Source organism: Shewanella mangrovisoli, assembly GCF_019457635.1.
Classification (GTDB): Bacteria; Pseudomonadota; Gammaproteobacteria; order Enterobacterales; family Shewanellaceae; genus Shewanella; species Shewanella mangrovisoli.
The window spans coordinates 576,714-807,399 of the sequence record NZ_CP080412.1 but is presented as its reverse complement, the minus strand read 5'-3'; the positions used below and the strand labels follow the sequence as shown (position 1 = coordinate 807,399).

Sequence of the window (230,686 nt, the reverse complement as noted above, 5' to 3'; positions counted from 1 at the left end):
CACTTAAGGTCACCCAATTGATGGCTTTATTGCTTAACGTCACCACGCCCAGTTGGATCTCGACATTGTTTTTGCCCGCAGCCGGATAACGCTGCTCGGTAAGCTTAATGCCATCGGCGTAGATTTCATTGCGAGTAACTAACTCAACGCCCGACTCATCGATACGGGTAAAGGCGATGGCCGACTCATCGGGCGCCCACCAGTAACCTGTCATGCGATCCATTTCTTCCTGGGCGACAAATTCCGCCATGGCATTTTTAATCGCGCCGCCACCGTCAGTGGTCATGGCCTCAAGCTTTTTAGTCGCTAAATTGAGCACATACAGATTTTGGTCCCGCACGAAGGACACAAAATTACCCTTGGGCGATAGGCGCGCATCGGTGGCAAAGCCCTCGCCTATCGGCAGTTGGCTAACGCTGTTATCCGCTAAGGAGAAGTAATACAGATTACCCGAGGCAGGGATCAACAGCGCCTTGCTATCGTCCGCCCAGAAATATTCCATAATGCCTTCGCCATAAATACGTTGGCGCTCGCGGCGGGCCTTTTCTTCATCGGATAACTCATTGCTCGCCAGCTTATCGGCGTTCAGCAACAGACTAGATTTGCCCGTCTTCACATCCATCTGCCAGAGATCGTAAAAGTTTTGGTTGTCTTTACGTCCCGCAAGGTAGGTCACCCTTTGACCATCGGGGGATAATTTTAATCCACGGGGGCTGGTGCCCGCTAAGGCAGGCGACGCATTCATGCGCTCGATAGTCAGCGGCGTTGTGCCGCCCTCAAGCGCGTAGGCGGGGGTCAATATCGCGCTAGAAACCATGGCCAGTTGACTCGCTATCAGTAGGGATGAGGCGCCCAATGTCACCGAGCGCAGGGAAGAAGCTAACCCATTTTTAGTCATTATTATTCCTTGGAAGCATATTCGCCTTAAGGTGGCGATCAAAAACTGCCGTCATTGTGCCAAGGCAAAGCCTAAATAAAAAGCGCAGGCAATATGCAGATACAAATTAGCTGGCGAACTCCTGCGGTTAGCTCAATTTTCAAGATAACCCACTCAGTCTGACACAAAGGGATAACCCTCTTGGCTTAAATTGATTAAAACCCACAGCAACATCGCTGAAATTGTCGACTAACTGAGTTATTATTCGCGGCAAATAATGAAATTGACCTCAATGTTGAACCCCTAAAGGACCTAACATGCAGACTCTTGCCCAGCACTTAACCTCAAAGGCAGTGAACGAATCCCTCTCGCAACTGATTTTGACCTTAGCCGACACCTCCAAAGCCATCAGTCATGCCGTGCGCCACGGTGCCTTAGCTGGTGTGTTAGGCGCGACCGAACAGGAAAACGTGCAAGGTGAAACCCAGAAAAAACTGGATATCATCACCAACGATATGCTCAAAGATGCATTAAAAGCCGACGGTACAGTGCGCGGCTTAGCCTCAGAGGAAGAAGATCATGTGGTTGAAGTCAGCGCCAATGGTCAATATCTGGTATGTTTCGACCCCTTAGATGGTTCATCGAATATCGATATCAACTCGCTAGTCGGCACGATTTTCTCTGTTTTACCTGCACCACAGGGTGAGTTAACTGAAACAAGCTTTTTGCAATCTGGCCGCAATCAGTTAGCAGCAGGTTATGTGCTCTACGGCCCATCAACCATGCTCGCGCTCACCACAGGCCAAGGCGTGCAACTCTTTACCCTGCACCCAGAAACTAACGAATTTTTACTGACCAACGCGGCCATGAGCATCAGCCCTGACACCCAAGAATTCGCCATTAACATGTCGAACCAACGTTTTTGGGAAGCGCCAATGCAGACCTATATCGCCGATTTACTGCTAGGCAAAATTGGCCCGCGCGAAAAATCCTTCAACATGCGCTGGATTGCCGCCATGGTGGGTGACGTGCACCGCGTACTTTCTCGCGGCGGTATTTTTACTTATCCAACCGACAATAAAGATCCGAAAAAGCCATACAAGCTGCGTTTAATGTACGAAGCCAACCCAATGGCCTTATTAGTCGAGCAAGCTGGTGGTAAAGCCTCTACGGGTTATGAGACCATTTTGGATATTCAACCGACACAAATTCACCAACGCGTGGCGGTTATCCTTGGTAGCGCCAATGAAGTGGACGCTTGCCTAAGCTACCATGGTATCGATTACAGCGAAGAACCAAGTCTGGACTAAGCCGAATCGCTTAGGTTTTGATTTTTATTATAAAAGCCACTGACCACAGTGGCTTTTTTGTTGTCGCAGAATGCGACATTCATTTTAAAATGCGGCCTAACTGCCGAGGTGAATCAAAGTCGTGGGTCTTCAACCCTCTGCCTGATATTCGTGCTGTTTAGCACAATGCTATATTTATTGCGGCCTGACGGCCGAGATAAATCAAGATCGTGGGGTTTCACCCCACACCCGACCAAGGAGGACTGCTCGTCCTATCCTCCTTGGATGCTCCAAGACGCCCCAACGGAGTTGAAAGCCCCTTGGGCATTAAGCGTTCTTATGCTATCGCGTCAGACGCTCGTCCCTGATTCGACTGACGCTATCTCGGCATCCATGCCTCGCCCACGCAACGAACGCAAATGCCCTGCGGCAACTCCGAGGGGATGATGAACTCCTGTAACTTCTGTGTTGGCTGTAAATCTCCAAAGATTTGCACTTTCCCATCATTGATCAACGTTAACCTTTAGCGATTTTTATCTTTATCTTTCAATGGCACAGTGGGTATTATGAAACCGATTATTATCAAGTTATGAATGGACGCTGTTGATAAATGATTCTGAAAACTAAAACACTGCAAAATACCCAAACACCACAAACGATTGCGGGTCAAAAACAAGAACAGGACGTTGCCTTCTATCTACGCCGCGCTTTCAAAGATCATCCCGAAGTACTCGTTATCAATGATTTTCGATTCACCTTTAACGGTGAAACAGCTCAAATTGATCACTTAATTATTTATCCCTACGGCTTTGTTTTAATTGAGTCTAAAAGCATAAAAGGTCATGTAGATGTAAACCAACATGGCGAATGGACTCGCAGTCACGGCAATAACTGGTTTGGTATGCCATCACCAATCAAACAGGTTGAACTACAACAATCGCTGCTTAAAGAAATGCTAAAACAGCATAGAAGTGAAATTCTCGGTAAGTTACTCGGGATAAAACAGCAAGGTTTCGGTATGCGTTGCTGGGATCATTTATGCGCGGTCTCAAGCGATGCGGTCATCAACAGAGAAACTATGCCTGCGGCAGTTTCAGAGCAGTTAGTTAAGACAGAGTTTTTAGTCGAGAAGCTTGAAAAGATCATGAATCTTAAAAGCAAATTCTTCCGAATTATTAATGTGAGTGATACCCGCCCAGACTTTAATCAAGAAGAACTGAATTCAATCGCTAAGTTCTTAATCGATCGTCATATAGACCCATCTCAAGCTACGACCGAAATAACGTCCGTACAAACACCACAAGTCAAAGAACCTGTTGCCTCCTTTGCCGTTAACAAAGTGGCGGAAGCGAAAAACCCAGCAATAGCACAAACCACAACTAACAGCATCCTTCGCTGCAAACATTGTGGAGAATCAACAAACTACACCCCGATGTACGGTAAGTTTGGTTACTACATAAAATGCAATCAATGCACTAAAAACACGCCAATGAAACAAGCATGCCCACAGTGCAAAAGCACGCAAACAAGAGTAATGAAGGCAAAAGAGACCTATACACTTCGATGCCAGGATTGTTTACACGTTATCAAAATAGCATAAAGTTATTGAGTGACATTTTTTATACAACTAAATAAAAAGGAATGAAAATGATTGAATATAATGATGATATAGAAATGGCTGAAACATTATTGGAAGACTCCGAAGATTCTAGTGAAACTCCACCATCAGACATTGTAGCCTTCAATGAACTTCGCTCTTGTGCTGATTTAGTGAGAATGTACGAAGCTAAACAATTAGTTATAAAACCTGATTTCCAAAGAGATGTTGTCTGGACAGCACCTTCACAAACAAGATTTATTGATTCATTGGTTAAACAGTTGCCAATACCAAGTATGTGTTTAAGCCTTGACTATAAAACAGAAAAGCGTCAAATGATTGATGGCTTACAAAGAATATCGAGCATAATTAAATTTCTAAATGATGATGACTGGCGCTTATCAAACTTAGAGGATATTGATGCCAGAATATCTGGAAAAACAGCTGAATACATTAAGCAAAAGCATCCTGACATATACAGCAGGATTCAAAATTTAACAATACCAATAACAGTATTAAGATGTGATTACTCTAAAAAAAGTCATCAAAACTATTTATTTACAATTTTTCACAGACTTAATACTGGAGGTAACAAACTAAGCAATCAAGAAATTCGAAATTGCATTTACTCAGGGAGTTTCAATAAACTTTTAAAAGAAATTGTATCAGAAAAAGATGTACGTTTATTATTTAACCTTGAAGAAGGAAAGTCTTATCGATTTAGTTATGAAGAACTTTTTCTAAGAGTATTCACATTCACTGAAATGATTAATAGTTACAATGGAAAACTTGCTAAGTTCTTGAATACATACATGTCAATAAAAAGAGACATTAGTGATGAAGAATATCAAGATAAGCTAACTAAAATGATGATGGCTATAAACATATTTTACCATAAAATACAATCAGGTAGAGCATTACCAAAGCTTAGTAAGGCAACATTGGAGGCGACCCTAGTTGGTATGTATTTGAATATAGAGAATCTAATTTTAGAACCAGAAGAAAAACTAAAAGAAAGATTTAGCATTTTAAGAAACGATTCAAACTTTTCAGTTATAAACTTGAGCGAAGGTATAGCTGCAACAGAAAAGGTCAAATCGAGAATACTTAAAGGCATAGAGATTTTTTCATAAAATGATAATAAAAAAACATATTCAGATTACATTATGCGACTTAAATAACAAGTATAACAATGCATTATCAACTAATCAAAATGATGCTATCTACTTTTCAAAGCTTGCTTTATTAGAATATTGTGGATGGATTGAAGAATGCTTCGACATAGTAGTAAGACGGGCTTCAAAAGGAAAGTTAAAAACCGTTGAATTTGAAAGATTAATAACTGAAGTAATAGATAATAATTATGGATTTCAGTACAAACAGCATTTAAGAAGCATGTTAATTAAAACTATTGGATTAGATAAGACTGAAAAAATTGAACTAAATTTAAACAAGAATGGTGATATAACTGTTTTTACTAGTGAGTTATCAGCAATTAAAAAAGATAGAAACAGTGCTGCACATACATGGGTTAAAGGAGCAACTAAAAGCTATCCAGCACCTTCGATCACTTTAGGAAGATTACAAAAAGTCTATCCAATAATAAAAAAATTATATTCGGAAGTCTGTAAGCTTTAAATTGTAGAATTGAAAAGGTGGGATAAGTACAAATATTTAAGACTAACAGCTAACACAGAGGCAACAGAAGTTCCCCCCTCCCCTCGGAGTTGCCGCAGGGCGAATAGACAAATTGCGTGAGTCTCGCCATGGATGGCGAGCTAGCTTTCGCAGGTGCAGGGATGCATCCTTCGGAAGCGATAGCAAATTTGTCGATGAGCACAAGGGGCTTTCAACTCCGTTGGGGGCGGCAAGGGAGATCCAAAAGGGAATTGCTGTTGATCCCCTCTTGGTCGGGTGTGGGGTGAAGCCCCACGACTTTCTCGGCCGTAAGGCCGCAAAACCGACTGACAACTAACTGGCAACACAAAGATTTTGCTGAATCTTCCAACGACGTTCCATGAGTGGAATCGAAAACCCATAACATACCACCACAATCAAAGGTTGAAGCTGAAAACTCAACTCAGGCCATAACAGAAAGGCAGCCACGCAAGCCACAGTGCGCACAATCGCATGTACAATCGCCACCTTTTGCGCCGCTAACACGCCGAAAACCAACCACATTAATCCTGTTTGTACTGCAAGGGCGAAGGGCAAGGCTAAATAGTTTTCCATAAAAAAGGGAATACTGATGCTAAAGGTTAAAAAGCTCATCCCCACCGCAGCCAGAAACACAGTCTCAAACCAATTACGATCAGCGCTTTTCTTGAAGGAGATATTCTCACCGGTGAGACGCGAGACTCCCATAGCAAGATAGACAATAGAACCCGTGCCGATAAATGTTACCATCACCATTTGCGATGCTGGAAGCATAAAACTCAAGATAAACAATAGTCCCCAGACCATCATGCCAGATAAGGGCATAGCTAAAGCACGTTTTTGGCGGTATTCGATAAGTTGTTGATCCAGTGATTGATATTGCATGATTAAGCCTCCTTGTTGGTATGGTTTAAGTATCTCTGCATCCGCTAAATCACGGCAGTGTGAGTTGTCAGCAGTTACGGATGACAAATGTCATCAATGGCAAATTTCTTAGGAAAATGAGAAGGAAGAATGGCACTGGCATAACTCTTTTGGGATTAGCAGCCAACAGCGAACCCACAGGAGTTCACCTCCCCTCGGAGTTGCCGTAGGGCATTTACGTTCGTTGCGTGAGCGAGGCATGGATGCCGAGATAGCGTCAGTCGAATCAGGGACGAGCGTCTGACGCGGTAGCATAAGGACGCTAAATGCCCAAGGGGCTTTCAACTCCGTTGGGGACGCCGGGGGATATCCAAAAGGGGAACAGGCGTTTTTCCCTTTTTGGTCGGGTGTGGGTTGAAGACCCACGACTTTGATTCACCTCGGCCGTAAGGCCGCAATGACTAATATACCCACAGCGATAACTTTGCCCATTCAAACGCCAAACAAACCAGCACGATTATCGGGTGTGGGATGAAACCCCACTAACCTAACTGACTTAGGCTGTAAGGCCGCAAAACCAAATCAGCTAAGCCCGCAACTTGGGCTTAGTTGCATATACCTCACGCCTTTGCGATTGGCCGATAGCGCGGTGTTAACCCAGTATGTTATTGTTTTGGTTTCATAGATTCGATTATCAAGCTTTAACCACTAAGGGTTCACTCTATATGGAACAAATATTTGAAAGGCTAATGTACGCATCACGCTGGATTATGGCGCCCATCTACTTGGGGCTGAGTCTAGTGTTGTTGGGTTTAGGCATTAAATTCTTCCAAGAGATCTTCCATATTTTGCCGATTATTTTTGAGATGACCGAAGTCGATCTAGTGCTGGTCACCCTGTCCTTGATTGATATCACCCTAGTAGGCGGTCTGATTGTGATGGTGATGTTTTCTGGCTATGAGAATTTTGTCTCACAGCTAGATGTCGGTGAAGACAGTGAGAAGCTCGCTTGGTTGGGTAAATTGGATTCGGGTTCACTGAAAAACAAAGTGGCTGCATCCATTGTGGCGATTTCGTCTATCCACCTGCTAAAAATCTTTATGGATGTGAAGAATATCGATAACGACAAAATCATGTGGTACTTGCTTATCCATATCACCTTTGTGCTGTCGGCCTTTGCCATGGGCTACTTGGATAAACTGACACGTAAGTAATGCGGCATCGCCCGTAGGCGCCTGCGCTGTTTAAGTATCTGTGCTGTCTAAGTATCAGTGCTGTTTAAATGTGAATGCTAAGCGGCATTAACTCAACCAGTACCAAACAATAGCCGATGACCTAAGTTCAAAACAAGCCACTGATAATAGTGGCTTTTTTATTTTCTGAATAAAAACTGTGCCTCGTACTTTGGTATTAATTTAAGCTGAGCTACATAACCTCATGTTTAAATTGAAATTATTGCTTGAGATAATAGCCCGAGTCTTAACCTAAACGGCGCTTGATACCAAAGGCTAAGCTTTTGAATCAAATTCAAGACTAAATAGCCCAAAAGGGTTATTCAAACGTGTCAAAATTCTTTATAATCGCCAACATTTTGACAAAGAGCTACACATCATCATCGGTATTCGTCCGCACAATTAACAAGGTAGTAAAGTGAAAACACAGTTACTGGCCCTCATGCTTGTTAGTCATTTAGGCTACGCATATGCCAAGGAAGATTTAGCCACAACCTTAGATATCGCAGAGCCCGCCCCTAAGAGCCATAGCATCGACTTTATCGATAAAGGCCTCAAGCTGAGCTTAAGCTGCTCCATAGGCGAAACCCAACCCATTTTAAACGTGACTATGGGCGAATCCTTTGCATTTGGTAGCGATCCGAGCGTGTTGATAATTCGCAGCGACAAGCAGCACAGTGTGAAATTTCGCGGCACCGCGACCTTGATGAACTTTACCAGTCTGCCAAAGGCGGATGACGATCTGTGGCAGGCGTTGGCTGAGCTGCAAACCCAAGAATTAAGCCTTGAGGCGGTTTCGTTTCGCTCAAGCAAATATACTAGCTCAACCTTAGTGGCCGTGGGATTTAGTGAAGCGGTCAGCCAGCTAAAACAGCAGTGTAGTAAGTAAGGCAATGATACAAAAAAGCCACTGTTATCAGTGGCTTTTTTAGTTATGCGATTTAAGACTCGCTATCGGCCAGCTCGACTTGATGGGCCTTTTCGGTTTGATCGACTATGGTCAATACCGCCGTATCCCCCACCACGTTGCAAGAGGTCAGCACCATGTCGATGATGCGATCCAGTGCGGCCACAATCGCAAAGGCTTCAATCGGCAAGCCCATTTGATGGATTAACACCCCGATCATCACCATGCCGCCACCGGGTACACCACCCGCGCCAACAGATAACAAAAAGATACTAAACAGCAGCGATGGCAGCTGCTCGCTGGTGATTGGCATACCGAAGGCATTGGCAACAAAGAAAATCGCAATCGTGATATAAATCGCCACACCGCCCATATTCATGGTCGCCCCGAGCGGCACACCAAAGCCTGCCACGGCGCGGTTAACCCCAAGCTTTTCCGTTAGGGTGCGCATAGTCACAGGAATCGTGGCATTAGAGCTGGCGGTAGACAGGGAAAACAGCACTTGCTCTTGGGTTTTCTCGCGAAAGCTCTTGGCCGAAATCGGTGTGAAGAACCCTACTGCCAGCGGATAGACCACAAAAATCCACAGTAATAACAGCGCCAGAATGATCACGACATATTCGAGCACACTGATAAATACCGCCGCATCTAAGGTGGCGCCTAACTTAAACATCAGCGCAAACACGCCATAAGGCGCAAGACTCATCACCACAGAAATCAGTTTCATCATGATTTTATTGGCGGTTTGAAAACCTTGTACCGCGCCAGCCACATGCTCGCCGAGGGATTTAATCACCCCGCCCAACATCAGTGCCATAAAGATCACTTGCAGCATATTGCCCGACATAAAAGCCGCCACCGGGTTGCGCGGCACTATATCAATCAGCAGCGCCATCAAGCTGGGGAGTTCGGTCGCGGTAATGGCCACACCATCGGTGCTGCTCATATCGACGCCTTTACCTGGGTCGAGCAATAGCACCACTAACAGGGCGGTTGAGATAGCGACCAGGGTATTAACGATGTAAAAGCCGAAGGTTTTGCCGCCAAGGCGGCCAAAGCTTTTTAAGTCCTGCAGCTCACACACGCCACAAACGATACTGACAAACACTAGAGGCACGACCAACATCATGATCATATTGACGAACATAGTGCCGACGCCGCCAGCCAGTTCGACTAAATTGCCAGAAAAAAAGCCAATATCGTTTAGAAAATATTGCACTAAGGTGCCAAGAATGAGTCCCGCAAACAGACCGATAAAGATCCGTGTCGAAAGTGATTTAATCATGCTTATGGTTTCCCCAAATAGCTCATCTTTTATTCTTCATCTTCCTTGATGAGCAAAATCGCCATTCCCTTTTCGGTTCAGGCGGGGATAGTGAAACATGCTGGCAGTAAATTCAATGAATAAATTTACTTATTTCATTTTCAATTAAGCCAAACCCATCACAAAAAATTTGTATTTATCTGATTTTTATTAAAAATAAAATTATCGGTTAATAATCACGCTATAAAGATGCAAGTTAAAAAATCAAAATTTAAACAGTATTTAAACCAAATAAACACAATTAATCGATTAAGCCTGAATAACGCTAGATTTAAAATCCAAATAAACAGCTTAATTAGAATTAAAAACTATAAATTGTGATATTTACAGAGAGATGGGGAAGGATAACGACTAACAATATGCCAGTAGCACTAGCTCGAGCCGATGAGCCAGCAGGTGCTGCTGTTTAATGCTAATGCGCTGCTGAGTTAACCAAAGGCTTAATTGCCGCCAATTTTTTAAGTCGGCAGAAGGTAAAGATTAAACTGACGAGACTTATTGAGGTGAAACACTTAGGAATTAAAATGCATGACGAGCGACTAGACGATGGCCAGAACGGCTATTCCATATTTTCCAGTGTATTTGCTTGCACTTTTGCTTGTACTGCTACTCGGGTAAATGACTCGCCCATTAGGGATTGAGACTAAATGTAACCCTTGGAGAGCGGTTAAGATAAACACTCTCCAAGAGTTGCAATTGCAGCTTGCCTAGGCGAGCCATAATTCCACATCGCGGATAATAAAGTTACCACTGTAGATGGGGTGCGGTTCGCCTAAGGGCTCCAGCTCGAAGTAAGCCTTATGCTCATCGGGTAAACCTTCGTAGCCACCAATCACTTGATAAATCCAGCTTTCGGCATCCCAAGGTAGGGCTTTTTCGGCTAAGTAATCGAGCGCCGACTGGCGTAAGCCCGACTCAATCACGTCGACAAAGTAAGTGTCGACCGCTTGCTTGAGTGGATTATCAGGAATATCAAAGTCTTCATTCTGCGTCAGCGGCACGGCCACATCCTGCTCGCGCACAGTCTCGACTATGCCCTGACGGCTAATCGCCTTGATATGGGCGACGATATTCATCAGCTCAAACTCTTGGCTGGCGTTATGCACATCCACAGACGCTGGGGCCAATAACACTTCGGCGCGATTGAAAAGACTCGGGATTTCCTTGTGGGACACATGGTCCGCAGGGCGATAATCCGGATGCAAATCTGTGTATAGCAACCAGCCCTTAAGCAAGCGGGTACGGCCGCGAATTTGCCTAAAGCGGCCGAGGAGTTCCAGCAACCTGCCCTGTACCACACTGAGTTCCTGGGCGCAGTCGCTCATGGTTTCCTGCAAGGTGGTTACCAGCAACTTACGCAGCTCACGGATATCACCGGCGATTTCACCTAATTCGCTGAACTGGAACATCTCCAAGCCATTGAGTAATTCAGATACTTGGCTCTGGGCAAGTTCGTTTTCACGGATCTTAGCATTAATGGTGCCGACATAACCGAACTCGTTGTTGATGCGCCCCCACAACACGCGGATGGAGTAGCGTAAACTATCGGCAAAGCTATATACATGCTCACTTAAATCAGACAGATACGCCTCGGCGGCGCTGTAATCTGAGCTGTGGCGCGCTTCTTTATAGTGGTCGGCCAAGGTCTTAATGGTGGCGAGCGCCGAGCCGACGTTGGAGTCGATTTGGCGATTGCGCTCATCACTTAAGCCCTCTTCGAGCAAGGCACGCACCGAGCGTTTAAGGCGCAACTCTTGGTCTGGCTCTGGGCGCCATAAAATCCCCGCCTGCTTGAGTTTTTCAACCACGGCGGGGTCATGGCTCTCTTCCTTAAGCGAACCGGCCAGATAGGCATCCATAATGATGTCAGCATGGCGACCTAACTGCTTGAGTAGCTTAACCCCAGCCTGATGTAAGTTACTGCTCATCATGGCCTCCTTGGTTGATGCTATGCGTTATCGTCCAAGGCATCATAGTAAATCCCGCTGCGTCGCCGTTTCCGCCTGAGCTTCTAGGCTTAGGCCTTCGGTTTCGTCGATAAAGCGGATCACTTCGTACAGGTAATCCAGCTTGCCGGTGGCGATATAAATCTGTTTTTCAACGTTGGGGCGCACCAGATAACCAAGCTCCACTAAGCGTTTGAACACTAACTTAATTTGTGCATCGCTATTGGTACTGGTTGAACCGAATAAACGGTATTGGCTGAGTTTGGCCAACTGCTCACGAAACGCGGGGGTATCTTCAATTCGGCTTTGCAGCTCGGTTAATCGCACTGGCGCGCCTTCGCTTAAGGGGGCATCTTGACCACTGGCTTCCTGCACTAATACCAGCCACTCCACCATAGGGATAAGTGCCTGACAAATATCCTTAAACTGCGATGAAATCACCTTGCGTTCGCTTTCGCCTAACTGCAAATAACCGCAGAAAAACACATCGCCCTCGGCGGCCGAAGCCACGGTGCGATTGATTTGATTCAGATAAGCCTCGACTCGCTCGCGGGTACTGTTATTTTTCAATGCGCGCCAGCCATCTTCATTGGTGGTGCGGCAAATAAACTCACCTTTTAGCAAGAGTTCGATAATGGCGCCCGTGCCGACTAATACGGTTTGGTTTGACTCATTCATGGCAGCACTCATTAGATGGCCTCCTTGCTCAGGCGTTTACTCAACATATCGGCAATCGGATTGGCTTTGGGCTTCACCACCTGCAACTTCTTGGTTTGTTTATTGATAATGTAACGGTTCTCGAATAGGTTCAGCACTTCTGACTCAGGGTTCGGGAAGGCGCCTAACACGCTGATATTGTTGTTACCACAGGCATCGAAAATCTTCTTCACGTTGGTGTGGTGCAGCGTGCCCAGCTCGTCGATCGGCCAGTGAATGGTCACATCGGCACGGCCACGTAGCAAGCGCGTGAATGCCAACAGGAACTTACACAAGATCAGATAAGCCATACCGTGGCTGGAGGATTCGTTCAGCTGTCTGTCGGTGCGGATAATCAGGTCGCTATTGCCCTCTTTGAGACGCAGCTCGATTTCCAGCAACTTAGCAATGCCGCCAGTTAAGGCCGCGCGACCAATAATGTCTAAGGCGCGGCGCATGCTGTTGGTGTATTCCTCATCGGGCAGACCATTAAAGCCGTCGGCCTTCCACTGTTTAAAGGCTTTAACGAACTGTTCAAGCTCAGGCCAAAACTCTAATTCACTGATCTTAGAGCGAATACGGACCGCAGACTCGGATACGCCATCGAGGAATAACTCCTCGCCCACTTCGCGGGTAATACGTGCACTCTGGGAGGCGATGCGACGATCGATATCGGCAAGCACATCGTAGAAGGCGGTTAAGTCGACTCCGAAGATCCGCCCCTGTTCACGCAGCGCCATAATCGATTGCGGCACAATCACATTGAGTAACTGTTCTAGCTGTGGCACTAGCTTGCGGTAATCCAGCAGGCGAATACCTTTGTCGTTAATAAAGCTCGACTCTTCGCGGGCACGCTCCCAAGTCTCGGCTAAACCTGAGCCTGACTTGCTGGCAATCACAGAGTCGAAATGCTCCACATATTGCTTAACCGAGCCCATCAAATAATCGCGTTTTAGCAGTAAGTCTTCGCCCTGACGCAAACGCTCACCGAGGCTACCCTGAGCTTCTTCATTGTTGGCGGGCAGTTTCAGCTCGGCCAACTTACGCATCACGGCGCGCAGTTTGGTTAAGTTTTCAGAGGCTTCAATCTGCGCCGCATCCGAGGCCTTACGGTCGGTCTCGAGTTGTTGACGGCGGGTCTTCACCTCTTGAGTCTTAGCTTTAAGCTGCTGATCGATTTCCGAGGCGGCACGTTTCACATCGCTCAATTGGGTCTGCAACTTAGGCTTACGCAGCAACCAAGTGTGTTGATACCAATCGTCGAAGCGCAGTACTTCGCTGCGGCGCTGCTCGGCGCGGCTGATTTTGGTTTCAAGCTCACGGATTTGTTGCTTGAGTTTAAGGATATTGTCCTCATCCACACCGCGGGATTTAAGCTCGTTTTTGTACCAGGTTTCGCAGGCTTTCTGCTCGGCCTTAGCGCTTTCGCGGCGAGCGTCGATGGTGGCCTTGATTTGCCCGAGTTGATTGTCGAGCGCGCCAATCACTTCCTGCCAGTAGGCTTGTTTTTCCATCCGCGCTTCGAGCGCCTGCTCTTTTTGCTCTTCGAGCCAGAGCTGGTGTTGATGCTTAAGCTGCTTCAACTCGCCATCGAGTTGAGTTAAGCGCTGCTGGGCAAAGGCTTTACGCTCGGCCAGCGCCTTGTTGATCTTGTCCTGCTCACTGCGTTTTTCATCGAACAGACGACGTAAATCATCGCGGCTATTCTTGTAAGCCGTGCGGGCAAAGGTCAGTTCACGGCTGAGTTTATCCAGCTCGCCGTTAATCGCCACCAGCTGAGATTCGGCCTCGGCCTGTAATTCCTGCGCGCTTTGCAGTGCTTCTTCGGCCTTGCTTAAACGAATGCGCAGTTCCTGCTCGGAGGCGGCATATTCAGGCACATCAATGGCTTTAAGATCCAAATGCACCCCAAACAGGGTGTCGCTCGTCCCCGTCACGCTCGGATGCAAATCGGTGCGATGCAGTAACTCGGGCGCAATCACTTTACCCAGACTCTGCTCCCAACCTTGGGCTTCCTTACGCAGGAATTCGAGCAAGGTATGGGACTGCGGGAACAGCATATGGTGCAGTTCATCGAGCGCGGTTTGGCGCTCGTTAACCCGCAGGCTAGCGATACGTAGGGCTTCGTTGGCTTGCTCGCGTTTGGCGCGCAGCTTACGCTCATCGTTACTTAAACGTTCAACCTTAGCATTGCAGCTTTCTTGCTCTTCGTCGGCGCGGTGAATGCGCTCGTCGAAAATTGCGAGGCTTAACTTTTCTTCCTCGGTGTAGGTCACGCCATCGACACGTAATTTAAGCTCGGCGGCATTGAGTTTGAATTGATATTCCTGCTCGCTAAAGCTCGCCTTACCCGCATCCATTTGGCTACGCCATTGGGCTTCGAGGGCATCAAGATCGGCTCTTGCCACTTCACGCTGTTTGTCGCGCGCTTCACGTTGTTTATCCTGATCCGCGTGTAAGCCTTCGAGCTCGCGGTTTAACTGCTCGCCAATTTTGCTGCGGCGGGCATTGTAAGCCGCTTCAATATCTTGGTGTTTTTCGGTTTGTAATTTATGGCGCTCGCTTAAGTTTTCCATGTCCGCGCGCCAGTTTGGCAGCATGTCCAGGTCGGCCTTGGCTTGCTCGATATTGGCATCTAAAAAGGCGCCGTGCTGATCTTCAATCGCATCTAGCTCGTACTCGCACTTAGCCACGTCGCCCTTGGCGGCGGATAGGTCGAGGTTAAGCTCGTCACGCACTTCTTTCCATTCGTCGTCCAACATTCGAAGCTTTAAATTCAGCTCCTTAGATAGGGTTTGTTGGATCTCTAAACGATCGGCCTCTAGGCTTTCGTCGTTGCGATAACCACGGGACAGGCTCGAGAGACGCATTTCTGCGCTGAGCAATTGGTTAAATTCCTGCTCGAGCTTTTCAAACTCGGGGCGGATCACTTCAAAGCCTTGAATTAATTGACTCTCGCGGATCCACGCCTCGACGCGTTGCGGATTGAGGCGTGAACTAGGTGGATTAACCCCGTCTTCTTCCAAAATGGCGGCAATCATGGATTTGACCGTTTCCATTTTGCCTTCTTTGGAGTGCACCGCCTTGGCGAGTTTTTCGATATGGCGCAGTGAATGCTCACCTTCACACAGGGCGAATTGGTGCGCATAGGCTCGCAGTTCGCTGCGGTTGCTGCCCGTGCTTAACAGAGTGCGATCGTTTTGAATAATCGCGCGGTATTCGCGGGTATTCAGCAGGTTAGTGGTGGCTACGCCTTGGCGTTTTAATTCGCGCCCCAGTTCTGCCATGGTGTGGCATAAAATGGTGTCACCATTTTGGGTTTTAATGTAATCGCTTAACTCGAAACCTTTGCCGATAAAACGGTAGTTCACCCCTTTACCATCGCCCGCCGACGCCAGCACGGCTTGGTAGAGCAAGCCATCGGCCTTTTGATATTCGTAAATGATGTAGCTTGAATCGTGTGGCAAGTACCAACGCTCGAAACTGTCACGGGTTGAAGGCACCACGCGGCTAGGATATTCGCCATAAAATACAGGCACTAAACGTTGTAGAGTGGTTTTACCCGAGGCGTTAGTACCACAAATATTGGTATGGCCATTGAGGGCGAGTTCCACAACGCCCGGAAGGTGCGTATCAATCAGCACAATACGAATCAAGCTTGGCATTTCATTCCTTATCCAAACGGGGTCAAAGCTAACCCAGATAAATCGAGCCCAAATCGAGACCATGACTCAAGATTAAACGCCGAGGCGCACAACCTAAGCTCAACACAATAAAGGGGCGGTCAGTCTCAATGGACAAAAGCATGTGACGGGTAATCATCCTTGCGAAATCATCTTTGCGAAAATTGCGAGGTAAAGTCCCATTTTGTGCCCCTAAAATAAGGCAAATAGGGGGCATAAGCAATCGAGCACCGGAGTCTTTCACCTTCGCAAAACAAGTCTGCTCAATGTTACCTCAATTCCCATCCATTTAACGGTTAACAAAACGTCAGTAGATCACAATTGGGTATAAAAGCTCAGGGGAAAAAGGCCAATGTCGGCGCTCCGAGCCGATATAGAGGCATTAGCGGCCGTTAACATTTTCAGCAACTGTCAACTTGGGTAAAACAGTGAAATACTCGGGATCAAAGCCGAACCAAAATCACATTTCATTCACTAATCACTGCAAGCGTTAACAATAAAACCCAGCTAAGTGAGTAGCCCAAATGACAAAAAATACCCGCCCATCTTCAGCGCTTAAAACGGCGCTAAACACCACGATAGACAACGCCCCGCGCCGCACCTTACTCAAAGCCATTGGCTGGACATTGGTCGCGAGTCCCTTGGTCGGCTTAGTCGGCTGCGGTTCGGAGTCCGAAGAAAGTACCAACGACAGTAGCAATAGCAACACTGATACCGGCTCAGGTGCCGATGTGACGACCCCGAGCGATTGGGCCAGTGGTGGCACCGCCAGCATGACGGTCAACTTCCCCGACACCAGCCTCTTCACCGCCAGTGGTGCCTGTGCCTTGGCATTAACCCAATCGGCGGTGGAAGGGCCTTGCTATTTCCAAGTCGATAATCGGGATGATATTTCGGATGCCGAATCGGGTTTGCCTATGCAGATTTGCTTTCAAGTGATTGATAAAGATTGCAATCCATTGAGCGGATTAGAGGTGGAAGTCTGGCATTGTAATGTCGCTGGCGTTTACTCAGGCGACACCAGTGGCAGTGCGGATAAGAGTCGCTTTAACAGTGGCTATTGCACCGGAAATTCGAGTAAGGCGCTGCAATCCCAGTGGTTTAGGGGCACCCAAGTGACCGACAGCGAGGGGCGAGTTAACTTTAAATCCTGCTTTCCGGGCTGGTACTCGGGGCGCACTATCCATGTGCACTTTCGGATACGAAACAACAATAACGACCAGTTGGTCTCCCAACTGGGCTTTAGCGAGAGTTTGACGACCGAGATTTGCACCAGCCATCCCGAATATCTGACCCGTGGCCAGCAAGATACCAGCCTGAGTCGCGACAATATTTTTGGTAGCAATTACAGCGCGTTTCTATTTAATACCAGCCAAAATGACGATGGCTCACTCCTAGCGTGGCGCACACTCCAGTTGAATTAATCGAGTTGAAAGAACTCATTCGATATGCATGATTGAGCATGATAGAAAAGCGCATCTTTCGATGCGCTTTTTCCTATTAAATCTTTGGTTGCAAAGGCTTGGTTGTAAAGGCTTGGCGGCAAGCTGAGGCTTCTCGCGCCATTAATCAGAGTCCAAGACCTTTAAATGTTCGGCGATGCGGCCATAGATTAAGATCATCTCGGCGAGCGAGCCAACCTGCATGCCCCGCATGAGATTGGAACGGTGAATTTCGACCGTGCGCATAGCGATGCACAGCGTATCGGCAATCTCCTGATTTTTATAACCTTTGGCGATGAGGTTAAGGATTTCCCGCTCACGCGGCGTAAGCGCCAGATAGGTTTTTACATATTGATTATCTTGATAATGCGCCTTGGCATGTTCTAGCGCTTTAACGACCGCGTCGGCGAGCTTAGCGCCATCGGCGGGCTTTTGGAAAAAATCCACCGCCCCGAGTTTTAGCGCCTCCACTGCCATGGGCACATCGCCGTGTCCAGTAAGATAAATCACCGCCAGCGGACTATTGTATTGCACTAATTGCGCATGTAATTGCGGCCCACTGAGGCCCGGCATACGCACATCGACTAAGGCGCAGCCCGGTTCACTCAAGTCGATGGCGGCAAAAAATGCCTCGGCACTATCAAAATCGTGGATATTCAGGCTATAGCTTTCGAGCATAAACCGCAGCGAGCGGCGCACCGACTCATCGTCATCGATTAAATACACGGGCAATTGTTGGCTCATGCTGGTGCTCCCTCAAGCTTACGGGGTAAGGAAACCTGTGCTTGGCAGCCGCCACCTAGGGCAGTTTCGAGGCTAAAGCGGCCACCATGACTCTCGGCAATATCACGGCAGATCACCAGTCCCAGCCCTAACCCCTCAGACTTAGTCGAATAAAAGGCCTGCATCAGCAGATTGGCATCCTCGGTCAGCCCAGTACCATTGTCTGTGACCGTGAGCAGTATCTTACGGTCCTGATACCTAAGGTCGATATCGATAGTGGGCAGATAGTTTTTTGCCGCATCGACCTCGCTCTGCTGACGCAGCACACAGGCATCGGCGGCATTTTTCAATAGGTTGAGCAGTAGCTGCTGCATGCCGACTTCGTCCAAGGGCAAAGGATAGGCTTCGCCGCTAATATTGGTGGAAAGCAGGATCTGATGCTGCTCCAGCTCATAGGCGAGCAGCGGCGCAGTGTCGTTCACAAGCTGGTGCAAATATAAGGGTTGTTTGGAGACCGACCGTTTTTTCAATAAATTACGCAAACGGCTGATAATGCTGTCGGCGCGACTGACCTCTTGCTGAATCAAATTCAGCACAGCTTGTAATTCTTCAGGACTCGTCCCACGCTGCAAACGCACCTCGGCGCCATGGCAGTAATGGCCAATCGCCGCCAGCGGTTGATTGAGTTCATGGGATAGACTCGCCCCTAACTCCCCGGCAATCGCGATGCGCTGGGCATGCTCCAACAGGGCGCGGTTTTCACTGAGTTGTCGCTGGGTGTTTATCAACTCGCGGCCACGGCGGCTAAAGCGATATTCGAGCCAGAAATGGTACACGTTGAGCAGCACTAAAATCGCCAACGCTAGCCAAGCCCAATGCTGATGCAGCTTCACCCATTGCCATGCTCGCTGCCACCACGGAGTTTGTAGGGGATGCATATCGAGATCTTTAAGCAGTTGATCAATCGCGAGTTGGCTCACGGCCGTGGTCCAACCCGCAGATTCGGCGGCTCTCGCGGCGGGACTGTCCTCGGGTAAGGCCAGTAGTGCTTGAGTCACCTGCTTGGCTAAGGTTTGTGTCGCACGATTGGTCTTAGCCATCGACCAGTTGGGATAGAGTCGACTCGACACTTGGCAATGGAACCCAACGGGCGCCTGATTATCGAGTACCCGATAATCCTTTATGTTGATCAAGCCTTCAGCCTGCATTTGCTCAAGCTGGCAGACGGGCACAATCGCCGCATCTAGGCCTAGAGCTTTGACGCTTAGTGCTTTACCGCTTGGTGCATCTGTACCACTAAGCTCATTTGTCCCCCCCAGATGAGCTGTAGCGCCGAGCTGATAAACCAGGTTATCGAGCGGAAAGCCTAAGGGAACAATTTCCCCAGCCAAATCAGGTAAATCTATGCCCTTTAGCTGCGCCTCGTAGACCATAGTGAGATAACCACCGAAGGCATTTTTGGAGACAATACCAAGGCGCTTGCCCTTGAGATCCTGCAAGGTTTGATAGGGTGAGTCGGCCCTGACCACCAGCGCCGAGCCCACCTGCATGGCCGCGCCATTGTTGATTGGGCTTCGTAGGGTGGCGAGCCAAGACAGGGAATACTGCCGCGCTAACATCACCGACTGCCCGGGGTTAGTGATTACAAAATCGAGGCCCTCGGTTTCGACCCCTTTGGCTAGCTCTTCGAGGCTTAAGGGATGCAACCTAAAGTAACTATTGGGAATCTGTGACTCAAGCCAGCCCATCAGCGGTTGCCAACGATTGATGGTGCCCTTATAGCCTCGAATGGCCAATACGCCCACATCGACTACTTGATAGTTAGCACCAGCTTCATCCATCAGCTCTCCCGCGGGCGCAACCGTTAATGCACCTAGCTCAGTAGCTTGAGCAGCCGAAACTTCAGCCATGACTGAGAGACTCAGCAGGCTAAATAAGACGATGACGAATGTGAATCCCGTTCGCCAACTCTTGATTGATACGATAGTTGATACGACAACACTCAACACTGTGCCCATACTCCTTAGCCCTAGGATGAGATCCATTTTGTTGCTAAATCATAAACCCTAATTTTTGAGAGGTCATTCTAACTGATATTTGTTGCGCTAGATCAAGTCCCTATCGGATATGTGGAAAACCACTATAGAGATGCCACCCCGCCTTTTACAGAATGCGCCTAACGCTAAACCTTAAGTCTTTCGACCCGTTTTATCTGTAAGAGTGAAGGAAATTCCTATGGACAAGAGTAAACGTCAGTTTCTCGGAAAAATGGCCAGTGTGAGTGTCGGCGCCGCACTCATTCCCGTCGTGCAAGTGCAAGCCCAACTGGCTCAAACTGCAGCTACGGGCAAACGCTACGGCATGGTGATTGACCTGCGCCGCTGCGTCGGCTGTCAGGCCTGCACCGTGGCGTGCACCTTCGAAAACCTGCCGCCCTTGGGGCAATTTCGTACCACAGTGCAGCAATATGAAGTGTCGCAACAGGATGCAGCCACGCCACCCGCATTTTTGATGTTGCCAAGACTGTGTAATCACTGCGAAAACCCGCCTTGCATCCCGATTTGCCCCACGGGTGCGACCTTCCAACGCCCAGATGGCATTGTGGTCGTCAACAACGAATGGTGCGTCGGCTGCGGATACTGTGTGCAGGCTTGCCCCTACGATGCGCGCTTTATCAACCATGACACCAACACCGCCGATAAATGCACCTTCTGCGCCCACAGGCTCGAAGCAGGACTCTTACCCGCCTGTGTCGAAACCTGTGTCGGCGAAGCGAGGGTGATTGGCGATCTGAACGATCCTCACAGCCACATCAGCCAACTACTCAAAGCGAATCAAGCGGATATCAAGGTACTCAAGCCCGATGCCAATACGGCACCTAGAGTGTTTTACATCGGCATGAACAGCGCCTTTGAACATAGGATCAGCGGCCAAGCCCCCGTTCGCACCCTACTGACAGACACTGGCGAGGAGATCCACCATGATCATTAAAGAAATCTTTACCCCAGATATCGCCATCACTTGGCTACCTTGGGCAGTGCAATACTTCTTTTTAATGGGTTTGGCCTACGCCAGTGTGTGGGTGGCGACCATTCATTTATTTAGTGCAAAACAAACCGACGCCAGATTGCTCAAGCTCTGCGCCTGCTTGATGCTCACCGCAGGTATAGTCGCGCCGATTGCACTGCTTGCAGACCTTCACCAACCGCTGCGGGCATGGCATTTCTATGCCCAAATCAGACCGCATTCGTGGATGTGGTACGGCGCCTTTTTACTGCCGATATTTTCTGGCACGAGTCTAGTGTTTGCTTGGTTATTACTGCGGCCTTACCTACCTCAGGCGCAGTCTTCTCTTACAAGTTCGGCTGAAGACGCGGATTGGTTAAACCGTATCGGCCAATGGCTTAGATTCGGTAATTGGAGCAGCGACAAGTTGTTAAAACCCATTGCGCTCATCGCTACATTGAGTGCGTGTTCCATTGCGCTTTATACCGGAATGGAGACCATGGCGATCAAAGCGCGGCCGCTCTGGCATACCTATTGGTTACCGCCATTGATGGCGACCAGTGCCCTGCTCGCCGCCTGCGGCACACTCGCCCTACTCAATCGCATTTTGCACGGTTATCAAGCAAGTACCCAAGACAGGTTGCTGCAATGGGTCAGGGCAAGCTTTGGTCTCTTCGCCCTGTGTCTTATCGGCTGGGCCTTATTCGATAACAGCTCGGCGCACGAAGCGGCGCTGTTATTAGACACCAGCCCAAGCTGGCAACTGGCCGCCATTTGGGTATTGGTTACCCTCGCCCTTCTGGCCTTGGTATTAGCAGTGCGCCGCCTCCCCTCGGTATTGATGTTAGTCGTCAGTTTAACGGCGGTGCATCTGGCATGGGGATTTCGCTGGATTGTACTTATCCAAGCGCAAACCGACCCTAAATACGGCGCGGGCACTTATTTCTATCAACTGCCATGGGGGCCAGAGGGACTATTAGGTATCGCGGGCACCTTCGGCCTGTGGCTCGCACTGATGGTGTTAGTGTCTGAATTTATTCGCTATCAACCCAGCTCAACTAAGTTGGCCTCTTGAGACACAGCATCGTCCATATCAAGAGAAGTTACCGCATTAAGGAGTCCGTAATGGATAAGAGTAAACGTCGTTTTATCAAAGGCGCTGCTGTGACGGGTGGCGTGGGATTATTTGCCGCAGGTTACAGCCATACCTTAGCGCAAATGGGCAAAGGTGTGGTGAATTGCAGTTCGGGAAAAAACACCCAAAATCCCATCCATGGCAATTCACTAGCCCCTGAATATAAAGTAGATTTAACCTCAGGCCAGCTGATTGGCAACGATGACCAACGGATCGCCAATACCATGTGTCTCGGCTGCTGGACCAAGTGCGGCGTGCGCGCCCGTATCGACAATAAGACAGATAAAATCCTCCGCATCAGCGGCAATCCCTATCATCCGCTCTCGGCGCGGGAACATATTGACTTCGATACCCCGATCAAAACCGCCTTAGTCGGCTTAAGTGCCTATAAAGAGCAGGGCTTACAGGGGCGCTCAACCGCCTGCGCCCGTGGCAATGCCATGTTAGAACAATTAGATAGTCCCTATCGCGTCACCCAATGCCTTAAACGGGTCGGGCCGCGTGGCAGTGGGCAATGGCAAAGCATCAGTTTCGAGCAACTGCTGAGCGAGGTCGTCGATGGCGGTGACTTATTTGGCGAGGGGCATGTCGAAGGCTTAAGGGCAATTCGCGATATCAGCACGCCACTCGATGCCAATAATCCTGAATATGGCCCCAAGGCCAACCAATTATTGGTGTCGAACGCCTCGGATGAAGGCCGAGATGTCATTATTAAACGTTTTACCTTCAATAGCTTCGGCACGCGAAATTTTGCCAACCACGGCGCCTATTGCGGCTTTACTTATCGCGCAGGGGCGGGTGCCCTGCTCGACGATTTAAAGAAATACGCTCACCTTAAACCCGATTGGGACAATAGCGAGTTTCTGCTGTTTATCGGTACCTCGCCACAGCAGTCGGGCAACCCTTTTAAACGCCAAGCGCGGCAATTGGCCAACGCTCGGGTCGACGGGCGGGAATTCAGTTATGTGGTGGTGTCGCCCATGCTGCCCAACGCCTCGAACCAACCCTGTGCAGGTAACAATACTTGGCTGCCGATCCGCCCTGCAACCGACTCCGCCCTCGCCATGGGCATGCTGCGCTGGATTATCGATAACCAGCGCTACGCCAGTGCGTTTTTAACCGCACCCAATGCCGAAGCGGCGAAAGCGGCGGGTTATCGCGGGTTTAGTAATGCCAGCTTCTTAATCATCAGCACGCCAAATCACCCCAGATACGGCCAATACTTGTATGCCAGCGATCTCGGTCTCCCCTTCGAAGGCAAAGCCTATGGCGAGCAAGACTCTCCACTGGTTGTCGATGCCGCTACTGGGCAAATCCTACCGGCAGGACAATGCGCCAAGGCACAACTTGCGGTTGAGCAAAGCGTGAATACGCCAAAGGGCGAGCTGAGCGTGAAATCCAGTTTTCAGCTGCTTAGTGAAGCCGCGCGCAGCGTCGAGATGGCCGACTACGCCAAGGAGTGTGATATCAGCGAGGCGCAAATTGCCGCACTCGCCCACAAGTTTACTAGCCATGGCACTAAGGCGGCGGTGATTTCCCACGGCGGCACTATGAGTGCTAACGGTTTTTACAGCGCATGGGCGATCATGATGCTCAACGCTATGATAGGTAACCTAAATCTTAAGGGCGGCGCGATAGCTAAGGGCGGCACTTTCCCCGTCTTTGGTGCGGGCCCAAGGTACAATTTGCAGGACTTTGACGGCATGGTCGAACCTAAGGGCGTATTCCTTTCCCGCTCTAAGTTCCCCTACGAAAAAACCTCTGAGTACCGCCGAAAAGTCGAGGCGGGAGAATCACCCTATCCGTCAAAGGAGCCTTGGTTCCCCATCTCATCGCCCTTACTGGGCGAACATTTAACCGCGGCGGTGCATGGTTATCCTTATCGACTCAAGGCGTGGATCAACCATATGGGTAACCCGATTTATGGTCAAGCGGGCCTCGGCGAAGCCATTGGTGAACAATTAAAAGATCCCAAAGTCTTACCGCTATTTATCAGCATCGACAGCTTTATCAATGAGACCTCGGCGCTGTCGGACTACATAGTCCCCGACACCTTAACCTATGAATCTTGGGGCTGGAGCGCCGCGTGGCACGGCACGCTCACTAAAGAGGCTACGGGGCGCTGGCCGATTGTCGAACCTAGGGTCGCCAAAACCGCCGACGGCGATGTGATTTGTATGGAATCTTTCCTTAGCCAAGTGGCGATAAAACTCAATCTGCCCGGCTTCGGTGACAATGCGGTCAAGGCCGCCGATGGCAGTCTGCATCCTCTGAGTCGTGCGGCGGACTTCTCGCTCTACGGCGCGGCAAACGTGGCCTACCTAGGTAAACCCGTTGCCGATATCAATGCCGAGGATATGTACTTCAGTGGGGTTGGGCGCATTCAAGCGGAACTGAATGCCAGACTCAAACCCGAAGAAGTCAAAAAAGTCAGTTACTTATTTGCCCGTGGCGGCCGCTTTGAGAATATCAGCGCGGGTCGCGACGAGGCGGGCAACCCTAGCAAGGTTTGGCCAAAACCCTTAATGCTGTGGAACCCAGAGGTGGGCAGTCGGCGCAACAGTTTAAGTGGTGAATATATGAGTGGCTGTCCACGACGTTATCACCCAGCGCTCGCCGACGGCACGCCCTTGGAGCAAGCATTCGATAAGTCACAGTGGCCGCTGCTGATCAGCAGTTATAAGTCGCATACCATGAGTTCGATGAGCATAGGTTCGGATCGTTTACGCCAAGTGCACCCCAATAATCCGGTGCGCATCAATGAGCAAACTGCCAAGCGCTTTGGCATTAAAACCGGTGATACGGTTAAGATCAGCACACCTAATGGCAGCGTGGTGGCTTTAGTGGAATGTGTGGCGGGCGTGCATCCCGACTGCATTGCCATCGAGCACGGCTATGGCCATAAGGAGTTAGGCGCACGGGACATAGTTATCGATGACAAAATAATCGCCGCCAATCAGCTGATCCGCGTCGGAATCAATATGAACGACTTGAATCTGTTCGATCCAAGCCGCCATGGTCGCTATCCGCTGGTGGACTGGGCCAGCGGCGCATCGGCGCGGCAAGGACTGCCCGCCAAGATAGAGAAAATCGCTTAACCTAGGCTCGCCATCCAAGGCGCTTGCAGCGGCGCCTTGGATAAATAACCCGCCTTTGAAGCGCGACACATGTCGCTCTTTTTTATCCTCAGCGTGATCTTATTTTGACGATAATTGGTATCTATCTCACAGCATTAAGTTTCGTTGAAAAGCCACTTACGCGTAAAATCATGGCTATATTTACACTATGCCTAAATCAGCAGCTTAGGCACTCAACGCCGTTTTTGAGTTAACCCACTCATCAGGAGTATTCAGTGTTTAATTCTTCACTACGTAAAGACCTAGCAGAAAGCGAAATAAAGCGCAGGGAAGCCGAAGCCGTTGTCGATTCAATCAAGGCGAGTATCGCAACGATTGAGTTTACTCCCGATGGCATCATCCTCGACGCGAATCCGCTGTTTTTAAAGGCTGTAGGCTACTCACTGGACGAAATTGTCGGTAAACACCACAAATTATTTTGTGCCGCAGACTATGTAAACTCCTCTGAGTATCAACAGTTTTGGCGCGAGTTAAAGCAAGGACAGGCGAAGGAAGGCAAATTCCCCCGCGTGCATAAGAATGGCCAAGAGATCTGGCTTAGGGCGACCTATTTCCCCATCAAGCTGGATGGCAAAATCACTAAGATCATGAAAACCGCAGCGGTGATCACTGAGGATAAATACCAACTGGATGCTCAGGCGGCACTGTTTACCGCCCTGCAAAAATCCCAGGCGATTATCGAGTTCAGCCCCGAGGGTAATGTCCTCAATGCCAATGCCAACTTCCTCAGAACCATGGGGTATAGCAAGGAGCAACTGCAGGGCAAGCATCACCGTCTGTTCTGCTTCGATAACTTCTATCAGGATAATCCGCATTTTTGGGATGACCTACGACGCGGGCAATACAAGAAAGGCCTATTCCAACGTAAAAATGCCTACGGGGATTCGATTTGGCTTGAGGCCGTCTACAACCCCGTGATGGATGATCACGGCAAAGTGGTGAAGGTGATCAAGTTTGCCAGTGACATTACCCAAAGGATCATCAAGAGTCATGCGATTCGGGATGCGGCCAATATCGCCCATGCCACCTCGCAGAGCACGGTGGAACAGGCTAACCGCGGCGTGCAATTGCTCGACGCGACGGTAAACACCTCTAATGCTATTGCGGCGCAGACCCACAAAACCACTGAGTCTATGGTGAAGCTCAACGAGCAATCCCAAAGTATTCAAGCGATTGTGGCAACCATCAGTGCGATTGCCGATCAAACCAATCTACTGGCCCTCAATGCCGCCATCGAAGCCGCCCGCGCGGGCGAACAAGGTCGAGGCTTTGCCGTGGTGGCCGATGAGGTACGCCAATTAGCGGCGAGAACCAGTAAATCGACTGGCGAAATTGCTGCCGTGGTTGATAAGAACAGCCAACTGACGGCCAGTGCCACCAGCATGATGAACGAGGTTGAGCGCATCGCCGAGGAAGGCAAACAGCAATTAGCGGAAGTCACCGCCGTGATGGGTGATATTCGCACCGGCGCAGAGAATGTCGCCGAGACAGTCTCGCAACTGTCTATTGATTAACCTATTTTGGCTAAGCGTTAATGGATAAGCGAGAGGCTTAACCTATGGCTAAACAGAAAGGCAGAGTTGATATGTGAAGTGGGAAAACGGCTGGAGAGCGAGGTTAGCAAGTTAAGTTAAATAACCTAGCTAAACCCTTGGGATAACAGGCTTTAAAGCTGTTGTTATCCCATGTGGTTTGAATTGAGTCACATCCCGTTATCGGCGCCTTAGTTTTCCCTTGGCGCCATACTTACCGAATCACTCAGGTCTGACTCAAAATAGTTCTGACTCGAAATAAGCCTTACTCGAGATAGGTCTGACTCAAAATACCGCTTAAAAATCAGTTTTGCGCCCTTCATAGGCGGCGCACATTTGCTGCATTTGCGCCTCTTCGTAGGGGCGCAGGCCGCTCATGACTAAGGTTTTAATCCCAGTGCCGACTAAGGTATCGCCGCTATGCAGCTCGAAGTGCAGTGTCACATCACCACGCTTGCCATCAATCTTAAGCTCTTGTTGTACTAGCGATAATTTTACTTCCACAAAGTCGAGACTGGTTAAGTCGAATGACATGCTCTCGTAGATCACTAAGGGGCGCTCGGGATTGATCATCACTTGATGCTGTTTCATCAAAGGCACCAAGATATCGATAAAATTGTGCCCCGAAAACGCCACATAATTGCGAATAAAGGATTCGGTTTGCGCGTCACAGCGACTCACATCGCCCTCACGACTGACCTGCAAATAGGTTTTCTCGCGGTTATCGCAAATCGAAAAACTGTCGTTCACCTGCTCGGGAAATTGCAGCTCGACGCCATCACCGACCATGCCAGCAAAGGTAAACTTCATGTTCTGGCTTAAACCGTATTGGGTTAAGACGAGGGCAAACAGCAAGTCACCGGGCACACAAAAGCGCTTAGCACCCACATCGTGAATAGGGTTAAAGTCTTGGGCGATTTTCTTGGCGAAGTCACTGGCTTGTTGTGCAGATACAGAAATTGATTGATTTTGCTTAGAAAAATACGGCGATAGGAACATATAAACTCGATCTTAACTGGCTCAATATTGGGCGAATAACAAAGGTGCAACGAGTCTACCTCAGTTTCGGCATTTCACTCACCCGATGACTTATCCTCTTAAGGTAACGAACAAAGTAACATCTGACTCACATTTGTAAAGATAAAGAATTTTAAGTTGGTTTTAAGTTAATAAAACTAAGCTCCGCGGCCGCAAACGAGAACAATTCCTGTTTGCAAAAAAAATAAAGACAAACACCATGTCCGATTCGGAGAGCCCAATGACCCAACTTAGCCCAATGCGCCTTAGCTTATTGGCCTGCGCATTAACTACCGCCTTCAATGCACAAGCCAATTCGCCTACCCAAGCCCCCGCAAAAATAGAACAGATCAGTATTTTCGGCAGTAAAAATCCCCTCGATACCACGCCTGGTAGCGCCCATCAAATTACCGAAGCCGAATTAGAAACCTTTAAATATTCCGATATTATGCGCACCTTGGCCTCTGTGCCCGGTGTTTATATTCAAGAAGAAGATGGTTATGGTCTGCGCCCAAATATTGGTATGCGTGGCACTGGGCAAAATCGTTCTGAAAAGATTACCGTGATGGAAGATGGTGTTCTCGCCGCTCCCGCCCCCTATGCCTCCCCTGCGGCTTACTACTTCCCCACTTCAGGCAGAATGCAATCGGTTGAAATACTTAAGGGAAGCTCAACGGTAAAATATGGCCCCCGCACCACAGGTGGCGTGATTAACATGCTGTCTCGGCAAATTCCTCAAGAGGCATTAGCCGGCAAAATTGATCTTGCCTTAGGCCAAGATGGCTTCGGTAAATTACACACCTATGCGGGTGGACAAGGCGAGCGGATTGGCGCAGTGGCCGAGATTTATCGCTATCAAGCCGACGGATTTAGGGAGATAAACACGGTCGGCGGCGACACTGGCTTTACTAAAAATGATGCCTTAGCCAAGGTCAGAGTTAACACCGACAGCACGGCTGCATACCAGCAATCCCTTGAACTTAAATTGAAATTTGCTGATGAGACCTCTAACGAAACCTATATGGGTCTGACCGATGCGGATTATCAGGCCTCACCCTATCGTCGCTATTCTGCCTCGCAAAAAGATCAGATGACCACAGAGCATAAGCAAGTACAGCTCAACCATATTATCGATTTTAGCGACACGCTAAGCCTTAGCAGCATTGGCTATTACAATGATTTTCATCGAAATTGGTATAAAGCCGACAAGGTTGGTGGTGAATCATTAAGTGGCAAAGGGATCCAAAATGCTGCCGACTTTGACGCGGGTCTGCTCTCTGAGCTTGAGGTCAATGTCAAAGCCAATAATCGCAGTTACCTCGCCCAAGGCATACAAACGGAACTCAATTGGTTACTCGGGGATCACGACCTCGCCTTTGGTCTTCGCTACCATGTAGATGAAATGGACAGATACCAATGGGCCGACAGTTATGCAATGGATGCCAACAGTGTCATGTTACGCACTAAGAGTGGTGTCCCGGGCACCGACTCTAACCGTGTCGATAGCGCCACGGCATTTGCGGCCTATATGCAGGATAAAATCAGCCTAGACGCGCTCACCATTACCGCCGGCCTGCGTTGGGAAGATGTCGAAACCCAACGCCGCGATTGGGGTAAGAAGAACCCGGGCCGCGAGGGGAATCCCGATAAACAGGTTGAAAGCCAGTTCAATGCGCTACTGCCTTCGTTATCAGCAACTTACCAGATTAATGAGCAAGTATTACTTCTGGCTGGGGTACAGAAAGGCTTCTCGCCCGCCGCGCCCGGCAATGCTAAGGGGCAAGAAGAACAGAGCTGGAACTATGAGGCTGGCATTCGCTACCATCAAGATGCATTTAATGCTGAGTTAATCGGTTTCTATAGCGATTACAGTAACATGCACGGTAACTGCACGGCGGCGCAGGGTTGTGATGACACTAAACTCGACAACCAGTACAACGCAGGCGAAGTGGAAGTCAAAGGCCTCGAACTCAGCCTCGCCCACGAGTTTAACCGCTCAGGAGCGATGAGTTTTCCAGTCAAACTCGCCTACACCTACACGGATGCCGAGTTTGGCAATAGTTTCGAATCTGAGTTTGAAACTTGGGATAAAGTTGAAGCGGGTTACAAGTTAACCTATCTACCTGAAAACCAATTGTATATTTCAGCAGGCGTGCAATCGCAAAACTGGCAAATCACAGTGGCGGCGCGTTATACCGATGAGATGCGAACAAAAGCAGGAGCAGGCGCCATTCCCGCAGATGAAGTGATTGAGGCTAAAACCTTAGTGGACTTATCGGCGCGTTACTTTGTCACTCACAGTCAGGAAGTGTACTTAACCGTAGACAACCTCTTAGATGAAACCTATATGACGACGCGAGTACACGGCTCTATTTTTGCCGGAAAGCCTCAAACGGTCACACTCGGTTACAGCTATAAATTTTAATCTCTCGTAAAACGAACAAGGGCAAACACAGTTTGCCCTTGTAAATCATCTATCAACAACCACAGCGACTAAACTCGCTTAAATTCGCGCTTTAACTGAAAACTCTCGTCAGTCACCAGTTGTTCTAACACCTCAACCCGCTCGCGCAGTTTATCAAGCTCAATGCGTAACAGTTGGTTTTCGGCCTGCAGCTTATTACTGACCGAATTGCCGCGCTCGCGGATCTTCATAATTGCGACTGTATATCCGCCGACGATGGCAAAAATAGGGATAAGTAATGCAAGCGTTGCTGCGTTCATAACGGGTCCTTTTCGAATTTGTCTCTTAATCCAGTATGTGCAACATAACCTAAATGCACCAGTGACAAAAGTCATGAGTTGCCACCCAAGCAGTTGAGCGATTCTTTACGAAGTCCCGCGCTACTCCTTATCGAAACTATCCACCACAATCGCCCCCATAGAGGCTGGCATGGTAATCACGATAATCCGTTTAATGGAGGTCAGAGGGTCGTCAATAAAGGGCAATTTATCGAGGCAAAGGAGCACCAAACTCACCACACAGGCGCTAATCAGATAGGCCATAACAATCCGAAAAATAAATACTGGCAGACGGTAACGAATATTCTGTTGGAACACACTCTGGTAAGTAAATACCCCGAGGAACAGTAACGACAAGCTAAACAACATCAACAGATTCAGCAGCGGCAAGGTCTCCCCGAGTTGCCACGCCTCCTCCGAAAACCCAATAGGCACGGCGAGCGCAAAGGCGCCGACACACACTTGAATCGCATCTTCAGTGTTAAAACGGTAGGTATCAAAGTTAAAGCTCATCGCGCCTCCAGGTGATTTCACGGCAAATCATCATCGCACATCGAATAAGCAAATCTAACCCCGTAAAAATTTACCGATTGATGCAACTTCAATTGCGTTTTTAATGCGCAGGCTAACACCTTAAAGGTCGCGATAGCATGGCAGCCAAAAGCTGCCTTGAGGTGGACTGTGGTCTCGCTAATCGCCATGGTTCTCCTGTTTAGCATCGATGTCGCCTGTTTGTTTTGAAGGAAGATGAGTAACTCGTTTGGGGACGAAAGCGATTAATCTTTTTATCTATTTATGGAGTTTATTGTCATTGTTTCCCCAGTGACTCGCCGTGAATATATCCCTATAGGCTCGACGGCGACATCCATGTCGCCAACGGTCACTGGTGCCCCAATGCCAATTTTTACTCCCCATTTTCGATACGTACGTAAAAGAAAAGGGACATTTTCGAGTTAAAACCTTAACTCTAACGAGTCTGTTTTAGATAAAAATATCTATGGAGATAACGCCCACCACAAACGCGAGCAACTTGTTGCGAGTCGAGCTGCAAAGCGGCGTTTGATGGCGTTTGTTATGCATTTTTCAATAGCCTTTCTGCCAGCGCTTTGGGTAAACACCTTTAAAAGAGATATTTATAAACTCGTCTTTACTAATGAGTCCATTTTGGTACTTAATTCCGTAGTAAATGAAAGCTGATAAAACACAAAATATGTACACACAGAGAATAAGCGTTAAGAGGCAGCTTGCGAACATAAAAACAACTATCGTTTGATCATACTGCCGGATAGGGACATCAGTGGCTATACCAAAGAACGATGAAATATATTGGAAAAGGTAAAACGCTAATACTCCACCAAGTATGCAACCGAAACCGCCAACTCTCGCTGATTCAGCGTAGAAATGAGGTTGTAAGTTTAACTGACTTTTAATTGCCCGAATCACTATGTGATTACCCCAAAATGCATAACGTTTAAGCTAAGGGGCTGGCTTTAGCCAGTCCCAGTGAGCGAAGCGAACGATTTGAGCGCATAGTTAGACGTCATGCTACTCAAGGTAGTTACAGACTGGGCACCGCCACTTTCCGAGGCTGAAACCTTTTGGCAGCTTACTAAGGTATATTGCCTTTGCTTTTGTTGTGCAGTTTGGACATGTAGGTTTGGTTGGGTCAATGGTAACGCCTGCAATGAAATTTGAGTTTCCAGACTTGCAGTGTTCCTTCCATTTTGTAAGTGCACCATCGAAAGATGTATTCATGCACCAAGTTGGGGATTTTAGATCGACGCTGTGGAGGAATGCATTCATGACGCCTCGATCAAACACGCCTCTTGATACTGTTGTATGGTGAACAACTAGCAGTGGTAGCCCTTTCGAATATGCCAAAGCAGCTTCTATATGATTCCATTCGGTGCCCAAAGTTAATTCATTCTCAAGCGAGGATTCTTTGATGCTTCCTCCTGTAATTTGTATTTGAGGATAACCAAGAACGATTGCACCTTGGCATTCGTCCATAATCGCAATTACTTCATCAAGAGGTGCTTTACTTGGGTAGTCACTTGAGCCTAGCGTTCTAGGTGTTATTCCCATATGCGCTAGAGATTTCAAGAACGTGTCTAGGCCTGCCTCAAAATCAGAGGAAACCCAAGTAGGTCTGCTTACGAATATGTGCACGGTTTCCTCCATGACATCTAACGCCGCAATTAGCGGCAAATTTGGAGTGGATTGTTTTGTGCTAGCGTAGCGTTAAAGCGCAAAACGAGCCACGGAAAATTTGTCCAGCACCAGCTTGCTGGTGCGAGCTAAATTGCCTTGTTAGAGCTGCACTCCATACTTGTTTCGTAGGACGATGAGTTATAGCCGCAATGCTGCTCCATTAATTGTAAAAACTCTTTCATTTTTATAAGTGAAACGTTGGCCTCTTCACAGCTGGGGGCAGCATGCATTTGCATAAAGTACAGCTCCATTTTGTTTCCATTTTTTGGCATTACCGAGAACAAATACTTACCGCTTTCATTGCTAGATATTGATAGTTGGTTTTCGTTACTAGGCTCAGCCTTAAGATTGATAGAGGCAATATTGTCATATACACAATCCCAACTCCCTTCATACGCTGGCTTTACCGGTAGGCGCAAACCGTGGAGCGTATCGCACCCAGAAATTAACATTAGCGTGAAAAGTAGTACGTATTTCATAGGTGCTCTAACGCCCGGTTAACCGCGCAAATGTTTGATGGCTGCTTTTTTGCGGCCCTTTGCAAAAAAGGTGACAGCAAATATTTGTCCGGTTGAGCCGTTTGTTATGTGATTTCATACCGCTTTAACGACCTAAACTCTTTAACATTAGACGGCCATAAAATAACCTTATAAAAATCGTCAGCTGGCTCCCATTCAACAGTTATTGAATCGAGCCCCTTAGCCAGAGATAACACAGCATAATTACCTTTAGGCAGTTCGATACGCTTTGCATCAGGCAAATAATCTGTACAACCAAAAACAGCACACTTACCCGAAGGAAAGCTTACAAAGCCCAAAGATGCATGATCCCATAATTGCAAATCCACTTTTGGCTCATTATCGACTATCTCAAGTTCGAATTTAACATCGACATTCCGATAAGTACCGACAGCAACCGTATTCTTTGCTATTGCTAGTTTTATATCTAGCGCATCATCCGTCCATATTTCCGACGTATCATCGTCAGCTTCATCATCCATGAGATAAAGCTGAAAATAGTCTGCAAAAATATCAAATTGATGAATGGTCATAATTTCCTTTTGCTCACATAACATTTGATTAGTGTGCATGCGCGTTTACCTCGTTGGACCAGTGAAAACGCGCACGGTTAACTATCTGTATGCAAAGAATTTATCAGCTTTCTGCCAAATACACCATCTGGAAAAACGCGCATGCGCGTTTTCCAAACCTATTAACTAAAATTCAGTTACTATATTCACCTGATTTTATAGAGCTTTAATTATTGCGGATAGAATTAGTGCGCACTGATTTTATCTGAAAATCACACCAAAACACCTAAATTTAAATACGACTGTATGCCCATACATTGTTAGCCGATTTCTGGTAAGGCCAAACATAGGCAAATAGATAAGAATATGTATGGCAGCAGGAGAGGGAATTTTAGATTGAGCTAACGAACCGAAACACGGAATGGGGCAAAAACGCGTTAGTTTTTACTCTAAGTCGTTGGCTTTAGCTTTAGACTTTTATGGATAACATCCACACTTAGGGGTAAGTACATGGGCCGTATTCGCCCAGCGGCCCCATATTTTGTCCCTGCGTTCGAAGGGAGCGATTAGATCAGATTGTTAGCTTTTCGCGGGTCCCAAATAATCAAACAAGCGGTTCCTTTGCTCTTTATTTAACGCGTAGTAACTAAACTCTATATGTTCGCCGTTAGCCTCTAATAGTTGTATTTGCTTTGGATACTGCGAAGTAACTTTATAGCCACAATATGAAGCTCTATTTATCTGCTGGACTTCACCATAGGTCGAAACAAGCATTTTCTGGTCGTCTATTGTGATTGAAAATGAATCAATTTTTGATTTACCAGTGTTGAAGAGGAGTAACCATACGGGAATGAGAATATTCACAGCTAGAAAAACAATAAACATCAGTAAAAAAGTATATTGGTCACTTTTTGAACCAACTATGGTGAGTAATCCTAATTGTGGGAGGAGTAGTGACAACGCAGTCTTATAAAGTCTGTCGAGAATGCTCTGCAAATTTGTTTGTTTTAAATCCATTTACACATACCAGAAGCTAACGTCTTATTCGTGCATTTGCGCGTTTATCCCGTGAGAACACAGGAAACGCGCACGGTTAACTATTTTTTGAAAATAAGCGTTTAGATTGGTGTTTAGATGCAGCTTAATGCGTCGATAGGTCAGCTTATTGACTCAATTAACGCAACCTGTTTAAGTGCGATACAACACCTTCACCACATGCCAGCCAAATTTGGTTTTAACGAGATGTGGCACTAATAACTCACCAGAAAAAGCGACTTTATCGAACTGCGGCACCATTTGCCCACGCTTGAATTCACCGAGATCACCGCCCTTTTTCGCCGACGGACATGAGGAATAGCGCTTGGCTAACGCGCCAAAATTCGCGCCTTTATTCAATTGCTTAATAATATCTTCCGCCTGCTCTTTGTGTTTAACAAGGATATGCACTGCGGCTGCGGTTTTATACATCTGGTACTCTCTTTTATCAAAGACAGCGGTGCCATCTTGCCGCACCGCCGTTATCGCTTTACCTATCAAGAATAAGTATTACTGACCTAAAATCTTCTGCCACCACTGCAACGGCTCGCCGCAGTTTTTCGCAGGGTTATAGGTGCCACGCAGGGCGGGTAATGCTTCGGTATTGCGGCATCCCGCCTCCTTAGCTTCACCGGTATCACGGTCAAAATAACCTTGGATCACGCCCGTTGGCGGAATCGAGCGCAGCCCAATAGGTGGACGTTCCTTCAAGAAGGCCTGATACACCGCCATGGCACCACTGCTACCGTAAAGAGTCGTCTTACCGTTATCGTCGCGTCCGACCCAAATCGCCGCGACGTTACGCTCGTCAAAACCGGCGAACCAAGAGTCGCGACTATCGTTACTGGTACCGGTTTTACCCGCTAGTGCAACGCCTGGGAAGGCATTACCTAAACGCGTTGCCGTACCCGAGCGCACCACTTGCTGCATAGCATATTGCACCAGGAAATCAGTATCTGGCGCGATAGCTTGCTCCTTCGGTGAGCGGGTCACAGGTAATGGCTGATTGTGACTGTCGAGCACCGCCGTCACTGTTGTGAGTTTACGATAGGCACCATAATCGGCCAGCGTCTGATAAACCTGCGCCACCATTAGAGGCGAGCCATTCACGGCGCCCAGTAGCATAGACGGATATTCGTTAAGTGGCTCTTGCCAGCCCGACTTAGCCAGCGTAGTTGCCACCGCATCCACACCCACGGCAATCCCTAGGTTCACCGTAGGTACGTTCATCGACTTTTTAAGCGCCGTTAATAACGAGACTTGACCGCTAAACTTCTTATCGAAGTTCTGCGGTGACCAGGTTTTGCCCTGCTCATTCTTTAGGGTAATAGGCTGATCTTTAAGTGGCGAAGCCAAGGTGAATTGGCTATTCGGCGCCAATGCGGTCGCATATACAAATGGCTTGATGAGCGAGCCTATAGGTCTGCGGATCTCAACCGCGCGGTTATAGCCGTCAAAGCCTGGCGTCTTATCGCCCACCATAGCCGCGATACCGCCAGTGTATTTATCGGTGACCACCATACCAATCTGCAATGACTTATTGCCTTTATCTAAGCTCTTAAAGGTTTGAGTCACGGCGATTTCGGCGACTTCCTGCGCCATTGGATCGAGTGTGGTGTAAATCTTCACCCCAGATTGTTTTAATAATTCGTCACCATAGCGCTCGTTAAGCTCTTGTTTAACCAAGGCATAAAACGCAGGTAGCTTTTGATGCACTGGTTTATTGGCATTACGCAAGCCTAAGGGCGACTCTACCGCAACCTTGTATTGCGCGGTAGTCAGCTCACCCGACTCCATCAAGAGACGCAGCACTAAATCGCGACGCTCTTGGCTGCGCTCAGGATAACGCCAAGGGTTGTAATAGGAAGGTCCCTTAATCGCGGCCACTAAAAACGCTTGCTGCGCCGTGGTTAGCTCGCCGATCGGACGACCAAAATAGAACTGTGAAGCCAAGCCCATCCCATGCACGGCGCGAGATTTATCTTGCCCCATATACACTTCGTTGAGGTAGGCCTCGAGGATTTCTTCCTTGCTGTAACGAAAATCGATAATCACCGCCATTAAGGCTTCGCGAATTTTACGCAGCAAAGAGCGCTCGCTGGAGAGGAAGAAGTTTTTCGCCAACTGCTGGGTCAGTGTCGAGCCGCCCTGTACAGTACGACCCGCGCTGATATTCACAAAAGCCGCGCGCAGAATCGCGAAGGGATTGACCCCATGATGCTCGTAAAAACTGCGGTCTTCCACCAGCAGCAAGGCTTTTACGATCGCCTTGGGCATTTCTTCTGTGGGGACAAACAATCTGTCTTCGCCATCACCCGCTATAATGCGGTCGAGCAAGACGGGTTCTAAATGGAACACCGCCAACTGGCGCTTATCTGACATACGCGCAATCGAGCTGATCCCATCGCTGTCGAAGCTAATCATCACCCGTTGCTCAGCTTGATCGCCCTCGGGATGTAAGAAGGGGCGACGCCATAATTCGATTTTGGTGCTGGATGCCGAAAACTCACCCACTTCGCGGGGATTGGCGACCTTGCGATAACCTAAGAGTTTGAGTTCGGCCATTAACTGTGGATGACTCACGGCAGCGCCGGGATATAAGGCCATCGAGCGACTAAATACCTGCGCGGGTAAGTGCCATTTTTGCCCCTCAAACTTGCGGGCAATAATTTGATCGAGGTAAATACTGTAGAAAGTCACAACGGCTAGCCCGATTAAGGCGAGCTTCCAAGTGAGCGACCAAATTTGCCCAAACAGGCCACGGCTGCGCTTCGCTTTCGCTTTTTTTGTCGTCTTAGTTGTCATATCTACTTCATCATTTATGCGTTAACGGCATCAGTCACAGGCACAACACTGAGGTTGTAAATCAAAGCAGTCTAAAGGCTATGACTGAGATAAACCTAAGGTTTTCTTCTTGGTAAATTTTGTGGGCTGGGTATTGGCAGGATCGTCCGGCCACAGGTGTTTAGGATAACGCCCACGCATTTCTTTTTTCACTTCCACATAGGGCCCTTGCCAAAAACTGGCGAGATCCGCCGTCAGCGCCAAGGGGCGCTGCGCCGGTGACAGCAATTCCATCGTCACCTTAAGCTTGCCTTGGGCCAGTAGCGGGCAGTCTGCCATGCCAAAGGTTTCTTGCAAACGTACCCGCAGCAAGGCTCGCCCCGAGGCATCGTACAATATCGGCGCCGAAGTCCCCGTGGCTAACGGCCATGAGGTGGGCAACAGTGCATCGAGCGCCTGTTGCTGTGACCAAGTTAATTGGTTTACCAGCAAACTAAAGCAATCGAGTTTTTGTAATTGCGGCAGATTATTCACATTTTCAAGGTAGGGCGCCAGCCATGTTTCAAGGTTTGCCAGCAGTGCGGTATCGCTCATCTCCGGCCAATCGGCATTCGGATCTAAATCATTCGCTAACTTTAACCTCGCTTGAAACTGCGCTAAGTTATCGTGCCAATTGAGGATTTGTAACCCCTGCTGGCGAATGTAACTCAGTAATGCCGCTACAATTTGGCCGCGATTCGGATTAGCAATCGTCTCGGATTTCAGCAATATCTGCCCGACTTTCATTTGACGTTCAGCCACAGCGCGGCCTTTAGTTTCATCCCAGCCACATTGGTCATGGCGCTCCACCAGCTCGGCCAATTCCTTATCGAACAGACTTGGCGATAATGGACTGGCGAGATAAATCCGCCCGGCATTCTTGCCTTCGGTTTCTTGAAAATCCGCCACCACCAGCCAAGGCGTTTGCGCTAAAGCATCTTCGGCGCTAAGCACCACACCCGTACCATTAGCCAATTGATAGCCCTCAACGCCACGGGATTTGGCAATGCGGTCGGGATAAGCCAGCGCCAACAGCAAACCGACATCCTGATGATGGGCATGGGAGGCGATGGCTACTAAATCGGCCTGAGAGAATTGCTTATCGAGCGCCAGCTTTTTAAGCCATTGTTTGGCCTGCTGCCCCGCACTGCCTTGGGTGGCAAAGTGCAGGTAATTCATGATATCGGCGCCTTTTCGTGGCAATCCCCGCGCCTCTAAAATCCCCGCCAGTAAACAGGCTAAGACTGCCAGTTGATGTTCATCGCGGGATTTGGCCACTAATAACATATGGGCGAGGCGCGGATGGCACCCCAGCTCATAGGCCGCTTTGCCATGCGCAGTCAGCTTGTTTTGTTCATCGACCATGCCTAAACGCTGAAGCAATTGCCAAGCTAATGCCTCGTTCACTGTCGGCGGCACAGTCAATAACAGTAAGTCGCTGAAGGATTTCGCGCCCCAGTAAGCACAGTCATGAGCCATGGCGACTAAGTCGGCTTGGCTGATTTCGGGCTCATCGGCCTTGAGCAGACGCTGATGCTCCTCTTGGCCCCATAAACGGATACACTCGCCCGCCGCCAAACGCCCCGCACGGCCTGCACGCTGGGTTGCCGAGGCTTGGCTGATGCGCTTAAGGCTTAAACGCGTGACGCCGGTTTTAGGATTAAAGCTGGCTTGGCGTTTATAACCGCTGTCGATAACTAGGCCAATGCCTTCGATAGTCAGGCTAGACTCGGCCACGTTGGTGGAAAGCACTATCTTGCGCCTGCTGCTGTCGGCCTTTATCGCCTTATCCTGTTCCTGCGCCGATAGCTCGCCATAGAGTGGGCACACGGCTACGCGACTGCTATCGAGGCGCTCTTCTAGATACTGCGCCACTCTAAGGATTTCAGCCTTACCTGGCAAAAACACCAAAATATCCTGCGGACCGTTATCACTGAGTGACGTTGCGGCATCGAGCACAACGCGGCTTAAATGATCGAGCCAATGCTGCTGCCCTGCAACCGGGCGATAGCGAATTTCGACCGGGAAACTGCGTCCCTCACTCTGTAGCAGTACGGCATCGGGCATCAACTCGGCTAATGAGAGGCCAGATAAGGTTGCCGACATGGCGAGGATTTTTAAGTCATCCCGCAGTGAACTTTGCACTTCGAGCGCCAAGGCTAAACCCAGATCTGTGGTCAAATGCCGCTCGTGGATCTCGTCGAAAATGATCATCTCGATGCCTGTTAATTCAGGATCTTGCTGGATCATTCGAGTTAAAACCCCTTCGGTGACAATCTCAAGCCGAGTCTCACCGCTAACCTTTGACTCGCCGCGCACGCGATAACCTACCTCTTGCCCCACCGTCTGTTGCCGACAACTGGCAATAAATTGCGCCACGCTACGGGCAGCCACACGCCTAGGTTCCAGCATTAAAATCCGCCCCGAAATCTCAGGCCAATCCAGCATGGCTAAGGGCAATGCAGTCGATTTACCCGCACCCGTTGGCGCTTCGAGGATCACTTGCGCATGTTTCGCAAAGGCATCGCGCAGGGATGGCAATAAGGAATGAATGGGTAGATTGTTCAATGCAACAGTATCAACAGGGAAAAATGATGGGGCAGTTTAACATAGGCCTCAGGCAGTGTCCCTCCTGAGGCCTTAGCTTTGACACGTCGCAGTTTGGCATTGCCTTGCTAAAAATAGCATCGCCCCGACAGCAAGGCTCTCGGGGCGGCAATAGTACAAATAAGCCCAGTTAGAACTGATAGGTCAGCTTAGCCCACAAATTACGGCCCGGCTCGTTGACCCTAAACATGGCCTCACTGCCGGGCAAATCGTTCCCCGTGCCAGCCTTACTCACATGCTCGGCGTAGGTTGCATCAAACAGGTTTTCGATACCCAAAATTAAGGATAAATCCTTGTTGTATGACCAAGATGCATTAAGCGCCAGTGTACCAAAACCGCTGCTCGGGCCTAAATCTTGGCCCACGATGTTGCCATGGCCTAAGGTGTAACGATCCTGTGATGCAACCAGCCGCCACTGCGCCGCCATTGTCCAAGCTTGCCATTGATAGTTAATGGTTAATCTGGCCTCTAACGGCGATATTTGCCCAAGCGCGACCTTGTCGGTGTCGTTTTCACCATGGGTATAACTTACGGTGAGTTGGCTAGACCATTGCTCATTTAGCGCATAATCTAGGCTGGCCTCACCACCGTAGAGACTAGCATCGATATTACGGGCAAGGGTGGTTGAGCCGCTGGAATCAATCAGAATATAGTCCGCAATCTCACCATAGAAGAGTGACACCGAAGCCTCGACAGGCCCCTGATAAATCCAACCTATATCGAACTGATTGGTGGTTTCCGCTTTAAGGTCAAAGGCTTTTTGTGCGGGGTTATCGGCGCTAGCCTTCATAATCTCCCAGTAATCCGGCATCCGCTGCGCCGAGCCAAAGCCTGCGTAGTATTGATGCTGCGCGGTTTGAAACTCATAACGCAGGTATCCACTGAAGAGGGTATCGTCCCGCTCACCCTGCTGAGCAATCAAAAGCTCGCTATTCCAATCGTCAAGCCTCAATCCTGCGTGCAAACTACTGCGCCCAAACTCACCCTCTTCAAAACGATAGCGCGACTCGGCAAACAGACCATAGTTTTGATAGCGCATATCCTCTTTAAAAGGTTTATTGAGTAAGTCGTTTAGCCCGACATCACCCGCAGCCATGCTGCGGCCATCGTGTTTGCTCGACATATAATCCAGCCCAAGAGTGACATCCAGAGCATCGAGTGGCGCTAACTCAAACCACAAATGGCCACCGTCGGTCATCCGCCGCACATTGGCGCCCGAATTAACCCCTTCATCGAACCTATCCATAATGTGGTCGTTTTTATTGCTAAAGGCTTGTAACTCGACTGCGGCCAACCAGCTCGACTCAAACTCGTGTTGTAGCAGTAACGCCGCATCACGGTTATCGATTTGACGTGCCTTGTTTAACCTGTCGGCATATTCGGCTTCGCCGCTCGATTCACCATAGGCCAACTCAAGAACCGTGCGCTCTGTCGGTGTCCACCCCAAGGCGAGGTTCGCGTTTTGACGATCGTAACTCGATTGCACTTTATTGCCATTACCGTCTTCATAATGGTCACTACTGGATTGATTCATATCGAAATCAAGATAGTAATTCTTGTCTCCGGCACTCAGCTCCACCATGGCATCTCGTCTATCGAAACTGCCGCCCGTCGCGCTGGCTCGTCCTTCAAGATCCGCTTGGTTAAAGCGATGGCGGTTTTTCTCAAACAAAATCGTGCCCGCGCTGCCGACGGGACCGTACTTCACGGTTTGCGGCCCTTTGATCACAGTTATCTGATCGTAGCTTTCGGGATAAATATAGTTTGTCGGTGGGTCCATACGCCCACCACAGGCGCCATACACATGCTGACCATCATCGACTATGTTTAAACGCGAACCGCCCAGCCCCCGAAACATAGGATCGCCACCTGAGCCGCCTTTGCGAGTGATATTAAATCCGGGGATAGAACGTAAAAATCCCGAGCCATCGTAGGCCGGCAATGGCAAACGGTTCTGTTTCGGATCGCTCACAAGATGAACGGGCTGGCGCATTACATCGCCGGAAACCCGCAGATAATCCTGACATTTTTTATCTTCACCACAATCGCTCGCCTCAGCAGACCAAGCCAATTGAGGTACAGCGGTGCCGAGCACTCCCGCTAAAATAACGGCTAATTTGATAGGTTGATACAGCACGATATTCCCCTACATATTGTTTTTAATGATTTTTGTGGGGGTATTGTTGTTACTCGCGAAGGAAGCGCAATCAAAACTCGGCTGGGCGCGACAATCTGTCGCAGCCCAAATTGCGTGGGGTCACAATCGGATTAATATTGATAAATTAATCACTTATAGATTAAGAGTTGCGGATTTTAAAAAATTGCCTATCGAAAATATGACTAATCCAGCATCCAAGGCCTAGCGAGTCCTGAGGTCAGGCTCAGCAGCGGCGCGGGCTTATTGATGGCATAGCCCTGCGCATAATCCACGCCTAAGCTTTTCAACTTTAATGCGATTTCTTTTGATTCAACAAACTCTGCCACCACATCGAAGCCCATATCTTGCCCTAACTGACAAATGGCTTTGATGATGGCTTGGTCAGCCTCATCCTCGCACAGGTTAATCACGAACTGACCATCAATTTTGACATAATCCACGTTCAAGCGTTTAAGGTAGGCAAAGCTTGAGAAGCCCGCGCCAAAGTCATCCAGCGCCAGTTGGCAGTTTAACGGCCGCAGCACTTCAATCAGTTTAGTGGCTTGATCTAATTGGCTCACTGCTGCGGTTTCGGTGATCTCGATGCAGAGCTTGTCCACCAGCTCAGGTTCGGTCATCAAGCGCATTTCGAGCCAATTCATAAACTCGCTGTCACCTAACGAGGTCGCCGACAGGTTGACCGAGACCAACTCCAGCTGTTGCCAAATATCCAAATGGCTACTGCCCCACTTCAGCAGATTATCTATCACCCATAAGTCGACCTTAGCCGCCAAGTTGTAACGCTCCGCCGCAGGGAGAAAGATCGCCGGAGAAACAATAGTGCCATTGGCCTGCACCATCCGCAGCAGCACCTCTAAATGCAGGCCGGACTCTTCGCGATTGAGCGGGGCAATGCTTTGGAAATAAAGCTCAAATTGATTGAGTGCGAGGGCGCTGACGATATCGACCGACGCCATCATCTCAGTATAGAGGCGAGTCATTTTAGGATCTTTGGCACTATACAAGTGCCAGCCGTTGCGGCCCTTATCCTTCGCAAGACGACAGGCCGCATCGGCCTGACTCATTACCGTATAAATATCCGTTGCGGACTTTTCGAGCTTAGCGATCCCCATGCTGACACTGACATTGTGGCAACGGTTTTCCCAAATAAACTCGTGGGTTGCTAACTGAGTGCAGATCCGATTCGCGATATGCTGCGCCGAATCCACATTGCAATAATGCATTAAAATCCCAAACTCATCGCCGCCCAAGCGCGCGACAATATCGCCCTTACGCACCAGTTGTTTAAGACGTAATGCTAACTGACACAATAGCTTATCACCGGCCTGATGGCCGCTCACATTATTGATCACCTGAAACTGGTCTACATCGATAAAGGCCACGCAGGTGGGCATATCATCTTTGGTTTGCAGCAGGTTTTCGAGCAAGGCCTCAAAATGCAGCCGATTAGGCAACCCAGTCAAGGCATCATAATTCGCATGGAAGGACAGCTCATCGGCGAGGCGATATTTTTCACTGACATCTTCGGCAATCATCACTAGGGTGTCTTTATTGCCGTGGATTTGGCTAAAGCTCAGCCTCAGCCAATCTAGCTGTTGATTCGATTTTAGGGGTAACTCACACCAGGCTTGCCCCAATACGCCTTCGCGCACCATGTGCAGCGTGTCGGTGAGCATGGCATGCTCCTCTTCGCGCACCATGCTAAATAAATCGTATCCATGCTGCACAGGCAGGGTTTGCAACGCCACTTTGTTCAGCATGGTCAGTTGGTTCTGTTTATCGAGCAAGGCGCAGGCTAAAGGCAGCTGATTAAAGACTTCGCGGTATCTGTGCTCACTGGCCAGCATATCGTGGGCGATACGGGTGAGTTCCATCGCCGAACCAATCATCACCGCCGCATGTTGAAATTCCTGAATAAACTCCTCGCTCCACTCGCAGCATTCGGAGCAATTGACCGCGCCGAGGGCAATACGGGTTTCGCCAAATACCACAGGCGGTAACACCAATAGGCTTTTAACGTTCCAATCCCGCAGTAATGCCCGCTCCGCTTGGGCCTCCGCAGGCAAGGTATCGACATCGGGCAGATTCAGCAGCGTAGGAGTTCTGACCAAGGAGCGAAAAAACGGCATACGCGCCAATGGCCAGACTCGCGTCTGTTGGCCCTGACTAAATTGCGGTTTTAAGTACAAATTGCGGGTACGCAGATGATCTAAGGCTAAACTGCCCGTCAGCACAAATACCCCATCACAGTGGAGTTGTAATGTGATAGCTTCTAAGGCTTGATCAACATTTTGCTCTAGGGTTTCTAGTGGCGTTTCGCTAAAAATCGTCACTAATGCCTGTTGGAGTGGATTTGCTAAACCATCTGACATGAAAAGGGATTTCCTTACCTACAAGTCCATTTAAGGTATTATTTCTACACTTCCCGCGATGAATCTCAAGTCGTCTAAAGTCTATCATTAACCATTACAGCGGGAATTTCTGTAATACCAAACAAAAGCATAGCTTATGTTTGGCGTTTGAGTAGGTGATGGGGATAAACAGGTGTTACAACGACTCTTCCTTGGATTTGCCCCCACGAGCATACAGCGGCAACAACTGCTGCAATTACAGCAAAGCTTAAGGTCGCAGTTAGCGCCTAATGCCAAAGCTGTGACGCAAAACAATTTGCACTTAACCCTCGCCTTTTTAGGGCTCGCCAATCCAACTCAAGTGGCACTGTTGCTCGACAGCGTCGAGAAGCTGGCTAAACCCCAATTTAGCGTCACGCTGGATAGCATCGCCGTGTGGCCTAAGGCGCAGGTCTGTTGTTTAAAGGGCGATAGCATAAGTCCTGAGTTGGCTTTACTCGCATCCCAAGCGCAAGATTTAGCACAGAAGTTGCAATTACATCTCAGTGAGCATCCATTTCGGCCCCATATCAGCTTGTTTAGAAAGGCAAAACCGTCAGGCATCTTGGCGAGTGAGCTAACGCTCAAGGAGTTCGTACAGCAGAAAGTCATCCAAGCTTCGATGCTTGAACTCACGCTAGCACCCGAGCAGCTGCATTTGTATCTTTCCACCAATGGCGGACGCGGCGTGGAATATCAGATCTTACATTCTTGGCCGCTCGCATAAGCCCAATCCGCTCACGCGAATAAGCATTGCGCCAGAAGCAATCCGCAAAAATAATCCGTAAAAGCAATCCATAAAAACAATCAGCCCGAGCATGGCTCGGGCTGATAACAATACAAGCAACCACAGACGAAGTTAATCGAGTAAACGCAAAGTCTCACGGTAGGCGCGCTTTTGCTCATAGCTGTGCAGGCGCTGCTGAAACTCATCGGTCTTGGTGGCTTCGGCCGTCATCTTTAAGGCGGCTATCGCTTTTTGCTGGGTCGATACCGCGGCGCCAAAATCACCGACTTCGGCATAGGCGGCCGCCAAGTTATCAAGGTTAGTAGGGTCGTTCTCGTTCACTTTCAGCAGCTGCAAGGATAACTCGAGCGCTTTATTACCGTCGCGATATTCGGCTTCGGGGCAAGTCGCTAAAATCCACGCCACATTGCCAAGGGCAATATCATCCCCAACGCGAGTAAATTGCTCTACGGCTTTACCGCAGTTACGCGCAATGCCATCGCCACCCGAGGCATAAATAAAGCCTAACCGGAACTGCGCCCAGCGATTACCGCGCTCCCCCATGTCCTTATACCAACGTTCGGCCACAGCTAAGTCACGCTTCACTAATTGCCCTTCAAAGGAGAGATCAGCTAAGGTTTGCTGCGCCTTTTCGTGTTGCTGTTCGGCGGCAAGGGTCATCCAATGTAATCCGGTCGGCACTTCTTGCTGTACGTAACGTCCAGAGAGAAACATCAACCCCAGTAAAAATTGCGCGTCGGCATCGCCCTGCTCTGCCTGCACTTGAATGTGCACAAATTTACTCGCCGCAACTTCATTGGCTGGTTGTGGAATAGAAAATGCGTGCGCGGCAGCACTCATCCCTAGGGATAAAGTGAATCCGGCGCCTAAAACCCATTGTCTGTATTTCACCTGGTAACCTCTTTACGAAAAACAACCGCGCCCTCAAGTTAGCCTGAATTATTCCCATAAGTCGAGCCTAAATCGGCGTAATCGAACCTATATTAAATAGAAATAACCCTTAAGGGGCCGCAATTATCCCATTCCTTTGATTCATTAGTCGCAATTGAGGTTATTTTCTTCGCAAAAAACCTTAAAAGCCTTTATAAGATGTGATTAACTCTACAGAGTTAAGTGAATCCAGTGAGTTTGGCACCGATTTAGTTGACTAATATCACTAAAGTAGCAAAATAAGCTCTAATTTTAGGTGGTTAATTGCATTTATTCACTCATTCTAAACTAAGAGGTGTATCAAGTTTTTATGAGTGTAATTGACGTAAAATGCTTATTTAGAATATTCTTACTTTCGTTTTAATCAATCGAGGAACATCGACATGGCTCTGATTGGTAAGCCAAAACCGGACCCAACTTTGGAATGGTTTTTATCACACTGTCACATTCATAAGTATCCCGCTAAAAGCACCTTGATCCATGCTGGTGAAGACTCTGATACCCTTTATTACATCGTAAAAGGTTCTGTAGCGGTATTGATTAAAGATGAAGAAGGTAAGGAGATGATCCTTTCTTATCTTAATCAAGGCGACTTTATCGGTGAGTTAGGATTGTTCGAAGAACAAGCTGAACGTACTGCTTGGGTTCGTGCGAAACAAGCATGTGAAATTGCTGAAATCTCTTATAAGAAGTTCAAGCAATTAATCCAAGTTAACCCCGAAATTCTGATGAAGCTATCGGCTCAAATGGCGTATCGCCTACAAAGCACTAGCCAGAAAGTGGGTAATTTAGCGTTCCTCGATGTGGCTGGCCGTATTGCCCAGACATTGTTGCACTTAGCTAAGCAACCCGATGCCATGACTCACCCAGACGGCATGCAAATTAAGATCACTCGCCAAGAAATTGGTCAGATCGTCGGTTGCTCCCGCGAAACTGTGGGTCGTATCTTAAAGATGCTTGAAGAGCAGAATTTGATCCAAGCACACGGTAAAACCATTGTGGTATATGGTACCCGTTAAGATAGACTTCAGCTTGATTTAAGCCTGTTTCATTAAAGTGGCCTAGCATAAAATCTAGGCCATTTTTTATTGGGGAGCATAAATGAAACGGCTGTTTTTTATCTGTTTTTTCAGTCTGTTTACGCTGGTGCATCCAACAATAATTCACGCCGAACCGATTGAATTAGAACATTATCAAGCCAAGGCTTTAGTCAATTCCGGGCAAATTTTATCCCTCAATGGCACCCTTGCCGTGGTGAATCAATTTTGCCAAGGCGAACTAATTGACGCCCATCTCTATCAAGAAGATCATAAATGGCGCTATGATTTACAAATCAAAGTGCAACGCGGCCAAATAGTGAATCTGAGTATTGATGCCACCAATGGTCAGCTCGAACACTCCACCGCACTACCGAGCGAATGTCGAAAACATGAAACTGCTACTCGTTGAAGATAATCCGATGTTGGTCTCCGAACTGGAGAAACAACTCAAACAGGCTGGCTACGTTACCGATATTACTGACAAAGCAGTTGAAGCCGATTACCTCGTTAAAGAAACCCAATACGACTGCGTGATCTTAGACATTGGCCTCCCCGACGGCAATGGACTGGAATTACTCGAAGGTTGGCGTAACCAAGGCATTAGCACACCGGTTATCATGCTGACCGCCCGCAGCCAATGGCATGAAAAGGTCGAAGGCTTTAATGCCGGCGCCGATGATTATTTAGGTAAACCCTTCCATGCTCAGGAATTATTAGCGCGTATCCAGGCGCTTATCCACCGCGCGCATGGCCGATTAAATAATCCGAGTAAACAGTTGAGCTATGGTGGCGTCACCTTAGATGAAGCCGAGCAGACTGTAAGCGTTGGCGAGCATTTGTATGAGTTGACCGCCATGGAGTTCAGGCTGTTAAAAATCTTCCTCATGTCGCCTAAGAAACTGTTATCTAAGGCACAACTGACGGACAAGCTCTATCAGTTTGACGATGAGAAAGAGAGTAACGTGGTTGAAGTTTACGTGACTCACCTGCGTAAAAAACTCGGCAAAACCGCGATTGAAACCCGCCGCGGCCAAGGTTATATCTTCCACGGCCTGACTGTATGATCTCCATTCGCACTAAGCTCAGTTTATGGTTAACGGGCTTATTAGTGTTAGGCACAGTGATTGGACTCATATTGTTTGAGTCCATGCTGCGCCAAGCGTTTCACGACTCCATTATCAACCGCTTAGAAGAAGATCTTGAGCACATCATGTTGGCGACCCATATCAACAATGGGGAGATCCATATCGATCAGAGCCAACTGTCGAGCTTCTATCGCCCTGCCTATTCGGGGCGTTATTTCCAGCTCAACCTGCCCAATGAAGTGATCCGCTCCCGCTCCCTATGGGACATGCAGCTCGATATCGAACCTTTAGCGCCAAACCAGACCCGCGTATGGCAAGCAAAAGGGCCGAAAAACAATGATATGCAGCTATTATCCCTAGGGTTAAACTCCAGCAGCGCCAATGTCACCGCGACACTTACAGTAGCGCAGGATTTGAGTATCGGCCGGCGCGTGTTTAGTGAGGTCTATGGCACTAAGCTTGGGATTAACCTCGCCATGTTGGTGGCTATGATCGCGGGGATCTTCTTGATCCTGCGTCAATCCTTTAAACCAGTAAAACAGATCCAACATGCGCTCTCCCGCCTACAAGAAGGCGAGATTAACGCCTTAGAGCTGAATAACATTCCGCCCGAAGTGCAACCACTGGCGAAGACCTACAATGAGTTATTGGAATACACCGCCAAGCAAATTGAGCGTAGTCGCAACAACTTAGGCAACTTAAGCCATGGGCTAAAAACCCCACTGGCGGTGATGCAACAACAGGTTGAAGCCTTGGGGCTTAAAGATCCCGATACCGCCATGGCGCTGCAACAGCAGCTCGACGCTATCCATAAAATGGTCGAACGTAAACTTGCTGCGGCGCGGATCACCGGTGATATGTTACCTGCCGCCCAGTTAGTGGTACCGAGGGATCTTCACAGCCTCGCCAATACCCTCAACAAAGTGCATAGAAGCAAAAGCATCGACTGCAACTTTGAGCTTGACCCTAGTATCCAGCGCCTGCCCATCCATAGGGAAGATGGTATGGAGCTCTTAGGGAATCTGCTCGATAACGCCTTTAAATGGGCGAGCAGCCAAGTCACGGTTAAACTGTGGAAGGAACAGAACAAGCTCTGCCTCAGCATAGATGATGATGGTCCAGGTGTTGCAGACGACGAACTCGATAAACTCACCCAAAGGGGTACGCGACTCGATGAATCTGTGATGGGCCATGGTCTAGGGTTATCGATAGTGAAAGAAATTGCCGAGCAATACGGCATTGAGCTTAAGTTTAAGCACAGCAGCCACTTATCAGGCCTCAGTATTGAACTGGTCTTTAGCTAACGAGTGCTTAGCGAACGAGTGTTAAGCTAACTATTTGCTCTGAGTGTTGCTCTAGTGCTACTAATAAAAACGCCATCTATCGATGGCGTTTTTGTTTAAGATGAGTCAACAACTACCTTAATTCATTAGGCCTTTTTCGCGTTTGTGCTCTCAAAAATCTTATCGGCTGATGCGGCCACGAAACCCGTGTACAGCTCACCATTCGCCTTGGGATAACGCAGGGCAAATTCATAGAAGCAGCTTGGAATCTCAACCGTTGCATCGCTAAATGCCACAGCGATTTTATCGGCCATGGTCGATGATTGCTCCAGTAACACCTCTGGCGAACCTTTGATCTCACCACCTGCACTATTCAGCACAAAGCCCGCTTGCTTAAGCGCATCGTTCACAGACTCTAATGTCTCGAAGCCCTCGAGGTGATTGATAGAGACTGTAAAATGATTAGCCCGGTAGCCAAAGGCCGCCACCCAAGCCGCATATTCGCTCTCTTCGAGCAGCGCCTCATAGGTCTTAGCATCCAGTGACCAATGGCGACCCGAATAGATAAAGTTATCCGCTTTTGTCGCCTCTTCATCCACTTGGGCAATCAAACCTTGGATGGTGCTTTGCAGTGATGGGCTAAATTCTTCCACCAATAACTCAGAAATAAACACCTTTGGCTGAGTCGCATCAGGGTGCTCAAAATGCTTAGCCACCAGTTTTTTCTGTTCAAACTTATAATCACCACAAGCCACATAACCTAAAGAGGTAAAGTGCTCGGCCAATACGGCTAAATTCACCTTAGCGATGTTAAAAGTACGCAGGGCGATATGGTCGTTGATAATTGGCTTGCCGTGACCGAGTAGCTCGTGCACCTTGGCCGCAGATGGGGTCATTTGAATATAGTCTTGCCAGAGGGCGGCAAATAACGCATTGATATCTGTGTGCATAAAAACTCCTTTTATTGTGCTGCGACTATAGTGCGTATTGTTTTGCCGCTCGCACTCAATGTAACGACCCTAGCCACTTGCTGCACAACGGCGCTCAGTAGCAGCCCAAGTAACGTTACTGCTTGTGATGAAAAAGGAAGAACCTAGGTTCTTCCTCAATGATGTCACTCTAAACTTAACCCTGGACTTAAACTTGCGGGTAAACTCACTGCATCCGCCTCAACGGAGGCAACGGGGTAAGCACAGTAGTCGGCGGCATAAAATGCACTCGCCCTGTGGTTACCCGAAGCGCCTACGCCACCAAAGGGGGCTGCGCCAGAAGCACCAGTGATCTGCTTGTTCCAGTTCACAATACCGGCACGAATGCGGGCGAGGAAATACTCATAATCATCACGGCTATCGGCCAAGATACCCGCAGACAAACCATAACGGGTTTGGTTAGCAAGCCTAATCGCCTGATCAAAATCGTTGTAGCGCACTAATTGCAGCAATGGTCCGAAGTATTCTTCATCGGGTAACTCGCCCACCGCAGTCACATCGATAAGCCCGGGTGAGACTAAGCCGGTGCCCGCTTGCAGGTGAGTGAGTTCAACCAGCGACACACCGCCTAAGTTCTGCAAGTTAGCCTGCGCCGCAACCATACCTTTCGCTGCGCCTTCGGAAATCATTGAGCCCATAAATGGCTGTGGCTGCGCGTTCCAAGGACCAACTTTAATCTGCTTCACCGCTTCAACCAGCTTGGCGACTAAGGCATCGCCCTGCTCGCCTTGCTCAACATAGAGCCTGCGGGCGCAGGTACAACGTTGGCCAGATGAAATATAGGCCGATTGCAGAATATCGTGCACCGCCGCTTTAATATCGGCGACGCCTTTAATAATCAGCGGGTTATTACCGCCCATTTCTAAGGCGAGGATCTTACCCGGATGACCCGCATATTGCTGATGCAACAGATGACCGGTGCGAGAGCTGCCGGTAAAGAACAGGCCGTCGAGTTGTGGGTGCGACGCCAGCGCCTTACCCGTGTCGACTTCACCTTGCACTAAGTTGATAACACCAGCGGGCAGACCCGCCTTTTCCCATAGAGAGACCATTAATTCAGCCACTTTAGGCGTCAATTCTGAAGGTTTAAACACCACGGTATTGCCCGCGAGCAGCGCTGGCACTATATGACCATTGGGTAAATGCCCAGGGAAGTTATAAGGCCCAAAAACAGCAACCACACCGTGGGGTTTATGGCGCAGTACCGCGCGCCCTGCTGGCGTATCATTGGCCTCTGTGCCAGTACGCTTATTGTAAGCCGTTGCCGACAGGCCAATCTTACCAATCATGGCCGCCGCTTCTGTCGCCGTTTCCCATTGAGGTTTACCGGTTTCCTGAGCGATCGTTTCGGCTAATTCGGCTTTGTTCGCTTCGAGTTGGCTGCGATAGGCTTCAACAATCTTTAAACGCGCATCAAAACCTAACATAAACCAATCGAACTGAGCTTCACGGGCGGCATCAACGGCGGCGTTGACTTGCTCGGCCGTTGCCGTTTGACCACGCCAAATGATTTCGCCATTTGCTGGGTTGCTAGAGGCCACATCATGACCCTTGCCAGCTTGCCACTGGCCTTTAATAAAATGTGTCATTTGCTATTCCTACATTGCCAAAATACGGATTTGATCGCCTTTTGCGAGTAACAAACCCTCGGCGAGTTCTGGACTAATTACCACCTGCTCAGTTTTGTCATCGACAGCAAGACAAGCAGAGGTCGCACGGTAATTGGCTAATTGAGTGTTAGAGACAATAAATTGCTTATCGGATTCAGGCATTTCACCAATATCCACGGTCAGCAGACGGCTTTCACGCACGGCGCGGATATCTGAGAGACGGCATTCCACCGTTGGACCGCCATCGAAAATATCCACATAACCACGGCATCTAAAGCCTTCGGCCTGCAGCAAACTCAAGGCAGGACGCGTATTGGTGTGCACTTCGCCAATCACTTTTTGCGCTTCTTCGGGCAGCAGGCAAACATACACTGGGTTACGGGGCATCATCTCCGCCATAAAGGCTTTTTTGCCTAGTCCCGACAGGTAATCCGCCTGAATAAAATCAATGCCTAAGAAGTTTTTCTGTAACCAGCAGTAGAAGGGAGAATTGCCAGCGGTGTCGCTCACGCCACGCATTTCGGCAATCACTGTCTCACCAAAGCGTTTAGCGTGCTGTGCCAAAAACAGAAAACGGCTGCGGGACAACATCCGGCCATTGTTCCCTTTGCGATAACCTTCGCGCAAAAACAGGGTACAAAGCTCGGCGGCGCCAGTGTAATCGTGGCACAGGGTTAAGGTTTCCACCTCGTTGCGAACTTCGATTTGCTCAGAATGGTAGACCTCGGTCCCGAGGCGATAGTGGTAGAAGGCATCTTCCATACCTACGGCGGCTTCGATGGCACAGGTACCGACCACTTCGCGGGTCGCGGTATCCTCAAGCACCATCAAATAGCCTTCATCGAAGGGCTTATCAATCACCTTAACGAATGAGGCTTCTGCGCGGGCAATTTTATGCCTCAGCAAATCGGCATTGACTGGCAATGAGGTAAAGCCATGGCCAGATTCTTCGGCGATTTGATATAGAGATTCAAAATCGCCTGCCTGAATAGGACGTATGATTAACATCTTAGTGTCTCCTCACTTAAGCTTGCTGTGCAACAAGGCGCCTATCTTGAAAAAGACAGGATGGATGCACGCAAGTATTCCCTGACAAAAAAGGAGTGCGAATAATATTCAGCACTCCTTTGGTCGCTTAGGCAGCAGCGATGCTCGCCACAGCACGCTCAAAACGTGCCAGGCCTTCTGCAATATCTGCCTCAGGGATCACCAGTGAAGGAGCAAAACGTACCACGTTAGCACCCGCCATCAGGCTCATTAAGCCTTCCGCAACAGACGCTACTAAAAAGTCACGTGAACGACCTTGGTACTGTTCGTTTAGAACCGCCCCTAACAGCAAGCCTTTACCGCGAATTTCAGAGAAAACATGATATTTTTCATTAATTTTGTTCAGACCATCGCGCAATAACTGCTCGCGATGTTTCACACCGTTCAAGACTTCTGGTGTGTTAACCACGTCTAATACTGCGTTACCGATAGCGCAAGCTAATGGGTTACCACCATAAGTAGAACCGTGAGTACCCACTTTCAGGTGCTCAGCAATTTCAGCGGTAGTCAACATAGCAGCGATAGGGAAACCGCCGCCTAGCGCTTTAGCCGTGGTCAGAATATCCGGCACTATGTCGGTGCCCATGTAAGCGTAGAGTTCACCAGTACGACCAACACCGGTTTGTACTTCGTCGAAAATCACCAGTGCATTGTGCTTGTCGGCCAGTTCGCGAACCGCTTTTAAGAATGCAGGATCGGCATCGATAATACCGCCCTCACCTTGCAGTGGCTCAAGCATAATGGCACAGGTTTTATCCGATACGGCCGCTTCTAATGCCGCAACATCGTTATAAGGTAAGTGGGTGATGCTTTGTGGTTTTGGACCAAAACCATCTGAATAAGCCGCTTGACCGCCAACGCTCACGGTGAAGAAAGTACGACCGTGGAAGGCTTTATCGAAGGCGATGATTTCATCTTTCTCTGCGCCGAATTTTTCTAAGGCGTAACGACGGGCCAATTTCAGTGCCGCTTCGTTCGCTTCGGCGCCAGAGTTAGCAAAATACACACGCTCAGCAAAAGTGCTGTTAACCAACTTAGTCGCAAGTTCAAGCGCTGGCTCGTTGGTCATCACGTTAGACAGGTGCCATAATTTTTCGCCTTGCGTTTTTAAGGCATTCACTAAGGCGGGATGACAGTGACCTAAGCAATTTACCGCGATACCGCCGGCAAAATCGATAAACTCGTTACCCTCTTGATCCCATACTCGGCTTCCTTCGCCACGTACAGGGATCACGGCAGCAGGCGCATAGTTAGGCACCATAACCGCATCAAACTGGGCACGATTCAACTTCATATCAACGCTCATTCTTCTTCATCCTTTGTTTAAATGTAACGGCCTCGGGAGCCGTCTGAGTCCCCAACGTATCTTTATCTTGAGTTAGTGATACAGGGTATGCTTGTGTCTATTAATAGCCATTATTAGCGAAATTGTGATCAAAATACCAGTTTTTCACAAACAACATTCGCCATGCTTTGGGTCAAAGTGCATAAAGATTGTAGTTTAGGAACTATACAAGCGTTTACGCCAGAGGCCTTTAGCATATTTAGTCAGAAAAAAAGTTATTTACCCCTATTTTTGCTAGCTATTCACTGAATATGAATAACTACACAATTTTAACGAATCAGCTGTGAAAGCACAAAATTTGCAATTTGTTCCCTCGCCTCAAGCGCTTCTGGCAACAGATGGAACAAAGGAAAAACATGGGGCATGTTGTGATAAAAACGCGATTCGACCGCGCCACCACAGGCCTTAATTTGCATAACCAGTCGTTCTGAGTCCTGTAAAAGCAACTCGCGCGTACCGGCAATCACTAAGAGTGGCGGCAAGTCAGCCAAGTTCCCCTGTAAAGGTGACACCCGTTCAGACATGGGATTCGCCCCAGCAAGATACGCGCCGCGCAGCCGCAAAAGCGACTCAATGGTAAAGAACGGGTCATCCGCGCCTAAAATCAGCTCGGTATCGCCGGTAATCGCTAAATCGAGTGCGGGTGACAACAACACACAGGCTTTAGGCATGGGCAGATGGCGCTTTTTCAGTTCGAGCAACAGACTTAAGGCTAAATTGCCGCCGGCAGAATCACCCATTAGCACCAGATTATCGCTGCCTTTCAACTCAATTAAGTGCAGATAAGCCTCAAGCACATCGTCACAGGGCGCGGGATACGGATGCTCCGGCGCTAAGCGATAATCCGGGATAAACGCATCGAGGCGACAACGCTCACTGATATCGGCCACCAGTCTTGCGTGGGCATGGGGAGTTTTAAAACAAAATCCGCCGCCACGAATGTAAAACAGATTACCCAAACGCGGCGTGTCATTGAGCAGCACATAATGCAACAGGGTGGAATGTTGTAAGGGAATCGAGGCGGTAACGAGTTTTTCGGGCCACGGCAGCCAGCGCTTATCCAGCTCTAATAAGCGTTGCCGCACTTGATTTAGGGGGAGTTTGGCCTTACCACGGCTGATAGAGGGACGCGCCACATAGGATAAAATAGTATTTAATACAGATGCTTGCCAGCTTGGCATTTCTCGTCCTCCACATCAGTGCCGCAATTGGACACCGATGGGAACGGCGTGCAGATCACAGCAGATCCAACTTCCGATAATTCTGTGCTTTTAGGCGCAGTACTTCCTGTTCGCTCAACTCGTAATAATCGAACATCAGACGTCTCTCCTGAGGTTCGATTTGGCGCATCTCTTCAAGTAACAGCACCTTAGCATAACAATTCGCCCGTGCCACTAATGCGGCCGGCATCGAGAGTTCGCGGTAAGTTAAGGTTTGGTCTAGTTCCTTTAACAACAGGGTTAAGGGGCTATGCTCAAATTTCAGTAACTCTAATAGCTGCCAATTGAGTTTGTGCCCGTGAGCCAGCACTTGCTCAAATACCGCCTTAGCCGGAAACTCAGTGGCAATCACCGCATCATACACTTCTTTATCGCGACTCGAGCTAGCCTCGCGGATCCAATTGCCCCAAGTTTTATCGAATAAACGTGCACTGAGACTCAGCACAACCGAGGTGCCTAACTGATTCAATAATGCGCCACTATAAACTAGGGCTGAGTCAGTATTATGAAGCTGCGCTAACGCATTCGCAGCTATTCCGCTAACGATGCTGTAGCGCCACAACTTACGGGTGGTCCAGAGTAACTTAGCGTTGCCACTTGGTAGCCAATTACGTAGGCAAAAGTAAGGAATAATAGTACGCAGGTTTTCGATGCCAATGTAATTCATCACTAATTTGATATCAGTGACGCGCACATCGGAACTCTGCGGGCGGCGCGCCCGAAATGCCGGACTATTGACCATATTGGTTAAATCGCGGCATAACCAGCTTAAATTACTGATTAAAGGTTTTAACCGGGTCGCATCGAGGTTTTTTGCCAGCAACAGCTCGAGTAACAGGATCTGTGACTCGTTAATATCCGACTTTGCCAGCACTAACTCTGGGGATGCCAGTTGATGCTCAATGGCATTATTGACCGTTTCGATGAGTTGCTTGGAAATGGCCTCAAAGACTTCACGGGCCTGAATTTGTTTGAGTAGCCGCGACAGAATCGCCTCTCGCTCGACATCGAGTTTATTGGCATCGGCCTCAAGCTCTCGGTCTAAATCATCCAATAAGGTTGGGCCGGCCTTTTGCTTACCGAGGATCAGTTGCTGATAGAGCCTATGTTCTATCTCTATAATTTTGCCGGGTCTAACGCCGCCCGCTACCGATATCGCCACAGTTTATCTTTCCTATTTCGCCCGTGCTAAGTGGCGCGCATACGCTAAAATCGTTAAAAACATGACAATTTCAGCATATAGGTTACATCTTGGCAATAAGCAAACGGGTGACTATTTTACAGCCCTGATTAGATTCACAGCCGCCGAAATCCGCGCAACAAAAAAGGCCTCATATTGAGGCCTTCATATTATCGCGCAATTTACTTAAGCTCTTGTTCAAACAGCTTATAAATACGGCGATATTCGTCCAACCAGCTCGATGGCTGACGGAAGCCGTGGGGCTCGACCGGATAAATCGCGGTTTCGAACATAGGCTTTTCCAGCTCGATAAGGTGCTGCACCATACGCACGCTATCTTGGAAGAACACGTTGTCATCCATCACGCCACTCATGATCAGTAATGGCTTAGTCAGACCTTGGGCGTGCTCGATGGGCGAGCTACGCTCGTAGGCGATAGGGTCAACATCCGGTGTGTTTAAGATGTTGGAGGTGTATGGCGCGTTGTAATGCGCCCAATCCGCCACAGGGCGCAATGCAGCGCCTGCTTGGAATAACTCAGGCTCAGTAAACAAGGACATAAAGGTTAAGAAGCCGCCGTAAGAACCACCATAGGTACCGACACGCTTAATATCCACGTTGGCATTTTGGCCCATCCAAGTCACGCCGTCTTTTAAGTCTTCGACCTCAGGGTGACCCATGTTGCGATAAATCGCCGTACGCCAGTCGCGACCATAGCCTTTAGAACCACGGTAATCCATGTCCATCACCACATAACCCTGCTGGGTCAGTAGGTTGTGGAACATAAACTCACGGAAGTAACCACTGAAACCATAATCGGCATTCTGTAAGTAGCCCGCACCATGGTTAAAGATAACGGCGGGGTATTTCTCAGCGCGTGATTTGTCATAACCCTGCGGCAAATAAACCCGCGCATATACTTGGCCAGCGCCATGGTTTGAAGGAACTGCAACCACTTCAGGCGCTTGCCATGGATATTGCTTAAAGGCATCGCTGGTGTATGACGTGAGCTGTTTTAACTCACCGCCAATCGGCTGAACATACAGCTCATTCGGCTCTGTACGGCGAGACGCATTCAGCAGCAACTTAGTGCCATCGGGGCTTAAGCTGTAATCTAAGTTACCGTCCCACTGGGTTAATTGCTCATTTTTGCCCGAAGCGATATTCACACGATGAACATTGTAAATGCCAGGGTGGCTTTGGTTAGCCTTGTAGTAGATGTAGTTTGCATCGGGCGATAGAGTAATATCGCTCACCACAAACTTACCTTGAGTCAAGGCGCGGGGCTTTTCGCCACGGGCCTTGATATAAAGCTGGGAATAGCCTGTTTCTTCAGAGAGATAGTAAAGTGTGTCTGTTCCAGGTAACCAACCAAATTGGTTATAGTCGTAGTTCACCCAAGCATCATCATGGAGGCGGTGCTCGGTGATAAACTTGCCCTTTGCCAGATCGACACTGGCAATCCAGCGATCTTTGTTATCGGTCGCTTCGACCATCACCGCCAGCTTGTCCTCAGACTCATGCCATTGAATCGCACTTTGAGTCCAGCCCCAATCCTGCATCAGCTGGATTTTACGAGGTGCCTTAGTACTTTGATACGACTCACCTTTTGCCTTGGCGTTTTCACTCTTCACCTTAGCTAAAACGTCCTCATCGAAACCTGTTAGGCCTTCGATAGTCACATCAATCTGTTTATGCTCATTTAGATCAAGTACCACAAAGCGTTGCCCCGATGGCGTATCTTCTGCAACACGGGCGCGGACTGGCACAGGGTCGATATAGCCTTCGCTACCGAGGTAGTTTGGCATGATGTCGTGTTCACTGCTGCCGGTGTAGTTTTTATCGGTTAAGGCCACAAACAGATAGCGACCGTCTGGTGACAAACTCAGCTCAGACACCACCTCAGCATCACCGAGATACCAAGTGTTAGCGGCGAGGGTCGGATCGCTCTTTTGCAGTTCGTTCTTAAACTGTTCTTTGGCTTTGGCATTTTCTTGCTGCAACGCCACATATTGAATGAGTCTGTGCTGCTGTTTGGCCAAGTAGCTGCTCGGCTCTTTCACACCCTCCGGCGCTTTCACCATTTTGATTTCAGCCAACTGTTCCACTAATCCACTGTCTTGATGGATTTGAAAAACATTATCCCCTTGCCAATAGGCGATATCGCCATTATTAAGGTAACGCAGGCCACTGATGGCAGTGCGCTGACGGGTAAGCTGGGTGATTTTGCCAGAGCTTAAATGCTTAACAAAAATATTGCCTTGATAGAGATACGCCTTGTTGGCCTTAGCATTGTCTAACACACCAAATTGTTGGTCCGCCGCGTGTAGTTTATCGATGGCCAGTTCAACGGCGCGGCTGTCATTAATGCCCTGCTGATAATAATTCCGTAGCGGCGATGCGCTAGGTTGGCGGGCAAAGAAAACGCTCTGGCTGTCATCACTCCAGTAGGCTTCCTTAGCGAAAATCCCCATCCAATCGGGGTTCGCCATAATTTGATTCAGCGTAAGAGGTTGTGAAACTTGGGGAGGCTGAGCTAAAGGGACTTGATAAGCCTGTGGTGTGGTCGCGGGAGTCGCCGTTTCAGTTGAGGTGGCGGCGCAACTCGTCAATACCGCAACGGCTAACGCACTTAAACCCAAATTTCGCATTACGCAGTTCATTCGTCCTTCCTTTTATTGTTATCGCAACCCTAGCAACACTATGGAGTAGACTCCAACGCGAGTGGGCAAGCGTCGTTTTGCGGCAGTTATATCACACTTGGGCGACATATTTGCTTAAAAGGAGGAGAAATCTTGTAACAAAGATTAGAGCTGAATGGATCTTTTCGATTAAGCTAGAGCCGATTGCGACAAGAAATTTGCCAATAATTCATGGCCTTGCTCGGTCAAAATCGACTCGGGGTGAAATTGCACGCCAAAGAGTGGCAGCAGCTGATGGCTCATGGCCATGATTTCGCGACCATGGGTTGGGTCGTCAAACCAAGCGTCCAGCACAAATCCCTCAGGGATAGCATCGACCAGCAGTGAATGGTAGCGGGTTACAGTTAATGGCTGATTTAACCCTTTAAATAGGCGCTCGCCTGTATGAGTAATCGCACTGACTTTACCATGCATCACCCGCTGCGCTCGCACAACCTTGGCACCAAACACCTGCGCCATGGCTTGATGCCCTAAACACACACCGAGGATAGGTAAACGATCGGCAAAATGCTCAATCGCCGCGAGGGAAATCCCCGCCTCATTGGGCGAACAGGGGCCAGGAGATATGACTAAATGGCTCGGTGCCAGCGCCTCGATTTCCGCTAAGCTGATTTCATCATTGCGTTTAATCACGATATCTTGCCCTAACTGCTGAAAATACTGCACTAAGTTAAAGGTGAAAGAGTCGTAATTGTCGATCATTAGCAACATACAAAATCCATTGGCTCAAATGGTAAGTCGATGCACTCCACGGCTGAAATGCGGCGCAAATGCTACCACAGGCCTTTGCGCGGATTAAACCTTTATCCAATAAAAAAGCCAGTCGATAGACTGGCTTTCAAGAGTATAGAACAGGGTGTAATTAACCTATTTAACTAAGGTTAAATGACTGCGACGCTTAGGCGGCTCATCCGTAGGCTCGGTTGGCTTCTCGTTTGTCTCAATAACAGACAAAGTCGATTCGGCTTCCTCTTCGACTAAGTACGCATCTTCAATATCGAAGACAGTCCCTGCGCCATTTTCACGGGCGTAAATGGCCACAATAGAGGCCATTGGCAATAATACCTGTTGAGGTACACCACCAAAACGCGCATTGAACTCCACAAATTCATTACCAATTTGCAAATTGCCCACCGCGCTGGCCGCGATATTTAATACGATCTGGCCATCCTTCACGTACTGCTGTGGTACTTGGGTGCCTTTCACAAAGGCATCCACGACAACGTGAGGCGTTAATTGGTTGTCCATCAACCAATCGTAGTAAGCCCTGAGTAAATAAGGACGATTTGGAGTCAACGCTTTCATTACATTCCCATGCGCATTTCGCGTTCAGCTTCAGTCAACGAAGCTTTAAATGATTCACGCTCGAAAATACGTGTCATGTAGGCTTTGATGTCTTTCGCTACGCGGCTGTCTAACTCGATACCTAATACAGGTAAACGCCATAATAATGGGCCGAGGTAGCAATCCGCTAAACCGAATTCTTCGCTCATAAAGTAAGGCATTTCACCAAATACTGGCGCGATTGAAAGTAAACTTTCAGTCAGTTCTTTACGGGCCGCTTCGGCGCGGTCGCCTTTGCGAATACGGTCTACGAGTGAGTACCAGTCAGTATCGATGCGGTGCATCATCAAACGGCTTTGGCCGCGAGATACTGGGTAAACTGGCATCAACGGCGGATGAGGGAAACGCTCATCCAAGTATTCCATGATGATACGTGATTCATACAGAACGAGTTCACGATCTAATAAGGTTGGCACTGAGTTATAAGGATTTACTTCAAGTAAATCTTCAGGCATTTCGTTTGGGTCGACCTGTAAAACATCAACAGTAACCCCTTTCTCAGCTAACACGATACGCACTTGATGGCTATACAGATCATCAGCACCTGAAAACAGTGTCATGACAGAGCGTTTGTTGGCAGCAACAGCCATTGATACCCTCCAGAGTCGAAATAAAACAAAAGTAAACGAGGGGCAAAGCCCCCCGTTTACACTATGCGGATACTATATTTTACCCGTTATTGGTGCCTAGTGTACATCTTTCCAGTACTCTTTCTTCAAGAGGTAGGCCACAATAAAGAAGATAAACAGGAATCCAAGTACCCACCAACCTAAAGCTTGACGCTCTAACTTAACAGGTTCAGCCGAATAGACTAAGAAGCCAGTGATATCACGAACTGCTTGGTCGTACTCTTCTGCATTTAACTTACCACCAGAGACCACAATAGTGCCATCTTCTTGCTTAACAGGTGTGCCTTGCAGTTCTTCAAGAACGTGTGGCATACCCACTGATGGGAAGACAGTGTTGTTTACGCCGAATGGACGGCTTGGGTCTTTGTAGAAGCCCTTGAGATATGAATACACCCAATCTTCGCCACGAACACGTGCGACTAAGGTTAAGTCTGGTGGTGTAGCACCGAACCACTTAGCAGCATCTTTGTGTGGAATTGCGTTTTGCATCAGCTCACCGATTTTGGCATCGGTAAACATGTACTTGCTACGCATATCATCGGCTGAAATACCGATATCGTTCGCCACACGCTCATAGCGTTGATACTGAGTGCTGTGACAACCAGAGCAATAGTGTTGGAACATGTCCAGACCACGCTCTAAAGAAGCCTTATCATGCAGATCAACATTGGCTTTTTCTAAATGTACATTGTGTCCACTCGCGGCCATCGCCAGCGTCGGGAGCAATGTAACTAATGCAATCAGTAATTTTTTCATTAGTGTGTCAACCTCGCTGGAACAGGCTTAGTTTTCTCATTTTTGCTGTATAACCACAGTAATAAGAAGTAGCCGAAATACGTCACAGTGAAGATACGTGCAACAATAGTCAGCTCTGGTGTTGCAGGTACAGCGCCTAAGTAACCTAAGACGATGAACGATACAGCGAACTGAGCGATGTTCAACTTGTGCAGCGTGCTGCGGTAGCGAATTGACTTCACTTTACAACGGTCTAACCAAGGCAATACGAACAGCACTGCAATCGACAGACCCATCATTACCACACCGCCCAATTTATCGGGAACAGCACGTAAGATGGCGTAGAACGGAGTGAAGTACCATACAGGCGCAATGTGCTCTGGTGTCTTCATTGGGTTAGCCGCTTCAAAGTTTGGCTTCTCAAGGAAGTAACCGCCGCCTTCAGGGATGAAGAACAGCACGTAACAGAACACGATCAAGAAGCCCGCAACACCCATAATGTCTTTAACTGTGTAGTATGGGTGGAATGGAATACCATCAACTGGCCAGCCATTCTCGTCTTTGTTCTTCTTGATTTCGATACCGTCTGGGTTGTTTGAACCCACTTCGTGCAGGGCGATTAAGTGTAAGAACACTAAAACCACTAACACTAATGGCAGTGCGATAACGTGCAGAGCGAAGAAACGGTTCAGTGTCGCGCCAGAGATCACGTAGTCACCACGGATCCACAGGGTTAAGTCATCACCGATAACAGGGATAGCACCGAACAGAGAAATAATTACCTGCGCGCCCCAGTAAGACATTTGTCCCCATGGTAGCAAGTAACCCATAAAGGCTTCAGCCATCAGCACGAGGAAAATCAACATACCAAATAGCCACAGCAGTTCTCTAGGTTTTTGATATGAACCGTAAATCAGACCACGGAACATATGTAAGTAGATCACCACGAAGAATGCAGACGCACCCGTTGAGTGCATATAACGCAATAACCAGCCGTACTCTACGTCACGCATGATGTATTCAACAGAGGCGAACGCACCTTCTGCTGTTGGTACATAGTTCATGGTCAACCAGATACCCGTCAGTAATTGGTTAACCAATACCAACATGGCTAATGAACCGAAGAAGTACCAGAAGTTAAAGTTAGTTGGCGTCGCATACTGACCCACGTGACGGTTATAAGTCGCCGTCATTGGGATACGCGCATCGATCCAATTAATTAAATTCTTAACCATTACGCCACTCCTTTATCTACACCGATGATAACGGTGCCATCATCAACGTATTGATGTGGAGGGATAACTAGGTTCAATGGAGCTGGAACGCCTTGGAATACGCGGCCCGCCATATCGAACTTAGAACCATGACATGGACAGAAGAAACCAGAAGTCACGCCTTGAACTTGCTCACCAAATGAATCTGGTAAATAAGTTGGTGAACATCCTAGGTGGGTACAAATACCGACGGCAATAAAATACTCTGGCTTAATAGAACGCAGAGGATTTGTTGCATATTCAGGTTGTTGCATTTCTGCAGACGCTGGATCTCTTAGCTTATCGTCGTGTGTTGGCAGTTCATTAATCACTGCTTCTGTGCGACGGACAACCCATACAGGTTTTCCACGCCATTCAACACGGATCAGCTGACCTGGCTCAATTTTACTGATATTTACTTCTACCGGCGCACCTGCAGCTTTCGCCTTGGCACTCGGATTCCATGACTTGATGAAAGGAACCGCTACAGCGACGGCACCAGCACCACCTACTACGGCGGTTGCGGCTGTCAGGAATCTGCGACGTCCGGTATCGACTGGCGCATTGCTCATCCACTTATCTCCCAGAGGGTGTTGGAATTTTTGTTTTTCAAAGACTTTCTGCCACCTAGTTATCACCATGGGCAAAAATCGAAGTTTGAAGCGGGGCTCATTATAGCTAAAAATTAGAAGCAGATCATAGTGAAAACACTCAACTAAGTTAGGGAGATTGCGTGTTTTTAAAAAAAATGGACAAAAAAAGCACAGCTATTAAGCGATTTTAATCGTTTTGATATACTTTTTGAGCAAATGGACTGTGAGGTCGGCATAATCCATGCATCGCTAATATAACTCCAGCTCCCATTTTGTAACTTTACATTTTCCTGCAGATAAAAAAATGGGCCCTGTTGTCAGGACCCATTCAATACACTATTGATTGCTTACTTCTTAGGTGAAGTGCTCTTCATATATTTGAAGAACTCGCTATCTGGTTCTAACACCATGACATCAGAGTTGCCGGAGAAACTCGCACGGTAAGCATCTAAGCTACGTAAGAAGCTGAAGAACTCAGGATCTTTACTGTAAGCATCAGAATAAATCTTCGCGGCTTGCGCATCACCTTCACCGCGGATGGTTAAGGCTTTACGCTCGGCTTCGGCAATCTTCACGGTCACGTTGGCATCAATGGTCGCACGAATAATTTCAGACTGCTCTTTACCCTGTGCTCTATGCTCTTTAGCAACCGCTTGACGCTCGGCACGCATACGTTGGTAAATACTGTTACTCACGTTTGCAGGTAGGTTGATTTGCTTCACACGCACGTCAACCACTTCAATACCTAAGTCTTTAGCGCTTTCAGAGGCGTTTTCTAACGCATCATTTTGCAGCTCATCGCGTTTACCAGAAACGATTTCCTTGATAGTGCGGCGACCAAACTCGGTACGTAAATCGTTGTTGATCTTACGTTGTAGTAAGGTCTCAGCATTCGACTTAATACCACCGTTAGTGGAGAGGTAGTATTTTTCGAAGTCGAAAATACGCCACTTCACATAGGAGTCGACCATCAAATCTTTTTTCTCAGAGGTGACGAAACGATCCGCTGCACCATCTAAGGTTTGGATACGCGCATCGAGTAACTTCACTTTATCGATCACTGGCACTTTAAAGTGTATGCCTGGGCCGAAAACGCGGGTCACTGGTTTGCCGTCAACTTTGTCTTTAACGATTTCACCGAAACGCGCCACAATCGCACGCTCGCCTTCGTTAACGACCATCACAGATGACAGACCTATGCCTAATACGATGGCAATCAGAACAATACTTAATCTACCCATGGATTACTCCCTCCCTTGGCGAGCACGGTCCTCGCGAGAAGGGCGTCCACTCAAAGGCTCACCAATGCGAGTCGTTGACATAGATGAAGAATTGACGTTCTGCTGAGCCTTATGCTCAACCTCTGGCGTAGTCACAGGCTTCTCTTTCATTAACTTGTCTAAAGGCAAATACATTAAATTGCCATTGTTCTTCGCGTCGATCAGTACCTTGTTGGTATCTGTCATCACCTGTTGCATTGCATCGAGATACAAACGCTTACGGGTCACTTCAGGCGCCGCTTGGTACTCAGGCAACAGTAACTCGAAACGAGCCACTTTACCGCGAGCTTCAAGAATTTCACGCTCTTTATAGGCATTCGCTTGTTGCGCCATACGCTCAACTTCACCGCGCGCTTTTGGCTCAACTTCGCGAGCATAAGCTTCGGCTTCACGGATAAAGCGTTGTTCGTCTTCTTGCGCCGCAATCGCATCGTCGAAAGCATCTTTCACTTCTTCAGGTGGACGCGCTGGCAAAAAGTTAACGTCAACAATGGCTAAGCCTAATTTGTACGGTTCAATGATGCGCTCGAGTTCTTTCCAAGTGTCGCGACGAATCGCATCACGACCCGTGGTCAGAATATCGTCCATCTTGTTGTGGCCGATAACATAACGCAGCGCACTGTCTGTTGCTTCGCGTAAGCTGGCATTCGCATCAACGGCACTGAACAGGTAAGAGTACGCATCTAGAATACGATACTGCACGTCCAACTCGACCTTCACGACGTTTTCATCTGAGGTCAACATGCTGCCAGAAGCAGGAATGGAGCGAACAGATTGCACATCAACGGGATAAATCTGGTCTATAAACGTAGCCTTCCAATGCAGACCAGGTCCCACCTCACCAATGTGCTGACCAAAACGCAGCGCAACACCACGCTCAGCTTCTTTAATGGTGTAAAAACCCGAGAGTCCCCAAACAACAAAAGCGATGGCAAGAATGATGATTAAGCTGAACGAACTAAAGCTCTGGCCTGATGAGCCATTGCCTTTGCCGCCAAAGCGTTTTGAAAGATTACGAAAAACCTCATCAAGGTCTGGTGGTCCTTTGTCGTTACCACCTTTATTTCCCCAAGGATCATTACCCTTGTTACCGGGCTCGTTCCAAGCCATTTAGCACTCCATAAGTGGATGAAATAAATTAGATTATTAACAAACAGCCTTTTCTGTCGACGGATCGAAGATAAAGGTTTCTAACTCACCCTGACTCTGTTTAGCTAATCGGCGCCAATCGGCATCCGATAAACGAACAGACAAAATACAGTTCCCCAGATCGTCGTACTCTTTCTGCTGTATCGCATCCAGTCGATAAAACTGGCCAAGATAATGTCCAGCAGTAGCCGGAATCTTAAGTGTAAACTCATGAATGACTTCACCAATCAACTCGGTGATTGCCTTCAGGAGCAGATCAAATCCCAAACGTTTTTGTGCCGAAAGCCAGACGCGCACGGGCTTACCGTGTTCATCGTATTCGATGCGCGGCGTGACATCCTCAAGCAGGTCGATTTTATTACAAACGACCAACTGCATCACCTCGGCTGCATCGATATCTTCGAGCACGTTTTGCACCTGCTCGAAGTTATCCGCCATATTTTCATCAGCACAATCAACAATATGCAGCAATAAATCCGCTTGACGCGTTTCCTGCAATGTTGCCTTGAACGCGGCAACCAGATCGTGTGGTAAATGGCGAATAAAACCTACAGTGTCCGCTAAAATCACGGCACCGTCGGGCAGATCTAACTTTCTCAATGTGGGGTCGAGTGTGGCAAATAGCTGGTCGGCTGCATAAACATCAGATGAGGTTAAGGCATTAAACAGCGTTGACTTGCCCGCGTTGGTATAACCCACTAATGAGACTGTTGGCATGTCACTACGCTTACGGGCGCGGCGACTTTGCTCACGTTGTTTATCAACACGCTCTAAGCGTTTATTGATATTTTTAATACGGCCCCTGAGCAAACGTCTATCGGTTTCGAGCTGGGTTTCACCCGGGCCACGTAAACCGATACCGCCTTTTTGGCGCTCAAGGTGAGTCCAACCACGCACAAGACGCGTCGACATGTGGCGCAATTGCGCTAGCTCCACCTGTAACTTACCTTCATGGGTCCGAGCACGTTGAGCGAAAATATCCAAGATCAGCGTGGTTCGGTCCAATACTCGGCACTGACACACCTGTTCAAGGTTTCGCTCTTGAGCAGGACTCAAGGCGTGATTGAAAATAACCACATTCGCCTCGGTCGCAGCCACTAATGCAGCTAACTCCTCGGCTTTACCAGAACCAATAAAAAACTTACGGTCTGGTGAGCGTCGACTTCCAGTAATGACCCCGACTGAGCGTGCTCCAGCTGACTCGACTAATAGCTGTAACTCGACTAAGTCTTCCCGGCGTTCCTCATCGGAAAAGTCGATATGGACAAGAACCGCTGTTTCTCCCGCCTCATAACGATCAAACAAGAAGCAAACTCCTCAATTAAAACTTATTCGCCACTTGGCATATCGTCTTGCGCGCCATAACCGCCCTGGGCATTTTGATGGCCAGCAACGTTAAATGGACGAGCAGGTACTACGGTAGAAATAGCGTGTTTGTAAACCATTTGGCTCACTGTGTTTTTCAACAGAATGACAAACTGATCAAACGACTCTACCTGTCCTTGGAGTTTAATGCCGTTTACCAAGTAAATTGATACAGGAACGCGCTCGCGGCGTAGTGCGTTCAAAAATGGGTCTTGTAAAGATTGCCCCTTAGCCATTTTATTATTTCCTTTTTAATTTATATAAAAATAAATCGTTATCAGTGAAGTTTTTTGTTTAGTTTTAGTATTATACAGCAAGGGCTAATAAGCTAGCGGCATTGACGCATAAGTGTAACTAAATTCCCCTCAGCACCACTTTCAAGCCAATTCAACTCTGGCCAACTACGCAACCATGTTAATTGACGCTTGGCTAATTGCCTAGTAGCGGCAACGGCTTTTTCGACCATAGTATCATAGTCAAATTCACCATCGAGATACTGCCAACATTGTCGATATCCCACGCAACGCATTGAGGGCAAATCTAAATGTAGGTCACCTCTCGCTTTCAGCTGGGCGACTTCATCAATAAAACCTTGCTCTAACATTATCCGAAAACGCTGCCCGATTAACTCATGCAGCACTTTGCGCTCACGGGGCGCAATGGCAAATTGCACCACACCGTAGGGTAAAGGAGCCGACTTGGTTTGAGTTAACTCGGTCAGACTCTTACCGCTTATTCTATATACTTCTATCGCTCTTGAAAGCCTTTGTGGATCATTAGGATGAATTCTTTCTGCCGATACGGGATCTATCTCCCTTAATTGCTCGTGCAGTGCTTCCCATCCGTTTGCGTCCGCTTCGGCTTGAATATCGGCCCGAATCGCCTCATCGGCACTCGGTAGCGGCGATAATCCTTCTAAAAGCGCCTTAAAGTACATCATGGTCCCGCCCACTAATACGGGGGTCTTTCCCATGCTAATAATCTGTTCAATCTCGCGCAGCGCATCGGCTCTAAAATCGGCGGCGGAGTAACTCTCTGCCGGATCGCGGATGTCGATCAGTCGATGTGGACCCCGCGCTAATTCCTCGGCAGAGGGCTTAGCACTGCCAATGTCCATGCCGCGATAGATCAATGCTGAATCAACCGAGATAATCTCGCAATTATGCTTTTCGGCTAATTCGAGTGCTAAAGCGGTTTTTCCGGACGCAGTTGGTCCCATCAAAAAAACCACTTTTGGCTGTAATTCTTTATTCAATTGCTTGCTCTTCTAGCCACGATTGCCAAGGTAAGGATACTGCTTTATCGGCAATTTGCTGTCTTTTCTCTTCAGTTAACTGACAATAGGCTGCCCAAATATCCGCAGCCGAGGTAAATCCAGTTAAACTCTGCTCTGCCAGCCACACTGCCAATGCATTAGGTGCTGGCGCTTCAAAACGTAGCGATTGCAACCACTCGGGGATCACCTTCGCTAACTGGCTATCCCTGAGATATGGGGGCACTTTTTTAATTATCAACTGCTGATAGCGAATTGTTAGCTCTAATCCTAATTGCCGGATAAGTGTTTCATGTTCTTCGAGTAATGCAGGCCAATCGGTATCGGCGGCAATCGATACTGGCATCAATAAGGGCTGACCTATCAAGCCGGTTGCCAGCTTTGTTTCTATCTCATGACTACGTGTCGCTAACGCCACAGATTGAATCGGCAACAGACTCAAGTTTTGCCCTTGCGCTAATACCCAATATTGACCATTGAGTATGGAGGGCATTGCAAGCACGGGTTGATATGGCTTGTCCTGCACGCTATAGGATGGCGTCTGCAACAATTCTCCGTAACTGGCGATAGCCGCCTTAGAAGGAAGCTCGGCTCGGGCACGACTTTCCCCTGCAGAACCACTGCGTGACTCCCGCGGAACGGCCATACTGCCGTAAGCATTGCTCTGCACGCCAGCGCAAGGACGCGCGCTGGCATTATTCCGAGTACGCTCACCTAGCTGCGAATCCCGTGACATCTCGGCACGAGAAGTATCTGCACGTGAAGCTTCATCCCAAGTTGAATGAGTTTTAGATTCAGGCGATTGCAGCTCGAAGGCATGATGCTCAGTTTGTGTCTGCGCGCCAGATTCAGAGAGAGAAATCTCATCCTTAACCTGTGGCGAACTCGACTCAAAAGGACGCTCAAAACCCAGCTCACCCGCTTCTTCGAGCGCCGATTGCAGTGCTTGCAAAATATAATCATGCACATAACGGCTCTGATGAAAGCGCACTTCGTGTTTCGCTGGATGCACGTTCACATCCACCTGATGGGGATCGATATCCAGCATCAACACATAACCCGGCTGTTCGACCTCGGCTTTTTGGGCAAATGCTTGGCGCACCGCATGATTAACTAAACGATCGCGCACTAAGCGGCCATTCACATAAAAGTAATGGGTGTCGGTTAACACCGTTGACCAAGGCGACTGTAAATAACCACTTAAACGCAGGTCATCGTGCTGGCATTCAACCCGCAACGCCTCATCGGCAAATTGGCGCCCAGCAACCTGAGTCAATCGCTGCAAATACTGCGGCTCATTCATCGCCGGACGATAGTTGCGTACGGTTTTACCATTGTGAGTCAAGGTAAAGTGGATATCCCCGCGCACTAATGCAATGCGTTTTAACCATTCATCGATATGGGTAAATTCGGTTTTATCGCTTTTTAGAAAACGTCTGCGAGCAGGCGTATTAAAAAACAGATCGACAACTTCAATAGTTGAACCAACAGGATGCGCGGCCGGCATGACCTTAACCGCCATATCGACGCCTTCAGCATAAGCCTGCCACGCTTCCGTTTGCTCGGCCGTGCGCGAGGTCAAGGTTAAGCGGGATACTGAACTGATACTCGCCAATGCCTCACCACGAAAACCAAAACTAAGAATCGCTTCAAGGTCGTCAAGGGAATGTAATTTCGAGGTAGCATGACGCGACAAGGCCAAGGCCAGCTCATCCTTTGGGATCCCCGAACCATTGTCGCGGATCTTAATCAGCTTGCTGCCGCCCTTATCGATTTCGATATCGATACGCGTCGCCCCAGCATCTAGGCTGTTCTCGACAAGCTCCTTCACCACAGAAGCAGGCCGTTCAACCACCTCTCCGGCGGCGATTTGGTTGGCTAATTGCGGCGGAAGGATCTGGATCCCCATAGACTTCATCCTATTAACTCTCAGGAATAACGAGTGTTTGCCCGAGTTGTACCACATCCGTCTTCATACCATTGGCGCGCTTAATGCTAGCCATAGGCACTTGATAACGCTGAGCAATCGCCGAAAGTGACTCGCCGCGGCTCACCTTGTGCTTGATATTTCCCGAGGAGGATTTCGCGCTCGAGCTGGCCGTAGTGCCACCGCTATTACGCTTCGCGAGCAAGGTATCTGCCGGCGGGTTATTGTGAAAATAACGGCTAACGCCTTTATAGATAGCGGTTGCGATACTTTCCTGATGGCGACTGCTATTAAGTAATCTTTCTTCCTTCGGATTCGAGATAAATCCTGTCTCCACCAGAATGGAGGGAATATCGGGGGATTTTAATACCGCAAGGCTCGCAGACTCGGGGCGACTCTTATGCAGCTCAGTCACTGAACCGAGATCCTTGAGAATATCCCCAGCAACAGAGTGACCTATTGCCATCGAACTGTTCATGGACATGTCGAGCAGAGTCATTGCAAGGTACTGTTCATTATCGGTATTTTGGATAATTTCCCCAGCACCACCCAAGAGTTCTGAGTGTTTCTCTTTTTGCTCCAACCAACGACCAATTTCACTATTCGCGCGGCGCATCGATAATACCCACACAGACGCCCCCTTTGGCTGGGGCGAGGTAAAGGCATCGGCATGGATAGAAATCAGTAAATCGGCCTTACTGTTACGGGCGAGCTCAGAGCGCTTGTTCAAATTCACAAAGTAATCGCCGGTACGGATCATCACGGCGCGCATACCCGGCGTGTCGTTGATCTTACTGGCCACTCTTTTGGCTATCTCTAGCGCGACTTTTTTCTCGTAAACACCTGATGGGCCAATAGAACCAGGATCGTCACCACCGTGGCCCGCATCAATCGCCACCACAATATCACGGGAGGATTGCGCCGATTGAGTAACCGTTTTAACTGGGGTTGAACTCACCACAGCTGTCGCCGTGGTTAAGGTTTTATCCTCGAGATCCACCACCAGACGATTGCCATAGGGCGCCGTTTCGGGAAGAGAAAACAGGTTAGCATTTAATGGCTTAACCAGATCGATCACCAAACGTAAATCACCTTTAGTGGGTGATTTGCTGACGCGAACCCCTTTAACCAATTTACTGTTGTTATCGATATTTTTCAGGCTCAGTTTTGTCGACGCCTTTTTAAGGTCGACCACCAAACGATTGGGCCCATCGAGGGAAAAATAAGTGTAATTAGGCGCTTCGCTCAAATCGAACACCACCCGGGTCGACTCGGGGGCAGCCCAAATACGCACGCCCTCAAGCTGGTTAGCAGCATGGGCCGCCACAGCAAAAAAAGCGCACAGAAAAAGAGTAATAGTCTGAAAGTAATGCTTATTTTTAGTCATCTTTGTTTTTATTTTATTGCGGCTAATAGCTTTTTACCTGATTCTGTTAAGGCTCGAATTTGGATTTCACGTCCTTGGTTAACATAATTTAAATGCAGGTGAATATCGGCATCGGGCAAGAGTCCATGACCTTTGTCGGGCCATTCCACAATGCACAGACTGCTATCGGTAAAGTAATCACGGATCCCCATGAACTCGAGTTCTTCAGGATCGTTTAAACGATACAAATCAAAATGATAAACTTCGACACCGTCTAGCTCATAAGGTTCAACTAAAGTGTAGGTTGGGCTCTTTACCGCTCCTTTATGCCCTAATCCTTGGATTAACCCGCGGCTCAGAGTGGTTTTACCCGCCCCTAAATCCCCCGTCAAATACAGAGTCAAAGGCGCTTGAATATGGCGGGCCAATTTTTGCCCAACCGCAATAGTCTCGTCTTCGTTATTTAATTGAAAGGTTAACTCTGTCATTTCCGCTTTATCACTGCTGTTATGGATGGAGGAGGCAACTTAAGCGCGGGAATGTCCTGCGCTTAAGTTTTACAGCGCCTAGAGTAAATCACTATTTACTAATTGGCGAATAAAAGGCATCAAATCGCTGGCTAACATGCCCCGTTCACCCTGCACTGCAGCCAGATCCGCCGCGCAGCCATGAACGACAACCCCAACAACGGTCGCCTGCATGTTATCCATTCCTTGAGCCATAAGTGCGCCTATAATACCAGATAACACATCGCCGCACCCACCACTCGCAAGCCCAGGATTTCCAACAGGTGCCACGACCATCTGTTTTCCATCAAAAATGACTGTACCCGCACCTTTGAGCAGCACCACACCACCATATTTTTGCTGCAGAGCACGCACGGCAGCAAATCTATCCTGCTCAATGTCGGCGACACTGCATCCCAAGAGCCGCGCAGCTTCCCCGGGATGAGGCGTGAGTACCCAGTTAGTTTGCCTGCGCGGTTCTTGACTGAGCAGATTCAGAGCATCGGCATCGAGCACACAGGGTTTATCACTTAAGCCCGCGGCTTTAAACAAGTTATAACCCCAGTCGTGTTTTCCTAAACCTGGGCCAAGTACCACCACTTGTGCCCAACCTAGGCGCAGATAGACTTCCATATCGACCAGTTCACAGCCCCAAAACATCAATTCGGGGCGCGAGACGTTTACTGTCAGTTGATGTTCAGGCCTGCTGATCACAGTCACCAATCCGGCGCCCGCACGTAAACAGGCTTCACTGGCTAGGCGAATGGCTCCTGCCATACCAAAATCACCACCTATCAGCGTTACCTTGCCCGATTGCCCCTTGTGGCTGTCCCGTGCTCTTGCGGCAAAATGGCTTTTTAACATTTCACCGCCGACTCGCGTTGCACTCTCAACATCGAAAAAAGGCGTTAATCCCAGATCGGCAAAGGTCAAATGGCCGCAGTGGTGTCTCGCCTTACTGGTCAAAAGCCCCTGCTTTAACCCTCCAAAGCACAGAGTGACATCCGCCATCACGGCGACGTGAAGGGCTACGCCGGTATCGGCAACAATCCCCGAAGGCAGATCTAAACTCAGCACCCAAGCGTCACTCTGATTGATCGCACAGATTAGTGCGATCAATTCCTCACGCACGGCGCCCTTAACTCCCGTGCCCAGTAGCCCATCGATAATGATCGGCGCCTGCTGTATCGCTTCGATATTGGGGGAATCGATAACACCGCCCTGGTTAAGATAGGCAGAAAGTGCTTGCTCAAATTCTGCTGTACCTTGGGTCTTGAGCAAGTAAACCTTGACCTGATGCCCTGCTTCTAAGGCTAGGCGCGCGCAAACTAGCGCATCGGCGCCATTATTGCCGCTACCCGCTAATACCAGTAAAGGCATTCCTTCAAGCTGAGGATACAGTTCACGCTGTTGGATGAAGCACTCAAATGCCGCCCGTCCAGCACGTTCAACTAATTGATATAAAGTGGTTTCCCCTTCTGAAACAGCGAGCAATTCGGCGGTTCTCACCTGCTGCTGCGTATAAAGCGCTGTGGGTAAACTCGATAAATCTTGTGCCATAGAGGATCTCCTGCGCGACAAATAATCAAAAGGACTGCTCACCTAACACACCCTGTTATTGGTGAGAACCAAGCATTACAAGGTCAAATCAACCAATGAGATCAAGAAAGTAGCAAAAACCGTCCCAAAAAATTATGACGTAAATCAGTTGCCATGCAAAAAGCATCCAAAGTGAAAAATACTCATCCGGTAAAGACAACAAAGCCAGCATTGCGCTGGCTTTGAAAGGTCATTCGACATCTGATTAGATATCATCCATCCGAATCGTGCTATGCACTAGACGTTGCTGCTGAGTTTTCTCCACTCGAATCAGGCCCTCTAGTGCGGTACGAGCATCTTCGGCAGTCGTTGAGTTAACGGTTTTTTCCAATAAGCCAATTAGTCTATTTTCTAAATCGAGGTGCAGATTCAGAACATCATCTTCAGTCATATTGGCGGGCAACATGGTGTCTTGGCAGCGCTTGGTAAAGTCTTCAAATACAAAGTCTTTATACCAAGTATCTAATACTCTAACCGGCGCCTCATCCATATAATCACGCAATTTTTCAGCCACATGTTTTTGGTGAGACTCAAAATATTCCAGCATCATCTTCACGCGGGCAGAATCGGCCTGATTGTTCAGTCGGCCATAGAGTTGCGCCATATCTAAGCGGCAGTTCGCCACATACTCAAGTAAATCACGCAATTGTTGAATACGCATATAATGCACTCCAGTGTTAAGCCAACTACTTGGCGCTATTAACTTTGTCTGGATTCATTATGTAAGTAAAAGCGTTGCGAATATTTGAACAAGGTCATAATTTAACTTTCGCAACGCCACCTAATTTAGGAAATCTTGAAGAAACAAGGCGCAGATCACGCATTAACCTTGCTGTTTTATTTTTTACAAAATAGAAAACATCAGCGATAACAGCCGCAGAGCAGGCAAATCCTGCAGCACTTGACCGCATTAGCATTAAAAATAACCGTGCAAACAAAGATTAATAAATTACAGCGATGAAGTGCTAAAAAAGCGCTTCGAACAATCAAGAACGAAACAGTCATACTAAGTAGGCAGAAGAGCAAAATAGCGCTACGTAAGTTGTGATATATCAGTTAGAAATGGAGAAAATTTAATGGGGAGGCTTACGAGAAAAAATTGGAGCGACATATCGGGTTCGAACCGATGACCTATACCTTGGCAAGGTATCGCTCTACCAACTGAGCTAATGTCGCATAATTTTTGTATTTAATGACTTGGTGAATCACTAAATTTGTATTTGGAGCGACATATCGGGTTCGAACCGATGACCTATACCTTGGCAAGGTATCGCTCTACCAACTGAGCTAATGTCGCATTTACGTTTTAAGACTGTAACCGTCTGAAATTGGAGCGACATATCGGGTTCGAACCGATGACCTATACCTTGGCAAGGTATCGCTCTACCAACTGAGCTAATGTCGCATAATTTTGTATTTAATGACTTGGTGAATCACTAAATTTGTATTTGGAGCGACATATCGGGTTCGAACCGATGACCTATACCTTGGCAAGGTATCGCTCTACCAACTGAGCTAATGTCGCAATCACTAAATCACTTATATGAGCAGCACTTCGTGTCCGCATCAAAAAGTTGAGGCCGCATTATATGAAAAATTTATGCGGCTGCAACCCCTTCTTGCAGATTTATCTGCTGATCGGTCAAATTTTAAATACTTTGCTGCGGTAATACTGTAATTCCGCGATCGACTCTTGGATATCTTGCAGCGCTTGGTGAGTATTTTGCTTTTTGAAACCCGCCATGGTTTCTGGGCTCCAACGCTTCACTAACTCTTTTACCGTGCTCACGTCGAGATTGCGGTAATGGAAGTAGTCCTCCAGTTCACGCATATAACGATTTAAGAAGCGACGGTCCTGACCCACGCTGTTACCGCACATAGGTGAAGCGCCCTTAGGCACATATTGCTCTAAAAATGCGATGGTTTGTGCAACCGCTTGTGCTTCATTCACTTGGCTAGCACGCACTCTATCTATCAGACCCGATTCACCGTGGTGTTTTTGGTTCCAATCATCCATGGCCGCCAGCACATCATCCGATTGATGAATAGCAATCACAGGCCCCTGACCGATAATATTGAGTTCTTGGTCTGTTACTAAGGTAGCAATTTCAATGACTCTATCGACATCGGGTTCTAACCCTGTCATTTCGAGATCGATCCAAATGAGATTATTCGCGTCCGCCGCCATAATTCAGCCTTATCATGTCAGTTAGCCTAAATTCAGGCTTTTTTATTCAAGAGCGTGTATCATACTGCTTTTTTCAGACACAAAAAATCATCTAATTGACGAAGACAAATCAGTGAGTAAAAAGAAACCCCTAAGCCAAGGCCAATTACGCCGTATGCGCGCCAATCACGAGAAACGCCTCAATCGTGACCATGGTGATAAAAATGCGCCTGAGTTACAGGATAGCTCACTCGGCCCAGAACAGAGCGGAACCGTGATCTCCCGCTTTGGCCAACATGCCGATATTGAAACCGAAGATGGCCAAATCGTGCGCTGCAATATTCGCCGCACCATTAAGAGCTTAGTCACCGGCGATAAAGTGATTGTACGCCTCGCCATTGAAACCCAAGCCAACAGTGGCATTGCCGGCATTGTTGAAGCGGTACACCCAAGACGCTCTTCCCTCTCGCGTCCCGACTTATACGATGGCGTGAAAATTATCGCCTCGAATATCGACCAAATTTTGATTGTGTCTTCGGTATTGCCTAGCTTTACCACCCAGATTATCGACCGCTACTTAGTGGCAGCCGAAGACACGGATATTCCACCGATCATCATTTTGAATAAAATTGATCTGCTAACGCCAGAAGAAACCCCCGCCATCGAAGCCGCCTTAAAGCGCTACGAAGCCATCGGTTATCCCGTGTATAAGGTCAGCAGTAAATTAGGCGAAGGCTTAGATACCATTAAAGCCCTGCTGAAAGATAAAGTGAGCGTATTTGCCGGTCAGTCTGGTGTAGGTAAATCTTCACTGGTCAATGCCTTACTGCCCGAAGCCGAATTACTGGTGGGCGATGTCTCCGACAACTCGGGGCTGGGTCAACACACGACCACCACGGCTAAGTTGCTGCATTTACCCAGCGGTGGTGATTTAATCGATTCCCCCGGTGTGCGCGAATTTGCCCTCTGGCACTTACCCGCCCAACGTGTCGGTTGGTGTTTTATCGAATTTAGAGACTTTTTAGGTGGCTGCAAATTCCGCGATTGTAAGCATGGCGATGACCCTGGCTGCGCCTTAAAAGCCGCCGTCGATGCGGGTAAAATTAGCGAAGATCGCTTTAATAACTACCATCGAATTATCGCAAGTCTAGATGAGCAGCGCCATGCACGGCATTTTCGTGCCCAAAGCGATGAATAACTAACGCCATCGTTTCGCATAAAATTAACGTAAAACAAGTCTCAACCTAAGTTGAGCAACATAAAGGAAAGGAACATAAATTGGATAAAGTTAAAATTGCGCTGCAGTACATGCTGCCAAAGCACCTGTTATCTCGCTTAGTCGGTAAACTTGCCGCTTCCGAAGCTGGCGCATTAACGACTGCCGCGATTAAATGGTTTATCAAACAATATAAAATCGATATGAGCGAAGCGGCTCAGAGCGAACCCGAAGCCTATAAAAGCTTCAACGACTTTTTTACCCGTGCACTTAAGCCTGGTATTCGCCCAATTAATACTGCGGCCAACATCATGGTGCACCCGGTTGATGGTGCCGTTAGCCAACTCGGCCCCATCAAGGATGGTCGTATTTTCCAAGCTAAAGGCCATCACTATTCTTCACTCACCCTACTGGGCGACCAAGCCGAAGATGCTAAACGCTTCGAAGGTGGGGATTTTGCGACCATTTATCTGGCTCCCAAGGATTATCACCGCATCCATATGCCGATTAAGGGCACATTGTCGAAGATGACCTATGTGCCGGGTGAACTGTTTTCCGTTAACCCCTTAACGGCGCGCCATGTGCCAGGCCTATTTGCTCGCAACGAACGTGTTGTAGCAATTTTTGAAACCGAACTTGGCCCGCTAGCTATGGTATTAGTAGGTGCGACCATTGTGGCCAGTATTGAAACCGTGTGGGCAGGCACTATTACGCCGCCAACGGGTAAGCAAGTGTTCACATGGGAATACCCAACAGTAGGTCCAGACGCCATTACCTTAGATAAAGGCGAAGAAATGGGCCGCTTCAAGCTTGGCAGTACCGTCGTCATGCTGTTTGCCAAAGATGCTATCGACACCTTCGCCGAAGGCGTTGAGCCCGAGGCCGTAACGCGTATGGGTCAAGCCTTTGCTAATCTGAAAAATCAGGCGTCAGCCGACTAACTACGGCGACCCAATTGAGCCAGACCGCTAAACCTTCGGGATTAATCGAATTACACTTAGCTGTGCTGATGTTTGGCGGCACAGCTTTGTTTTCAAAGTTAATCCCCTTAAGCGCACTCGATATCACCTTTTTACGATGTGTGGTCGCGGCCTTGGTGTTGGCATTACTCATCAAATTCCGCGGTAAATACTTAAGCCTTGCCAGCAAACAGGATTATCTGGTGGCTATCGGCTTAGGCGTGATAGTCAGCTTACACTGGGTTACCTACTTTGCCGCGATGCAACTCTCATCGGTCGCCATCGGCATGATTGCCTTCTTCACCTACCCGGTGATGACAGTCATTGCCGAGCCGTTATTAACAGGCAATAAAATCAAGCTGATGGATATTATCAGCGGTGTTTTAGTGCTGATAGGCGTGGTGCTATTGATCCCCGAAGCCAATCTTGGCAACGATACAACCCTAGGGATTGCGGTCGGAATTGTCTCGGCGATGTTATTTACCGCCCGCAACCTGCTGCAAAAACGCTATTTTTCTCAATATAGCGGCCCCCACGCCATGTTTTATCAGACCTTAGTGGCGGCAGTATTTCTTATGCCTTGGCATCAAACCGAGTTACGGACTATCTCCCTCGAGACCTGGGGCTTGATAGTGCTGCTCGGAGTGGTGTTTACCGCCGCGCCCCATGCGTTATTCACCTCGGCATTACGCCAATTAAGCGCTAAAACCGTCGGGTTAGTCTCCTGCCTACAACCCTTCTACGGAGCCATGTTGGCATTAGTGATCTTAGGCGAAGCGTTGAATCTCAACACCCTGATAGGCGGAACCATCATAGTCGCCACCGCCATCTTCGAAACCCATCAATCGCACCAGTCACAACGGCGAAAAAAGAACGCTTGAAACATACCAATCTTGGCCTAAGTTGGCTAAGATGAGTGCGTCTTTCGCCCCTAATTGCTTTTGCTTATATGCCACGTATTTTATTGTTCGTTATTGCTTTTTTGTCTTTTTCTCTCCATGCCAATTCGCCACTGCAATTGGACAAGCGCCTTGGCCTAAACAACCAAAATCAGCAACAAAATATTAGCATTGACGATCAAATTGTTGAGCTTAAAAACAACATCGACAGACTGGCAGCGAATGCGAGCAGTTTTCAGCAGGCGCAGCTGGATTTTGAAGAAAACAAAAAAGTCATCGACCACGGTTTAAAAGAGGCCGCTAAGCCCTTAAAGCTGGATAAAACCACAGATCTAAACCAGCAAGCCTCGATGGCTTATTTACGGCTGTCGGAATTAAAAGAGAGCGAAACCGCCCTCGGCAATCAAGTCAGCGAACTGTTACAGCGCCACAATCTGCTGCCCTCCGTCATCGCCAACGCTAGGCAGAATGTGCTGCAAAATAAGAAAACCGAATTAGCCCCGCTGGATACGCCTGCCGGCGAGTTACAGCAAACACAGCGAGTTTTCTTCGAGCAAAGCCTAGCCACCAATGAGGCCGAGCTTGCCAGCAGCCAAAAGCGCATCGAACTCACCCAGCTCCAGTTACAATTGGTTCGCCAACAATTAAGCCAGCAAGAAGCCTTTATTGAAACCATCAATAAGGCGATGAATAAACAGCGTCAGCAACAAACCGATGCAACCTTGGCGAAGAATTTAGTCGATACCGCCAAGGTCGTGGATCCAGTGACCCGCAATATTGCCGACACTAACCAGATCTACGGCCAAAAACTCCAAACCTTAACCTTGCAAATCAACAACGTGGTTGAGCAGCAAGAACAGGCCGAGCTGCAATATCAATCCCAAGCCAAACAGCTGGCGAATATCCAAGAGCAAATCACTTGGGTCAAAATGAACTCCGCCTTTGGCGAGCGTTTTTTGCAGATGTTGCAATCTCTGCCTAAGCCGCCAAATCATGAGAAGCTGCAAACGCTGATCGCCGATGCTCGCCTCGATAGATATCACCTCGAGCAACAACAGGCACTTAACGAGCAAGAGTTAGAACAGACCAACCTCTACAACGAAGGGCAGATTAAACTACTGCGCTCACAACAGGCGCTGCTGACGCAGTTGATGCAGAGTTATGACCAATATTTGAGTGAACTCGGCAAACTCAAAGTCAATTATCAGCAACTTAGTCAGCAGCATCTGACCTTAAAAAATACCCTCAACGAGCACCTGTTTTGGGTGCCCAACGCCGCGAGCATCAATAAACTCTGGCTCACCGACTTGCAGCGTAGCGCCCTGTGGTTAGTGCAAGAGGCGCAGTGGGGACAATTGGGTAAAGCCTGGCAGGAGCAGAATGACTACTGGTCATGGTGGATAATTCTATTGGTGCTCTGCTTAGTGATCCAAGATTTAATCCGGCCTAAGTTCAAACGCTTACTCACCCACTATGTCACCTACGTGGGTAATGTGACGCAGGATAAATTTATCTACACCTTTAAATCCTTAGTCCTCAGCCTAGGCTATGCCCTGATTAAACCGCTCCCCATAGTGGCGGCAGGGTGGATTTTCTATCAATCCGAACGTAACTTTGTGCAGGCCGTCGGCATGGGGATTTTAGCGATAGGATTAGTTTACCTATTGTATCGCTTGATATTTATCCTCGCCCTCGACAAAGGGGTCTTAGTCGGCCACTTCAAACGCCCCTCAAAACTCATCCAAGCAGGTCAGCTCAGGCTCAAACACTTTGTGTTTGTCGCCAGCCCCCTGCTCGGCATTATGGGCTTTACCGAAGTCCTCGACGCATCCCTTATCCGCAATAGTATTGGCCGCGGCGCATTTATCTGTTTTTGCGTGGTGTTATTCTTGTTATACAAGGATATCTTGGTGCTAAGCCGCCAGAATAGCGACACCCAGAAAGACGGCAAAAACAAACGCCTTATTCAAAAAATGCTCTGGGCATTGCTGATTTCAGTCCCACTGCTGAGTGCCGTACTGGCCTTTAGGGGTTACTACTTCACCGCCTTCCAAATGTTGTTGCAGTTACAACTGTCCATCGTATTGGGATTAAGTTTCCTGCTGCTTTATCAGTTAATTAAACGTTGGATGCTCATCGAGCGCCGCCGCATCGCCTTCGATCGCGCCAAGGCCAAACGGGCAGAAAGGCTAGCGCTGCGGGAAAAGGGCGAGACTCACCACGTCTCTAGCGATGGCCTAGATACCTACGAAGAGCCGGTCGTCGACCTCGAAACTATTTCGAGCCAGTCCCTCGGCTTAGTGCGCTCCCTATTGCTATTGGCGTTTTTAGCCAGCTTGATTGGCCTGTGGACGCAAACCCATACTGCGCTATTTTCCTTCTTAGATGGCATCACCCTCTGGACGACAAATACCAGCGTCAATGGCGTCGAGCAGCAGCTGCCTATCACTATGAAATCGCTGTTATTGGGCTTAGTCATCGTTGGCTTCTCGCTGATGATTGCGACCAATTTACCCGGTCTGCTCGAGCTGATGATCCTACAACGGCTCGATTTAACACCCGGCACCGGCTTTGCCATCACCACAGTAAGCCGTTATTTAGTAGTGTTTTTAGGTCTACTGATTGGCTTTTCGAATCTCGGGATGGAATGGTCAAAACTGCAATGGTTGATTGCCGCTTTGTCACTGGGTCTAGGTTTTGGTTTACAGGAGATTTTTGCCAACTTTATCTCGGGCCTGATTATTCTGTTCGAAAAACCAGTGCGTATTGGCGATACGGTGACGATCCGCGACTTAACGGGAACAGTGAGTAAAATCCAGATCCGTGCCACCACCATTATCGACTGGGACAGAAAGGAAATTATCATTCCGAACAAGGCCTTTATTACCGAGCAATTGATTAACTGGTCACTGTCGGACCCCATCACTCGGGTGATAGTGCATGTGTCGGTTGCCCGCGATTCGGATCCAGCCAAAGTCGAGGCAACTCTGTATCAAGCGGTGCAGGAATGCGAAGATGCGCTGCCTAATCCAGAGCCAGAGGTTTGGTTTGCAGGCTTTGGTAAACATACCCAAGATTACGAAGTACGTGCCTATGCAAAAGAGATGTCGGCCCGCTGGCCGCTACGCCACGATCTGCATAAACGCATCACCCGTAAACTTAAAGAAAACAACTTAGAACTCGCCTATCCGCAAATGGAAATCCATCTTAAAAATGGCCAGACTCGCGATCAGGTCGGCATAATCCGCAGTTAATAGGACGAAAATCAGATGCTTATTTTTGCTCACCGTGGTGCCAGCGGTTATGTGGCGGAAAATACCTTAGCCGCCATGGCCAAGGCCATTGAGTTAGGTGCCACAGCCATTGAGCTGGATGTGCATAATGTCGAAGGTGAGTTAGTGGTATTTCACGACCGCAGACTCGACAGTAAGAGCTCGGGCCAAGGTATCATCCATTTGGTCAATAAAGGGTATTTGGACACAGTCACAGTCAAAGGCGAGCCCATTCCCACGCTCTGGCAAGTGCTCGAACTGGTTGCTGGGCGCGCCACAATCAACATCGAACTGAAAGGGGTGAATACGGTAGCCCCGCTACTCGCGCTTTATCCAAAGGCCATCGCCGAGCTGGGGTTCAGCGCAGAGCAATTGCTGATCTCATCCTTCAATCATCCCTATTTACAGCAAGTCAAACAGGCGTTGCCACAGGCATTAGTGGCGCCCTTACTTGCCAGTATTCCCCTCGATGGTGCAGCGGTGGTGAGCGAGCTAAACGCCTATTCCCTGCATTTAGATGTGAGTTTTATCAGCAAGGCCCTAGTAGATGATGCCCACCAGCGGGGCGCTAAGGTGTATGTTTATACCGTCGATCATCGCGATGATATCCATGCTCTTCAGCAGTTGGGTGTCGATGGGATCTTTAGCAATTTCCCCGACCGCGCCATGCAGGCGCTGTTGCAACCCAACAATACGGATTACTGCGGCTACTTCGAATAATCCCTTGGCGTGGATTTATCGGCTTAGGCTTGGCTATTTCGCTGCGCCCAATAGCCGATAAAAATAAACATGGCGACGATCAGCAAGAACATCCAATGGGATGGCATGGCAACGATTTGCCTTGCCACCCAGGGCGTAGCTTTGACGATCAGCAGTCCGTAGCCAAAGGCATTCACAATAATAAAAACAAAGGTTCGCAGGATAAACGAATGGCCCAGTAAATGCCGTCTGAGGATACGATTCACATCGGCTGAGAACACTAAAATCAAACACACGACCATGGCCGTGGCGATATCGAAGGACCAAGGACGAAGCATATTTCCTAAATGGCCAATAATGGCGACTAACTGATCAAACATAATCACTCAACCTAAAATGACGCTGCAAAATCAAAACAACTACAGCAGCATATTGAAAAATAACGACAACCAAGCATAAAGGGAGACGACATGGGGCACAAGTTACTCTTACTGACGAAGGCGAATGAGCAGTATCGCCAGCTTATTGAGGCGCAGCAGTTGCCAGGGCTTGAGTTGCTCGATGATAATCCCGCGAGTATTGCAGAGGCCAACATTTGGCTTGCCGAGCCTAAGCTTGCCGCGCCGCTGCTGCCCCATGCCAAACAGCTAAAATGGCTGCAATCCAGTTTTGCGGGTATTGATGCCCTGATGGGGCCTAGAGCAAGAAAAGATTATCAACTCACTAACATTAAAGGCATTTTCGGCCCCTTGATGAGTGAGTATCTGTTTGGATACCTGCTCGCCCACGTGCGAGGACACCAGTTCTACCAAGCGCAGCAGCGGCAAAAATCTTGGCAAGTGCAAAGTGCTACGCGCAGCAGCTTGCAAGGGATGCGATTATTACTCCTAGGCACAGGCTCCATCGCCCAACATGTAGCCAAAACCGCCAAGCACTTCGGCATGCATGTTACAGGAATAAACCGTAGCGGCCGAGAGGTCGACGGCTTTGATGTGATCCAGCCGCTCTCGCAGCTCGCACTATGCTTAAGCCAAAGCGATGTAGTGACCAATTTACTGCCCAGCACCCCAGACACACGTTTGCTGCTAAATGCAGACATGCTCGCCAAACTCAAAGCCGATGCGATTTTAGTGAATGTAGGCCGTGGTGATGTACTCGACCTCGATGCCCTCAATACTCAGCTGATTGCGCGTCCTGCGCAGCAGGCCATTCTCGATGTGTTCACGCAGGAGCCACTCCCAGCGAGCCATCCGATTTGGGAAAGACCTAACGCCATCATCACGCCCCATATCTCGGCGCCGAGTCATCCAGAGCAAATCGTGCGTATTTTTAGCGACAACTATCGCCGCTATATCGCAGCTGAGCCGCTACAAAATCAGGTCGATTTTATTCAGGGTTATTAGTCGAGATAAATAGTTAAAGATAACGAATCCCTACAGTCACTCAGACAAAAACAAAAGGCAATCGGAGTGCTGATTGCCTTTCGATTAAGCCACTCTCTAATTAAGCCACTATCTAATTAAGCCGCTAACTAATTAAGTCACTCACGATTGCGACAAAGGTTAGACTTTAAAACTGCGCTTTAAAAACTGTCCGACTAGCACAGTATGGGAGTTCATCTCGCCTATCACTTCATCATTAAGGCTCACCATTTCGCAACCGAGTTGATGGCTGGAATGGGTAAATTGCGACACATTCACCACACTGCGATTCATCTCATTCGCCACGCTCGATTGCTCCTCCACCGCACTGGCAATATGGTGGGTCATATCGGTAATGGTAGTGATCGCTTCACGTATGGTACGCAGCGCCGCGCCCGCAAGATCCGCCGTCGTAATACATTCGCCAGCCGCATCCACACCCTCTTGCATGCTGCGCACCGCCTTGTGAGTTCCTTGTTGTAACAGGTTGATCATAGTGTGGATTTCTTTGGTGGCATCATGAGTACGCTGCGCTAACGCCCGCACCTCATCGGCAACCACGGCAAAGCCCCGCCCCTGTTCGCCCGCCCGCGCCGCTTCAATCGCAGCGTTGAGCGCCAGTAAGTTCGTTTGCTCGGCAATACCTTGGATCACATCCAGCACTCTGCCTATATCCCGGCTATGCCCTTCTAACTCAGTGATCACCTGCGAGGTTTCCTGCAACTGCTGCGCCATTGCCTGAATCGACTGAATAGTACTGACAACGGTTTTATCGCCGTTGATTGTCTGCTGTGACGCCATCTGTGACGCACTCGCCGCATCGGCGCAATTTGAGGACATATCCCCTAGAGTTGCCGTCATCTGCTGCATGGCCGTGGCGACTTGTTCAATCTCGGCCAATTGTGACTGGCTTGTCCCTTGAATTTCTTCACCTTTAGCCGCAGAGATTTTCGCTTGCTGACTGACGTTATCACAGGAATCGCGCGCGCGGCCGAGCACGGATTTAAGCTCTGAATTTTGCATTTGCAGCGCGAGATCGATAGCCCCTAAATCGTCGGATTGCCCCGTATAAATGTGTGCCATCAAAGGGTTGTCGTAGATTTTCTTCGCTTTAGCGACCAACGTCCGATAGCGGCCTAGGATCAGATTGCCGCCGATAAACAGCGCGAGTGCACTAATGGCGAGTCCCACAAATCCCACCACTCCAATCTGCAGCGCCAAATACAACATGGGCAATAGAGCAACCAAGACGAGCAATGCCAACTTAGTCGGCATCTCTAAGGTGCGTTTTAGCGCCTTAACTTGACCGTTTTTATTTAACTCGGCGTAGGCCGCTTCTGCTCTGTTGATCTGTTCACGGCTGGGTTTAGTACGTACCGACTGAAACTCGGCCACCTGACCATTCACCACAATCGGCGACACATAGGCATCGACCCAATAATGGTCACCATTAGCGCAGCGGTTTTTGACTATGCCTTTCCAAGGCTCACCCTTACGGATTGTTTTCCAAAGATCTTCAAAAGCTTGGGGTGGCATATCGGGGTGACGCACCATATTGTGGGGCTGGCCCAACATGGCACTGAGCTCATATCCCGCAACGGTACAAAATGAGGGATTGGCATAGGTAATATGACTTTGGGTGTCGGTCGTCGACAACAAAATCCAATCCGCTGGATAGTCGTATTCCCGCTGTGTGACTGGTAAATTCTTTCTCATGATAACCCTTGGATTTATTGTGAATTTATTATTCCATCGTCCATGAGTTATCCATCCTTGATCGTGTCCAATGATCCATTACCGCTAAAATCATCTCTCCTTTTCCCGCCTCCAGAACTCTGAGCATAGCCTAGAAAATGTGCGATGAGTAACAAAATAGATAACCAACACAACAAGTACACCATTAGGATTGCATTTGATAAGCGTTTTCATTTAGAATTAGCTCAATTCGTTTTGGAGTCGAAAAAATGTACGTTTGTCTCTGCCATGCCATCACAGATACGCAAATCAAAAACGCGGTAAGTCAGGGCGACTCTAGCCTTGCTGACGTTAAAAAGCGTTTAGGCGTTGCCGATCAATGCGGTAAGTGCGCCAGAATGGCCGTACAAATTATTCAGAACCAATTAGAAATTGAACCTAATTACTACGAAGTTGCTTAACTTCGAGCCTCCTGCTCTTTTTCTGTCAAACTACATCTGTATTTCAATTCTTGTTCCTTGAGCGAGGCACTCGCCTTAAGCGGGCTACCGCAAATCTCAGCACATACACCTATTTTGCGATAATCATATGACCCCTTAATGACACATCCCACTCAGCCCAAAAGCATAAATGCTTTGAGCTCAATGGGATGCAATCTGATTATCTGCGTCTTAATAGATAAGCCGCTTCATTCAGCCAAGGAACTTCTTTCTTAACAAACCTTGGGTTGTCCGCAAGCACGTCCTGACAATCCAAGAGTTGGATGTCAAAATCGTCACTTAAATGGGTCTCCACCCAAGTCGGCGACACCGCAAAAGGCGGCCCACTTAAGGCCTCCTGCGGGTAATCGAGAGTCACTAATAAACCTACGCTGCCCTGTGGCAATAACTGCGCTAATTGCTTGGCGTATTGCGCCCGCATGCACTCTGGCCAAGCAATCAAGGCGGCGCGATCATAAAAACCACTCACCTTGGCTGTAATAGACACAGGCAAAGTGAAGATATCCCCTTGATATAAACTGACCTGCTCTGTGTGATAATGCTGATGCTCACCCAGCGCGCTTTGCTGCATAGGTAATTGGTTATCTTCAAAAAACTGCTGCACCGCGATTTCATTTAACTCACAACCAATCACCTGATGCCCCTGTTCGGCTAAAAAGCACATATCTAAAGATTTGCCACACAGGGGAACGAAGACTTGCGCCTCGGCGGGCAATGCCAAGGTATGCCAATACTTTACGAGAAAGGGATTGATATCTTGCTGGTGAAAACCAATCAGCTGTTGCTGCCACTTCTCATGCCAAAAACCGGGTTCCATAGGTATATCTCAAATGACTAAAGTTATCCTTACTCTAATGGCATTCACGGGTGGATGCAAAATCTCAGATACCGTAAGTTAATCATAGAGATGTAAACAGTTAATGACTAAGCCAATGCCGTTTGTACCCGGCGCAGCCAAACGCAATTGTCACACTGGCATTGGCGGCGCGACAAATGGTGCGGGCTTAAGGAAGAGTCGATAAAGTCAACGGCAATTAGCAACTGCTGCTTAAGTTCGGCGACGGATTTTTGCTCGACGGCTACCAGCTCATCGTTCTGGTTCATCCAAATACATTCCATGCCCTGGTGGCAAGTGAGACACTGCTCATCGCGATCATTAAAAAATACCGCATGTGGACAATGGGTCACTTCCATTGACTGCAAAATTCGCTTACGCGGAAACTCTAACAACTCGATCAATAAAGCCTTATCTGGGGCGGGCATATGCCCTCCTTTCATCCACTTTGTCCACGGGAAATTTAACAAAAATGTATCCCATCCAATGTGCTTAAGATTACCTAGACTCCATACGATTTAACTTGATATAAATCAAAGTCAGCGACGAAATGATGGGATAGGTAAGCCCTAAAAATCACAAGTTTATCGCAGGCAACACCAGTCACAGCATCCTAAGCCGATTTGCTTATCTGCCTCGCTTACTGTTTAAATAACCAAAACAAGGAATCGCGCATTGCAAACACCCCAACTACAACATTTTTACATTTCCGAAGAGCAATCCATTTACTTGCTCAAAGCCAACGATGCCCGTAAGCACAAGGCGTGGATCCGTTTATGTAAACAACAATTAAGTAAGTTGGGTTATCGCGACATTGAGTTTATCGGTAAGGGCGCTTACGGCTTTGTGTTTGCGGGAATTAATCAAGCCGACGAAGCCCACGTATTTAAATTCTCGAGAATTAATCTGCCGCAGCATATTCAAGACCGCTTAGAGGAAGAAGCCTTTATGCTGTCCTTGCTCAAACACCCCAACATTCCGAGGGCTATCAAATTTGAGCGGGTTGGTAAACAAGGGATCTTAGTTATGGAGCGGGCAAAGGGCGAAGATCTCGAGCAGCTTTGCCGCCGCTTAGGCGCCCTGCCCCCCGCCATGGTGATGAGCATTGCCCGCCAACTGGCCGATATTCTCTACTATCTGCGCACGGGTAAACCCTTAGTGCATGGCGACATCAAGCCTTCAAATCTTGTCTATGATATTGAAAGCCAACATTTATCCTTAATCGACTGGGGCTCTGCGGTATTTGCGCAACGGGATGAACATAACAAGGCCGTTGAAGACAACGTGATGACGTTGATGTCGAGCGATCAGCAGCACACTAATGCCCGCATGGGAGACGTGTATTTTATCGGTGAAGAGCAGCTAAATGGCGCGCTCTCAAGCCCGCGTTTCGACGAGCAAGGCGTGGCGGCGACCTTGTATGCCTTGGCCTCAGGACAGGCAAGTCGCTTCGGCGCACAGGTGATCCCGCCCACCAGCATAGGCTTACCTATGGAATTGGCTCGCACCTTGGAGGGCATGCTCAGTAGCGATGCCGTGCAGCGCAATCTGGCGGGGGATTATTTTCTCAAAAGCATGCGCCACAGCCATAGAATCCATTTACCCGAGCTACCCAAAACCGAACTGCTGGGCGAAATCCCTGTCTGGGTGCAATCCCGCGAGAAAGATGTCGAAACCGTCAGTTACAGCTCGCGCAAATCCTTTTTAAAGGAACATAACGCCCAGGATCCCATCGCTAAGATGGATGACATCCAGCTCGAAAAATACTATCGCAACTTCTTAGCCGGCATGGGCGATACTGAAAAAGGTTTTATCGCCGCCGTGGGTCGCCTCGGCCAATACCCCATAGTGGGCGGCCTTGCCATCCATTGGCAAGAAACCGGCGTGTTTATCGACTCCAACCTCGCCATTTACGATGCTAAACAAAAGAGTGCGCTCATCATCGCCGTCAATAATATGGTGACGCTCGCGCGGGGAATTAAGCGTATCGGGGTGTTTAAGGCCTGCTTCTTTAACGCTAGGGATACGCTGCATATCGAGCGCGAAAACACCAGCGAACCCTTTGTCGCCAGCGCTGATTTGCAACTGCCCTTCGAGGTGGGTGATGTGCCGACCCTCGAAGATAAATCGCGGCTGCACTCTTACTTTGAAGACGGTAAGGATCCGGACGAAAACCTCGAATTACCGAGTGAAATCATGGAAGAATTGGCGCGTATCAACCAAATCCACCACACGGGCTGCATCATTTTTGAGGCCCTGCCGAATCACTTAAAGATCCACAGTTACTTAAAACTGCTCAACCCGCGCAAACAGGCGGCGTTTCGCGCCAGCCTCGACCGCATTTTGCATTATGTGGGTAAAATTCAAGGTCATGGGGTATCGGGCTTTATGAAACTGCCCTATAAAAATACCCGTCGCTTTACCCATATTGAACGTAAAGCCGAGCATTATTATCCTAGAAACCCAAAAGAAATAGGCGCATAACGAATCACCTCGTTAGCGCCTATGATGTTGAAAAACAAACTTAGATAGGTGAACCCGGCGGCAATCTCAAGGGTTTAGGAATGAGTTTGCTGTTAGCATCCGTCAGCCCAACACTCAGCCCCTGTTGCAACCAAGTATAGTGGGAGGCCACCTTGGCATTCGCGCGATTGGCTTTGGCTTTAAGCTGTTTCATCACAAATTGAGCGCGTTCGTAAATAGCCGCCTTCACCTCTGCCGAGGTTTGCGGATCGTGATAGGCAGACAAGAGTTCATCAATCACCACCGCATTCACCCGCATCCACACTCCTTCGATCAGAGCGAGTTTATCTTCTTGATAAAGGGTCGCGGCAAACAGCTTATTGAGTAAGGTTTCGACCGAGAGCTGCTCATTATCCGCCATCGCCCCTTGGCTGACGCGATTTAAGCGCTGCGGCATCAATAACTGACCCACGGTATGGCGCGCTAACACTTCCGCCATGCCGAGGGGATCGCTCACCACCCCAAGCCCTGATTCGAAGGACTCACGCGTCGCTTGATAATTCCCCGCTTTAGGCACCAGCGTATCGAGTAAGGTTTGCGGAACCGTTAAGCTGGCCGCATCTAAGGTGCTGAGCAACGCATCGAGGGCCGACAATTGTAACTGCGGCGCGATATAGCTCCAGCGAGCGCCCTCGCCGACGGATAGATAGTTGTAGTCTGTACCGCCAATAAACTTACTGACCGCATCAATTTGGTAACGGCTAAGTAAATAGATAGGCACAAAGGTATCGGCTAATTCACCCTGTGGCTCACCCGGCAACAGTGCCGTGCTGCTAAAACCTTCGATGGCCTTAGCGCGAATACGGTTCAAATCCAGTAGCTGCGCGATAGGGTCATCACCGCTATCCCATAGGCTGGCATAGGCTTGGCTGGCATCTTTCTGGCGCGAATCGGCTTCGCCAATATAGCGCAGCCCTTTGCGGGCCACTTCGGCCAGCAACTGATTTTGCAGCGCCTGCTGAGCGGTGGCATCGCCTTCATCGCTATAGCCGTACGCGATAGCAAAGTTATCCCATGGTCCGACACCTACGCCATAGGGTGCTGATATATCAATGTCATTACCTTTCAGCAGGATCTTAGGATGGGGATAATCCATCACAGAGGCATCCTGATTAGTCGAGGCGGCAAAGTTATGATCTAAGCCTAAGGTATGGCCGACCTCATGGGCTGCGAGTTGCCGAATACGCGCTAAGGCTAAGTCATTAGCCGCTTGCTCGGCGGCGCCTCTATCACGCCAACCTGCGGTTAAGCCTTTGGCAATCAAGTAATCTTGGCGCCCCCGTAAGCTACCTAAAGTCACTTGGCCTTTGATGATTTCACCGGTGCGCGGATCGGTTAACGCCGCGCCGTAGGACCATCCACGCGTGGCGCGGTGTACCCACTGGATCATGTTGTAGCGAATATCCTGCGGATCGGCATCGGGTGGCAAGAGTTCAACCTTAAAGCCGTTGATAAATCCCGCTTGGCTGAAGGCCGTTTCCCACCAGCGTGCGCCATCGAGCAGCGCCGAGCGGATTGGCTCAGGCACGCCAGGGTCGAGGTAATAGGTGATGGGCTTAACTACTTCGCTGGGCGCAGGACCAGGATTCACCTTTTGCAGACGGTGGCGCAAAATAAATCGTTGTACCAGTGGCGCCGAAAACGGCGTGGCATAGTCACGATACTCATCGGATAAATAGCCGCTCATGGGATGATAGGCGCGAGCTTGATAGCCCTCCTCGGGCAATTCGACAAAGGAATAGCGCATCCGTACCGACATTAAAGTGCCATCGGGCGTGACCTTAGCCACTTGTTCACCCGCCGCATCGGCTTTGAAGGTAAGCTGCACATCGACATCGCTATTCTTTTCAAAGGATTTCACCCCAGCGGGTAAAATCGCCGAGCGGGTTAAATCGAGGCGATAACTCCCCTGCCCAGTATGTTGCAGTACGCTGGCAACACCGTGTAAATCATTGAGCACCAACTCACTGATCGCCACCATATCTGGCTTACCGTCGAGTAATTTACCCTGCCACAATACCGAATCGGCAAAGGCCTCATTCACTGCGCGTTTTTCGGCGGCATCTTGAGTATTAGCGCGATACTGAGTGTTCAGCTGCTTAAGCTGGATGTAGGGACCTTGGCGCTCAAACTGCACCATGCGGGTTTGGCCTAATTGACCACGGTCGAGACCGATATCGTTAGAACCGACCCCTTCAGGCAGGCTAGTCACCAAGAGAAAAGGTTGATTTAAGCGGCTCACCTCGAGGTATAACTCGCCCTCGCTTGGCTCATAGTAAAGATTAAGAAATCCCTTAGCGGCTTGGCTCTGCTTAACAACTTTAGTGCTCGGTAAATTCGCAGCGACGCTCAGCGCGGGTAAACCTAAGAGTAGGATGGCGAGGGCTAGGCTATGGGGTTTCATCTTTCCTCCTGATTAGGCTGTCTACGTGGTCATGTTACACAAAACTAAACCACGCGGGGCCATCATTGGCCCCGGGCAAACAATTAATGATGATTATTCTTGTGTTTTATCCAATGCGATAAGGTTTCAAACAGCTCAGTTAACACTATCGGCTTAGTAATATGGGCATTCATCCCCGCCGCGAGACTCTTTTCCCGATCGCCCGACATCGCATGGGCCGTCATGGCGATAATAGGTAGTACATCGGCGCTAAAGCGTTCACGCAGTGCCCGCGCCGCGGTTAAACCATCCATCACTGGCATTTGAATATCCATTAATACCGCATCGAAGGGGCGCGAGTCGATAATATCGAGGGCAATTTGACCATTCCCAGCAACAACGACTTCGTATCCCGCGCTCTTTAGCAGCTCAGTCGCCACCTGTTGGTTGATAAAGTTATCTTCCACCAAGAGCACAAGCCCTGTGTGTTCGCCCTCTTCGACAGGCACTTCGGCAATCGGCTGCACCACATTGAGCCTTGGTTCATCAGCAAAGGCGGCGATGATCTCATCGAACAGACTCGATGCCTTAAAGGGTTTTTGCAGCACGGCAAACACATTGGCACTGTCGACTTCGTGTTGTAAAGGCTCAGCCGCATAGGCGGTCATCATGATGATAATGGGTCGTTTCGCGATACGGCCTTCGGCCACCATGGTATCGATGGCGGTGATCACATCGCCACCATCCATCTCTGGCATCATCCAGTCGAGCAACAATAAATCGATAGGATCCCGCGACAACTTGTATAGCGCCTCGGCGCCGCTGGCGGCCGTATCCACCTCGAAGTGGAAATCGCGCATCAATGCCGAATAAATTTGCAGCGCCGTCGGGTTATCATCTACCACAAGTGTACGTAAATTATTGAGTTTTTCAGGTACCACTAAGGGCTCAACCTTGGCCTCTTCGGCAATTTCGAAGCTGATGGTAAAGCTGAAGGTACTGCCAACGCCTAACTCACTCTGCACCTGCATCTTGCCGCCCATCATGGAGACCAGATGCTTACTGATCGATAAACCTAATCCCGTGCCACCGTACTTACGGGTCGTCGAACCATCGGCTTGGGCAAAGGCATCGAACAGTTTTTCCTGCTGATCTTTACTGATCCCAATACCCGTATCCCGCACCCAGAATTTTAAGGTAATCCGATGGTCGCGCTCGCCCACATCTTCGCAGCCCAATTCAATCTCACCGGATTGGGTAAACTTCACTGCATTCGATAACAGGTTGATCAGCACTTGGCCTAGACGCAGCGGGTCGCCCTTAAGAATGAGGCCTGCCGTCACTGGCGCATACAGTAATAACTCGACGCCTTGCTCCTGCGCCTTAAGCGCGTTGAGATCGAGGGCATGGTCGAGCACTTTATCCAATGGGAACGGCACCCGCTCCAGCTCTAACTTACCTGCCTCAATCTTAGAGAAGTCGAGAATATCGTTAATAATCCGCAGTAACGACTGCGCCGAGAATCCGGCTTTTTCGAGGTAATCCTTCTGCTGCGCCGTCAGCGAGGTGCGCTGCGCTAACTGCAACATGCCGATAATGGCGTTCATTGGCGTGCGGATTTCATGGCTCATATTCGCCAAGAATTCACTCTTATACAGGTTCGCCAGTTCCGCGTCCTGCTTCGCCTCCAGCAGTGCTACTTCGTTGCTCTTATGGCGCGTGATGTCTTTATGGGTACCGACCATACGCTTAGGCTGACCATCGGCAGTAAACTCCACCACCCGGCCGCGGGAAAGCACCCAGTGATAACTGCCGTTTTTGCCTAAAATCCTAAACTCGATCTCATAGGCATCGACGGGATTTTGCAGATACTGATTACGGTATTCTTCGACCCGAATTCTATCGTCGGGGTGCGTCAGTTGGTCGATAGCCGACACTAACGCAGGGAATTCATTGGGTTTATAACCCAGCATCGAATAGTAGGATGGGTTGCAAATGATATGCTCCGAATCCAGATACCAGTCCCACAGACCGTCTTCTACCGCGTCCATCGCTAAATGGTAACGCTCTTCCGACAGACGTAACTGCTCGGCGGACTCGTACTCACGCGTCACATCGCGCCATACGGCAATCAAGCCTTGCAGCTCGCCACGGCGGTTATAGAAAGGTAGTTTCAAGGTGTCGAGCAATACAGGTTTGCCCGCTAACTCAACCTTCTCTTGATAACGCAGCGGGGTGCGATCTTTTAAGATCTGCTCATCCTCGGCGCGAATACGAATGCCCATCTCCGGTGAAGTTAAATCCTCCGACGACAGACCGATCATCTCGCTTTCGGTGTAGCCCAGCATCCGCTCGGCGGCCTTGTTACAACCGAGGTAATTCCCCTCTTTATCTTTAAAGACAATGGCTTCAGGGATGGAGTCGAGTAAGGAGCGCAACAACGCATACTCACGCTCGCGGCGTTCGGTCGCATCTTTTAACCGCTCGGTACGGCGCGCAACCAGCTTGTCGAGTCGCTTATTCTGCTCAGCCAAATGATGGGTGTATTGCTTGTTTTCCTCAAAAATGCGGCTCACCAGCAGGAACCAAGGCTCCCACCCAGGAGTGATTTTTTCCGGCGGTTTACGCGGCTCTTGGGAGCAGCCCTCTAAGTGCGACAATAGGCGCGATGCAGGGCTCACGAAGGAGCGACGCGTTTGCCAGTGCACTATGGTCACCAGCACCGACAGGGCGATGACTACGAGGATAAAGGTCAGCTGCAGTTTTTCGACCGAATCTTGGAACAGGTCGTCTTCATTTTGCAGATACAACAAGCGCCACGGCGCGTTATGCAGCGCAACCGAGTGAATATAGTAACCGTTACGAATAATGCCTTCGTGGGCATCGAATAATTCGGACTCAGGAAGCGAATGCAGCTCAGACGGAATACGCTGACTGATGTGATATACCCGATTGATATCAGAGCCATCGAAGTCACTGTGGGACAAAATATTGTTCTGCTGATCGAGCAGGATCACAGTCCCTGGCATCTTGAAGTACACCCGAATTTGCCGCGCCAATGAGGCCAAGGTCATATCGAGGTTAATTGAACCCATAAACTCATCATCGAGATAAACGGGCACACCTAAGGTGGTCAGCAAGCCTTTGCCCGTCGAATCGACGTAGGCCTCACTCCAAAACACACTGCGCTGCGGGTTCATCGCCGGGGTGGCGTATTGGAATTGTTTCTTATTGAGCAGCTCGTCCCTAAAACGCTGGTCGCCGTTGGTCCACGGGAAGTAGGACATCATCCGTTGGCGCGATAAATAATAAATCGCCGAGGCTTTAGGTGCGGCTTCTTTCGCCACAGGGAAAGACAGTGACAATTCAAACAGCATTTCCAGCTCTTGGTAGAACTTATCGCTGCGACCATCGAGGGAACCCGCGCCCGTGATCCGCCCCATGTTGGTAAAGGGCTTACCGCCCTTGGCGTAGTTAGGCTCTAAGGTAAAATACTGACCACTCTCGTTAAATTTGCCGTATTGAGGTAAACGCTCTTTACGCACCAGCTCACCTAAGCGCAGGTGATCCACGGCCACATCCCGCAGGCTCTTCACCGCGCGGATGCTCGACTCCAGCAATAAGTCGATTTGCAATACGTGACGCTCGACCTGCTCTTCACGCTGATCCATCTGCTGAGTTTTTTGGCGATCGAAAAACATCCACGCCGTCAGCAACGACAGGACAATCACGCCGATATAAGTATAAAAAACAGCACGGTTATAATTCTTTTGGATCGGCGATTTTAGCTGGAGATCCGGCTCACTCGATTTCATCCACTACCCTTGATTGCAGCGCTTGATTTTAGCCATCGGTGGCAAAAGTGACTGAGTTCATTTATGGCTTAATATATTAGCAGGAAGAAACCCCGAGTCGCATCAAATAATTGCCGTACGAAGGCTGTCAAAGTCTATGATTAGTTGATTGAAAAACATAGAAATGCGTAAAAACAAAGGTCCCATGAGTGAGACCTTTTGTAACAATAAAGTAAATAGTTAGAGATGTTCTTCGGCGTATTCGGCCAAGCGTGAACGCACCACCCCATTCAAGTACAGGTTAGCGCTACCTTCAAAGTCTTTAAAACGTTCCACGATGTAGGTTAAACCCGAGGTCACCGCGGTGAGATAGTTCGAATCGATCTGCGCTAAGTTACCGCAACAAATCAATTTTGTGCCTTCGCCCATCCGAGTGATCATGGTTTTGATCTGCGATGCCGTCAGGTTTTGGCATTCATCCAAGAGCACGATGGAGTTTTGGATCGAGCGGCCGCGCATAAAGTTGATCGACTTAAATTGGATATTCGCCTTCTCCATGATGTAGTTCAAACTGCCTGTGGGATTCACATCATTCTTATGCAGCACTTCTAAGGTATCGGTAATCGCCGCCAGCCATGGCAACATCTTCTCTTCTTCGGTGCCGGGTAAAAAACCTATCGATTCAGCGATTTCCGGCGTATTACGAGTCACAATCACCTTATCGTAGCGATTGCGCTCTACCACCAGCTCAAGTGCCGCCGCCATTGCCAGTAAGGTTTTACCGCAACCCGCTGGCCCGGTTAAGATCACCAGATCGATATCGGGATCGAGCAGCGCCTGCAACGCCATGCCTTGGTAAACATTCTTAGGTTTTACCCCCCAAGCCTCGAGGTTTTTTAAGCGCTCGCGGCCCAGATCTAAAATATGCAGATGGGTATCGCTACGCTCGGTGACGCGGCCACAAAAATCAGATTCGGTATCAATCAGATACTGGTTAATGTAGAAGGGTTCGTTGTCTAAATCCTTCAATGGGACTTCGTGAATCGTATGTCGACCGTGGCGCTCGGTGGATACCTTGTTTAAATGTTCCCAGAAATTCCCTTCGAATTGATAAAAGCCCTTGCTGAGGAAACGAATATCATCGATCAGCTGGTCGGTTCGATAATCCTCAACCAATTGAATGCCCGCGCCCTTGGCCTTAAGACGCATATTGATATCTTTAGTGACTAACACCACGGTACGTGGATGGTGGAGGTTTTGCAGGTGCAGAGCTGTGTTGATAATGCGGTTATCGTTGCCATCCCCCGGCAAGGCGCCTAGGGTAAAATCGACAAGATGGTCAGGGAAAATAGACAGCGCCCCTATCGCATCGGCATGCCCTTCTCGACTCGGCAAAGGGACACCATTAATGATTTGTTCCGGTGTTGTATCACCGCCTAGGGTATCTTCCAACGCCCGTATGGCGACCCTAGCATCCCGACTCACATCACTCTTTCGATCTTTAATCTGGTCTAGCTCTTCTAGCACTGTCATCGGAATGACCACATCGTGCTCTTTAAACGAATAGATCGCCAAAGGTTCATGTAGTAACACATTGGTATCCAGTACAAACAACTTTCTGTCGTCTTGTTCCATGGCGCCTCCAGAGTGCTCGATTGTTTTTATGCTACATCTCTTTCCCGGTGAGTGGATATGGCTCCTATGTCAGTTGGCGAGGTAAAGAATGATCTTAAAGTTCAAGCCTCTACTTAATAAAGACGGCTAGCGGCTTAAACTAATATTGGCACCATTCTCTCTGAATGCCAACCGAACGAACCCGTGTTTAAGTCGGTGACTCGAGGGCAGTGTAGGTCCCTCGATATGACAGTAGCATGACAAATCATCGAACGACTATAGAGAATTTTCTTCACTGTTCAATTTGTAATCTAGTGTGTGGGGAATTAGGCTCTAACGGGTGAGAGGGCGATTCAAATATCCCTAGTATTGATATAACATACGCGCCCTTTGTTAGAGTCCGCCCAGAGATGAGAATTTAAGATGCCGTTTGCCTTAGGACAACGTTGGATAAGTGATACCGAGTCAGAGCTTGGTTTAGGAACAGTCGTACAAGTTGAAGGCCGTATGGTCACAGTGTTATTCCCTGCGACTGGTGAGAACCGCATGTTCTCGCGCAACGAAGCCCCCCTGACCCGTGTCATATACAACCCTGGCGATACGGTTGAAAGCCATGAAGGCTGGAGCCTCTCGGTTGAAGAACTCACCGAAAAAGACGGCCTCGTCGTCTACCACGGTATCCACAGCGAAACGGGCGAAAAAGCCAGCCTGCGTGAGACTCTGTTAAACCACAATATTCGCTTTAACAAACCGCAGGATCGCCTGTTTGCCGGTCAGATTGACCGCCTCGACCGTTTCGGCATTCGTTACCAATGCCAATTACTGCGTCATCAATTGGCGACCTCAGATTTACTCGGCTTACAAGGTCCACGCGTCGGTCTTATCCCCCACCAGATGTGGATTGCCCATGAAGTGGGTCGCCGTTATGCACCACGTGTATTGCTGGCCGACGAAGTAGGTTTAGGTAAAACCATCGAAGCGGGTCTGATTATCCATCAACAACTGCTCACTGGCCGCGCCGAACGGGTGTTGATTATTGTGCCGGATACCCTGCGCCATCAGTGGTTAGTGGAAATGCTGCGCCGCTTTAACCTGCGCTTCTCGGTATTTGATGAAGACCGTTGTGTCGAGGCCTTTGCCGACCATGACGATCCTTTCTACACCGAGCAGTTAGTGATTTGTTCACTCGAATTACTACGTAAAAAGAAACGTCTCGACCAAGCACTCGATGCCGATTGGGATCTGCTGGTCGTCGACGAGGCCCACCACTTAGAGTGGACCGAAGAAGCTCCGAGCCGTGCCTACCAAGTGGTTGAAGCATTGAGCGAAGTGGTGCCAGGGGTATTATTGCTGACCGCAACGCCAGATCAACTCGGCCATGAGAGCCACTTTGCGCGCCTGCGTTTGCTCGACCCTGATCGTTTCTACGACTACGATGCCTTCCTCGCCGAAGAAAACAGCTACAAAGATGTCGCCGTTGCTGCCGAAGCCTTAGCGGGCGACGGAAAATTATCCGATGCCGCCATCAACAGCCTGACAGAATTACTGAGCGAGAAAGATATCGCCCCAAGCATTCGTTTAATTCAAGCCGAAGATATCGACAGCGAGCTGCAACAAGCGGCCCGCAGCGAGTTGCTGCAAGAATTGCTCGATCGCCACGGCACTGGCCGCGTGCTTTATCGCAATAGCCGCGCCTCGGTTAAAGGCTTCCCGAAACGTATTTTCAACGCCTATCCCCATGCAATGCCAGAGCAGTATCTCACCGCTGCCCGTGTGAATGAGATGATGGGTGGCCGTAAGACCTTAGAAGCAAAAGCAGCACAAGCCCTAAGCCCTGAAAAACTCTACCAAGAATTTGAAGATAACAGCGCCAGTTGGTGGAAATTCGATCCTCGCGTGGATTGGTTAATCGAGTTCTTAAAATCGCACCGCAGCAAGAAAGTGCTGATCATCGCCAGTGGCGCCGATACCGCCCTGAGCTTAGAAGAAGCCCTGCGTACCCGTGAAGGTATTCAAGCCACAGTCTTCCACGAAGGCATGTCGATCATCGAGCGCGACAAGGCAGGTGCCTACTTCGCCCAAGAAGAAGGCGGCGCCCAAGCGCTGATCTGTTCTGAAATCGGCTCCGAAGGTCGTAACTTCCAGTTCGCCAGCCACTTAGTGCTGTTCGATCTGCCATTGAACCCAGATTTATTAGAGCAACGTATCGGCCGTTTAGACCGTATCGGGCAGAAGAACGATATCCAAATTCACCTGCCTTATCTGCAAGATACGGCGCAGGAGCGTCTGCTCAACTGGTATCACCAAGGTCTGAATGCCTTCGAGCTGACCTGTCCAAGTGGCCATGTGCTGTACAGTGAATTTGCCGAAGATCTGTTGAATGTTCTCGTCGGCGGTGATGAAGATGAGCTGACCAATCTGCTCAACCACACCCAAAGCCGTTACAAAGAACTGAAACACGCTATGGAGCAAGGCCGCGATAAGCTGCTGGAAATCAACTCCCACGGTGGCGATAAGGCCAAGGCGATTGTCGAGCGTTTAGCCCAAAGCGATCAGGACACTAAGTTGATTGGTTCGGTGATCCGCTTGTGGGACATTATCGGTGTTGATCAAGAAGATAAAGGTGAAAACTCTATCATCCTGCGTCCAAGCGAACACATGATGTTCCCAACCTATCCAGGCCTGCATGAGGATGGCGTGACGGTCACCTTCGATCGTGATACCGCGCTATCCCGTGACGATATCGCCCTGATCACCCAAGAGCACCCATTAGTGCAAACAGGCTTAGATCTGATCACTGGCTCTGACACAGGCACGACGAGCGTCGCGATTTTGAAAAACAAAGCCTTACCCGCAGGCACCCTGTTCTTAGAACTGATTTATATGGCGGATGCTTCGGCTCCTAAATCCAGCCAGCTATATCGTTATCTGCCACCAACACCTATCCGCGTATTGCTGGATAAAAACGGTAACGATTTGTCAGCTAAGGTGGATTACACTAGCTTTGACAAACAGTTAAGCGCGGTTAACCGCCATATTGGCAGCAAGTTAGTCACAGCTTCACAACCGATTCTGCATCCATTATTTGCTAAGGGTGAAGAATATGCCCAAGCCGCGGTGAACGAGTTAGTAGCCCAGGCGCGTGAGAAAATGACCAGCCAACTGACGGGCGAATTAGACCGTTTAGAATCCTTGAAAGCGGTTAACCCGAATATCCGTGAGGAAGAATTAGAGTACCTACGTAATCAAATGCAGGAGCTGAGCACTTACCTCGACGCGAGTCAGCTACAGCTCGATGCGATTCGTATGGTATTGGTGAGCCATGTCTAATCCGTAATGACGGTAAGCCTGAGCCGCCTCAGGCTCACTTAAGCGAATATGTAAACGCCCAGCCAATTGCTGGGCGTTTTTATTTTCTCTTTTCGACTTTACAATAAGTATAGCTGTGGACTGCGTCTAGGGCGCTGCTATGCGCGGTCGCCGTCACGACCTCAAGCAAAAATTGCTTCTGCTACGCCGCTTCAGGTTATACTCTAGCTAATTGAATTTATGAGACTACACAGGTGGTTATCAATTCTATGGTGCGTATTATCCCCTCGATATTGAGCCTAGCCTTAGCTCTCGCCAGTGCGAGCTTACTCGCCGCAGATCCCAGCACTCAAGCACCAGACCCCAATACTCAGGCGTCAGAAGCAAGTACTCAGGCGCCAGAGACAACTCCCCAGAACGCCGAGACGAGCCTGCCTAGCACAGCGCCCAAGGGGCAAGCTGCGGCGAAAAGAACGAGCAACTATTTACCCGCCAATGAAATTAAGCAGATCACCATAGATGATCAGCCGCTCGAACTCTTAGTCCGTTCATGGGAAGGCCGCAAAAAACTCGGCGCCGCGATTATTTTACCCGCCACCAATGGCACCGCCGATGCGCCCGGATTAATGGCCTTTGTCAGACGTAATATCAATGCGGCTGGCTGGGCCAGTTTAAGCCTTACCCCGCCAACAGAGCCGCCCGCACCCAACTTTGCCACTCCGGCAACCGAAGTGACCTCCGCAGGTTCGGCGCAGTTAAGCAGCCCTTCGAATAAACCGAGCCAAAAAGTGAAACCCGAGCAGAGCAATAAGCATCTGCTTGAGCAGGAAGACTTTTTAGTCAAAAGCATGTCACAGCTCGACAGCGTAGGCACCGACTTTCCCGGTAAACGAGTGTTGATCACCGCAGATCAAAGTGCGGGATTATTGATAAGCCTATTAAGCCAAAAGAAAATTGCCGATCCAGATGTATTAATCGTCATCAATCCCTACAGCGAAGATGAGGCGCGTAACCAAGCCATCGCCGAGAAACTAGCTAAGCTCACTATGCCGATACTCGATATTCAATCACCCGATGGTCACCCCGCATCGTTAGAAACGGCAGAGCAACGCAAAAGCCTCGCCGTGACGTTAGAAGCGCCGAATTATCGGCAAACGACATTGGCATTAAATCTGGATAACGAGAGTGCATGGCAGAATTGTTTAAGCGCCATTAGGGGATTCGCCGCCCGTATGAGCGGCGCCAATTGAGGTGCAAGCCTTTCTAAAGCTTAAGTAATCCGTTGTTATGGTGTTATCTCGATAGAATGATGCTACTACCAACTCGATTGGCGATCTTGATAAGCTTTGTTGGGATCCTTTAGCTGACGAGTCGCCGCAATCGCGCGATTTTTTCCGAGTAACAGTCTCACTTGGCTCCACGACTCACGGCATAGGAGTGCACGAATCGACGCCGTCCAACTGCGGTTGATGCTCAACTTGATCGCCGCTGCGGCATCGGGGGAGGTATTGAGAAGCTCCTGAGCCAATTGCTGCGCGCTTAACATGGGATTATCACTTAGCTGAGTCACTAGCCCTAAGCGACTAGCCTCTTCGCCCGACAACACTTTGGCCGTAAGACTGAGTAACATCGCCTGATCCTTGGGCATGATTTGCCTCAGCGCCACTAAGCCCGCCATATCCGGCACTAGCCCCCATTTTGCTTCCATAATAGATAACTTGCTGTCAGGGCTCGCAATTCTAACATCCGCACCTAAGGCGATTTGCATGCCACCGCCATAGCAGCAGCCTTCCAACACTGCGATTACCGGCACGGGTAAACGCTGCCAGCCAAGGGAGACTCTCTGCGCTAAGTTGGCATTGCCTGGCAACCATTTAAACAGCAATTTAAATGCCTGCATCGGTGCCGACATCACACTCTTTACGTCCAGCCCCGAGCTAAAATGGCCTCCGGCTCCAGATAAAATCACCAGTCGAATACGCGAATTTGATTTAATACGTTTAATCGCTTTATCCAACTCGCTAAACATTAAATAATTAATTGCATTATATTTTTCTGGTCGATTGAGCTGGACATAAGCAATGCCATTCTCAATCGTTACTTGCACACAAGGCTCACTCATGAAATATTCCGTTACTGGTCAGGCCAGAACAAATGTTAACACGTTTGGAATAATTCACCAATGGATGTAACATAAGGCTAATTTTTGACATGAGTCAAAATATTGTCAGCTGCCATTAAGTATTAGTGAGTGATTATGTTAGGCTCAGGCTGAAGCCTAATAACTTCAGAAGTGTGAACCCTTTATGTTCAATCATGGATGCAATTTGCACCTACTTATGAGTATTCATCTCTGAACATCAATCGCATTGAAGCGGCTCTTATCTACAGATGTGTCAAACCGACTGTAGCCATCATTTGGGTGAATTAAGCGTATAAATACTCGCAAAAACATACATTCTGTTTGCGATAAATAAACGAAATTCGATTGGATTATCCAAGGTCTTTTACCCTTAACGCTTAGGGTTAATTGGGTAAACAGATGGAATTAGTAAATAAAATCTATAGGTTACATATAGATGATATAAATCAAACTTGCCCGAAGAGCTTAATTCGTCATTCAAAGATTAAGAATTAGTGTTATCTTCAATAAATGGGCAAATAAGGATCTGTAGTCAGCATGACAATCTCTGTACTCATCTGTGACGATTCCGCCATGGCGCGCAAACAAATGGCTCGTACTCTCCCAAAAGAATGGGATGTCGAGATCACCTACGCCACCAATGGTGCCGAAGGCTTAGATGCGATTCGCGCAGGTAAAGGCGAAGTCGTCTTCCTCGATCTCAATATGCCAGTCATGGATGGTTACGAAGTGCTGCAGACCGTGCAGCAAAACGATCTCCCCGCGCTGATTATTGTGGTCTCGGGAGATATCCAGATCAAAGCCCATGAAAGGGTTAAAGCCTTAGGCGCGTTGGATTTTATTCAAAAGCCCGTCAGTGCCGACGCCATCAGTAATATCCTGCAGGAATACGGCATCCTCACCTTAACGCAGAAAGATCAGGCGGAAGACACGCCGATGATCAAAGTCGATATGCGTGACGCCTGCCAAGAGATCGCTAACGTCGCCATGGGGCGCGCCGCCGATCTGCTCGCCAAGCTCCTCGATGTTTTTGTCCTCTTGCCTATCCCAAATGTGAACGTGCTCGAAGTCAGCGAGCTGACGATGGCACTCAAAGCGACGGAAGAAAGCTCAACAGTATCAGCCCTCTGCCAAGGATTTATTGGTGCGGGCGTGGCGGGAGAAGCCCTGCTGTTATTCCACGATTCGAGCTTTCAAGACATGGCAAAACTCATGGGGCTGGCCAATCCCGAGGACATCAGCACAGAGATCGAAGTGTTGATCGACACAGGCAACGTATTGATTGGCGCCTTCCTGAACGGGATCTCAGAGCAGCTCGATATGAAGTTCAGCCAAGCTCACCCTGTGGTATTGGGCCGCCACTGTACGGTGAACGATCTAATCCATGATAACTCGGAAAAATGGCACAGAACCTTAGCAATGGAGATTAACTATCGTATTGAAAACCATAATGTTCAATGCGATTTGTTACTGCTATTTACCGAAGACTCTATTCCGACGCTCAGTTATAAGCTCGGTTATTTACTCGATTAATCAGTTGGATTTTACCTTATGTCAAACGATCAAAGCGCAATGAACGAACTCCATTGGCTTATCGATATGGTGCAAACCATCGAAGTGGGTCTAGTGGTATTAGATCGCGATTATAATATCCAACTGTGGAACGGCTTTATGGAAAACCATAGCGGCGTATCCCCCAATTCGATTAAAGGGCAAAACCTGTTCACCCGTTTTCCTGAGCTGCCAGCGACTTGGTTAAAGCAAAAGATGGAATCGGTTTTTATGCTGAAAAATCGAGCCTTTATCAGCTGGGAACAAAGACCCTACGTGTTTCAGTTTAAAAACTACCGCCCGATTACCGGACGGGCCGATTTTATGTACCAGAACGTGACGCTGTTACCTCTGGCCTCATTAACCGGAAAAATCACCCATATCAGCGTAATTATTTATGATGTCACCGACATCGCCGTCAACAAGTTACAGCTCAAGGCCGCCAACGAACAGTTAGAACGCCTCAGTCAAACCGATGGCCTGACACAACTGCATAATCGTCGCCATTGGCAACAATGCTTAGAGCATGAATTTGACCTCTATGCCCGTTATTCCGGGATGGCGAGTCTGGTCATGATAGACATAGACCATTTCAAAAATATCAACGATACCTATGGCCATGTCGCAGGGGATAAGGTTATTCAGCATATTGCCCATATCTTAAGCCATTCACTGCGGGAGACAGATTGTGTCGGCCGTTATGGTGGCGAGGAGTTTGCGGTGGTCATGCCCAATACCTGTGGCGCCGATGCCCTCAACTTTACCGAGCGTTTGCGGGAAAGAATTGCCGACTCCACTATTGTGTATGAAGGGCTGAAAATAAAAGTCACAGTGAGCCTTGGCGTGTGCGAAATCGGCAAACATATTACTAGCAGTTCTGGCTGGATTTCCTGTTCAGACAAAGCCTTATATGAGGCGAAACAGAAAGGCCGTAATTGCAGCATCCTACATACGGCGCAAACCTCTGCCTAATCCTCTGCCTAGTAAAGCAAAAAGCCCATCATAGATGGGCTTTTTATTATTCGTTTAATTCCGGCAATTAGTGCGGAAAACCATCGTCTTCTTCGTCATCACCTTCTTCATCGTCGATTTCATCGCCAACGAAGTAAGTGCCCCAACCGTCGTAATCCACTTTTTGCTTAGCCGCGAGTTGCAGTAACTGCTCTGTCGCTTTATCCAGTAATGGCACTTCCAACTTGTGGTAAGCAATAGCATCAAAACAGAAAATCACTGAGCCATCTTCCAGCTCCATTTCTTCGGCGTCGTTGACTTCAAAACCGAGTTTGAATGCATCAACGGCAGCTTTTTCTAAGCGGTCGAAGTTGCTAGATGAGAAATGGTGCTCAATGGTGTATTCCGCATCTGGCTCTGAGCCATCGTCAAGCAGGGCTTGCACTATGTCACGATTCTCGGCAAGTTGGGCTTTTAATTGACTTTCAATAGACATGGATTTGTCTCCGTTAAGGTAAAACTGGCTCAAATTGGCGCTATTATACGTCATCGCCTTCGAGAGTTTTACCCATTAATGTTGCCGCTTCACGATTTATCTCGTTAAATTTTGCCGACATAGTCTCATACACTTGGGCAGAAAAAGCCTTCACATCGGCTTTGTCTAACCCTTCGGTCGGGATAGGCGCCATCATCTCAATGATCACTACCCCATTATCCCAACGGTTTAAATTAATATGGCTCTGGCAAGAGGCGAGCACTGGCACTATCGGCACCCCTGCGGCAATCGCCGTATGGAACGCGCCCGCTTTAAAGGGGAGCAGGCCGCGGCCACGTGAGCGGGTACCCTCGGGGAAAATCCACACTGATAAACGGTTCTGTTTAATCTTTTCTGCGGTTTTAGCCATGGTATCGAAGGCGCTGTTTCGATTTTTTCTATCGATCAGAATATTGCCCGATAACCAGTAGATCTGCCCAAATAGCGGGATCCACACTAAGCTCTTTTTGCCTAAGCTGACGGTGCTTTTCGGCACGGCTTTAGTATGAGTGAACAAGTCGAAGTTATTTTGATGGTTTCCTAAAAAGATATAGGGGCCATCCTGAATCTCTTTATGCCGACGCACTATGACTTTAAGCCCTAGAATAGGTGCGACGGATGAGAAGATCTTGGCGAACATATGTACATTGTCACGGTGACGGGGTCGCAACAAGCAGACCAAACCACCAAAAATAAACGCGAGTAACAATGACACAGCCAACAACACAGATCTGACGAGTAACAGCACGACATACTCCAAGGATGAAAGTGGCGACAGTATAGCCACCCAGCCCTAGGGACTCAATATAATGTTTACATCTGTAAGCTGAGTTGCTAACAATCCAAACAAAAGCCCATCGGCACTCGCGCAATCATGCACGACGATGGGCTTTTAAATCAATATCTAAGCTTAAACGGCTAAGCTAAAAACCTAGTTTGCGACCTGGCGCACTGCCGCGGTTTTACTTAGGCCTAAACGGAAGACCAAGGCACTAAGGGCCAAAGTCGCGACAATCGCCGCGCCGCTCGGTAAGTCCAACGTTGCCGAGAGCACCAGCCCCAGCAAGTAACCCATAAGGCCGACCAGATAAGCGTAAAATAGGCTGTTCTTACCTTGGTATTTGTTGAGCGCCAGTGCTGGCAAAATGAGTGTGCTAAACACTAAATAGACCCCAACCAGCTCAACCGATAAAGTGATCACCAGCGCAAACAGCGGATAGAATCCCGCACCGTTTAAGATCTGTGGCCGCAAGAATATCACCGCTAACACAGCCGCATACACCACTGTCGGTAACACTAATTGCGACCAACTCACCCAAAGGATCTGGCCCGACATCAATTGCTTTAACAGCTCTGCCCCGTGGGGATCGTTCGCCAGCAATAGCATGGCCGCCACCGCCGACAACACGTAAAAGCAACCTATCATCGCCTCTAGCTCGCCCGCCATTCGCTTGGATAACCAAGCGATAAATCCCGCCCCCACGAGGGCGAATAAGGCTGGCATCCACACATTAGAAAATGGCATATCCTCTAACCTGTGGTCCATATGTGCCACTATCGCCCCCAGCGCGGCGACTTGCGCAATGGCTAAATCGATAAAGATGATCCCACGCTTAAGCACTTGTTTGCCAAGTACAATATGCGTTGAAAGCACTAAGATCCCCGCCGCCAATGCTGGCAGCAGGATCGACATCAGTTCCAGATCCAACATAGGCTTATTTCACCCCGTTTAAGAGGGAAATGGCATTGTCGTAGAGGCTAAAGAGATCTTGGCTGGCATCGTTACCCCCTACCGACATTGGCAACATCAGCACAGGCAGATTGGCCTTTTCGCCCAACCAGTTAGCACCACGTTCATCCTGATAGGAAGCCACAACTACCGCCAGAATATCCTTCTGCTCGGCGCGGCTGAGCAGACTCGCCAAGTGGCCGCTGGTCGGTGCCAAACCGGGTTTAGGCTCAAGATCAGCGACTTGTTCTATGCCTAACCAGTTAAACAGGTATCTAAAACTGGTGTGATAAGCGATGACTTTTTTGCCTTTTAACGCTTTGGCTTGCTCTTCCCAGCGAGGAATAGCCGCCTGCCAACGAGTACTAAAGTCCGCTAAGGCCTTTTGATAATTCGCCGCCTCACTTGGATCAAGCTGACTCATCTTGGCACTCAGTGCATTGGCGACAGTGAGCAAACGATTGGGATCGAAGTGAATATGCGGATTCCCCTTGGCATGCACATCCCCCATGCTGCGGTCCACACTCGCTAATTTATCTAAGGTATCGATTTGATCTGCGGCGAAAAACAGCCCCTGATCGGTAGAGCGAACCTTAGCGTTAGCCGACTTCATTTGCAGCATTGGCAACCAACCGATTTCTAAATCGGCGCCCGCACAGACCACCAGATCCGCTTGGCGCATTTTGGCGATCAAACTCGGACGCGCCTGCACTTGATGCGGATCCTGCAGGGCCGTGGTTGCCGAATAAATGTTGGCATTTGGAGCCAGCTCTTTTGCCAGTGCGGCATACTCGGGTTCACAGGCAAACACATTCAGCTCAGCATGGGCAAAGCCTGAACAAGCGATATACAGGGCCGCTGCGGCCGCTTTAACAAAATTAGAATTGATGCGCACCGTGAGCCCCCAGAGACATAATGTATTGAATAGTGAAAACATTGTCGTCTTCGATTCCATCGAAGTTAGTTCCCTTCTGATTGGTGTACTGGAAACGTACCGTCGAGAAATGGCTCGAATGCCATGCCAGACTCACCTCAGATTCCTTTAACTTCTGTCCATGGAAATGATCGCCATGGAGCTCTTGGGTATCCACCTCGCCGTAACGCACACCCGCAGACCAGCTAGGCGTGAATTGATACACGCTGCTCAGATACCAACCTTGATGATAGTCCTTGCTCGGCGCATCCTCAGGATGCAGGTCGCTCGGCACAAAGTCCGTCACGCGGTAATACTCACCGCTCAGGGTCAGGTTTTGGTATTTATAGTTGCCATTTGGCGCCCACTTATACACAAAATCAGCACCATAGGTGTTTTTACCTGTGTAAGATGCCGCATGGCTGTGGTCATGGCCTTCTTCGGCCGCTTCGTCTTCGTGCTCGTCACCCTCTTCATGGGCTGTGACTTGACCATTTTCGTTACGCAGGTAGCTCAATCCCGCCTGCCATGAGCTGTTGTCACCAATGTCGCCACCGATTTTTGAGTATAAGGTGTACACGCCTACGTTTTTAAACTCACGCTCACCGTGTTCATCGGCCGCGCGCATGCTCTCGCCTTTAAAGGCTTCGGCACCTATGGTCCAATACAGATCCGTTGGTGCTACAAAGTTTAAGCGCACACCATCGTCAAAGTAATGGCCGCCGAAAAATGCGCGGTAAGCAATCGGACGATCGGTGAATGAATCGGTATGTAAATGCTGGTTATTTAAATAACCTATATCCGAGAGGAAACGTCCGCCACGGATTGAGAAACCCGCTGGCATCGCCATGGTTTGGATAAAAGCTTCTTCGAGATTGAGCTCAGTTTCACCGTCGTGCATCTCAACAACAGCGGTCACTTTGCCGTAGAACATGTCGTCGATATTGGCACTCATCGCCAGCTCAGTTTCACCTAAACCAAAGCCTTCGGCGGTTTCAGCCAATGGGCGCTCGGCCGTTTGGTAGTAGCCATTGAGTACTGCGCTAATCGCAGGGTTGGTAAGGCTCGAATCTTCCGCTAACAGTGCCGGCGAAACGAAAGCGCACGCCAAGGCCACCAAAGAAATTCGGTTGTTCAAAACAGTCATGATATCTCCAAAATACAACTAGCACTCGATGACTGCGTAAAGTCACCAAGAAATACAATAAGTTAAAATGTAAAAGTTGATTTAACGGAGAACTGGCGGCGCGCGGCTTAGGTAAACACTGACGTGTTTAGAGAAGGTTATGGGTAAGACAAACTCACAAACATCAAATCGCTGTATCGCTAAATCGAGCTTAAGCGGCTGGGTGAGCAGAATTTTATTCAACTGATGTTGATGGAAGCACAGGGTACAGTGCGTCTTTGCCCCATCATCAAGGTGGGTCACACTATGGGCTGAGGCGGCAAAAGACAGCAATACCAATACGGCGGCTAGCCATACCGAAATTGTGCGTCTTATGTGACTGTGCAGTCTCACTCAGTCGTCCCCATAGTAAAAAAGTGGCACAAGTTTAAGTCAGGCCACTAGCAAGTTGCAATAAGGTAATAGGCGCCCAATGCGTTACAAGATATTTACCAATGCAACTTTAGGATGAAAAACACACAACAAAAAAACGGCTCAAGTTGGCAAAAAGAGTTATTTAAGATTAGCTTAAGTCAGTAAAACTATGATGTGCTCGGTGTGATACCCGCTCAATCTAGAATCCATTCAATCCAGCATAAGGCAACCAAAATGCTAGCATTTTTTCGTGAAAACTTAGGATTAATCTTAGGGATAGTGATTTTCGGCGCAGTGATTTTGGGTGGTATTTATTACGTAGAACACTCATTAGAGAGTCAAGAACAGGTTGTTCAATAGCCAAGCTCTAGTCTAAACCAAGTTGAGCCTGTGCGATAAAACCTGCGCGGCTCGACTCGGTTAATCCAATCCCCTCGCCTCTAGCGATACTTTTGCCGTTGTTCGCTATCGTCTTCCTTCTCTGGTGCCTCAATGGTTTGCAATTGATCCATAAAATGGCTCACCAGCAACAGCATCACACAGAAGATCATCACAGGGATCAAAAAATGCCGGGTCGAAGCATCGAAGTAGCTGTATAGGCCTGTAGCTAAACTCGCATAAAAGCCAAATAACTTTAACTTCAACAGCTTAGGATTGTGCCCCAGCCACGCTGAACAATGGGGGCATTGCACTTGAGCGTGAAAACCTTTGCCACGCTGTTGGGTAATTTGAGCAATTTTAATTGACTGATGGCAATGGGAGCACAGCATTTACGGTACATTCCTAACTATGGGGCGCTAAGTTTACCAGATCCTCATCCCATTCAGTCGAACTAATTAGCCCTCAAGTTTCAAAACCTCGCTCGAGAGCTTAAAGCTGCCAAGCAGCGCACAATTTTTGTACTCGATCAGCATTTTATGCTGTTGCGATTTTACAGTGTTTCGCGCACCTCCTATTATGTACCTACCTATTTTTATTGAAGATAACGCCTATGTGCCGCTCACTCATATTAATACTTGCCCTAAGCTTTCCCCTGCTATTGAGTACCGAGGTTTTCGCGACGGATGCAGAACCGGTCGCCGCCACGCAAACTGCGCCAATCCCGAATGAAGCTCAAGTTGAGCTCACAACATTACAAGCAGCCATTAAAGAAGATATTGCGCGCTTAGCTCAGTCCCAAGGTGAATTGCGTACTATTGTTGAATATCGCATTCAAAATAAGACCTTACAGTTACGCAATAAGATTAAGTTACTGCTCGAAGATGGTAACTACGACAAAGCCTTTATGTTGGCATTGGTGCAAGAGCAGCTTAAATTTAATGAAAAAATCAACGACTACTTCAATGATAATGTGACCAAGTTGTCCCACAAGCTCGGCACGGCGGATGATGAGTCGATTCTACTCGAGATCTCAAAGCGCGAGCTCGATAAGGACAATAACTACAAGCAACGACTCGAGACCTTAAACTGGCTCAGCCAAATGGGCGAAGATGTTGCAGCGCAAAAAACCGAGCTGACCCAAATCCTCTTAGGCCGCGCCGATAACTTCGATAGCTTTGTTACCTTCACTCAGCAACAGTTACAAAATGCAGTCAACGCTGCCACCAATGCGGGTAAAGACGTGACCGCAGCGCAAACCAGTCGCGTTATGCAGCTGAAGGACAGATTAGCGCTCAACAGCCAGAGCCTTAGCATAGATATCGACTTACTCGATGCGCTAGAGCAAAACACCGCCTCACTGAAAAAGACCCTGTTCAGTATCTCAGGTGATATCACCCAAGATGTGTTAAGCATCGATGTGGCCTCAAGCTTAGTCGAACAATGGCTACATACCGCTAAAGAGCAGGCCATTAACCATGGCCCCACCTTAGTCTTTAAGTTATTTATCTTCTGTCTGATCCTGTTTGTCGCAAGCCTTGCGGGCAAACTGGCGAAAAAGATTGTCCGTAATACCGTCAGTAACTCTAAGTTAAATTTCAGTAAGTTACTGCAAGACTTCTTTACTTCACTCTCGGGCAAAGCGGTCTTTACTATCGGCGTGCTGATTGCCCTGTCCCAGCTTGGCATAGAGTTAGGCCCGTTATTGGCAGGCTTTGGTATCGCCGGTGTGATCATCGGTTTCGCCCTGCAGGATTCACTCTCGAACTTTGCCTCGGGCATGATGATTTTGATCTATCGCCCCTACGATGTGGGCGATCTGATTAACGCCGCAGGTGTTACGGGGCGCGTAAGCCATATGAGCCTAGTCTCCACCACAATTAAAACGCTAGATAATCAAAGGCTTATCATTCCAAACAATAAGATTTGGGGCGATACCATTAACAATATTACAGCCGAGCACCAACGCCGCGTCGACATGACCTTCGGCATTGGCTATGGCGACAATATTGAGCAGGCCGAAGCCGTGCTCAAGTCGATTGTTGAGGCGCATCCTAAGGTGCAAAAAATCCCTGCACCAACCATTAGGCTGCATGTGTTAGGGGAATCCTCGGTCGACTTTATCGTCCGTCCTTGGGCCAAACCCGAAGATTATTGGGATGTGTATTGGGATATTACCCGCGAAGTGAAAATGCGCTTCGATGCCGAGGGCATTAGCATTCCTTTCCCGCAGCGCGATGTGCATATTTACCAAACCAATAAATAACGCATAGCCTACGCGAAAACGAAACAAAAGGCGCAATCCTAGATTGCGCCTTTTTCATTATATTCAAAACGTTAACCAATTAACCTAAACCGGTAATCTCGCCATCGGCGGCGATATCAATCTTTAAATAGCCAGGAACTAACCCAAGCCCAGGCATAGTCATCACATTCCCCACCAGCGCGGTAATAAATCCCGCCCCCGCATTTAACACTAACTCGCGCACAGGCACGGTAAAACCTTGCGGCACGCCTTTAAGTTGAGGGTCGTGGCTAATGGATAAGGGGGTTTTCGCCATACAAACGGGTAAATGGGCGTAACCGAGGGTGTTAAGTTCCTGTAATTGCAGTTTAGCCGTCTCAGATAAACTCACCCCGGCAGCGCCATAGCCGACTTCGGTCAGGGTCGATAATTTTGCTTCAAGCGCCATTTCATCGGGATATAGCAGGGTAAATTCGCTTGGCTGCTCACAGGCGCGCATGACGGTTTGCGCCAAGGCCAACGCCCCCGACTCACCTTGGCTGAACGCCTCGCTAAGCTCGCAGCCAAAGGCAGCTGTGCCCGCAACGGCCTCAATCAACCAGTTAAGCTCTGCCTGTGTATCGGTTGCAAAGCGATTGATGGCCACCACAACGGGAATGCCGTAACGCGCCACATTATTGATATGCCAGTTTAAATTGGCAAATCCCGCCTCGAGACGGGCCTGGTCGGGCGCATTGATATCTGTATCCGAAATTAAGCCGCTATTGGCCTTCAGTGCTTTTAAGGTGGTGACTAACACCGCGGCACTCGGGGTTAACCCCGACTGACGCGCCTTGATATTACAAAACTTCTCAAACCCCATATCGGAGCCGAAACCGCCTTCCGTCACTACAAAATCGGCCAGTTTTAGAGCGATATCGTCGGCAATCACCGACGAGTTACCATGGGCGATATTGGCAAATGGCCCCGCATGGATAAGACAAGGCGCACCGTTTAAGGTCTGCATTAAGGTTGGTTTTACCGCATCCGCCATGATCGCCGTCATCGCGCCAGCAACTCCAAGGTCTTCCGCGCTAATAGCCGCACCTTGGCGATTTACAGCCAGCACTAGCTTGCTAATACGCGCGCGCATATCCGCCAGATTACGGCTGAGCGCCAAAATCGCCATTAACTCGGAGGCGGCGGTAATATCAAAGCCAGAGGTATAAGCGGGGCCATTATTTTCACCTAGCCCGACTTCAATCTCACGTAAACAGCGATCGTTATGATCGACCACCCTGTGCCAACGGATGCCGTTAGGCGCTATATCTAGGTAATTCTGCCCAGACTGCAACTCAAATTCGGTCTTGCCTAAACGTGTTTCATGGTACTGCCGAGAGGCTATCGCCGCCGCGCCGAGATTATGGGCACTGCTGACAGCATGAATATCACCCGTTAGATGCAGATTCAACTCCTGCATGGGCACCACTTGGGCGTAACCGCCACCAGCGGCGCCGCCTTTCACTCCAAATACTGGACCCATACTGGGCTGGCGAATACAGGCGCACACCTTGTTACCTAGCGCTTTTAGGGATTGGGTTAAACCAATGGTGGTGACGGTTTTGCCTTCGCCGTGGGGCGTTGGTGTCACCGCGGTGACAATGATCAGTTTACCCTGTTGCTGCTCGGCTAAACGCTGCTGCACACGCAAATCGACCTTGGCTTTGGTCGTGCCAAATAGCTGCATCTCATCGGGTAATAACCCAAATTCGGCGCCAAGCGCGGCGATATCTTTTAGGTGCGCGCGGCGCGAAATATCCATATCGGTTAGCATGGGGTCATCTCTCCCTTGGGTATTTTGGCATCCACGCTAGGCGTGCAAGCAGTGAATACAAAATAGGTACGCAAAATCGGTAAGTATCAGCGACGGCTGATTGAATATGGCGGATATTAGGTGATTAGCTTTAAGATATATAGCCATCGAAAGGGTTAATGAGCGATTCCTTAATCTGCATCAAATAAATCGACTCGGGTCCTTTCCCCTACAAAATACAGATTCCCAAAAGAGAAACAACATGAGCGGATCCCCTTTTAGTTTTTCAGAGTTTGTTGCCGGCTTTTGGCGAATGCACAGTTGGCAAATGTCACCTACCGAGCGACTTAACCTGATAGAACAATATTTAGACCTAGGTGTGACCACTATGGATCATGCCGATATTTACGGCCAATACCAGTGCGAAGCCCTGTTCGGCGAGGCGTTAACGCTAAAACCCGGCTTAAGGCAACAGATGCAATTGGTCAGCAAATGCGGCATTAAGCCCGCCTTCGATTGTCGTCCCGAGCGCTATGTAAACCATTACGACACCTCCAAGGCGCATATTATTGCTAGTGTGGAGCAATCACTAAAACAGCTGAAAACCGATTATTTAGATCTGCTGCTGATCCACAGACCCGAGCCTTTGATGGACGCCGATCAAGTGGCCGACGCCTTTACTGACTTAAAACAGGCGGGCAAGGTACGACACTTTGGGGTATCTAACTTCACCAACGCGCAGTTTTCATTATTGCAGTCGAGATTAACTGAGCCCTTAGTCACCAATCAAATCGAAATCTCACCGCTAACAATGGCGAGTTTGCACGATGGTACTCTCGATTTATGTCAGGAACGGCGCATTCGGCCTATGGCTTGGTCCTGTTTGGGCGGCGGTAAAATCTTTGATAATAGCCATCCACAGGCCATTCGCCTGCAACAAACCTTAGCGATCATCGCCGATGAGATTGGCGCCCAAGATATCAGCCAAGTGATTTATGCCTGGGTGCGGATGTTACCGAGTCGGCCCGTGCCGATTATCGGCAGTGGCAATATCGCGAGGATAAGAACGGCGGTGGCCGCACAGTCACTCACCCTAGACAGGCAGCAATGGTTTAGTATCTGGCAGGCATCAACCGGACACAGCGTGCCTTAGCGCTGCAAACAACACCAACAAAAACGGCGCCTTAGGCGCCGTTACTCTTCATGCTTAAAGCTGCACTTCACCACTGAGATGTGGCCTGCGACCTTTACTGTCACGCAGCTCAAACACCCACTTGTCTTGTGATTTTTCGTAACCAAATCCCACTTCTGCGGGCATCAGTAACGGCAGCTTAAAGGCCACATCGACTACGAAGGGGCGCTCACCAATCTCAGGAATTAATTCTGCTAAGCAGCGCGCCTTAGACCACATACCGTGGGCCAACACACGGTCAAAACCGAAACGTTTGGACAGCACGGGATGCAGGTGGATCAGGTTATAGTCGCCTGATGCTTTGGCATAACGGCGGCCTAAATCTTCACTCAACTCCCAAGATTGGGGCGAGTCCCAGGCCATCTCGAGCGCCTTAGGTGGACGAACGCGGCGGCCAGCGGTCTCGATACGATAGAGGTAAGTCGACAGCGATTCCCACACCAGCTCTTCGCCCACAAAGGCCTTAGAGACAAATTCAAACTCTAAGCCTGAATCGGTTTCACGGCTGGTGGTTAAGGCGCATTCGAGGGAGAACACTTCATCGACTGTCGTCGGACGATAGACTTGAATACGGTTCTTTAAATGGATCATCCCCAGCAACGGGAAGGTAATACCATCGTGGGTAAAAATCACCGCATGTAGGCGAAATGCCATCACATACAAATAGGTTGGCGGCAATATTTTACCGTTGAAATTAAAGCCACACACTTGGGCATATTGGCTAACTTTGGTCTCGGACACTTGCACATTGGGCGCCGACACCTTGATATAAGGTAAGGGCTGTTGGTCCCAACCGGGCTTACGACCAAAGAAAATCTTGCGATAAAGAGAAAACAGCGAGGGCATCGCGTTCAATTCAACACAATATGCATTATTCAAGTCTGAGTACCTTTTAATTAACTATCCCTACGCACGAATAACCAGAAATACCCCGTACAGATGCATAACATCTGAAAAATCAAAAAGTTCACGAGTGTAAAACAGGCAAAACTGTGTCTAAAAAGGGCTGATGCTGACTCACCGAATGGACAATTATACCCAAACAACCTGAAGATGAGGATTCAGCGGGAATGTAACGCTCTTTAGGCAAGGCCATTTATTGCTCCTGCATAAATGGCATTCACGCCTTCCATGGCGCTTGCGGTTATTTGCAGACCTAGTGGTCTAAGTCAAAAATAACCAACACAGCATAAAGAGCGTTAAAACCCGCCGAGACGGAGCGCCTAGGGCACTCCACTTCGGTGTTGCATCTCGACATTCTTTCATTGATGCGCCTTGAATTGAAGCCCCCTAGACGCTCTGAAACTCATATCTTCAGGTCGCTTGGGTATATTAGAGTCAGGTTTATCGAAAACGGCGTGATTATACCCCAGCGGATAGAGTTCTGGATATCCCCCACTTTACTGTGATTTTTTATTCCATTAAAAATCAATACATTACAAAAACATAGCCCTGCATGACTTTGCCTTATCCACACTGCGAGTGCGAAAAGATTACGCCTGTGCCACACTATCGCCCCCTGTCTTTAACTTAGTTAACCCGTGCAAGATAAGAATTTCGATAAACTCGCGCAAAAGTTCGCGAAGAACATTTATGGCACCCCTAAGGGTGAAATCCGTGCCGCCGTGTTATGGCGCGATCTCGCTCCCGCCTTGGCGCAATTTGGCGATAAAAAACTGCGGATTTTAGATGCGGGCGGCGGCTTTGGTTATTTCAGCCAAAAGCTGGCACGCCTGGGCCATGAAGTGGTGCTGTGTGATATTTCCGCCGAAATGCTCGCCCAAGCGAAAACACAAATCGATGCCAGCGACACGCCATTGGCTATCCGTTTGGTGCACGCGCCAATTCAAGCCCTCTCCGTCGCCGAACATGGCAGATTCGATCTTATCCTCTGCCATGCCGTAGTCGAATGGCTCGCCGATGCGAAAACCACCATGGAAGGCTTGCTGACCATGCTTAAGCCCAATGGGCTGTTTTCGCTGATGTTTTACAATAAAGAAGCGATGCGCTTCCATGCGTTAGTGTCGGGTAATTTCGACTATGTTGCCGCCGATCTTAAGGTGAAGAAGAAGGTACGCCTCACACCGACGCACCCGCTTTATATTCATGATGTCAAACAATGGTTTGCCGAATGGAATATGGATCTGCTGCGCAAGTCGGGCGTGCGAGTCATTCACGACTATTTGAAAAAACACCAGCCCGCGGATTTTGACTATCAAAAGCTGCTGACGATGGAGCTCGAATATTCCCAACGCGAGCCCTATATTTCGCTCGGTCGTTATGTGCATTTTCTGGGACAAAGCGCCGCAACTCTAGATGCATCCAACTAATGTCGCGAAACAATAAAGGACGTCAAGGCGTCCTTTATTGTTTCATCACCAGATGATTCGACCCTAGTTCTGTTCACTAAGTGTATTCAACCCCAGTGCATTCAAATCCAGAGTGCCAACCCCAATCATCCGTTACACAACGATATCAGTCACATCGCTCACGCCAACAGGCGGTTACGGTTGCGCCCTTCTGTTTAAGCAGTTGCACCACACTCTTATCCCCCACCACATGACCAGCGCCTACCACTACAAATAGCGGTTGACTGGCGGCTTCTGCGGTCATTAACCTCATCATGCCATCGGCCATGACTTTATTGCGCTGCCAGAGAATTTTATCCAGCATCAGGGTATCGCCCTCCCCGCCGAGCTGCTCCTGCATCAAAGTATCTAACGCAGTTTCATCTCCGGAGCGCCACGCCTCAACCAGTGAGAGTAGTTCGGCATCTGAGGCATTAATGGCTTCGCGCACCATAGACCACTGGGCCTGACTATCGAAGGAGGATAGTAATTGGAACTGCGACTCAGCCGTCTCTAGCTGATACACAGGCTTACCCGCACGGCCAAGCAACTGCATATCGACACCATAGTCAGTGCTAAAACCTAAGCTATTGTAGCGCAGTAGATTAAGTTGAGATGCCTGCAACCAAGGCGCAAAGGCTTGAATCGACTGGCATAGGCTAGCTTTGTCTTCACAATAGTGGCGCATTACCGCTATCGTTTGTTTATCCCGGCTCGGCCAATCAAGCCCTTGCGCTGAGTTTGCCATACCATACTTTTGCAATAGGGCGCGGCTGTCGATTTTATTGGTATCGATTTCAACCACCAATCCCTTGGACTTGGCAAATGCCGCCTCCACTTGCGCTGGCATCGGATAAAAATCGGCACGGCCAATATGAATCGAACCCAAAAGGTAAGCGGATTTGCCCTGCCATTGCACCTGATAAAACGGCGGTTTATCCGTCGGCGCCGCCCAACTCGACGCACTGGTAAACATTGCGACGCCGCACAGCGCCAGTAATAGTCGCCACCGACTTGTTGCCATATCCTTTGCCCCTTATAATTCCTGCAAATTTTGCAATGAGACGCTGTTATGCCACACACTAAGGTTATAGAGCAACTGAAAGAAAATCTTCAAATCGCCTATCGCCAAGCCATAGACGCTGACGCTAAGTTAGATGAATTGAAAAAAGCGGGCCATGGGAAATTCACTAGCATCTTCACCGCCGAACAGGGCTTTATCGTGTCGAGCAACCGCTTTTTGCCCTATGTGCAAGAATTGGTGGACGACCTCACTAAGCTGCAACAACAGAGCAGCCTAGATCCCGCCGCACTGGAAACCTTAGTGCGCCAACTGGCCACCCTTCTCAAAACCCTGCACGCCTTCAAAAAGCAAAGCTAATTCAATAAACGCTGAAATATCATCAATTTCAGCGTTTGCTCTCATTTCCTGTACACGGGTTTTCGGCAAACAAAATTGTCATCATTTTGTCATTTCTAAGTCATAGACTCCGCAAACATTGTCGTGGGGGCTGAAGTAATGACGAGTTTAGATCTGGCAAAAGAGCTTGATAAGATAATCGCAAAGGGGGCTATCAGCCCACTTTTTCAGCCCATATTCAATATCTTGGAACACAAGATCCACGGATTTGAAGCGCTCAGCCGTGGGCCTGAGCATAGCCCGCTCTACTCACCCATTCCACTGTTTAAAACCGCGGAACATCAGGGCAAATTGAGCGAACTCGAGACACTCTGCCGCCGCATTTCGCTGGAGCAATTCAAACTACGCCAGTTCCAAGGCCGTTTGTTTATTAATATTTCCCCTAAGGCCCTACTCGATCCCACTCATCCAAAGGGCATGACGCTGCAACTGCTACAGCAGCTAGGAATTTCACCGTCACAAGTGGTGATTGAGTTATCGGAGCAATATCCCGCCGACGATATCGACTTACTGAAATCTTGCCTGAATCACTATCGCAGCCAAGGCTTTATGACGGCCATTGATGACTTGGGTGCAGGTTATTCGGGTTTACGGCTCTGGTCTGAGTTATCGCCCGACTATGTAAAAATCGATCGCCACTTTATTCACCAAATCGATTCGACCCCTGTTAAGCAAGAATTTGTGCGCTCGATTGTCGAACTGTGCCAGAGCCTCACCTGCAAAGTGATTGCCGAAGGGATTGAAACCCAAGAGGAACTCGCCGTACTCAAACAGCTAGGCATAGTCTATTGCCAAGGCTATTTACTTGGACGTCCCGAGGCGCTGCCGAGCCGCGCGATGAAAGCGACCTTAGTGCCGAATAATACTCAAGTTCAGCCCAGATACAGCGAATCCGCCGAAAGCCTCTGCACCAGCGCCATTACAGTGGTGCCGACACTCAAGCTTAAGCACCTAAGCGATACTTTTAGCTCTCAACCCGCATTACAGGCCGTGGTTGTGGTGCAAGATCAACTGCCGCTGGGGATTATTAGCAGAGCGACTTTGCTGGAGCTCTTTAGCACGCCCTATGGCCGAGCCCTACATGAAAACCACGCAGTCAGTGAAGTGATGGACCCGCAAGTGTTGCAGATTGAAGCCAACGAGCCCCTGTCGATCGTGAGTCAATTACTGACCTCGGAGAGCGCCAATACCGTCGCCCAGCAATTTATCATTCTGCGTCGTGGCAAATTGCTCGGCATCGGTCACACCAAAGATTTGCTACAGCGGATCACCGAGCACAGGATCAAGATGGCAAGGCATGCCAATCCGTTAACGGATTTACCCGGTAATGTGCCTATTCAGGAAGAACTCAAACGCCTAAGAAACCAACAAAAGCCCTTCTACTTGGCCTATTTTGATCTCTGTCAGTTCAAGCCCTATAACGATATTTACGGTTTCTGCCGCGGTGATGAGGTGATCTGCGAGGTCGCCAATCTGTTAGTGAAATACAAGACGGACAACTGTTTTATCGGCCACGTCGGTGGCGATGACTTTGTGGTGATCAGCACCTGTGAGCAACTCATCGAGCGCTGCCAACGGATATTGACCGATTTTGAGGCTAACAAATCGCTCTTTTATAGTGCAGAGCATTGGCAAGCCCAAGAAATGCTCGCCGATGACAGGCAAGGACAAGCCTGTTATCACAAGTTAATCAGCCTGTGTGTCGGCGTGCTTACTCCCGCCCATACCTATAACTGCAATGAACATAGCCTATCAACCTTAAGTGCCAAGGCAAAAAAACAGGCAAAATCCGCGAGTAACGGATTTTGCCTGTTAGAAGAGAGAGACATGAGTCCCCAAGCATTGAGTGCCTAGGCTGGAATTATCAGCCTAGAGTTTCGGTGCAACGGTCTTTTTTAACCAATCACTTAGCATTTTGGTTTCATAGTTAAATGGTTTGTCATTTAACGGCTGAATACCCGTCATAAAGCCCATATCGGAGAGCTTTTCATCCCCGGCGATGATCACTTTGTCATTTTCAAGTACTTGATAACTAAAGGTCATGCGTGGTGGGTAGATCTCTTTGATCACCCGTAAATCATCGGCGGTTGCCCCAAAGGTTGGGCGCATATCCCCGGCGAGGTCGACATCGGTCACCGTCATCTCTAACTTTTGATTCGGTTTTAAGACTTTTGCCGCTTCTTTATTGATATTCGTAGTTAAAGTATCGAATAAACGCTGTTCATAACGGGACTGAATTTCGCCCGATGACTTAATATCACGGAAAGCTTTTGGGTTTTGCCAAACAATCTTAACCACCCCATCTTCTGTCACTGGGTCGGTTTTCGCCTCGTCTGCGGCCCATACAGCACTGCAACTCAACACACTGGCGAGTAATAGGAACTGAACTTTCATCTTTGCCTCCTAGGCCTAATTGTTTCTGCCATATACCGTACAAAATCTAACCTGAACTTCAGCTTAATGCAAAATCGTATTTATGACAGCATAGACTAAGTAAGCTTTTGTATAGATTGGTAAATAATTTAAGTTAGTCGCTATCAATCCGTATCTTTTTGTATCTTAACGCACCAAACGAGTGCAAAGTTATTAATTTGTGATCATTTAACGCGCATCTTACTTAAAAAAGTATTATCCTTCGCTCAATCTTTTATGACCACGACTCAAAAATGAAATTCCCCGTTGTACCTGTGTTTGTGTTAATCCTCTTTACATGCTTTGCCAGCGCCATTTGGTTTATCTCTTCGGGAGAGAAAGACACGCGCCCAGAAACTTGGTCATCCTTTATTTATACCCATGGTTATGATTCTGGGAAGTATAAGAAAATGGATAATTTCGACAGTTATGAAGCCTGTCGAGACTATGCCAAAGAGCAATCTTCCTTTTACGATAATGTGCCTTGGGAGTGTGGTCTAAAGTGCGGCTTCGATTCCCGTAAACAGGGTTTTCAATGCCAAGAGATGCGAAACGAGCAGTAAGATAGCGGTTCAGCCAAGGTTCAAGATCCCTCCAGTATGCTTAATTTCTCAGCAATACCTTTGGTTTTGTTTGTCATGGATGCACGATGAAAGCCAAACGACGATTTAAAGACTAACCGATTATCGGTAATTTAAATTTGGAGTGATCTATGAAACTAACAACCGTAAAGCTACAGCAACCTATGATGGCAAAGTTTGCCTTACTGACACTGCTCACCCTAGGCACACTCATCAGTTTACCTAGCCATGCCACCACCCTCAGCACTGCGCAGCAGCAAGTGGTGAAATCGCACTTTGATAAACTGGCTCAGTCACAACAGCAGGCAGAAGAGCGCATGACTGAACAGCTCGACCAAGACTTTAGCCGCGAATTAGCGGAGCAAGAGCATCAACTGATGTGCCTGACTTGCCCTCGCTACGGCATGACCTTCGATATCAGTAGCAATGCCTGCTTACGCTCGTAAGCCAAATTAAAACGGAAAACGCGCGCTAAGCTCAGGATATTGCTGCTTTAAATCTTTGGGCTTAGTGCTAAATTTTTTACCCGCTGGTGTCGCCTTGCCAGACGGCATAAAAGGCAACTCCTTACCCGTTCTGTCTTCAAATAGTTGACCCGCGATCAAGTCGTAATCTTCGATAAAAGGATAGGCGTAGCCGTCTTTCTCAGGCCATGCCGATAGTTGCGCCAAAGTGTCAGGATTGGCAATCACCGCCTCGTAACGCACCTGCCCAAGTGAGATCAGAAACGCGCGAAACTCGGCAAAGGCATAATCGGAATCACAGCCCGTGATGATATAAGCCGCTCCCCACACCGACCATAAGTAGCTTCGGCGCATCTGTTGGCCAAACAATTTATCAAAAGCTTTTAACTCTTCGTCACTCAGCGCTGCCAACTTTTGCTTTAATGCCTGCGCTAAAGACTCCTGGGATTGCGCTGGCTCACTGCGGGTCACTAAGTCCCAAAATTCTACTTCTGTCATCACTTAACCTAATATTGAATGCCCAAGCAAAGGCGTATTCTACATGATAATACGGTTATGCTGGACTCAGTTCGGGGCTTTTCCTACACTTGCTCCACTTAAAATAACCAATAAACCCAAGTCAATGCCTAAACGTCTTATTCTACTGATTGCCCTCTACACCCTCTTTGCCGTAGTCGCGCTACTGCGTGCCGTTGCTACTGGTTCGTTCGATCTCTTTAGCTTAGGCGTTTTGCCAGTGTTGTTTGGCATACTCACTCAGGCGCCTTGGTCTAGCTTAGTGCTGAAAATTTATATTGGATTACAGACCTTAGGCCTGTCGGCATTGGGGATTACTGCGATTATCGCCTATCAAATTACCCCGCAGGACGTAAAAGTGGTGGTTGAAGGCCACAACATCCCTATGTTGCCCTTAGTCTTAAGCATCATCGCCTTGTTATCTGTGCAGTATTGGATAGCCTTTTCCCGCGTCAGCCATAATTATTTAACCGCAAAGGTAAAAGCATAAGCCTGTTTATTGCTAAGCCCTTGTTTATAGCCTAAGTTAACGGCTCCCTAAAAGACCTGATAAAGCCAGCCACTATGACTCATTTATCGCCCAGCGAACTCTCGATTCTCATTGTTGAGCCATCGGAAACCCAGCGCCGGATTATCATCAAGCGCTTACAGCAAGAAGGCATTATCAGCATCCAAAATGCGGCTGATTTGGCTCAAGCGAAAGAATTGATAGCACGCCACAAACCGGATCTCATCGCCAGCGCCATGTATTTTGAAGATGGCACCGCGACCGAGTTTTTAAGCTACCTGCGCACCAACAGTGAATACAAAGACATTCAATTTATGTTGGTTTCGAGCGAATGTCGCCGTGAGCAATTGGAGATTTTTCGTCAGTCTGGCGTGGTCGCAATTCTGCCAAAGCCCTTTAATGCCGAACACTTAGGCAAGGCGTTGAATGCAACTATCGATTTACTCAGCCATGATGAGCTCGACCTGAGTCACTTCGATGTACACGACGTGCGTGTGCTCGTGGTTGATGACAGCCGCATGGCCCGCAATGTGATTAAACGTACAATTGGCAACCTTGGGATCAAGCAGATCACCGAAGCGGAAGATGGTGCTCAAGCCATTGAGTTAATGCGTAATAATATGTTTGACCTGATTATTACCGATTACAATATGCCCAGTGTCGATGGTCTGGCACTCACCCAATTTATCCGTAATGAAAGCCAGCAATCCCATGTGCCTATCCTCATGGTGTCTTCCGAGGCAAATGATGCTCACTTGAGCAATGTCTCGCAGGCGGGCGTCAATGCGCTGTGTGATAAACCCTTCGAACCCAAATTGGTGAAGCAGCTCTTATATCAGTTGCTCGAAGAATAAAACCTAAGTCACGAACGGGGCAAATATTCTGCATTTTTGTTACTTATAGGACACAAGCCCGCAGCAAAGGGCTTTCCAACGGCTAAACCTTGTGGCATGTTAGGCACGCTGACTTAATAAATCTACGGAAAGAAGAGACAATAAAGATGAACAAAACTGAACTTATTGCCAAGATTGCAGAAAATGCCGATATCACTAAAGCTGAAGCAGCACGTGCATTGAAATCTTTCGAAGCAGCTATTACTGAATCAATGAAAAACGGTGACAAGATCTCTATCGTTGGATTTGGCTCTTTTGAAACCACGACTCGCGCAGCTCGTACTGGCCGTAACCCACAGACAGGTAAAGAAATCCAGATCGCTGAAGCCACTGTGCCTAAGTTTAAAGCGGGTAAAACCTTGCGTGATAGTGTGAACTAATTCGCTCGACATCATTCTATAAAACGCCTCCTTTGTGGGGCGTTTTTTTTGCCCTGCGAAAAGCATGAAAGATGATTTTTTGCACAAATACAGTGCGCGCACCGCTCCATTTTTGAGCATTTTAAAACATTTTATTAACAATGATTTTGTAACCATTTGTTTTTAATGATGTTCAAATAATGGCATGTGATTAGCAATTCCCTTATCAGAAAAAACCATGATGCACCAATGTCACCCGCTCGGTGGTGACATGAGTGAATCGATAAATAAGTCAATCGAGGGGATGAGAATGAGAAAATCACTGTACAGCGTTTTGGCATTATCGACGGGATTGTTACTAACCACCAACGCCTTTGCGGCGGTGTCCGGCAATATTGGCGGCACGTCTAACTATCTATGGCGCGGGGTCACTCAAACCAATGACTCGGTCGCAATCCAAGGAGGCATAGACTATAGCCATGACTCTGGATTCTATGCCGGCACTTGGGCATCGAATGTCGACTTTGGCGACGATACCAGTTATGAGCTAGATCTCTACGCAGGCTACGGCGGCAACATCACCGAAGACCTCAGCTACGATATTGGCTACCTTTACTATGCCTATCCAGATGCTGAAGGCAGCATCGATTTTGGTGAACTGCATGGCGCTATCACCTGGAAATGGTTTGAACTCAGTTACTCACAGGTGATCAATGCGGGTGATGATGTCGCAGCCGAACCATTAGATAACAAGGACATGAGTTACCTTGCTGCCACGGCATCTTTCCCGCTGACGGATAAACTCAGCCTGTCTTTGCACTACGGCTACTCCAGTGGCGATGTGGTTGAATCTTGGTTTGGCGAAGATAACTACGCAGATTACAACGTTACTCTGAGTGCCGATACCAGCATGGGAACCGTCTCATTTATGGTGTCGGATACAGATCTGCAGGGTGATGATGCCAAGGTAGTTTTAGGCTATTCCTACGGCTTTGATTTATAAAATTAAGCGCGAGTAAAATATAAACGCCGCAATAATCGCGGCGTTTTTTATTAGGCAATTACGGCGCGATTCGATTTACGCGCCGATACCATCTTCTCAATGTACTCTACGATGGGTTCAGTGACCGAGATCCCCGTGGTCTGTTCAATCCCTTCAATACCGGGCGCCGAGTTCACCTCAAGGATCAAGGGACCGCGATTCGAACGTAAAATATCGACCCCTGCCACCACTAAGCCCATGGCTTTCACTGCAGCGACCGCCATCTTGCGCTCCGCAGGGGTGATTTTGACTTTCTCACCACAGCCACCTAAGTGCAGGTTAGAGCGAAAATCTCCCTCAGGCCCTTGGCGCTTCATCGAAGCCACCACTTTATCGCCGACCACAAAACAGCGAATATCGCTGCCGTTGGACTCCTTAATATATTCCTGCACCATAATATTGGCTTTCAGCCCTAAAAAGGCTTCGATCACGCTCTCGGCGGCGGTTTTGGTCTCGGCCAACACCACGCCAATCCCTTGAGTGCCTTCCAGCAACTTAATCACTAAGGGCGCGCCGCCCACCATGTTAATCAAATCGGGAATATCATTGGGTTTATTGGCAAATCCAGTAATAGGCATGCCAATACCTTTGCGGGAAAGCAATTGCAGCGCGCGTAACTTGTCCCGTGAACGCGCGATTGAAATAGAGTCGTTGGCGGCAAATACCCCCATCATTTCAAACTGGCGCACTACGGCGCAGCCGTAAAAGGTCACGCTGGCGTGAATGCGCGGGATAATGGCATCGAACCCCGTTAACTCTTGGCCTTGGTAATGAATGCTCGGCTTGATGGAGTTGATATTCATGTAGCAATTCAAGGTATTAATAACCACAGCCTCATGACCACGGCTCTCGCAGGCCGCCACGAGGCGTCGGGTGGAATACAACTCAGGGAACTGGGATAAGATACCTATTTTCATTGCCAAATGACCAAATTAAACACTGTGATTGAAGCTCTGTGCACACGGCATCAGAAAGGGGCGCTGATATTTGTCTATTGCTGAGTGTAAAGCAAGAAAATATTCCTCACCAGACGAAAACCTCAGCCTTAGCCAAACGTAAGATAATCTTCACAATTTAGGGTCATTATTTTGTAAGTAGTGGAGTAATGTACTTGGCCTCAAATTCGCTCGCTTCTAAGGGCCGCGAAAATAAATACCCTTGGAGTACATTGCAATTTCGTGCGGTGCAAAACTCGGCTTGTTCAGCCGTTTCAATGCCTTCGGCAACCGATGTCACGTTAAAACCATAGGCGAAATTGAGTAATGCCGCGAGTAACCGCGTATCTTTGTCATCCTTATCGTAGGAGGCAATAAAGCTCTTATCAATTTTTAATACACTGATTGGAAAGAGTTTTATATGTTCTAGGGATGAAAAGCCTGTACCGAAGTCATCGAGTGCGAATCGCACTCCAAGTTGCGCAATTCTATCGAGCACCTTGGCATGTTCATGGGGTTCTTCAATTAAGCTGTTTTCGGTAATCTCAAGCTCTAGCGCTTTCGCATCTAATCCGGTCACCTCGAGGGCATGGACAATTTTTTCATATAGATCAATGTGTCCAATTTGCGACGCCGACAGATTCACCGCAGTGGTAAAGCTATGTCCAACGGGGGTTAGCCGAGTGAGCCATTCCTGCGCTTGACGGCAGGCTTCGATAAGCACCCAGTCACCGATTTCTTCCATCAGACCAATTTCCTCTGCAATAGATAGGAATTGATCCGGTGCAATCAAACCATCTTGCGGATGCAACCAACGGATTAACGCCTCCATCCCTATCATTTGATGGGTTTGAGAATCTACTTGTGCCTGATAATAAACCTTGAATTCATTCTGCTTTAGCGCCATGCGTAAGCTGGATTCGATATGATTGCGGTAACGGACTTCTTTATCTAAGGCCTCAGAATAAAACTGAATTTGGTTGCGCCCCATTTTTTTGGCGCGATACATGGCAATATCCGCGCATTTCATCAACTCAGAGCTATCGGAAGCGGCCTCATTATAAAAAGCCACGCCGATACTGGCGCCAATCATCACATCGTTTTCACCGAGGCAGAAAACCTCCTCAAAGGCCTTAAGCAGGCGATTGGCGACTATCATGGGGAAATATTTGTAGTCATTGTCGGTCACGAGTACCACAAACTCATCGCCACCTAAGCGGGCGATCACATCACCATCTCGCAGCACTGAGCTTAATCGCGAGGCGACTTTGACGAGTAAGATATCGCCAGTTTGATGGCCTAAAGTATCGTTAATTGCTTTAAAATCATCTAGATCGAGCAAGATAACGGCGAGAAAGTCATTGCTGCGTTTTGCCCTTGCGATGGCACGATTTAGGCACAGTTCAAACCCGTAGCGGTTCACTAATTTGGTTAGAGAATCATGCTCAGCCAACTCTTTGAGTTTTTGATGGCTATTTCTTAGGGCTAAGGCCATAGAGGAACGTTGTTTGGCGTAACGAATCGCACGGCTTAAGATCCGTGAATTGACTTCATCTTTTAACAGAAAATCCTGCGCGCCCAGCTCGATACAGCGCTGCGCCAGTTTCTCATCCTCATAGCGACTCAGCATCACCACCACAGTTTGGTCTTGAGTCATCGAATTGAGTTTGATCAGCACCTCTAAACCATTGGCATCGGGTAATAGATAATCCAACAAAATACCGTCGAAATGCCTTTCCAGAGCCAAGTTAAGGCCATCGAAAGCACAATTTGCCTCAACCACATTGAAGGCTAATTTGGACTGTCGCAGTGCCCGAATAATCGCAGTTCTATCGACTTCATCATCATCGATCAGTAGTAAATCCATATACACACCCTATACGGTTGGAAGCTCCACTATGCGCCAATAACCTTCCAACATATTGAAAATGTTGTTGAAACCATCCTTAATATCCGTTTTCACCATATAGCCTGCGACATGGTGACTATAAGCCTTCATCCGATCCTCATCGGTACTCGAAGTCGTAAGCATAAATACCACGGAGGAAGACAGGGTTGGGTCGGAGCGAATATGTTCAAGGAATTCAAACCCATTCATTCTGGGCATATTAAGATCGAGCAAAATGAGGTAGGAACCTTTTATCGCTTCGCTGTGGGTCAAAATACTTAATGCTTCTAGGCCATCTCGTGCACGTACTAAGGGGTTGAGCAATCTCAGTTGCTTCATCGCCCGCTGCACCGCCATATAATCCACATCATCGTCATCGACCAACAAAATCGTCACTTGTTTGTAGTTATTGGTGCTGCTCATATCCCCTCCTTGTTGACTATGCGCATCGGCCAGCTAAATCGAAAACAACAACCACGTCCCTCTGATTCTAGTTGAATTTTTCCACCAAGACTTTCTACCGTCTTTTTGACTAGCGACAAACCTAAACCGCTCCCCTCCACTTCATCCCTCGGCCTAAGCGTTTGGAACATCTCAAATACCTTGCCATGGTATTTAGTGGATATGCCTGGACCATCATCGATAACACTAAACCAGTAATGGGTGTTGGAGGCACTACACACCACTTTAATCACACCTTCAGCCTGATCATGGTGTTTAATCGCATTACTGAATAAATTCCTTATCACTAATTCGAGCAGAGTTTTTACGGTTTTAAATTGTGGGAAATTTCCTTCGAGCTCTAGGGAAAAGCCCTGCGGCGGTGCGACTAAGGCGAACATATCCTCAATCATTTGCCGTGAATCAACATCGACAATCTCCGCATCGACTCGCCCAATACGCGAAAACATCAGCAAACCATCGAGCAGCAACACCATACGTTGGATACGGCTTTGGATTAACCCTAAGTATTTTTGGACGTTTTCGTCCATGTTCTCCGACAAGTCTTCACTTAACCAACTCGTTAGCTGTTCAATGCCCCGCAGTGGCGACTTAAGATCGTGTGAAGCTATATAAGCAAACTGGTCGAGTTCTTTGTTGATGCGCTCAAGTTCAGCCGTATGCTCAATCCTCTGCGCTTCGATCCGTTTGCGCTCCGACACATTGTTTATCGTTGCCAATATCGACACGCCATTACTGAAGTGAATCGGTGTTAGCCCCACTTCAATCGCCAAGCGAGTCCCATCTTTACAACAACCGAACAAGTCGTCCCGCAGTGACATGTTTTTCGCAATCGGCTGAGCCAGATAACTGCCCATATGCCGCTGATGTATCTCCCTTAATCCCTCGGGTAATAACATATTGATTGAACGCCCGAGTAACTCATCCCGTGCGTAACCAAAGAGGCGTTCGGCATGGGTGTTCACTAAGGTGATAATGCCTTTTCTATCCACCATAAAGAGCGCACTAGGTGAAGCTTCAATCACGAGGCGGAAGCGTTTTTCATTGGCAATTAACTCTGCAGTTAACCTCGACTCTTGATAACGATTTCGCGCCATCGTCAGCACTGAGTAAAACAAGGCTAAGATAAACGCACTCCCAATAACCTGAAGCCACACACTTTGGGTTTGTTCCGCGCTTGAGATAAAGCGCGATTCAGAGGACACCTCTAAACGCCAAACTTGGCCTTCCATGGTTTCTAGCTGGGATTGATAAAACACATCATTTGTAGAGGGCAAGGCTTTATGGCTGCTAAACATCAGGCTCTCGTTGTTGGCCTCCATACCATCGTAAATCGCCAGTTTTAATCCCGAAAAACGTTTCCCCATAATCCCTTGCATTAGATCATTCATACGAAATGGGGCATACACCACGCCGATGGCCTGTTGCTTACGTTCTTCCTCCGTCATCGGCTGACCGCGGTATAACGGGACATACATTAAAATACCGGCCTGAGCATCGTCTGGGGTTTCTTGCACTAGAGTTACTTTACCCGATGCAGTGGGGAGCCCTGTGGCAATGGCGTGTAAGATGGCAGCCCTGCGGGTTGATTCGGAGCACATATCGAAGCCAAATGCCCGTTGATTGCGCCAGTCAAATGGTTCTAAGTACTTAATCGCACAATAGAGATCTCTCTCCCCAACAGGGGTCACTCTATAATCATCGAATCCTTCCTCTTGCACTTCTTGAGTGAAAGCCTCCACAGTTGCAGGCGTTAAGAGTTGCGCAAAGCCTAAACCTTGAATCCCGGGGTAATATTCGGATAAACGAGCATTAGAAACATAGAGTTGCCATTCACGGCGAGTCACCCCATCCGAGGCGAGAAATAGTCCTACGCCGCCGCGCAATACCTGCTCATAGGCAGTCATACGACTGCTGACGGCACCAATAAGATCTTGAACATTATTGTTAAAACGCTCATCACCCCGATCTCGTAAATATTCTTCAAGCACATACCAAGAGAGCCCCATAAAAAAGACGGCGGCGAGTAACATCAACCAACTGGAGCTGATCACACTGGCATAAAAGCTTTTAGAGCTGTTGAAGTTGAAAGAATCAGGGAAACTATCCTTGTCCATACCCGCTAAATCCCTAGCATTGAAGAAGATTAAACACTGATCCAAGTGTTGTTGGTGTTTTAGGCAAATTCAAGTCTATCCTACTATTTAAGTAGGAATTAACTTAGAAAATAAAAATAATGAGTTATGCGCTAAATCACAAAATTCAGCGGTTGCTGAATGAGCACCAAAATAGCGTGACAATATGACAAGCTTACAGGGTCAATACCCCGCTTTACGGGAAGAAAATTTTACGTTCAGTCGTAAAATTTTTTGCTTTTCTGCCACACTCTTTTTAGATAGAAAGGCGTTAGGAACAACAATGAGGAATTCGTTATGGCTCATATTACTGAAGTCGTGCCCAACGATACTGAAATTGAGGCAATGACCACCCCTAGAAACAGCAAAGCAGCCGAGGCAATGCAACATAAGCGTGAGATAAAGAAACGCTTAGAAGATTACCTCGAACGCGCCGAGTTAAGACGTGCATTAGGAGATGACGACTTATTCTAAGCTTCCCGTTCCCTTAAGGCGTTAGGTTACTCAAAACCTGCGTTTTTCTAAAAGCCTCACCCAGCTCCTAGGGCTGGGTGTACAATTTACTATTATTTTGATATTACTTTTTGCCACTCTTATAGGCCTGAGTTTTGATAAGCAGCCATTCCGCTTTTGCCCCAAGATACACATAAGCCCCTAATCCAACTAATAATCCTACGACGGCCAACATCATCCAAATCGCCGGCTCAATATATTGTTTCTCCCCCAATGACGCCTTAAACATAGTCAATAAGGCCTCAATTGAAATGGCGATCAAAATCGTTGAAACAAATCGAGTGATGGTTCTGCGGGTGGAGCTGTGACGAAAAATATCCTTATGCATTAATACTTCTTCCTCCAGAATTGTTTTCCCGAGGTCGAAGATCGCTAATGCCAGAGTCATAAAGATAATAATCCCAAAGGGTTGCAATGGATCTTGCCCAACATGATCCACCACAAATAACCCATAAATATCCCTAAGCGCCGTCCAAAGTAGCACCATGACTAGCACAAAAAGCCCCGCGACTATCACGCCATACACGGCTTTAAAGGCTGGCGTAACCCGCCGACGAGCACTGTCGCCCATCATAAATTCAATCATTCGCGTCAAATCCACATCGACGACCAGATAGCCCAGCTTTTGCTCCTGCTGCACAATCGCTAAGGAGGCCGATAAACATAAGTTCCCGCTGGCATTGGATAAATAAGGGCGAGTGATATTAACCCCATCAGACTCATCCCTATTGGTAAAATAGGGCCGTTGACTACGATCGCGATTCCCCCCAAGGGGCACTAACTTGATCTGCTGATCGACCACTGCGATATTTTGACTAATTTGCACTCCTTGGGTATCGAGCAAATACATCAGCTCGACAAAGGGATAACTGCCCGCAATGCCTTTCATGGCCTTGATATCGACTTTTGGTTGGTGAAATAAGTCCGCATCGGCAATGCCCGTTAAAATAGACTCCATCAACTCATGCACTGTGGCCTCATACTCGTGATAACGCTCAATCACACTCAAATAGCTCATTGCAGCCATAACTCTCTCCCATCGACGTTATCCGATTGCTCACACACGCAAAGCAGCTTTGATGCCAGCAAAATAAGTTAATGTTTAACAGTGAGTTATGAGATTAAGCCCGCGAAGTCTCGCGCCAAAATAAGCCGCATTGCACCAAAATGATTCATTAAACCGATAACTTGTCAGTAATTTAATCGACAATATTCAATTGCTTGAAGGGAGAAACCTATAAATGCAGCGGCTTTACCGCTATGATTAAGCTAATTTTTATCATCCAAGTCGCAACAGGATTACGGGAATGTCAGAGTCGTTAACCCAGTATCAAGAAGATTTACGCCGCCTTTCCGATGAGCTTATCCGCATCCAAACGCCGATTAAAATTTTAGATGCCATCAAATGGCCACGGGAAATGGAAGAGCGTTTTCTCTCCAGTAAAGGTACGGTTCTGCCAGCGATTAGCCAAGATTTTTATCAAAAAATTGCCTTGCCCTTCGATCCCGTTAAAACTCAAGCCGAGCTGCTTGATCTAAAACAAGAAATCCACCGCCGTTTGGGTAAAAAAGACAAGCTGGGTAAGATCTTAGTTGCTAACGTCGACCAATATCGCCTAGTTGTCGATATGCTGGGTCATCGAGGAACCCCAGTCTTTGGTCAGCTGAGCCAAGAACTCTACGGCAGCGCCAGCCACAGACTACATGGCGATCGCCACACCCTACGCCAATTGGGCGATAAACTCAGTTATATCTTCTCCTTGCCCGCCGCGCGGCATATGAATAAGCATCATCCCAAAATCATTAGCGCCCCAGAAGCCGTGAATGTGCTGAGCCAGCGATTGGAAAAATACTTCCACAGTGATGACATGCGGGTGCGCTTGAGTGACGGGATTGTGTCCGATGCTGCCGTGGGTGGCGATACGGTCAAACTCAACAGCAAAGCCATGTTCAGCGAGTCAGATCTCAATGTGTACGAAGTCCATGAAGGCTGGGTGCATGTGGGCACCACCCTCAATGGCCGTGCTCAGCCCCATGCTACTTGGCTCAGCGTCGGGTCTCCCCGCGTAGCAGCCACCCAAGAAGGGCTCGCCGTGTTACTCGAAATGCTCACCCTGAGTTCAAACCCAGGCCGTGCCCGCCGTATTAGCGACCGTGTAGCTGCGGTAGATATGGCGGAAAAGGGGGCGAACTTTATTGAAGTGTTCAACTATTTCAGAGAGTTAAATCTTAGTGCTAAGGACAGTTATCGGGTCACGCAAAGGGTGTTTCGTGGCGGCATGGTCGAAGGTGGCAGCTTTTTTACCAAAGATATTTCCTATGTGCGCGGCTATGTCGAAAACATCAACTTTATCCGCAGCGCCATCACATCGGGTTTACCCGAACTGATCCCTATGCTGTTTTTAGGCAAGCTGGCCATCGAAGATATCCCTGTACTCTATCAAGCTTGCCAAGAAGGGATTCTAACACCACCTAAGTATTTACCGCCGATGTTTGACAACTTCAGCGGCTTGTATGCCTGGTTTGGTTTCGCCTCAGGATTAGCCGGAATCGATCTAAAAGGAGTGCAACGTCACTTCACCCGCTTATTTAAAGACGTCCCCAGTATCGACCCAAGCCTCGAGTTACTCGACGACACTGAATTTGATAATAACTCGGACTAACACTGTAATGTGGCCCACAGAACACAGAGCTGCGGGCAATCACTTAAGCTGTCACCCAGACTAATTTGGGTAAGGCATTTAAATCCAACATATCGCCACGGGTGGCAATAGCCAGCGCCTTAGGTTTGGTTTTCGAGTCTTGATTCATCACCGCGACTAATCCCTGCTGCGCTTCGGGTTCGCCGTGAACAAGCACCAGGGGCGGCTGCGCTTCAAAATGTCGATACCAACGTAATAACTCCGCCTGATCCGCATGGGCCGATAAGCCTCCGACTGTATGCAATTTAGCGGCAACTTTAATGCTACGACCATGGATAGTCAGCTCCTCGGCGCCATCGACTAAGGCGCGTCCCGGCGTACCAAGTGCTTGATAGCCGCAGATAATCACATCGCATTCAGGGCGCCATAGATTGTGCTCTAAATGACTACGGATACGGCCACCGTTACACATGCCGCTGCCCGCAATAATGATCAATCCTTTGTGCACATCGTTTAGGGCGATAGACTCCTCGGTCGTTTGGATAAATTCTACATTCGACAATAACGGATGTTGCCCAGGATGCTGGCGCGTAAAGCGCTTAAAATCATCATCCATTAAGGGGTAATTATTGACATACACCCGCGTCGCCTCAATCGCCATAGGACTATCGAGGCAGACTTTCCAGCGGGAGAGATCCCACTCTTTGGCATATAAATGAAATAGATACAAAAGCTCCTGCGCACGCCCAACGGAGAAGGCCGGCAACAGAATATTACCGTGACTCTCGGTCACCGCCTTGGCGAAAATAGCCTTTAACTCGGCCAGAGTATCGGTCCAGCTGCGGTGGAAACGATTACCGTAGGTGCTTTCCATTAGTACTAAGTCGGCGGTGTCGACTAAGGTGGGATTACGTAATATCGGCATGCCAGCGCGGCCAAGATCGCCACTAAATACCAGTTTTTTCTGCGCTTTCCCCTCACCTAACCAAAGCTCTACCAGTGCCGAGCCTAAAATATGCCCCGCATCCGATAAGCAAATATCCACATGGGGGATCACTTGGGTGACTTGGCCATATTCCACTGACACAAACTGAGTAATGGCCTGCTCCGCATCTTCCACGGTAAATAGCGGTTCTAGAGGTTCCAACTCATGCTTCGCACGCTTTTTATTGGTTCTTTCGGTATCGCGCACCTGCAACATGGCGGCATCTTTTAGCATGATGGCACACAGCTCTGCCGTTGCTTTATGGGTAAAAATCGGCCCGGTATAGCCTGCCTTAACCAACAGGGGTAAGCGGCCCGAATGATCAATATGGGCGTGACTCAAGACAACGGCTGAAATCGCAAGGGGATCGAAGCTAAAAGGTTCGTGATTACGTAACTCATCGGCCTTGCCGCCTTGAATGAGGCCGCAATCAAGCAGCATTTGCTTACCTGCCACTGTGAGTAAGTGGCACGAGCCAGTCACTTCCTCGGTCGCGCCCAAAAACTGCAATGTCATCTGCATAGCTTGCCTCCAGCATGTTTATCTCTTTTAAAGATAGACTATGCCCTTATTCCTAAAAGAAAAAGGAATAATTGGTAAAGCATGATCAAAGCCAACTTTCGATGTAAAACCTTGGTGATCAATAACCTAACAGTGGGTACAACTGGCCCTGACGAACCGCTTTATCGGCTTGTGTCAGCGTGCCATCCCGCTGCCATTGTTCGAGTTGTTTTTGCAATATGGGTTGCACTTCGGCGGCCGTCATGCCGGCATGAATATCCGCACTGTAAAGCAGTTTCAGCAAAATATAATCCAGCCCAGTGAGTAAATCCTGCGGTGTTTTATCGTTAAAAATGGAAGGAAATACTTTCACCGAATCATTGGGTAGACCCAACACTTGGGTGATTTCTTCCACCACGCAGGCCACCAATTTGCCATGCATTTGCGCTTGGTCGACCGGGATAACGACCCAAGCGCGCTCAATCTCACTCTGGGAATTAAGCGCAAATTTGCCCATACAAACAGAGCCATGAATATTACTGGCCGCACTTGACCCCATCAGACGCCTCACCACATCGGCCCATTGGGATTGACGGGTAAAGACTAAGTGTAAATTGGCCTCTTCGAGCGCATCCACCTTGACAATACTGTGGCCGGTAATTTGTGCCAGATGGCTTAAATGCATTTGCACCAATTGTGCATGCAACCCAGTATCGCTCACTTGATGCTCGACAAAGACGCGCACGGGCTGACGCCATTTCCGTACCCGATGTTTATCTTTATCGTATTCATTTTTAAGGGCTATCTCATCAAAGGCTTGGATAATGTAGGCGGGATTTTTCCAATCTCGAATAGGCTTTGGCGCGAGATTTGGTTTCTCAGCCAATGCGGAATTTGAAGCAGGTGTAACCGATGCGAAAAGCGGTGAAACAGCGAATAGCGAAGCCATGCAGACAAGGCAAATGGTTCTAACGCCCGGTAAACGCTTTCGCCAGCTCAACATCTTGCTATCCTTTGACTTGTCGAGGCAGCTTGATAGAGATCAGTGCCGTTATTGCAATAAAGGCCGTCGAAATCCACAAACAGGCCACCAGTCCATAACTCTGATACACCCAGCCCGAAAGTACAGTTCCCACTAAACGCCCCATGGCATTAGCCATATAGTAGAACCCAACATCGAGGGATACCGCCTCTTCACTGGCGTAACTCACAATTAAATAGCTGTGCAATGAAGAGTTAATCGCAAACAGTCCACCAAATAACATCAGCCCCAAGATCAGACTGAGCTGTGGTGAGAAATCCAGATATAAACTGAGTGCAATTAACGCGGGAACAAAAGCTAATAACGTCGACCAAACTAAGGCGGTATAACCGTCGGGAATGCGCTGCGAAGTGTTAGCTTCTGCCCGACTCGAGCCAGTGATCTTCGGAGCTAAGGTTTGCACTATGCCGTAAGCTATCACCCAGAGCGCCAAAAAGCCGCCCACGGCCCAATGATCCCAGCCCCATTGACTCGCCAGATACACGGGCAGCGCCACCACAAACCACACATCCCTTGCGGCAAACAAAAACAGGCGCGCCGCCGAGAGAATATTCACACTGCGACTCTTAGAAAAAATCTCGGTAAACTTAGGTTTATTCTTCGCTTTCCCCAAATCCTTTTTCAGCAAGACCAAACTCATTAACCACACTAGCGCAAGCACGGCCATCATGGCGGCAATCGCCATATTGAAACCCAATCCCGCCAGCAAGGCGCCACCGAGGAAAAATCCCGCCCCTTTAAGGGCATTTTTAGACCCGGTTAGCAGAGCAACCCAATGGTAAAGCCTGCCCTGCTCACCCTTTGGCACCAGCAATTTAATCGCGCTTTTTGCGCTCATCTTGTTGAGATCTTTAGCAATACCCGAAAGAGCCTGCGCCGCCATCACCCAGGGCACGCCCGCAAGCCACAGCGGTAAACTGGCCGCTGGCACCAATAACATCCCTAATGCCAACACCTGCATGCCAAGACCTAGATTCATAGTGCGATTAAGCCCTAGGCGAACGCCGAGATAACCGCCCACCAGATTGGTCACGACACCAAAAATCTCATAGAACAAGAACAACATCGCAATCGCGAATGGCGTATAACCGAGATCGTGAAAATGCAGTACCACCAACATCCGCAGCGCACCATCGGTTAAGGTAAAACTCCAATAATTGAAGGTGATCAGCAAATATTGCCGCACAGCAGCGGACAATTGCATCAGTTGCTCAAATAGCTTGGCAGCAGGCACAGTGCTCTCCTAACGCGGCAGATCAAGCTGGCCGACTAAACGGGCAAGCTCTGCCGTACGATTGGCGTATCCCCACTCATTGTCGTACCACACGTAAAGTTTTAGCTGAGTCCCATTCACCACCATGGTCGAAAGCGCATCGACAATGCTCGAACGGGGATCGGTTTTATAATCAACCGACACTAACGGCCGCTCCTCATAACCTAAAATACCCTTCAGTTCGCCTTCGGCGGCGGTTTGTAGCAGCGCATTCACTTCTGCTTCAGTCACGCTGCGCTCCAGCTCAAATACACAGTCGGTTAGAGATGCGTTAGCGAGCGGTACCCTTACTGCATGACCATTTAGCTTCCCCTTAAGCTCTGGGAAAATATGAGTAATTGCCGTCGCACTGCCCGTGGTGGTGGGGATTAAACTTAACCCACAGGCGCGGGCGCGGCGCAGATCCTTATGCGGTGCATCCAGAATCGTCTGGGTGTTGGTAATATCATGGATAGTAGTCATAGAGCCGTGCTTGATGCCAATCTGCTCATGGATCACTTTCACCACAGGCGCAAGACAGTTGGTAGTGCAGGAAGCCGCGGTCACAATCGGATGAATAGCCGGATCGTATAACTGATGATTCACTCCCATCACCACATTTAACACTCCTTCCTCTTTGACTGGCGCCGTCACTACCACCCGCTTTACACCTTGATCTAAATAGGCTTGTAGTAAGGCTTTGGTTTTCATCACCCCTGAGGCTTCAATCACCACATCGCATCCCGACCAATCGGTCTCGGCAATCGTCTTATTACGTGTGGTGCGAATGGTTTTGTCTTGGATGTGAATACCATCCTGATTCGCCGTGACCGGATAATGCCAGCGACCGTGAACTGAATCGAACTCAAGCAAATGAGCCAAGGTAGCCGCATCCCCAGCGGGATCGTTGATCTGCACAAACTCAACATCATCCCATTCCCACGCCGCACGCAGAGCCAAACGTCCCATGCGCCCAAATCCATTAATCCCGATTTTAATTGCCATGATTTATAACTACCTAGTTAACTTACAATTTATTGATTTTTAATATTATTTATTTTAAAAACAGATTAAGTCGTAAACCAATGGCGGGTGCGATTGGCAAAGTACACTAAAGACAACATCACAGGCACTTCAACCAACACGCCCACCACGGTCGCCAGCGCGGCCCCCGAATGTAAACCAAAGAGTGAAATCGCCACGGCCACGGCTAACTCAAAGAAGTTAGAAGAACCTATCATGCTCGCGGGCGCGGCAATCGCATGGGTCAATTTGAGTTTTAACGCCAGCCAGTAGGTCAAGATAAAGATGCCATAGCTCTGAATAATCAATGGGATGGCGATTAATAGAATGTTCTGCGGTTGGCTAAGGATGGTCTTGGCCTGAAAGCCGAACAGCAGCACAACCGTCGCTAATAGCCCAATCACAGACCAAGGTTTTAGTTTAGCCAATAACTGCGGCACGGCAGTGGCGTCATGGCGAGCCTCTAAACGTTTACGAGTCAGCACGCCTGCGACTAAGGGCAATAAGACATATAACACCACTGAAAGCAGCAGGGTTTCCCATGGCACTTGAATATCACTCACACCCAGCAACAATGCAGAGAGCGGTGCAAATAAAAACACCATAATGATATCGTTAACAGAGACTTGCACTAAAGTGTAGTTAGGATCGCCCTTCGTCAGTTGGCTCCAGACAAACACCATGGCGGTGCAAGGGGCGACACCAAGGAGAATCATCCCCGCAATATATTCACCCGCCGTTTGCGGGTCGACCCAATCGGCAAACGCCAGTTTAAAGAATAACCAGCCGAGTAAGGCCATGGTAAAGGGTTTAATCAACCAGTTAATGGTCAGCGTTAGCAGTAATCCCTTCGGGGTCTTACTGACATTCTTGACTGCCGAAAAGTCAATTTGCACCATCATGGGATAGATCATCACCCAGATAAATAACGCAATAATCAAATTCACATGGGCAAATTCAATCGCCGCAACGGCAGCAAATACATTTGGAGCGAGATTACCAAGCACAACCCCAGCGAGAATACTCAAGCCAACCCAGACACTTAAATAACGTTCAAAGATCCCCATAACGACCTCTATTTATAAATTGCATTGTTTGAGACTCAGCAACAGGCTTTAGCTCGTTCGGGACGAGCCCCCATACTGCACAGGTTCTGCATACTCTCAGCTAAAAACACGCTGTTGGCCTCACAACTTTGCGCCAATACTTGCTGGCACCAAGCATTAAGCTCTGGATTAATTTGATAAAACACCCATTGGCCTTGGCGCCTATCGACTAAGATCCCTGCTTTTTTTAACTGCGCTAAATGCCGGGAGATCTTAGGTTGGATCTCCGACAGCGCAGCCATTAATTCACAGACGCACAGCTCCCCTTCTCGCTGAATAAGCAATAAACATTTCAGCCGAGTCTCATCGGCAAGGGCTTTAAAAAATGCGACGGGTTGCATCGAGTGCTCCCAAAATGATCAGATTACATATGGAATAAAGCATATATGAAAAAACATATATGTTAAGTAATTTTTTTGCAGTATTTAGATGGAGAGGACTGATTGAGCTGATCTTGAAGTGAAACTTTGTAGCCTGATAAAAATTGGAGATATCACTTATAGGCATGGAGTGACAGCACTCTTATCTCAATCCCTTTTTGGCTCCTTGTTTCGCTAGCCCTTATTGCGCTGTCCATTGCTGCGCTAGGTTTTCTCCTAAGTTCACCTTGTCATAGCCTGCAAGTGGCATAGATTGCCTCAACATTCAGAGCAATCCATCCACAGTAGACATGTGATGCTGGCGTAAGAGAATCCTAGCGAATATATCTTCTTCCCCTAAGGTGATATCGAATTAACTGTGAGTTTAAGTCAACTTTAGACCGAGTTAAAAACTGGACTAAAACCTATCGCTGCAGAGGGAAGAAATCAGCTTCAAGCGTTAGTTGATAATATTGCACCAAAGGTAATAAGCCCCACACCACAGGCCAGATTAATCCTATGCAATGAAGACAAAAGCCAAACATCGCTAGCGAGTGACAAAAAACAGGTGTCAAAATTTAGACATTGCCATTTTTATTTGACTCACACCAATAACTGGCTGTTTCTGTATCCAAAAACATTTTCAACAATAAACTAACTGCTAAATGAATGAAAAACAGTCAAAATTCAGTCTGGTTTAACCAGTATATTTTTTGAACAATTTTATTTCTTTCATTTCAACGATATCAGCTGAAACCCGCATTTTTACTGGGTTTCAGCCTATATACATTCATTTTTCTCTATCCTAGAATGCCCCCGCGAAACAGCTCAAAAACTGTTTGCATTGTTAAATGGAACTTATGTCCCCTAATTGAACGTTAGTGCCCATAAGTTTCACGTTTTGCCCTAAACCTGAAGAGATAAACAATGAAATACTCTGCCATGATGCTAAGCAGTTTACTGCTCACCAACACTGTCCTCGCTGCAGATATGCGTCCTTTTGAAGGCACGCTGTCCCTCGAGGTGGAAGATTTCCCGGAGCATGCCATTGAAACGTTTCGTCTCCACGGTAAACAAGGCGAAGTACATAATTTAGCCTTAGCATCGACACCTCGTTGGTTAAAACCCGGTCAAAGCGTCCGTGTGTTTGGCCATGCTAATGGCAAACAATTGCAGGTGAGTGATAGCAGCGTCAGCTTACTGCAAACCAATGAAACGACTTCTTCGGCTCAAACCGTCAACTCGGCCATCACACCTATCAGTGGCAACAGAAGCGTATTAGTGGCAGAAGTCAACTTTGCGATCAATCCGATCGTAAAACTGACTGAAGCCGAGATCCAAGATCTGTTGTTTAATCAATCTTCGGCCTTCTACGAAGAAAACTCCTATGGCGCAGTTTCCCTCTCGGGCGACACTACCAGCCCAGTTACAGTCGATGTGGATGTCTCTGTATGTAACACAGACGCCGTTGCCTTAGCCGCAGACCAAGAACTCAGTGCCCGTGGCTTTAACCTCAATAATTACGACCATGTTATGTACTTGATCCCGACTCACCCTAAGTGTACTTGGTCAGGTAAGGCCAATGTGGCAGGCAAGCGTAGTTGGATCAAACGAGTACAGTTATCCACGATTAACCATGAATTAGGGCACAACCTTGGCTTATTCCATGCCAATAAAAAGGATTGTGGTACCGTTACCACCGCTGACAGCAGCCAATGCACTATCACTGAATATGGCGACTATCTCAGTGCAATGAGTGGTACTAATACACCTAAGCATTTCAATGCATTCCACAAGGAGCAATTAGGTTGGCTGAGTGGCGATCGTATCAAAACCGTCACTGCCGATTCTCGGGTGACCCTATCTCCCGTAGAGGCTGAGGGTAACTTCCCCCTGCTGTTAAAAATTCCCAATGGCCAAGATTCTTCAGGTAACGAGCTGTTTTACTATGTTGAATATCGCCAGCCAACCGGATTTGATAGCTCACTGGCCAACGAAGCTGCCGCTATGCTCAATGGCGTAAGATTACGCGAAGGCGCTAGCAACAATGCCGCTAGCAGCTATTTGCTGGACCCAACACCAAACAGCAGCAGCTATGATTGGGATGACATCAGCTTGGCTCCAGGACAATCCTTTGAACAGCAAGGTGTCCGTATCGATGTCGTCGCATCAGACGCTTCCTCTGTCACCTTAGATGTAGTCATGCAAAACAGTACTGCTCAGTGTATCCGTGGCACTAGCAGCTTGACGGTACAAGCGGCAGTCTCACAATTGCAACAGGGGCAACAAGGCTCAGTCGATTTGCTGCTCACCAACAATGACAGCAGCGCCTGCCCAGAAACCACTTACAGCCTGACAACCCAAGCCGATGCGGGTTTATACGCAAACTTAGCAAACAACAGTGTGACACTTGCGCCACAAAGCAATCTGCATCTGACACTGTCGTTAGAAGCGCTTCAAGCGAGCGGTAGCAATACTTGGAAAGTGATTAGCAGCAACCAAACTAGCTCACAGCAAGCGGTGAGTTCAGGTAGCGTACTGTTGACTGCGGCAACCAGTAATACTGCGCCACTCGCTGTGAATGATGATTTCAACGATATCAGCGCGAGCACTGTACTGAATGTGCTGGCCAATGACAGCGATTTAGATGGTGACAGCCTGTTTATCAGTGGCACCACTCAAGGACTGAATGGAAAAGTGACTGTCAACGCTAACAATACCCTGACCTATGTGCCCTCTAAGCGCTTTAAAGGCAGTGATAGCTTTAGCTATACAGTGAGTGATGGCAAACTGAGCGCCGTTGCAACTGTCACTATCAGCCCTAGCACCACAAGCGGCGGCACGACGGATACCAGCACAGGTACTGGTGGTAAAGGTAAAAATAGATAATATGAGCAAATAAAAAGGGCCGTAATGACGGCCCTTTTTGCTAATACACAACTTAGTTAACTATTCTTGCACGGGTAATGGACACAAGTCGCAGCTCGCGGTATCCGAGTTACCAATTGTCGCTAAATCGCCCGTATCAACCACAGGAGAAGTCGCCCTCGCCGTTGCGGTGTTAGATAAAGTACCGTCGGCACCTGTAGGTAATGTGCTTGGGAAGTAATGGCTTTGGGTTAACTCACAAACATTTCCCCCAAAGTTACCTTCCACTTCACCCGCCGTATTGGTACACATTAGGCTGTTACCATCGCAGCTATAACCCGAGCCACAATCGTTGTTGGTCAAGCACTGTTTCGCAAAATCCAAACTGAATGTGGCATTTAAACTACTGTCCACAGAGTCGGTCAGAGAGACATCCAACGGTGCGTCCCCCGTGTTACAGACGGTAATGTCGTAGTCTTTTCGCAGAGCGACCAAACCGCTGTTTTCTGCCAATGAAACGCTACAGTTTTTCACAATGGACAACATAGGACTCAACGCCAACGAATCGCAGGTTGCAGTGTAGGGATCGGCACTAATGCTAGCAGAGCCAAAGCTCACACTGGCATCGACAGTGTTAGTACCACCATTCACATCAGAGATGTAATACCCTGTATAGGTCAGCATTTCGTTAGGAGCCCAACCATCAGCACCATTAGCAAACGCGCTCAAGGCTTGGCTAATGCTAAATGCAGTACCGTTGCTAGGTGTATCGTTGATGGTGACCGTTTCACCGGCACCAATGCTACCAACCCCGGTATTAGTGAGTTGCAAGGTGTAATCGATACGGAATTGATTACTGCCAGTCAGCTCAGTCGCACTACAGGTTTTCGCAATCGCAATACTACAGAGAGGGAAATCGCCGCCTAAAAAGTCCTTCAATTGGGCGGTTTCAGAACGAGACGACCGGGTTTCAATCAAGAAGCTGCTAAAACAAGGGATCTCATTCACACCCGCAGCCAAGAAGGCTTGGGTTACATTCAAACGACCTTCAAAGAAGGATTCATAGGGATAAGTGTTAGGTATGCCCGCTTTGTTTTCATAGGGCCACAAACCATTGGCCACGCCAGCAAGTTCGGAGTTTTCATTGGTAATGGCACAGGCTACGCCAGTATCACCAGCGGATAAACATTTGGCTCCGGCATCGCCAGAGGCATAGAGCAGTTCTAAATGTTCAGAGACATCACCACCCGAATTCACCCAGCGCATCACTTGTACAAAGGGCACAGAGTTCGAGTCCTGAGGGTATTCCATGATGATAAATAAGTCGTTTTCTTGGTGTTGTCCGGTAAATTTATTACCTGGACCAGGGCCGACTTTATCTTGGAAGAACCAAAATCCCATAATAGCGTCACCATTGTTGGCATAACGCTCAGCACCAAAGTAAAACACTAAGTCATCACTACCACTGCCGTTATTAATAAAATAGGCAGCTGCATATCCATTGCGCAGGTCATCCTTATCGGGTACGGCACCGTCTTTGTACCACCATTCGGTCACATCTAAGGTGTCTTTAGAGCCCCCTTTCCAAAAAATCGTTTGTGGTGGCAAGTCGGCAATCACTCCTGTGGTGACATTCGCTGTACTGCTACCTAAGTTAATCGTTTGCCAATCATCGAGTGTAGTCTGCTTGACAATATTACCATCCAGCTCGACCTTATCTACCGTAGCCTGTACACCGTATACCATCAATGTGCAGACCCAAAGTAGAAGAGTACGAAACAATAATTTGAGTTTCATAACATTCTCCTAATTTCCTGTGGACGGAATCCCGCTGCACCCACCAACCTCTGCATATGCGCATTCCGGATTGTGAACATCTGCACTAAGCAAGCCACAAGCCAAAATTTAATGCATTGATATATAAGAAATTAAAAGTGATGACTGGATAAGATGTGTCACAGCGGTGAAGCAGACTGTCGCAGGATAAATAGACGGACTAAGGCACCTTGATCTGACACTTTTTCAGGAGTCGATAGAAGGTCGCTCTGGAGATATTTAATGAGCGGGCGGCGGCGGAAATATTATGTTTATGATCGCTAATGGCTTTCAGTAATACTTCAGCCTCATGCTCTGCGCGGCAGCGCGCGAGATCTTGGCTGGTACGGTTTGCAGTGAGTGAATCTAGCCCTAACAACTGCGCAGTAATAATGCAGTCATCGGTTAAAACCATGGCTCGGCGGATCCGGTTACGCAGCTCGCGCACATTGCCCGGCCAATTGTAGTGTTTCATCGCACAGCGGGCATCGTCACTAAAATGAAACTGAGTACAGTTGTCCGAATGTTCTAGCAAGAATTGTTCGGCGAGCAGCATGACCTCGTCGCTATACTGTCTCAAACTTGGCACATGCAGGCGTAAAACATTGATACGGTGATATAAATCCTCACGAAAACGGCCTTCGTCAATCGCAGCCTCTAAATCTTGGTGGGAGGCAAATAACAAACGGCAATCCACTTTTATGGGCGCATTACCGCCGATTCGCATAATGTGTTTATCGTCCAAAAAGTGCAGTAAGTTGACCTGTAAGTCTAAGGGGAGATCTGCAATTTCATCTAAAAACAGTGTCCCACCATGGGCCTGCTCTAAATGACCGATATACCGTTTATCGGCGTCGGTAAAGGCGCCTTTCTCATGGCCAAAGAGGGTGGAATGGATAAGCCCTGTAGGCAGCGCGCCACAATTGACTGTGATAAATGGCCCTTCGTGCCTTTTAGATAAACTATGTAAGGTTTTAGCACATAGTCCTTTGCCTGAGCCCGTTTCACCGCTCAGTAATACGGTTTCATCCGACTGACTAAATTTATGCAGCCGCTGACGCAGCTGTTGCAATAAGGGATGCTCCCCCTTAATTGTCGTTAAAACCTTTGCAGGTCCCTTCCCTCCTTTCGATGGCGTCAACTGCGCCATGCCCCAAGCGTGTCCAAGGGTATCGGCAAAGCGATTCCAATCAAATGGGCGATGGTAATAATCAACAAAATTAGCGGCGCTGAGCCAGCTGCAATGCTGCTCCAAGGCGCTATCGGTAACGGCAATCCAATGCAAGGAGGGATATTCGGCTTGAATAATGGCAATTTCTTTCGCCAGCGCAGTTTGGTTAGTGTCGCTGATAAAGGCAATGGCGACACGCAACTCATATTTTTGCAGCAATACTAAGGCTTCGGCCGCCGACACTGCTTTTACACAGTTCCAAGCCGCTTGTTTCAGTTCTTCACTACACTCCGGCAGACATTGCTCGGGGTCGAGTACTAACAACCACCGTTTCCAACGTGTTTGTGCGGGAGCAGGCTTACCGATTTCATCCATAGGAAGGGGTGGGAGATGAACCTATTACTAATCAAGTCTAGAAGGACAATGGCCTCCCGACAAACCTGACCAGCATGAGTTAACTGGCTTAAACGCAGTAATTGCTGACGTTAAGCAGTAAGCTTAGCGACTTGATAGGCACAAAGCATGGTATGGGATTGAAAGGATTAATAAACCGCGATGACACAATCGATAATGCAAGTTGTTGCGCGCTCCTAACACTTGGCAGTGAATAGTTTTGATCGAATAGAGATTAAGCCATCACGCCCTCCACAGAGCACTTATGATTAGCTTGCAGTATCAAATCCACCTCGAATAAATCAACAGATTAAGGTTTTTGCTACTGCAAGCCTCTGCCGCTACGCGACTTAACCAGTGAGTTAAGCAATCACTTGATGATAAGTTTCCACATGGAAAGACTCGACTAACTCGGGCATCACCTGATGGAAATAATGCTGAATGGCATCCTTAGCGCAGTGCTCATCGAATGCGGCGATATCGACAAACTTCTCCACAAAAGTCACACGGCGCGGTTCATCACGGCTGACGTTGAGCTCATAACGGATGCAGCCCGCTTCGCGGCGCGTATCGGGGATCAGCGAAGCGAGCGCCGCAATCAAGGCCTCGGTTTTACCTTCTTTCGCTAAAAAGCTCGCGACGCAAACGAGTTGTTGTTGATTGATTTTATAGTCCGTCACTGTCGTCATTTGATTTCCTTAATAAGAGTAAATTCAGCTATTTAAAACCAGATCACTTAGGCTGATAGCGCATATCAATATGGGGAATACCATCTTCCAAATACATTTCGGAACAGGCGCTAAACCCGAGTTTTTGGTAGAAGCTTTTCAGATAATCCTGAGCACCAATTTGGATACCCGCAGCAGGCCAAGTGCTGAGCGCCGATTCAATCGCCCGTTGCATCAAAGGCATAGCCAACCCTTTGCCTCGTCCAGCAGGAGACACAACGACTCGGCCAATACTGGCCTCGGGATAACTCAGCCCCGGAGGTAAAATGCGGGCATAGGTGAGTAACTCGCCAGCGGGCGATAGGCCAATTAAATGCTGGGTTTCAGGGTGCCTATCTTTATCGTCAAGCTCTGGGTAAGCACAGGCTTGCTCAACCACAAACACATCGACTCTCAGTTTGAGAATGTCATACAAAGTGTTAGCAGTTAATTGATTAAATTTAAGATTTTGCCACTCGACTGAATCTTGTATCGACATAAAAAGGCTCTGCGTACAACCGGAAAAGAGCTCGAGTCTATCACAGGTCTACACATAAAAAAGCGCCTTAATCCTGGGGGAATTAAGGCGCAAGGGTTACGCATTGCGAAAACGAAATGAGTCAGTCTTATTCGACAACCGCATCGTGGGCGACAGGCCCTTGAGGTTTACGGATAAGCAGCACAGCCACCACGGCAATTAACAACAGGGCACCCATAATCAGAAACACATCGTTATAGGCTTGAATATAGGCCTGCTGACTCATGGTTTGCCCTAATAGCGCCTTGGCCTGCATGGAGGCGGTATAGGGATCCGAGCCGCCCTGTTGCAACATACTGGCGCTCTGATTCAAATACTCCTGCGCCTGCGTGCTGACCGCAGGCAGAGACTCCTTCACATGGGCCAAATGGCTGCGGGCCAAGTTATCGGTTAAGGTCGCCACCAGCGCGATACCAAAGGCGCCACCTAAGTTACGCATCACGTTCAGCACGGTCGAAGCCGAAGGATTCTCGTGGGGCTTTAAATGGGCCGTCGCCAACATGCCAATGGGCACTAAGATAAAGGGCTGGCCTAAGGCGCGCACCACTTGGGAGGCGATCATCTGCGGCCCGGCGTAATCGGCGGTCATTTGGCTATTCATGTAATAACTGAGGGCAAACATAAAAAAGCCGAAGGCGGCTAAGTAACGCCCGTCGAAACGTTGCATTAACCGCGGCACTAATGGTAATACCAATAGCTGCGGGAAGCCCATCCACATAATAACTTCGCCAATTTCCAGCGGAGTGTAATCATGCACTTGGGACAAATAAAGTGGGATCAAATAGATAGCACCAAAGAGTGCCATCCCCAGCAAAAAGTAAGCTATGGTCGAAAGCACAAAATCGCGTTTACCGAGCAGGCGCAAATTCACTAAAGGATCTTTACGCTTAAGCTGGATCCACACAAACAGCACTAAATTCACTGCGGCAATGATGGCGAGATTGCGGATCAAATCCGAGCCAAACCAATCTTTACGATTGCCTTCCTCAAGCACAACCTCGAGGCAGCCCATGCCTAACGCCATAGTGACAATGCCCGCTAAGTCGGCATTTTTCAGTTTGTCCCACACCACAGGGCGCTTTTCGAGGCCATAGGCCAACATCGCCATTACCAGCAATCCAGGCGGCACGTTGATATAAAACAGGTAATGCCAGCTAAAATGCTCAGTTAACCAACCACCTAGAGTTGGCCCAATCGAGGGTGCAAACGTCGCAGTCACCCCGAATAACGCCATCCCCACGGCACGTTTATTCTCGGGTAAAAATTCTAAGATCAACCGAAAGGCCAGCGGGATCAGCGCGCCACCAAAGAAGCCCTGCAACGCCCGAAAGGCGATCATAGCTTCGAGGTTCCACGAAATCGAACACAGGATAGAAGCAAAGATAAAGGCAGCAGTGGTCCACAGCAGATAACGCCTGACCGAAAGCCCTGTGCTTAACCAGCCCGAGAGCGGGATCGCAATCATCTCGGCAACCAGATAAGCCGTTGAAATCCAACTGCCCTCCTCCAGCGTCGCGCCGAGGCTGCCTTGGATTTCCTTCATCGAGGCATTGGTGATTTGAATATCGAGGATCGCCATAAAGGCGCCAATCAAACCACCGAAAACGGCAATCCATGAACGGCGACTACCGCGCTCATATTCGCTCGGTATAGCCCCCGCGGCGATAGCCTCAGGTGCCGCAGCAATTGTGCTCATGTTAACGACCTACTTAGCGACCGACGTTAGCAGCGATGGCTGTCGTCGGATGCGACGCAGTATCGACCTTGACCACAGCACTTAAACCGGGGACGACACGCGCCTCTTCTGCTGAGAGATCTAAACGGATCCGCACAGGGATACGTTGCACGATTTTAGTGAAGTTACCCGTGGCATTTTCGGCGGGCAGCAGACTAAATTTGGCTCCGGACGCCGGTGACAGACTATCGATAACACCTGTAAAGGTTTTGTCGGGAAACGCATCGAGACTGACCTGCACCGACTGTCCGGGTTGCATATGTTGGATTTGGGTTTCTTTAAAGTTCGCCGTGATCCACACAGCCCCATCCGGAACCAAACTGTAGAGTGCCTGGCCGGGTTGCACATATTGCCCCACCATAGCGCCGCGTTTACCAATCACCCCAGAGAAAGGTGCGGTCACGCGGGTATCATTAAGCTGAATTTTAGCCAGCTCCAATGCCGCATTCGACTGTTCAACAACAGAGCCTGCTTGATTCAGCTGGGCATTGAATACAGCCAGCTCACGCTCTTTAGCCACTAACAGTGCTTTGGCTTCATCCAACCCAGCTGCGGCGGAATCAAAACCAGCCTGTAATTGGTCGACATCGTCCTGCGAGCTGTAGTTGCTGACTTTTAACTTTTTAGCACGAGTTAACTGTTGCTCGGCACGCAGTTTGTCGGCCTGCGCCGCGACCACCCCCGCACTCGCTTGGCTGATCAACGCGTGCTGCAATTCCACCTTAGCGGCTAAGGTTTGCAGATCGGCCTTAGCACTGGCGAGTGACGCCTCGGCTTGGCTGACTTTAGCGCTAAACTGATTATCTTCTAGTTGCGCCAATAACTCGCCTTTGCGCACATGTTGGTTATCGGTCACATCGGATAACACCACATAACCAGGGACTTTCACGCTCACATGGGAGATATCGGCCTCGACATAGGCGTTGTCAGTGGTTTCGATAAAACGAACCTGCGTCCACCAGTAATAACCGCCACCCGCAACGGCAGCGAGCAATAGTGGAACGGCGATGATGAGTTTACTTTTGGACATGAATGACTCCTTGATTAGTGAGTGCTAGTGTACTACTGTCTCATCACGTTTATTAGATAGCTAAAAATCAACCCACTGTTTCACAGGTGTAACAATCATGGATCTCAATCGTGTGCAGATATTTGCCCAAGTGGTCGAGCAAGGCAGCTTCACTGGCGCCGCTAAGGCCCTTGGTTTAACTAAGGCCACTGTCAGCCGCAAGATTGCCGAACTGGAGTCAGATACTGGTACCCAATTGTTATTCCGAACGACCCGCGCCCTCAAACTCACCGAGGCGGGATCGAGTTACTACAATCGGATCAATAAGATCTTGAGCGATCTGCAGAGCGCCGAAAATCAACTCAGCGCCCATCAGCAATTGATTAAAGGCAACCTAAAAATAGTGTGCCCCATCGAATTAGGCCAATTGTTCCTCGGACCTATCTTCGCCCAGTTTTTAACCCTTTATCCCGATATCACCATTGAGGCTGAGCTCACTAACCGTAAGGTGGATGTGATAGAAGAAGGTATCGATTTGTTATTCCAAATCGCCGACTCGAGCGATACTCGTCTGCAGAGTTATTCCTTAGTTAACGCCTACAAATCCTTGATGGCAAGCCCAAGTTATTTAGCCGAACATGGCACGCCAAAAGTGCCGCAGGACTTAGCCAAGCATAAAGCGATCCGCTTACAGTCGGCGCATATCGAAGGTGCGTGGAAGCTGTTTGATGGCCAGTCTTGGGTGGTGATTGAACCGGTAACCCAACTCACGGTAAACAATGTCACTATTGCCCGCGAAGCCGCCATTGCGGGGCTTGGCATTACGGCCGTGCCGTCGATTATTGCGCAGGAGGCGATAGAGAAAGGCTATTTAGTGCCACTCCTCGACGATTACCCTATGGTGCAAACCAAAGTAGTGCTCAGTTATCCCAAACGGGCGTATTTGCCGCGCAAATACCGTGTCTTTATCGAGTTTATTTATACCGCCCTGTTCAAACGCTGGGGTTCACAGGTATTAGAAGTGCCGGAATTTATTGGCCAGCAAGAACCCAATAACCCTCGTTCGACTTAACAATTGTAACCTTGCCGAGCTGAAATTAGCCGATGAAGGATAAATCCAGAATGTCAGAATTGCCTTAATCCTTAAGCCCCTATAAGCTTGGCAAGGTAACAGGCAGCAAAAGACCCTTAGGTTTTCCTGATACAGTTAACACAATAAAATTTAACATTTCATTTTTAATTTCGGAGGAAACCTAATGAGCTTAATTAAAGAGTTCAAGGCTTTTGCGTCCCGTGGCAATGTGATCGATATGGCGGTGGGTATTATCATCGGTGCCGCTTTTGGCAAGATAGTCTCATCCTTTGTGGCCGATATCATTATGCCGCCAATTGGGATCATCTTAGGTGGCGTGAATTTCAGCGATCTGAGCATAGTGTTGCAAGCCGCCCAGGGCGATGCACCAGCGGTGGTGATTGCTTACGGTAAATTCATTCAAACCGTTATCGATTTTACCATTATCGCCTTCGCGATTTTTATGGGCTTAAAAGCCATTAACAGCCTAAAACGCAAACAGGAAGAAGCGCCGAAAGCTCCACCAGCGCCGACCAAAGATCAAGAGCTGTTATCTGAGATCCGCGATCTGCTTAAAGCGCAGCAAGAAAAGTAAGCTAACGCTATTTTTTATCCGATTGATTGCAATAAAAAACCCATCGACTTCGATGGGTTTTGTTTTTATATAAGCGCTTAGCTTACTCGGGCACGTCGTGCACTGTTTCGCTATAGTCTTGCACCACTTCGGCAACACGGATGCGATAAGAGTTAAATAAGCAAGGCACAATGCCAGATTGCTCAGCAATGCTGTGGGCCATTTGATTACGCCATTGGGTAATAGAGGCCATATCATCCCAAAACGACAGGCTCAGCACCTTGCCATCGTCGGTTAAGCTCTGAAACCGTTCAATTGAAATCAACCCCTGACGCCCTTCTAAATATTGGCGCATCTCAGCGGCCACGTGCAGATATTCTTCCTTGCCTTCTTTCGTGGGCACGACTTCAAAAATGACTGCGATCATAATGCTCTCCAAAGATAGTAATCCTTAATACCAGAGCTAAGCCTAGCCTAGATCGCGCACGATAGCTCACTGATTTTTAACTTTAACATTGAGCCTTACCACAAAATGAGGCCAAGGCTCAACATCTCACTAAGCTGACGTCTTATCGTGGCGATATAACCAACGATACAGGGTCGGTAACACCAATAAGGTCAATGCAGTAGAGCTAAACAGCCCGCCGATAATCACCACCGCCAATGGCTTTTGGATTTCACTGCCCACACCCGATGACACTAAGATGGGGATCAAGCCCAAGGCCGAGGTCAATGCCGTCATCAACACGGGGCGTAAGCGGCCAACTGTGCCTTCGTAAACCGAGTCATAGAGCGACTCGCCGCTCTGTCTGCGCTGGTTAATCGAGTCCACTAACACCACGCCATTGAGCACCGCCACCCCAAACAGAGTGATAAAACCGATGGAGCTTGGCACCGACAGATAAGTGCCGCTGACAAACAGCGCCACAATCCCGCCGATCAATGCCAGAGGAACGTTCGCCATGATCAATAAGACCTGCTTCACTGCGCCAAAGGAGAAGTACAATAGCAAGGCAATCAAGGCGATGGAGACAGGTACCACCAACATCAGCTTTTGTTGTGCCCTCTGCTGATTCTCGTACTGACCGCCCACAATCACTGTATAACCCGCGGGCAAATCGGCCTGAGGCACCAGCGCATAGATATCTTTGACCACAGATCCCATATCCCGCCCCGCCACGTTAGCTTGCACCACCACGCGGCGCTGCACATCATCACGGCGAATATTCGGCGGCGCCATTTCCACCTCAACGCTGGCCACTTCGCCTAAACGCACAGTGGCGCCATTGCTGCCGCTAAGGAGTAAATCCTTAATCACATCAGGGCTGCTGCGATACTCGGCTGCGAGGCGTAAATTGATGTCGTATCTCGCGTTACCGTCAATCACCTGTCCGGCGCTGGCACCACCAATCCCTTGGCTAACTAGCGACATTACTTGGTCGACACTGATACCATAGCGGGCAAGTTGTGCGCGGTCTGGCCGCACCACTAGCTGCGCCTCACCACTCACCTGCTCGAGGGACACATCCACAGCACCAGGGATTTTTGCCACCAGATCGGTGAGCACTTGTCCCTTTTCAGATAAGACGTCTAAATCGGGGCCAAAAAGTTTAATCGCCAACTGTGCCTTTACCCCAGAGAGCAGCTCATCGACCCGTGTCGCAATCGGTTGTGAGAAGGTCAACAGCAGTCCTGGGAAGACACTGAGCTTTTCTTCCATCAGCCGTTGCAGCTCCAAACGCGAGCTAGCCGATTGCCATTCTTCGATGGGTTTAAGGCCGATATAGACTTCGATATTACTGACGGGCTCAGGATCGCCGCCTAATTCGGGCGCACCGATACGGCTCAAGGCATATTCCACCTCGGGGAATTCCAGCAGCATGGCCTCAAGCTTTGGCGCCACATCTAAGGAAGTGCCAAGGCTCGCGGTCGGTGCCAGCGTCACCCTCAGGTTGATGGTGCCTTCTTCTAGTTCGGGCACAAACTCAGTGCCCAGCCTTGGTAGCAATACCATACTCATTGCAAACATCAGCAGCGCGCTGATCATCACCAACTTTGGCCTAGCAAGGGTTGCACTCAGCAGCTTGCGATAGGCAGAGTCCAAGGGGGCTAAGACGACGCTCTCCTTCAGCACAACGCCACGCTTAAACAGATAAACCGCCAGTGCCGGTACGGCAATCAAGGCCACCAGTAAAGCTGAAATCATCGCCAAAATAATGCTGACCGCCATCGGCTGAAACAGTTTGCCCTCAACCCCTTCTAGCGCAAATAGCGGCGCAAACACCACAATGATGATGGCGGTCGCGAAGAAGATCGGACTGCATACCTCTTTCGCCGCCAGCATGATGCGCACAGCCATGCTGTTATCCGCTTCTACAGCGTGAGCACTACCATCCTCATCGCCATGGTATGGGTCAACTTCGCCATCCGCGCGGCTTCTCGCCTGGGCTAAATGGCGGCGATCTGGCTGAGTTAAATGTTTGAAAATATTCTCAACCATCACCACAGAGCCATCGACCAACATCCCAATGGCCACCGCTAACCCGCCGAGGGACATCAAGTTGGCAGACAGGCCATAGTAAGACATCACCATTAGCGCCAAACCAATGGATACGGGGATAGACAGCAGCACCAACAGGGTGGCGCGGATATTGACGAGGAACAGCGCCAAGATCACCACGATAAACACAAAGGCCATCAGCAACGCATCACGCACTGTGGTAACGGCCTTATCCACTAAGTCCGCTTGGTCGTAAAACACCTCGAAGGACACGCCCTTAGGCAGCGCCTGCTCAATCAGATTAATCCGCGCATCGATATCATCAATCGTCGCCTTAGTGTTGGCGCCCATGCGCTTAAGCACCACGCCCGCCACCACTTCGCCCAAGTCTTGCGCCTGACCCGCCTCATCGCGGCGCGTCATAGTCACGGCCCCAACACGGATCTCACTGCCAAAATCGACCTTAGCAATGTCGCCCACTCGCACTGGCGTGCCACGCACTTCGGTCAGCGGAATTTGGGCGATTGCGGCAAGCCCTGCTTCACCCGCGGGTAACATGCCATAACCCCGCACCACCAATTGCTCCTGACCTTGGTCCATAAACCAACCACCGGCGTTGCGGTTATTGCTCTCAAGCGCCTCGCTCACCTGCGCCATCGACAAACCATAGGCTCGCAACTTGTTAGGGTCGACCTGTACTTGATACTGACGCACCTCGCCGCCAAAGGATAAAACATCGGTCACGCCGCCCACGGGCATCATGATCAGTTTGACGAGGTAATCGTTAAGGCTTCGCAGCTCGGCGGCATTAATACCCGAGCTAGGGTCAGCCCGCAGAATGTACTGATAAATCTGCCCTAAACCTGAAGTGTTAGGGCCAATTTCTGGCACCCCCACTCCGCTTGGGATCATCTCCCGCGCCGCCTGTAACTGCTCAAACACTTGCTGGCGAGCAAAGTAAATATCCGTGCCCTCGGCAAATACCACGGTCACGATGGACAAGCCAGTTCGTGAGAGCGAGCGCACCTCAGTCACCGCCGGCAAGGCATACATGGCCGATTCGACCGGATAACTGATGAGCTTTTCCACCTCTTCGGCGGCCAAGCCCTCGGCCGCGGTATTGATGGTCACCTGTACGTTGGTGACATCGGGAAAGGCATCCAAATTCAGTTTGGGCAACATGGCCACACTGGCGGCCACCACAGCAAGCAGTGCCAGCACTACTAATAGCCGATTTTTAATCGCGGCTTCGATTGCTTTTTGCAACATAAAAATTCCTCGCGTATTCGCCCTAAGCCTTTAAAAAGGCGTAAAAAGAGGGCTTGAGAAGGTTCGACTCATCGGCATTAGTGGGCATGAATATCAAAGCCAGCTTTGGCCAGCTCCGACGCCAAGAAAAATGCGCCTCCCACCACCACTTTTAGTTGTGCCTGTCGCGCCTTATCCAACTTGTCGCCGCGAACTAGGCTTAAGCCGCGCTGACGCTGTACTAGTTCCACCTCAATGGCTTCGAAACCATCTTCGTCTTGAATAAAGATCTGCCAATCACCGTCACCACTGCGGGTTAGCGCCGCATCTGGCAAGACGATTCCAGAAGAGAAGCCTGATGATAAGTCGCTACCCTTAGGCGCATCGGCAAAATACAGCTCGGCAAATTGCCCCGCGTGCAACACATGCTCAGGGTTTGGCATGCTGACTAAAATCTGCTCGGTACGGGTCACACTATCCAGCTCATGGGAGCGGCCAATAATCTTGCCCGCCAGCGTTTTATCCCCCACTTGCACCAACGCCGGGCCGCCGACATTCACATTGGCCGCCTGCGCCGGAGTTAATTGCGCTTCGACCCAAAGGTGCGATTCATCGGTTAATTGCATTAATGGTGTGCCAGCGGTGAACACTTGGCCTAGCATGGCGATATCCTGCTGCACACGGCCATCGATAGGCGCTAAAAGTTGATAGCTGCCGATAGCTTCAGGGGTCGACTCTAAGGTACGAATCTGTTCAGGGGTCATTTTGATCGCATCTAAAATCGCTCGCTTCAGTTCGGCATCGACCTGCGCCTGCATTCTGCGGCTCACGCTCACCGCGCCCTCACTCATACGACGCACTCGACTCCACTCGGCAGCGGCATTGATATATTCCGCCTGCGCCTTGGCGACTTCTGCGCCGCCTAAGGTCAGTAAGGGCTCACCTTTTTTCACCTCTTGGCCGGGCACCACATGGCGCGCCTGCACCCGCACATCCAGCTGCGGTGCTAAGGTCGCGGTTCTATCACGGTCAACCACTAGAGTGGCGGTCGCAATAGTATCGAGGTTGAGATTGCTAAAACTTAAGCTATCGCTGCTCAGGGGCAACAGGCGCACGCCGGCAAGTTCCAGCTGCGCAGGCGTAAAAGTGAGTGCCTGCTCACCATGGTCATCTTCTGTCGCTGAAGCGCTTTTTTCTGCCTTATTGGTGACCTTTTCAGCGTCGTGATCATGGCCTTCACCCGCGAAGGTCGGCGTCGTCAGGGTTAAGGAGGTCAGCATCAAAGCCAATGCTAAACGGGAAGGAGTAAATAACGACCTTAAGCCCGCAGCAGACACTGTGCCCAAAGTATGGAAAGACGATTTTTGAGTAAATGAATTCATAGTATTACCTCTCGATTACTTTGCTGGCACGGCGTGTGTGGAAGAAATAGATGTTGATTGGCCGACTGATGTGTCGGCTAAGGTGTCAATCATGGGCAGCAGCTGACCGCTGTCCCCCATCCAAGTTAACCAACTCTGATAAATTGCCGTTTCGAGGTTTAAACCGACCAAATAACTGGCCGCGAGCTGGCGCCGACTCTGCAAATACTCGCTGGTACTCACATCACCCGAACGCCACTGCTCACTTAAGGATTTAGCGGCTTTACTCCCCGAGGCGGCGACTCGCTCGCGCCAATCTTGGTAGCGCGCCAGTAAACGGGGTAAAGCATTGGTAAATTGTGCCTGTTTGGCCGTAAGTACTCGCTCACGGGCTAAGTAGTTCTGCTCCGCGATTGCGATACCCTTGTCGGCAACCGCCTGTAACTCACTGTAGTTATTCCGCATCTGCAAAGGGATGGCCACGCCGACGCCAAACTTGTTGTCATCGCCTTCCTTTTCAACACCGAGGTTGATGGTGGGATCGGCAGCCGTGTCCGCCTTAACCTTCATGGCATTAGCCTTGGCCAACAGCACCTGTTGATGGGCACTGGTCAATGCGGGTAAATTCACTTTCGGGGTCATTTGCGTCACCCATTGGCCAATTTCGGGGATAAACTCCCTAAATCCCAGCTTATCGACTCCGAGTAATTCGATGACTTTGCCATCGGCCACTAACGCCGCTTGCTCGGCCAGCGCATAGTCGGCGGTGTTACTCGCCAGTTCGAGCTTTAGCAGTTGCAACTCAACATCGGATAAATCCCCCGCAGCAAAGCGCTGCTCGGCAATATTGAGCTGTGCCTGCGTAAACCTTAATTGCTGCTCGGCGAAGGTCAGCGCCTTATTGCTTTGCGCCTGCTCGGCCAGTGCCAATAGCCGCTCGGCCAACATCTGACTGCGCTCTAGCTGTATATCCGCTAACAGGATTTGCGCCTCGAGCTGGGCAAGGCGAGTCGCCACGCCGCGCTTATCGCCCCAATCTAGGGTTTGGCTCAGCCCTAGGCTGTAGGTATCTGTGTCGGCGTTTTGATAATTGAGTCCAAGCTCAGGGTTATAGATGGCGCGATCCGCAGCCGCAATGGCAAGCTCTGCCTGTTGCTGCCGAGCAATTTGCGCCTGCACTTCGGGTAACTGATTAATTTGCTTGAGTAACTCAGGCAACCACTGCTTGAGGGAAGCTTGAGTTTCTTCGGTTAATAGCTCGCCTTGCGCTAATAAAGTGCCTTCGGCATTTAGCTCGTTCACCTCAAGGCTTGAGGTTGCTGCAACAGCAGAGTGAACCTGTCCGCCAACGAGCACGAGTGTGCTAAACAGGCCAAACAAGGTCTGGGCGATAATGGTTTTCTTCATCGCAATTCCTAACAATATCTAAATAGGACTGGCCCCACACAAGAGACGTGTGAATACCAATCGAATGCTCCCCAAAAGCGTAAAATGTCGAATAAGCTCAAAGCGCTAGCGCGAGCCATGGCCGTTTTAGACCAGTCATCGATGCGTTGGGGATAAATTAAAGGCTTATGGCGGCGCACAATAACGAAGCGATAAGCAGATATTGAAGGTTAAGCGATGGGAGGGCGGTACTTAGGTAATTGATCGGGTGGGAAATAGGCTAAATCCGTTGGCACATAAGCCGTTTCAAACGCGATAGTCGTTTGGCTCTCGGTATGGGATAACAACGCCACATGACCGCCGTGACATTGGCAATCGAGGCAAAGATCAAAGTTTTGAATTTCAGTGGTTTGCACTAAATGTGAATGACCACTAACACTGGCAGTCGATACACCTGCCTTGAATGCGGCTTCGCCAAACTGCTCGGCGCTGAATCCGGGAGTCTGCTCATTGGCACACACACAATCCACACATTGGGCTAAGGTGGTCACGGGAGCACTAAATTGGAGATGGGGATGATTTTCGGCTTCTTCGGCGCCATTACCCGCATGTAACTGATGCGCACCCAAATTCGCGCCCGCAAATTGCAGCACGATAATGGCTATCAGTAGGGTCACCATTCGGCTAAAGAATGGCTTGGCGGTCGAAATCAAATATCACCTTTGGACGATTCAGTAGGTTGTTAAGCAATAGCTTGTGCAAACTTCAGACAGGGATTTTAAGCATAAGTTCACAGCTTGCAACTAAAAATAAGCCAAGCTGTGACACTATTCGCTTGAAAAGCTTACTTAAACACGCAGTGTTTAGCGTAATCGGCAGCTTCGTTCGCCGTCCAATCACCTGAAGGTTTATCCTTCATTTGCTTACACCAAGCATCACTACCTACCTCTGGCGCACAGGCACTTAAGCCTGCGGTAAAGGCCAATACTAGGGCGATAGCGCCTAATTTAGCGGTCGGTTTGGCAGTCATAGTTTTCAACAAAGACATAGTTAATTCCTTATAAGTAATACCCACCATGGGCCGTTAAAAAGTTGAACGTTTCGCAATCCAGTCGATGGCTTTGGCTTTTTGTTCTAAAGGGAACCAAGCCACTTCGCCCTGCATAAAGGGGCCGAGTAAGCGCACGGCGTTACCCACCCAATCTGGGCCACCAACAAATACTAAGGCTTCAAAATTAGGAAGTTGGACTTCGCCGCTGCCCGTTAGCGACTCAAATTCCCAGCCTTCGAGTAAGACGTCCGCCTCGATATACAGGCAAACTTGTCCCCAATCCTTGCGGTAACTCTTAATGGCCGGCTGTAAACGGGTACGATAATCGGTTGAAGAGAGTCGACCACTGGCGAAAAGACTGATAACACCCTTAGCAATATCGGGGATTTGGCATAACATAAAGGCACTCCGAAACGAGAACACTATTTTGCAAACGGGCAAACACGCCTACCCAGCAAGAATGCGCCGATGATAACAAATCTATTGAAAAGCCATAAGCAGTTATTGCTGGCTTCTCAAAGCAATTGGACAAAACCCTAAGTCTGCCATGATAAAAATCTCAAACCGTGTGGAACTTCCGGAAAATGAAATCGAGTGGCAATTTATCCGCTCCAGCGGCGCTGGCGGGCAAAATGTCAATAAAGTCTCCACTGCCGCCCAGCTGATTTTTGATATCAGAAACTCATCCTTACCCGAGTTTTATCAGCAGCGCCTGCTGCAAAAAGCCGATCATCGCATCACCGCCAGCGGCAAAATCATTATCAAATGTCAGGCGAGTCGCAGCCAAGAGGCGAATCGGCAAACCGCCTTGGAGCAATTTATCGCCCTAGTTGCCAGCGTGGCAGAAGTGCCCAAAAAACGCATTCCGACCCGCGCGACCAAAAGCAGCCAAACCAAACGCTTAGATGCAAAAAAACAACGCGGCGCCACTAAGGCGATGCGACAGATTAAGTTTGATTAACCCCGCCGACAACTCGGTGACATTCATAATGCAAAATCCGCCCGAACAGGTTAAGTTAATGGCATTCAACCCGTTAAGGCATGTCGTAAAAGGAAAGCGTAATGAATCATAAAGTTCTGCTCATCAATGGCCCTAATTTAAACCTCCTTGGCCGTCGTGAGCCCAGTGTTTACGGTCATCAAACCTTAGCCGATATTGTTGCCCTGTTAACTGAACAAGCGCAGACGGCGGGCGTACAACTTGAACATATTCAATCGAATGCCGAATTTGAGTTGATCAACGCTATCCATGCCACCGATGCGCAGATGATCATTATCAATCCCGCAGCCTTTACCCACACCAGTGTGGCCCTGCGTGACGCACTACTTGGGGTGGACATCCCCTTCTTTGAAGTGCATTTATCCAATGTCCATGCCCGCGAGCCCTTCCGCCACCACTCCTATTTGTCCGATAAGGCCATTGGGGTGATTTGTGGTTTCGGCGCCCAAGGCTATGAGTTTGCCCTCGCAGCGGCGATTAAGAGATTGAAGGCATAAACGCGATTAGCGTGAGCACAGGGAGTCGCAGCGATGGCGGTTGACCTTCGAAAGATCAAAAAGCTGATTGAATTGGTGCAGGAATCTGGGATTGCGGAACTCGCGATTACCGAAGGGGAAGAATCAATTCGCATCACCCGATACAACCCGCACAGCGCAAGCGCACCTGAGAGGGCGCACAATCCTGCGCCCTCTTCTGCACTCACGCCAAAGCCAGCCAAAACCCGTGACGCCCTGCCTGTGATTGAAGGTTTTGTGCAGCTATCGCCCATAGTCGGTACCTTCCATGCTTCACAAGGCCAAACCGAGGCGCCCTTGGTGCGTGTGGGCCAAAGGGTGGCGCGTGGCGACACGCTTTGCATTATCGAAGCCATGCGGATGCAAAATCCCATCGAGGCCGAGCGTGACGGCATAATCGGCGCCATTTGGGTGAAAGATGGGGACGATGTCGCCTTCGACCAGCCGCTGTTCACCCTGATCTAAGCCTAAACGTCCAGATAACACTAAGAGGTAAAGATGATACTGATTACTGGCGCAAGCAGTGGTTTAGGCGCGGCATTAGCCGCCCTATATGCCAAGGATAACCAAGCACTCACACTGACGGGACGCGATGCCAATCGCCTGCATACCGTGGCCAATGCCCTCAGCCCATTTTCGAATCAAAGCATCAGCGCCATTAGTGCCGATTTAGCGGACGAGGCGAGTGTCGAAGCGTTATTCGATGGCCTTACCGATACCCCCAACACGGTTATTCACTGCGCTGGCAGTGGTTACTTCGGTGCGCTGGAAACCCAAGGTACGAGTGAAATCCAAGCGCTGCTGAATAACAATGTCACTTCAACGATTCTGCTGGTACGTGAATTAGTGAAACGCTATAAACAGCAAGCTGTTAAGGTCGTGATCGTGATGTCCACCGCCGCCCTCGCCGCCAAAGCGGGAGAGTCGACCTACTGCGCCGCCAAATGGGCGGTGCGGGGCTTTATCGAATCGGTACGTTTGGAGCTCAAGCAGAGTCCGATGAAGTTGATTGCGGTTTATCCCGGCGGTATGGATACCGGCTTTTGGCCAAGCAGTGGTAAGAGTCTAGACACCTCAAGCTTTATGTCCGCTGATGAGGCCGCTGGCATGCTAAAACAAGCGTTGCTTGCCACCGAACATGGTTATATCGCCGATATCACCATTCAACGGGGATAACGGATTAAGACGACGAGTTACTGATAAACACATGGGCGGCCAAGGCATCAAATTGCCTTGGCCGCCCATTCTTTTTGAATCAATCCCTTAGTCGATGCAATTAGCGGTGCACAGGGCACTGCTTCGGCGGCTCTCCCTATGGGTTAACCACCACATAACTAAACCACCGAGGGATAACAGCGCTGCGGCATAGCCCGTCGCGGCGATGCCTTGGCCAGATAAGATCACTAAGCTGCCCACCCAAGGGCCAATCGCATTGGCAAGGTTAAAGGCACATTGTACTAAAGCGCCGGTCATGGCCTGCCCATCGGGGGCCACGTCCATTAATCGCGCCTGCACTGTGGTAGCCAGACCAATCCCCGAGCCCACAAAGAATACAATCGGCATCAACGCCCAATAAGATCCCGTCAAACTCGGATACAGCGCCAGCACTAAGGTGCTTAACACCAACGACCAAAATGCCGCCGCCAGCGCCGACTTATCCGCCGCCCAGCCACAGACTAAGGTGCCTAAGGTGGCGCCAATCCCAAAGACTGCCATCATCACCGGGATTTTAAAGGGTTCGACCTGGGTGACTTGGATCAGCGTCTCGGCCAGATAGGTATACACACAGAAAATCCCACCAAAACCGATAGCCGCAATACCGAGCGTGAGCCAAACTTCGCGATTCTTTAGGGTTTGCAGCTCTTTTTTCGGGCTGGCATTTTGCGGTACGGCGACATTCGGCGCGAGGAAATACAGCATCACGGCGGTAACGGCGGCAATAATCGCCACTATACCGATACCAGAGCGCCAACCGACGGTTTGCCCCATCCAAGTCGCGAAGGGCACGCCAACGATAGTGGCTAAGGTTAAGCCGATAATCACCCGAGAAACCGCTCGAGCCTTCATCTCGGGAGGCACTAAGGACGCCGCCAGTAACATAGCCACCCCAAAGTAAGCTCCATGGGGCAAGCCACTTAAAAAGCGGAAAAACACTAACCAATTCAAGCTGGGCGCTAGGGCGCTTAAGCCATTGGCAACCGCCATCATGGCGGCCAAGGCGATTAACAGCGTGCGCCGCTTAATCCTCACCCCTAGCACCATAATGATGGGCGAGCCCACCACCACCCCAAGGGCATAGGCGCTGATGGCATAACTCACATGGGCGACATCGACACTTAAATCGCTAGCGATATAAGGCACTAAGGTCATGGCGGCAAATTCTGTGGTGCCTAAGGCAAAGGTGCCTAATGCCAAGGCGAGTAACACCCAAAGCGCGCTGCTTTGAGCCTGAGTCTGGGGCTGAACTGTTTGCAAACGATTTCTCCGCGATTCTATAAAACGACAACTGGCTAAGAAAAAAATAGGAGCCCACTCGGGGCTCCCGTCGATAAGGCCTAAAACAACATTACTTCACTAACTGTTCTTGATAGGTTTGGCTATTCCAATCGAAGGCGTAAAGCGTACCTTGCCACTCATAGAAGGTACGGCCATCCTGTTGCACTATTCTGGCATTGCTCGGCAGACTCGACACACTGCGCGCCGCCCGTGCACGGGGAACATTGGCCATTTGCTCCGCCGAAGCTGTTGATGCGCTCGCCGTCGATGCTCCAGTCTGTGATATCACAGTCGCGCTATTGGTTGGCATATTCGACACCATACGGCCTTCGCTCGGCGAATATTGCATACTCGTTGTGACACGCACAGCGGGTGAAACCGCCACTGGCGTATCATCATAGGCCATAGGAATCGACAAGCCTATGCCCGAATAGGGGGAGTTCCAATAGCGCGCGCTATTCCAGCCCCAATCGTTCCAGCCATTATCATTCCAACCATAGCCAAGATTCCAACCTGTGCCCCAACCCGTCGCTAAGCCAATGCCTAAGCCCAATCCCCAAGGATAATAAGGACGGTAATAAGGGCGATAGTGGCGGTGGCTATCACCATGTTTATGGTGATTATTGTAGTGATTGTCGTGGCGACCATGACTCTCGCTATGGCGGTCATTGCCGCGGTCCCGCGCCGCCGCCAGATTCGGCACGGCTAAGGTGCAAATCAATAAGGCACCCAGTAAGGACAAGGCGAAGCCTGTTTTATGCCAAGGCTCAGCCGGCTTAGGTAAGCAAACTGATTGAAGTTGAAGATTTTTATCTTTAACAAGGCATGGAGAGAGTGTCATATAAACCTCGAAATACCGGGCACTGGTCAAATAAACATCGACCTAGGACAAGCATTTTACGCTTCCAAAGCTGGAAGATCACTGAATAGGTTAACCCTAAAACAGAAAAATGCTATAGTGCGCGCCACACGGATTTCCACTGCAGAGGCTATTTCCACATGAGTTTTAAGGATTTACGCAGCTTTATCGATCATCTGGAAGCCAATGGCGAACTCAAACGCATTAGCTACCCCGTTGATCCTCATTTAGAAATGACAGAGATCGCCGATCGCGTTCTACGCGCCAAAGGCCCTGCACTCCTATTCGAAAATCCAACCAATCATTCAATGCCAGTGCTGGCCAACCTCTTTGGTACCCCCAAACGCGTCGCCATGGCGCTGGGCAAAGAAGATCCACTCGCGCTGCGCGATGTGGGTGAGCTGCTGGCGTTTTTAAAAGAACCCGAGCCACCACGCGGCTTTAAAGACGCGATTTCAAAAATCCCCATGTTCAAGCAAGCCTTGAATATGCCGCCTAAGACGGTGCGTAATCCCGCCTGTCAGCAAGTGGTAAAAACTGGCGATGAGGTCGATTTAACTCAGCTGCCGATCCAGCATTGCTGGCCGGGCGATGTCGCGCCTTTGGTCACTTGGGGCTTAACTATCACCAAAGGGCCGCGTAAGAGTCGCCAAAACCTTGGGATCTATCGTCAGCAGTTGCTCGGCAAGAATAAACTCATTATGCGCTGGCTGTCCCACCGTGGTGGCGCGCTTGATTTTGCCGATTTTAAAGAGCAATTCCCCGGCGAGCGTTACCCAGTGGTGGTTGCCTTAGGCTCTGATCCTGTGACCATTTTAGGCGCGGTAACGCCAGTGCCCGATGCCATGAGCGAATACGCTTTCGCAGGATTGCTGCGCGGCGAGCGCACCGAAGTCTGCAAGGCATTGAGCTGTGATTTAGAAGTGCCCGCCAGCAGCGAGATCATCCTCGAAGGCTATATCGACCCCGACGAAATGGCCGAAGAAGGCCCCTACGGCGACCACACGGGTTACTACAACGAGACGGATAAATTCCCCGTCTTTACCGTGACCCATATTACCCACCGTAAGGATCCGATTTACCACAGTACCTACACAGGCCGTCCACCGGATGAACCCGCCATGTTAGGTGTGGCACTCAACGAAGTGTTTGTGCCGATTTTGCGTAAGCAATATCCTGAAATTATTGATTTTTACCTGCCGCCCGAAGGTTGCTCCTATCGGATGGCGGTGATCTCGATTCGTAAACAATATCCTGGCCATGCTAAACGGGTAATGATGGGCGCTTGGTCCTTCCTGCGCCAATTTATGTATACCAAGTTTATTGTGGTGGTCGACGACGATGTGAATTGCCGCGACTGGAACGATGTGATTTGGGCCATTACCACCCGTATGGATCCTAAGCGCGACACGGTAATGATCGATAACACGCCTATCGATTACCTCGACTTTGCCTCTCCCGTGGCGGGCCTCGGCTCCAAAATGGGTCTCGATGCCACTAATAAGTGGGAAGGCGAAACCAACCGCGAATGGGGCACGCCGATTGTGATGGATCCTAAGGTTAAGCAAAAGATCGACTCAATCTGGGATGAGTTAGGCATAGACGACAGCCCAACCCTATAATTCAGCTTAAGCACGACTCTCGTACCCACTTAAGCCAAGAGAATAGGCCGCCAACGGCCTTAATGTGACACCTAACGACAACAAATGATGAAAGGTGCAAAGGAAGTTTGATGAAAACCATACGTTGTAAGATAGAGAAAGTAACCCCCTTTAACGACGCCGTGTATCAGGTGTGGTTAAAGCCCGATACCCCCTTGGAGTTTCAAGCGGGACAATACCTGTGTGTTGTGATGGGTGAAAAAGATAAACGTCCCTTCTCTATCGCGTCCGCCCCTAATGCCGAAGTGATTGAGCTTCATATTGGTGCGGCCGTCAGCGAAAGCTATCCAATGCAAGTGGTTGAAAGATTGCGTAATAGCACGCATATCGACATCGAAGCGCCAGGCGGCGAAGCCCATTTACGCCACGACAGCCAGCGCCCACGTTTATTGATTGCTGGTGGCACAGGCTTCTCGTACATCAAGAGTATTGTCGAGCAACAAATCGCCCTAGACCAACAGGTCGAAACCACTCTCTACTGGGGTTGCCGCACCCAAGATGCGATGTACTACGAAAGCATCGCCCGCCAATGGCACGACGCTCACCCTTGGTTACACTTTGTGCCCGTGGTGGAAGAAGCCCCAGCCAACTGGCAAGGTAAAACCGCTAACCTGCTCGCGCAAATCAAGCAAGATTTTATTAGCCTCAATGGCTATGACATCTATATCGCAGGTCGTTTCGATATGGTCGGCGCCGCCCGCGAAATCTTCCGCGAAATGGGTGTCGATGAAGCCCATCTCTACGGCGATGCCTTCGCATTTATCAAATAACGCGTTGATTTGTAGCTTGGCTGGCCAACCTTTGCCAACCTAGGCTCAAACAATAAACCCCAGTTTTTACTGGGGTTTTGTTTTATACGTCATGCCGTATTTCACATTTTGTGGATACACCCACTCTGTAAATCTGCTTATCCAAAGGCTATTTTTGCTTAAGCAAAAGATTAAAGTCGTGGGTCTTCAACCCACACCCGACCAAGGAGGACTGCTCGTCCTATCCTCCTTGGATGCTCCAAGACGCCCCAACGGAGTTGAAAACCCCTTGTGCTCATTGCCAAATTTGCTATCGCTTCCGAAGGATGCGTCCCTGCACCTGCGAAAGCTAGCTTGCCATCCATGGCAAGACTCACGCAATTTGTCTATTCGCCCAGCGGCAACTCCGAGGGGTTGGTGAACTTCTGTAGCAACTCAACAATCTGTTAATCTAAAAGTTAGACCATCCTATTATTCTTGGTATACAAGATATAGCCATGCTTTCAACTGTAACCAATAACTTACCTGCGTGATTTTAATCACAAAAAACACTAATCACCAAGCTCCACACAGAAACCTATGCAAAACTTATTAACTAAATGATAAAAAGGAGTTATATGTCAATGATTAATGTAACAATAGAAAATTGTAATAGCATAGACCATGGAGTTATTACAATTAAAAAGAGTGCGTTAAATGTGAAGTATGGCATCAATGGTACAGGGAAAAGTACATTAGCTAAAGCTATTCAATATTGCGTATCGACCCCTGAATCGCTACAGGTATTAAAACAATTTAAACATCTAGAAAATAATTCTCTAGAAGCAGCACCTAAAGTCAGTGGCTTAGATGGTATTGAATCCATAATGATTTTTGATGAAGAATTCATCGAAAAATTTACTTTTAAAAAAGATGAAGTTTTAGAAAATAGTTTTGATATTTTCATCAAAGACGACACATTTAATACACAGACAGCTGAAATTGAGCAATTTGTTAAAGGCGTAAGAGAAGAAGTTGAGAAAAATTCCGAGTTAGAAAAAATGAGCCAAGATTTAAGAAGGCTAAGTGATTCATTTGGTAAAAAAGCCACAGAGAAAGGAATATCTAAAGCTTCTGCATTTTCTAAATCTTTAGCTGATGGGAATAAATTGCACAACATTCCTCAAGAAGTATCTCAATACACCTCTTTTCTTAAAAGCCAATCAAATACTAAATGGATATCTTGGCAGTCCCAAGGCACTGAATTCTTAGATATTGATGAGTGTTGTCCTTTTTGCGCGTCAGAGATCGCTGATAAAAAAGATGATGTTAAAAAAATCACAGAAACCTATAAACCTAAGAACTTTGAACATCTTATTGTTATCCTAAATGCTGTAGAGTCATTAGGAGATTATTTTAACATTGATACTAAAGATAAAATTATACAAATCACAACGAACAAAACTGGTATATCTTCAGAAGAAGAGTTAACGTTGAAGCAAATAAAAGAACAAATAGATCTTCTTCTATCTAAGATTCAAGACCTTAAATCATTAAGCTATTTCAGCTTTAATGAGAATATAAAAGTTGATGAAAAGCTACTTAAGTTGAAAATTAATTTAGAACTCATACCACATCTTAACTCTGAAAGAACCAATGAAGTCACCCGTGGAGTGAATGAGTCGCTCGAACAAATTATTCGTAGGGTACAAGAGTTGCAAGTAAGCGTAGGAAAAAACAAAACTCATATATCTAAGTTAATCAATAAATACAAAATTGAAATCAATCAATTCCTTGAAAAGGCTGGTTACAAATATCAAGTGTTTTTTGATGACCAAACTCCCTCCTCGCCGATGAAACTAAGGCATATAGATACCGAGCAATTTATATTAGATGGGAAGAAACATTTAAGCTATGGAGAGAAAAATGCTTTTGCAATGTTGTTATTTATGTATCAATGCCTTTCTAGCAAGCCTGACTTAATTGTGCTTGATGATCCGATATCCTCATTTGATAAAAATAAAAAATATGCAATCATGAGGAAATTGTTTGTTGAAAACACATCATTAAAAGGTCTTACAGTGCTAATGCTTACTCATGACTTCGATCCAATTGTTGATTTTTTCAAAATAATACCTGTAAACAATATTAACAAAGCACATTTAATATATAACAAAAATGGTTATCTAAAAGAAATTAGCATTGAAAAGGAAGATATACTTACATTTATAGAGGTTTGTGATTTAAATACAGGAAGAACACTTCACCCAATCATCAAACTAATATATATTAGAAGAAAATTAGATGCTATGAACAATAAGAATTCAACTTACAACCTAATATCAAACTTAATTCACAAGAGAGATATTCCAATATATAAAGACGGGACACCTATGTTACAAGATGACATTGACATAGCAATCAATGAAATAGAGAAAATAGTTAAAAACTTTGATTACAATGAACTAGTTAAAACTATACAAAGCAACGAAAGAATGATTGATCTTTACAAAATTGCTGAAAACGACTACGAGAAACTGCAAATATTTAGGATTCTAACTTCAGGAGTTAACTTAGAAAACAATTACCTTCAGAAATATATAAACGAAGTTTTTCACATTGAAAATGACAATATTTCACAATTAGACCCTAATAAATATAGTCTAGTACCTGAGTTTGTTATAAATGAATGCAACCAATATGTTGAAAAAATTAGTAAACAACACCATTAACGATCCCAACGCTAAATGGCAGGAAATACATGAAAATCATTTATAGATATCGCTCTTTCGAGATTAATAGCTAACACCGAAATCTCAGAAGTTCACCTTCCCTGCGAAGTTGTCGAAATACGCAGATAAAAATGCCGTGGCGACATCATGGATGATGGTGCAGGCTCGGGGGGACATGGATGTCCCATCTGAGCCGTTAGGCAATTTTTATTGGAGTATGAGACCACTAACCAATGCATGTAACTTCGCTAGGGACGCCGGGGGATTTCCAAAAGGGGAACAGGCGCTTTTCCCCTTTTGGTCGGGTGTGGGGTGAAGCCACACGACATTGATTTTTCTTTAAAAGAATAAAAACTTAAGCTTTAGATTGCTCTGCCATGAGATACCAAAACTAATAAGTCAAAAACTCAAACGAAGTTTGAGTACCAACACCTACACTTGTGGTCTATGCAAATCAAACCTTTGCTCTTCCGAGATCCCATAGTAGGCGGATGGGCCGCCAGCCCGCAGCACGGGTTCAGCGAGGGCGGTTTGATACACGCCGTCACTATCGAGTAAATGCTTGGCGATATGCACGGCAACGACTTCACCTAAGACGAGCCAAGTATCAATCTTATCCCCATTGGCGGCAGTTAATTGAATACATTGAGAAAGCTTACATTCAAAGTTTACCGGGCTTTCGGCCACCAGCTCAGCTTGAACGATAGTGCCAGCCTTGGGGGTGAGTCCAGCAAAGGCAAATTCGTCTTCACCGCGGGGCAGCATGGCCGAGGTTTGATTCATTTTCTCGGCAAGGCTGCGGGTAGTGAGATTCCAGACAAATTCGCCGGTGTCGACGATATTGGCGACACTGTCCTTCCAGCCCGTACTGGCAAAGCCGATAATAGGAGGTTTGTAATTGAAACAATTGAAAAAACTATAGGGCGCGAGATTGCGTTGCCCCTGGGCACTGCGCGAGGAGATCCAGCCTATGGGTCTGGGGGCGACAATCGCATTTAAGGGGTCGTGCGATAGTCCATGTCCCTTGCTCGGCTCGTAAAAATAGCGTTCTGTAGTCATCTTCTTCCCTTATCGATTTGTGCCTAATAAAGCATAGCATCCACTAATGCTATTCATATTACCCCGTGAACAGGCCGAATAAACACCCCAAATAAACAGTAAATTCAACTTGTTCAGACTATTCTGCTAAAGTGTTGCAGATTAAGGATGGATAAAGCTCATCAGTCGGGCAAAGGAGTGGATATGAATCCGATAAATGCAGTTTGGAAACGTTGGCTTTTGGCCCTAGTGTTAGCGGTCACGGGTTGCGCCAGCGTCGCCCAGGTGGATTTTGATAATCTTTACGGTAAAAGCTCGCCGCAGACGCGGGCTGATAATCAGCTTAATCCTAGTGAACTCACAGCACAAACAAAGGCTTATCACTCGACTGTTGAACCTATCATCAACGGTCGCTGCGTGGTTTGCCATGCCTGTTACGATGCACCCTGTCAGCTTAAAATGACCTCTAGTGAGGGCATTGAACGGGGCGCCAATAAGGAAAAGGTCTATCAGGGCACCCGTTTGATGGCGGCAACACCGAATCGGTTATTTGTCGATGCCCATACGCCTGAAGCATGGCGCGAACGCGGTTTTTATCCCGTACTCAATGAGCGCGCCCAGACCCCGCAGGCCAATACCCAAGCCTCAGTGCTGGCGCGGATGCTAACGCTAAAACAGGCCCATCCCCTGCCGGACACTAAACTGCTCGATAAGAGTTTCGACTTTAGCCTCGATCGGGTTCAGCAGTGCGCCAGCATTGAAGAAATGGACAAATACGAGCAATACCAGCCCCTTGCAGGTATGCCCTACGGCTTGCCTGCGCTCAATCAGCAGGAACATAAGGTATTAATGCAATGGCTCGAACAGGGCGCTGTGTTGCCAACGCCACCTGCGCTTAGCGCCGAGTTCAGCGACGAAATCGCCCGCTGGGAGCAGTTTTTAAATGCCGATAGCCTCAAGGCGCAACTGAGTGCCCGCTATATTTACGAGCACTTGTTTGCCTTCCACCTGTATTTTGAGTCCTTAACCGCGGCCAATGCCCCTGCGATTTACTTTGAGTTAGTGCGCTCACGCACGCCGCCGGGCAAACCTATTGATCTTATTGCCAGCCGCCGTCCCTTCGACGATCCGCAAGTGTCGCGGGTGTATTACCGCTTTCAGCCCTATCGCGCCACGATCGTCGATAAAACCCATATTCCCTACGCTTTGAATAACACTGTGCTGCAAAACTGGCAGCAGTGGTTTATCGACGCTAAATACCAAGTCAGCTCGCTGCCCAGCTATAAACCAAGCGTAGCGGCCAATCCCTTCGAGGCCTTTATTCAGCTGCCAGCAGGCTCGCGCTATCGCTTTATGCTCACCCGCGCCCAAGACACTATTATGGGCTTTATCAAGGGGCCGGTGTGCCGTGGTCAGGTCGCCCTCAATGTGATCAACGATAGATTCTGGGTTTACTTTGTCACCCCAGAATATATGGACGACAGTGACTTTACTGACTTCTATCAGGGCCAAATCGAGAACCTACGCATGCCCGCCGAGGAAGAAAGCACCGCCCTTGCCGTGACTTGGGTGAAATACGCCGCCAAACAGGGCGAGTATATGCGGGCACGAAATCAGTTTTTAAATCATAAGTTTAAAAATGGTCGCCACCTCACTATCGACGGTTTATGGGATGGCGGCGGCAACAATGATAATGCCAGCCTGACGGTATTTAGGCATTTCGATAATGCCACTGTGGTCAAAGGATTAGTGGGAGAATCTCCTAAGACGGCTTGGGTGATCGACTATGCCCTGCTGGAGCGTATTCACTACCTCTTAGTCGCGGGTTTCGATGTGTATGGCAACTATGGCCACCAGCTACTCACCCGCCTGTATATGGATTTTTTACGCATGGAGGGCGAGTCTAACTTCTTGACCTTGTTGCCCCAAGAAGAGCGCCGTAAGCAGTTTAAGGATTGGTATCAGGATGCGGGCACCCAGCTGACCGCCTTTATCGCGGGGGATATTAATACCTTCAATCAACCCACGGGCGTGCTCTACTACACGGACGATCTTAAGGCCGAGCTCTACCAAAAGTTGGCAGCTAAAGTTGGCGAGGTTCAGCCCCAACGCTATCAAATCGCACTCAGTCAGTTGCAACCCAATAGCAAGGCCTTGTTGCAGACGCTAGGCAGAGTCAAAGGCACGCAAGCGACTCTTTTGCCCGAGCTGACGATGATCATGATTGAGCCGCAAACCCCAGGCAAAGCGGAAATCTTCACCTTAGTGCGTAACAGTGCCCATCGGAATATTTCGAGCCTATTCAATGAGGAAAGCAATCGCGAGCCCGCCAAGGATGATGTCACGCTAGTGCGCGGGCTTTTGGGCAGTTACCCCGAAGCCTTCTGGCATATCAAGGAGCAGGACTTAGCCAAAGTCGTGGCTAAGGTCGAAGGCATGCAAACCGAAAAAGACTACGAGGCGTTATTGGATTTGGCGGCTGTGCGCCGTACCGATCCGCGTTTCTGGGCCTTTAGCGATAAACTCAACCAAGCCTTTTTCGACAGTCATCCGATTGAAAGCGGTTGGCTGGACTACAATCGACTGCAAAATCGCTAACAAAAAAGGGAACCCTAGGGTTCCCTTTTTATCGACTTAACTTACCAGATCTTCACGCGATCCTCTGGGGCTAAGTACAGCTTGTCGCCGGGCTTCACATCAAACGCAGTGTACCACGCATCTAAGTTACGCACGGTCAGCGCGCGGTACATGCCAGGAGCATGGCCATCGGTCGCCACGCGGGCACGCAGGGCCTCGTCACGCATCTTAGTCGCCCACGTTTGCGCGAAGCCGATAAAGAAGCGTTGGTCGCCACTAAAGCCATCGATAACCGGTGCAGGCTTACCGTTAAGTGAGGCATGGTAGGCATCGAGCGCGGCCGCTAAGCCCGCCACGTCGGCAATGTTTTCACCTAAGGTCAGCTTGCCGTTTACATGCAGATCCGGGAATGGTGCATAGGCATCAAACTGTTTCGCCAATGCCTCACCCTGCTTAGCAAACTGAGCAAAGTCCGCTGGCGTCCACCAGTTACGCATAGCACCCGTAGAGTCGAACGCCGCACCATTGTTATCGAAACTATGGCTGATCTCATGGCCAATCACAGCGCCAATCGCACCATAGTTATAGGCGGCATCGGCCTTAGCATCGAAGAATGGTGGCTGCAAAATCCCCGCAGGGAAGTTAAGCGCGTTCTGCACTGGCAGGTTAACCGCGTTAACCACTTGCGGCGTCATCCACCACTCGCCCTTATCCATTGGCTTACCAATTTTGGCGAGTTGATGGGCGTATTCCACCCTTTCACCATTGATAGCATTGGCATAGGCATTGGTTGGTGATACGGCATAAGCATCGTAATTACGCCATTTATCGGGATAACCCACGCCAACGGCAATGGTCGCAACCTTAGCTAGGGCTTCCTGCTTGGTTGAAGGGTCCATCCACTCGAGTTTTTCGACACGCTTACCAAAGGCACTGACGATGTTATCCACCATAGTGCTAACTTCGGCCTTGGCCGATGCCGGGAAATAATGCTCGGCGTAGGCGCGGCCTACGGCATCACCTAGGTATTCATCCAAGGCACTTAAGGCGCGTTTATCACGGCTGCGCTGCTCAGGAGTGCCCGACAGCTTAGTGCCGTTAAAGGCAAAAGAGGCGTTATCGATAGCCGAAGGCAATACATCGGCGTGGCTATTGATATGGTGGAACACCAGCCAGTCTCTCCACGCATCCAGCGGCTCAGAGGCCACCAGCGCCGACAGCCCAGTAATAGCACTGGCGTGGTAGGCGGCAAATCTGTCTTGCTTGCCAAGCTGGGCGGCATCTAAAAAGGCAGTCCAGTCGATACCCGGGGCTTTAGCATCGAAGTCGGCACGGCTCCACACACCCGATGCCTTAGTGAAATCTTCACTGTCTTCACGGCTGGCGTGGGCGCTAGCAATTTTATGTTCGAGGGCAAAAATGCGATCTGCACGGGCCGCTGCATCGCTGATGCCCGCATCGGTCAGCAGGGTCTCGATATAGGCACGGTAAGCGGTGCGGATCTCGACCATTTTAGGATCGTCCGACAGATAGTATTCGCGCTCGGGCAACCCTAAACCGCCTTGCAGAATATAAGGCAGCACTTCACCCGGCGTCGCCAGACCTTGAGTCACGAAAATCCCGAAGAGGTTTTCGGTGAAAAAGTCGGTGGCATTGAGAGGATCCACATCGGCACGCAGGTTAGCACCGAGCGCCGCCGACAGGGCGTGTTTGTCCGCAATGGCTTGATAGCTAGCTAAATCGGCTTCCATTGGCTTCATGCCCGCCGCATCGATTGCCGCGGTGTTAGTGTAAGCCTTGTAGAAATCGGCAATGCGCGCATCATCGCTGCCAGCGGCGTGTTCGGCCTTGACTAAGTCGGCGATCAGGCTGGTCTTATGCTTTTCAGTCTCTTGGAAAGCCACTAAAAAGGCACCCGTGCTTGAACGATCGGCGGGGATCTCTGTGGTTTTCATCCACTCGCCATTGGCGTAGGTATAAAAGTCATCGCCGGGTTTAACCTTGGGCGACATGGCCGCGAGGTTAATGCCGATTGGCGTGGCGGGTTGGCTGGCAGCAGGCGCTGCGCTGGTTTGTACTTTTGCAGCATTGTCGCTGGCGGCAGCGGCGGTTTCCTTGGTGTTATCACCACAGGCAGTTAACCCTGTCAGTACTGTCGTCGACAGTAATATGGCGGGGATCAGGCGGTCCGACATATGAGACTCCTTCCGTTGTTATTCTTGTATTTTTGGTATTTTGGCTATTTGAATGCTTTCCAGCATGGCGAGGCAGTGTAACTGGCGATATGGTGGGATGTAAAAGAAACTCACGCTTTATGATAGAAAGTTAATGCAAAGTCTTTAATACACTCTAACTCTCTGCAAACAGATGTTTCTAGCAAAAAGCCAAACAGCCGATGGCTATCGGCTGTTTGAATAACACAGGTTAGAGTTTGACTTGAGTGTACTGAGTCCAGGCCAGCAGTTGCCCCATCTGTGGGACTATCCATACCGCCGTGCCCTGATTTTGATAAACCCGATAATAGAACAGATCTTCGTCGCGAATATCGTGTTTGCGAATCGCACGGTAAAACTGCATCGCCGAATGGCTCACTTCATCGGGTTTGGTTAGCTCCTTTTGCGATACTTTGACATGGAAAACATCCACATTCAGATCATCAATTTGCGTCTGGTACTGCTCGAATTCGCCACGGATAGTGTACTTAATCGGTGTGGTTAAACAGTCCTGATCGGTGATGCAGGAGGTAGAGTAAAACTTGCCTCTATTTTCCCCTTCGTACACCAGCGACATGCTCAGATCCGTGCGCACCAGCAGTTCACCCGCTACAGGGAAGTAAATATCCGCATGGTAGTTATGCTCCAGCAGCTCACCCGCGCCCTTATCATCAATCGGCAGCACTATGCGGTTGTAGCGAATACGCTCCTCCATTTTTTTACTGAGCGGAATAAACTCAGCCATATCAAGGCCAGCCGGAGTGGCATCTATGGAGGTGATATTGATTATGCCCTTGCCGTTACAATCCTTGGCATCGAGCGAGGGGCAGATGGCCATCGAATAGTTTTTACCATCAGTCGCTGCAAAGGCGCTGAAATAAGGTAAGCCACTGATATGGTTACCCTCTGGCGCTAAATGTTTTTGCCACCATGAGGGATGTAAATGTTCCTCATCGTCGATATATAGCACCTGCGCCGTCCCCAAGGTGCCGCCAATATTGAGGCTGATATATTTATCGGCATTCCATTTGGCGACCCGTTTCACCACGGCATGGTGATCGCTCCAGTACCAAACTAAGGTGAGGATCACCCCCAACATGATAATGCCTGCCAGTTTCGTCCAGGCAGAGACGCCAACAATCGCATCGCGGATCGCATCGGCATCGTTAATCGCCAACATCTTCACATGGGACTGTTCGGACACATGCAACTGATAACCCCGGCGCGCCACCGTTTTAAGCTGCACTTCGGTATAGGATTCTAATTTTTTACGTAAGGTACTGATGCACTGAGTTAATGAAGTGGGCGCGACCACACGTTCTGGCCAGCCGACGTGCAGCAATTCTTCCTTGGTAAAAATCGCGTTCGGGGAAGATAACAGCAATAGGAGTACGGCGGTTTCTGAAAAAGTCAGGCCGATATGGGTTCCATGAACAAGATCAACAAGCTCCTTGGCCTGTTCATCTAACATTAGATATGAAGTGATTTTATGCATGTTAAGCGCCCAACACTAAGCCAACACAATAGACTATGATTGCGCTAACAACGGGCAAACACAGTGAAACTCAGCTTCACCCGAGAGCAACCGTGATTCCTGGCTACCAAATCAAGATGGTTTATTTTACTTATTAACAACATAAAATACTGTGACTCTATACTCAGTTTACCCATTGTTTATAAAGCATAAATTTAAACTAATGCAGAAAAACCTAAACCTCTTGCCGTGTAAAAATCCAGCTTGCCAGCACCCCTAATAGTCCTATCCAAACTGCCAGCAGAGCATACAGCAGTGGTATCCCCATTCCCGTTTGGGCAATCAACGCAAGACTGCTCTTCGCCGATAGGCTATCGGCGGGATTAGCAAGCAGGTTTAAGGCGCGGAAAAGATCGGTAGGATTGATTAAAATCAATAGGTTAAATAGCTGGCGATTGAACAATTCCGCCAGACTCACCAGCGCCGTGAGCAGCACTAAGTCATAGACTAAGACCAGCACAAACCACAGCAGCAGTAAAACACCTAGGGCCTTGGCCTTTTCCCGCACACACAGACTCACGCAATAGCCCAAAAGTACAAACACCAACGACAGCAAAATGCCACTGCTAATCAAATGGATAAACCCTATGGCTAAGGCGTGTCTGGCGTGTTCTTCAACAAAGGCCAGCAGTAATAGCGCCGTCGTTCCAAACCCCATCACGCAGGCAGAAATCATCACATAGGCATGGCCGAGTAACTTGCCGCACACCAAGTGCCAACGGGCCAAGGGATAGGTGAGTAATAGTAACAGAGTGCCCGACTCGCGCTCGCCGACAAAACTGTCGTAACTGAGTAAAATGGCGCCCAAGGGCAAGATAAATACCGCCAGCGTGACTAAGCCCGAGAAGATTTGCGCGCTTGCGAGCAGTACCACAGTGCCCGACACAGCGCTGCCCATAAAACTCACGCACAGGGATAAAATCAACAAGATACCCGCCATCAAGCCCAGCCAGCGGTTACGTAAATTGTCCTTAAACTCTTTCACGGCAATGGCTTGTATCAGTGTCAGCGCCCTTGGGGAACAATATTGGGCACAGCCTTGCTCGATGCTTATCTGACTCATGCCACTAACTCCCTTTGATCTTGCTCTTCTCCAACAGCCGAGCTCGATGTTGATGCATTAGGGCGATTTAGCCCTGCCATAAAATGATGGAAAATATCCTGCAAGCTCGGTGGCGCAATGGAAAACTCATGGATCTTAAGAAGATGTAATTGTTCGATCGCCTTGGCCTTAAGCGCATCGGGCACACCAAAGCACACCCTATTAGCACTTGAGTGGTTCCGCATTGAGGCAAATAGCGGCTGGCTGATAAGCTGCTGATATTGCAAAGGCGAAACGCGATGTAACTCAAGCAGACTTGGCAGCGAACTCACTATTCTAAGGCGAGTTAAATCGCCCGAGGCGAGCAGCCGACCTTGACCTAAGATCAGCGCACTATCCATTTGATCTTGCACTAATCCTAACTCATGGGTACTGATGATGATGGCGCAGCCCTGCGCCTTCAGATGCGCCATTTTCTGATATAAAAATGCCGATGCGAGCGGGTCTAACCCCACTGTCGGTTCATCCAGCAACAACACTTTAGGATCGGCCAATACCGCCTGAGCTAATCCCAAACGTTGGCGCATGCCCTTGGAAAAGGTGCTTAGGCGTTTATCCTTGGTCGCCATCAGGCCAAACTCTTCCAGCAGAATGGATACTCGCTTGGGATCAACACCCTTGAGTTTGGCAAAATAGCTTAAGATCTCCTGCGCCGTCATATTGTCATAAAAGCTCACATTTTCAGGTAAATAGCCTAATGACAGATTGGCATTGGGTCGCTTGGTATGCAGCGATTGCCCTTGCACAAATAGCTCGCCCAGGCTTGGGGAGACAAGCCCCAAGATCATTTTAATCAAGGTCGATTTACCCGCACCATTGTGGCCAAGTAGTGCTAAAGTTTGGCCAGCATGCAGTTCAAAATGAAGATCCGTGAGCGCTTCGAACTTCGCATAACGCTTGCAAAGCCCGATGGCCTTAACCGCCACTTGCCCTTGTGATGAACCCTCGTTTGTCATCAAGGTTAGCGCCTGTTTATGCCTTGCATCATTGCTGAAATGGCTCATTGCCCATCTCCTCGGTTTTCCATCCCATTAAGGGAAAGCTGTCACTCACGCCGCTTACGCCCGTTGGCTGAAACTGCCGCTCCACCCAACGCAGCAGCAAGACCACTGGGCTTTCCATCAGCAGTTTCGCTTCGGGATAGAGCCAAAAGAGCTTGTCTAAGCTGTCGTTGGGCCGATGGGCGATATCCCCGACGCCGTCGCCATTAGTGTCCCAGCCCTGATATTCGGACCAGTAATTGCCCTGCCCCTGATAACTCCACTCGAGTTGTGCCTCGCCAACGTATTTGACTTGGGTTTGATTGGCTAAAATACGATTGTGCCAAAGGCGATTTGCTTCGCCGCCCATGGCCATGCTAATCCCAGTATCGCTATGGCTAAACTCATTCGCCTCGATGCGATTATTCTGCGCAGCGTAGATAAAAATACTCTTGCCCTCGTTGCCCAGCTCCAGCGAACCTTGGGGATTGACCACCTCTGTCACGACATTCGCCTGAATATGTGCATCGTTAGTGATATTGAGCAGAATGCCAAAGTCCCGCGCTTGGCTAACCTTGTTGTGGTGTAGATAGATGTGCTGCGAGTTCATCAAGGCGTAACCGCCATCGACGCTAATCGCTTGATTGTTTGAGGCTTCATCGCCTCGGGTGTACATATAATGAATGCCGTATTGCAGCTTAGCGAATTGATTATGGTGGATTTGGCTGTCCGTCACCGACTCGAGATACACACCATCGCGGACAAAAATAAAATGGTTAGCTTGCACTTGGGGCGCGCTCACATGCTTGAGGAATATACCGTCACCCCGATCCAACACATAAATGGCACCATTACCGCTGATGCTGTTTTCCATAATCCGGGGCGCACTAAGCTGCTCGCCATAGATACCAAAGCCATCCCCCACCAGCCGATTGCCCTTAATGAGCACCTCGTCAGCACCCAGTTGCAGCAAGATCCCTGCATTGTGGTAATAAAGATCCCGCCCCCAGTGACGGATATTCAACCCTTCGACTATCACCTTAGGCGCTGCAATGGTTAAGGCGCTACCTTGACGCAAAGCATCTAAGGTAGCCCCCGCTTCGCCCTTAAGATGAATGGCGCGGCTAACATTAAAATTGCCTTCGTAAACGGCAGTGGCGAGCACAATAGTGTCGCCATCCTGCGCCCGCGTGAGGGCCTGGGTCAGAGTAGCTGTATCTTTGACCTTAAACTCCTGCGCCAACCCAACAAGGGATAAACTACAGAGCCAACCGAGCAGCAAGCCGCGCCACATACCTATCGCCTACTTATCGCCAGCCAGTAATTCGAGGGTGATCTCATCGAAACGGAGCACGCGGCCACCATGTTCTTGAGCAAAGGCCTCGGCGGCGGCTTTAGTGCTAAAAGGCGCTACAGCAGGCCCCATCACGGCTTTTTTACTGGTGCCATAGACATAAAACGCGCTGGCGGCATCGATAAAGGCGCCATCGTCTGGTTGTTCCCAGTCGGTCGATGCGGCGTCATGCACCATCATGTAATCAATTTGTCTTTTGTTTTCAGGCTGTAGGGCAAAGTTAAACATATCGCGACTGGAGCAAAACTTAGGCACCATCTTCTCGGCCTTCAAATGCACTTGTCCCTTAGGCCCAGGGTATTTAGTGATCACCATGCCGCAAAGGTGGCAACGGTCATGCTCGTGGATCATCTCGGCTTTATGTTGATGATCAGTGGCTTCACTCTTATTGCAGCCCAATAACAAAGGAGCGACTAGTAGCAAACTTAAGTACTTTTTCATCCTGTTATTCCTTGAAAAATATCAACGCCTCGCCAAGGCACCTTGCAGGGACAGACCTCTTGTGACGAGGGTTGATACAAAAATGGTTTATCGCTTCAGGCCTTGGGCCTTAGCTTTGGGTTAAATCGCGTAGTTTTGCCCCGCCAACAGGATGAAGAGCCGCAGGCACATCATGCCCACGACCGCACACATGCCCGACATATAAAAGGCTTTGGCCGAATGGCTAAAATGCTTACCCGTGGCGAAGTTAAGGAGCAGCGGCGCACCAAAACCGATACCGACCACACCAATCCAGAATACACTTGCCCAGATCCCTTCCTGGAAGGCGGCAAAGGCAAACTGACCTCCGGCATTGCCAGTTAACAGCGCGGTGGCGATCATAAAAATAAACAGGGCTTCGGCGAACATAATCGGCCACTCGGCGCCGTGTAGGATCTTCATCTCGCCGCTGTGCAAAGGTTCTTTAAACAACCATACCGCCAGCATTTTGGCCGAGGCGCCGCCCGCTGAAAGCCCTGAGGCAATAAACAACGCAGGCAATACCGAGGTATTGATCAGTGGGAAGCGGATCAGGGCGGAGATTAAGAAGCCGGTGTAAGCACAGACGGATAACGCCAGTAATAACACCAGTGCTTCCATCGGGCGTCTAAAGCCCTTCAACTTAGTGATGATGGGGCCGAGAAACTGCAATTGTGGAATAGCCATCAGCTCTTTTTCGAGGGCGAATAGCGCGACCACTGCCACTAACGGGATATACACCGACAAGGCAATCACACCAATCGACATCACAGAATTTAAGTTGTAGAACACCAAAATTCGCCAGAAGAATAAGGGGTTAGTCAGGTCGAGCACCAGACACAACATCCCTAAACTGATAGTGACAAACGACAGCAGAGTCGCCGCTTTTAAAAAGGCGGTATTTTCAACCTGACCTAAGTAAAACCGCAGCGCCAGCGCAATGGTTAACGCCCCGCCGGAGATGCCGGCGAAGAACAAATACACCGCAATCGGCCAAGGCCAAGCGACGCCTTGGGAGAGGCCTAGGGTAAATTCCATACTGGTATCCATATTTACACTCCCAGTTTGACGATTGGTATGTAACGTAAGCTCGGCTCAGTGCCAAACTGCGGCTTAATGCGCACTGAGTCTTTTACCGCTAAGAGTTTGCTTACGTAGGATTGAGGATCGTTGGCATCACCGAAGATCAGCGCATCGTATTTACAGCTCTGCACACAGGCGGGTAATTCGCCCTTGGCTAACTTGCTGTTCAAACAGAAATCGCAGTTATCGGCCACATCCGTATCGCTGTTGATGTAGCGAGCGTTGTAAGGACAAGCCCCAATGCAGTATTTACAGCCGGCGCATTTGCTCGCGTCCATAGTCACAATGCCCGTTTTCGCGTCGCGGTGCGCCGCGCCAGTCGGACAAACAGTGACACAGGGGGCGTTCTTGCATTGCTGGCAGGAAACCCGCACAAACTTACGTTCACAGTCACAGCTCATCTTGCCGCAATGCGGACAAGGCTGACCTTCGACACGACCACTCTGCTGCTCGAGCAACACCCGTGACTTGCCTTCGGGTAAGTGGTTGGCTTGATTACAGGCGGTTTTACAGTCGCCACAGCCGACACATTTATTTTGGTCAAAGACCATGACGTAATGGGGCTTATGGGCGCCGTCGGACTCTTCTTTGACCGAACACCCGGCTAAAGGCGTTAACATCAAAGAGCACATGCCAGCGCTTTTAAGGAACCTCCGTCTCTCTATATTTTCACTCACAACATCCTCCATCTATCGGTTTTATACCGACGTTTTTATTTATATCGTTATCGTTCCAACATGCCTGAAAATGGCTAGCGACTTGATTAATATCCACTTTCATTCAATTTGCTTTGGGCCTTGCCGATGGCGTTTAACAGGGCCTCACGATTAATCTCTGCCCTTGGCTGCGCCAGTAATGCTTGCCAATGGTCTATCGCCTCTTGGTAGCGCCCATGGAGATAGGCATCGTTTGCCTGTAGCATCCGCGTCTGTGGCTCAAAGGGCGCAAGCGCAAGCGTCTGTGCAATCAGTGCTTGGGTCTCTGCGGTCATTTGCCGACCATCACGGTAATAGAGGGCATTGGCCTTAGCGCCGAGCACTTCTGCATTCTCCCCCACCAACGCAAGCAGTTGGTCTAGGGTCTGCACCGCATCGGCATATAAGCCTCCCGCGCTGTAAGCCTCGGCAAGTGCCTGTAATGCCAACGGGTTTTGCGGTTGTTCATCCACGAGGCGCAGGGCTTTGGTGATGTCGGCAGCCACTAAATAGTCAATGTTTTCATCGAGCTTGCCTGTATCCCAATCCTGATAACGCCCCGTTTGGCTATAGATGGCGAGCGTGAGCAATAGCAGAAGCACACTGCACAGCACAGGCACGCCATGGGAGACTTGAGACTCTCCCACCAGCGTTTGCCGTTTGTTTAAACGCGCGTGTTGCCAGAAAATCCAAGCCACAAACCCGCTTAACAGCAGTGCAATGGTGAATCCTAAACTTGCCATGCCTTACCTCGACGCTCGCCTATCCAAGTTCATCACTAAACGAACCTAAGCCAATGTTTAGCCCTTAGTGGGCTGGCATCATGCCCATCATGCGGGCTTCTTTTTTCTCACTGGGCTTTTCGATATTTTTCAACTCAATTTCAAAAATCAGAGTTGATTGTGGTGGGATTTCACCGACAAATTCATTGCCATAGGCTAAGTTGGCTGGAATAACAAAACGGTATTTCGAGCCCATAGGCATGAGTTTTAAGCCCTCTTCCCAACCAGGGATCACGCTCATCAGGGCAAAACGCGTGGGTTCTTTACGGCCGACGGTATTTTCAAACTCAGTGCCATCGATAAGCTTGCCGACATACTCGACAGTGACCACATCTTCAGGGTTGGGTTTATTGCCGGAGCCTTGGGTTAACACTTCGTATTGCAGGCCTGACTCTGTGACGGTTACGCCTGATTTCTTCTTATTTTCAGCAAGATAGACTTCACCCGCCTGAGTATTTTCCGCGGCGAGCTTCTCGGCGTTCGCCTTTCTCACTTGGTTTAACTCTTCGGCGCGTTGGTTAAGATAGGTCAACACTTCTTCATCGGTTAATTGCTGCTGCTTTTTCAGCGCATCGACAAAGCCCTGCACCACTAAGTCCACATTCACCTCTGCGCCCAGTTCCACTTGGTTATAAACCTGGCCAGAAATGTAATTACCCACAGAGGCGCCAATGCTGTAAGAGGCTTTATCTGCATCGGTTTTAAGGCTTGGGGCAGCAAAGCTCGCCATTGAGACAAACAATGCAGTGCAGGTCGCCACTGTGAGGTTTTTTGGGATAAAAGAAGTTGGCATAGATATTTTCATTTTATGTTCTCTACAATTTAGCCCTTGGGCTTTAGTGCTTTAGCCGAAAACGTATGGGATAACCCATAACCGATTAATAATATTTATTTGATTACTATGGTTTTTCTGTTGCTCTACCTGACATGCGCCAGCCGAAGATACCATCGGCCATATGTCGCACACCTGTGTAACCTAGCTTCATGGTTTCCCGTGCGGCCATGTTGCTGGCGGTGCAAAGACGGTTAGCGCAATAGAACACCATCACAGCGTCTTTATTCTTTGGCAGTAGCTCTCGCCAATTTTGCACATTGAAAAACACCGCCCCGGGGATAAAACCGTCCGCCCAAATTTCCAGTGTGTTTACATCGAAAAAATACACCCCCGGTTGACCGACTAAGGTTTCGGCTTCCCGCATGGAGATCGGATTCAACTGAATTTCGTTATAGGGCGCCTCGGAGATCTCTGAGCCACCACCAGCCACGACGGGTAAACTCATGCCACCTAAGCCCAGTGCCAGTAAGCCGCCTATCAGGCTGTGTCGAATCGCTTTATTCATCATTTGGCCTCGTATAGCCCCGACACTCGCGTGTCGGGGACAAGTTAGACTCGAGTCGAACTACATTTTCTGTGCGCTCAGGCCGTTGCCATCGATAATGGCTTGGGCTTGAGTGACATAGGTCAAGGCAGCGTCGAGACGTTTCAGTGAGTAACGTGGACCATGGACACCCCACGAGCCGTCAGCCTTGATCAGGCGAACAACGTCTTGAGCTTTGTCGGTCAACATCAACACTTGAGTCTTGTCTTCTACCGACAGCTTGGTGACTTCTAACAGCTTGTCGATACGGGCAAGGGCTTGTTCTACTTGAGCAAAAGTATCCTTAACGGGTTTTTGCCACTTTTGAACTTCGCCGTAGATTTCCATCTGATCTTCGAAGTGCAGACCGACTTCCAGCTCAGATTGGAACTGGCTATGACAACCTTTGTTATCCACCACATCGTGGTCTGAGGCCGATGTACGGGCACAGGTCCACATCAGGTCGAGGTAGTTGTAGCCGTTCTCGTCTTTCGCCACAGTCCAGCCCTTAGTGGTTGCATCACGAGACTTGCCTTCAGGTGGGTTGAGGGTCTTACGCAGTGGATCGACATCAATCTTCCACATGTGTGACTTACGTACGTTGTCGAAGCCCGCCATATCTGGGAATTGGATCGCCGTGAAGTTTTCACAACTTCCCATGTTTGGCATGTGGCAGCTTTGACAGGTTTGGTTGCTGTGGGTGTTAGTGTTCTTGGCGATCTCGGCTTGGGCCGTGTGACAGTCAGTACACTGTTTGATGATTTTTGGCTTAGTGATACCTGAGGTCCAATCGCCATCGGTGACTTCGTGCGGATCGTGACAGGTTGAACAACGCATGCCTTTGTCATAGTGCGCAGAGGCAAACATTTGCGAACCTTCAGTACCACAGGATGGGCAAGACGACTTCATCTTCACGTTGAAGGCGTATTCCAGTTTCTCTTTGCCCTGTGGCGTGTCGGCTAACTCTTCAACAAAGTTAAAGCGTTGGTGGCAACGTTCACAGTTAGATGGCATGCCGCCACCGATACCGCCGTCTAAGTGACCGCCGGCGCCATGGCACTCTTCACAGGTAATACCTTTGGCAATAGTGTGCTTTTGCAGCTCTTTCGGGTTGCCTAGGGCCGCGAAGAATTCATCCTTCGTTTGGAAGTCAAACTTGAAGGTGTGGCACATTTCGCAGTAGGAGCTAGCAGGTTGGAATAGGAATTCCTTCTCATACTTAGCACCGTATGAACTCATGCCCCATTGGTGTGAACCGCTGGTACCGAAGTCTTCCATTTTGACGGGGAAGCTTGGGATGGCTTTATTGATTTTTGCTGCCATTTCAGGGGTTAACCACTCAGCCCAACCACGGGAGAATTGGTTACCACCGGCGACCATAGTCCCAGTGCCGTCCTTCAACAGACCGTCTTTAACGTGGTAAGTACCGCGCACTAGGTAGGCGTCGATAAAACCATACTTGGTACGTGGTGTACCGACAGTGGCATAGATAGCATCTGGCGTAATACCCGATGGCAGAATCGAGGTATCTTTAGTGCCATACATGGTTTTTTTCAGGTCGTTATCGACCTCTGGATGCTCGCCAGGGAAACGAATGGTTTTAGAGTGGCGTGAACGTCTCCACTTCTCGTATTGCGGGCCATGACACTCACCGCATTTTTCTGGGCCAACAAACTTGTTAGGGAAATCGAGGATAGATTTGGCCCCTAAACGGTATTGCAGCGCCTTTGGACGTTGACCATCGTTGTAGGAACTGTAACGCACCGCAGTGCCATCCGTCGGGTTCACTTCTTTACTGTGTTTGCTGTAAGCAACACTGTCACCACCGTGCAAATATTCTTCACCACGGTCACTGACTTTATAAGTGCCCTTTAATCGACCTTCAGCGTCATATTTAAAAACTGGGTGATTTTCAAATAGAAAATCAAACAATTCTTGCTCTTGAACAATATAATCCTGCAATGTTTTCACACCGCGGGATTTCTCCATTAAATTTTCATTTAAATTGGGGTTAGCCAAAATATCTTGAGTATAGTGGGATTGCTGCTTATTCCCCACGCCAGGCACCACTTTACCCTCCGACTTAGCATCGGAGGCGACTGTGGTAACGTTTACGGCAGAACCTAAACAAAATAGCACGCTTAATGCTACTTTGGATTTCCATCGCTTCATCATTCACTCCTAATTTATCATTAGTTTTATATTTTCCACTGAACCTAACTGTTCACTGAACGACATAAACAATTGACCAGTGGCGGCATGATGAAGCAGCTAAACGCCTAAAAACCTGCGCTAGTGCACATTAAATTTTGATTCAAAAATCAATAGAAATAAAAAGGCACAAATGAAATAAAACCAATAATTTAGATAAAAATAAGTGAAAATATTTTAGAAATAAACCGTGGCTTTTTAGATCTAAAAAGAGCTAAAAAATGGTTTTATTTTTCAAAAATAGCCAAAGGGAAAAGTGACGATTTTAATGCCGAGACAGATCACATTCCTGCCCGAAAAACTCCGCTACCCTGCCAGTCAATCCTAGATAGGTGAAATGCGCGATTTGTTCAAAGACACTCAAAAAACAATACAAATGCAGACGAGACAATCTAAATAGGCTTTAAGTGAATTAAAAATAATCTCACACCAATACACGCCATAAATAAATTAACCATGCAACACAGGAATGAGTAATGATAAATATGACTCCAGAAATAGGACATATATTGCTAATCATCAGCACTGTGTTGGCATTACTCTCTGCCACTATTCATTTTGTTGGCATTAATCAGTCACAGCTTTATTTAATCGAGTTCGGAAATAAATTATTTAACGCCATGTTTATAAGCTTATTGAGCGCACTCTTATGCCTTATTTATAGCTTTATTAGCGATGACTTTTCGGTTGCCTATGTGGCGAACCATTCCAATAGCCAACTCGCCCTCGGCTATAAAATTGCCGCAGTGTGGGGCAGCCATGAAGGCTCGATGCTGTTTTGGGTGTTCGCCATCGCTTTATGGGGTGCCATTATCAATTGGCGCCAAGCGGGTAAACTCGTCGGTTTAGATAACGCCGATATGCAGACGGATAAAACCTATTTTGCGCGGCTATTGGCGATTCTCGCGCTCGTTATCCTCGGCTTTAATCTGTTTTTACTCTTTACCTCCAATCCCTTTGCCCGATTACTGCCCAATATTCCGATTGAGGGACGTGACCTCAATCCGATATTGCAAGACATTGGCTTAATACTGCACCCACCTATGCTGTTTTTAGGTTATGTCGGGCTAACCGTTTGCTTTGCCGCGGCGCTAGCATCCCTGCTGGGTGGCGCATTAGTGCATCGCCACCTCGAATACTTACGGCCTTGGGTATTGCTGGCGTGGATTTTCCTCACCGGGGGTAATGCCTTTGGCTCCTGGTGGGCCTATAACGAGTTGGGTTGGGGTGGTTGGTGGTTTTGGGATCCCGTTGAAAATGCTTCTTTTATTCCTTGGTTAGTTGCTACCGCACTGGTGCATTCTTTAGTGCTGACCAGAAAGACCCAAGGCTTTGCCCTGACCACGCTATTTTTGTGCATCTTGGCATTTTCACTCAGCTTACTCGGCAGCTTTTTGGTGCGCTCCGGCATAGTGCAATCTGTACATGCCTTCGCGGCAGATCCCACCAGAGGCATGTCAATCCTCTGTTTATTGGTGCTTTTTGTCGGTGCTGCACTATTAATCTTTGCACTCAAAGCGCCAGCGTTGAAACGAGAAGTCAACCATAACCTATTGAGCAAAGAGACACTGTTACTCCTTGGATCCATTGTATTAGTGGTTGCAGCCTTTTCCGTTCTGCTGGGCACCTTTTATCCCCTGCTATACGAGCTGCTTGGCTTAGGCACGTTGTCGGTCGGCGCACCTTACTTTAATGCGATTTTTGTCCCATTGACCTTTATCGCAGTGATCTTAATGGGCATCACGCCGTTAATCGCTTGGAAGGCGTCAACTCGCAAGCCACTCAAAGTATTAGCCTTGCCCTCTGTCGTAATTGTGATTATCGCGGCGCTGATGAGTTATCAGACCCAAACCGATGGTGCCTTATTCCTATTCCTTGGCTGCACCAGCGCGCTGTTTTTGCTCTGCTGCCTTGGGGTGAGTGTAACAGTGACATCCAAAGTATTGACTACACCTAAGCCCGCTATATCGACAAAATCAAAGCGCGCCAGATTGGCCATGCTAGTCGGTCATTTGGGCGTGTCAGTCACCATTATCGGCGCGACAGCAGTCTCGTTTTTTGAGCAGGAAGCCCTGCTACGTATGGGACCAGGGCAAGGTAAACCGCTTGCCGATTATGTGCTGGTGTACGAAAGCACAGAACCAGTAGAAACCCCAAGCTTTACAGCGATTCAGGCCAATATCAGTATCCGCGATGCCAAGCAGGATGATCTTGTGCTGGGTTACCTCCATCCACAGCGGCAAACCTTTAATAGCAATGGCATGGAAGTGTCCCATGCGGGCATAGACCACGGTTTTTGGCGGGATCTCTATGTCTCTATGGGGCTACAACTGAGCGACACCGAATATCTGATCCGCATTAGTTATAAGCCCTTAGCGACCTGGATCTGGCTGGGCGCCTTATTGATGATGCTTGCTGGCGCTATTGCCGCATGGCCAATCAAACAACCCCGTAGAGTCGCACAAACAAAGGCGCTGAATGTAAGTAGCTCACCACAGGAGACTATGACGTTATGAACCCGCTGTTTCGCTCGCCCTATTTGAGCCTATGGTTTTGGTTGCTGTCGTTGAGTCTCTGCTTTGGCGGCGCGACATTTCTCGCCACGGCGCAGGAGGCCACCAACCTTGGCGCCTCCTACCAACAGCAAGCCATAGAGATCAGTAAAGTGCTGCGCTGCCCTATGGCGACCAATCAGACCTTATTTGAGTCGCAAGCACCGATTGCCCATGAGCTTAAAGGGCAAATCTTTTCACTGTTGGAACAAGGCTATAAGCGGGATGAGATCCTCGATTTTATGGTGCAGCGCTACGGCGAGAAAATCCGTTATCAGCCCGAATTTAAGCCCGCCACACTGGCACTCTGGCTCGGCCCGATCGTGCTGTTGGTCGTGGGGTTGGGTTTAGGGCTAGCCCTAATAAAACGCAGACCATAGCCTTTAAACCATTGTCCCGATTACCCAGTTTGAATAGAAGGATAACCCCATGAAATCTTACACCGCCAAGCTCACTCTCCTTTGCGCCGCATGGCTGCTGAGCTGCACCGTTCAAGCCCATTCACTGCAAAACAAACTCTATGAAACAGGTGAGCCCATTCCTAAACCCAGAGTCATGACTGGCTTTATCGAGATGCAGCATGCCCGCGGCGTGCCTGAAGTCCCGTTTGTAGATGAAGCCGGGCAAACGCATACACTAAAGCAATACCAAGGTAAATTGACCTTAGTAAACCTTTGGGCAACCTGGTGCACGCCCTGCTTACGGGAAATCCCCGAGCTGCAAAAACTCCAGCAGCAATATGCCAATAAGAATATCGCCATTGTGCCCATCTCGATTGATGAAGAAGTAACAGAGGTGCGACCTTTTCTTAATCAGCATGGCTTTAGCAACTACAGCACTTGGCTCGATCCTGATAAAAACATCGAACAGATCATCCCGGCTAACGTAGTGCCTGCGACCTATGCTTTTGATGCAAAAGGTAATCTGGTCGGTTTTGTCCGTGGCTATCTTGATTGGACAGACAAAGATGTCGCGCCCTATTTAGATAAACTTATTGCCAAATATGCCCAATGATTTCACTCGGCACTCATTACTAAAGGGCTAAGTTGGTTTTGTCTTAGCCAATGCTTGAATCAAATCTCCGTTCGGTACCCCACCCTAAATCTTTGCCGAAGCCCGCTGCTCCCCGATTTGGCAGCGGGTATTTTTAGCTTATCGCCAGCGCGCTTTGTATTCTGCGCCACCTTTCTTTAGAATTGCCGCTGTTATCCATGAATCGATTTTGCAAATCTATTCGTAAAACCCATTGATAAAATCTAAGGCTTCCCAATGAAACTCACTTGTTTAACTCAACCCATTTATGACCACTTATACCGTGATATCAGTGAGTTTCGCAGCACCTTCGACCTCGCCGTTAATGAGGCTAGCTCCTTGGATGAAAAGGCCGACACGCTACATACTTCGCTGATTATTGAAGAATTAACCGAACTTGCCGAAGCCGATAACCGTATCGAGCAGGCCGATGCCATTGTCGATTCAGTGTATGTATTGATGGGGCGCTTAGTGCATTTAGGCGCATTACAAATGAGTGACCGCCTAGAGATCAGCTACCTTATCGACTTGCTGCTGTGTGTAGCTAAAAACCGTGAAATCGACTTTATCGCCTGCTGGGATGAAGTGCATTCGAGCAACATGAGCAAAGTTTGCCGCAATGAGCAGGAACTGACAGAGACTATCGCCTTCTATGCCGAGCAAGGTGTTGAAATCGTTGGCAGCAAAAAGGGCGAGTTTATCATCGCCAAATGCGCTAAGGATGTGGAAATGTCCGGTAAAGTGGTGCGCCAAGGCAAGGTATTAAAGTCAGTTTACTACCGCCCGGCGGATTTAACTCAGCTAGTAAAAGCGTAACACCGCAAGCCTAGGCTGCACAGCATGCAGCCTAGGTCTCTTCCTTAGTCCGACGTGTCTTGCTCGGCATCCTTGCGGTATTCCAAAATATCCCCCGGCTGACAGGCTAAGTATTCACAGATACTCGCCAAGGTATCAAAACGCACCCCTTTGACTTTGCCCCGCTTAAGCAAGGACAAGTTAGCCTCGGTAATGCCCACCGCTTTGGCCAGCTCCTTAGAACTCACCTTTCGCATCGCCATCATGACGTCTAAATTAACGATAATATTCAAAATCAAACAAACTCTTGGTTTTCCGCCTCATAATCGCGGGCGGCTTTAAGCAAATACACGATCAGCAACATCAATAAAATCGTGGTGATATTGCCAAAATCGAGCACTAATTCGATGCGACCATCCTCAAAAAATGACTGATGATAGTAGCCTACGCCTAGGTTTTGTAGCATTTCAAACACTAAGGCGGCGGCTTTCAGCCATACGAGCCACAAGTAACATTTCATGCTCTCATCACTGAAAAACAACCCACGCTGATAGCAGGATAACAGCCGTTGCAGCCAATAAACACCGACTAAAAATGAGATAAATAAAGGGGTTAGCATGGCGAGTAACAGGTTTCGGCTAGCGTTCGGCAAGTTCCACAGTTCGAGGAACTGGGAATTACTGGTATTGAAGCGGATCTCATCATAGGCCCAATAGCTATAAAGTAGATGGGCGATAATCGCCACCGCAGATAACAGCACCAGCCAGCGACAAAAACCACTGATTTTTATTAATTTTTCAAAATTTTGATTCATCCACTCACCCAAACATCATCCCAAGCCGTTCATAGCGAACGAGCACCAGTATAATCCTTCGACAAAAAATATTACAAAGAAATATAATTTTATTGTTTTACGATAATTAATTTTCGTATTAGCATAATGTCAATTTTCCTAAACTAAGGTTACGACAATGCAAAAATTTCCATTTACGAGTCAGTTATGCAGTGCTGCCATTGCCGCCGCACTGCTGCTGACGGGTTGCACTACGGCAGATGTTCGCAACGAACAGCCTCAAGTTGCCGCGACGCAGCAAACCGAGACGCCGCTCATTCCCATTGAAAACTTCTTTAACGAGCAAAGCATTCGCCATCTAAAAATGTCCGACGATGGCAAATGGCTCGCCTTTGTAAAGGAATACCAAGGAGCCAGCAATATCTATCTGATGGCGGATAAGAGTGACCTCGCCAATGCCACGCCACTGACCACATCGGTAGAACCTATCCGCGCCTTCGAATGGTCCGCCAAGGGCAATGACTTATTCTTTATGAAGGACAAAGGCGGTAATGAGAACACCCAGATTTACAAGCTGAGCTTTGAAGAACACGCGGGTAAAATCACCGCTAAAGAGCAGCGCTTAACCCATAAGGACGAAGTGCAATACAGCGTGCTCGAGCAGGTAAAAGACAATCCCGATCTGCTGGTTGTTCAAGCCAACCACGACGATTCGAGCCGCATGGATATTTATCTGCTCAATATCAACGATGGCAAACTAACCCCAATCCTGAAGAACGAGCTGAGCTTTACTCAGGTGAAGTTTAATAAACAGGGGCAACCTGTAATTGCCAGCAGCAGTAATCTCGATAACACCAATGCCTTATATGTGCTGATCGACGGCAACTGGCGCAAGATCATTCAAAGTGCCAAGGGTGAGAGCATCGATATTCTTAAAGTGAACGATGATAAGAAGCTCGCCTATATCAGCGCCAATATCGGCGAGCGCGATAAGCAGGAATTGCTGAAAGTCGATCTGATGACGGGCAAATATGAAACCATTCACAAGGATCCCGACAACGAGGCCGACGTATTTGCGGTACAGTTTAACGATGCGGGTGAGCCCTTAGCAGTTGGTTACTACGGTGGGCGTTTACGGGTTTATCCCTTAGATGCCGAGTTTGCTCGCCATTGGGATGTGATAAATCGTCATTTTAATCAAGATGTTGAAATCACAATTGGCGAGATGAACGAGAAAACCAATCTGTGGCAAATTCATGTCGCCAGCGACAGAGCCGCAGGCGCGGACTATCAATACAATGCCGCCACGGGGGATATCCATCTGTTAGTAGACATTCCGGCCAGCATTCCTGCGGATCAACTCTCGCCACGCCAATCTATCGTGTATACCGCGCGGGATGGGGTGAAAATCCAAGCCTATTTAACGCTACCGAAAGGAAAACAGACTCAGTTACCGACCATTATCCTGCCCCATGGCGGCCCTTGGGCACGGGATTTTTGGACGCTCGACTCGGGTTATTTCCACGCGATTGCCCAGTTCTATGCCAACCGTGGTTATGCCGTGTTGCAACCTAACTTCCGCGCCTCGACGGGTTTTGGTAAGAAATTCTTAAACCTAGGTAACAATAACTGGGGGATTGGCAGCATGCAGCACGATCTCACCGACGGGGCCAATTACTTAGTCGAACAAGGCACTGCCGATAAACAGCGTTTAGGGATCTTCGGCGCCTCCTACGGTGGTTATGCGGCGCTGTCAGGTGCGACCTTCACACCCGACTTGTACCAAGCGGTGATCGCCTATGTAGGGCCATCGAGCCTAGTGACACTGATGAATTCCTTCCCCGACTACTGGCGCCCCTACTTAGGCCAATGGTTTGAGTCGGTTGGCGATCCGCAAATTGCCGAGCAGAAGCAAGATATGGAAAAACGCTCGCCAATTAACTATGTCGATAATATCAAGGCGCCATTGATGCTGATCCAAGGGGCGAACGATCCGCGCGTCACCCAAATTGAGTCGGATAATATCGCCAAGAAGATGTACCAAAAGTCTTTACCCGTTAAGTACGTACTGGCCAAAGATGAAGGACATGGCTTCAGTAAACGCGCCAACAAGCTGGCCTCAATTGTCGCCACCGAGCAGTTTTTTGCTGAGCATTTAGGTGGGCGTGTCGACACCAATGTGAACCCCGAAATTCTAAAACACTTAGACAGCCTGAACGTCGATATCAGTAAACTCTAACGCGCTAAGGGCAAGCTAAGGCTTGCCCTTTTTGTTGTGTCTTTATCACTCGCCGACCACGGCATCGATAGCCGCGGGTAAGCGGATCACAATTCGAGTCATTGACTTAGCATCATCCACCACAAGATTAGCCTCGCCCTTTTGCGCCCGAGCAAATAAGCGCGCCGCATAGGTGCCAATGCCAACCCCTTCAGCCTTGCCTTGCGTGACATATTTTTCCCAAAACTGCTCACGGATATCGGCGGACACAGCGCCCGTGTTTTCGATAGCGATCAGTACATCACCTTCGTGGCGCGACAGCGAAATCGCCACCTTGGTTTTAGGGCGCGCCGCCTCGAAGGCATTTTTAATCAGGTTGAATAACATAGGGTGACACAATTTAGGGTCACCCATTACATCGAAGCTACTGCAGGGATCTTCATCCGGAGACAAGTAAGCCACTAATTGTTTGCTGTGAAAGTTGACCTGCGCCGCCTGTAGCAACTGCTTTAGCATCTCATGCACCGAGAACCACTCGGCATCCAAGGCATATTGCCCCGCCTCGATACGCAGAATATCCGAAGTTAAATTCACGGTATTTATCGACTGTAGTGCCAACTCATCGACTAAATTGATCTTGGGCAGCCACTCCTTAGGGAAGCTTTTATCCTGCGCGAGTTTTTGCGCCAAGGCGCTTATCGTTGCCAGCGGATTTTTAAGATCGTGGCTTATGATGCTATCGGCATTGTCTTTAAGTTGTGCCAGACGCAACAGCTCGTCACACTCTTGCTGTAATGCCCGTTGACGCTGCACTTGCGCCAGCACATTCGCCAGCTTGAGCTTTAAGATCTCCGGCTGCACTGGCTTAGTGAGATAGTCGATAGCGCCGCCTCTTAGCCCCTGTAGATGATGCTCAACTTCACCGAGAGCACTGACAAAGATCACCGGGATCTCGGTCGTTCGCGGCTCAATTCTTAAGGCTTGCAACACTTGATGCCCGTCCATTTCGGGCATCATTACATCTAACAACACCACATCTGGCGGCGTCGCCGACTGGCAAATTTTTAGCGCTGCCTTACCGTCCTTGGCAAACAGCACCTTATAGTCGTCGTTTAACAGCCCCGCCATAAAGGCCAGATTGTCCGGCATATCATCGACCACCAGCACCACATTCAAGGCGGGCGCAGTTTCCGTTGTCGCCGTCGCGTCTATTTTGGCCGCCATCGCTGAAGATGGCGCGACTTGAGTGCGCTTATGGCGACGCGTAAGCGCCTGTAACACTCTGGCCTGCAAGGTCTTAGAGTTAAAGGGCTTAGCGATAATATCCGACACCCCATACTTCATCGCCACTTCCACTAAACTGCGATGGGCGTTGGCCGTCACAAGGATAATGGGCAAATCTTGCCATTTATCCTGCTGGCGCAGGCTCTCGAGTAACTCTTGCCCATGGCCGTCCGGCATACTCCAATCCAGTAACAGGAGATCGATTTGCATTCGCTGCAACATATCCAAGGCTTGGCGACCACAATCGGCCTGTAATACTTGACCAAAGCCGAGTTGGCGCAGCTGCTCGGCCATAATTTTACGCAGGGCATCCATATCCTCGACTATCAAGCACTGCATTTGAGTTAACTGCATGTCGCTGCCCTCGTCTGTTGCGCCTGTTTAAGGGTTTGTAGTCGCACTAATGCCTGTTCAAAATCAAACAGTTCAACGTCCATTTTCAACTGTTTGAGCAGGCCAGAATCCCCCTGTAACTGCGGCGCATGGGTAAGCTTATTCACCCACTCCAAGGCATTGGTGTTGTATTCCAGCAGGCTTTGCTCTAACTGCGGCCACATGGCCGCGAGCGCTTCATCACTTAACGAGGCTTCCGGCTTGATGCTATTGTTCTGCTGATGCCAACTCTCTAAGCCACTGACTAAACACTGTAACTCGGTTTGTAACGCCAATAACTGCTCATGCAGCTCGACCGTAAAACTCCGCTTCGCAGTCAGGCATTGCAGCTCGAGTTCACTGGCAAGGCGGCTGATCTCCATCGCCCCGACGTTGGCGGCAACGCCCTTTAAGGTGTGCAAGCTTAAGCGCAGCTCATCGGCGTTTTCCTCCTGCCAGGCGCGCTGTTGTTGCCCCAATAAGGTCTTACTGGTGTTGATAAATAAGCCCAACAGATGGCTATAGAGTGATTCGTTGTGATCACAGTGCGACAAACCATTTTGAATACTTAAACCCTCGAGCTGCGGTAAATCCTGCGCATGGGTCGAGCGTTTCAATACTAAGGGCACTGATTTTCGCTGCTTGGGCGTGATCCAGCGCGCCATCACAGTGTAGAGATCCTTCACATGCACAGGCTTAGTGATCTGATCATTCATCCCCACCGCCAGCGCTTTTTCAATATCGCCGGACATGGCATTGGCCGTCATAGCCAAAATCGGTAAGTTGGCAAATTGGGGCAATTCACGGATGCGACGCGTCGCCTCGTAACCATCGAGCACAGGCATCTGGCAATCCATTAATACACAATCAAAGTACTGCTGCTCAACCCTCTCAATGGCCTCAAGCCCATGATTTGCCACAGTGACATTGATGCCCGCCTGACGTAATAGCTCCACCGCCAGCTCTTGATTGAGCTGGTTATCCTCCACTAACAACACCTCTGCGCCCGCCAGTTGGGTCTTAAGAGCATGCAGCGAATGATCTTGCTGCACTTGCCTACCATCCTCACTCTGATGTCCCAGCAGGGATAACAGCGCATTACCTATGGCAATCGGGGTAAGCGGTTTAGTCTGCGATATGACTCTGTCATTATTTTCAATGAGTTGTCTAAGAGAGTCCTGATCGCTTAGCTGGCCAATCAGTAACATTCGCGATGCTTGATTAACCGCCAACGCTTCCAACAATTCAGGCACAAATGCACTGTAATCGCAGATCAGCAATTGCCTTGTGGGCGACTGTTTAAGCTGGGCGATCACAGTGCCCACATCGGCACTCTCGACCTGCATGCTTGCCGAAACACCATGTATGGTCAGCAGTTTATCTAACCTAGGGTGTAAACCGATAAGCTTAGCGGTTTCTCCCGCTAAGGGATCAAACAAAGCATTAGGATCATAGGTATCGGCACAATCGAGAGTGAGCCTGACATAAAAACGACTGCCGACGCCTAATTCGCTCTCACACCAAACCTCGCCGCCCATCAGATGAGCGAGGCGCTTACAGATGGCTAAGCCTAAACCTGTGCCACCATATTCCCGAGAAGTAGAGGCATCCACCTGCTCAAAGGAGCCAAAAAGAACCCCTTGTTTTTGCTCCGGAATACCAATGCCAAAATCTTCCACACAGAAGGTCAGCTCAACCTGCTCACCATGCACTTTACTCTCGCAGCTCAATACCACATTGCTGTCGTTATGGGAGAATTTGACCGCATTATTGCAGTAGTTGATCAGGATCTGCCCCAAGCGCAGGCCATCACCATGGTAGTAGCGGGGCAATTCGGGCGGCAGATCAAAGATAAACGCCATGTTTTTCTCTTCGACCTTATAACTCACCACATTGGCCAAGTTAGACAGCACATCATCGAGATCGAACACAGCGCATTCGATATCCATCTTCTCGGCCTCAATTTTGGAAAAATCCAAAATATCGTTGAGAATACCCAGCAGCGAGCCCGCCGCCTGATGCACTTTGCCCACATAATCCCGCTGTTTACTGCTTAATTCTGTCTGCAACACCAAATACGACATCCCTAGGATCGCATTCATCGGCGTGCGGATCTCATGGGACATATTCGCTAAAAAGTCAGACTTAGCACGGTTTGCCGCCTCGGCGGCGTCCTTAGCGATGGCCAGCTCATCCTGAATCGACTTAGTGTCGGTAATATCCAAGGCCCAGCAGAGGTTAGCATTTTGCCCATCCTGCACTGTGTGGTACGCCGTTAACAACACATCACGGCGTTGCCCTTTGCAATCAAATAGTTGAGTTTCAAAGACGGTACTGTCTTGGCTTAAATCCAATTCACTTATATGGCAACGGTAGTCATCGGGCTGCGCAAAAATCGGGTAAACGGATTGACCCACTTGTAGCCCTGTCATCTCGGTAATTTGCTCGTTCACATAGCGGCAGACGCCTTCGATACAGATCCAAACGCCAATAGGACTTCTACCTAACACGTGTTTGAGCAGATCCCGCTCGCGTTCGAGCAAAGCATTCATCAGCTTTCGTTCCGACAGATCGTGATAGGTGCCCAATACAAACAGGGAGCCATTGAGCTCGATGCGCTTAAGCGTGACCTCAACATTGACGATTTCCGCCATTGAGGTCACAAAATCGGCTTCGAATCGCAACTGGCCCTGCTCCAGCACAGTCTGTAGACGTTGCTCGAACAGGGTCTCGCTGTCGGTTTCGCCCAAGTGCGGTGGATAATAAACTAGGGTGCGACGACCAATAAGCTGATATTTATGCTGATATTTAAGTAGTGATAACAGGGCTGAGTTACATTCAATAATCACCCCTTGCCTATCGGTAATCACACAGGCGTCGACCGCCGAGTCGAATAAGGCTTGGAACTTATTCATACTCAGGCTGAGCTGCTCTTCGGTGTGGATCCGCTGCGCGATATCTTTATTTAACCTTCTGTTTCGCAAGCTAAACATCAACAGAACAAGCACGACTGCCACGGCAATTCGCACCGCCCAGTCAAATACTTGCTGCTTCTTGAGTCCCAGTTCATATTGCACGTTTACCCAGCGGTGCTGAATTTCACGTACTTTATCCTGGGGAATTTGAGCCAAAGCCTTATTTAAAATGCTCTGTAGCTCGGGCCAATCCTTACGCACCCCCATAGAGATACCAAAGCGGTAGTCACTGGCAGACACAATTTGCAGTCGATTAAACTGTGGCGATTGCAATAAGTAAGCTGTGCTAGGGAAATTCACAAAGGCAGCATCGACTTGATGTTGCTTCACCGCCGTTAACGCTTGCTCAAGATTTTCAAAGGGGATAAGGACAATTTCAGGATAATCTTCAAGCAGTTGCGTTTGTGTCACATCGCCCGAAACCACACTGACTGACTTGCCCTTTAGCTGCTCTAAACTGCTGGGATGTTCTCCATCGACATGGGTGACTATCACAGGCGGATATTGATTGATGGCATCGGTAAATAACATCCATTGTTCACGGCCAGCATTGGCCGAGGCCAGCGATAACATATCCACATCGTGCCGCTTAAACTCATCGATGGCTTGCTGCCAAGAACCTTCGTTATAGGTCTGGAAGATCAGCGGTACGACGCGGCTGATCTCGGCGAGATAATCCGCCATCATGCCACGGTGGATGCCGTTTTCATCAATAAAATCAATAGGGGCGGAATGAGGATCTATCCCAACCTTGACGATAGGATTGTTGTTGATAAAGGCCCTTTCCTCCACGCTTAGCAGAGTCATAAAGCGGTGAACATCCATATTCGGAATCAAGCTGCCTAAGCGGAAATCCACCAAAAACAGATTCGTATTCAGCGCAAGAGATACCCGAGAAAAGTCAGGTTGCAATGAGTCAAAATCGAGTAACTCATAGTAATCGTTATAGTTATTGGGGCTGATGATCAAAGGCAAAACCTGAAACTCGAAGCCCTTAGCGCGAGTATCCACCCCATTTAAATAATCAAATAGCAGCACAAGGCCAAAGGCGCCTTGAAACTCCACCCCGCCGACACCCGCGGCGACAGTGCCCTTTTGGATCCCTTGTGCCAATTGATGATTCCAACTTAGCGAACCAATATGGGGCATAGGGCGCGAAGTATCGGCTTCGGCCTCATGGGTCACCGCCATGGCCATAGTAGTGTTCATTGCAATCACGGTATTAATATTAGGATCTTGCTGTATCGCCTTAAGGTAAGCGGCACGCGCCGCCGAGGCGCTCCAATCGGTATTAACGACCTTGAATTTGGCATTGGCAAATTGCTTGCTCACGGCATTTTTGAGTTCAGCGGTACGCTTTTGCACATCGAGATTGTCTTTACTTCCCGCGAGTAGCAACAGGTTCATCTGCTCGGAGCTGGCTTCCTCCTCAAACATTTTTTCGAGCAGGTTTTGCCCCAGATTACTGCTATTCATCGTCACCTTACCGACCCAGTTAGGATTTTGGGTTCTTAAGGCCAATGAGCTTTGGGCAAATTCGGAGTTAATGGTCACGACAGGGATATTGTTGCGTTTAGCCTCCACTAAGAGGTCCTGCCCCATACCTAAGATAGGGACAAAAATAATCCCAGCAACGGCGTTATCTATCGCCTCACGCCCCAGAGCGAGTAAGGTTTCCGGCGTGCTATCGCCGTAGACGATGTCGAGCTGGATATTAAGATCCATGGCCGCAATCTTGGCAAACTTAGCGACTTGATTCCAAAAGGGTCTATCCGCCTCCAAAATCATACTCACCCTATGGCTATGGGCGAGTTTTTGCGCCGGCGTCAATTGGGATAAAGCCTGACGATGCTCTTGCTGTGACATCTCATTGGCAGCAACCGTATTTGGCCATAAGCACAGTAAAGACGCCGACAGGCTCAAGAGACAGGCAAAATACCCCAGCGAGGAGATAACTCGCACGCTAGGTTTTACGCTTTGACGCTGGCCGCCAATGGCCGTAAAGATGTGTCGAATGGCCTTATCTAAACGACCCGAAAGAATGCCAAAAACGGCCATAACTTTTCCTCTTAGGTTAAGTTTCTTACCGTCCCGCTGGTATGAATGGTGTACTTAAGAATGAGAACAGACGAAATGCGAACGCTAAAACACTGTGGATTCAATTGAACCCGAGGTAATGGATGGAACAGGCTTGGCCATTTGATCCATGAGGCCAATGGCACCTTAGCTCATAAAACAGGCAGTAATTGTAGAAAAAACCACTCACACTAAAAAGCATTAATCCCTAAAAGTGTGAACAAAACAGATCAAAAGATACAACATGATACATTTTTTTGGGTTATTATCTGGTCAGAACAAGATTTAACCAGCTGTTAAATCCGTTATCTTATTTTCCGTCAAGCTCATAGCTACCGCCATCATATAACCTGAACGATGAAAACATAGCCATCATAATTTTATGATGATTTTCATATTGTTATAAAACACTTTCATGGAATTAAGCAGCACTACCCGCCTAGTTTGGCACTGGCATTAACGGGGACGAATTGGGGTTTTCTCAGTCTCGCCACCGGATTAATACGGGAAACCAACCGACTCAGTAGAGGCGAAACCATGACTTCACTTGTCACTAAACCCATATTATTAGTGGTGGATGATACACCCGATAATATCCAGATTATTCACGGGATCTTGTCAGATCAATACACGATCCGCGCCGCAACCTCAGGTGAAAAGGCGCTTAAACTGGCCAGCACCCATCCCCTCCCAGAGCTTATATTACTCGATGTGATGATGCCTGAGATGGATGGCTTCGAGACCTGTCGTAGGCTTAAGCGTGACCCCATCACCAGCAAGATCCCTGTGATCTTTGTGACCGCCAAAACCGATACCATAGACGAGCAAACCGGCTTTGAACTCGGTGCCGTGGACTATATTTCCAAACCCATTAGCCCTGCGGTACTCAAGGTACGCACTCAAACCCATTTAGCCTTGAGTAATCAAGCAAGGCAGCTCGAAGCCCTAGTGCAGCAACGGACACAAGAGTTGGAATTGACTCGCCATAAAATTATCCAAAAACTGGGACTGGCGGCGGAGTATCGCGATAACGAAACGGGCCTACATATTACTAGGATGAGCCACTACGGCCGCATTTTGGCCCAATATGTGTGTGATTCCCAAGCTTGGTGTGAGATGTATTTTACCGCGCTCCCGATGCACGATATTGGTAAAATCGGCATCCCAGATTCGATCCTGTCTAAGCCGGGAAAATTAACCGATGATGAGCGACGCCAAATGCAGCAACACGCTTCCTTTGGCGCGCAGATCCTCGGTGATGACGATGACCCGCTGTTATCCCTCGCCAAGGAGATCGCGCTCTATCATCACGAACGTTGGGACGGAACAGGTTATCCCCACAGACTCGCGGGTGAGCAAATTCCTTTAAGTGCCCGCATTGCCGCCATCGCCGATGTCTTCGATGCACTCACCTCAGACCGTCCCTATAAAGTGGCCTGGAGTACACAAAAGGCATTTGATTATATTGAAGAAAATGCTGGCACTCAGTTTGATCCTAAACTCACTCGCGCCTTTATCGAGTGCAAAGCGCAGGTACTAGAAGTACAGCAACGCTTTGCAGAGCCCAAAACAACCAGTGTTGTCGCTTGAATGCCTGACTAAAGTGGGAGCAAGAGGTAAACTCATAGTCATAGGGGCTAGAGATGGGGCTAATAGATGAATCCAGCAAAGGTAGTGCGCAACGAGGTAAAGCGATTAACGGATTTACCCAATATTGGTAAGGCCTGCGCAGCAGATTTACGATTACTCGGCATCGAGAGCCCAGAACAACTGTTAGGGCAAGACCCCTACGAAATGTACTCACGTATCAATAGTTTAACTTGGAAAATCCACGATCCCTGCATGCTGGATGTGTTTATATCTGTCACCCGCTTTATGGCGGGTGACGATCCTAAACCTTGGTGGTATTACACCGAAGAGCGTAAACAAGCGCTCACTCAGCTCTAGCTTGACTGACCTTGCTCCCTTGGGGATCCAAGGGATTCGGTTACCAGCGTATGATCAGGCTCATCCCTTAACCACTCGCGCCAGATAGCAATCAGCAACGCCATCAATACCGGGCCGACAAACAGGCCAACAAACCCCATGGTTTTCACCCCGCCAATCAGTCCGAAGAAGGTCGGCAGGAAAGGTAATTTGATTGGCCCGCCAACCAGATTAGGTCTCAGGGTTTTATCGACAATAAACAGCTCGATACTGCCCCAGAGAAATAAGCCCACACCCGCCGTCATATCGCCGGTGCCGACTAAATACAATGAAATCAAAGTGAACATGGTTGGCGCGCCGCCGGGCACTAAGGCCATAAACGCGGTCAACACCCCAAAGGCCACGGCCGAAGGCACGCCGGCAATCCAGTAAGCAATCCCCAACACTATGCCCTCGCCGATGGCGATAAGCGTCATGCCGATAACGGTTGAACTCACAGTCGCAGGCACCACACGGGAGAATCGATGCCAGCGGGCAGGAAGAATGCGCTCGCCAACAATATCCAGCTGTTTAGCCACCGACTCGCCATCTTTATATAAGAAAAACAAGGTGATCAGCATAAACAGCAGGGTCAGCAGCAGACCTAAGGTATTCCAGCCCAATTGCAGTACCCAGCGGGAAATACCACTCAGATTCTGACCGCTAATGGCACTGACTATCTTGCCCAGTTCATGGGGTTCACCGATAAACTGCTGCCATTGCAGGGTAAGCCACTCGCCAATCCAAGGTAAATCCTTAATCCACAGCGGCACGGGAGCGCCATGCTGGTTGGCATACACCAGCCACTCAACCCAGGCTCGAATCTCTTGCAATGCATAGGAAAATACAAAAATCAGCGGCGTGATAAGCCCAACAATAATCAAGACTAACGCGATTGTGGCAGACAACGCCGAGCGACCACCGCATTTAGCCATTAATTTTTGGTACAGCGGCCAACTGGAGAAGCAGACGATCAGGGCGGCCAAGGCGGGAACTAAAAAATCGATAAAAAAGAAAACACCAGCACACAGCAATAAAATCAATAGGGTACGACCCACCGCAGCATTACTGATAATCTGTGCCATCCACATACTCCCACAATAGAATCCAACAACAAGGTGGAAAACTCGGCAGAGTGCCAAGCAACAACCAGCCTTTGAGTGTTCCCCATTCTGTGAGCCAGTTTATTGCGCAGTGCTTTCCATGGGCAACGACATTTAACTAAAGCGTGAGTAGTGTATCAGTGCTGCTGGCATCCCCAAAGGCCTTCGAATGTCTCGAAGGCCAAATGGCTGAAAATCCCTATGGCGCGGCCTTGAGCCTAGCGACAATTTTCTCTGGCTGGCTAAAATCGGTAATACGCTCAATGACTTCACCGTCTTTCACCCAAAGTAATGTCGGGATGTTGCGGATACTAAAGTGATTAAACAGCACACCTAACTCATCGATACTGAAATCGACGCGTGAAGGATAGAGCTGTTTAAAATCGGCGAGGGCTTTATCGTCGGTCCACAGATGATTCACCACCCCATGCCAGGCTTTATTCGGAAGCTGTTGCGCTAGCTTGTCTAAATCTTTCTGGGCGGCAACACAGGCCTTAGACATTTCAGGACGGCTCTCTGCCAAATACCAATCACACCAAGTGGCGGTAAAAAACAGTAAATGCTCACCTTGCTCCCAAGGTTTCAGCAACTTAGCCGCTTGTTCAGGGCTTGGCGCATCAGTGGTTTGTGCACTGAGCTCTTGGCCATTGGCCAACATATCGATAAATTTATCGAGGTTCACATCCGACTCATGGCTAGTGTAAACCACCTCGCCTGCGCGATTGATTAACACGCTATAGGGCGTCCCGACCAAGCCTAGGGCCACACCCAATTCGCCCTCGTTATCCAGCCAGACTGGCATAGTCAGACCGAAACGGGAGATGACTTCGGCAATCTTAGGTTGTTCTTCGTTGATATTGATATTCAGGGCGAGGATATTGACCTTGTCCTGATACTTTTTCTGCAATTCCTCAAAATGCGGCATTTGCTCCATGCATGGCAGACACCAGGTAGCCCAAAACTTAAGGTAAATCGGTTTATCGCCAGCGATGTTTTTTAAGGAGGTTTGCTGTTGATCTGGATAGGTTTTTAGCACTATATCTTGATAACTTTTATCGGCAGCAAAAGTAGAAAAACTGATAAGGGCGAGGCAGGTAACTATGATTCGACGTAACAACATTAGCGTTATCCTTTCAGGTAGAGATCGCTCGCAACCACAGGGGTTGGTCGCGATATTCAGCCAGTGACATAAGCAATTACTGAGAACAAATACCAAGTGAAACAGAGCGGCATGGAAAGACTGAGCCGCCCGGCCGCCAGTATAAATGAATAGGCTTATATTTTAGCCATGTAAAATATAAGCCTATTTAAGCAGAATCGACTCACTGATTGCACTGAGATAGCGAACTTATATTCTTCTCGCTACGACGCCTTATCTAACACAACGCTTGAGGTTAAGGTGTCGGCTAACGCTTGAGGGTCCTCGACGACTAAGTTCACCACAGTCAATGACTCAGGTAATTGCCCCATGGCGCCGTAATAAACTTGAGGCTGCTTAAATATCAGCTGCGCATTCGCCTCACCACGGCCTAGGGTCAATATTTCAGGCGCGTCACTATGCGTAGTGTCATCCTGCGACACCTGACAGTTAAAGTGTCCTAATTTCAGTTCACTAATCTGCGTGAAATCAACGACCATAAAGCCCCACATACCGTTATTAATGATGAGTTTATCTGCCCTTTGGTAGAGCGAGTAATAACGACTGATCCGATAATTCGCCGCCATTAATAGGATGGAATACAAAAGCAAACCTGAAACAAATAGAGCCGCTATATGGCTTATCCCATCGAGTAAACTGTAGCTCACCGCAGAAGCAGCCATTAACCCCACGATGACAACTAAGGCATGCCAAGGCTTAGCGCTGAGCAAGTTGAGTGAGCCAATGGCCTCTGGGTGACGACGGGAAAAGTAGGGAATGGCGTAATACCAACTGGCGGGCTCAGTGGCGAGGATCAAACCCAATGTTAGCCTCTTCTCATCGGGTATGGGCGGCAAATCAGACTCTGACGGCTTGTTGGGATTAATTGACTCTCTTTTTACCGTTTCAGCACTAGGCTCTGGCTGCGCCATTGCAGCAAACTGCTCAACGATAGTTAATCTTGGATCCCCCGATGCCTTTCTCGCCTGCCATAACCCCTTAATAATGCTCACCATCAAGTACAGCTCGATAAGGAGTAATACCGCAATAATGGGGTAACGTAGCCAAGCGATAAACTCGAAATACTCAGCCACTTCATGCGGATAGCTAAGCCTCGCCATCAGGCTACTCAAACTTAACACAACCAACATCTTCCAGGGCTTTTGCGCACCTATTTTGATAATCCAATACCAATAAAGCACTGGCAACAACACAAAATAGAGCGCCGTTACTACGGCTAAGGATAAGGCTTCACGCGTGTTTGTAAGCTGCTCAGGCAGCAAATGAAAGCCTAGGACATATACCGCAATCATAAGCACCAGAAAGGCAATGCGGTATTTAACTTGGCGTCTAAGTCGGATTTTTAGCATTTAACATCCCTATCAACGAGCATATTCAACTTAGGGATGTGACTCGATAACCCTCATCCCCATGATAATGAACACCAAACTCCTCAATTGGCTTAGTGGTGATATGGGGAGCGACGGCCATGGAGACAAGGTTGAATTAAAAATAATCAGCCAGATAATGACCCCATCAAGCCTAAAGCTAACTGCCGCGTCAGCTCGGCTGCGGGAATGTTTTGGCAACCACTGGCATTTTGACCGCACCATAGCGGGCTAAAATCTCCAAATCCTTGCCTCTCCGCCGCCGTTCTTAAGCCTGCAACCGCCGAGGATGCCAAGGGGAAATCCGGCACAGCATCATTTATCGGCCCCATTTCGGCCATAAAGCGGTTCACTATGCCGCGGGCGGGTCGACCAGAAAATAAATTCGTCAGCGCCGTATGCTGCGCAGCGTCGCTTTGCAGCGCCTCACGATGAATGCTGCTGGTATTGCACTCGGGGCAGAGTAAATAAGCTGTCCCCACCTGCACCGCCGAAGCGCCCATTGCCATGGCGGCGCGCACTGTGGTGGCATCGACGATGCCGCCGGCGGCAATCACCGGAATATCCACCGCCGCAATCACCTGCGGTAATAGACTAAAAGTCCCTTGCTGCTCGGTTAAATCCTCGGATAAAAAGTGTCCTCTGTGTCCACCTGCCTCAAGGCCTTGGGCAATAATCGCATCGGCGCCACGAGCCTCGAGCCAGAGCGCCTCCTCGACTGTGGTCGCCGTAGAGATAACTTTTGAGCCCCAGGATTTGATTTCCAGCAGCAACTCTTCATCAGGCAGACCAAAGTGAAAACTCACCACCTCGGGCTTAAATTTAGCTAACACCTCAGCCTGCGCCTTGCTGTAGGGTGTGCGCTGGGCGCCAGCAGGCTGCGCATTTGGGTCGAGATTAAATTCCGCAAAATAGGGTGCTAACTGTTCGAGCCAAGCCGCTTGCTTGGCCGCCTGCGGTAAAGGCTCGCTATGGCAAAAGAAGTTCACATTGATAGGTTTAGTGGTATTACTGCGGATTTCGGTTAACTCAGCCTCGAGTGCCTCGAGGGATAACATAGCGCAGGGCAAGGAGCCCAATCCGCCCGCCTGCGATACTTCAATCGCCAGTGCGCTGCCCTGCACGCCCGCCATCGGCGCTTGAATAATCGGAAACTGGATCCCAAACAATTGTGTTAGTCGGCACGGCATACTTCACCTCCATTGAATAAATCCTGTAGCGACTCGTGCTTGTTTTGCTTACAACTAATGCGGCGATAAGCGACCGAGCCGAGTGCGAGTTGTTACAATCTACCAGAAAAATGCATCCCAATTACAGCATTTAGCCAAGCAGCAAAACTTGGCAGTGTTAAGCAGATGATAAAATGTCATCATTTAATGGATATTTCAGCCTAATTAAAAACAAAAATAATATCGTCAAAATTGAAATTACATTTGTATCAAGATAAAAAACACTTACCGACTATTTATAAAAAATCCCGTGATATTCGCCGCATTAACTAATTAAAAACCTATTTCAGCATATTTAAATCACTTATGATCCGGCCCCATTTTTTGGAGGCTATATGTTATTAAAAAAACGTCTATTTTCGACAAGAATAATCAACCAACTTATTATCTGTTTACTACTGATGTTTACCACGTCAGTTGCCTATGCAAAAAATGATGATAAGGACGATGAGATCACCTTAGGCCGCACCCTATTACTCGGAATTGGTGACCACCCAGCAATCATCCCACTTATCATCTGTCGCCAAGCCAAACACATTAGAATCAAAGCAGAAAGAGATGTGAGTATCGATCGTGTTGTCGTCACCTATGGGGATGATAAAACTCGTACCGTCCGCTTTGATACTGAGCTAGGTAAGGATGAGCACAGCGAATGGAAATCCCTTGGTGCCCGTCGCTGTGTTAAAAAGATTGAAGTGTATGGTAATTCCGACCGCAGTAAAGCGGGTATTAAAGTATTAGGTCGTAAGTAAGACTTACCTATTTAATTATTCCATCTTTATTCAATATTGGAATTGAGCAATATATCAATGAATTTTCGTGCAATATTATTGTTATTACTCGGTATTAATTTGACCGCATGTGTGACTTTTCCAACCTAGGAGTCGGCACAGGTCAAAATATTATGGGAAAACTCTGTCGCCATCGAAAACTGTACCTATAAAGGCACAGTCATTGGCTCACAGGGGCATTTTTATGATTATTGGTTACACAGTGATAGGGATATGGTGTGGGGCACACTCAACGAGCTGCGCATCAAAGGCCATGCGCTCGGTGCAGATGCAGTTTATCTCTATCAACCGTTTAAGTTTTTAGGCTCAGTGACCATGATGGGCAATGCTTACCAATGTGCTGAGACTCATGCTTCTGAGGCCAAAGCTTCTGAGACCAAAGCTTCTGAAGCTCTAGATTCGACAAGTCTGCCGCCGCAGATAAAGACCGCATCGAGTCAATAAGTTGAGTATTGAGCAGGTTTTTTATGAGTTTTGAGCGGCTATCAGGCGACACGCCTGATAGCACTCATACAAACGGAGAGGAAAACTCAGAACAGGTAATCGGCGCCTAAGCTAACAAACAGTGCTAATCCCGCCCAGTTATTGTTGAGGAAGGCTTTAAAACAAGGTGCCCTTTCGCGGCCAAAAATCAGCATTTGCTGGTAAGTGCTAAAGCCAACGAAGGTGAGTAATCCCAAGCCATAAACCAAACCACGGTCGGCGCTCCAACCAGCGGCGATAAAACACAGCAGCGCAGCAAGTTGAAATAATCCAATGATTTGGCGGTCGTACTTGCCAAAAAGAATGGCGGTCGATTTGATACCGACCTTTAAATCATCATCCCTATCGACCATGGCGTACATGGTGTCGTAGGCCACAGTCCAGAACCAATTGGCGGCAAATAACCACCAAGCTTCGATGGGCACTTCACCGGTTTGCGCCGCATAGGCCATGGGAATCGACCAACTCCACACCACACCCAAAAACATCTGCGGCATGTTCGTTACCCGCTTAGTAAAGGGGTAGATAATGGTGAGGATAATGCCGACAACAGAGAGCTTAACCACTAAACTATTGAGCAGTAAGACTAAACCAAAAGCGGCCAACCCTAAGATCACAAACAGCAATAGCGCTTCTTTGGTGCTGATTTCACCGCTGGCGAGGGGACGGGATTTAGTGCGTTCAACGTGGGAGTCGAGGTCGCGGTCGGCATAGTCGTTAATAATGCAGCCACAGGCACGCATGATCACCACACCGATAATAAAGATAATCAACACTTTAATATCGGGCATTCCACCCGCCGCTAACACCAGCGCCATTAAACAGGGCCAGAGCAATAACAAAGTGCCGATAGGACGGTCGAGTCGAGTCAGGCGGGAATACACGTCCCACTTCTGCTTTAGATTCATTAACTAGCTACTCCCAAACCTAATTTTTTATCTCGGTTGCTAGGCTAAGCATCATATACCCTAGCCCCCTTTTAAGCGAATTTGCGCAGGCTTAAACTGTCACAAAATCATGACATTCATGCCAATCAACGCGCCTCTAAACGCGCGTAGGCGACCACCAACCACTTACTGCCAAAATCACTAAAATTCACCTGCACCCGCGCCTGTGCGCCACTGCCCTCAAAGTTAGTCACTTTGCCGTCACCAAATTTTGGATGATGCACCCTTTGGCCGACGCTAAAGCCAGTATCGTTGGCGACCGCCGACTTTTGCGCACTGAAGCGATTATTGGCCATCGGCGTTGACACCTGCGCCTTTAAGCGAATTTCGTCCACATATTGCGGCGGAATCTCCTTAATAAAACGCGATGGACGGGCATAATCTTCACGGCCATAAATACGGCGGGATTCGGCATAGGTGATATAGAGTTTTTCCATCGCGCGGGTCATGCCCACGTAACAGAGGCGGCGTTCCTCATCGAGTCTGTCGCCCTCTTCGAGCGCCATCTTACTCGGGAAAATCCCCTCCTCGACGCCCGCCATAAACACCATGGTAAACTCAAGCCCCTTGGCCGAGTGCAGTGTCATTAACTGTACGGCATCGGTAAAGGCATCGGCCTGACCTTCGCCCGCCTCTAAGGCCGCGTGGGATAAGAAGGCGTTAAGCTCGCCCATATCCTCAAGCTCTTCTGGCATTTCGAAGGTGCGCGCCGCAGTAACGAGTTCCTCTAAGTTTTCGATACGGGCGTGGGCCTTTTCGCCTTTTTCCGCCTCGTACATGGCCTTAAGCCCAGAGGCTTGGATCACTGTGTCCGTCATCCGGTACAGCGCCATATCTTGAGTTTCTTCCTGCAGGGTGACGATAAGATCCATAAAGCCACGCACCGCAGAGGCGGCGCGGCCAGCCAGCACTTTTTCATCCAGCAAACGTAAACAAGCCTGCCACAGGGTGAGTTCCTGCTGACGGGCGGTCGAACGCAGAATATCTAAGGTGCGATCGCCAATGCCACGGGGCGGTGTATTGACCACGCGCTCGAAGGCGGCATCGTCATTTTTATTGCTGATAAGACGCATATAACCCATAGCGTCTTTAATCTCTTGGCGTTCGAAGAAGCGCAGCCCACCGTAAATACGATAGGCTAAACCTTTGTGTAATAAGGCTTCTTCGAGCACACGCGACTGAGCGTTTGAGCGATATAAAATCGCGCAGTCACTTAAATTGCCGCCTTTTTCGTACCAATCATTGATACGGCCGACAATAAAGCGCGCCTCGTCCATTTCGTTAAAGGCGCAGTAGAGGGAAATCGGCTCACCATCTGCTTCGTCGGTCCACAACTCTTTACCTAAACGCTCGGGGTTATTGGCGATAAGCGCGTTTGACGCCTTCAAAATATTGCCCTTGGAGCGATAATTTTGCTCGAGGCGAATCGTAGTCGCCGTCGGGAAATCCCGCAGGAAGCGGTGCAGGTTTTCAACCTGAGCGCCGCGCCAACCGTAAATAGATTGGTCGTCGTCACCCACTATCATCACGTTGGCAGTTTGGCCTGCCAACACACGGATCCACGCATATTGGATGGCGTTAGTATCCTGGAACTCGTCCACCAGAATATGCTTAAAACGCTCCTGATAATGCGCCAGTAAATGCGGTTTATTGAGCCACAGCTCGTGGGCACGTAACAGGATTTCGGCAAAGTCGACTAAGCCCGCGCGGTCGCAAGATTCTTGATAAACCTGATAAATCTTCAGCAGGTTTTGCTCAATCGGAAAGCCACCCGCATCGATATGCTTGGGCCGCAAACCTTGGTCTTTCTTGCCATTGATATAGGCCTGCGCCTGACGGGGAGGATATTGTTTTTCATCCAGATTCAAACTTTTAAGGATGCGTTTCAGCAAACGCAGTTGATCGTCCGAATCGAGAATTTGGAAGCTCTGCGGTAATCCCGCATCTTGGAAGTGAGTGCGTAACAGACGATGCGCTAACCCGTGGAAGGTACCAATCCACATCCGCCCCATATTGGTGCCAGCGACCTTCTCCACCCGCTCACGCATCTCGGCTGCGGCTTTATTGGTAAAGGTCACGGCTAAAATCGAGTAAGGGCTCTGCTGTTCGACCTGCATTAACCACGCGATACGGTGAGTTAATACTCGCGTTTTGCCACTGCCTGCGCCCGCAAGCACTAACATGCTGGATTGCGGTGCCGCGACAGCCTCGCGCTGTTTATCATTCAGGCCGTCTAGTAAAGAAGATACGTCCATTCTCGCCTCCAAAAAATCGAGGGGGCAGTATAACAGAAGAAGCGCCCAAGGCATGCCACGAGTTTGAGCTCAATCACAGACAATTCATTTGACTCGAGGGCCAAGTTTGGCTTGAATTGATTGATACAATTTATTAACAACTAAAGTATGACTCGATGCCAAGGGACCTGAATGCATTATTGTTTTAACGCTTTTGTGTTGGATACCCAGAACCGAACCTTGTTCTGCAACAACCAAAGGCTCCACTGTGACGAGCGCGTTATCCTGTTACTCGCAAAGCTAATCGACGCCTATCCCGCCCATTGCGATCAGGCCTGCTTGCTCGAACATATTTGGCCCAATACTGTGGTGAGCAGTTGGTCCGTCGCAAGATTAATCTCAGATACCCGCAAATTATTTGAGGCGGCGGGCCTTAAGGTGCCCATCATTCAAACCTTGCATGGCCGAGGGTATCGGCTCTCCCCCGATATCGCCGCCATTATTCGCTCCGATGCCGTCGCTAATAGTTTTGCCGCTCAAGACCACTCACTCGCAATAACAGATAACGCCACCAGCGCAGCCAACTCGAATACACTTCAACCCGCGCAAAAAAAGCCCTACTTCACCCTGCCGGGATTAGCCTTGATTGGTATCTTGTCGAGCGCTGTGCTTGCCCTGCTCTATCACAATCAAGCCGAACGTAACGGCCAATTAGTGTTGGCCGAGCCGCAAAACGTAAAAGCACGCATATTGTGGGTCGATGATCACCCAGAAAATAATCAGGCCGAGCGCCAGTTTTTAGAGCAAAAAAAGATTGGAGTTTACACCACCAAAACCAGCAGCGATGCACTCACACTGCTCAGTTTATATAGCTACGATGCCATTATTACCGACATGGGCCGAGGCTCAGATCCCCTCGCTGGTCTTAAACTCATGCAGGCTATTCGCGAGCGCGGCATCAACACGCCCATTTACCTCTATACCATCATGCCCTCCGAGGCGCTAAGACAAAAAGCCCAGGAACATGGCGCGCAGGATATTGCCGTCGAAGCCGAAGACTTATATCAACACTTGATGCCACTTATCCGTTATGCCGATGAAAGGTCGGAGTAAAGCTGTACTCAAGCAGCGTAAATTCCGCTTCAATCTATTGAAATTATTCACTTTCAAAAACATTCAATAAGTTTCAAAGACAAAATCCCTCCCGAGGATTTATATCTTGTTCAGGGTTCAGCCACTGATCCCTTCTGCATATTGCTTGCGCTCATGCCCCAAACGATAACTGAAGACCATCCCGCCATGGGATAGCGAATCGTTGCTGATATTTACTCAGTAGCCTAAAAGGAATTTACATAATGAAGCCAATCTATCGACTCACTGTTCCCATTCTCTTAGGTCTCACGCTCGGCGCCTGTGGCGGGAGTGATGATGACGATGAGGACCCTAGCCCCATAGAATCCCAGCAGTTTGCCATTAAAGGCACAGTAAAAGGGCTGACCAACACCCTAAAACTTACCCTACAAACCAATGGCCAAACAGTAGAAACCCTTTCTGTTCAAAGTGATGGCACAGATAAGGCCTTTGCATTTTCAAATATGCAGAATGAAGGCGTTAGCTTTGCCATTACCGTTAATACGCAGCCAACGGCACAAACCTGTACCGTCGCCAATGGCAGCGGCACCTTAAGCCAGAGCAATGCCGGAACAGCTTTAGTGACCTGTGAAACCAATGCCAATGCCGAATTAACCGGGATCTTTAGGGATAGCCCAGTCGCTGGGATCCATTATCAAACCGACAGCCAAACCGATGGCACCACCAGCGATATTGGCGAGTTTCAATACTTACAGGGGGAACAAGTCACCTTTTCGGTCGGCGCGATTCAATTTCCCAGTACAGTTGCCGCGCCACTCGTCACACCCACCGAAATTGCAGCGGGCAATGAGGTCACAAAGGTAAATATCCTGCAATTGCTGCAAACCCTAGATCAGGATTGTGATGTCGAAAATGGCATTCAAATCAAAACCTCACACCATGATCTGCTCGCCAATACAGTGCTCGATATCAGCAGTGCCGATTTTGATAGCCAACTCAACACTGCCTTTGCCAACCTCGGCTCGGGTTTGAGTCTTATCAGCGAAGCCCAGGCCCTTAACCATTTCGATACTTCCAATCGTAATCTGCTGCTAGGTAGCTGGCTGCTGTCGGAGGGAGAAGGTCAAAGCAACATACTGACCTTTATCGACCATAGCCGTTATATATTGATCCACGAGCATGCGGGTGATGGCGATCAGGGCGCAGCCTCGGTCGAATATGGAAATTACACTTGGGACAGTGTGACTGGTAGTTTCAGTGTGAGTCTCATCGCTCAATCCGATGGTTCCGGCGGTCTGTACGATGAAAGCAGTGTCGTTAACAAGGCGATGGTAAGCCTCAATACTCTCACACTCAGCCTCACCGACAATGGTTCGTCAAGCATCACTCTCACGCGTATTGAAGATGCTAGCGATGCGTTAATCGGCACTTGGCATGTGTACGATCCCGAAACCGATAACGACAGCTTTGTGACTTTCCTGCCCAATCAAGCCTATGCCATTGTGCATACAGCCAATTCCGACAGCTATGAGGGACAATCCCCCCAAGCGCAATCGGGGGAGTTTGGTCATTACGTTAAAGATGCCAGTGGCTATAAGTTTACCGCCAGTGTCGAGTCCGACGGCCCTAATGGTCTCTATGATGCACAGTCAGCCGACGCCCATCAGTTTTCGTCCATCAGCACCAGCCAATGGGGCGAGATGATGGCGACAGAAAATGGCCCAGACGGCGGTACTTTCACCTTAGATAAGGTCGGCAGTTTTGTGACTGAGTTAGTCGATAAGCCTTCTTCCGCCGCAGGTACCAGCCTTGGACGCATCACCTCGGTACGGGATATCGAAGGCTTTAGCTACGACGCCACAGTCAATCGCCTGCTGCAATTTGACTTAACCTTTGCCACGGACACACAAAACCGCTGCACCACAGAGTTCGCCAATGGCCAATGCGGCGCACGTTACAACATGCTGGTGCAGAATGTATCCGAGAATGATATGGGGGATGTGATTGGCGAAATCAGCCTGAACGAAGTCACCAGCAATGCTCAAGTGAACAGCGATTTTTATATGACGACCGCTGGCACACTGCACTTTGCCTTTAGTGGCAGTCAGACGATGACCATCAGCCCCTTGTTAGGCAAATCTTGCCAAGGTAATCAACGCGCCTTAGTGAGCTTAACCGATACCAGCAGTAACCAATCGCTTTGGTTAGTTGAGCTAACCCCTGCCGCCCTATAGCTAACGCTATCTTCCCTTTGCCGGGCTATGTTCTTCCGTAGTCCGGCATTTTTATGCTAAAAACCATGACCCCGTGAACACAGCTATTGCCTATCGAACAGCTTGAAATCGAGCCATATATAACCCGATTTATTTCAAAGCAAGATTCTTCATCACTTCCAATAAAAATTAAGCACTGTCATTCCAGTGACACGCAGCAAGCACATCCCTGTGTGCTCAACCGTGACATCCATGTCACGGACGGTCACTTTCATGACAGTGCTTAATCTTGCCAACCCCGACAGTAATCTGACCCCTTCTTACAGGCATGCACTCAGAAATCCTAAGAAGGATGGCTCATTGATTGGCTAGTCTTCGCTACTACTGTTTCCTCTGCACTCGGTCCCATTCAGCTTTGAGCATTAAGGGAACAATACGCTTAAATTCTGCTAGTTTTTCATTGATACTAAATTCGTTTGTAAGAGCTTGATACACTCTTTCCTCAGAGATAAATGCACCATTGATAAAGTTGACTAATTCTACAATCTGATTATCAAAAGCTTTCTCATTTAAATTGTTTGCATCTTTATCAGGGTTAAGCATAAAACTAATCTTAACTGCCTTTTCAATTAGTTCAGATTCAAGTTTCTTAAGCTCTGTATAAGTGGGTTTAACACGTTCAAAATCTTCTCTTGCTTCTCTCTCGCAAATCATTAACCTTCTATAATTATTATTGTTTTTTTCTGAGAGGATTCGCGACAATCCGCTATTTTCTTTACAGAATTTAGATCGAAAATCAGCGCACCGTCTTTCAGCACTTTTCAAATTTTTAACTATCTCAAGCATCTCTATCTCGATTTTATAAAAATAGAGTAGTTGAATTGCAACTCTTACATAACTACTAGCTTCATCTCGAAAGGTGTTAATCCACTTTTGACGAAATTCATCAATTACAACTTTGTGACGTTCTTGCTGTTCATTTTTCGCAAGTTGAATGTGGCTTTCTAATGAAGCATTATGTTGTTTCTCTTGAGTATCCAGAAGTTTTAGATGTTCATTCTTACGCTCATTTGCATCTATTTTGATTTGTTCAAGCTGCTTATCTGTTTCTCTTCGTAGAGTCCTATGAAGAAAATAGAGTGAGAGTCCAATCGAGCCTCCTATACTAACTATCACAGCCCCAAAATTAATCCACGCAGTTTCATTAGGTGAGTCTATAAAAAGATTTAAATCAACATCTCTCTTTTCGAGTGATTCATAGTCAACGTTTTGTTCTTTAATATATTGAGCAATCTCTGTATTTTTCAGATTGATTTGAGTAATCTGCTTTTTGGCTTCCTCAATATTTGGAATAATTGAATCTTTAAGCTCTGCATTATCTCTAGATAATGCATCAAGCTTTGCTACAAGCTCTTTAAGTTGTATAGAAAGTTGTTCAACTGTGGCAAGTTCATCTGCCGATTTTAATGTTGTCTCAGAACTCTCTGAAGCGTTTAATGTTGCTGATAGAATTAGCGCTATAAAAAATAAGGTTCTCGTTATCATTTTGTGCTTTGGGGCGCTTAGTTAAATAAGCAATGAGTTTAACACCTTAATAATCTTCCAGTCTTCAATGAAACAGTTGTTCTAGGCATCTATTCTTGAATTTCTCGGCGGATGGTTCGAATCAAACTTTATCGAGAAGCGAAATAGGATATCCACAGCTCTTCAATGCTTTAAGTGAGCAACAGACAACTCAACAATCAAAGGAATACACCATCCCCTCAGAGTTGCCGCAGGGCGATTAGACAAATTGCGTGAGTCTCGCCATGGATGGCGAGCTAGCTTTCGCAGGTGCAGGGACGCATCCTTCGGAAGCGATAGCAAATTTGGCAATGAGCACAAGGGGCTTTCAACTCCGTTGGGGCGTCTTGGAGCATCCAAGGAGGATAGGACGAGCAGTCCTCCTTGGTCGGGTGTGGGGTGAAACCCCACGACTTTGGCTTTGCTTTTAAAAGCAATCAACCAAAACAGCAGCCCAAGCTTGCTGGTAAGGCCTTAAAACTTCCCACTAATCACAACACCGTTGAAATTAAGACAATCTCTAACTCTTTGCTGCTGAACCGCGCTAAGGGTGTCGATATCATGGAAGGCAAACTCAGAGTGTTCATGGCTTAAGCGAATCACCGCATCGGCAGATGCAAACTCACAACGAAAGATAAAGGCTTGGGATTGATAGGCGCTGTGATAATACACACCGCTCAGGTAGTGGACGTTCACCGCCAGCCCCAACTCCTCTTGGCATTCACGCAGCAGCGCTTCGTGAATAGTCTCGCCGGGCTCTAAGGCGCCGCCGGGTAAACCCCAGGCGCAATTGCCGTAATTTGCCTTAAGGAGTAACACTTGGCCGACATCGTTAATGATTACTGCATGGCTACTGAGCCGAAACCTATCTTCAAATGCCATGTCTCAATCCCACGCTAAGGCTGTGTATCACTAGTTGCGATTAAAGGTATTACAGCTGGCAAGCTTGCCTGAGGCAAAACCCGTCTTAAACCATTTTACCCTGTCAGCCGAACTGCCATGGGTAAAGGCTTCGGGTTGTACCGCTCGGCCGGCGAGTTTTTGCAGGCGATCATCCCCCACGGCACTCGCGGCGGCAATACCTTCTTCTACATCTCCGGCTTCGAGCAGATTGAGCTGTCTGTCGACATAATGCCCCCACACGCCCGCATAACAGTCGGCTTGCAATTCGAGGGCAACACTCAGTTGATTGGCCTGCGCTTTGCCAGCGGCTTGCTGCGCCTGACGCACTTTAGTACTGGTGCCGAGTAGGTTCTGCACATGGTGGCCCACCTCGTGGGCAATCACATAGGCAAAGGCGAAATCCCCCGGTGCCCCGAGTTTTTTCAGCTCCTCGAGAAAACTCAAGTCGATATAGACTTTGCTATCTGCGGGGCAATAGAAAGGCCCAGATTGCGCCTGTCCCATACCGCATCCCGTTGAGGTCATATTGCGATAAAGCACCAGTTTGGGCTCGACATATCGCCCTTGCAGCAATTGATTCCAAACAGTTTCAGTCGTACCGAGAATCGCCGCCACAAACTGGGCATTTTCATCTTGAGTCGCAGTATTGCTGGCCGATTGTGACTGGCTAAACCCCGCTTGATTGCTCGGGTCTAGGGATAATCCGCCGGTAAAATATTGAAACGCAAAATATAGCCCGCCCAACAGCAGTATCACTCGGCCGATTTTGGTGCGAAGCAGAAACGGCAGCAAGCGTAGCAGGAGCGCACTGGGCACACCCGCAGACGCCATCTGTTGGTCACGTCTGTCTTCGATATTGGAGCTGCGGTCACTGTCACGCCAACGCATTGGATTTCCTAGGCTATGGGTATGGAAGCTAGATTTCAGTGTAGTCGTTATTTGGGATCATTCTGCTCGGCGGGCGCCGCTTTTAACGAGCGTAAAAACAGCCCGAGCCCACCAAAGGCTAACACTAAAATCACGATCAAATCGAAGGCCGACATGGCCCTAAAGTGAAACTGAATTGAGCTGATCACCCCGACAATTAAGGCGACTAAGGAGCCTAAGGTGAGCAGCCAACCGAGCTTAGTCTTGGCATCAACAAACACCATCACTATCCCGAGGATAAACGGCAGCATCACCATACCTGTGGTGATAGAGAATCCCTGCCCAAAGGCATTCATGCGGTAGAGGCCATAGCCCAAGCCAAAACTGGAACTGACCTGTATCGCATTGAATAACAGATAAAATCCTGCACACATCATGGCAAGTCCAATAAAAAATTGGCCAATACCGCCCTGTGTTCCTCCCGCTCCCTTCATACCAATCCTTTCTATTGACGTTGTTGAATCGCTTTATCGACAGCTTGTTTCAGCTGTTGGTCCTCTGCAGCCTTTTTGGCTTTCTCGTGCGCTGCCAACTGTTTATCCGCCTCGGCCACGCAGCGCTGTTTATCTAGCATGGGCTCGTAGGGGTCGACATCTGTCCTTGCGGAACAGGCTAACTCGGCGCAGGCAGAGGTCAACAGTGATGCGGACAAGACTAACATAATCAAAGGGGTTTTCATCTTCGGCTCCTCAACAAAATAGCTACACTTAACCAAGCTAACATTGGCAAGCTTTACTTGAGCTGTATCGATTATGTGCTCAACCATGTTGACACAGATCCACGAAAGGCAAACACTGAGTGGTGTTTTTTTATCCACCCATGACCGACGCCCCATTGGTTCATCACGGGGCTAATTAAGACAAGGACTGCGCTTGAATACTCTACTCTTAGGTAAAGGTGAGCAACAGGTTCACTTAAATCTTAAATATGCCAACCGCCACGGACTGATCGCCGGCGCCACGGGGACGGGGAAAACCGTTTCGCTGATGACCCTAGCCGAAGGCTTTTCCCGCCAAGGTGTGCCGGTATTTATCACCGACATTAAAGGCGATATCTCTGGGCTTGGCGTTGCGGGCACACTAAGCGACAAACTATTGCAGCGGGCGGCCGAAATCGGCATTGAAGATTATCAAACCGAGGCAAATCCCGTGGTTTGCTGGGATCTCGCAGGAGAGCAAGGGCACCCATTACGCACAACCGTGAGTGAGATGGGGCCGACCCTGCTCGGGCGTATTCTCGAACTCAATGACACCCAAAGCAGTATTCTAGATATCGTCTTTCAACTAGCTGATGACCAAGGATTATTGTTACTCGATCTCGACGATCTTCGCGCCATGCTGAACTTAGTCGCCGATGAGCGCAAAGAGGTCTCCGCCAAATATGGGCTTATCAGCGCCCAATCCCTCGCCGCCATTCAACGTTCGGTCCTCGGCTTAGAACGCGATGGTGGCAAAGACTTTTTCGGCGAGCCTGCGCTACAACTCGAAGACTTGATGCGTACTAACTTGCAAGGGCGCGGCATTATCAATTTGTTAGCTGCCAATAAGTTAATCCTGACCCCTAGCCTCTACTCCAGCTTCTTACTCTGGCTGCTATCAGAACTCTTTGAAAACCTGCCCGAAGTCGGCGATCTCGATAAACCCAAGTTAGTCTTCTTTATCGATGAGGCGCACTTATTGTTTGAAGGCTGCCCAGCAAGTTTGCTTAAACGCATAGAGCAGATTATGCGGCTTATCCGCTCCAAGGGCGTCGGGGTGTATTTTTGCTCGCAATTCCCTGACGATATTCCCAACGAGATCTTAGGTCAGCTCGGTAATCGCATTCAGCATGCCCTCAGGGCATATACCCCAAGGGATCAAAAAGCCGTTAAAACCGCGGCCGAAACCTTTGTGCCCAACCCTAAATTGGTGGTCAGTGAGGTGATCTCACAACTCGCCGTGGGCGAAGCTTTAGTCTCGACACTCGCTGAGAAAGGCGTGCCCACTATGGTGGAACGCGCCTTGATTGCGCCGCCCCGCTGTCGCATGGGGCCTGCAAGCCCAGAGGAGTTAAGCGCCATTCGTGCCAAGAGCCCCATTGGTGGCAAGTACGATACCTTAATCAACCGAGAGTCCGCCTACGAGCGACTCAATCAGCGGCACGCCGAAGTGGCCAATGGCGCCAGTAGCACCAAAACGGCGAATACGCCCGCCGCCAAAGAGGCAGAACAGGGCTGGTTTAGTGAACTGATTTTTGGCAATAAACGCCGCCAAGGGTTAGCCGAAACCCTCTCTAAACAAGCGGCGCGAACCGTGGGTAATCAACTCGGTAAACAAATATTGCGCGGACTGCTCGGCGGCATACTCGGCAAGTCGACCCGCAGGTAACGGCACAGGGCTAAAACCGTGCGCCAAACCGCATATTTTATATACACATTGGCACTACCATTAGCGTGAATTATTCTAAGTAGTGAGTGGATCTTAGTTAGGATTTAGGTGATAAGATTATTTTGCGAGTACCGCTCAGAGAGGCAAATAAATTCAAGTAATTTACCAATAGTTTTAAATAGTTGTGATTTAAAAATGGTGTAATTCGAGTTTAATCGTTTCGTTTTAATCAGGACATCATGGAACGGGTTTTACGCAAATGGCTTACATGATTAGCCTGATGAACAACCACTGAAAGTACATGGAGTTAGCTATGAGTAAAGAGCAAAAAAATCGCAAAGAGGCCAAGAAAAAGCCGTTAATGACGATGAAGGAAAAACGTGCCGCAAAACACGCCAAAAATGCGTCTAAAGGTCTCCTCGATAACGTTAAATAATATTGTGGCACTTTAGGGTGCGCCTCCAATATCGACAATTAAGGGTTAACTGCGGTTAGCCCTTTTTATTGGCTCGCTCTCGGTTATTGGTTATTAATCCCGCAAACAACACAGATTAAGTTATCAGTAAGATGATGATTTAATTAGCCTAAGTCTTTAACTGAAAATGTCACCTAGACTAAAGCAACATGCACATTGCTTGAGTCTTTTGCTAAGGTTTTATTTACCTAGATCACCCAGAACCATAATCGCAGCTAAGTTACCAATTTATAAGCTTATTCCATTTTAGCCATCACAGCACCCGACGCTCGCTAGCCCTAGTGGAATATTGACGATAAGCCTCATAAATCAAGATTTAGACTGCATATAAACTCGTGTCAAAGCCTGTATTTTGAGCAGATTTGGGTATATAAGTAGTGATACTAAAGTAGCAATCAAACAGTCCGATTTACCTTACCCTATATAACACAATAAAAAATAAGGATATTTCAGCATGAAAATCAACAAACGTTTTATCGCCGTTGGCGCAGCATTAACACTCTCACTCAGCGCAGCCTCAATGGCGGCCGCACCTGCCTTTGTCAATATCTTAACTGGCGGCACCAGTGGCGTGTATTACCCCATTGGTGTGGCACTGTCGCAGCTCTACGGCTCAGGCATTGAAGGCGCTAAAACCTCAGTGCAAGCCACCAAAGCCTCGGTTGAAAACCTCAACTTACTACAAGCGGGTCGTGGTGAATTGGCCTTAGCCTTAGGCGATTCGGTGGCTGCAGCCTATCAAGGCGATGCCGATGCCGGCTTTAAAAAGCCATTAGATAAGGTGCGCGTGCTCGCAGCAGCTTACCCTAACTACATTCAAATTGTGGCCAATAAGGAATCTGGCATCAAAACCTTAGCCGATTTGAAGGGTAAACGTATTTCTGTTGGTGCGCCTAAGTCGGGTACTGAACTCAACGCGCGCGCAATTTTTAAAGCTGCGGGTTTAAGCTACGAAGACATGGGCAAAGTGGAATTTTTACCCTACGCCGAATCGGTCGAGCTGATTAAAAACCGTCAGTTAGATGCAACTCTACAATCTTCGGGCTTAGGGATGGCGGCGATCCGCGATTTAGCCGCGACTATGCCAATTAACTTTGTGGAAATTCCCGAAGATGTGATCGGCAAAATCAATAACCCAGCCTACCAACATGGGGTGATCCCAGCAGCCACCTACGAAGGCCAAACCGCCGATGTTTCTACGGTTGCGATTCAAAACCTGTTTGTGACTCAAGCGGGTGTGTCTGACGATTTAGCCTATCAGATGACTAAACTGATGTTCGAACATTTAGACCGCCTCGGCAACGCCCACTCAGCTGCGAAAGCCATTCAATTAGACAAGGCAACCAAAAACCTGCCTGCGCCACTGCACCCAGGTGCTGAGCGTTATTTCAAAGAAGTTGGCGCACTCTAAGGGTGTAACCTCAATCTGTGCGACCCGTTTTTCACCTAAGCACTTGAGTGATAGCGTCACTCAAGTGCTGCGTCGCCCTCTGTAGTCTAATGCTGTGAGGCATAAATATGAGCGATTCCGAACAAGGACTAGGCGCTAAGACCAGTGACTGGCCCAAGGCACTGTTTTATACGGCGCTAGTTTTCTCCATTTTTCAAATCATTACCGCCGCCTTTCATCCCGTATCGACCCAAGTATTGCGGGCAACCCATGTGGGCTTTTTACTGTTAATCGTATTTTTAAGTTATCCGGCGGTGGGTAAGTCTCGCCCTTGGCAACCCTTAGGCTGGGTACTTGGCCTTGCGGGCATGGCAACGGCCGCCTATCAATGGTTTTTTGAGGCAGACTTGATCCAACGCTCCGGTGAACTCACCGATGCCGATATGGTGATAGGCGTAGTGTTGATTTTTTTAGTGTTTGAAGCCGCGCGGCGGGTGATGGGCTGGGCTCTGCCAATTATCTGCTGTATTTTCTTGGCCTACGGCTTATTCGGCCAATATCTCCCTGGTGACTTAATGCACCGCGGCTACGGTGTTGACCAAATTATCAATCAGTTATCCTTCGGTACCGAGGGCCTCTACGGCACACCAACCTACGTATCGGCCACCTATATCTTTCTGTTTATTTTGTTTGGCGCCTTTTTAGAGCAGGCGGGGATGATCCGTCTGTTTACCGATTTTGCGATGGGATTATTCGGCCATAAACTCGGCGGCCCGGCGAAAGTAGCCGTGGTTTCTTCGGCTATGATGGGCACAATCACGGGCTCGGGTGTCGCCAACGTGGTGACCACGGGGCAATTTACCATCCCCTTGATGAAACGCTTCGGCTACCGCCCCGCCTTTGCTGGCGGTGTAGAAGCCACCTCCAGTATGGGTAGCCAGATTATGCCGCCCATCATGGGCGCGGTGGCCTTTATCATGGCCGAAACCATTAACGTGCCGTTTATTGAAATCGCCAAAGCGGCGTTAATTCCCGCGTTGTTGTATTTCAGCTCAGTGTTCTGGATGGTGCATCTGGAGGCCAAACGCGCCAATCTCTGCGGCTTACCCAAGGATCAATGTCCCGATCCCTGGGCGGCAGTGAAGGAGCGCTGGTATCTGCTGATCCCGCTGTTTATTTTAATTTACTTACTGTTTTCGGGACGTACGCCGCTGTTCTCTGGCATGGTCGGTTTAGCACTGACTTCGATAGTGATCTTAGGCTCTGCGATTGTGCTGCGCCTGCCTTCTAATGCGATGCGCTTCGCCTTTTGGATTGCCCTAGGGGTCTTGTGTGCCGGCTTCTTCCAGATGGGAATCGCCGTCGTCTTTGGGGTCATCGCCTTACTGGTTGCTGTCTGCTGGTTTATCAAAGGGGGCAAAGATACCCTGACCATCTGCCTGCACGCCTTAGTCGATGGCGCTCGCCATGCGGTGCCAGTAGGGATAGCCTGCGCCCTAGTTGGGGTAATTATCGGTATCGTCTCGCTGACGGGCATTGCCTCAACCTTCGCCAGTTACATCCTCGCAGTGGGTCAAGATAACCTCTTCCTCTCACTGGTGTTAACTATGCTGACTTGTATGGTGTTAGGTATGGGGATCCCGAGTATTCCTAACTACATTATCACCAGCTCGATTGCCGCACCCGCCCTGCTGGACTTAGGTGTACCGCTGATCGTCTCCCATATGTTTGTGTTTTACTTTGGGATTATGGCCGACCTCACACCTCCCGTCGCCTTGGCCTGCTTTGCCGCAGCGCCAATCGCAAAAGAATCGGGACTGAAGATCAGTCTGTGGGCGATTCGAATCGCTATCGCAGGTTTTGTGATCCCCTTTATGGCGGTTTACGACCCAGCGCTTATGCTACAAAGTGATAGCTGGCTTGCCATCGGCTTTGTGATGTTAAAAGCCACAGTAGGCATAGGCATCTGGGGCGTGATCTTTACCGGTTTCTTACTGCAAAAACTCTATTGGTGGGAACGCGTTATCGGCTTCCTCGCCGGAGCCAGTTTAATCCTTGCGACACCGCTCAGTGATGAAATCGGCTTTGGTCTGGCGCTACTCTTTATCGTGCAGCACAGCCTTAGAGCACGCAAACTGAAACGTCTTGCGGAGCAGGGGTAAGGTTTTGAGCGAATGCAAAGGTAAGGCAATAGCATGCTAGGTCTATGTTTAGGCCTAGCCGGCACACTGTGGGCACAAGTGCCCACAGAGCAGTTCACCCTAGCATGGAACCACAGCATCGAAAAAATCCGCTGGGAAGAAGACTATCGAGTCACCACTCAAGGATTACGCCTCACTGAGGCCAGAGTCAAAGGCACGGGCGCGGGAATGGAAATCCCCGATGATGCGGTGCTTAACAATGGCAGTTGGCATTATCAACCTAAGTTGCCCGTGCTGCCGAGATTACGCCTAGGGCGCACACCCGAGGCAGGGGATTTTGAACTGTGTTTCACTCAGGCTTCTGGGGAGGCGCAATGCCAAGCCATGAGTCATTGGATTGGTCCACCGAACAAACAAGATGCCGCCGTTGAGGTGTGGGGCTGTCAGCTGTAAATATCACTGTAGGACGCGCAAGCACGGCGCGTCTACCGCCCATTAGCGGTCAATACAGCTCTCATTCCGAGAGAAGCTGTAGCCGTTTTTCCCTTGGTGTTTAATACGATACATAGCCGCATCGGCGCGATCGCAGCTTTGAGTAAAACGATCGCCGTACTCAAAAATATCGATACCGATACTCAAGCTAATCGCCACTTCACAACCATCGAGCAAGAAACGCTGTCGATAAACATCCAGTAAGGATTGCGCGAGCATGCCTAAGGCTTCGATATCCGAAGTGGGCAGGACAATCACAAACTCGTCCCCGCCGAGCCGCGCGATCTTCGCCTGTGCGCCCCTAATGAATGCGCCACATGCACCAATAAGTTATCGCCAAACTTGTGGCCATGGTGATCATTTAAGGCCTTAAAACCATCAAGATCGATAAAGAATAATGCCCCGCGCTGGCCGGGTTGTAATAACTCATCGAAGGCCTTGGCGATGGCTTGGCGGTTCATCAAGTTGGTGAGTGGGTCGCTGTGGGCTAGTCGGGCTAAATCCAGCTCGTAGCGCTTTTCTTGAGTGATATCGATATGGCTGCCCATCATCCGCAGCGGCGTGCCATCGGGGAGACGCTCAACAATGCGGCCACGATCCGACACCCAAGTGATGCTGCCATCTTTGTGCAGCATACGGTGTACGACCTGATAATAATCGGCCTTGCCATTCACATGATCTTCAAAGGCTTTGATTACCCAGTCTTTATCATCTGGATGAAGTTTGCTTTTCCAGCTGTCGACATGGGCGCGAAGCTCCTCGCGGCTAAAGCCAAGCAGCTCGCCCCACTTCACATTGAACAGGGTGAGATTGCCACTGGGAACATGTTGCTCCCACAAACACAAGCCATTACCATCGAGGGCGGCAAAGAGTTTCTCTTCGGCACGATTATTGAGCGCCGTTAACCGCGCATTTTCACGTTTAAGCTCGGCGATTTCGGCCTGAAGTTGCTTTATTTGTGCTGCAGAATCCGCTACCACGAAAAATCTCTGTCATTAAATTGGGGAATTTTCGTCCAGTGTAAAACAGTTAAAGCCGAAGGGACATAGTAAAAAGGATAAAGCCAAAAGGACATAGCAAAAGGGAGATCAAGCAGTTCAAAAGGAGTCAGCCAAATGCTGACCCCATCTTCAACCCGTTACTATTAATCGCGGGTTAGCACTTCAAGCAATTCAATCTCAAAGGTGAGGTCCGAATTCGGCTTGATATGGGCACCAATTTGGCGCTCGCCGTAGGCTAAATGCGCGGGAACGAATAACTTACGTTTACCGCCAACCTTCATGCCCATCAGCCCTTGATCCCAGCCTTTAATCACACGGCCAGTACCGATCACGCATTGAAATGCCTGACCACGGTCATAGGAGGAATCGAACTGAGTGCCATCCTGCAAAAAACCACGGTATTGAGTGGTGATCAACGCGCCTTTTACGGCCTCTTTTCCTTCGCCGATAACCAGATCGACAACTTCTAATTCAGTCATTTAATTAATCTCTTCGCCGTCACTTACATTCAAGTGATTCATCAAAGTGCCTATTCTAACATCGCTAGCCGAGCTTGTCGGTGCAGCTCATCCATTTTGTGGCGCAGGTTTAGTACGCCTTTACCTCCCTTTAAATTTGCCGCAGCGCCCCCATATCTACAACATGCATTGAGCTAAGGAGCCATTCCATGATTATTGCCTGCCCCCACTGTGACACCTTAAACCGTGTGCCCCAAGAGCGGTTAACTGAGCAGCCGACCTGCGGCAAATGTAAACAGAATCTGTTTGCGGCGGCGCCCATTGAGCTCACGAGCGCCAATTTTATTAATCATGCAAACAAATCAGAGTTGCCACTCGTTGTCGATTTTTGGGCGAGCTGGTGCGGCCCCTGCAAAAGCTTTGCGCCCACCTTTTCGGCGGCGGCAAAAGCATGGGAACCACAATTTCACTTCGGCAAGATTAATACCGAGGAGCAACAGGCGCTGGCGGCGCAATTTGGGATCTGCTCTATCCCTACGCTGATGATTTTCAAACAGGGGCATGTTATCGCCCAGCAAGCGGGCGCC

190 protein-coding genes, 4 tRNA genes and 3 pseudogenes (2 of these 197 only partly in view) are annotated in these 230,686 nt (G+C 48.8%); 71 read left to right on the top strand and 126 right to left on the bottom strand.

All coding sequences use genetic code 11. The features are described from left to right. Positions 1 to 898 carry the 5' end (the start) of a S9 family peptidase gene (locus K0H60_RS03565; RefSeq protein ID WP_220057303.1) on the bottom strand. It extends 1,394 nt beyond the left edge of the window, so the window shows 898 of its 2,292 coding nt (coding positions 1-898); the start codon lies at positions 896 to 898; its stop codon lies off the left edge, out of view. A gap of 296 nt (positions 899 to 1,194) precedes the next feature. Between K0H60_RS03565 and K0H60_RS03560 the strand changes: the two genes are divergently transcribed. The 4 genes from K0H60_RS03560 (at position 1,195) to K0H60_RS03545 (ending at position 5,401) form a co-directional block, all read left to right on the top strand. Then, positions 1,195 to 2,187, top strand: coding sequence for a class 1 fructose-bisphosphatase (locus tag K0H60_RS03560; RefSeq protein WP_220057302.1), 993 nt, complete (start codon positions 1,195 to 1,197; stop codon positions 2,185 to 2,187). 589 nt (positions 2,188 to 2,776) lie between these two features. Continuing rightward, positions 2,777 to 3,766: a nuclease-related domain-containing protein gene (locus K0H60_RS03555; RefSeq protein ID WP_220057301.1), complete on the top strand. Its 990-nt coding sequence runs from the start codon at positions 2,777 to 2,779 to the stop codon at positions 3,764 to 3,766. Between the two features lie 47 nt (positions 3,767 to 3,813). Beyond that, complete coding sequence (locus K0H60_RS03550; protein WP_220057300.1) at positions 3,814 to 4,896, top strand: DUF262 domain-containing protein; 1,083 nt, start codon at positions 3,814 to 3,816, stop codon at positions 4,894 to 4,896. 1 nt (position 4,897) lies between these two features. Beyond that, a complete protein-coding gene (locus K0H60_RS03545; protein ID WP_220057299.1) occupies positions 4,898 to 5,401 on the top strand; it encodes a hypothetical protein in 504 nt (167 codons plus the stop codon). A 333-nt stretch (positions 5,402 to 5,734) separates the two neighbouring features. Here K0H60_RS03545 and K0H60_RS03540 read toward each other — a convergent pair whose 3' ends face one another. Then, positions 5,735 to 6,304 carry a DUF7010 family protein gene (locus tag K0H60_RS03540; RefSeq protein WP_220057298.1) on the bottom strand — a complete coding sequence of 190 codons (570 nt, stop codon included), beginning with the start codon at positions 6,302 to 6,304 and terminating at the stop codon, positions 5,735 to 5,737. Positions 6,305 to 7,008: 704 nt separating this feature from the next. Between K0H60_RS03540 and K0H60_RS03535 the strand changes: the two genes are divergently transcribed. Next, a complete protein-coding gene (locus K0H60_RS03535; RefSeq protein ID WP_220057297.1) occupies positions 7,009 to 7,497 on the top strand; it encodes a TIGR00645 family protein in 489 nt (162 codons plus the stop codon). Positions 7,498 to 7,933: 436 nt separating this feature from the next. Next, the gene (locus K0H60_RS03530; protein ID WP_220057296.1) at positions 7,934 to 8,404 is read left to right on the top strand and encodes a hypothetical protein; all 471 of its coding nucleotides are present in this window, start codon (positions 7,934 to 7,936) and stop codon (positions 8,402 to 8,404) included. Positions 8,405 to 8,456: 52 nt separating this feature from the next. Here K0H60_RS03530 and K0H60_RS03525 read toward each other — a convergent pair whose 3' ends face one another. The 5 genes and pseudogenes from K0H60_RS03525 to K0H60_RS03510 all read right to left on the bottom strand — a co-directional run bounded on the left by K0H60_RS03525 (position 8,457) and on the right by K0H60_RS03510 (position 16,053). Then, positions 8,457 to 9,707 (bottom strand): dicarboxylate/amino acid:cation symporter, encoded by a 1,251-nt coding sequence (locus tag K0H60_RS03525; protein WP_220057295.1) that lies wholly within the window; start codon positions 9,705 to 9,707, stop codon positions 8,457 to 8,459. Between the two features lie 390 nt (positions 9,708 to 10,097). Then, positions 10,098 to 10,223: pseudogene (locus K0H60_RS20670) on the bottom strand (DUF7281 domain-containing protein); the annotation flags it as partial. Between the two features lie 230 nt (positions 10,224 to 10,453). Beyond that, positions 10,454 to 11,674 (bottom strand): hypothetical protein, encoded by a 1,221-nt coding sequence (locus K0H60_RS03520; protein WP_011715822.1) that lies wholly within the window; start codon positions 11,672 to 11,674, stop codon positions 10,454 to 10,456. Positions 11,675 to 11,716: 42 nt separating this feature from the next. Further along, the gene (locus tag K0H60_RS03515) at positions 11,717 to 12,370 is read right to left on the bottom strand and encodes a condensin complex protein MksE (protein WP_037422308.1); all 654 of its coding nucleotides are present in this window, start codon (positions 12,368 to 12,370) and stop codon (positions 11,717 to 11,719) included. Positions 12,371 to 12,381: 11 nt separating this feature from the next. After that, positions 12,382 to 16,053, bottom strand: a complete 3,672-nt coding sequence (locus K0H60_RS03510; RefSeq protein ID WP_220057294.1) for an ATP-binding protein — start codon at positions 16,051 to 16,053, stop codon at positions 12,382 to 12,384. Positions 16,054 to 16,595: 542 nt separating this feature from the next. On the opposite strand from K0H60_RS03510, the gene K0H60_RS03505 reads away from it, so the two are divergent. After that, positions 16,596 to 17,495 (top strand): dioxygenase family protein, encoded by a 900-nt coding sequence (locus K0H60_RS03505; RefSeq protein ID WP_220057293.1) that lies wholly within the window; start codon positions 16,596 to 16,598, stop codon positions 17,493 to 17,495. A gap of 141 nt (positions 17,496 to 17,636) precedes the next feature. Here K0H60_RS03505 and K0H60_RS03500 read toward each other — a convergent pair whose 3' ends face one another. Further along, complete coding sequence (locus K0H60_RS03500) at positions 17,637 to 18,257, bottom strand: response regulator transcription factor (RefSeq protein WP_220057292.1); 621 nt, start codon at positions 18,255 to 18,257, stop codon at positions 17,637 to 17,639. Then, positions 18,254 to 20,146, bottom strand: a complete 1,893-nt coding sequence (locus tag K0H60_RS03495) for a sensor histidine kinase (protein ID WP_258405788.1) — start codon at positions 20,144 to 20,146, stop codon at positions 18,254 to 18,256. The genes K0H60_RS03500 and K0H60_RS03495 overlap by 4 nt, the downstream gene beginning before the upstream one ends. 325 nt (positions 20,147 to 20,471) lie before the next feature. On the opposite strand from K0H60_RS03495, the gene dsrO reads away from it, so the two are divergent. The 4 genes from dsrO (at position 20,472) to K0H60_RS20620 (ending at position 27,028) form a co-directional block, all read left to right on the top strand. Continuing rightward, on the top strand, positions 20,472 to 21,227 hold the full coding sequence (gene dsrO, locus K0H60_RS03490; RefSeq protein WP_220057290.1) for a sulfate reduction electron transfer complex DsrMKJOP subunit DsrO: 756 nt from the start codon (positions 20,472 to 20,474) through the stop codon (positions 21,225 to 21,227). After that, positions 21,217 to 22,317 carry an NrfD/PsrC family molybdoenzyme membrane anchor subunit gene (nrfD, locus tag K0H60_RS03485; RefSeq protein WP_220057289.1) on the top strand — a complete coding sequence of 367 codons (1,101 nt, stop codon included), beginning with the start codon at positions 21,217 to 21,219 and terminating at the stop codon, positions 22,315 to 22,317. Before dsrO ends, nrfD (K0H60_RS03485) begins: the two co-directional genes overlap by 11 nt. A 50-nt stretch (positions 22,318 to 22,367) precedes the next feature. After that, a complete protein-coding gene (locus K0H60_RS03480) occupies positions 22,368 to 25,475 on the top strand; it encodes a tetrathionate reductase subunit A (protein ID WP_220057288.1) in 3,108 nt (1,035 codons plus the stop codon). A gap of 254 nt (positions 25,476 to 25,729) precedes the next feature. After that, positions 25,730 to 27,028 (top strand): methyl-accepting chemotaxis protein, encoded by a 1,299-nt coding sequence (locus tag K0H60_RS20620; RefSeq protein ID WP_220054641.1) that lies wholly within the window; start codon positions 25,730 to 25,732, stop codon positions 27,026 to 27,028. Positions 27,029 to 27,343: 315 nt separating this feature from the next. Here K0H60_RS20620 and K0H60_RS03470 read toward each other — a convergent pair whose 3' ends face one another. Beyond that, positions 27,344 to 28,045, bottom strand: coding sequence for a DUF3581 domain-containing protein (locus tag K0H60_RS03470; RefSeq protein WP_220057287.1), 702 nt, complete (start codon positions 28,043 to 28,045; stop codon positions 27,344 to 27,346). A 259-nt stretch (positions 28,046 to 28,304) separates the two neighbouring features. On the opposite strand from K0H60_RS03470, the gene K0H60_RS03465 reads away from it, so the two are divergent. Then, positions 28,305 to 30,488, top strand: coding sequence for a TonB-dependent receptor family protein (locus K0H60_RS03465; protein WP_220057286.1), 2,184 nt, complete (start codon positions 28,305 to 28,307; stop codon positions 30,486 to 30,488). A gap of 68 nt (positions 30,489 to 30,556) precedes the next feature. Here the strand turns inward: K0H60_RS03465 and K0H60_RS03460 are convergent, their stop codons facing one another. The 11 genes from K0H60_RS03460 to K0H60_RS03410 all read right to left on the bottom strand — a co-directional run bounded on the left by K0H60_RS03460 (position 30,557) and on the right by K0H60_RS03410 (position 45,041). Beyond that, a complete protein-coding gene (locus K0H60_RS03460; protein WP_011621428.1) occupies positions 30,557 to 30,787 on the bottom strand; it encodes a hypothetical protein in 231 nt (76 codons plus the stop codon). Positions 30,788 to 30,907: 120 nt separating this feature from the next. After that, positions 30,908 to 31,318: a DUF2391 family protein gene (locus K0H60_RS03455; RefSeq protein WP_220058106.1), complete on the bottom strand. Its 411-nt coding sequence runs from the start codon at positions 31,316 to 31,318 to the stop codon at positions 30,908 to 30,910. 1,032 nt (positions 31,319 to 32,350) lie between these two features. Beyond that, positions 32,351 to 32,974, bottom strand: coding sequence for a hypothetical protein (locus K0H60_RS03450; protein ID WP_220057285.1), 624 nt, complete (start codon positions 32,972 to 32,974; stop codon positions 32,351 to 32,353). 128 nt (positions 32,975 to 33,102) lie between these two features. Next, complete coding sequence (locus K0H60_RS03445) at positions 33,103 to 33,495, bottom strand: hypothetical protein (protein WP_220057284.1); 393 nt, start codon at positions 33,493 to 33,495, stop codon at positions 33,103 to 33,105. A gap of 104 nt (positions 33,496 to 33,599) precedes the next feature. Continuing rightward, positions 33,600 to 34,106 carry a hypothetical protein gene (locus K0H60_RS03440; RefSeq protein WP_258405787.1) on the bottom strand — a complete coding sequence of 169 codons (507 nt, stop codon included), beginning with the start codon at positions 34,104 to 34,106 and terminating at the stop codon, positions 33,600 to 33,602. A 519-nt stretch (positions 34,107 to 34,625) separates the two neighbouring features. After that, on the bottom strand, positions 34,626 to 35,063 hold the full coding sequence (locus tag K0H60_RS03435) for a hypothetical protein (protein ID WP_220057283.1): 438 nt from the start codon (positions 35,061 to 35,063) through the stop codon (positions 34,626 to 34,628). A 171-nt stretch (positions 35,064 to 35,234) separates the two neighbouring features. After that, positions 35,235 to 35,513, bottom strand: a complete 279-nt coding sequence (locus tag K0H60_RS03430) for a peptidylprolyl isomerase (RefSeq protein WP_011627235.1) — start codon at positions 35,511 to 35,513, stop codon at positions 35,235 to 35,237. A gap of 78 nt (positions 35,514 to 35,591) precedes the next feature. Continuing rightward, entirely contained in the window at positions 35,592 to 37,886 is a 2,295-nt protein-coding gene (gene mrcB / locus K0H60_RS03425) for a penicillin-binding protein 1B (protein ID WP_220057282.1), read from the bottom strand. A gap of 78 nt (positions 37,887 to 37,964) precedes the next feature. Next, positions 37,965 to 40,472 carry an ATP-dependent helicase HrpB gene (gene hrpB, locus K0H60_RS03420; protein ID WP_220057281.1) on the bottom strand — a complete coding sequence of 836 codons (2,508 nt, stop codon included), beginning with the start codon at positions 40,470 to 40,472 and terminating at the stop codon, positions 37,965 to 37,967. A gap of 169 nt (positions 40,473 to 40,641) precedes the next feature. Next, complete coding sequence (locus tag K0H60_RS03415) at positions 40,642 to 42,648, bottom strand: TonB-dependent copper receptor (protein ID WP_220057280.1); 2,007 nt, start codon at positions 42,646 to 42,648, stop codon at positions 40,642 to 40,644. Between the two features lie 203 nt (positions 42,649 to 42,851). Further along, positions 42,852 to 45,041 (bottom strand): putative bifunctional diguanylate cyclase/phosphodiesterase, encoded by a 2,190-nt coding sequence (locus tag K0H60_RS03410; RefSeq protein ID WP_220057279.1) that lies wholly within the window; start codon positions 45,039 to 45,041, stop codon positions 42,852 to 42,854. A 172-nt stretch (positions 45,042 to 45,213) separates the two neighbouring features. Here K0H60_RS03410 and thpR point away from each other — a divergent pair, with 172 nt between their 5' ends. Next, a complete protein-coding gene (gene thpR, locus K0H60_RS03405) occupies positions 45,214 to 45,786 on the top strand; it encodes an RNA 2',3'-cyclic phosphodiesterase (RefSeq protein ID WP_220057278.1) in 573 nt (190 codons plus the stop codon). Between the two features lie 132 nt (positions 45,787 to 45,918). Here the strand turns inward: thpR and K0H60_RS03400 are convergent, their stop codons facing one another. Next, positions 45,919 to 46,698 (bottom strand): tetratricopeptide repeat protein, encoded by a 780-nt coding sequence (locus tag K0H60_RS03400; RefSeq protein WP_220054630.1) that lies wholly within the window; start codon positions 46,696 to 46,698, stop codon positions 45,919 to 45,921. 422 nt (positions 46,699 to 47,120) lie between these two features. Here K0H60_RS03400 and crp point away from each other — a divergent pair, with 422 nt between their 5' ends. The 4 genes from crp to K0H60_RS03380 all read left to right on the top strand — a co-directional run bounded on the left by crp (position 47,121) and on the right by K0H60_RS03380 (position 50,166). Continuing rightward, positions 47,121 to 47,756: a cAMP-activated global transcriptional regulator CRP gene (crp, locus tag K0H60_RS03395; RefSeq protein ID WP_011070954.1), complete on the top strand. Its 636-nt coding sequence runs from the start codon at positions 47,121 to 47,123 to the stop codon at positions 47,754 to 47,756. Positions 47,757 to 47,838: 82 nt separating this feature from the next. Beyond that, positions 47,839 to 48,186: a PepSY domain-containing protein gene (locus tag K0H60_RS03390; protein ID WP_011621417.1), complete on the top strand. Its 348-nt coding sequence runs from the start codon at positions 47,839 to 47,841 to the stop codon at positions 48,184 to 48,186. Next, positions 48,167 to 48,841, top strand: a complete 675-nt coding sequence (locus tag K0H60_RS03385) for a response regulator transcription factor (RefSeq protein WP_220057277.1) — start codon at positions 48,167 to 48,169, stop codon at positions 48,839 to 48,841. Before K0H60_RS03390 ends, K0H60_RS03385 begins: the two co-directional genes overlap by 20 nt. Beyond that, a complete protein-coding gene (locus K0H60_RS03380; RefSeq protein ID WP_220057276.1) occupies positions 48,838 to 50,166 on the top strand; it encodes an ATP-binding protein in 1,329 nt (442 codons plus the stop codon). Before K0H60_RS03385 ends, K0H60_RS03380 begins: the two co-directional genes overlap by 4 nt. 125 nt (positions 50,167 to 50,291) lie before the next feature. Here the strand turns inward: K0H60_RS03380 and K0H60_RS03375 are convergent, their stop codons facing one another. The 28 genes from K0H60_RS03375 to orn form a co-directional block, all read right to left on the bottom strand. Then, positions 50,292 to 51,095: a DUF1338 domain-containing protein gene (locus K0H60_RS03375; protein ID WP_220057275.1), complete on the bottom strand. Its 804-nt coding sequence runs from the start codon at positions 51,093 to 51,095 to the stop codon at positions 50,292 to 50,294. A 164-nt stretch (positions 51,096 to 51,259) separates the two neighbouring features. Next, entirely contained in the window at positions 51,260 to 52,723 is a 1,464-nt protein-coding gene (astD, locus tag K0H60_RS03370; protein WP_220057274.1) for a succinylglutamate-semialdehyde dehydrogenase, read from the bottom strand. 9 nt (positions 52,724 to 52,732) lie between these two features. Further along, on the bottom strand, positions 52,733 to 53,752 hold the full coding sequence (gene astA / locus K0H60_RS03365) for an arginine N-succinyltransferase (RefSeq protein ID WP_220057273.1): 1,020 nt from the start codon (positions 53,750 to 53,752) through the stop codon (positions 52,733 to 52,735). 127 nt (positions 53,753 to 53,879) lie between these two features. Next, on the bottom strand, positions 53,880 to 55,097 hold the full coding sequence (locus tag K0H60_RS03360) for an aspartate aminotransferase family protein (RefSeq protein ID WP_220057272.1): 1,218 nt from the start codon (positions 55,095 to 55,097) through the stop codon (positions 53,880 to 53,882). A gap of 308 nt (positions 55,098 to 55,405) precedes the next feature. Then, the gene (locus tag K0H60_RS03355; protein ID WP_220057271.1) at positions 55,406 to 56,317 is read right to left on the bottom strand and encodes an alpha/beta hydrolase; all 912 of its coding nucleotides are present in this window, start codon (positions 56,315 to 56,317) and stop codon (positions 55,406 to 55,408) included. Between the two features lie 55 nt (positions 56,318 to 56,372). Further along, positions 56,373 to 57,518, bottom strand: a complete 1,146-nt coding sequence (locus K0H60_RS03350; protein WP_220057270.1) for an HDOD domain-containing protein — start codon at positions 57,516 to 57,518, stop codon at positions 56,373 to 56,375. Positions 57,519 to 57,718: 200 nt separating this feature from the next. Beyond that, positions 57,719 to 60,199, bottom strand: a complete 2,481-nt coding sequence (locus tag K0H60_RS03345) for a S9 family peptidase (protein ID WP_220057269.1) — start codon at positions 60,197 to 60,199, stop codon at positions 57,719 to 57,721. 168 nt (positions 60,200 to 60,367) lie between these two features. Beyond that, a complete protein-coding gene (locus tag K0H60_RS03340) occupies positions 60,368 to 60,949 on the bottom strand; it encodes an anthranilate synthase component II (RefSeq protein ID WP_220057268.1) in 582 nt (193 codons plus the stop codon). Positions 60,950 to 61,105: 156 nt separating this feature from the next. Then, positions 61,106 to 61,543 (bottom strand): ClpXP protease specificity-enhancing factor, encoded by a 438-nt coding sequence (locus tag K0H60_RS03335; RefSeq protein ID WP_011715796.1) that lies wholly within the window; start codon positions 61,541 to 61,543, stop codon positions 61,106 to 61,108. Further along, positions 61,543 to 62,172 carry a stringent starvation protein SspA gene (sspA, locus tag K0H60_RS03330; protein WP_011715795.1) on the bottom strand — a complete coding sequence of 210 codons (630 nt, stop codon included), beginning with the start codon at positions 62,170 to 62,172 and terminating at the stop codon, positions 61,543 to 61,545. Before sspA ends, K0H60_RS03335 begins: the two co-directional genes overlap by 1 nt. A gap of 96 nt (positions 62,173 to 62,268) precedes the next feature. Next, a complete protein-coding gene (locus K0H60_RS03325; RefSeq protein ID WP_220057267.1) occupies positions 62,269 to 62,967 on the bottom strand; it encodes a cytochrome c1 in 699 nt (232 codons plus the stop codon). Then, positions 62,967 to 64,181 (bottom strand): cytochrome b, encoded by a 1,215-nt coding sequence (locus K0H60_RS03320; RefSeq protein WP_011715793.1) that lies wholly within the window; start codon positions 64,179 to 64,181, stop codon positions 62,967 to 62,969. Before K0H60_RS03320 ends, K0H60_RS03325 begins: the two co-directional genes overlap by 1 nt. After that, the gene (gene petA, locus K0H60_RS03315; RefSeq protein WP_011715792.1) at positions 64,181 to 64,771 is read right to left on the bottom strand and encodes a ubiquinol-cytochrome c reductase iron-sulfur subunit; all 591 of its coding nucleotides are present in this window, start codon (positions 64,769 to 64,771) and stop codon (positions 64,181 to 64,183) included. Before petA ends, K0H60_RS03320 begins: the two co-directional genes overlap by 1 nt. Before the next feature lie 368 nt (positions 64,772 to 65,139). Beyond that, positions 65,140 to 66,033, bottom strand: a complete 894-nt coding sequence (gene hflC, locus K0H60_RS03310) for a protease modulator HflC (protein WP_023268786.1) — start codon at positions 66,031 to 66,033, stop codon at positions 65,140 to 65,142. Positions 66,034 to 66,036: 3 nt separating this feature from the next. Next, the gene (hflK, locus tag K0H60_RS03305; RefSeq protein ID WP_011715790.1) at positions 66,037 to 67,182 is read right to left on the bottom strand and encodes an FtsH protease activity modulator HflK; all 1,146 of its coding nucleotides are present in this window, start codon (positions 67,180 to 67,182) and stop codon (positions 66,037 to 66,039) included. Between the two features lie 36 nt (positions 67,183 to 67,218). Then, positions 67,219 to 68,526, bottom strand: coding sequence for a ribosome rescue GTPase HflX (gene hflX / locus K0H60_RS03300; protein ID WP_011715789.1), 1,308 nt, complete (start codon positions 68,524 to 68,526; stop codon positions 67,219 to 67,221). Between the two features lie 23 nt (positions 68,527 to 68,549). Continuing rightward, positions 68,550 to 68,822 (bottom strand): RNA chaperone Hfq, encoded by a 273-nt coding sequence (gene hfq / locus K0H60_RS03295; RefSeq protein WP_011070934.1) that lies wholly within the window; start codon positions 68,820 to 68,822, stop codon positions 68,550 to 68,552. 92 nt (positions 68,823 to 68,914) lie between these two features. Next, positions 68,915 to 69,841 carry a tRNA (adenosine(37)-N6)-dimethylallyltransferase MiaA gene (gene miaA / locus K0H60_RS03290; RefSeq protein ID WP_220057266.1) on the bottom strand — a complete coding sequence of 309 codons (927 nt, stop codon included), beginning with the start codon at positions 69,839 to 69,841 and terminating at the stop codon, positions 68,915 to 68,917. Further along, positions 69,834 to 71,768: a DNA mismatch repair endonuclease MutL gene (mutL, locus tag K0H60_RS03285; RefSeq protein ID WP_220057265.1), complete on the bottom strand. Its 1,935-nt coding sequence runs from the start codon at positions 71,766 to 71,768 to the stop codon at positions 69,834 to 69,836. The genes miaA and mutL overlap by 8 nt, the downstream gene beginning before the upstream one ends. Positions 71,769 to 71,781: 13 nt before the next feature. Continuing rightward, positions 71,782 to 73,173: an N-acetylmuramoyl-L-alanine amidase gene (locus tag K0H60_RS03280; RefSeq protein WP_011715786.1), complete on the bottom strand. Its 1,392-nt coding sequence runs from the start codon at positions 73,171 to 73,173 to the stop codon at positions 71,782 to 71,784. Positions 73,174 to 73,181: 8 nt separating this feature from the next. Continuing rightward, positions 73,182 to 73,640, bottom strand: a complete 459-nt coding sequence (tsaE, locus tag K0H60_RS03275) for a tRNA (adenosine(37)-N6)-threonylcarbamoyltransferase complex ATPase subunit type 1 TsaE (protein WP_011621395.1) — start codon at positions 73,638 to 73,640, stop codon at positions 73,182 to 73,184. Between the two features lie 78 nt (positions 73,641 to 73,718). Then, positions 73,719 to 75,218, bottom strand: a complete 1,500-nt coding sequence (locus K0H60_RS03270) for an NAD(P)H-hydrate dehydratase (protein ID WP_220057264.1) — start codon at positions 75,216 to 75,218, stop codon at positions 73,719 to 73,721. A gap of 244 nt (positions 75,219 to 75,462) precedes the next feature. Further along, a complete protein-coding gene (locus tag K0H60_RS03265; protein ID WP_011621393.1) occupies positions 75,463 to 75,918 on the bottom strand; it encodes a ferritin family protein in 456 nt (151 codons plus the stop codon). Positions 75,919 to 76,357: 439 nt separating this feature from the next. Then, positions 76,358 to 76,433 (bottom strand) — tRNA-Gly (locus K0H60_RS03260). A gap of 45 nt (positions 76,434 to 76,478) precedes the next feature. Continuing rightward, a tRNA-Gly gene (locus tag K0H60_RS03255) sits at positions 76,479 to 76,554 on the bottom strand. 32 nt (positions 76,555 to 76,586) lie between these two features. Then, a tRNA-Gly gene (locus K0H60_RS03250) sits at positions 76,587 to 76,662 on the bottom strand. A 44-nt stretch (positions 76,663 to 76,706) separates the two neighbouring features. Further along, positions 76,707 to 76,782: transfer RNA gene (locus K0H60_RS03245), tRNA-Gly, on the bottom strand. A gap of 117 nt (positions 76,783 to 76,899) precedes the next feature. Beyond that, on the bottom strand, positions 76,900 to 77,445 hold the full coding sequence (gene orn, locus K0H60_RS03240; RefSeq protein WP_086902935.1) for an oligoribonuclease: 546 nt from the start codon (positions 77,443 to 77,445) through the stop codon (positions 76,900 to 76,902). A gap of 112 nt (positions 77,446 to 77,557) precedes the next feature. On the opposite strand from orn, the gene rsgA reads away from it, so the two are divergent. The 5 genes from rsgA to K0H60_RS03215 all read left to right on the top strand — a co-directional run bounded on the left by rsgA (position 77,558) and on the right by K0H60_RS03215 (position 84,490). Then, positions 77,558 to 78,622: a small ribosomal subunit biogenesis GTPase RsgA gene (gene rsgA, locus K0H60_RS03235; protein ID WP_220057263.1), complete on the top strand. Its 1,065-nt coding sequence runs from the start codon at positions 77,558 to 77,560 to the stop codon at positions 78,620 to 78,622. Positions 78,623 to 78,702: 80 nt separating this feature from the next. Beyond that, entirely contained in the window at positions 78,703 to 79,581 is an 879-nt protein-coding gene (gene asd / locus K0H60_RS03230) for an archaetidylserine decarboxylase (protein ID WP_011627258.1), read from the top strand. A 14-nt stretch (positions 79,582 to 79,595) separates the two neighbouring features. Beyond that, positions 79,596 to 80,480 (top strand): DMT family transporter, encoded by an 885-nt coding sequence (locus tag K0H60_RS03225; protein ID WP_220057262.1) that lies wholly within the window; start codon positions 79,596 to 79,598, stop codon positions 80,478 to 80,480. 68 nt (positions 80,481 to 80,548) lie between these two features. Next, positions 80,549 to 83,752, top strand: coding sequence for a mechanosensitive ion channel domain-containing protein (locus K0H60_RS03220; protein WP_220057261.1), 3,204 nt, complete (start codon positions 80,549 to 80,551; stop codon positions 83,750 to 83,752). 15 nt (positions 83,753 to 83,767) lie between these two features. Further along, the gene (locus K0H60_RS03215) at positions 83,768 to 84,490 is read left to right on the top strand and encodes a glycerophosphodiester phosphodiesterase (protein WP_220057260.1); all 723 of its coding nucleotides are present in this window, start codon (positions 83,768 to 83,770) and stop codon (positions 84,488 to 84,490) included. A gap of 23 nt (positions 84,491 to 84,513) precedes the next feature. Here K0H60_RS03215 and K0H60_RS03210 read toward each other — a convergent pair whose 3' ends face one another. Continuing rightward, positions 84,514 to 84,849 (bottom strand): DUF3392 domain-containing protein, encoded by a 336-nt coding sequence (locus K0H60_RS03210; protein ID WP_011621386.1) that lies wholly within the window; start codon positions 84,847 to 84,849, stop codon positions 84,514 to 84,516. A 90-nt stretch (positions 84,850 to 84,939) separates the two neighbouring features. Between K0H60_RS03210 and K0H60_RS03205 the strand changes: the two genes are divergently transcribed. Next, a complete protein-coding gene (locus K0H60_RS03205; RefSeq protein ID WP_220057259.1) occupies positions 84,940 to 85,872 on the top strand; it encodes a D-2-hydroxyacid dehydrogenase in 933 nt (310 codons plus the stop codon). Positions 85,873 to 86,031: 159 nt separating this feature from the next. Here the strand turns inward: K0H60_RS03205 and K0H60_RS03200 are convergent, their stop codons facing one another. Next, a complete protein-coding gene (locus tag K0H60_RS03200) occupies positions 86,032 to 87,606 on the bottom strand; it encodes a methyl-accepting chemotaxis protein (RefSeq protein ID WP_220057258.1) in 1,575 nt (524 codons plus the stop codon). A gap of 248 nt (positions 87,607 to 87,854) precedes the next feature. Here K0H60_RS03200 and K0H60_RS03195 point away from each other — a divergent pair, with 248 nt between their 5' ends. Then, a complete protein-coding gene (locus tag K0H60_RS03195; protein WP_011715776.1) occupies positions 87,855 to 88,046 on the top strand; it encodes a bacterioferritin-associated ferredoxin in 192 nt (63 codons plus the stop codon). A 199-nt stretch (positions 88,047 to 88,245) separates the two neighbouring features. Here the strand turns inward: K0H60_RS03195 and K0H60_RS03190 are convergent, their stop codons facing one another. Further along, positions 88,246 to 88,902, bottom strand: a complete 657-nt coding sequence (locus K0H60_RS03190; RefSeq protein WP_220057257.1) for a thiopurine S-methyltransferase — start codon at positions 88,900 to 88,902, stop codon at positions 88,246 to 88,248. 107 nt (positions 88,903 to 89,009) lie between these two features. Beyond that, positions 89,010 to 89,348, bottom strand: coding sequence for a hypothetical protein (locus tag K0H60_RS03185; protein WP_011715774.1), 339 nt, complete (start codon positions 89,346 to 89,348; stop codon positions 89,010 to 89,012). A gap of 247 nt (positions 89,349 to 89,595) precedes the next feature. On the opposite strand from K0H60_RS03185, the gene K0H60_RS03180 reads away from it, so the two are divergent. Beyond that, entirely contained in the window at positions 89,596 to 91,404 is a 1,809-nt protein-coding gene (locus K0H60_RS03180; RefSeq protein ID WP_220057256.1) for a protein kinase domain-containing protein, read from the top strand. A gap of 40 nt (positions 91,405 to 91,444) precedes the next feature. On the opposite strand, the gene K0H60_RS03175 is transcribed toward K0H60_RS03180, so the two are convergent. The 3 genes from K0H60_RS03175 to K0H60_RS03165 form a co-directional block, all read right to left on the bottom strand. Next, entirely contained in the window at positions 91,445 to 93,847 is a 2,403-nt protein-coding gene (locus K0H60_RS03175; RefSeq protein WP_220057255.1) for a zinc-dependent metalloprotease, read from the bottom strand. Positions 93,848 to 93,930: 83 nt separating this feature from the next. Beyond that, positions 93,931 to 97,641, bottom strand: coding sequence for a response regulator (locus K0H60_RS03170; RefSeq protein ID WP_088211797.1), 3,711 nt, complete (start codon positions 97,639 to 97,641; stop codon positions 93,931 to 93,933). 219 nt (positions 97,642 to 97,860) lie between these two features. Then, a complete protein-coding gene (locus tag K0H60_RS03165) occupies positions 97,861 to 99,255 on the bottom strand; it encodes a PhoH family protein (RefSeq protein ID WP_220057254.1) in 1,395 nt (464 codons plus the stop codon). A gap of 402 nt (positions 99,256 to 99,657) precedes the next feature. On the opposite strand from K0H60_RS03165, the gene rapA reads away from it, so the two are divergent. Then, complete coding sequence (gene rapA / locus K0H60_RS03160; protein ID WP_220057253.1) at positions 99,658 to 102,564, top strand: RNA polymerase-associated protein RapA; 2,907 nt, start codon at positions 99,658 to 99,660, stop codon at positions 102,562 to 102,564. Between the two features lie 248 nt (positions 102,565 to 102,812). After that, positions 102,813 to 103,793: a DUF3530 family protein gene (locus tag K0H60_RS03155; RefSeq protein WP_220058104.1), complete on the top strand. Its 981-nt coding sequence runs from the start codon at positions 102,813 to 102,815 to the stop codon at positions 103,791 to 103,793. A 65-nt stretch (positions 103,794 to 103,858) separates the two neighbouring features. On the opposite strand, the gene K0H60_RS03150 is transcribed toward K0H60_RS03155, so the two are convergent. Continuing rightward, positions 103,859 to 104,665, bottom strand: a complete 807-nt coding sequence (locus tag K0H60_RS03150; RefSeq protein WP_220057252.1) for a crotonase/enoyl-CoA hydratase family protein — start codon at positions 104,663 to 104,665, stop codon at positions 103,859 to 103,861. Between the two features lie 558 nt (positions 104,666 to 105,223). On the opposite strand from K0H60_RS03150, the gene K0H60_RS03145 reads away from it, so the two are divergent. Together K0H60_RS03145 and K0H60_RS03140 are read left to right on the top strand one after the other, a co-directional pair. Further along, positions 105,224 to 106,219, top strand: coding sequence for a response regulator (locus K0H60_RS03145; protein WP_011715767.1), 996 nt, complete (start codon positions 105,224 to 105,226; stop codon positions 106,217 to 106,219). Between the two features lie 18 nt (positions 106,220 to 106,237). Then, a complete protein-coding gene (locus K0H60_RS03140) occupies positions 106,238 to 107,209 on the top strand; it encodes a GGDEF domain-containing protein (RefSeq protein WP_088211801.1) in 972 nt (323 codons plus the stop codon). A 67-nt stretch (positions 107,210 to 107,276) separates the two neighbouring features. On the opposite strand, the gene rraB is transcribed toward K0H60_RS03140, so the two are convergent. The 6 genes from rraB to K0H60_RS03110 all read right to left on the bottom strand — a co-directional run bounded on the left by rraB (position 107,277) and on the right by K0H60_RS03110 (position 111,884). Beyond that, a complete protein-coding gene (gene rraB, locus K0H60_RS03135) occupies positions 107,277 to 107,684 on the bottom strand; it encodes a ribonuclease E inhibitor RraB (RefSeq protein WP_011621372.1) in 408 nt (135 codons plus the stop codon). 43 nt (positions 107,685 to 107,727) lie between these two features. Then, positions 107,728 to 108,471 (bottom strand): 1-acylglycerol-3-phosphate O-acyltransferase, encoded by a 744-nt coding sequence (locus K0H60_RS03130; RefSeq protein WP_041412535.1) that lies wholly within the window; start codon positions 108,469 to 108,471, stop codon positions 107,728 to 107,730. A gap of 183 nt (positions 108,472 to 108,654) precedes the next feature. Continuing rightward, on the bottom strand, positions 108,655 to 109,434 hold the full coding sequence (locus tag K0H60_RS03125) for a metal ABC transporter permease (protein ID WP_220057251.1): 780 nt from the start codon (positions 109,432 to 109,434) through the stop codon (positions 108,655 to 108,657). A gap of 4 nt (positions 109,435 to 109,438) precedes the next feature. Next, positions 109,439 to 110,347 (bottom strand): metal ABC transporter solute-binding protein, Zn/Mn family, encoded by a 909-nt coding sequence (locus K0H60_RS03120; protein WP_220057250.1) that lies wholly within the window; start codon positions 110,345 to 110,347, stop codon positions 109,439 to 109,441. Further along, positions 110,331 to 111,512 (bottom strand): porin family protein, encoded by a 1,182-nt coding sequence (locus K0H60_RS03115; protein ID WP_088211806.1) that lies wholly within the window; start codon positions 111,510 to 111,512, stop codon positions 110,331 to 110,333. The genes K0H60_RS03120 and K0H60_RS03115 overlap by 17 nt, the downstream gene beginning before the upstream one ends. A gap of 81 nt (positions 111,513 to 111,593) precedes the next feature. Beyond that, positions 111,594 to 111,884 carry an ABC-type zinc uptake system zinc chaperone gene (locus K0H60_RS03110; RefSeq protein WP_220057249.1) on the bottom strand — a complete coding sequence of 97 codons (291 nt, stop codon included), beginning with the start codon at positions 111,882 to 111,884 and terminating at the stop codon, positions 111,594 to 111,596. Between the two features lie 255 nt (positions 111,885 to 112,139). Between K0H60_RS03110 and K0H60_RS20510 the strand changes: the two genes are divergently transcribed. Further along, entirely contained in the window at positions 112,140 to 112,265 is a 126-nt protein-coding gene (locus K0H60_RS20510; RefSeq protein WP_011627280.1) for a hypothetical protein, read from the top strand. Between the two features lie 80 nt (positions 112,266 to 112,345). Here the strand turns inward: K0H60_RS20510 and K0H60_RS03105 are convergent, their stop codons facing one another. Beyond that, a complete protein-coding gene (locus K0H60_RS03105; protein WP_220057248.1) occupies positions 112,346 to 112,675 on the bottom strand; it encodes a hypothetical protein in 330 nt (109 codons plus the stop codon). A 221-nt stretch (positions 112,676 to 112,896) separates the two neighbouring features. On the opposite strand from K0H60_RS03105, the gene K0H60_RS03100 reads away from it, so the two are divergent. Next, a complete protein-coding gene (locus tag K0H60_RS03100; protein WP_220057247.1) occupies positions 112,897 to 114,549 on the top strand; it encodes a mechanosensitive ion channel family protein in 1,653 nt (550 codons plus the stop codon). Positions 114,550 to 114,628: 79 nt separating this feature from the next. Here the strand turns inward: K0H60_RS03100 and K0H60_RS03095 are convergent, their stop codons facing one another. Beyond that, the gene (locus K0H60_RS03095) at positions 114,629 to 116,341 is read right to left on the bottom strand and encodes a formate--tetrahydrofolate ligase (RefSeq protein WP_220057246.1); all 1,713 of its coding nucleotides are present in this window, start codon (positions 116,339 to 116,341) and stop codon (positions 114,629 to 114,631) included. A 241-nt stretch (positions 116,342 to 116,582) separates the two neighbouring features. On the opposite strand from K0H60_RS03095, the gene K0H60_RS03090 reads away from it, so the two are divergent. Continuing rightward, positions 116,583 to 117,473, top strand: a complete 891-nt coding sequence (locus tag K0H60_RS03090) for an aldo/keto reductase (RefSeq protein ID WP_220057245.1) — start codon at positions 116,583 to 116,585, stop codon at positions 117,471 to 117,473. 54 nt (positions 117,474 to 117,527) lie between these two features. On the opposite strand, the gene K0H60_RS03085 is transcribed toward K0H60_RS03090, so the two are convergent. After that, positions 117,528 to 118,358, bottom strand: coding sequence for a MaoC/PaaZ C-terminal domain-containing protein (locus tag K0H60_RS03085; RefSeq protein ID WP_220058103.1), 831 nt, complete (start codon positions 118,356 to 118,358; stop codon positions 117,528 to 117,530). A 695-nt stretch (positions 118,359 to 119,053) separates the two neighbouring features. On the opposite strand from K0H60_RS03085, the gene K0H60_RS03080 reads away from it, so the two are divergent. Further along, positions 119,054 to 119,842, top strand: a complete 789-nt coding sequence (locus tag K0H60_RS03080) for a methyltransferase domain-containing protein (protein WP_220057244.1) — start codon at positions 119,054 to 119,056, stop codon at positions 119,840 to 119,842. 145 nt (positions 119,843 to 119,987) lie between these two features. Here the strand turns inward: K0H60_RS03080 and K0H60_RS03075 are convergent, their stop codons facing one another. Beyond that, positions 119,988 to 120,884, bottom strand: coding sequence for a TraB/GumN family protein (locus K0H60_RS03075; protein ID WP_220057243.1), 897 nt, complete (start codon positions 120,882 to 120,884; stop codon positions 119,988 to 119,990). 48 nt (positions 120,885 to 120,932) lie between these two features. Between K0H60_RS03075 and K0H60_RS03070 the strand changes: the two genes are divergently transcribed. Further along, positions 120,933 to 121,241, top strand: coding sequence for a hypothetical protein (locus K0H60_RS03070; protein WP_011715755.1), 309 nt, complete (start codon positions 120,933 to 120,935; stop codon positions 121,239 to 121,241). Positions 121,242 to 121,379: 138 nt separating this feature from the next. After that, on the top strand, positions 121,380 to 123,134 hold the full coding sequence (locus tag K0H60_RS03065; RefSeq protein ID WP_220057242.1) for a GGDEF domain-containing protein: 1,755 nt from the start codon (positions 121,380 to 121,382) through the stop codon (positions 123,132 to 123,134). A gap of 15 nt (positions 123,135 to 123,149) precedes the next feature. Here the strand turns inward: K0H60_RS03065 and K0H60_RS03060 are convergent, their stop codons facing one another. Beyond that, positions 123,150 to 123,674, bottom strand: coding sequence for a DUF3016 domain-containing protein (locus K0H60_RS03060; RefSeq protein ID WP_220057241.1), 525 nt, complete (start codon positions 123,672 to 123,674; stop codon positions 123,150 to 123,152). A 272-nt stretch (positions 123,675 to 123,946) separates the two neighbouring features. On the opposite strand from K0H60_RS03060, the gene K0H60_RS03055 reads away from it, so the two are divergent. Together K0H60_RS03055 and K0H60_RS03050 are read left to right on the top strand one after the other, a co-directional pair. Then, complete coding sequence (locus tag K0H60_RS03055) at positions 123,947 to 124,255, top strand: hypothetical protein (RefSeq protein WP_011715752.1); 309 nt, start codon at positions 123,947 to 123,949, stop codon at positions 124,253 to 124,255. Between the two features lie 149 nt (positions 124,256 to 124,404). Then, a complete protein-coding gene (locus tag K0H60_RS03050) occupies positions 124,405 to 124,719 on the top strand; it encodes a hypothetical protein (protein WP_220057240.1) in 315 nt (104 codons plus the stop codon). A 6-nt stretch (positions 124,720 to 124,725) separates the two neighbouring features. Here the strand turns inward: K0H60_RS03050 and K0H60_RS03045 are convergent, their stop codons facing one another. After that, a complete protein-coding gene (locus K0H60_RS03045) occupies positions 124,726 to 125,235 on the bottom strand; it encodes a DUF4240 domain-containing protein (RefSeq protein ID WP_220057239.1) in 510 nt (169 codons plus the stop codon). Between the two features lie 124 nt (positions 125,236 to 125,359). Here K0H60_RS03045 and K0H60_RS03040 point away from each other — a divergent pair, with 124 nt between their 5' ends. From K0H60_RS03040 to K0H60_RS03025, 4 genes are all read left to right on the top strand, one after another. Next, entirely contained in the window at positions 125,360 to 125,743 is a 384-nt protein-coding gene (locus K0H60_RS03040) for a hypothetical protein (RefSeq protein WP_220057238.1), read from the top strand. Positions 125,744 to 125,817: 74 nt separating this feature from the next. Then, positions 125,818 to 126,615 (top strand): response regulator, encoded by a 798-nt coding sequence (locus K0H60_RS03035; RefSeq protein WP_220057237.1) that lies wholly within the window; start codon positions 125,818 to 125,820, stop codon positions 126,613 to 126,615. 146 nt (positions 126,616 to 126,761) lie between these two features. Further along, the gene (locus tag K0H60_RS03030) at positions 126,762 to 127,034 is read left to right on the top strand and encodes an HU family DNA-binding protein (RefSeq protein WP_011715748.1); all 273 of its coding nucleotides are present in this window, start codon (positions 126,762 to 126,764) and stop codon (positions 127,032 to 127,034) included. Positions 127,035 to 127,323: 289 nt separating this feature from the next. Next, entirely contained in the window at positions 127,324 to 128,016 is a 693-nt protein-coding gene (locus K0H60_RS03025) for a TorF family putative porin (protein ID WP_011715747.1), read from the top strand. Positions 128,017 to 128,066: 50 nt separating this feature from the next. Here the strand turns inward: K0H60_RS03025 and rimK are convergent, their stop codons facing one another. From rimK to K0H60_RS03005, 4 genes are all read right to left on the bottom strand, one after another. Continuing rightward, positions 128,067 to 128,972 (bottom strand): 30S ribosomal protein S6--L-glutamate ligase, encoded by a 906-nt coding sequence (gene rimK / locus K0H60_RS03020; RefSeq protein ID WP_011715746.1) that lies wholly within the window; start codon positions 128,970 to 128,972, stop codon positions 128,067 to 128,069. Between the two features lie 166 nt (positions 128,973 to 129,138). Then, complete coding sequence (locus K0H60_RS03015) at positions 129,139 to 130,857, bottom strand: putative bifunctional diguanylate cyclase/phosphodiesterase (RefSeq protein ID WP_220057236.1); 1,719 nt, start codon at positions 130,855 to 130,857, stop codon at positions 129,139 to 129,141. 9 nt (positions 130,858 to 130,866) lie between these two features. Continuing rightward, the gene (locus K0H60_RS03010) at positions 130,867 to 131,301 is read right to left on the bottom strand and encodes a response regulator (protein ID WP_011715744.1); all 435 of its coding nucleotides are present in this window, start codon (positions 131,299 to 131,301) and stop codon (positions 130,867 to 130,869) included. Beyond that, complete coding sequence (locus K0H60_RS03005) at positions 131,298 to 133,457, bottom strand: CHASE domain-containing sensor histidine kinase (RefSeq protein WP_220057235.1); 2,160 nt, start codon at positions 133,455 to 133,457, stop codon at positions 131,298 to 131,300. The genes K0H60_RS03010 and K0H60_RS03005 overlap by 4 nt, the downstream gene beginning before the upstream one ends. 315 nt (positions 133,458 to 133,772) lie before the next feature. Between K0H60_RS03005 and K0H60_RS03000 the strand changes: the two genes are divergently transcribed. Beyond that, positions 133,773 to 133,949, top strand: coding sequence for a PA3496 family putative envelope integrity protein (locus K0H60_RS03000; protein ID WP_011070882.1), 177 nt, complete (start codon positions 133,773 to 133,775; stop codon positions 133,947 to 133,949). Positions 133,950 to 134,052: 103 nt separating this feature from the next. Here K0H60_RS03000 and K0H60_RS02995 read toward each other — a convergent pair whose 3' ends face one another. Continuing rightward, positions 134,053 to 135,015, bottom strand: coding sequence for a PDC sensor domain-containing protein (locus K0H60_RS02995; RefSeq protein WP_220057234.1), 963 nt, complete (start codon positions 135,013 to 135,015; stop codon positions 134,053 to 134,055). A gap of 280 nt (positions 135,016 to 135,295) precedes the next feature. On the opposite strand from K0H60_RS02995, the gene K0H60_RS02990 reads away from it, so the two are divergent. Next, positions 135,296 to 136,651, top strand: a complete 1,356-nt coding sequence (locus K0H60_RS02990) for a flavohemoglobin expression-modulating QEGLA motif protein (RefSeq protein ID WP_220057233.1) — start codon at positions 135,296 to 135,298, stop codon at positions 136,649 to 136,651. A gap of 43 nt (positions 136,652 to 136,694) precedes the next feature. Here the strand turns inward: K0H60_RS02990 and K0H60_RS02985 are convergent, their stop codons facing one another. The 6 genes from K0H60_RS02985 to K0H60_RS02960 form a co-directional block, all read right to left on the bottom strand. Then, positions 136,695 to 138,137, bottom strand: coding sequence for an MBL fold metallo-hydrolase RNA specificity domain-containing protein (locus K0H60_RS02985; protein ID WP_220057232.1), 1,443 nt, complete (start codon positions 138,135 to 138,137; stop codon positions 136,695 to 136,697). Positions 138,138 to 138,255: 118 nt separating this feature from the next. Next, positions 138,256 to 139,119, bottom strand: coding sequence for a DUF2927 domain-containing protein (locus K0H60_RS02980; protein WP_220057231.1), 864 nt, complete (start codon positions 139,117 to 139,119; stop codon positions 138,256 to 138,258). 4 nt (positions 139,120 to 139,123) lie between these two features. Next, on the bottom strand, positions 139,124 to 140,362 hold the full coding sequence (gene arsJ, locus K0H60_RS02975) for an organoarsenical effux MFS transporter ArsJ (RefSeq protein ID WP_434086671.1): 1,239 nt from the start codon (positions 140,360 to 140,362) through the stop codon (positions 139,124 to 139,126). Between the two features lie 39 nt (positions 140,363 to 140,401). Beyond that, positions 140,402 to 141,415, bottom strand: a complete 1,014-nt coding sequence (locus K0H60_RS02970) for an ArsJ-associated glyceraldehyde-3-phosphate dehydrogenase (RefSeq protein WP_220057229.1) — start codon at positions 141,413 to 141,415, stop codon at positions 140,402 to 140,404. A 65-nt stretch (positions 141,416 to 141,480) separates the two neighbouring features. After that, positions 141,481 to 142,500, bottom strand: coding sequence for an ACR3 family arsenite efflux transporter (gene arsB / locus K0H60_RS02965; protein ID WP_220057228.1), 1,020 nt, complete (start codon positions 142,498 to 142,500; stop codon positions 141,481 to 141,483). A gap of 35 nt (positions 142,501 to 142,535) precedes the next feature. Next, positions 142,536 to 142,880 (bottom strand): metalloregulator ArsR/SmtB family transcription factor, encoded by a 345-nt coding sequence (locus K0H60_RS02960; protein ID WP_220057227.1) that lies wholly within the window; start codon positions 142,878 to 142,880, stop codon positions 142,536 to 142,538. Between the two features lie 945 nt (positions 142,881 to 143,825). Between K0H60_RS02960 and K0H60_RS02955 the strand changes: the two genes are divergently transcribed. Beyond that, positions 143,826 to 145,787 carry an Ig-like domain-containing protein gene (locus tag K0H60_RS02955; protein WP_220057226.1) on the top strand — a complete coding sequence of 654 codons (1,962 nt, stop codon included), beginning with the start codon at positions 143,826 to 143,828 and terminating at the stop codon, positions 145,785 to 145,787. Positions 145,788 to 145,847: 60 nt separating this feature from the next. Here the strand turns inward: K0H60_RS02955 and K0H60_RS02950 are convergent, their stop codons facing one another. The 6 genes from K0H60_RS02950 to K0H60_RS02925 form a co-directional block, all read right to left on the bottom strand. Further along, positions 145,848 to 147,563, bottom strand: coding sequence for a hypothetical protein (locus K0H60_RS02950; RefSeq protein ID WP_220057225.1), 1,716 nt, complete (start codon positions 147,561 to 147,563; stop codon positions 145,848 to 145,850). A 199-nt stretch (positions 147,564 to 147,762) separates the two neighbouring features. Next, positions 147,763 to 149,076: a sigma-54-dependent transcriptional regulator gene (locus K0H60_RS02945; protein WP_258405786.1), complete on the bottom strand. Its 1,314-nt coding sequence runs from the start codon at positions 149,074 to 149,076 to the stop codon at positions 147,763 to 147,765. 431 nt (positions 149,077 to 149,507) lie between these two features. After that, positions 149,508 to 149,834, bottom strand: coding sequence for a putative quinol monooxygenase (locus K0H60_RS02940; RefSeq protein ID WP_011715727.1), 327 nt, complete (start codon positions 149,832 to 149,834; stop codon positions 149,508 to 149,510). Positions 149,835 to 149,877: 43 nt separating this feature from the next. Further along, positions 149,878 to 150,351, bottom strand: a complete 474-nt coding sequence (locus tag K0H60_RS02935; RefSeq protein ID WP_220057223.1) for a GNAT family N-acetyltransferase — start codon at positions 150,349 to 150,351, stop codon at positions 149,878 to 149,880. 127 nt (positions 150,352 to 150,478) lie between these two features. Next, the gene (locus K0H60_RS02930; RefSeq protein ID WP_220057222.1) at positions 150,479 to 152,086 is read right to left on the bottom strand and encodes a DHA2 family efflux MFS transporter permease subunit; all 1,608 of its coding nucleotides are present in this window, start codon (positions 152,084 to 152,086) and stop codon (positions 150,479 to 150,481) included. Between the two features lie 13 nt (positions 152,087 to 152,099). Then, the gene (locus K0H60_RS02925; protein ID WP_220057221.1) at positions 152,100 to 153,155 is read right to left on the bottom strand and encodes an HlyD family secretion protein; all 1,056 of its coding nucleotides are present in this window, start codon (positions 153,153 to 153,155) and stop codon (positions 152,100 to 152,102) included. A gap of 97 nt (positions 153,156 to 153,252) precedes the next feature. On the opposite strand from K0H60_RS02925, the gene K0H60_RS02920 reads away from it, so the two are divergent. Together K0H60_RS02920 and mscL are read left to right on the top strand one after the other, a co-directional pair. Then, entirely contained in the window at positions 153,253 to 154,206 is a 954-nt protein-coding gene (locus tag K0H60_RS02920; RefSeq protein ID WP_011621324.1) for a LysR family transcriptional regulator, read from the top strand. A 184-nt stretch (positions 154,207 to 154,390) separates the two neighbouring features. Continuing rightward, on the top strand, positions 154,391 to 154,801 hold the full coding sequence (gene mscL / locus K0H60_RS02915) for a large-conductance mechanosensitive channel protein MscL (protein WP_011621323.1): 411 nt from the start codon (positions 154,391 to 154,393) through the stop codon (positions 154,799 to 154,801). Between the two features lie 82 nt (positions 154,802 to 154,883). Here the strand turns inward: mscL and K0H60_RS02910 are convergent, their stop codons facing one another. The 7 genes from K0H60_RS02910 to K0H60_RS02880 form a co-directional block, all read right to left on the bottom strand. Then, positions 154,884 to 155,207 carry an antibiotic biosynthesis monooxygenase family protein gene (locus K0H60_RS02910; RefSeq protein ID WP_011627310.1) on the bottom strand — a complete coding sequence of 108 codons (324 nt, stop codon included), beginning with the start codon at positions 155,205 to 155,207 and terminating at the stop codon, positions 154,884 to 154,886. Between the two features lie 129 nt (positions 155,208 to 155,336). Next, on the bottom strand, positions 155,337 to 158,549 hold the full coding sequence (locus K0H60_RS02905; protein WP_220057220.1) for an efflux RND transporter permease subunit: 3,213 nt from the start codon (positions 158,547 to 158,549) through the stop codon (positions 155,337 to 155,339). Between the two features lie 77 nt (positions 158,550 to 158,626). After that, on the bottom strand, positions 158,627 to 159,910 hold the full coding sequence (locus K0H60_RS02900) for an efflux RND transporter periplasmic adaptor subunit (protein WP_220057219.1): 1,284 nt from the start codon (positions 159,908 to 159,910) through the stop codon (positions 158,627 to 158,629). Between the two features lie 15 nt (positions 159,911 to 159,925). After that, on the bottom strand, positions 159,926 to 161,296 hold the full coding sequence (locus tag K0H60_RS02895; protein WP_220057218.1) for a TolC family protein: 1,371 nt from the start codon (positions 161,294 to 161,296) through the stop codon (positions 159,926 to 159,928). A 209-nt stretch (positions 161,297 to 161,505) separates the two neighbouring features. After that, positions 161,506 to 161,955 carry a hypothetical protein gene (locus tag K0H60_RS02890; protein WP_220058102.1) on the bottom strand — a complete coding sequence of 150 codons (450 nt, stop codon included), beginning with the start codon at positions 161,953 to 161,955 and terminating at the stop codon, positions 161,506 to 161,508. Between the two features lie 164 nt (positions 161,956 to 162,119). After that, on the bottom strand, positions 162,120 to 162,323 hold the full coding sequence (locus K0H60_RS02885) for a DUF3012 domain-containing protein (RefSeq protein ID WP_011715717.1): 204 nt from the start codon (positions 162,321 to 162,323) through the stop codon (positions 162,120 to 162,122). Between the two features lie 36 nt (positions 162,324 to 162,359). Continuing rightward, entirely contained in the window at positions 162,360 to 162,725 is a 366-nt protein-coding gene (locus K0H60_RS02880) for a SpoIIAA family protein (protein ID WP_011621315.1), read from the bottom strand. A 148-nt stretch (positions 162,726 to 162,873) separates the two neighbouring features. Here K0H60_RS02880 and arfB point away from each other — a divergent pair, with 148 nt between their 5' ends. From arfB to K0H60_RS02860, 4 genes are all read left to right on the top strand, one after another. Next, positions 162,874 to 163,287, top strand: coding sequence for an alternative ribosome rescue aminoacyl-tRNA hydrolase ArfB (gene arfB / locus K0H60_RS02875; protein ID WP_011621314.1), 414 nt, complete (start codon positions 162,874 to 162,876; stop codon positions 163,285 to 163,287). A gap of 101 nt (positions 163,288 to 163,388) precedes the next feature. After that, a complete protein-coding gene (aroQ, locus tag K0H60_RS02870; protein ID WP_220054578.1) occupies positions 163,389 to 163,823 on the top strand; it encodes a type II 3-dehydroquinate dehydratase in 435 nt (144 codons plus the stop codon). A 33-nt stretch (positions 163,824 to 163,856) separates the two neighbouring features. Continuing rightward, positions 163,857 to 164,306, top strand: a complete 450-nt coding sequence (accB, locus tag K0H60_RS02865) for an acetyl-CoA carboxylase biotin carboxyl carrier protein (protein ID WP_220057217.1) — start codon at positions 163,857 to 163,859, stop codon at positions 164,304 to 164,306. 33 nt (positions 164,307 to 164,339) lie between these two features. Beyond that, positions 164,340 to 165,017 (top strand): SDR family NAD(P)-dependent oxidoreductase, encoded by a 678-nt coding sequence (locus K0H60_RS02860; protein ID WP_220057216.1) that lies wholly within the window; start codon positions 164,340 to 164,342, stop codon positions 165,015 to 165,017. An 87-nt stretch (positions 165,018 to 165,104) separates the two neighbouring features. On the opposite strand, the gene K0H60_RS02855 is transcribed toward K0H60_RS02860, so the two are convergent. Together K0H60_RS02855 and K0H60_RS02850 are read right to left on the bottom strand one after the other, a co-directional pair. Beyond that, positions 165,105 to 166,316, bottom strand: coding sequence for an MFS transporter (locus K0H60_RS02855; RefSeq protein ID WP_220057215.1), 1,212 nt, complete (start codon positions 166,314 to 166,316; stop codon positions 165,105 to 165,107). Between the two features lie 91 nt (positions 166,317 to 166,407). Next, entirely contained in the window at positions 166,408 to 167,178 is a 771-nt protein-coding gene (locus tag K0H60_RS02850; protein ID WP_220057214.1) for a hypothetical protein, read from the bottom strand. Between the two features lie 158 nt (positions 167,179 to 167,336). Between K0H60_RS02850 and ubiD the strand changes: the two genes are divergently transcribed. The 3 genes from ubiD to K0H60_RS02835 all read left to right on the top strand — a co-directional run bounded on the left by ubiD (position 167,337) and on the right by K0H60_RS02835 (position 172,317). Then, entirely contained in the window at positions 167,337 to 168,818 is a 1,482-nt protein-coding gene (gene ubiD, locus K0H60_RS02845; RefSeq protein ID WP_011627318.1) for a 4-hydroxy-3-polyprenylbenzoate decarboxylase, read from the top strand. A gap of 110 nt (positions 168,819 to 168,928) precedes the next feature. After that, positions 168,929 to 169,627 carry an NAD(P)H-flavin reductase gene (gene fre, locus K0H60_RS02840; RefSeq protein WP_220057213.1) on the top strand — a complete coding sequence of 233 codons (699 nt, stop codon included), beginning with the start codon at positions 168,929 to 168,931 and terminating at the stop codon, positions 169,625 to 169,627. A gap of 596 nt (positions 169,628 to 170,223) precedes the next feature. Beyond that, positions 170,224 to 172,317, top strand: coding sequence for a hypothetical protein (locus K0H60_RS02835; protein ID WP_220057212.1), 2,094 nt, complete (start codon positions 170,224 to 170,226; stop codon positions 172,315 to 172,317). Between the two features lie 432 nt (positions 172,318 to 172,749). Here K0H60_RS02835 and K0H60_RS02830 read toward each other — a convergent pair whose 3' ends face one another. Further along, a complete protein-coding gene (locus tag K0H60_RS02830; protein ID WP_133179432.1) occupies positions 172,750 to 173,376 on the bottom strand; it encodes a flavin reductase family protein in 627 nt (208 codons plus the stop codon). Positions 173,377 to 173,559: 183 nt separating this feature from the next. Between K0H60_RS02830 and K0H60_RS02825 the strand changes: the two genes are divergently transcribed. Then, the gene (locus K0H60_RS02825) at positions 173,560 to 175,953 is read left to right on the top strand and encodes a fatty acid cis/trans isomerase (protein WP_220057211.1); all 2,394 of its coding nucleotides are present in this window, start codon (positions 173,560 to 173,562) and stop codon (positions 175,951 to 175,953) included. A gap of 41 nt (positions 175,954 to 175,994) precedes the next feature. Here K0H60_RS02825 and K0H60_RS02820 read toward each other — a convergent pair whose 3' ends face one another. The 12 genes from K0H60_RS02820 to K0H60_RS02765 all read right to left on the bottom strand — a co-directional run bounded on the left by K0H60_RS02820 (position 175,995) and on the right by K0H60_RS02765 (position 189,664). Beyond that, the gene (locus K0H60_RS02820; RefSeq protein WP_220057210.1) at positions 175,995 to 178,127 is read right to left on the bottom strand and encodes a M13 family metallopeptidase; all 2,133 of its coding nucleotides are present in this window, start codon (positions 178,125 to 178,127) and stop codon (positions 175,995 to 175,997) included. A 229-nt stretch (positions 178,128 to 178,356) separates the two neighbouring features. Further along, complete coding sequence (locus K0H60_RS02815) at positions 178,357 to 179,640, bottom strand: winged helix-turn-helix domain-containing protein (protein WP_220057209.1); 1,284 nt, start codon at positions 179,638 to 179,640, stop codon at positions 178,357 to 178,359. Positions 179,641 to 179,854: 214 nt separating this feature from the next. Then, entirely contained in the window at positions 179,855 to 180,742 is an 888-nt protein-coding gene (locus tag K0H60_RS02810; RefSeq protein WP_220057208.1) for an ABC transporter permease, read from the bottom strand. Continuing rightward, entirely contained in the window at positions 180,739 to 181,785 is a 1,047-nt protein-coding gene (locus tag K0H60_RS02805) for an ABC transporter ATP-binding protein (RefSeq protein ID WP_220057207.1), read from the bottom strand. The genes K0H60_RS02810 and K0H60_RS02805 overlap by 4 nt, the downstream gene beginning before the upstream one ends. After that, on the bottom strand, positions 181,766 to 183,055 hold the full coding sequence (nosD, locus tag K0H60_RS02800; RefSeq protein ID WP_220057206.1) for a nitrous oxide reductase family maturation protein NosD: 1,290 nt from the start codon (positions 183,053 to 183,055) through the stop codon (positions 181,766 to 181,768). Before nosD ends, K0H60_RS02805 begins: the two co-directional genes overlap by 20 nt. A gap of 9 nt (positions 183,056 to 183,064) precedes the next feature. Next, positions 183,065 to 183,556, bottom strand: a complete 492-nt coding sequence (locus tag K0H60_RS02795) for a nitrous oxide reductase accessory protein NosL (RefSeq protein WP_220057205.1) — start codon at positions 183,554 to 183,556, stop codon at positions 183,065 to 183,067. A gap of 120 nt (positions 183,557 to 183,676) precedes the next feature. Further along, positions 183,677 to 184,624, bottom strand: coding sequence for an NrfD/PsrC family molybdoenzyme membrane anchor subunit (gene nrfD / locus K0H60_RS02790; RefSeq protein WP_011621295.1), 948 nt, complete (start codon positions 184,622 to 184,624; stop codon positions 183,677 to 183,679). Between the two features lie 2 nt (positions 184,625 to 184,626). After that, positions 184,627 to 185,334, bottom strand: coding sequence for a 4Fe-4S dicluster domain-containing protein (locus K0H60_RS02785; RefSeq protein ID WP_011621294.1), 708 nt, complete (start codon positions 185,332 to 185,334; stop codon positions 184,627 to 184,629). An 86-nt stretch (positions 185,335 to 185,420) separates the two neighbouring features. Continuing rightward, positions 185,421 to 186,095 carry a tetratricopeptide repeat protein gene (locus K0H60_RS02780; RefSeq protein ID WP_220057204.1) on the bottom strand — a complete coding sequence of 225 codons (675 nt, stop codon included), beginning with the start codon at positions 186,093 to 186,095 and terminating at the stop codon, positions 185,421 to 185,423. Positions 186,096 to 186,159: 64 nt separating this feature from the next. After that, positions 186,160 to 186,939, bottom strand: coding sequence for an FKBP-type peptidyl-prolyl cis-trans isomerase (locus K0H60_RS02775; protein ID WP_220057203.1), 780 nt, complete (start codon positions 186,937 to 186,939; stop codon positions 186,160 to 186,162). A 94-nt stretch (positions 186,940 to 187,033) separates the two neighbouring features. After that, positions 187,034 to 187,477 (bottom strand): rhodanese-like domain-containing protein, encoded by a 444-nt coding sequence (locus K0H60_RS02770; protein ID WP_220057202.1) that lies wholly within the window; start codon positions 187,475 to 187,477, stop codon positions 187,034 to 187,036. A 57-nt stretch (positions 187,478 to 187,534) separates the two neighbouring features. Next, positions 187,535 to 189,664, bottom strand: coding sequence for a multiheme c-type cytochrome (locus tag K0H60_RS02765; RefSeq protein ID WP_220057201.1), 2,130 nt, complete (start codon positions 189,662 to 189,664; stop codon positions 187,535 to 187,537). A gap of 515 nt (positions 189,665 to 190,179) precedes the next feature. On the opposite strand from K0H60_RS02765, the gene K0H60_RS02760 reads away from it, so the two are divergent. From K0H60_RS02760 to K0H60_RS02745, 4 genes are all read left to right on the top strand, one after another. Then, positions 190,180 to 192,219, top strand: a complete 2,040-nt coding sequence (locus K0H60_RS02760) for a heme lyase CcmF/NrfE family subunit (RefSeq protein ID WP_220057200.1) — start codon at positions 190,180 to 190,182, stop codon at positions 192,217 to 192,219. Beyond that, positions 192,216 to 192,635 (top strand): cytochrome c-type biogenesis protein, encoded by a 420-nt coding sequence (locus tag K0H60_RS02755; protein ID WP_220057199.1) that lies wholly within the window; start codon positions 192,216 to 192,218, stop codon positions 192,633 to 192,635. The genes K0H60_RS02760 and K0H60_RS02755 overlap by 4 nt, the downstream gene beginning before the upstream one ends. A 49-nt stretch (positions 192,636 to 192,684) precedes the next feature. Then, the gene (locus tag K0H60_RS02750; RefSeq protein ID WP_220057198.1) at positions 192,685 to 193,269 is read left to right on the top strand and encodes a TlpA family protein disulfide reductase; all 585 of its coding nucleotides are present in this window, start codon (positions 192,685 to 192,687) and stop codon (positions 193,267 to 193,269) included. Positions 193,270 to 193,524: 255 nt separating this feature from the next. Further along, a complete protein-coding gene (locus tag K0H60_RS02745; RefSeq protein WP_220057197.1) occupies positions 193,525 to 194,103 on the top strand; it encodes a nucleoside triphosphate pyrophosphohydrolase family protein in 579 nt (192 codons plus the stop codon). 44 nt (positions 194,104 to 194,147) lie between these two features. Here the strand turns inward: K0H60_RS02745 and K0H60_RS02740 are convergent, their stop codons facing one another. Together K0H60_RS02740 and K0H60_RS02735 are read right to left on the bottom strand one after the other, a co-directional pair. Next, positions 194,148 to 194,375, bottom strand: coding sequence for a helix-turn-helix domain-containing protein (locus K0H60_RS02740; protein ID WP_039978987.1), 228 nt, complete (start codon positions 194,373 to 194,375; stop codon positions 194,148 to 194,150). Between the two features lie 2 nt (positions 194,376 to 194,377). Continuing rightward, positions 194,378 to 194,896, bottom strand: coding sequence for a DUF2975 domain-containing protein (locus K0H60_RS02735; RefSeq protein WP_011715691.1), 519 nt, complete (start codon positions 194,894 to 194,896; stop codon positions 194,378 to 194,380). A 157-nt stretch (positions 194,897 to 195,053) separates the two neighbouring features. On the opposite strand from K0H60_RS02735, the gene K0H60_RS02730 reads away from it, so the two are divergent. Next, the gene (locus tag K0H60_RS02730) at positions 195,054 to 197,114 is read left to right on the top strand and encodes a S9 family peptidase (RefSeq protein WP_220057196.1); all 2,061 of its coding nucleotides are present in this window, start codon (positions 195,054 to 195,056) and stop codon (positions 197,112 to 197,114) included. A 45-nt stretch (positions 197,115 to 197,159) separates the two neighbouring features. On the opposite strand, the gene K0H60_RS02725 is transcribed toward K0H60_RS02730, so the two are convergent. Together K0H60_RS02725 and K0H60_RS02720 are read right to left on the bottom strand one after the other, a co-directional pair. Then, positions 197,160 to 198,731, bottom strand: a complete 1,572-nt coding sequence (locus tag K0H60_RS02725; RefSeq protein ID WP_220057195.1) for a response regulator — start codon at positions 198,729 to 198,731, stop codon at positions 197,160 to 197,162. Further along, complete coding sequence (locus K0H60_RS02720) at positions 198,722 to 203,782, bottom strand: response regulator (RefSeq protein WP_220057194.1); 5,061 nt, start codon at positions 203,780 to 203,782, stop codon at positions 198,722 to 198,724. The genes K0H60_RS02725 and K0H60_RS02720 overlap by 10 nt, the downstream gene beginning before the upstream one ends. Positions 203,783 to 204,337: 555 nt before the next feature. On the opposite strand from K0H60_RS02720, the gene K0H60_RS02715 reads away from it, so the two are divergent. Both K0H60_RS02715 and K0H60_RS02710 read left to right on the top strand, forming a co-directional pair. After that, positions 204,338 to 205,390: an HD-GYP domain-containing protein gene (locus K0H60_RS02715; protein WP_011715687.1), complete on the top strand. Its 1,053-nt coding sequence runs from the start codon at positions 204,338 to 204,340 to the stop codon at positions 205,388 to 205,390. Between the two features lie 66 nt (positions 205,391 to 205,456). Then, entirely contained in the window at positions 205,457 to 205,747 is a 291-nt protein-coding gene (locus K0H60_RS02710; RefSeq protein ID WP_220057193.1) for a helix-hairpin-helix domain-containing protein, read from the top strand. Here K0H60_RS02710 and K0H60_RS02705 read toward each other — a convergent pair. From K0H60_RS02705 to K0H60_RS02690, 4 genes are all read right to left on the bottom strand, one after another. Continuing rightward, positions 205,744 to 206,850: an AI-2E family transporter gene (locus tag K0H60_RS02705; protein WP_220057192.1), complete on the bottom strand. Its 1,107-nt coding sequence runs from the start codon at positions 206,848 to 206,850 to the stop codon at positions 205,744 to 205,746. The two genes, K0H60_RS02710 and K0H60_RS02705, sit on opposite strands and share 4 nt — an antisense overlap. 217 nt (positions 206,851 to 207,067) lie before the next feature. Further along, a complete protein-coding gene (locus tag K0H60_RS02700; RefSeq protein ID WP_220057191.1) occupies positions 207,068 to 207,988 on the bottom strand; it encodes a TlpA family protein disulfide reductase in 921 nt (306 codons plus the stop codon). A 242-nt stretch (positions 207,989 to 208,230) separates the two neighbouring features. Further along, positions 208,231 to 209,376 (bottom strand): hypothetical protein, encoded by a 1,146-nt coding sequence (locus K0H60_RS02695; protein WP_220057190.1) that lies wholly within the window; start codon positions 209,374 to 209,376, stop codon positions 208,231 to 208,233. Positions 209,377 to 209,522: 146 nt separating this feature from the next. Continuing rightward, positions 209,523 to 210,584 carry an NAD(P)H-dependent flavin oxidoreductase gene (locus tag K0H60_RS02690; protein WP_220057189.1) on the bottom strand — a complete coding sequence of 354 codons (1,062 nt, stop codon included), beginning with the start codon at positions 210,582 to 210,584 and terminating at the stop codon, positions 209,523 to 209,525. A gap of 374 nt (positions 210,585 to 210,958) precedes the next feature. On the opposite strand from K0H60_RS02690, the gene K0H60_RS02685 reads away from it, so the two are divergent. Further along, positions 210,959 to 211,375 carry a DUF2541 family protein gene (locus K0H60_RS02685; protein ID WP_220057188.1) on the top strand — a complete coding sequence of 139 codons (417 nt, stop codon included), beginning with the start codon at positions 210,959 to 210,961 and terminating at the stop codon, positions 211,373 to 211,375. A 144-nt stretch (positions 211,376 to 211,519) separates the two neighbouring features. Further along, positions 211,520 to 211,858, top strand: a pseudogene (locus K0H60_RS02680) (DUF4156 domain-containing protein); the annotation flags it as partial. 86 nt (positions 211,859 to 211,944) lie between these two features. Here K0H60_RS02680 and ubiA read toward each other — a convergent pair. Further along, positions 211,945 to 212,805 carry a 4-hydroxybenzoate octaprenyltransferase gene (gene ubiA / locus K0H60_RS02675; RefSeq protein WP_220057187.1) on the bottom strand — a complete coding sequence of 287 codons (861 nt, stop codon included), beginning with the start codon at positions 212,803 to 212,805 and terminating at the stop codon, positions 211,945 to 211,947. Positions 212,806 to 212,930: 125 nt separating this feature from the next. Continuing rightward, positions 212,931 to 215,099: a DNA helicase II gene (uvrD, locus tag K0H60_RS02670; protein WP_220057186.1), complete on the bottom strand. Its 2,169-nt coding sequence runs from the start codon at positions 215,097 to 215,099 to the stop codon at positions 212,931 to 212,933. A gap of 171 nt (positions 215,100 to 215,270) precedes the next feature. Between uvrD and K0H60_RS02665 the strand changes: the two genes are divergently transcribed. Together K0H60_RS02665 and K0H60_RS02660 are read left to right on the top strand one after the other, a co-directional pair. After that, positions 215,271 to 216,191 carry a response regulator gene (locus K0H60_RS02665; protein WP_220057185.1) on the top strand — a complete coding sequence of 307 codons (921 nt, stop codon included), beginning with the start codon at positions 215,271 to 215,273 and terminating at the stop codon, positions 216,189 to 216,191. 242 nt (positions 216,192 to 216,433) lie between these two features. Beyond that, on the top strand, positions 216,434 to 218,404 hold the full coding sequence (locus K0H60_RS02660) for a hypothetical protein (RefSeq protein ID WP_220057184.1): 1,971 nt from the start codon (positions 216,434 to 216,436) through the stop codon (positions 218,402 to 218,404). A 360-nt stretch (positions 218,405 to 218,764) separates the two neighbouring features. Here K0H60_RS02660 and K0H60_RS02655 read toward each other — a convergent pair whose 3' ends face one another. From K0H60_RS02655 to K0H60_RS02635, 5 genes are all read right to left on the bottom strand, one after another. Beyond that, on the bottom strand, positions 218,765 to 219,928 hold the full coding sequence (locus K0H60_RS02655) for a hypothetical protein (protein WP_220057183.1): 1,164 nt from the start codon (positions 219,926 to 219,928) through the stop codon (positions 218,765 to 218,767). Positions 219,929 to 220,420: 492 nt separating this feature from the next. Next, positions 220,421 to 220,828, bottom strand: coding sequence for an NUDIX hydrolase (locus K0H60_RS02650; RefSeq protein WP_220057182.1), 408 nt, complete (start codon positions 220,826 to 220,828; stop codon positions 220,421 to 220,423). A 30-nt stretch (positions 220,829 to 220,858) separates the two neighbouring features. After that, positions 220,859 to 221,737 carry a KPN_02809 family neutral zinc metallopeptidase gene (gene ypfJ / locus K0H60_RS02645; RefSeq protein WP_220057181.1) on the bottom strand — a complete coding sequence of 293 codons (879 nt, stop codon included), beginning with the start codon at positions 221,735 to 221,737 and terminating at the stop codon, positions 220,859 to 220,861. Between the two features lie 47 nt (positions 221,738 to 221,784). Further along, entirely contained in the window at positions 221,785 to 222,210 is a 426-nt protein-coding gene (locus K0H60_RS02640; RefSeq protein WP_220057180.1) for a hypothetical protein, read from the bottom strand. Between the two features lie 11 nt (positions 222,211 to 222,221). After that, a complete protein-coding gene (locus tag K0H60_RS02635; protein ID WP_220057179.1) occupies positions 222,222 to 222,455 on the bottom strand; it encodes a hypothetical protein in 234 nt (77 codons plus the stop codon). Between the two features lie 193 nt (positions 222,456 to 222,648). On the opposite strand from K0H60_RS02635, the gene K0H60_RS02630 reads away from it, so the two are divergent. The 5 genes from K0H60_RS02630 (at position 222,649) to K0H60_RS02615 (ending at position 228,601) form a co-directional block, all read left to right on the top strand. Beyond that, positions 222,649 to 224,142 carry a helicase HerA-like domain-containing protein gene (locus K0H60_RS02630; protein ID WP_220057178.1) on the top strand — a complete coding sequence of 498 codons (1,494 nt, stop codon included), beginning with the start codon at positions 222,649 to 222,651 and terminating at the stop codon, positions 224,140 to 224,142. 313 nt (positions 224,143 to 224,455) lie between these two features. Continuing rightward, positions 224,456 to 224,578 carry a hypothetical protein gene (locus K0H60_RS20505; protein ID WP_039978852.1) on the top strand — a complete coding sequence of 41 codons (123 nt, stop codon included), beginning with the start codon at positions 224,456 to 224,458 and terminating at the stop codon, positions 224,576 to 224,578. 493 nt (positions 224,579 to 225,071) lie between these two features. Continuing rightward, positions 225,072 to 226,028 carry a TAXI family TRAP transporter solute-binding subunit gene (locus tag K0H60_RS02625; RefSeq protein ID WP_220057177.1) on the top strand — a complete coding sequence of 319 codons (957 nt, stop codon included), beginning with the start codon at positions 225,072 to 225,074 and terminating at the stop codon, positions 226,026 to 226,028. A gap of 107 nt (positions 226,029 to 226,135) precedes the next feature. After that, positions 226,136 to 228,169 carry a TRAP transporter permease gene (locus K0H60_RS02620; RefSeq protein ID WP_220057176.1) on the top strand — a complete coding sequence of 678 codons (2,034 nt, stop codon included), beginning with the start codon at positions 226,136 to 226,138 and terminating at the stop codon, positions 228,167 to 228,169. A 33-nt stretch (positions 228,170 to 228,202) separates the two neighbouring features. After that, positions 228,203 to 228,601: a DUF1850 domain-containing protein gene (locus K0H60_RS02615; protein ID WP_220057175.1), complete on the top strand. Its 399-nt coding sequence runs from the start codon at positions 228,203 to 228,205 to the stop codon at positions 228,599 to 228,601. A 42-nt stretch (positions 228,602 to 228,643) separates the two neighbouring features. Here K0H60_RS02615 and K0H60_RS02610 read toward each other — a convergent pair. Together K0H60_RS02610 and K0H60_RS02605 are read right to left on the bottom strand one after the other, a co-directional pair. Continuing rightward, a pseudogene (locus tag K0H60_RS02610) lies at positions 228,644 to 229,620 on the bottom strand (diguanylate cyclase domain-containing protein). A gap of 164 nt (positions 229,621 to 229,784) precedes the next feature. Next, the gene (locus tag K0H60_RS02605) at positions 229,785 to 230,120 is read right to left on the bottom strand and encodes an FKBP-type peptidyl-prolyl cis-trans isomerase (RefSeq protein ID WP_011621259.1); all 336 of its coding nucleotides are present in this window, start codon (positions 230,118 to 230,120) and stop codon (positions 229,785 to 229,787) included. Positions 230,121 to 230,308: 188 nt separating this feature from the next. On the opposite strand from K0H60_RS02605, the gene trxC reads away from it, so the two are divergent. Then, positions 230,309 to 230,686 carry the 5' portion of a thioredoxin TrxC gene (trxC, locus tag K0H60_RS02600; RefSeq protein ID WP_220057174.1) on the top strand. Its footprint extends 45 nt past the window's final position, so the window shows 378 of its 423 coding nt (coding positions 1-378); its start codon is at positions 230,309 to 230,311; the stop codon falls past the right edge of the window.

Coding starts and splice junctions, on each gene's coding strand:
- K0H60_RS03560 (WP_220057302.1), top strand. CDS start 1,195: ATGCAGACTCTTGCCCAGCACTTAACCTCAAAGGCAGTGAACGAATCC.
- K0H60_RS03555 (WP_220057301.1), top strand. CDS start 2,777: ATGATTCTGAAAACTAAAACACTGCAAAATACCCAAACACCACAAACG.
- K0H60_RS03550 (WP_220057300.1), top strand. CDS start 3,814: ATGATTGAATATAATGATGATATAGAAATGGCTGAAACATTATTGGAA.
- K0H60_RS03545 (WP_220057299.1), top strand. CDS start 4,898: ATGATAATAAAAAAACATATTCAGATTACATTATGCGACTTAAATAAC.
- K0H60_RS03540 (WP_220057298.1), bottom strand. CDS start 6,304: ATGCAATATCAATCACTGGATCAACAACTTATCGAATACCGCCAAAAA.
- K0H60_RS03535 (WP_220057297.1), top strand. CDS start 7,009: ATGGAACAAATATTTGAAAGGCTAATGTACGCATCACGCTGGATTATG.
- K0H60_RS03525 (WP_220057295.1), bottom strand. CDS start 9,707: ATGATTAAATCACTTTCGACACGGATCTTTATCGGTCTGTTTGCGGGA.
- K0H60_RS03520 (WP_011715822.1), bottom strand. CDS start 11,674: ATGAGCAGTAACTTACATCAGGCTGGGGTTAAGCTACTCAAGCAGTTA.
- K0H60_RS03515 (WP_037422308.1), bottom strand. CDS start 12,370: ATGAATGAGTCAAACCAAACCGTATTAGTCGGCACGGGCGCCATTATC.
- K0H60_RS03510 (WP_220057294.1), bottom strand. CDS start 16,053: ATGCCAAGCTTGATTCGTATTGTGCTGATTGATACGCACCTTCCGGGC.
- K0H60_RS03505 (WP_220057293.1), top strand. CDS start 16,596: ATGACAAAAAATACCCGCCCATCTTCAGCGCTTAAAACGGCGCTAAAC.
- K0H60_RS03500 (WP_220057292.1), bottom strand. CDS start 18,257: ATGAGCCAACAATTGCCCGTGTATTTAATCGATGACGATGAGTCGGTG.
- K0H60_RS03495 (WP_258405788.1), bottom strand. CDS start 20,146: ATGGCTGAAGTTTCGGCTGCTCAAGCTACTGAGCTAGGTGCATTAACG.
- dsrO (WP_220057290.1), top strand. CDS start 20,472: ATGGACAAGAGTAAACGTCAGTTTCTCGGAAAAATGGCCAGTGTGAGT.
- nrfD (WP_220057289.1), top strand. CDS start 21,217: ATGATCATTAAAGAAATCTTTACCCCAGATATCGCCATCACTTGGCTA.
- K0H60_RS03480 (WP_220057288.1), top strand. CDS start 22,368: ATGGATAAGAGTAAACGTCGTTTTATCAAAGGCGCTGCTGTGACGGGT.
- K0H60_RS03470 (WP_220057287.1), bottom strand. CDS start 28,045: ATGTTCCTATCGCCGTATTTTTCTAAGCAAAATCAATCAATTTCTGTA.
- K0H60_RS03465 (WP_220057286.1), top strand. CDS start 28,305: ATGACCCAACTTAGCCCAATGCGCCTTAGCTTATTGGCCTGCGCATTA.
- K0H60_RS03460 (WP_011621428.1), bottom strand. CDS start 30,787: ATGAACGCAGCAACGCTTGCATTACTTATCCCTATTTTTGCCATCGTC.
- K0H60_RS03455 (WP_220058106.1), bottom strand. CDS start 31,318: ATGAGCTTTAACTTTGATACCTACCGTTTTAACACTGAAGATGCGATT.
- K0H60_RS03445 (WP_220057284.1), bottom strand. CDS start 33,495: ATGAAATACGTACTACTTTTCACGCTAATGTTAATTTCTGGGTGCGAT.
- K0H60_RS03440 (WP_258405787.1), bottom strand. CDS start 34,106: ATGCACACTAATCAAATGTTATGTGAGCAAAAGGAAATTATGACCATT.
- K0H60_RS03435 (WP_220057283.1), bottom strand. CDS start 35,063: ATGGATTTAAAACAAACAAATTTGCAGAGCATTCTCGACAGACTTTAT.
- K0H60_RS03430 (WP_011627235.1), bottom strand. CDS start 35,513: ATGTATAAAACCGCAGCCGCAGTGCATATCCTTGTTAAACACAAAGAG.
- mrcB (WP_220057282.1), bottom strand. CDS start 37,886: ATGACAACTAAGACGACAAAAAAAGCGAAAGCGAAGCGCAGCCGTGGC.
- K0H60_RS03410 (WP_220057279.1), bottom strand. CDS start 45,041: ATGTCAGATGGTTTAGCAAATCCACTCCAACAGGCATTAGTGACGATT.
- crp (WP_011070954.1), top strand. CDS start 47,121: ATGGCTCTGATTGGTAAGCCAAAACCGGACCCAACTTTGGAATGGTTT.
- K0H60_RS03390 (WP_011621417.1), top strand. CDS start 47,839: ATGAAACGGCTGTTTTTTATCTGTTTTTTCAGTCTGTTTACGCTGGTG.
- K0H60_RS03385 (WP_220057277.1), top strand. CDS start 48,167: ATGAAACTGCTACTCGTTGAAGATAATCCGATGTTGGTCTCCGAACTG.
- K0H60_RS03380 (WP_220057276.1), top strand. CDS start 48,838: ATGATCTCCATTCGCACTAAGCTCAGTTTATGGTTAACGGGCTTATTA.
- K0H60_RS03375 (WP_220057275.1), bottom strand. CDS start 51,095: ATGCACACAGATATCAATGCGTTATTTGCCGCCCTCTGGCAAGACTAT.
- astD (WP_220057274.1), bottom strand. CDS start 52,723: ATGACACATTTTATTAAAGGCCAGTGGCAAGCTGGCAAGGGTCATGAT.
- astA (WP_220057273.1), bottom strand. CDS start 53,752: ATGTTAATCATACGTCCTATTCAGGCAGGCGATTTTGAATCTCTATAT.
- K0H60_RS03360 (WP_220057272.1), bottom strand. CDS start 55,097: ATGAGCGTTGATATGAAGTTGAATCGTGCCCAGTTTGATGCGGTTATG.
- K0H60_RS03355 (WP_220057271.1), bottom strand. CDS start 56,317: ATGCCAAGCTGGCAAGCATCTGTATTAAATACTATTTTATCCTATGTG.
- K0H60_RS03345 (WP_220057269.1), bottom strand. CDS start 60,199: ATGAACTGCGTAATGCGAAATTTGGGTTTAAGTGCGTTAGCCGTTGCG.
- K0H60_RS03340 (WP_220057268.1), bottom strand. CDS start 60,949: ATGTTGCTAATGATCGACAATTACGACTCTTTCACCTTTAACTTAGTG.
- K0H60_RS03335 (WP_011715796.1), bottom strand. CDS start 61,543: ATGAAAGCGTTGACTCCAAATCGTCCTTATTTACTCAGGGCTTACTAC.
- sspA (WP_011715795.1), bottom strand. CDS start 62,172: ATGGCTGTTGCTGCCAACAAACGCTCTGTCATGACACTGTTTTCAGGT.
- K0H60_RS03325 (WP_220057267.1), bottom strand. CDS start 62,967: ATGAAAAAATTACTGATTGCATTAGTTACATTGCTCCCGACGCTGGCG.
- K0H60_RS03320 (WP_011715793.1), bottom strand. CDS start 64,181: ATGGTTAAGAATTTAATTAATTGGATCGATGCGCGTATCCCAATGACG.
- petA (WP_011715792.1), bottom strand. CDS start 64,771: ATGAGCAATGCGCCAGTCGATACCGGACGTCGCAGATTCCTGACAGCC.
- hflC (WP_023268786.1), bottom strand. CDS start 66,033: ATGGGTAGATTAAGTATTGTTCTGATTGCCATCGTATTAGGCATAGGT.
- hflK (WP_011715790.1), bottom strand. CDS start 67,182: ATGGCTTGGAACGAGCCCGGTAACAAGGGTAATGATCCTTGGGGAAAT.
- hfq (WP_011070934.1), bottom strand. CDS start 68,822: ATGGCTAAGGGGCAATCTTTACAAGACCCATTTTTGAACGCACTACGC.
- mutL (WP_220057265.1), bottom strand. CDS start 71,768: ATGGGGATCCAGATCCTTCCGCCGCAATTAGCCAACCAAATCGCCGCC.
- K0H60_RS03280 (WP_011715786.1), bottom strand. CDS start 73,173: ATGACTAAAAATAAGCATTACTTTCAGACTATTACTCTTTTTCTGTGC.
- tsaE (WP_011621395.1), bottom strand. CDS start 73,640: ATGACAGAGTTAACCTTTCAATTAAATAACGAAGACGAGACTATTGCG.
- K0H60_RS03270 (WP_220057264.1), bottom strand. CDS start 75,218: ATGGCACAAGATTTATCGAGTTTACCCACAGCGCTTTATACGCAGCAG.
- K0H60_RS03265 (WP_011621393.1), bottom strand. CDS start 75,918: ATGCGTATTCAACAATTGCGTGATTTACTTGAGTATGTGGCGAACTGC.
- orn (WP_086902935.1), bottom strand. CDS start 77,445: ATGGCGGCGGACGCGAATAATCTCATTTGGATCGATCTCGAAATGACA.
- K0H60_RS03220 (WP_220057261.1), top strand. CDS start 80,549: ATGCCACGTATTTTATTGTTCGTTATTGCTTTTTTGTCTTTTTCTCTC.
- K0H60_RS03215 (WP_220057260.1), top strand. CDS start 83,768: ATGCTTATTTTTGCTCACCGTGGTGCCAGCGGTTATGTGGCGGAAAAT.
- K0H60_RS03210 (WP_011621386.1), bottom strand. CDS start 84,849: ATGTTTGATCAGTTAGTCGCCATTATTGGCCATTTAGGAAATATGCTT.
- K0H60_RS03205 (WP_220057259.1), top strand. CDS start 84,940: ATGGGGCACAAGTTACTCTTACTGACGAAGGCGAATGAGCAGTATCGC.
- K0H60_RS03200 (WP_220057258.1), bottom strand. CDS start 87,606: ATGAGAAAGAATTTACCAGTCACACAGCGGGAATACGACTATCCAGCG.
- K0H60_RS03195 (WP_011715776.1), top strand. CDS start 87,855: ATGTACGTTTGTCTCTGCCATGCCATCACAGATACGCAAATCAAAAAC.
- K0H60_RS03190 (WP_220057257.1), bottom strand. CDS start 88,902: ATGGAACCCGGTTTTTGGCATGAGAAGTGGCAGCAACAGCTGATTGGT.
- K0H60_RS03185 (WP_011715774.1), bottom strand. CDS start 89,348: ATGCCCGCCCCAGATAAGGCTTTATTGATCGAGTTGTTAGAGTTTCCG.
- K0H60_RS03175 (WP_220057255.1), bottom strand. CDS start 93,847: ATGAAACCCCATAGCCTAGCCCTCGCCATCCTACTCTTAGGTTTACCC.
- K0H60_RS03170 (WP_088211797.1), bottom strand. CDS start 97,641: ATGAAATCGAGTGAGCCGGATCTCCAGCTAAAATCGCCGATCCAAAAG.
- K0H60_RS03165 (WP_220057254.1), bottom strand. CDS start 99,255: ATGGAACAAGACGACAGAAAGTTGTTTGTACTGGATACCAATGTGTTA.
- rapA (WP_220057253.1), top strand. CDS start 99,658: ATGCCGTTTGCCTTAGGACAACGTTGGATAAGTGATACCGAGTCAGAG.
- K0H60_RS03155 (WP_220058104.1), top strand. CDS start 102,813: ATGGTGCGTATTATCCCCTCGATATTGAGCCTAGCCTTAGCTCTCGCC.
- K0H60_RS03150 (WP_220057252.1), bottom strand. CDS start 104,665: ATGAGTGAGCCTTGTGTGCAAGTAACGATTGAGAATGGCATTGCTTAT.
- K0H60_RS03145 (WP_011715767.1), top strand. CDS start 105,224: ATGACAATCTCTGTACTCATCTGTGACGATTCCGCCATGGCGCGCAAA.
- K0H60_RS03140 (WP_088211801.1), top strand. CDS start 106,238: ATGTCAAACGATCAAAGCGCAATGAACGAACTCCATTGGCTTATCGAT.
- rraB (WP_011621372.1), bottom strand. CDS start 107,684: ATGTCTATTGAAAGTCAATTAAAAGCCCAACTTGCCGAGAATCGTGAC.
- K0H60_RS03125 (WP_220057251.1), bottom strand. CDS start 109,434: ATGTTGGATCTGGAACTGATGTCGATCCTGCTGCCAGCATTGGCGGCG.
- K0H60_RS03115 (WP_088211806.1), bottom strand. CDS start 111,512: ATGACTGTTTTGAACAACCGAATTTCTTTGGTGGCCTTGGCGTGCGCT.
- K0H60_RS20510 (WP_011627280.1), top strand. CDS start 112,140: ATGCTAGCATTTTTTCGTGAAAACTTAGGATTAATCTTAGGGATAGTG.
- K0H60_RS03105 (WP_220057248.1), bottom strand. CDS start 112,675: ATGCTGTGCTCCCATTGCCATCAGTCAATTAAAATTGCTCAAATTACC.
- K0H60_RS03100 (WP_220057247.1), top strand. CDS start 112,897: ATGTGCCGCTCACTCATATTAATACTTGCCCTAAGCTTTCCCCTGCTA.
- K0H60_RS03095 (WP_220057246.1), bottom strand. CDS start 116,341: ATGCTAACCGATATGGATATTTCGCGCCGCGCGCACCTAAAAGATATC.
- K0H60_RS03090 (WP_220057245.1), top strand. CDS start 116,583: ATGAGCGGATCCCCTTTTAGTTTTTCAGAGTTTGTTGCCGGCTTTTGG.
- K0H60_RS03085 (WP_220058103.1), bottom strand. CDS start 118,358: ATGCCCTCGCTGTTTTCTCTTTATCGCAAGATTTTCTTTGGTCGTAAG.
- K0H60_RS03075 (WP_220057243.1), bottom strand. CDS start 120,884: ATGGCAACAAGTCGGTGGCGACTATTACTGGCGCTGTGCGGCGTCGCA.
- K0H60_RS03070 (WP_011715755.1), top strand. CDS start 120,933: ATGCCACACACTAAGGTTATAGAGCAACTGAAAGAAAATCTTCAAATC.
- K0H60_RS03065 (WP_220057242.1), top strand. CDS start 121,380: ATGACGAGTTTAGATCTGGCAAAAGAGCTTGATAAGATAATCGCAAAG.
- K0H60_RS03060 (WP_220057241.1), bottom strand. CDS start 123,674: ATGAAAGTTCAGTTCCTATTACTCGCCAGTGTGTTGAGTTGCAGTGCT.
- K0H60_RS03055 (WP_011715752.1), top strand. CDS start 123,947: ATGAAATTCCCCGTTGTACCTGTGTTTGTGTTAATCCTCTTTACATGC.
- K0H60_RS03050 (WP_220057240.1), top strand. CDS start 124,405: ATGAAACTAACAACCGTAAAGCTACAGCAACCTATGATGGCAAAGTTT.
- K0H60_RS03045 (WP_220057239.1), bottom strand. CDS start 125,235: ATGACAGAAGTAGAATTTTGGGACTTAGTGACCCGCAGTGAGCCAGCG.
- K0H60_RS03040 (WP_220057238.1), top strand. CDS start 125,360: ATGCCTAAACGTCTTATTCTACTGATTGCCCTCTACACCCTCTTTGCC.
- K0H60_RS03035 (WP_220057237.1), top strand. CDS start 125,818: ATGACTCATTTATCGCCCAGCGAACTCTCGATTCTCATTGTTGAGCCA.
- K0H60_RS03030 (WP_011715748.1), top strand. CDS start 126,762: ATGAACAAAACTGAACTTATTGCCAAGATTGCAGAAAATGCCGATATC.
- K0H60_RS03025 (WP_011715747.1), top strand. CDS start 127,324: ATGAGAAAATCACTGTACAGCGTTTTGGCATTATCGACGGGATTGTTA.
- rimK (WP_011715746.1), bottom strand. CDS start 128,972: ATGAAAATAGGTATCTTATCCCAGTTCCCTGAGTTGTATTCCACCCGA.
- K0H60_RS03015 (WP_220057236.1), bottom strand. CDS start 130,857: ATGGATTTACTACTGATCGATGATGATGAAGTCGATAGAACTGCGATT.
- K0H60_RS03010 (WP_011715744.1), bottom strand. CDS start 131,301: ATGAGCAGCACCAATAACTACAAACAAGTGACGATTTTGTTGGTCGAT.
- K0H60_RS03005 (WP_220057235.1), bottom strand. CDS start 133,457: ATGGACAAGGATAGTTTCCCTGATTCTTTCAACTTCAACAGCTCTAAA.
- K0H60_RS03000 (WP_011070882.1), top strand. CDS start 133,773: ATGGCTCATATTACTGAAGTCGTGCCCAACGATACTGAAATTGAGGCA.
- K0H60_RS02995 (WP_220057234.1), bottom strand. CDS start 135,015: ATGGCTGCAATGAGCTATTTGAGTGTGATTGAGCGTTATCACGAGTAT.
- K0H60_RS02990 (WP_220057233.1), top strand. CDS start 135,296: ATGTCAGAGTCGTTAACCCAGTATCAAGAAGATTTACGCCGCCTTTCC.
- K0H60_RS02985 (WP_220057232.1), bottom strand. CDS start 138,137: ATGCAGATGACATTGCAGTTTTTGGGCGCGACCGAGGAAGTGACTGGC.
- K0H60_RS02980 (WP_220057231.1), bottom strand. CDS start 139,119: ATGTTGAGCTGGCGAAAGCGTTTACCGGGCGTTAGAACCATTTGCCTT.
- arsJ (WP_434086671.1), bottom strand. CDS start 140,362: ATGCAATTGTCCGCTGCTGTGCGGCAATATTTGCTGATCACCTTCAAT.
- K0H60_RS02970 (WP_220057229.1), bottom strand. CDS start 141,415: ATGGCAATTAAAATCGGGATTAATGGATTTGGGCGCATGGGACGTTTG.
- arsB (WP_220057228.1), bottom strand. CDS start 142,500: ATGGGGATCTTTGAACGTTATTTAAGTGTCTGGGTTGGCTTGAGTATT.
- K0H60_RS02960 (WP_220057227.1), bottom strand. CDS start 142,880: ATGCAACCCGTCGCATTTTTTAAAGCCCTTGCCGATGAGACTCGGCTG.
- K0H60_RS02955 (WP_220057226.1), top strand. CDS start 143,826: ATGAAATACTCTGCCATGATGCTAAGCAGTTTACTGCTCACCAACACT.
- K0H60_RS02950 (WP_220057225.1), bottom strand. CDS start 147,563: ATGAAACTCAAATTATTGTTTCGTACTCTTCTACTTTGGGTCTGCACA.
- K0H60_RS02940 (WP_011715727.1), bottom strand. CDS start 149,834: ATGACGACAGTGACGGACTATAAAATCAATCAACAACAACTCGTTTGC.
- K0H60_RS02935 (WP_220057223.1), bottom strand. CDS start 150,351: ATGTCGATACAAGATTCAGTCGAGTGGCAAAATCTTAAATTTAATCAA.
- K0H60_RS02930 (WP_220057222.1), bottom strand. CDS start 152,086: ATGAGCACAATTGCTGCGGCACCTGAGGCTATCGCCGCGGGGGCTATA.
- K0H60_RS02925 (WP_220057221.1), bottom strand. CDS start 153,155: ATGTCCAAAAGTAAACTCATCATCGCCGTTCCACTATTGCTCGCTGCC.
- K0H60_RS02920 (WP_011621324.1), top strand. CDS start 153,253: ATGGATCTCAATCGTGTGCAGATATTTGCCCAAGTGGTCGAGCAAGGC.
- mscL (WP_011621323.1), top strand. CDS start 154,391: ATGAGCTTAATTAAAGAGTTCAAGGCTTTTGCGTCCCGTGGCAATGTG.
- K0H60_RS02910 (WP_011627310.1), bottom strand. CDS start 155,207: ATGATCGCAGTCATTTTTGAAGTCGTGCCCACGAAAGAAGGCAAGGAA.
- K0H60_RS02905 (WP_220057220.1), bottom strand. CDS start 158,549: ATGTTGCAAAAAGCAATCGAAGCCGCGATTAAAAATCGGCTATTAGTA.
- K0H60_RS02900 (WP_220057219.1), bottom strand. CDS start 159,910: ATGAATTCATTTACTCAAAAATCGTCTTTCCATACTTTGGGCACAGTG.
- K0H60_RS02895 (WP_220057218.1), bottom strand. CDS start 161,296: ATGAAGAAAACCATTATCGCCCAGACCTTGTTTGGCCTGTTTAGCACA.
- K0H60_RS02890 (WP_220058102.1), bottom strand. CDS start 161,955: ATGGTGACCCTACTGATAGCCATTATCGTGCTGCAATTTGCGGGCGCG.
- K0H60_RS02885 (WP_011715717.1), bottom strand. CDS start 162,323: ATGTCTTTGTTGAAAACTATGACTGCCAAACCGACCGCTAAATTAGGC.
- K0H60_RS02880 (WP_011621315.1), bottom strand. CDS start 162,725: ATGTTATGCCAAATCCCCGATATTGCTAAGGGTGTTATCAGTCTTTTC.
- arfB (WP_011621314.1), top strand. CDS start 162,874: ATGATAAAAATCTCAAACCGTGTGGAACTTCCGGAAAATGAAATCGAG.
- aroQ (WP_220054578.1), top strand. CDS start 163,389: ATGAATCATAAAGTTCTGCTCATCAATGGCCCTAATTTAAACCTCCTT.
- accB (WP_220057217.1), top strand. CDS start 163,857: ATGGCGGTTGACCTTCGAAAGATCAAAAAGCTGATTGAATTGGTGCAG.
- K0H60_RS02860 (WP_220057216.1), top strand. CDS start 164,340: ATGATACTGATTACTGGCGCAAGCAGTGGTTTAGGCGCGGCATTAGCC.
- K0H60_RS02850 (WP_220057214.1), bottom strand. CDS start 167,178: ATGACACTCTCTCCATGCCTTGTTAAAGATAAAAATCTTCAACTTCAA.
- ubiD (WP_011627318.1), top strand. CDS start 167,337: ATGAGTTTTAAGGATTTACGCAGCTTTATCGATCATCTGGAAGCCAAT.
- fre (WP_220057213.1), top strand. CDS start 168,929: ATGAAAACCATACGTTGTAAGATAGAGAAAGTAACCCCCTTTAACGAC.
- K0H60_RS02835 (WP_220057212.1), top strand. CDS start 170,224: ATGTCAATGATTAATGTAACAATAGAAAATTGTAATAGCATAGACCAT.
- K0H60_RS02830 (WP_133179432.1), bottom strand. CDS start 173,376: ATGACTACAGAACGCTATTTTTACGAGCCGAGCAAGGGACATGGACTA.
- K0H60_RS02825 (WP_220057211.1), top strand. CDS start 173,560: ATGAATCCGATAAATGCAGTTTGGAAACGTTGGCTTTTGGCCCTAGTG.
- K0H60_RS02820 (WP_220057210.1), bottom strand. CDS start 178,127: ATGTCGGACCGCCTGATCCCCGCCATATTACTGTCGACGACAGTACTG.
- K0H60_RS02815 (WP_220057209.1), bottom strand. CDS start 179,640: ATGCATAAAATCACTTCATATCTAATGTTAGATGAACAGGCCAAGGAG.
- K0H60_RS02810 (WP_220057208.1), bottom strand. CDS start 180,742: ATGAGTCAGATAAGCATCGAGCAAGGCTGTGCCCAATATTGTTCCCCA.
- K0H60_RS02805 (WP_220057207.1), bottom strand. CDS start 181,785: ATGAGCCATTTCAGCAATGATGCAAGGCATAAACAGGCGCTAACCTTG.
- nosD (WP_220057206.1), bottom strand. CDS start 183,055: ATGTGGCGCGGCTTGCTGCTCGGTTGGCTCTGTAGTTTATCCCTTGTT.
- K0H60_RS02795 (WP_220057205.1), bottom strand. CDS start 183,556: ATGAAAAAGTACTTAAGTTTGCTACTAGTCGCTCCTTTGTTATTGGGC.
- nrfD (WP_011621295.1), bottom strand. CDS start 184,624: ATGGATACCAGTATGGAATTTACCCTAGGCCTCTCCCAAGGCGTCGCT.
- K0H60_RS02780 (WP_220057204.1), bottom strand. CDS start 186,095: ATGGCAAGTTTAGGATTCACCATTGCACTGCTGTTAAGCGGGTTTGTG.
- K0H60_RS02775 (WP_220057203.1), bottom strand. CDS start 186,939: ATGAAAATATCTATGCCAACTTCTTTTATCCCAAAAAACCTCACAGTG.
- K0H60_RS02770 (WP_220057202.1), bottom strand. CDS start 187,477: ATGATGAATAAAGCGATTCGACACAGCCTGATAGGCGGCTTACTGGCA.
- K0H60_RS02765 (WP_220057201.1), bottom strand. CDS start 189,664: ATGAAGCGATGGAAATCCAAAGTAGCATTAAGCGTGCTATTTTGTTTA.
- K0H60_RS02760 (WP_220057200.1), top strand. CDS start 190,180: ATGATAAATATGACTCCAGAAATAGGACATATATTGCTAATCATCAGC.
- K0H60_RS02755 (WP_220057199.1), top strand. CDS start 192,216: ATGAACCCGCTGTTTCGCTCGCCCTATTTGAGCCTATGGTTTTGGTTG.
- K0H60_RS02750 (WP_220057198.1), top strand. CDS start 192,685: ATGAAATCTTACACCGCCAAGCTCACTCTCCTTTGCGCCGCATGGCTG.
- K0H60_RS02745 (WP_220057197.1), top strand. CDS start 193,525: ATGAAACTCACTTGTTTAACTCAACCCATTTATGACCACTTATACCGT.
- K0H60_RS02735 (WP_011715691.1), bottom strand. CDS start 194,896: ATGAATCAAAATTTTGAAAAATTAATAAAAATCAGTGGTTTTTGTCGC.
- K0H60_RS02730 (WP_220057196.1), top strand. CDS start 195,054: ATGCAAAAATTTCCATTTACGAGTCAGTTATGCAGTGCTGCCATTGCC.
- K0H60_RS02725 (WP_220057195.1), bottom strand. CDS start 198,731: ATGCAGTTAACTCAAATGCAGTGCTTGATAGTCGAGGATATGGATGCC.
- K0H60_RS02720 (WP_220057194.1), bottom strand. CDS start 203,782: ATGGCCGTTTTTGGCATTCTTTCGGGTCGTTTAGATAAGGCCATTCGA.
- K0H60_RS02715 (WP_011715687.1), top strand. CDS start 204,338: ATGACTTCACTTGTCACTAAACCCATATTATTAGTGGTGGATGATACA.
- K0H60_RS02710 (WP_220057193.1), top strand. CDS start 205,457: ATGAATCCAGCAAAGGTAGTGCGCAACGAGGTAAAGCGATTAACGGAT.
- K0H60_RS02705 (WP_220057192.1), bottom strand. CDS start 206,850: ATGGCACAGATTATCAGTAATGCTGCGGTGGGTCGTACCCTATTGATT.
- K0H60_RS02700 (WP_220057191.1), bottom strand. CDS start 207,988: ATGTTGTTACGTCGAATCATAGTTACCTGCCTCGCCCTTATCAGTTTT.
- K0H60_RS02695 (WP_220057190.1), bottom strand. CDS start 209,376: ATGCTAAAAATCCGACTTAGACGCCAAGTTAAATACCGCATTGCCTTT.
- K0H60_RS02690 (WP_220057189.1), bottom strand. CDS start 210,584: ATGCCGTGCCGACTAACACAATTGTTTGGGATCCAGTTTCCGATTATT.
- K0H60_RS02685 (WP_220057188.1), top strand. CDS start 210,959: ATGTTATTAAAAAAACGTCTATTTTCGACAAGAATAATCAACCAACTT.
- ubiA (WP_220057187.1), bottom strand. CDS start 212,805: ATGAATCTAAAGCAGAAGTGGGACGTGTATTCCCGCCTGACTCGACTC.
- uvrD (WP_220057186.1), bottom strand. CDS start 215,099: ATGGACGTATCTTCTTTACTAGACGGCCTGAATGATAAACAGCGCGAG.
- K0H60_RS02665 (WP_220057185.1), top strand. CDS start 215,271: ATGCATTATTGTTTTAACGCTTTTGTGTTGGATACCCAGAACCGAACC.
- K0H60_RS02660 (WP_220057184.1), top strand. CDS start 216,434: ATGAAGCCAATCTATCGACTCACTGTTCCCATTCTCTTAGGTCTCACG.
- K0H60_RS02655 (WP_220057183.1), bottom strand. CDS start 219,928: ATGATAACGAGAACCTTATTTTTTATAGCGCTAATTCTATCAGCAACA.
- K0H60_RS02650 (WP_220057182.1), bottom strand. CDS start 220,828: ATGGCATTTGAAGATAGGTTTCGGCTCAGTAGCCATGCAGTAATCATT.
- ypfJ (WP_220057181.1), bottom strand. CDS start 221,737: ATGCGTTGGCGTGACAGTGACCGCAGCTCCAATATCGAAGACAGACGT.
- K0H60_RS02640 (WP_220057180.1), bottom strand. CDS start 222,210: ATGAAGGGAGCGGGAGGAACACAGGGCGGTATTGGCCAATTTTTTATT.
- K0H60_RS02635 (WP_220057179.1), bottom strand. CDS start 222,455: ATGAAAACCCCTTTGATTATGTTAGTCTTGTCCGCATCACTGTTGACC.
- K0H60_RS20505 (WP_039978852.1), top strand. CDS start 224,456: ATGAGTAAAGAGCAAAAAAATCGCAAAGAGGCCAAGAAAAAGCCGTTA.
- K0H60_RS02625 (WP_220057177.1), top strand. CDS start 225,072: ATGAAAATCAACAAACGTTTTATCGCCGTTGGCGCAGCATTAACACTC.
- K0H60_RS02620 (WP_220057176.1), top strand. CDS start 226,136: ATGAGCGATTCCGAACAAGGACTAGGCGCTAAGACCAGTGACTGGCCC.
- K0H60_RS02615 (WP_220057175.1), top strand. CDS start 228,203: ATGCTAGGTCTATGTTTAGGCCTAGCCGGCACACTGTGGGCACAAGTG.
- K0H60_RS02605 (WP_011621259.1), bottom strand. CDS start 230,120: ATGACTGAATTAGAAGTTGTCGATCTGGTTATCGGCGAAGGAAAAGAG.